Here is a 230,686-nt window from a genome sequence, read left to right on the forward strand (position 1 = left end):
TGTTTGGCGACCTTAATTAACGATTGAAATCGCTTTTTTTTGCTTTGTAATTAAACTAGGCGCTGCTTTGGTTTGTTGTTGTTTTAAAAACTCAGTAAATTCGTCTTTTGATAATGGTTTAGAGTAGTAATAACCTTGAACCGTTTCACAGTTTAGTTTTTTAAGTATTTCTATTTGATCTGCCTGCTCAACACCCTCGGCAACAACATGTAAGTCTAAGTTATGTGCAATGGTGACGATTGAGTCGACCATATTGCGGCCACGCTCAGTTTTCATGTCATCAATAAATGCTTTGTCTACTTTTAAAGTATTAAGCGGAAATTGCTTTAAATACGCTAAAGATGAATAACCCGTGCCAAAGTCATCCATTGCCAAATGAATGCCTCGCGCGCTTAAAGAGCGCATAATAGCTATAGCATCTTTAGGATCATCCATTACAGTGCCTTCGGTTATCTCTAGTTCTAAAAAATAAGAAGGCAGTTCATTTTTTTGTAAAATGACATCAATACGCGAGGTTAAATCAGGTAAGCTAAATTGCTTTGCTGATAAGTTAACAGCCACTCGGCCACTAAATAAGCCATCATCTAGCCACTTTTTTACATCTCGGCAGGCTTTATTTAAAACGACTTCACCAATTTCAATTATTTGCCCGGTTTCTTCGGCTATAGGTATAAATACACCTGGGCTAATAATACCTTTTTTAGGTGTGATAAAGCGCACCAATGCTTCCATACCGGTTAGTTTTCCGGTTCGAATATTCATTTTGGGTTGGTAATACACTTCAAAGTGATCTTCTTTTAAACCAAATCGCATTAAGTTTTCTATTTGTAGGCGCTTAACTGCTTGGCGGTTCATGGTGTCGTTAAAAAATAAGTAGCTATTACCTTTCTTTTTAGCGTGATACATCGCGGTATCGGCATTTTTTAATAAAAGCTCTGGCGTATTGCCATCTTCGGGGAATAACACAATGCCAACACTAGAGGTAATTGCCAGTTCGTGACCAGCCATTTTAAATGGGGTGGCAATAGCTGCTAAAAACTGTTTTGCCATACGGGTGATGACATGTATGTCGTTGGTGTCTGACATAACGAGTGCAAACTCATCCCCACCTAAACGATAAAACACATCGTTTTCGCGTGTTAATTTGTTTAAACGCATTGCTAATTTAGCTAATAAACTGTCACCAAGTTGGTGGCCTAACGAGTCGTTTATTTTTTTAAAGTTATCTAAATCAAACACTAAAAGGGCATGATGAGAATTAAGTTTTACAAGCTTTTGCAAGTCAGTAAAAAATAAGTTTCGGTTAGGGAGACTCGTTGTACGGTCTCGGTTTGATAAATTATGCAGTTGCGACTCAGCTTTTTTTCGCTCAGTTAGATCCGAGTAAACAATTACATAATTAGTTATTTGATTTTGATCGTTTTTAATTTCATCTATCGAAATTTCGATTGGCAATAAAACTCGCTCGCTATTACGTAGTTTTACTTCTTGTTGAATGTGTTCGTGCTCTTTAACAATGTCAATAATTTTATCTGTATAGCTTTGCTCATACCCAGATAGACTGAAATCTTTGCCTAAGTATTGCTCGCGCACGCCACCAAATAAAGTTAAAAAGCTGGGATTTATATCGACTAATTTAAAGTTTTTGTCGTAAATAGCGAGTGCATCAGTGAGCGACTCTACGCATTTAGCAAAAAGGTTTAAGCGCTCTTCAGTCGATTTTAGCTGTGAAATATCGCGTACAGTGCCGGTCATTCTTAGGGGAGATAAATTGGCATCTTTTTCAATTATTTTCCCGCGGTCAAGAACCCAATGCCAGCGACCAAATGTATCTTTAATTCGATAGGTTGCTTCAAAAAAAGCAGATTGCTCAGCAAAATGGACTTTTAATAAATGTTCAACGTTGTTTATGTCGTGAGGGTGTATAAGACCTTTATTTGGCGGAAAGCCCATCAAGGTTGTTGAGTCCATTGAGTATTTGTCGTTAATTCGAATAACTTCGCCTGTTTTAATATTCCAGTCCCAAAGTGTATCACCGCTGCCTTCAACGGTGCTTTTAAGGCGTTTTTCAGAGAGGCGAAGTTGGCGGCGTGAACGTCTAAGCTTATAAATAACAAATAACAGGTACGGCAAAGCAAGCGCTATAATAGCGCTTGCTAGTATGAGGATATTGTCTGAGTTGTAATTAAATGAAGACTCAAAAGCAAAAAGCTTAAATGAGTAAGCAAGTACTACAAGCATGCTTAATTTTATTATTGTTGTTTTTATCATTTATTTTATTACTTCTAATTTACAAATGATAATTTAAAACAAGCTCAACCTAGAGTCAAAGAGATTGCGAGCAAAGGGGCATATTTTGAGATTTATTCACTTTTGCCGAGCTTAATAGCTCATACCTTGGTCTATCTTCATTAAATAATCTAAGCGCATATGCTTTTAAATCTTTTAGAGTCAGTGCATTTAGTGCCTCTAAGAGTCGTTGCTGCATATGAAACTCATGATCTCTATTACCAATAGCTAACCATAAACGCTGTGAACGAAGACGTAGGTTTTTATCTTTTTCGGCAATATGCGTACTTAACCCGTGCTTTTGTTGTTGCCAATTTTTCTCGTCAAGCGCATCAATATTTTCAAGGTAATTGTTAATGAAACTATTATGTCGGCGCAATAATGTTTTAGCATCAAATTTAGGCGACTGAATGTAAAATGCCATACCAGCTCGAGTGTTAAAAGGGGCATAACCTGCACCTACTAAATAACCGAGCTGCTGTGTTGTTCGTAGTTCATTAAAGTAATCTTGATTAATTAAGTGATTAAGTGCCATCATCTTTACTTTTTCGGTCACGCTGTCTGTTTGCGCTTGGTAATAAATAACCATTGCGTGGTCGCTGCACGGGAGTTCTAGCTCGTAACGTGTCACTTTTTGAATTTCAAATAGTGGGCGGCGCAAATCTTCAATTATGGTGGCATGCCTTAAGTGATCAGCTACTTTCTTTTGAAATGCAATGGCGTCATTTTGCTGCCAGTTACCATGTAAGAATGACTCTACGTGCAGTGCTTTAAAAAAGTCTGTTCTAAATTCATTAAATTGCTGAAAACATGTGTTTTTTAAAGCCGATGCGAGTTCACTTGGTCTTGGGTTCCATGGTATTATTTTAGCGCCTAAAATACTGAATAGCTCACTCACCGGTTTATTTTGATTACTGTTACGCCAATGTCTTACTAACTGCTTTTTATATTCAGCAAAACGTTTTGCACAAATTTCTACATTAAATAAAGCATCGATTAATTGATCAACAAGCTCTAGTTGGCTAGATGAAAGCCCAGCTGTATGAAGCGTCAAACCGCCTTGATGCGATGTTAAATGGTAACTAAGGCCGGCTAATTCTGCCGGATAAAACTGCTCACCAACACTATCCATAAATAAATCGGTGAATAGCCGAGTAAGTGCCATGTGTTTTACGTCTTTAACGGCAAAGTCTGAGTCCATGGCTAAATAAAAATGGCCCTTAGCTACGCGAAAGGTGTTGTCTTGTTTAAACCAAAAATCAAAACCAGGTTCTTTAACAAGTAACTCAGGTTTTGTTTGAGGTTTTTTAACATCGTAAAGTATGACTTCTTTTGTTAAATAAGGGTTGGCAGTAGGCAATAGCATTTCGGCCAAAGGCTTATTAATATCGCTCAGCGCGTCAAGCCAGCTTTGCGATACTTGTTCAACTTTGTAAGGAGTATTATACCAAGCCGTTTTGTGCTCTGGCTCTACATCTGGATGTATTAGCACAATACGCATATTATGCGGCGTTAACCATTGCATAGCCATTTCGTGGGTGGCCTTTTTAAAGCCTTCCATTAGGTAGTCGCCTTGCACGTAATTGGCTTCGTCATAATGTTGCATGTTAATGCTTAAGTTACTTACCCAATCAATTAAGCGCGATTTTTCTTGGTTATCGAATGCAATTTGTAAAAGGTTTTTTTTGTCTTGGTATAAACGCGGCAGCTTTTCAGTGTTGTTATTAATTAGGCAAATGTATTCAAACACCATTTCAATAATGTCTTCAAAGTATTCAATTCCTTCATCAGTTAGGGCTAAACTAATATTAAAATCTTTAAAGTTGCTGCCATTAATACCACCACCAGCAGAAAGCGCATTGATCCAGCCTTGCTCTTTTAAAATTGAATAAAGCGAACCAGCGCCTTCATAACCCAATAAGTGGGCAATAAAGCTCACTGTTTTATGGCGATAAAAGTCATCAATATTTGGCATAGCAAAACTAACAATAAGCTTTTGCATATGTTTGTGAGGTTCAATGTGTAATACCTTACCTAAATCTTGTTTACGATAAAGTGGCTCGCTTATTTCGGGCTTTTTAAGCTTTTTATTACCATTGATCGCGGTAAAATAGGTCTGAGTCCAACTCTGTAGCGTGTCCAGTTCTTCATTTGCACATATGACCAATGTCATCCACTGTGCTTGATAATGATTATTAAAAAAGTCACGCAGCTCATCGCTAATACAGCGTTCTCGATCTGCTAAGGTTTGCAGGTTACCGACCGAAAATTTAGCAAATGGATGTGCAGGGTTGACTGTTTCTTTATGTGCTTGGTAAATGCGGCGACCATCATCTTTTATTTTTAGCTTAAACTCGGCCTCAATCGCGTTGCGTTCTTTTTCTGTTTCTGCGGGGTTTAATAAAGGCGCAATAAAAAAGCGGCTAAATTGTGCAAGAGCCTCTTCAAATTCTTGGTTGTTAATATCAAAAAAGTAACAGGTGTGCTCTGTGCCGGTCCATGCATTTGTGTTGCCGCCAGCTTGCGAGACAAAATTATTAAAACTGCCTGAATCAGGATATTGGTCTGTGCCTAAAAAAAGCATATGCTCTAAAAAGTGTGCTAAGCCTTGCCTATCAAGGGGATCGTCAAAGTGTCCGGCATTTACTGCCATAGATGCAGCCGCTTTTGTTGAATCTTTATCTTGCACTAATAGTACTTTTAGACCATTGTCCAGTGTAATGGCGCGGTATGCTCTGTTATCATTGCGACTGATATTCAAATGATGCTCCTGAAACTAAACGTTTACTTGTTAACAACAGATGATGGCTTCAGGAAAGCGAAATGCAGCTTAAAGAATTACCTGAATCTCATGAAAGAACTATTTAAGAAATAAATAGGTTTATGTTGTTAATATAGCGGACAAATGGGCAAACTGGCTACTGTTTTATATTCTTTAATCGGTTGATTTTTTATGAAAACAATCCTAATAATGCGCCACGGCGAAGCTGCTCCAATGCAGGCTGATGATGCGGCTAGAAATTTAACCCAAATAGGGCATGACGAAGCCGAAAAAATGGGTATTTGGCTCAATAAAAATTTTCACCCAGATGCGCTATTAGTTAGCCCTTACATTCGCGCACAACAAACGGCAAATGGCGTAGCTAAAAATAATGCTTTTACATTTAGCGAAACAACGCCTGATGTTATTCCAGAAGGGAAGCCGCAAGTTGCCGCAGATTATCTCGAAACCCTTATCGCTACACATCCTGAGTGTAATACGTGGCTTGTAGTTTCTCATATGCCAATTGTAAGCTATTTAGTTGACCAGTTGAGCCCAGGCAATATGCCAATTTTTAATACAGGTGCAGTTGCTGTAATTAACTACGATGAGCAAACTCAGCGCAGTAGTTATTTAAGTATTAATGCCCCTGCAAACGTCTAAATAACTGAGTGAAGTAAAAATGACTATTGAACGCCTTCAAACAGGTGCGCGTATGAGCCGCATTGTAAAACATAATGGAACTGTATATTTGTGCGGTCAAGTATGTGCAGATGCGCAAAAAGATATTAAAGAGCAAACACAAACTATGCTCGACAAAGTAGAGCTGTTATTAAATGAAGCAGGTAGCTCAAAAGAGCATATGTTAAGTGCGACTATTTACGTAAAAAGCATGGAATATTTTGCCGATATGAACGCTGTTTGGGATGCGTGGGTACCAGAGGGACATGCACCAGCAAGAGCATGTGTAGAGGCTAAAATGGCACGCGATGTCTTACTTGTTGAAATATCTGTTGTAGCGGCCTTAAAAGCTTAGCCTAAATGACTAAACCTCCTGTAGTACTTATAACTGGAGCAAGTCGTGGGATAGGTGCTGCCACAGCATTATATTTTGCAGAGCAAGGGTATAGTGTTTGTATAAACTATAAAGCTGACGAAGCAAGTGCACGATTAGTGGCAGAAAAAATAAGGATGTTTGGCGTAAAAGCTGAGATATTTAAAGCTGACGTATCGTATGAGCCTGATGTGTTGGCTTTATTCTTATTTATAGATGAAACCTTTGGCCGCCTCGATGTATTGGTAAACAATGCAGGTATATTAAAAGGTCAAATGACGTTACTAGAAATGGACGCAGAGCGTATAAACCATATTCTGAGTACAAACATAACAAGCGCATTTTTATGTAGTCGAGAAGCGCTAAAAAGAATGTTAAGTGGTGCTAGTATAGTAAATGTATCATCGGGAGCTGCTAAAACAGGTGCGCCTTACGAGTATATAGATTATGCCGCTTCAAAAGGGGCCATAGACACATTAACAATTGGTTTAGCAAAAGAAGTTGCTACGCGTAACATAAGAGTTAATTGCGTTCGCCCAGGGCTGATTTATACAGATATGCACGCAGATGGCGGTGAGCCCAACAGGGTTGATAATTTAAAGCATAAGCTACCGCTTGGTAGAGGTGGTAAGGCAGAGGAAGTTGCTAAAGCAATCTACTTTTTAGCCTCTAGTGATGCTTCATTTACTACGGGAAGTTTTATTGATGTTTCAGGCGGCTTGTAACGCTACAAGAGTATAGCTAGCCAAAAGCTGAAGCTTAGCATACATAATATAGTAGATAGCACTACGGTTCCTGCAAGTGTCGCTTGGTGCTGCTTTAATTGACTCGCAATAAGGTATGCGTTAACCCCAACGGGTGATGCGCTAAGTAGCACAAGTACATTTCTTATTTGTTCATCTAATTGAAAAATATATGTTGCGGCAAAAAATACACCGGCAGGCAAAATAAGTATTTTTAATATGGAAGATACAAGCGCAGGCAGCCAATTTGAGGCAATTTTATAAAATACTAAATTGGCACCTAATACAAATAAAGCACATGGAATAGCTGGTTTTGCCAATAAATCGATGCCCTTGGCTAGATCATCAAACAGCGTTACCCCCGATACATTAATAATTAAACCACAGCCAATACTCAGTACAATTGGGTTTAACACCATACTTTTTGCAAAGTTATACCACGAAAAGCCTTTAGCATTTCCCTTTGCGCCAATTAAAAAGGTGAGTGCAAATAATAATGTGCTGTGAAAAGTGATGATCATAAATGCAATCGCTATCATCTCTTTACCAAGCGATGCTATTACAATGGGAATGCCTACCAATACCATATTTGAATAACTACCCGCTAAACCAAATACGCTATGCTGTTGATAGTTTATGACCTTTTTATTAGGGTGTGGCTTATTTAAATAAAAACGATCAATTAAAATACCGAGCCCAAATACGCATAATACCGGGATATAAAAACTTAAAAATGCCCCAGAACTAATGCTTTGCTGCAGGTTTATTTGCGACATATTGAGTATTAAAAAAGCAGGTAAACTGACATAAAAAGTAAATTTACTTAGTCCTGCTATGTGTTGCTCGGTAAAAAACTTAGCTCGGCAACAGCCATAACCCAGTGCAACTATAAAAATTAGCGGGAATATAATTGAAAAAATATGCACTGGTTTATGTCCTTATTTAGCGTCTAAATTCATCGCTTTGCGGTAAATTAATTAAAATAAGCACCGCGCCTTTACCGCCATATTCTAATGGGGCTTGGTGCATTGCAATTACGTCTGGGTGCTGCACTAAATATTGAGGAATTTTATGCTTTAGTATACCGCCTCCAATACCGTGCACTACACAAGCGCAGTAATAATGTCGCTTTTTACATTCGTGTATTAACCCAGCCAGTTCATCTTTGGCTATTTCTTTATTTAATCCATGTAAATCAAGGGTTAAATCGGGTGCAAAATCACCACGGCGCAACTGTTTAGGTAAAAAGGTATCTTCACCTTCTTTTACGTAATTTACGGTGCCATGGGTATCAATATCGGGAATATACTCATCTGAGAAATAAAATTCAGATTGTGCCTGTTTTTTTTGCTGGGCAAATTGCTTTGCTTGTGACACCTTAGGCTTTGTATCAAAACGATGAGTATCTTGTTTAAATACCTTAGCGCCTGTGATTGTTTGACGAAATAAGTCTATGTCGTCGTTGCTTAGGGAAGATTGTGATGGTGTGTCTTTTTTCATAACTATTACCTAAACAAAAAAACGTAAAAACGCAGCGCAAAAGGCGGTACAATATCAAATGAAGTGCAATTGTAATTTGCCCAGCCAATATAGGCAATGCAATCGTCTTAAAGATTAAAACAGTCAGTAAGCTAATACAGGTAAAATATATGAGTGATTTACAAATAGAAGAAGCAACACTTGAAGAAGCTGTTGCAGAACTGTCAACTTTACATGACTGGTTACGTTGGACTACAAGCCAATTTGCAAGTAGTGGTATATTTTTTGGACATGGTACCGATAACGCATGGGATGAAGCCGTAAGCTTGTTACTTCCTGCGCTTAGTTTACCTGTGGATGCGCCAAAAGAATTAATGCACGCGCGCTTAACAAGTACAGAAAAAAACCAACTTGCAGGGCTAATAGCTGAGCGTATTAACGATTGTACCCCAGTACCTTATTTAACAAACATAGCATGGTTTGCTGGTATGCCGTTTTATGTTGATGAACGTGTATTGATCCCTCGCTCACCCTTTGCAGAATTAATTGCTAACAGATTTGCACCATGGCTTGAAGAGCCGCAATCGGTAAATAGAATTTTAGATTTATGTACGGGCTCTGCATGTATTGCTATTGCGCTTGCACAAGCATTTGAAGACGCGCAAGTAGATGCAGTAGATATTTCGTATGAAGCACTTGAGGTAGCTGATATAAATATTAGCGATTACATGTTAAGTGAACGCGTATTACCTATTCAATCCGATGTATTTAGCGGCGTACCAGGTCAAAAATATGACCTGATAGTGGCAAACCCACCGTATGTTGATGCCGAAGATATGGCTGATTTACCGCGTGAATTTCATCATGAGCCAGAGCTTGGTTTAGCATCGGGGCACGATGGCCTCGATGTTACTCGCACAATTTTAAGCGAAGCAAGCGAGCATCTAACTGATAACGGTTTGTTATTTGTAGAAGTTGGTAACTCTATGGTACATATGGATGCACTATATCCGGGCGCACCGTTTGAGTGGGTTGAGTTTGAACAAGGTGGGTTAGGTGTTTTTGTAATTAGTAAAGCACAGCTTGACGCGTATTTTGCAAAATAAACTTTAAGGCCGAGCCAAATGTGCTCGGCTACTTTGGTAGTCATTAGGAATGAGGAAAGTTAATGGCAGGTAATAGCATAGGGCAGTTATTTAAAGTGTCCACCTTTGGTGAGAGCCACGGCGTTGCATTAGGCGGCGTAGTTGATGGTACTCCCGCAGGCCTTGAGATCACAGAGGCTGATTTACAAATTGATTTAGATCGCAGAAAGCCAGGGCAAAGCCGTTATACAACGCAGCGCCGTGAGAGCGATCAAATAAAAATTTTAGCAGGCGTTTTTGAAGGTAAAACCACAGGCACTAGTATTGGTTTATTGATTGAAAATACCGATCAACGCTCGCAAGATTACGGCAAAATTAAAGACGTATTTCGCCCAGGACATGGCGATTACACCTATTGGCATAAATACGGCCTGCGCGATTATCGCGGTGGGGGTCGTTCTTCTGCTCGCGAAACGGCAATCCGTGTAGCTGCAGGCGCAATTGCTAAAAAATACTTAAAGCAGTTTCATGGTATTGAAGTAAAAGCATGCTTAAGCCAGCTTGGGCCAATAAAAGCCGAAAGTTACGATTGGGATGAAGTTGAAAACAACTTATTCTTTTTCCCTGACGCAAGTAAACTAGAAGCACTTGACGAGTACATGCGTGACCTAAAAAAACAAGGTGACTCTGTAGGCGCTAAAGTAAAAGTAGTGGCGAGCAATGTACCTGTAGGGTTAGGCGAACCTGTATTTGACCGATTAGATGCTGAAATTGCGCATTCACTAATGAGCATTAACGCCGTTAAAGGCGTTGAAATTGGTGATGGCTTTGATGTAGTAGAGCAAAAAGGCTCAGAGCATCGCGATGAGTTAACCCCAGAAGGTTTTACATCAAACCATGCGGGTGGTGTTTTAGCGGGTATATCTACAGGGCAAGATATTATTGCTTCTATTGCGCTTAAACCAACGTCAAGTATTACTATTCCAGGTAAGAGCATTAATACCAGCAACGAAGCGGTTGAGATGATCACCAAAGGTCGTCATGACCCGTGCGTTGGTATTCGTGCAATTCCTATTGCTGAGGCAATGATGGCTATTACATTAATGGATCATTTACTGCGTCAACGCGGGCAAAACCCGCATGTAAACCACGAACATGGGCCGATAAACGGCTCTGTTTAACCGTTTATAATTACAAAGAAGCGCGGACTACCGCGTTTTTTTGTGCCTGTAATTTGCTTAAAAGTCTTTCAGGAGTTGTTCAAGTAAGCCCTATATACTGTAAAAAAGGAGAGGAGTAATCATGAACGATAATATTAATGAACATTCACAGCTAAAAACTCAAGCAGCAATAGCCCGATTAGAGCGCTTTAGTAAATTAACCGATAGCAGCATTGGCATCCCTTTTACTAAATTTAACATAGGGCTAGAGGCGGTGATTGGCTTAATACCCGTAATAGGGGATGCTGCAGGACTTATTTTATCAAGCTATGTGCTAATAGAAGCGCAGCGCTTAGGCGTGAGTAAACGTATAAAGAGTAAAATGATTATTAATATGCTCATTGATTTTATAGGTGGCTTAGTGCCATTTTTTGGCGATATATTTGATGCATTTTTTAAAGCCAATACCCGTAACACGCGGCTTTTAAAAAAATACTTGAATAGCCAGTTAGCTAACTGATACTAAACATATTTTTTAGTAATTTAAGTTTTAGCATCAAAAATGAAAAACAAAGTGTTGTTGGTTGTTTAATCACCTAGTAAGGTAGGAGCGTCTATTCACTTTGGTATTTACAATATGCAATTATTTATCGGTAATAAAAACTACTCTAGCTGGTCATTACGCGCATGGTATTTAATGAGTAAATTTGATGTTGAATTTAGTGAAACCCAACTCGTACTCGACACGCCTGATTTTTACAATGAACTAAAAAATATATTTGCTGTACAAAAAGTGCCAGCGCTAATTGATGGTGATTTACAGGTATGGGATTCGCTAGCAATTTGTGAATATATTAATGATGCATACTTATCTGGTGCTGCCTGGCCAAAATACATTACCCAAAGAGCTAAAGCACGCGCGCTAAGTGCTGAAATGCATTCAGGCTTTATGGCGCTTCGTAATGAAATGCCAATGAACATACGCGCAACCCGTAAAGTAGAACCATCAAGCGAAGCACTAAAAGACATCGCTCGCATAGATGAGATATTTGCACAGCAACAAGATGTGTTTCCCAATGAATGGTTTTTTGGCGACTTTAGCATTGCAGATGCTATGTATGTGCCAATTGTATTGCGCTTAAAAACCTACCAAATTACGCTATCACCAGAGGCGCAGCAATACTGTGATTTTGTGATGCGCTGCCCCGTATTGCAAACATGGATTACTCAGGCGTTAACCGAGACCGATATAGTAGAGTGCGACGAAGCAGGAAAAGACGTTTAACACCCTCACCACTTTTACTTTAAAGGTAAAAGCCCGTACAATTCGTCTCGTTTTTAGTGCGCTAATGTGGCGCTGCAACCGAGACGAATTAATCAATTTTTATGCATCAAATAGCTGACCTCATTTCAATTTTTGATTCTGCTTTTTACCAAAGCCAAAACACGCGCTTAGTTAAAGGCGATGATGAGCCTATTTATTTACCTGCCAATAATACAATTACATTTAATCAGGTGGTGTTTGCCCATGGCTTTTACGCAAGTGCTTTACATGAAATAGCCCATTGGCTTATCGCCGGAGCCGAGCGAAGAAAGTGTGAAGATTATGGTTATTGGTACTGCCCAGATGGGCGAGATAAGCAAAAGCAGGCTGAGTTTGAAAATGTAGAAGTTAAACCACAAGCCATTGAATGGTTACTCAGTAAGGCCGCAGGGTTTGAATTTAATGTATCGGTAGATAATTTAAATGGTGAGCAAACTTGCCGATTTGATTTTCAGGCTAGGGTTCACCAGCACGTATTAATATTAATAGAGCAGGGTGTTAACGCACGTACACATAAACTATTAAAAGCGCTAAGTAATTTTTATAACACGCCGTGGCCATTAACTGCTCAGCAATTTAATTGGCATCACCCTCAGGAGTTACAAAATGCAGTTTAAGTTAGGCTTAATTATCAACCCTGTAGCAGGGCTTGGCGGCAGTGTTGCCTTAAAAGGCAGTGATGGTGAAAATACAGCTGCAAAGGCCATTGAGTTAGGCGCACAAGCTAAGGCCAACAGCCGTACTCAAGCTGCGCTTGAAGTGCTATTACCTTATAAAAGCCAACTAACCATTTACACCGTAAACGGCGATATGGGCGAACACGCAGCAAAAGCGCTGGGTTTTAATGTTGAAGTTGTTTATAGCGCAAATACACTAACAACATCTAACGACACTGAAGCCGCTGCCAAAGTACTTAAAAGCTTAGGCGTAGATTTAGTGCTTTTTGCTGGTGGAGATGGTACTGCACGCAATATTTGCCATGCCATAGAAGATACCATCCCAGTGCTTGGAATTCCCGCAGGCTGTAAAATTCACTCTGGGGTATATGCTATTACACCTAAAGCTGCTGGCCGCGTAGTAGAAATGCTAGTAAAAGGTGAGCTTGTTACTGTAGCTGATGCTGATGTAATGGATATAGACGAAGAAGCCTTTAGACAAGGTACGGTAAAAGCTAAGCGTTACGGCGAAATGCAAATACCAAGCGAAGTACGTTATGTACAAGCTGTTAAAAATGGCGGAAAAGAAACCGACGAATTAGTGCTTGCAGATATAGCCGCCCACGTAGTGAGCGAAATGGACGAAGACACTTTTTATATCATGGGGAGCGGCTCAACCGTTGAAGCCATAATGCAAGAAATGGGGCTTGAGAACACATTATTAGGTGTAGATTTAATTAAAGCTCAAACCCTTATAGCGCAAGACTTAACGGCCAATCAACTACTTGATTACACTCGCGGCCACGCAACTCAACTCGTTATTACGCTCATTGGCGGGCAAGGCCATATTTTTGGACGAGGTAATCAGCAATTAAGCCCTGAGCTTATCCGCGCTATTGGTAAAGACAATATTATCGTAGTGGCAACTAAAACCAAATTACAAGCGCTGGATGGCCGCCCACTTATTTGTGATACAGGCGACAGCACTTTAGACGACGAATTAACAGGTTACATTAAAGTAACCACCGGCTATAACGACCATATTATGTATGCTGTCGGTTATGATAACCAGGAGAAGTAACACAATGAGTTTAGTGAATTATATTGATGCAGCCCAGCAATACTTTGATGATTTAGTAGTAAAAGCAACCGATGACGAGTTGTTTGCTGGTGGTTATTTACGAGGTCATTTTGACCTTGCTGTAGGTTATGCAGAAGTAGAAGAGCTGACAATTTCTATTGATGAGCTAAACGAAACCGTAGAGCAAAGCTTAGTTAAAGCTTATCGCAATGGCGAACTAAACGAAGAAGATAAAACACTGGTTGTGCGCCTATGGGAAGAAGTTAAAGCACTTGCTTAACTAACCCACCAAATACATAAAAATGCGGCTTAATATATTAAGCCGTTTTTTTATGTCTATTTTGTGCCTAAAATAGATTTATTGGTTAATTTACTGTTGCATATTAATGGTATATTGTTACTGAAATCTATTTAGGGAGCTTTTAATGAATAACAATAATCAAGCTGGAGTACCTTCGGGGCCTATTGCTCGCTTTTTAAATTTTGTGGAGCGTATTGGTAATAAGCTCCCCGATCCTGCCATTATCTTTTTATTTGCGATGTTACTTATTTGGGTGTGTTCGTGGTGGTTATCGGGAGTTAGTTTTGAAGCCATTGATCCACGTACAGGCCAAGCCATTGTTGTAAATAACTTATTAGAGGGCGATTCACTCGCTTCGTTTTTATCCTCTATGGTAAAAACATTTACAGGCTTTGCCCCATTAGGCGTGGTACTGGTTGCTATGTTAGGTGTTGGTGTAGCTGAGCACTCGGGTTATATCAATACAGGCCTTAAGCTCATGCTAAAGGTAACGCCTAAACAGTTACTAACACCGTCAGTAATTTTAGTCGCTATTGTAAGCCATACAGCAACCGATGCAGGCTATGTTTTAGTGATCCCTTTAGCGGGAGTTATATTTTTTGCCGCCGGGCGGCACCCATTAGTGGGTATTGCTGCCGCATTTGCCGGCGTAAGCGGCGGGTTTGGTGCTAACTTTATTCCCTCAGGGATAGACCCATTACTGCAAAGCTTTACGCAAAGCGCGGCGCAAATTATTAACCCCGATATGTCGATTAACCCACTTAATAATTGGGCATTCACTTCGGCTTCGAGTTTATTTATTGTGTTATTAGGCTGGTATATCACTGACAAAATAATTGAGCCACGTTTAAAAAATACACCGCTTAATGAAGACACCCAAAACTTACCTGCGTTTGATGAAGCAAAAAGTGATGAAAGGCGCGCTTTTTTTATAGCCAGTAGCGTAATGATCGCAGGGCTTGTATTACTTGCATTTGTATCTGCCCCTGCCGATTCAGCAATGCGCAGTGCCGATGGCTCACTAACTAATTTTAGATCGCCCCTTATGCAATCTATTGTGCCGCTAATCTTTTTATTATTTTGGATACCTGGTGCCGTGTATGGTTTTACAGTCGGTACCTTTAAAACCTCAAAAGATATGATAGACGCCATGAGCACCGCGATGAGTGGTATGGCTTATTACATTGTTATGGCGTTCTTTTGTGCGCTGTTTATTGCTGCGTTTTCTAAGTCTAACTTAGGGGCATTAATGGCTATTGAAGGGGCGCAGCTTTTAAAAGCAATGGAGCTTCCAAGTGCCGTAACTGTTGTGGGTATTATATTTTTAACCGGCTTTGTAAATTTGTTTGTTGGCTCAAGTTCAGCTAAGTGGGCGTTACTCGGGCCTATTTTTGTGCCGATGCTTATGCAACTAGGTATATCACCCGATTTAACCCAAGCTGCTTACAGAATAGGGGATTCTAGCTCAAACATAATTACGCCACTCATGCCTTACTTCCCATTGGTTGTGGTGTACTGCCAAAAGTATGTAAAAGACACCGGTATAGGCACGCTTATCGCGCTTATGATCCCTTACTCAATCGCGTTTATGATTGGTTGGAGTATTTTCTTGCTAGGGTATTGGGCACTCGGTATTCCGTTAGGGTTAGATGCGAGTTACGTTTATCCGGCGTTACCTTAACTTAAACCTTAATTTATGAACCTCACTCACTTGAGTGAGGTTTTTATATAAAATTGCTGCAATGTAAAAAGAAGTTTTAATTACCTTTCTAAATTTCTCACTATATAGCCAAACAAACTGGCCTCACCAACAATATACACATAATCGTTTTTGTTATTCATTATTGTAGATTTATCGTCGTACCATCTAAAATCGTGAGTTTCATTCGTTTTAGGATCTTTAAAGTATAAACGAGTACAACTATCTTCATACTCAGTGCCACACTCTTGTACATCGGTCAGGATGTATTCTTTATACCAATAGTCGCCTTGCGTGTAGTAAGCCCATAATTTAATAGGATCAGAGATAAAAATATAGAATATTCCATAGATTAATAAAGGGGATAATGGGTACATGAAAATGGATGCTAATTTCATTTTAGTATCTGAGAAATTGTATTTGAGTGATTCTCTATATTTACTGCAGCGTCTATATTTATTGAATATAAGTATATTTAAATAGATAAATAGTGCACAACAGATAATAGGGAGGGTTATAAAGAAAACAACGTCGTATAGTTCATTTGAGATGAATGGTGGGTCTGTAAAGTCCATTAAAATAGGTATAGTGATGCATAATAAAATGGGGAGTACTATTGCTACAAAGAGCAAGTTGTCGTAAATCTTTTTCAATTTTAATTCGTCCGTGAATTATAGCATTTGCTTAGTTTACAGGATTTTTGTTATTACTGAAGCAGTGGCCTTAAAACAAAAAAACCTTGGCACTTTCGTGACAAGGTTTTTTATAACGTAAGCTAAAGCTTAGTTAGATGTGAAGCTTACTGGGCGACGTTCTTTACGAGGACCGCCACGCTTATCACCGCGTTGGTTGTCTTTGTTAAAGCTACGCTTTTTATCACCACTTGGGCGTTCAGAACGCTCGCCACGTGGCTCAGCAGGGCCTTGATCTTGTGTAATTGTCATACCCATTGGGCGTTTACAAATAAACACTTTTTGGAAGTGATCAAGTACATCTTTAGGCATGTTTTGCGGTAATTGTACCGTACTGTGACTGTCGTGAAGACGAATGTCACCAATAAACTTGCTTGAGATGTCAGCTTCGTTAGCAATAGCGCCAACAATGTTTTTAACCTGTACGCCATGCTCACGACCCACTTCGATACGGTAAGTATCCATTGGTCCAGCATCACGGCTGTTGCGTTCACGAGGTTTACGTTCTGCACGCTCACCGCCACGTTCGCCACCGCGCTCGTTACGACGTCCGCGATCACCACGGTCATTGCGTGAGTTGCGGTCATTACGTTCGTTACGTTCACGAGGTTGAATTTTAACTTCTTCAACTTTAATTGGTGATTGTTGCTGTGCTAAACACAATAACGCACCCGCTAAGTCTTCAGGAGCTAGTTCAAGCTTTTGCGCCATATTGGCAGCCACTTCATTGAAGAACGTAATATCTTTGTTTTCAAGTGCAAGCGTAAGCTTTTCTTGTAACGCATTGATACGTTTTTCTTCTACGATTTTAGCTGTAGGTAGTTCAACCTGTGCAATTTCAGACTTAGTATGACGAATGATATTTTTAAGTAAATAACGCTCGTTATGTTTTACGAATAAAATAGCTTTACCAGTACGACCAGCACGACCTGTACGGCCGATACGGTGAACGTAGGCTTCAGAATCTTGTGGAATATCGTAGTTGATAACTAGGCTCAAGCGGTCTACATCAAGACCACGTGCTGCTACGTCTGTTGCAATAACAACGTTTAGCATGCCATTTTTTAAGCGATCTACAGTGCGCTCACGCGCTTGCTGGTTCATGTCACCGTTAAGTGGAGCAGCAGAGAAACCTTCGCGCTCTAATAATTCAGCAAGTTGAACTGTGTCGTTACGAGTACGTACGAAAACAATAGCACCTTCATATTGCTCAGCTTCTAAGAAACGAACAATCGCTTTGTTTTTGTGTACGTGTGCGTTCCAAAACACTTGCTCAACAGATGATACTGTAGAGTTACGCGCAGAAATATGAACCTGTTCAGGGTTATTCATATATTTGCTGCTGATGTTTTGAATTTGCTTAGGCATAGTCGCAGAGAAAAGACATGTTTGCTTTTCACGCGGCGTTTTTTCCATGATGTTTTCAACATCATCGATAAAGCCCATACGTAACATTTCATCGGCTTCATCAAGTACAAGTGCTTGTAAAGCATCAAACTTGATAGTGCCACGGTTAATGTGATCAATTAAGCGACCAGGAGTCGCAACAATAATTTGTGCGCCACGACGAAGTGCGCTTAATTGAATGCTGTAGCTTTGGCCACCATAAAGTGCCAATACTTCTACACCACGAGTGTGTTTTGCATATTGTTCAAATGCCTCAGCAACTTGGATCGCAAGCTCACGTGTTGGTGTGAGTACAAGGATCTGTGGCTGTTTCACAGACGGGTCAATATTGTTTAGTAATGGCAGTGCAAATGCTGCTGTTTTACCTGTACCCGTTTGTGCTAGTCCCAGTACGTCCTTTCTTTCTAGCAATAACGGTATACATTGAGCTTGGATTTCAGATGGTGTCTTGTAACCCAACTCTTCAACTGCCTTCAAAATTGCAGGAGAAAGATTTAGAGATTCAAACGTGACTGGTTCTGACATTAATACGCCTCAACGAATTTAAAGAGGCGCGCATTATATAGGATTCACGAGGCAAATGCTTGTATAAATTACAACTAATTTGTATGTGATTGATGCTGGTCGAAATTTAACCAGTTTAATTTTTTGATTTATTAAACTGGTTAACAGATTGGCTACAAACCTTATTTATAAAGTCCTAGGTTTTCTTTAGCGTATGCTTCAAATTCTGTAAATCCACCGATGTGAGTTTGGTCTACAAAAATCTGTGGAACAGTTGGGCAAGGTTTGCCTGCTGATTTTTCAAGGTCAGCTTTGCTGATACCTTCTTTGATGATATCGATATAACGAAATTTAAAATCGTCACGTTCATTTGATAGTTGCTCGGCAACATCTTTAGCTCGTACACAAAATGGGCAGCCTTCACGGCCAAAAATTACTGTAAGCATAGTTATCTCCTCAATTTAATTAATATCATATTAAGCGATTAAAAAATTATTTAAAGATAAAAAAAGCGATTACACCATTCTAATAAATTTATAAATCAGAGAATGCTTCGCAATATGATTTGCAAAATGCAAATAGATGGATGTTGCTTAATATACTAATACTTAAGTCTATGAAAATTAGCATTTTTACAAAAGCATATTTATGGCACATAACTTGATGATTAATATTCATACACTGGGTTAATTAGAGCACTTTATGAATAATAACAGTCACGTTTTAGAGATTATCCAAGCGGTAATAGGTAAATACTGTGAAACCCGCAATCGCGATTTTTCGGTGACTCTAATCAATAAGTTACAATGCAATTATGTATGCTTGCAAGTTTCTCCTGAGCAAATAATAGCGCAATGTGAAGAGTTTTTAACACCAGGTTTAGCGTCGGTAAAAAATAGTTTTTTACTTACAGTAGAAGCTAATATCCAAGGTGTTAGTTTTCATTATTGGGTTGATGATTCTGAGCAGGTAAAGTCATTAGATGTAAATGGCCTTTTAGCGACTAAAGAGTCAGTAAATTTAGCACTTGATATTAACCAAAATGTAGATGTTTTAACTGATTGCGAATCGTTATTTAAAAGCTGTCTAAAGATGTCTGCACACACACATGATCGGTTCGGTTTAAATTTTAAATTATTTAACAGTACAATCAGAGAGTCGGTACAACTTGAAGATTTAAGGCATCTAAGCGCAGATACTTTAAAAAGCAAGTTAGATAATGACAGCCTAAACACCCACATAAAACTTTGCTCTATCAACGATATCAATCAATTAAGCCAAGCTCATAAATTTTCGAAAAGAGTTTTGGGCTGGCCTTTTTTTGATACTGATTTAATCGCTATTTTAGCAACATTACATACTCAAACTCGTTTATCAATTTTAGTTGCTGATGATAGCCTGCCAAGTCAGGTAGCAACTAAAGTAATGCTTGAAATGCTGGGTTGCGCAGTAACGTGTGCTGAAAATGGTGCGAGTGCTTTGTCGCTAGCTCAAAGCGAAACATTTGATTTGCTGCTTTTAGATGAACGTATGCCTGGTATGTTTGGCAGTGACGTAGCGCAGCAGTTAATTAGTCAAAATACACCTAATAATAATACACCTAAAGTTATTTTAACGGGGATCACTGGTGATGAACAAATAGCTGAGTTATTTAAAAAAGGAATAACCCACTACTTACAAAAACCAGTAACAAAAGCGGTACTTGAGAAGTTTATTAAACCTTGGCAGCTTGCGTCTTAAATAGCTCCATAAGGAGATGACTATGTGTGATTTATCTAAAACTGCGCTTATTTTAATTGGTTTTCAAAACGATTACTTTTCACCTCAAGGTGTTTTATATGATGTGGTTGAAGAGTCATCAAGAGTTACTGGCGTGGTAAAAAATACGCTCTCGTTACTTACTCATTGCGCAGAAAAGTTCGCGTTAGTAATTAATACCCCAATTCATTTCACGCAAAATTATAGCGAGCTTAAAAATCCTATTGGCATATTAAAATCAATTGCTGATGCTGGGGCGTTTAAATCAGGGTCGTATGGTGCTCAAACTATTGATCAGTTATATCAATTTAAGCATGTTATTGATGAGATCCCAGGGAAGCGTGGACTCAACGCTTTTACTCATACGCATTTAGCTCAAACACTTAAAAATAACAATGTGAGTGAGATTGTATTAGCAGGAACCGTTACCTCTATTTGTATAGACTCTACCGCACGTTCTGCAGTTGATTTAGGCTTTGACGTTACTATTTTGAGCGATTGTACATCGAGCAGAACTCCTTTTGAGCAAACATTTTACTGTGAGGAGGTATTTCCTCTGTATGCGCGTGTAATTAGCAGTAATATTTTTACAAAATAATGGAGGAAGTATGGATAATAACGACGAACTCCAGGTACAAATTCAGTACGCATTAGTAGAGAAGCTTTCTAATAGTAATCGCCGACAAGCAAAACTATTGGCAATACTAGATGAGTGCATATTTGAGTGTGATAAACATCTAAACCTTACTTATATAAACGAAGCATGGCAAAACAAACTTGGTTATTCGAGTAATGAATTAGTTGGCTCAAATATTACTAAGCTAATGAACTGCGATGATATTATGCATTTTGTTGCCTATAGTTGCAGCCTACTTGAAGGGAAGTTGCCACCAAGTACAGAAATACAGCTTAAAAATAAAGCCGGTTTAACAAACTGGTTCGAACTTAGATTAGTTTATGATGAAACAAGCGGATTTATTGGTTCGTTATATGATATTCAGCGCCACAAAGACTTTCAACTTTTACTTACCCAGCAACAAAAATACGTAAAGCGTTTATCCCTCGTAGCAAGCCATACTAATAATTTAGTTATAATTACTGACAAGTTCGGCCTAATAGAATGGGTTAATAACAGCTTTGAAACGCTTACGGGTTACACTTGCGATGAAGTTATCGGAACTTCTCCAGGTAAACTATTACAGGGCCCAAAAACCTGTAAGGAAACCTGTAAAGTAATGTCTAATGCGATAAAAAATGGATTACCGTTTCAGGTTGAAACAGTTAATTACGATAAAAACGGGAATCTATACTGGGTTGCTATTGATGCGAATCCCGTTCGGGATGATGTGGGCGAGGTGAAGCATTTTATTGCTATTGAAACCAATATCACGCAACGCGTAAAAGCTGAGCAAGCTATGGCAGAGACAGAATATAACTACCATTCTGTTGTTGATAATATACCTGATATTGTTTTGCGACTTGATACAAATGGGAAATTACTATTTATAAATCAAGCTTGGCAAAGAGTTTTAAACTCTCAAGTTGAACAGAGTATTGGCTTAGCGCTTATTAAGTTTATTGCTAAAGATGATGTTGAAAAAGTAACAAGCACTTTACTCAACTACAAAACGGGCAAGCGTGATATTAGTCGCTTTGATGTTCGGTTAATTAATGCCCAAGGCTTTGATAATTGGGTAGAGATAACACTTACACCTATATTCAATGATTATGATAATAGCTTGTCCTCTATAGCTGCAACCCTTGTTGATATTCAAGAGCGAATTGAAGGTGAGAAGATTCTGCTTGAGGCTAAGCATCAAGCTGAAATACTCGCGGAATCTAAGAGCCGCTTTATGGCTAATATTAGCCATGAAATACGTACACCATTGAATGCAGTTATTGGCTCAGCTGATATTTTGCATCATACAGGCCTAACAACTGAACAAATGCGTTACACGCAAATGATTAAGACAAGTTCTGACGCTCTACTGAGCGTGCTTGATGATGTATTGACTTATTCACGATTTGAAGCACAAGCAATTTCTTTAGATAACCGACCTTTTAGTGTTGATACATGTATAGAAGAAGCGATTGATATTGTTACCGAGAGTGCCTTACAAAAAGGGCTTGAAGTTATTTTTGATTTTTACCCTGATGTACCTACACAAGTCGTTGGTGACCATGCTCGTATAAGGCAAATAGCGATTAATTTATTAGCTAATGCGATTAAGTTTACAGAGCAGGGGGTAATTACGGTTACGGTTAAATGTATAAAAATAGCAGGCGAAGATCTAACTCTTCAGCTATCGGTTAAAGATACAGGGATAGGCATAGCTAAAAGTAAGATAGAAAGTATGTTTATGCCATTTATTCAATCCGATAACTCAATTACAAGGCAACATGGAGGGAGTGGTTTAGGGCTCGCTATTTGTAAACAAATTTGTGATGTGGTCAAAGGTGATATATCTGTTAGCTCTGAGCTGACAAAAGGTAGTGAGTTTGTGGTTAACTACCCATTAAAAATTGATACAACCGATTCTATTTTAAGGGAAGGGTTTGCAGCTAGAAGCAAAAAATCAAAAGTGTGGATTATTGGAAGTAATAAAATATTAAAAACAGCTCTTGAACATACACTTACTCGATACTCAATATCTTTTGATTGTTATGAGTTATGTCCTAGTACGCCTACATTTGACAACCCACCTGACGCAATAGTATTAACAGATCCACAACTTTTAGCTCAAACACGCCAATGCATAGATACTTACAAGTTTCTTAATACTCCATGCTTATTAAATATTGATTTGAAAGGTAAAAGCCTATTACCAAAAAACTCAAGTGAGAATGAGCTAACAATAAACGGGCCATTTAAAGTATCGCACTTGCCACGAGCTATGAGTTTACTCGAAGAGCAGCTATTTCACTTAGATATAATATATACAAATCGCGACGAGAAGGAAGTTGTCACTTTTAGTGATAAGCCGGCCCATCTCAACGGTCTCAATGTACTTGTAGCTGAGGATAATAAAAATAATCAGGTTGTAATTAGGCAGTTTTTAGAGCAAAAAGGTTGCCAAGTAGACATTGCAAATGATGGTCAAGAAGCAATTACGATGGCTAAGAGTAAAAAAATAGATCTTATTTTTATGGATATACAAATGCCTATTTTAGACGGTATTTCTGCCACGAAGGCCATTAGAGAACTCGGTATTTTAACACCCATCATAGCGCTTACTGCAAATGCGATTCACGGAGATAAGGAGCGCTTTATTGATGCGGGTATGAATGACTATTTGGCTAAGCCAATAGTAAGTAATACTCTTTATTCTTTACTCGAAAAATACACTCCTCACCAAGTAACTGAATCTAAACATTTAAAGCTTATTCGATTAGCTGAAGTATGGGAAAAGCTATCTTAAAATCAAAATTATAGTTAAAGAACCATGAGAGTATTTGATTAAATATCAAATTAATCTAATCTTTTAGAAGTAAGTTATATTTTATTTATAATGTTTAAAGGTTGTTTTTAGCGTGTTTTTTCATATTGAATCGCATATTGCAACTCAAGATGAAAATTTAATTCGGCAAGAATTGATAATACTACCTAACTAAATATCTCGTTCGTTTAATTGCTTGATCTTATTATGTATTTTATTTTTTGATCTAGACTTAGTTAGTTGGCACGGCTTTCGCAATATACCTATTAAATTAAACGAATATAGTTTAAATGTTTTACATTTTAAGAGGTGCACAATGCAAACAAATACAAAAGCTAAACCACAAACAAAGAGTATTAGCTGGGTTTTAACCCCGGAAATTATGGCTTTATCTATTTTGCTTGTAGCTGCCTTAGTTATTAGTATTACGGTATTAAGAGATACAAGCTCTCTTGAACCTTTAGCTGATATTAAGCCAATGTCATTCTCACAAACTGATTTAGAAGACGCCCAATTAATGAATGATACTTTTGACTCTAAAAATCCAAATTACGCACAGCATTTAGATACATCAAAAAGTGAAGAAATCACAACATTTTCAAACTAGAGACTTTTGCGCAGGTAACCATGTTGCCTGCGTTTTTTACGCCCATCAAACTTCCTTAATTTTCAATTAGAAATATTTAGCAATGCTTCTCCCTCTATTAATAATACTTAATGTTTATTCCTAAATCATTTTTGCGGCTACTTAGTAAGCCGTTGTATAAAGCACACACTTTTTAGATAGCTAAAAATTAAAGTAATACCAACCTGTATAAATATCGCTCAATTTAACGAATTAGATTGCACTATAAGATAGTTAAAAATTCTTTATTTAGAACATAGATACAAAAACTTTTGTCTAGTTTTAGCGTATTTTTCTTAACGTTATATAAACCGATATATAAGCAGGTTGTATAAAACTCATGAGTTAGTGCGTTGCAATCTGAATTGCAAAATGCAAATGCTTTAGGAGGTGAGCAAAGGTAAATTATATCGTTTTAACTTACTGAATTTATTATCTTATTGTTGCTCTTTTCGGTTTTAAAAATGGTCTGTAAATTGCTATATGTAAAGGAGACCATCTGATAAAGCCACGGAGCAAATAATGAATGCATTTAATACCTTAGAATCCTCAAACTCGGTAAACTTAGCCAGGTGGCATGAGCTTGAACAAATCATGACTGACGCAATGCAAAATAATTATTTCAAAATGGTGTATCAGCCTTTGGTTTCATTAGCATCAGGTAAGTTAGTGGGTTTTGAGTCACTAGTTAGATGTGATTCTCCTCGGTTTGGCATTGTGGGGCCCGATGAGTTTATTCCTCATGTAGAGCAGTCTGGCATGATATTAGATTTAGGTGATTGGATTTTTGAACAAAGCTTATCTGATTTAAAGCAGATGAGGCACTTAGGTATGACCGACTTAGCTATTTCTTTAAATATCTCACCCGTACAAATTTTAGATGGCGATGTATTTTCAAAAGTTATGGGGTTACTCGAAAAGCATGATATCCCGCCTCATGCAGTAAAAGTAGAATTAACAGAAACAGCGCTAATTCATAGCCCTGCAAAAATAGCAAAAGCGTTTGAGAACTTTCATAAAGAAGGTGTAAAAGTGTGGATAGATGACTTTGGTACTGGTTATGCCTCGCTTGGTTTGCTTCGTCAATTTGATATTGATGGTCTAAAAATAGATCGTAGTTTTGTAAGTGGTATTGCTAGTAATAATGAAGACTTTACCTTATGCAGTGCAATCATTGCGATGGCACAAAGACTCGGTTTAGAAACCGTTGCAGAGGGAATTGAGGAAAATGAACAACTTCAAATACTAGAGCAGTTAGGGTGTGATATTGCTCAAGGCTATCTGCTTGATAAGCCACAAACATTATCTAAAAGTATTGAAATTTGGGCGCCGTAGCACATAGCGTTTATTATGGTTTGCAAAATGCGAAAAACGAATTACTCTTATATTATAAATATCTCAATATATCAGCTAATAGTGGCGTATTAGTTAGGCTTATTACAATAAAAAATAAAGGACTTTTATGCCCATATCAGAGAAATTTGTTGATAAAAGTATAACAGAGCTCCATGTATTAGCTCAGCTTGAAAAAGATGTTGGGATTGAAGTATTAGCAAAGTTAATAAAACTATTTATTGACGAGCTAGTCACCATGAGAGACCAAATAAAAACAGCAATTGATAATGAAGACACGGTTAAGGTTAAAGAAATAACACATGTATTAAAAAATTCGGCTGCTTTGTATGGTGCAGCCCCTTTAGCTGCACTGGCAACACAGCTTCATGACTCTCCACCCGCAACAACGTCAGAAAATATTCACTTAGCACTTATCATTCAGCACAATTTGGATAAAACCCGCGATGCTTATCAAGTCATCATTAATAATATAGCAATTTAAGGTGCCACCATGAAAAATACACATGATAAAGGGCTTGTATATATTGTTGAAGATAGCATCGCCAGTGGAGCTCTATACGCCAGCCAGCTTGAACAAGCAGGGTACGAATGTAGACACTTCACTGATGGCTACTCAGCTTTAGTTGGTATAAAAGAAAAAATGCCTACGGTGATTGTACAAGACGTCTGCTTACCCGATATTAGTGGTTTAGAAGTACTTCAATTTGTAAATAAACAAAAAAATCCAGCTAATGTAGTAATGATCACTTCAAATAGCTCTATTGATGTGGCCGTAGAAGCTATGCGACTAGGTGGTTTTGATTTTTTAGAAAAACCTTTCACAAGCCAACGACTAATTAGCTCTGTAGAGAGTGCGCTTACACCAAAAGAGCAAGTAACAGCAAAACCATTAGTTGATAAAAACACTCAGAACCAAGATTTTGTTGGTGAGTCACTCGCAATGAAAACGGTGTTTAGGCTGCTTGACAGCGCAGCAAGAAGTAAAGCGTGTGTATTTATAACGGGTGAAAGTGGTACAGGTAAAGAAGTATGTGCGCAGACTCTTCATGACGCAAGCCCCCGGAGTAAGGGACCTTTTATTGCAATTAACTGTGCGGCAATTCCTGCTGAATTATTTGAATCTGAGTTTTTTGGTCATGTAAAAGGGGCCTTTAGTGGTGCTTTAAGTGATAGGAAAGGGGCTGTAGAAGTTGCTAATGGAGGGACTTTATTTTTAGATGAACTTTGTGAAATGGAGCTCAATTTACAAGCTAAATTATTACGTTTTTTACAGACAGGTATTTTTAGCCGTGTAGGTAGCAGCGAAATATTACACAGTGATGTGCGTTTAGTGTGTGCTACAAATAGAAACCCAATTATTGAAGTGGCTGAGGGGCGTTTTAGAGAGGATTTGTATTATCGTCTAAACGTTATACCTGTAAAACTGCCACCACTGCGAGAGCGTGGCAACGATATATTACTTTTAGCTGATTACATACTTAAACAAAAGAGCGACAGTAATGGTAAAAGCTTTACCGACTTTTCAGAGGACGTTAAATCTCTTTTTTGTAATTATGATTGGCCAGGGAATATCCGAGAGCTACAAAATGTAATAGAAAACACGGTTGTAATAAACGATGCGCAAGTAATTGAAAGAGAAATGCTACCAAGTTCCTTTGGTTTAACGGCGTCAGTTTCATCAAATAAATCAATATCATCAGTTAATATGAATGCTTCAAGCTCTATGCCCTCGCCAATGGCTGTGCATGATATAGAACCGTTGTGGCAGGTAGAAAAAAGGGCTATCGAGAATGCAATTCATGTATGCGATGATAATATTCCACTTGCAGCAGCTTATTTAGGAGTTAGTGCTTCTACCATTTATAGAAAAATAAAGGGCTGGTCTTAAATATTAATAGATTTCTAATTACATTTTCAGGTTGAATTAATAAAAGTTACCCTAAGCTCTGTAGGTGAGAGCAAAGTTAATTTTATCTGAAACAGTAAAAGGAGATCGCAATGAGTAACACTAGTTTAAAACCTGCGGATATTATGCCATCACTAATAGTGAGTGATGTGGACGAGAAAAAAATAGACTTAGTAGACAGAGTAAGTGACTCCCCATGGAAAATGATTGTTGTTTATAGAGGTCAACATTGCCCTAAATGTACTGCACAACTTAATGAGCTTGCTAAAATGCATAAAGACTTTAAAGAAGCTGGCGTTGAAGTTGTTGCTGTTAGCGGTGATAGCCATGAGCAGCTTACTAAGCATTTTGAAAAAATAGACATTAATTTCCCAATTTACTTCGGTTTAACCATCAAGCAAATGACCGACTTAGGGCTACATATCAGTGAGCCACGTAGCGATGCAGAAACAGACCATCCGTTTGCAGAACCTGGCATTTTTGTACTTAACGAAAAAAATCAGCTTCAGATGCTCGATATATCAAACAGCCCATTCGTTCGCCCCGATTTAGAACAGTTATTAGGTGGAATTAAGTTTTCAAGAGAAAACGACTATCCAATTCGTGGCACATTTATTAAATAATAGTATTTATAAATGATTTAAAAAGGCACAGTTTTGTGCCTTTTTTTATTTTTATTTTAAATTTTTTATTTAATTACTTGAAAACAAAATTACTGCCCATAAATAGTTATGTGAAGACGCCTGATGGGTCTTTGTTTAACAGAAGTAATTGAAATTTATATTATTAATTTAATTATGTTGTACTTGTTCAAAAGAAAAGTAGCAACATTATATCGCTTAAATATGAGGATATTATTATGCGTACAGTAGACTTATCACCATTATACCGTTCATTCATTGGCTTTGATCACTTAGCATCTCTAATGGACGCAGCAGCACGTACAGACAAGCAACCAAGCTTTCCTCCGTACAACATAGAAGCACTCGATAAAGATAAATATCGTATCACAATGGCCGTAGCAGGCTTTAGTGAAAGCGAGTTAACCATTGAGTCAGAAAATAACACGCTTAAAGTTGCAGGTACTAAAGCAAATAAAGATGAAAACGCAGAGCGTAAATTTATTCATCAAGGTATTGCTGAGCGTAACTTTGAACGTAAATTCCAGTTAGGAGATCATGTAAAAGTACTTGGCGCAGATTTAGCCAACGGCTTACTAAGTATTGACTTAGAACGTGAAATCCCTGAAGCGCTAAAACCACGTAAAATTGAAATTGGTAGCAGCAATTTAATAGAAGGTAAATAATCTTCTGAATTACATTTTTCCCTGATTATTTAGCCGCCTCGTTTGAGGCGGCTTTTTACATTATAAAGAATCTATATTTTTGATATGGTGCTTTGCTTGCTCAAGGGTTTGTGTTTGAAGATTGGATGACTGTTTATCCCAATTCTTATAAACCATGCCTATTCTGGGGTTAGACTGTAGTTTATCTCGATGTTTATCCATAAAATGCCAATATAAACTGTTGAGCGGACACGCATTATCACCTATTTTTTGCTTTACATCGTATCGACAGTTTTTGCAGTAATCACTCATCTTATTAATGTAATTGCCACTTGCTGAATAGGGCTTAGTTGCAATAATGCCGTCATCTGCAAACTGACTCATTCCCCGTGTGTTTGGCATTTCCACCCATTCTATGGCGTCTATATAAACGCCTAAATACCAATTATCTACTTCGTTCGGATTTATGCCTGTTAATAAGCAAAAGTTCCCTATGACCATTAGGCGTTGTATATGATGCGCATAAGCTGTTTCGAGGCTTTGGGTAAGGGCGTGGCTTAAACAGTTCATTTTTGTATCCCCATTCCAAAAATAATGAGGCATTTTTTGTTTTGCATCCAGCTGGTTTTTATTAGCGTAGTCGGGCATATTCACCCAATAAATAGCCCTTACATATTCTCTCCAGCCTAAAATTTGCCTGGTAAACCCCTCTACTTGTGAAATTGTTATTTGCTGAGGATTTTGTTCATATTCGTTTATCACACGTTTAATTACATAAAGTGGGTGAAGTAGTTTTGCATTTAATGCGAACGATAAACGGCTGTGATACAAGCTGGTATTATGATTACATTGATCTGTCATCGCATCTTGAAATTGCCCAAACCGGCTCAGTAAATTTTTACAAAAGTATTCTAAGCAATCAATAGCTTGCTTTCTGGTGGTTGGCCACTGAAGTAACTCATCTTTGATTTCTCCAAAATAGCTCACATTATGTTTGTTTAAACGGGAAATAATACTGCTTACATCATTATCGAACATTTTTGGAACAGGGATATCAGCTAAGTCACTTTTTGAAAATTTATTACGGTTATTACTGTCATAGTTCCACTTTCCACCTTGTGGCTTTGCACCATCCATCAATATATTGTATTGCTTTCTCATTGCACGGTAAAAGTGTTCCATCGTCGCATGTTTGTTTTTAGTGAACCGTTCATTTATTTGTTCAAACTGTAATAAAAAGTGTTCTGTATCAACTGCGTTTATATTAAATACACTCTTTTTTTTAAAATTATTAAGTTGTTGCTTTAAACGAAACTCATCAGGGTACTGATACTCTATTGCCGAGCAATTATATTGAGTTGCTATGCGGGTAAGTAAACCGGGGAGGTTTGCATCGCCGTGTGTTTCATCTAGTGTTAAATGAAGTACATTAAATCCGGCTTCTTTAAGCGCGCTTGCAAAATTAGCCATAGCACTAAAAAAAGCGCATAATTTTTGTATATGATGTTTTACGTAATTAGTTTCTTGTTTTAGTTCCGCAATTAGGTATAAAGTGTCATTATCTTTATGCTTAAACCATGAGTGAGATGGGTTGAGTTGGTCGCCCAATATAAGCCTTACTGTTTTATAGTTTGTCATAGCATACCCAAACAAATTTTATACGGCATAACATTAATTATCGATCGTGACGATTTAAAGTAGTTTAGAAGAGGACTAGCAATCTTGTATTATGGGGCCTAACAGGCATTATAACCGTTCATAAGTATGCCACACGTAAGTGCGAGTTTGACTGCTAAATAGGTACTTTATAAGTTTAGAGAAAAATAAGTTTGACGTGTATTTAAAAAGCTAAAGTATAAAAATCTAATAAATTTCCTTACCTTTTAAGTCTATCGAGGGTTAAATATTGTTGCTCTGTTTTTGCTGTATTTTTTGTTGTAACGAAATTACATTTGAAACATTAAACAGAGTGTTATTAGCAAATTTCTCAAAAAAATTGAGAGCATCTCTCCAAGCTAGTTGACTTTCATGAGTAAAATATGTGCCAAGGTGTTCTTTAAGAGTTTCGTAAAACGCATCTGATAAAATAGTTATATCATTTTGAGTTGCTCCAGAGTTTTTTAAATACGCTAGATGATGTACTAGAAAAGGCGCAACCGATGAAGGCTTGTTTAAATGTTTAATAATTCGCTCGAGCACACAAAACAAAGTAAAGCTTTTTTCGTTAAAATATGACGCTGCTGGGTAATCCATCTTGATATCAGACTCAGCTAATTTATTATGAAACCGAGCAGTAAATGCATGAAAGTTTGGTTTAATAATCTTTAAATTATTTAACAATGCTGTTTGTTGTGTATTCATTTTCATCTCTTCGCAGTAGATTATAATTATTATTCTCAATCTGGTTACGCTTTATTATAGCGGGGTGTGCAAATACTGCACGTTTTTTTAGTGTTAAAGTATGAGTTTTAGTTTTTGCTTTGGTTTTTCTAGTCATTGCGTATATACAAAAGCTCTTTTAAAGTCAGTTTGTATGCACACTTTAAATGTAGCTTAATTAAACAAGTATACAAAGTGGCTGTGTTTTGTGAAGCTTATGATCCTAATATCTACATAAAATTAGCATCTTGACGAATTGATATTTTTATAAACTAATTATTTATTATGGTTGCTAATTACCCCACACATCCTTATAATAGCGGCCATTGTTTAGCGTGTTGTAAAACAGCTAACAGCGATATTAAATTTAAGGTTTGATATCTATTGGCGCGGGATGGAGCAGCCTGGTAGCTCGTCGGGCTCATAACCCGAAGGTCGTCGGTTCAAATCCGGCTCCCGCAACCAATTCTACTAGTAGGTATTACCTTACTAATTTATATCGCGCATTCTAAGTAATGCGCGTTTTGCGTTTTAAGCTATGTAGTTTAAATTTGGTCAGTTACTGACTCGCAACCAAGCTTGGCCCTCGGCCACACAGTTTTATGCTTTATTGGTGTGACGCCCCGCTTGGTTCGGGGCGTTGTTGTATCTGCACCTTACGATTTATGGCAATTGTCATCAAATCAAAACTTAAACTCAGTATTTTAGGGCTATAAGCCCTTTTTTTGTTTGTATGGAGGATTTTCGTGACAAAACTTGAACAAGATTTAGTAACCATGTTAACGCCTGCGGTAGAAATGTTAGGCTTTGAATTACATGGTCTTGAGTTTGTGCAAGCGGGTCGCCATTCTACCTTAAGAGTATATATTGCTCATGAGGATGGGATCTCAGTTGATAACTGTGCGGACGCGAGTCGTCAAATTAGTGCGATTTTAGACGTCGAAGACCCAATTACAAACGAATATGATTTGGAAGTATCGTCTCCTGGTGTTGATCGTCCATTATTCAAACAAGATCACTACGAGCAGGCGCAAGGAGAGGAAGTACGCGTGCGTACTAAACTTCCACAAGACGGTCGTCGTAATTTTAAAGGCGACTTAGTAGCTGTTAGCAGCGATATGATCACACTATCTAGTGATGGTGCAGAGTATTTAATCATGCTTAGTAACATCGAACGTGCGAATTTAATCGCAAAGTTTTAATTCGAGTGCGAAGGAATAGGGCAAGCGAGGCATTACCCATGGCAAAAGAGATATTATTGGTTGCTGAAGCCGTTTCCAATGAGAAAGCGGTTCCAAAAGAAAAGATTTTTGAAGCTTTAGAGTTCGCTCTAGCAACAGCAACAAAGAAAAAACACGATGGCGAAATTGAAGTGCGTGTAGCAATTGACCGTAAAACGGGCGATTACGATACGTTCCGTCGTTGGCAAATTGCAGCAGTACAAGAAGATGGTTCATTAGAAAACCCTTACAGCGAAATCACACTAGAAGCAGCTCAAGTTGAAGAACCTGATTTGCAAATGGGCGATTACGTTGAAGAACAGATTGAATCTATCAAATTTGACCGCATAACTACACAGATGGCAAAACAAGTTATCGTACAAAAAGTACGAGAAGCTGAACGTGCTCTAGTTGTAGAAGCTTATAAAGATCAAGAAGGCGAGCTTGTTACAGGTGTAGTTAAAAAAGCGACCCGTGATGCAATTGTACTTGATTTAGGTAATAACGCAGAAGCTGTTATTTACCGTGACGATATGCTTCCACGTGAAAACTTCCGTCCAGGGGATCGTATTCGTGGTCTTCTTTACGAAGTTAAACCAGAAGCACGTGGCGCACAATTATTTGTTACGCGTTCAAAACCAGAAATGCTGATGGAATTATTCCGCATTGAGGTGCCAGAAATTGGCGAAGAAATGATTGAATTACGTGCCGCAGCACGTGATCCAGGTTCTCGTGCTAAAATCGCTGTTAAATCTAACGACAAACGTATTGACCCAGTGGGTGCGTGTGTTGGTATGCGTGGCGCACGTGTTCAAGCTGTATCGTCAGAACTTGGCGGTGAGCGTGTTGATATCGTTCTTTACGATGACAACCCGGCGCAGTTTGTTATTAACGCAATGGCACCTGCAGAAGTAGCTTCAATCGTAATGGATGAAGACACTCACTCAATGGATATCGCTGTTGAAGCAGATAACCTAGCACAAGCAATTGGTCGTAATGGTCAAAACGTTCGTTTAGCAAGCCAATTAACTGGCTGGGAACTAAACGTAATGACTGTTGAAGACATGCGTACTAAAAATGAAGCTGAGTCAGATAAGTTAATTAACTTATTTACTGAAAACTTAGATATCGATGATGAGTTTGCATCATTACTTATCAACGAAGGTTTCTCGACACTTGAAGAAGTGGCGTATGTACCTGCATCAGAGTTTTTAGAAATTGATGGCTTAGATGAAGAAACAGTAGACGTTTTACGTTCACGTGCAAAAGACGCGTTAACGACTAAAGCGCTTAAAACGGAAGAAAGCTTAGATGGTGTAGAGCCAGCTGAAGACTTACTTGCGCTTGAAGGCTTAGAACGTCATTTGGCATTTGTTATGGCAAGTAAAGGTGTAGTTACACTTGAAGACTTAGCTGAGCAAGGCATCGACGAACTAGTTGATATTACAGAGCTATCACCTGAAAAAGCAGGTGAATTAATTATGGCTGCACGTAATATTTGTTGGTTTGCAGACGAGTAATTTATTAACGGAGGTATTACACACTATGGCAGAAGTAAATGTTGAAAAACTAGCCGGCGATATAGGTACAACTGTTGATAAATTGCTGCAGCAGTTTTCACAAGCGGGTATCACTAAGCAGGCAACTGATAATGTAACTGAAGCTGAAAAAGCGACATTACTTGATCATTTAAGCAAGCAACATGGCGGTACTGGCTCAGATGGCCCAGCGCGTATGACTTTACAACGTAAGAGCAAAAGCACGTTAAGTGTTACTGGTTCTACGGGTAAAGCAAAAGATGTTCAAGTTGAAGTTCGCAAAACACGTACATACGTGAAAAAAAGCGCGATGGAACAAGAGCAAGAGCAACAACGCCTAGCCGCAGAAGAGAAAGCGCGTCTTGAAGAGCAGCAAAAAGCTGCACAAGAAGCCGCTGAATTAAAAGCGAAACAAGAGGCAGAACGTAAAGCGAAAGAAGACGCTGATCGTAAAGCCAAAGAAGAAGCTAAACGCAAAGCAGATGCAGAGCGTAAAGCTAAACAACAGCAGATGACCCCTGAGCAAAGTGCTAAGTCTGAGAAAGATCGCATCGAAGCTGAGCGTCTGCAAAAAGAAGCAGAAGAGGCCGCATTGAAGAAAGCTGAAGAAGAAGCGAAACGTCAAGCAGAAGAGGCAAGAAAGCTAGCTGAAGAGAATTCAGCACGCTGGAAGAAAGAAGAAGAAGAACGTAAGAAGCGCGAAGAAACCGCGGATCATCACCTTACGACTTCAACTTACGCACGTGAAGCAGAAGATGTTGCCGATGCTCGTGATGAGCAAGGTACACGCCGTGCGAAGAAAAAGAAAAAAGCGCCAGCAAAAGATAAGTTTGCTGCGTCTAGAGGCCGTAACAAGTCTAAGTTAAAAGCACCAGCATCGCTGCAGCATGGTTTCCAAAAACCAACAGCTGACGTTAAAAACGAAGTGCGTATTAGCGAAACAATTACAGTTGCCGAGCTTGCATCACGCATGGCTGTTAAAGGCGCTGAAGTTGTGAAAACAATGATGAAAATGGGTGACATGGTTACCATTAACCAAGTAATTGACCAAGAAGCAGCACAGCTTGTTGCTGAAGAAATGGGTCACAAGGTTATCATCGTTAAAGAAAACGAATTAGAGCAAACAGTACTAAATGACCGCCATGAAGATGGTAAGTCTGAGCCGCGCGCTCCAGTAGTAACTGTAATGGGTCACGTTGACCATGGTAAAACATCTACACTAGATTACATTCGTTCAGCGAAAGTTGCATCTGGCGAAGCAGGTGGTATTACACAGCACATTGGTGCATACCACGTTGAAACAAACGGCAGCATGATCACGTTCTTAGATACTCCTGGTCACGCCGCGTTTACATCAATGCGTGCTCGTGGTGCTAAAGCGACTGATATCGTAATCCTAGTAGTTGCAGCAGATGATGGCGTAATGCCACAAACTAAAGAAGCGGTTCAGCATGCTCGTGCAGCTGGCGTTCCTTTAATCATCGCAGTAAACAAAATGGATAAAGAAGGCGCAGATCCAGATCGCGTTAAAAACGAACTAGCTCAGTTAGATGTTATCCCTGAAGATTGGGGCGGCGATACGCAGTATGTTCATATCTCAGCTAAAACGGGTTTAGGTATTGATGACCTTCTAGAAGCTGTACTTATGCAATCTGAGCTTTTAGAGCTTACAGCTCCTTCTACAGGTATGGCTGCAGGTGTTGTAATTGAATCTCGTCTTGATAAAGGCCGTGGTCCAGTTGCATCTATCCTAGTTCAATCTGGTACGCTTAACCAAGGTGACATTGTATTATGTGGTCTTGAGTATGGCCGTGTTCGTGCAATGCGCGATGAAAACGGTAAAGATATCAAATCGGCTGGTCCTTCTATTCCAGTTGAGATTTTAGGTCTTTCTGGTATTCCAGCTGCGGGTGATGAAGCGACTGTAGTTAAAGATGAGCGTAAAGCGCGTGAAGTTGCTTTATACCGTCAAGGTAAATTCCGCGATGTTAAACTTGCTCGCCAACAAAAAGCGAAGCTTGAAAACATGTTCACTAACATGGCTGAAGGCGATGTTTCTGAAGTTAACGTGGTACTTAAAGCAGACGTTCAAGGTTCAATCGAAGCGATTTCTGACTCACTAACTAAACTTTCTACTGATGAAGTAAAAGTGAAGATTGTAGGTTCAGGTGTTGGTGGTATCACTGAAACTGATGCAACACTTGCTGCAGCGTCTAACGCAATCGTAGTTGGCTTTAACGTTCGTGCTGATGCATCAGCACGTAAAGTAATTGAGACTGAAAATTTAGACCTACGTTACTACAGCGTAATCTACAGCTTAATTGACGAAGTTAAACAAGCAATGTCAGGTATGTTAGCACCAGAATTTAAGCAAGAGATCATTGGTCTTGCTGAAGTGCGTGACGTATTTAAGTCTCCAAAAATTGGCGCTATCGCTGGTTGTATGGTTACTGAAGGTGTTGTTAAACGTAGTGCGCCAATTCGTGTACTTCGTGATAACGTTGTTATTTACGAAGGTGAGCTTGAGTCACTTCGTCGCTTTAAAGACGATGTTGCTGATGTTCGTAACGGCATGGAATGTGGTATCGGCGTTAAGAACTACAATGACGTTCGCGTTGGTGACCAAATCGAAGTATTCGAAACAGTTGAAGTACAACGTACACTTTAATTGCTCGTGAGCTAAGATTGTAAATGGGGGCTTAGCCCCCATTTGTGTATCCATTATTAAATTATCTTATTATTAAATTTCAATAAGTTATTATTTTAGGACAAATGCAATGAGAGAGTTTTCTCGCACTGATCGTGTTGCTCAGCAAATTCAAAAAGAAATTGCTGTAATTTTACAACGCGAAATTAAAGATCCACGCTTAGGTATGGTGACAGTGTCTGCGGTAGAAGTATCGCGCGACTTATCTTACGCTAAAGTATTTATCACAGTATTTAACACTGAAGATGAAAATGCAGCGAAGCAAAGCGCAAAAGTACTTAACGAAGCTACGGGTTATATCCGTTCGTTATTAGGTAAACGTATTCGTGCACGCATAATGCCAGAGCTTAAGTTTGTTGTAGACAACTCACTTATGGAAGGTATGCGTATTTCTAACTTAGTAGATTCGATTATTCGTGAAGATAATGCTAAGCATGTAGATGACGAGACAGATAGCGAAGAAGGCACTAAAGACTAATGGCAAGACGCAGTAAAGGCCGTCCGGTTGACGGTATTTTGTTGTTAAACAAACCAGAAGGTATTTCGTCTAACAAAGCGCTGCAACGAGCGAAAGGTATTTATTTTGCTCAAAAAGCAGGGCATACCGGTGCACTCGACCCACTAGCAACAGGTATGCTTCCCATTTGTTTTGGTGAAGCGACCAAGTTCACTCAGTTTTTACTCGATATAGACAAAACCTATGTAGTACGCGCTAAATTAGGTGAACGTACTACAACATCAGACTCTGATGGGGAAATTGTTAGTACTAAAGACGTAAACGTAACGTATGAACAGCTAGAGCGTGAAATTGCGGCCTTTTTAGGTGAATCAGATCAGTATCCATCAATGTATTCAGCGCTTAAGTATGAGGGTAAACCTTTATACAAGTACGCACGAGAAGGCATTGAAGTACCTCGTAAATGCAGAAAAATTAACGTATTTAGTTTAACGCTAGATGAGTTTGATGAGCAAACTAACGAAGTACAAATGACTGCGCATGTGTCAAAGGGTACGTATATTCGTACTATTGTTGATGATTTAGGCGAAAACCTAGGGTGTGGCGCACATGTTATTATGCTTCATCGCTCAGCTGTAGGGCACTACCCAACAGATAAAATGGTAACGCTTGATGAAGTGCAAGCCTTGTTAGATAAAGCGAAAGATGAAGAAATAGCACCATCTACTTATCTTGATGAGTTATTGCTACCTATGGACACTGCTTTAGTTGGTCTTCCTGTTGTAGAAATAACAAAAGAACAAGGGTCGGTGTTTAGTCATGGGCAAGCTGTAGATACAGCAACAGATTTACCTGATGGTCCAATAAAAGTACTTGCCGATGGTGTGTTTATCGGCACTGGCGAGCGTAATCCAAATGGGCAGTTAAAGTCTAAACGTGGACTTGCAAGCCAACAAGATGACTACAAAAAGCCTGAATAAGCACTGTGCTGAATGCCCTAAGGGTATCTTTAGTATAATTAGCTTGTAGTTATTCTCATAGTTGGTAGAATACGCCCGCTTAATCGTTTTGGCTGAATTAGTGATCGGCTAAGACACCTTTTAAATTTAATTTTTGGAGTTACTATGTCACTAAGCAATCAAGAAAAAATCGATATCATTGCTAAATTTGCACGTGCAGAAGGCGACACTGGTTCACCTGAAGTACAAGTAGCATTACTTACTTTTGATATCAACAAGCTTCAAGGTCACTTTGCTGACCACAAGCATGACTTCCACTCACGTCGTGGTCTGCTTCGTAAAGTAAGTACTCGCCGTAAATTGCTTGATTACCTTAAAGGTAAAGATATCTCGCGTTATACTGCGCTAATCCAAGAGCTTGGCCTACGTCGCTAAGAACTTGATTACGAGAAAAGGAGCTTTATAGCTCCTTTTTTTGTGCCTAAAATTTACGCTTTAAAAACACTTATCTAATCTCAGCCCTTGAAAATCAATAATACACATCTGCAATAAAACCTAATAATTTTAGAAACTAAATTTGGCGCTAGCTGCGTTAAAATGTCCATGATTAGAGCGATTAAATAACGAGATTTCTCCTCGGGCGTGTTGAACTTTGCGGATTGAAATTTGTTCAATCTAGGGGCGATTAAATCGCGGCGCGAGGTTTGTAACCTAGTGGGCTAAGTAAAAACCGAGTAAAGCTTCCGCGTCCTGCTCACGCCCCTTACCTACATCCATGTAGGCAACAAAGAGTTTATCGCCCCTAGGCAGAACCCGAAGGGCAGCGCATGTTTGGCATTTATGCTGCGTTATCGCCTATTTATGGGGAGTAACCACACTTCATAGGCTCTGCCTTGCCTAAACACCAAACATACTGCTGCAAATTCAACCACAAAAGATCAACACGCCCTAGTTATTCACACGATCCCATTACCTCAATATAGATCACTTAATTAAGCTCATTGGTATAAGCCGTGTGTCATGAAGCAATTGATAAATAATAAGATAAAAGCGATTACTTTTATCTCGGGGTAGACTCGCAATTTTACGTCGCTTTAGTATATACTGTGCGCGTAGATAAATAGGTTATCTGCAGTCATTAAAAATTTTGCCAATTGTAGTACTTAATTGATTTCCAACTGAATACAATTATGTACTGTAATTGGCCCTTTTAATGACACTTATTAATGACATATAAAAACATTTAAGGAATATTTTAAGTGCAAGCAATTATTAAAGAATTTCAACTAGGTCAACACACTGTAACCCTAGAAACTGGTGCAATCGCACGTCAAGCAGACGGCGCAGTACTAGCAAGCATTGGCGACACTTCAGTTTTAGTAACTGTTGTTGGTAAGCGTGAAGCTCAACCTGGCCAAGACTTTTTCCCACTTACTGTTAACTACCAAGAGCGTATGTACGCTGCTGGTCGTATCCCAGGTGGTTTCCTTAAGCGTGAAGGTCGTCCTAACGACGGTGAAACACTAATTGCACGTCTTATTGACCGTCCAATTCGTCCACTTTTCCCAAGCGGTTTTGTTAACGAAGTACAAGTTATTGCAACTGTTGTTTCTGTAAACCCTGAAATCCAACCAGATATGGTTGCGATGATTGGTACATCAGCTGCACTTGCTATCTCTGGCATCCCGTTCAGCGGTCCAATTGGCGCATCACGTGTTGGTTACATCAACGGTGAATACGTACTTAACCCTACACTAAAAGAGCTTGAAGAAAGCCAACTTGATTTAGTTGTAGCGGGTACTGATAACGCAGTACTAATGGTTGAATCAGAAGCTGACGTACTTGCAGAAGACGTTATGCTTGGTGCTGTTGTATATGGCCATGAGCAATCTCAAGCTATCATCACAGCTATCAACGAATTTAAAGCAGAAGCGGGCAAGCCTACATGGGATTGGTCAGCACCTGAGAAAAACGTAGCACTTGAAGAAAAAGTTGCTGCTATCGCTGCTGATAAAGTAGGTGAAGCTTACCGTATTACTGATAAAGTAGCGCGTAAAGAAGCACTTGGTGTAGCTAAAGACGAAGTTGTTACTGTACTTACAAGCGAACTTGCTGAAGGCGAAACGCTTGATAAGCAAGAAGTTGGTAAAGTATTCGGTTCTCTTGAGAAGAAGATCGTTCGTGGCCGTATCGCTGCCGGCGAAAAACGTATTGATGGTCGTGAACCAGATATGATTCGTGCGCTAGACGTAATGACTGGCGTATTACCGCGTACTCACGGTTCTGCTATCTTTACACGTGGTGAAACTCAAGCATTAGTTACAGCTACACTTGGTACAGAACGTGATTCACAGTTAATCGATGATTTAACTGGCACACACAAAAACCACTTTATGCTTAACTATAACTTCCCTCCATTCTGTGTTGGTGAAACTGGTTTTGTAGGTTCTCCTAAGCGTCGTGAAATCGGCCACGGTAACCTAGCTAAGCGTGGCATTTCAGCTGTAATGCCTACACTTACTGAGTTCCCTTACTCAATCCGTGTAGTATCTGAAATCACTGAATCAAACGGTTCATCTTCAATGGCGTCTGTATGTGGTACTTCACTAGCACTTATGAACGCGGGTGTACCAATTAAAGCATCTGTTGCGGGTATCGCAATGGGCTTAGTTAAAGAAGAAGAAAACTTTGTAGTACTTTCTGATATCTTAGGTGATGAAGATCACTTAGGCGACATGGACTTTAAAGTTGCAGGTACTTCAAACGGTATCACTGCACTTCAAATGGATATCAAGATTGAAGGTATCACTCAAGAAATCATGCAAATTGCGCTTAAACAAGCAAAAGCTGCACGTTTACACATTCTAAATGTGATGGACGAAGCGATTTCTGCTCCTTCTGAAGAACTATCTATGTTTGCACCACGTATTTACACAATGCAAATTCCACAGAAGAAAATCGCAGAAGTAATTGGTAAAGGTGGCGCTACTATTCGTCAACTTACTGAAGAAACTGGTACAACGATTGAAATCGGTGATGACGGTACAATTAAAATTGCCGCTACAGATGGTGAAAGTGCAGCTAATGCAATTAGTCGTATTGAGCAATTAACAGCTGAACTTGAAGTAGGTACTATCTACGAAGGTAAAGTTGTACGTATCGTAGACTTTGGTGCGTTTGTAAACATTCTTCCTGGTAAAGATGGCTTAGTGCACATCTCTCAAATCAGTACTGAGCGTGTTAACAATGTTTCTGACCACCTAAGTGAAGGTCAAGAAGTTAAAGTTAAAGTACTAGAAGTTGACCGTCAAGGTCGTGTACGTCTAAGTATTAAAGAAGCAATGGAATCAGCAGCACCAGCAGCTGATGAGTCAAAAGACGCATAATTGCTAACTTATTAATCTAGCTATATTAGCTAGATAGTAAAAAAGGGGCTGTTTAGCCCCTTTTTTTATGCTTTAATGAAACCTTACTAGACAAGGTCTGTCTTATATTTATCGCGATATATCTTGGTATTAAGGATTTTAATGATACTCAAACATTTAGCTTTGGCATCTTTTGCTATTTTGTCTTTAAGCGCTTGCCAAACTACAACTGAAACAGAGCCTACACCTATTGTTAATGTGCCTTTCACAGCACCTTTAGCCTCAGACTTTAGAAGCGAAATTGCCATAGCTCGTTACTCTGAGCTATTAAACAGAGCCGACTTAAGTGAAGAGCAGCAAGCTAAGCTTTACTACGACCGTGGTGTACTTTTTGATAGCCTAGGCATGACCACTCTTTCACGCATAGATTTTAACCGCGCAGTTAAACTTAAGCCCGATTTAGCTGAGGTGTATAACTTTTTAGGTATTCAACATACGCTTATGCAGCAATATGAGAAAGCCTATGAGTTTTTTGATTCAGCGCTTGAACTAGACGAAGAGCACGAATATGCCTATTTAAATAGAGGTATTGCCCTATATTACGGTGATAGAGCAGGCCTTGCTAAAAACGATTTTGATGAGTTTTTAGCGCGCTCTCCAAATGATCCATACCGTGTTTTATGGGTTTACTTAGCAAGCGCGCAAGAAGGTAAAGTTAAGGCAATGGAATCACTTAAAACCAATGCAACAGCACTTGATGAGTCACAATGGGCATATCAATTAATATCACTTTATAGCGGAGATATGAGCGAACATGCTTTTTTATCAGGTATTAGTGATGGCGTTAAAACTGAGCAGGAATATGCTCAACGTTTATGTGAAGCTTATTTTTACTTAGCTAAAATGCATCAGGCGGCGGGTGAAGAGTACTTAGCTGCAGATTATTTTAGGCTCGCACTTGCAACCAATGTACATGAGTTTATTGAGTATAAATACGCTCGTTTAGAACTTGAGTTGATGGCGGGTGTTGACGCAAGTTAAACGTATTAAACTAATAGGTGTATTACTGTGTTGCCTGATACTTTCAGGCTCAAGTAATCACCTTAATGCTATTGGCTATTGGCATGCTTTAAGCACCAAAGCTAATGTGCTGCAAAATTATTGGCGCTTTCCCACTTATTTTTCGCATCATTTAACAACCCTACCTAATACCCTCCTGGCAAAACTTGCACGTCATTCAATACCTAACGCTCAATACACCTATTCACTAAGGCTTTTAAATGATAACCAAGGGGATACCGCAAAAAAGTTTTGGTTTGCGAGCATAAATGAGTTAACTATTTCTCAGCGTAAAACATTAGCTACACACTTGCTAGAGCAAGCAAGGTGGAGCGATTTAAAATTACTTGCGAGCATAAATTCTTTACCGGCAGGGGAGGTACTAAATCATCTTAAAATTGAAATAAAAACGCCGCATTATAATATCTCTAGCGCATTTATAAGTAAGCTTGGTTTTGCATCGCTACAAGATCACCTTAAGCCTGATGCGCAATGTATGTTTAACGTATTAGCGATGAGCGATCATCGTAGTGGTTTATATAAGCTTTCTGAGCTTATTAATACTTATAATAAACAGCCAGAGCCAAAGCATAATATTTTTTGTTTTTCTAAACCTATTTATGTTGCGGGGACTATTGAATGCAGCAACAGTGTTAATCAAGCAGCAAAGTGTTATTGGGAAAGATCTGAACTTAAAAAACAACTTCCTAAAAACTTTGATTTTATTATTATGATGCCAGAGCAGGGTATGGCAAATGTAAGTAAAGGCACCATGCTCGTTAATTCAACGGCAAATTACAACGTGTTTTTACATGAATTAATGCATTTTAGCGGCTTTGAAGATGAATACGTTCTACCTAAATCTAAACAAGCGTGGCTATGTGCGCAAAGTGATTACGTTGCTCCTAATTTATATATTTCTCAAAATAACGATGCACCAATAGGCTGGCATAAAGCAAAAAGTTGTCAAAAAGGGGGAGTGGCTTATAAACCCAGCGAAAATTGGTCTATTATGCAGTATCAGCAATTAGGGCTGTCAGCGCAATATAGGGCGATTTGGTTAAAACATTTAGATATGACCAGTAACCAGATTAATAGTCGCTCCAGTGCTCTTACATTTGCAAATAAAGAAATACTGAATTAACTATCTCGGGTTATTAATTTAGTGTTTTAAATAGCTAAATAAATTGTTTTAACTTGTTTGAAAAATAGCCATGTAAAGTCGCTTTTCGTAGACAAAATCAGTGTTTTTCAGTATAACTATAGTTATTAATGTCGTTTAAAAACAGGCAGTAAAAGCATCTTTAAGTCACCAAAAAAGGGATGCCCTGATAAACTTATGATAATAAAAGGCCCTACACTATGACTTTGCTCTGGATACCCTTGCTATCCTTAATTGGCAGCGTTATTTCTGCATGCACAGGTAAATTATCTCGTAATCAAAGCGCTGGCTTAACGGTTTTGGCACCTTTGACTGCATTGGGAATTACTTTGTATCATGCACCAGCAGTTTTAGCGGGTGAAACTATCCGTTACTCATTGTCTTGGATCCCTACTATAGGGCTTGATCTATCCCTTCGATTAGACGGCCTTAGCTTATTGTTTATGTTTATGATTTTAGGCATTGGCTTGCTCGTTATTTTATATGCGCGTTACTACCTCAGCGCTAATGACTCAATGGCTAAACTATATAGCTATTTAATGTTGTTTATGACCGCTATGCTAGGCATTGTAATGTCTAACAATGTAATTCAGCTCTGGTTATTTTGGGAATTAACCAGCATAAGTTCATTTTTGTTGATCAGTTATTGGTGGCATAAGTCAGAGGCGCGAAAGGGCGCGCGCATGGCACTGGCTGTAACAGGAGCCGGCGGTTTAGCGTTACTAGCTGGTTTAATGCTAATAGCAGATATAGTTGGAAGTTACGACCTTGATGTTATTCTAGCAAGTAAGGCCATTATTCAATCGCACGACTTATACGAAGTTGCCTTAGTACTCGTATTACTTGGTGCGTTTACTAAATCTGCGCAATTTCCGTTTCATTTTTGGCTCCCTCATGCCATGGCTGCGCCGACGCCTGTTAGTGCTTATTTACACTCGGCAACAATGGTTAAAGCCGGTATATTTTTGTTAGCACGTTTTTACCCTGCGTTAGCTGGTACTGACACTTGGTTTATTTTGGTGGGCTTAACAGGGTTAACTACTTTATTATTTGGCGCTTACATAGCGCTATTCAAACACGATTTAAAAGGGCTGCTGGCCTATTCAACAATTAGCCACCTTGGTTTAATTACACTCTTACTAGGGCTTGATACTGAGCTTGCAACGGTTGCTGCAATTTTTCATATTATAAATCATGCGACCTTTAAAGCGTCGCTATTTATGGCAACCGGTATTATCGACCACGAAACCGGCACGCGCGATATGCGTAAGCTCAATGGTATGTGGCGATTTTTACCCTATACAGCCACACTCGCAATGGTCGCAGCTGCATCAATGGCTGGTGTGCCTTTACTTAACGGCTTTTTATCAAAAGAAATGTTTTTTGCCGAAACATTACATCAACAAGTATTAGGCTCAATGTCTTGGCTAATTCCTGTGCTTGCGACAATTGCTGGTGCGTTTTCGGTCGCGTATTCTGCGCGCTTTATTCATGATGTGTTTTTTAACGGCGACCCAATTGATTTACCTCGTATGCCACATGAGCCGCCACGTTATATGCGTGTACCTATAGAAATCCTTGTTGTAATTTGTTTACTTGTTGGTATGTTCCCGCACTTTATTGTTGGCGGTATTTTATCTGCGGCATCTTCAGCGGTATTAGGCAAAGCGATGCCAGATTACAAAGTTGCTTTATGGCATGGCTTTAATTTACCTCTACTGATGAGTGCAATGGCAGTGGCTGGCGGTTTATTTATTTATATCAATCGCAAATACTTGTTCCAGTTTCAGGCCTCATTACCTCCGCTTAATGCTAAAAAAACCTTTGAGCGCGCAGTGCTGTCGGTCATTGCTTGGAGCCAATCTAAAATTAATCACATAGAAAACGGCTCACTACAGCGTTATTTAGTTGTTATGTTGGGCGTAGTATTACTGTGCGCTGGCTGGCCACTATTTGAAATGCAAGAGTTAGCCGGAACAATGGCGCTAACCCCTGTTGATGTTCACAATGCGATAGGGGCTGCTTTACTAATTATTGGTGCATTGGCTACTGTTATTTGGCACCGCTCTCGAGTAGTTGCGTTATTAATGATTTCTATTGTGGGGTTAATGGTATCGGTTGCGTTTACGCGCTTTTCGGCGCCAGATTTAGCCCTAACCCAATTAACAGTGGAAGTAGCAACCGTTATTTTACTTATGCTGGCGCTATTCTTTTTACCGCAATATACGCCTAAAGAGTCAAGCTCACTGCGTGTTTTACGTGATTTAGGAATAGCCTCTACATTAGGTGTGGTGATTGCGAGTATTTGTTATGCGTTGCTTACGCGCCCATTAGAATCTATTTCAGACTTTTTTATCGCCAACGCTAAAACCGGCGGTGGTGGTACCAATGTAGTAAACGTTATTTTGGTGGATTTTAGGGGCTTTGATACGCTTGGTGAGATTACAGTGTTAGGTATTGCTGCACTCGGGATATTTAAAGTTCTGTCTAGAATTCCATTATTTATGCCAGCGAGTGACGGTGAAGGACGCCCTTGGGCACGAGAACGTCACCCTATATTGCTTGCCAGTATTTCACACAGTTTATTACCACTTGCATTACTGGTTTCAGCGTATATTTTCTTACGTGGTCATAACTTACCTGGTGGTGGTTTTATTGCAGGGTTAGTGACATCAATTGCCTTTATTTTACAGTACATGGCACATGGCTCTGCGTGGATCAGCGAGCGATTTGGGGTTAACTACCGTAAAATTATTGCTTCTGGTATTGGTATTGCTTTATTTACAGGCGTGGGCAGCTGGTTCTTCGACAAACCATTTTTAACTACTTGGTTTGACTACTTTGATATTCCATTTATTGGGAAAACAGAACTCGCAAGCGCGATTGTATTTGACCTAGGTGTTTATCTAACCGTTGTAGGCGCTACATTAATGATTTTGGCAAGCCTTGGGAACATGACAGCAGAGACCCAGAAGAAAGAGGTAAATATTTAATGGAATTATTGTACGCATCTTGCGTTGGAGTATTAGTTAGTTGCGGGATCTTTTTATTATTAAGAGCGCGCACATTCCCTGTAGTACTTGGGCTTACTATGATTTCATATGCCGTTAATTTATTTTTATTTTCTGCAGGTCGTTTAACGATTAATAAAGCAGTAGTACTGGGTACCGGTGCCGATTATGCTGATCCGCTGCCTCAAGCGTTAGTACTTACGGCCATAGTAATTGGCTTTGCAATGACTGCATTTGTGGTTATTTTAGCTATTCGTGGTCGTGCAGATTTAGGAAGTGATCACGTAGATGGTCACATAGTTAAAAGCCCGGCAGATACTAAGGAGCAAAAATGATTCAACATTTAGCTTCTTTACCTATTTTATTACCTATGCTGGCAGCGGTTATATTACTTTTGCCTCCATGTGGTAAAAGCTTACCAATTCGTCGCATAGCCTCGTCTATTATGGCTATTATTACATTTGCTGTTAGTGTACTGCTTTTACTGCATGTACATAATACAGGGATAAACGTATACGCTATCGGTAACTGGTCTGCACCATTTGGTATTGTACTTGTAGCCGACATGCTTTCTACATTGTTGGTAGCACTTACATCGCTACTAGGCTTAGGCGTTATTTTATATAGTTGTGCTGGCGATGATGCTAAAGGTAACTTTTTTCACCCATTGGTTCACTTTTTAGTATTAGGTGTTAATGGTGCATTTTTAACCGGTGATTTATTTAACGTATTTGTATTTTTTGAAGTACTACTTATTGCTTCGTACTCTTTGCTGATGCATGCCGGTGACAAACAAAATACCCGTGCGGCTTTGCAATATGTAATATTAAATTTAGTTGACTCAAGTGTATTTTTAATTGGCTTAGGTATTTTATACGGTGTACTTGGTACATTAAATATTGCTGATATGGCTTTAAAAGTATCGCAACTGTCGGGCGATGATGTTTATTTAGCTAAAGCAGGGGGATTATTACTACTTATTGTATTTGGTTTAAAAGGAGCGTTACTGCCACTACATTTATGGTTACCAAATACTTATGCTAGCGCAAAGCCTGTTGTAGCTGCATTATTTGCGATTATGACCAAGGTAGGTGTATATGCCATGTTGCGTGTTTACACCGTAATATTTGGCGAACAAGCTGGACAGCTCGAGCATATGGCACAACCGTGGCTGTGGGGCTTGGCCATTGCGACCATAATTGTTGGTGCAATTGGTGTAATGGCTGCTCAAGATTTACGAAAGTTAACTGCAAACTTAGTGGTTGTATCGGTTGGTACGTTAGTCGCTCTTATTGCGCTGCAAAACGTAACCGCAACAGCTGCATTACTGTATTACTTAGTACACTCAACACTTGTATGTGCCGCTTTATTTTTATTAGCCGATTTAATAGCTACACAACGCGGTAAAGTGGGCGACAGGCTCGTTGCTGGTCGAGCTGTAACACAGCCTTACTTATTAGGCGGCTGCTTTATAATTGCAGTACTCACGGTTGTTGGAATGCCACCTCTTTCGGGTTTTGTTGGAAAAGTGCGGATCCTTAAAACAACTTTAAATGCTCAACAAGCGTGGCTGTTTTGGCCTGTTTATTTATTTGCGAGTTTTGTATTATTAGTTGCACTTTCGCGTGCCGGAACCACCATGTTTTGGGAGCGTAAAGACAAAAAAAATGAAAATACAGATGGAGAAAATGCACATCCATTGCAAGTAATAATAATTGTAAGCCTATTAGCGTGTTCACCATTAATGGTTATATTTGGTGGCCCTATTACCGATTACATGCTTGGCGCGGCTGCGCAATTGCACGATATTAGCGGTGGTATTAACGCTGTAATTAGAGGAGGTGCGTAATGAGATTACAAGCCCGTTATCGTTGGCTACCAACGCCTTTTCGTAGTTTATTTTTATTTTTAATATGGTTGTTACTAAATAACAGTGTATCGGCAGGGCATTTGGTACTGGCAACTCTTTTTGCCATATTTATACCGCTGCTTAGCTTTTCTTTGCGTGACCCTCAGCCTCTTATTTTGAAGCCTGGTCTTGCGTTAAAACAATTGCTTATAGTTTTATACGATATTGTTGTGGCTAACTTACAAGTGGCATTATTAATAATGGGCCCAGCTAAAAAGTTACGCCCAGCTTTTGTGAAAGTGCCTATAGATTTAATGCACGATATGCCAATTACTATACTTGCTAGCTGTGTTTCATTAACGCCAGGTACGGTAAGCGCCGAAGTGTATCCTATACCTGAATCACTTGCAGAAGGTGAAGAGCCAACTCAGCGCTATTTACTGATACATGTGCTCGACTTAAAAGATGAAGAAGCACTTATCAAACAAATTAAACAACGCTATGAAGCTCCATTAAAGGAGATATTTAAATGTTAGACACCGTATTACTCATTGTTTTTTCAATGATTGGTTTATCGCTATTGCTTAACTTATGGCGCCTTATAATTGGCCCATCAGTGCCCGATCGTATTTTAGCGCTCGATACTATGTATATAAACGTAATAGCACTAATTATTTTGTATAGTATAAGCATGGGAACAGGACTTTACTTTGAGGCTGCATTACTGATAGCAATGCTAGGTTTTATAAGTACGGTTGCGGTGTGTAAGTATTTACTTCGTGGCGATATAATTGAATAGGGTAAAAACATGATCAGCGAATGGATTGTATCAATATTATTGTTATTTGGTGGTGTATTTATTTTAATTGGCTCAGTAGGCTTAGTTAAACTACCTGACTTTTTTATGCGCTTACATGGGCCAACTAAAGCTACAACGCTAGGTATGGCAAGCATTTTAATTGCCGCTATGGTTTATTTTGCAAGCTCAGCACATGGGCTAAGCGTTAAAGAAATACTTATTACCATATTTTTATTAATTACCGCACCAATCAGTGGCTATATGCTAATAAAATCGGCTATTCATCATAAACTTGAAGCTAAAGAAGGCACAAAAGGGCTTGATAACATAGAAGATAATTAGGGTAGTAATGTATTAAAAAGGCCGAATAAATTGTATTTATTCGGCCTTTTTTGTAATTGTTAGTATCATTTACAATGCTAAATAATCATGTGACTATAAACTCACTATTTAATTAAAGGATATTATTATGGGTAAAGCACTACTTTTGTCTTTGTTGATTTTCTCAAGCAGCTTATATGCAGAGCAAAACACTAAGCAGCAAAAAATAGATGAGCTAATTAACGTAATGAACATGGATGCGATGGTTGATTCTATGTATGGGCAAGTTGAGGGCATGATGAAAAATATGTCTGCTCAAATGGGCGTTAAACCTTCTGAGCAAGCTATTTTTGATAAATACTATGCAGATATGACTAATGTGCTTAAATCTGAAATGAGCTGGGAAAAAATGCAGCCTATGATGGTAAATGTTTACGACAAGCACTTCAAAGAGCAAGAAATTGCCGACATGCTCGCGTTTTATAAGACAGAAACAGGGCAAAAAATTCTTAAAAAAATGCCTGTAGTAATGCAAGAATCGATGCAAATGTCGCAAAGTCTAATACAAGATGCAATGCCAAAAATTCAAGATATAGCAGGCAAGCTAAGTGAAGAGCTAAAAGCCTCTCGCGAGCAAGCTAACTAGAGGCTGTTAATTTGAATTAAAGTATTAAAGAACAATAGCCCCTAATACTTTTATCCCTCTTATTTGAGCGCTCTAGTCAGAGCGCTTTTACTTTTGCGCTAAATCAGCTTCAGTAAATTTAAATTATGCTTTAATGCTCCCTCTATTGACCTATGTGTTGCACATAGGTTTATTATTGATCTATTGAAATTCCACGGAGCTAAATTATGTATGTAAAACAATTAGCCAAATTAATGGATGTGACGCCTGATACCGTTCGTCATTACACCCGTGTGGGTCTTTTAAACCCAATACGCAGTGAAAACAATGGATACCAGCAATATACCAAGGCAGACAAACAGCGGTTACAATTTATTATAAGCGCGCGCCAATTGGGGTTTTCTATAAAAGATGTGCAACATATTATTGGTGAGTCAGTGCAAGGCAATTGCCCATGCCCACTTACGCGTAAGATTATAGCCAAGCGTTTAGAAGAAACAGAAGTGCTGTTTCAAGAAACGCTTAAATTACGTACGCGTATGCAATCGGCACTAAAACAATGGGATGCATCTGCCGATGGTGCTGTTTCAAGTGATGTATGCAGTTTAATAGAAACATTTGTCGATCCTATTCCAAAGCCTGTAAAAATAGAGGTGCGTGATGAGTAGCAGCAAAAACACCGAACTTAACTTTATGATTGAAGGTGCTAATTGTGGCAGCTGTGTTGCTAAAATAGAAAAAGCCCTAAAAAGTGTGCAAGGCGCAAACAATGTAGAAATGAACTTTGCAGAGCGTACAGTAAGAGTAGAGGGAAGCGCGGAGCAAAACACACTAATAAAAGCGGTTGAAAACATAGGCTATGGCGCAAAACCTATGAGTAATAAATCTGATCAAGACGCTCTTGACGAAAAAGCTAAATCGGATGATGCGCATTACAAAAAACTCATGCGAAATATGATGCTTGCCTTAGGTTTAGGTGTACCTTTAATGGTTTACGGCCTTATTTTTGATATGAGTGTATCGACAACAACGCAGCGTATTGCATGGTTTGTTGTAGGCATTATTACCCTTGTGGTAATGGCGATATCGGGCAAGCAGTTTTATAGAGGTGCATGGCAGGCATTTAAAAACCATGCTGCAAATATGGATACGTTAATAGCACTTGGTACAGGTACTGCGTGGTTATATTCAATGTTTGTGGTAATTGCACCTAGTTTATTACCTGAAGTGGCAAGACACGTATATTTTGAAGCATCATCGATGATCATCGGTTTAATTAGTTTAGGCCTTGCCTTTGAAGTAAAAGCTCGCGGGCGCACTTCGCAGGCAATCAAGCGCTTAATTGGTCTGCAAGCTAAAACTGCGCGTGTTGTACGCCAGGGGCAAGAGCAAGATATTGATATAAATGATGTGCAAAAAAACGATCACGTGCGCGTACGCCCTGGCGAAAAAATACCGGTAGATGGCAATGTACTTGAAGGTAGTAGCCGTGTTGACGAGTCAATGCTTACAGGTGAACCTATGCCTGTAAGCAAACAAGCCGATGATAAAGTTGTTGCTGGTAGCATAAATAAAAGTGGCACTTTATTATTTGAAGCCACGCATGTTGGCCACGAAACCACCCTTGCTAATATTATTAATATGGTAAAACGGGCACAAAACTCAAAGCCTTCAATAGGGCGCTTAGCCGATGTTATTTCGGGTATATTTGTACCCACAGTGATGATTATTGCCATATTAGCTGCGCTCGCATGGCTAAACTTTGGCCCAGAGCCTTCGATTGCTTATGCAGTGGTCGCGCTTACCACTGTGCTTATAATTGCTTGCCCGTGTGCCCTTGGTTTAGCAACGCCTATGTCGGTAATGGTAGGCGTTGGTAAAGCGGCTGAGTCGGGTATTTTGATTCGTAATGGCGAGTCATTGCAAACCACCTCTAAAATAACCACCATGATTTTAGATAAAACCGGCACTATCACGCAAGGTGCACCACAAGTAACAGATGTTGTTACATTTAATAGCGCAGATGAAAACAACGTAATGCAGCTAGTTGCAAGCCTTGAGAGTAGCTCTGAGCACCCTCTTGCAGAGGCTATTATGCAGCACGCTAAAAAACAAAACGTAACGTTGAGTAAGGTTACTGACTTTGACGCCATTACCGGTAAAGGCGTAAGTGGTACGGCGAATGGGCAACCTTTGTTATTTGGTAATAAAGGACTTATGGATAAGTACGAGATTGCTGTTGATGAGGCTACTGAGCAAGCACACAGCTTTGCAAAAGAGGCTAAAACGCCCATGTATTTTGCTTGTGATAACCAGCTAATGGCGCTAATTGCGGTGGCCGATCCGATAAAAGAAGACTCTGCTGAGGCAATAAAACGTCTACAACATAAAGGTATTCATCTTGTTATGCTAACAGGTGATAACAAAGCGACAGCACAAGCGGTTGCCAAAAAAGTAGGAATAGATGATTTTATAGCTGAAGTTTTGCCACAGGACAAAGTAAACGAAGTGAGTAAACGTCAGCAGCAGGGCGAGATTGTTGGTATGACTGGCGATGGTATTAACGATGCTCCTGCGCTTGCTAAGGCGGATGTAGGCTTTGCAATTGGTACTGGCACAGACGTAGCTATAGAAAGTGCAGATATAACGTTAATGCGAGGCTCACTCCATGGCCTAGCTGATGCAATAGCGATAAGCAGTGCAACTATTGGTAACATTAAGCAAAACCTGTTTGGTGCTTTTATATATAACGTAGCGGGTATTCCTATTGCGGCAGGCGTGCTTTATCCATTTTTTGGCTTGTTATTAAACCCTGTGGTAGCGGGAGCCGCTATGGCGCTTTCATCGTTAACGGTGGTTACTAACGCTAACCGCTTACGCTTTTTTAAGCCTAATAAATTCTAGGGAGTAAATTATGTTGATGATTAATATACTCGGCGCCATTTTAATAGCTGCCATTATTTACTGGTTTTGGTTATATAAACCAAAGCAAATTCAAACTGATGACAATACAGTCACCATAGTGGTAGATAACGGCGTGTACCAGCCTGGTAATATAAAAGTTGCGGCCAATAAACAAGTCACGCTTACTTTTAATAGAAAAGACAGTGCGCCATGCGCCGAAACCGTTGTATTTCCAGCGCTTGATATAAGCAAAAGCTTGGCAATGGGAGATGATAATAAAATCACCTTGCCTGCACTAAAAGCTGGCGAATACGACTTTCATTGCCAAATGCAAATGTATAAAGGTAAGTTGATTGCTGAATAACTTAAGCTTAGCGAAGTAATATAAATACGGCCTAGCTGTGTGTTGAGCTAAACAATGGATTAGGCCGTATTACTAAAAAAACGATTATTTAAAATGATGAATAAATTAAACCCAAAAAAACTACTTAATAGTAAGTGGACCGCCACACTAGCAATTAATAAAGAAAAACACTTTATTATTGTCGAAGTTGAATACGACGAAGATGCTAATGTAATTGCGTGTGTTACTGAGTCGGTATTTTCTAAAAACCAATACCCAATTAGTTGGCGCGATTTAAAAGACCCTCAAAAGTGGTGCCAAGGCTGGAAATAGCTTCTATGCATTCAACCTTTACATTTATTGTACAAGCAAAGCCACTGAGTAAAGGCTTTTACCGGTGGTACTGCATTTTAAACTCCCTACAAAAAACATAATGTTAAAGAAGATTTAATAGGTCTTAGGCTTTGCAAATTTCTTTTTAAATACAGCGGCCCAAATAAAATTCGCCATTTGGCAACAAAACCATGTTTTTCTAAATATTCCTTAAAATCTCGATAAATTATTTTTAAATGATTTATAAAGCACTATATTTCAATAGCTTAAGTATATTAACTTTACGCTTTAAATTCCGTTTACTTTTCTGTTCATAGTAAGTTTATTCTCATAACCATTAAATTATCTATTCTAGTTAGTAATTAGCTTTATTGTGTCTTTTTTATTACTCATAACTTATTGATTAAATTGATGTATTTATAACCCTACTGAATGCTGTTGCTAGAAAGCAACAAAATTACTCCCGTCGTAATGCTTTGTCGATACGTTTTTAGCTTAACTGCATGTTTTTAAATAAAAAATAAAACATGGCATCGAAGTTGTAATATCTTAAATGTAATTAGCAAAACGTGATGAAAGCCTCTGGCCTTAATCGCAACAACCCAATGAAGGAATACGATTATGAAAACAATTCAGTCAACATTAGTACTAATGGCTCTAGCTTCTTCATCAGCGGCTTTTGCAGCAACAGATTTTGATACGTTAGACGTAGATGGTAATGGCGCAGTTAGCCTAGCCGAAGCATCAGTAGATGCAGAACTTTTAGGCCAATTTGAAGAACTTGATACAAACCAAGACGGTGAGTTATCACAAGATGAGTTTTCTAAGGCATAAGTTAAAACCAGCTAATGCTCTATGATGCGATCTAAATTCTGAGTTGCCAAAGACAACCTAAATAGGCAGGGAGCCTATTAAAAAGAATAACCAGGAAGTGAATAGTGACCAACATAGAGCAAATTTTTAGAGCTATTTAGATTTTGCATGTAATTGAAGGATTTAATTATGACAAAGCTGCAATCAGCCCTCGTTCTTTTAACACTAGTTTCATCATCAGTGGTATTTGCAAATACAGATTTTAAAACCCTTGATGCACACGAGCAGGCTTTACAATCTCAAAACGAAGTGCAAACAAAGCAATTGATGGAACAACTAAATATGCAAAGTCATGATGGCCTAACTGAAAACGATTTTTTTGAATATTAATTGATACAAAATCGACTCCTAAAGGATCTTCGAAAAGGACTTCTTACCCATTAATCAGGCTTAACGCCTAAGGAAATGATTATGAAAACACTACATAAAACGCTAGCTCTTGCGGCACTTGTTTCTTCTTCAGCGGCTTTTGCTGCGGTAGATTTTAGCTCTTTTGATGCTGATGGCGATGGTGTTATTAGCAAAAAAGAAGCAAAAGTTAACTCTCAACTAGTGCAGTTATTTGATCAATTAGATGCAGATGGAAATGGCGAGTTATCTAAAGAAGAGTTTTCAAAGGTTCAATAATTAGCTCTATATTAAGAGCATTAAAAACCTAACCGGTCATACTCACAAAGCAGCTAAGTAATTAATACTTAGCTGCTTTTTTTGTGCGTTAAAGAAGAATTTAATCTGATTTGTCACCAAAGGAGTGCAACCGTTAGCTTATTTAAAATATAAGTTATTGAATATACTTGCTTTTAATACTTGGTTTTAAACTTGCTTAGCTACTTACAGAGTTAATCTATGAGTGTAAAAATATGGCGCGAATGAGTTATATAAGTAGTGTAGAGCGTTACCACGAGTATGAGCATGTAATACATAGCTTGCTCGAATCAATTTTAATAAGTATTGAAGATGGCTTAACTAAAGAGCGAGATACTCGTTATCTTGTAAAGCAGTATCCATTTTTAGAATTACAATATTGCTTAAATGAACAAGGCTTGCAGCAAGGCAATAATGTATGTTTTAAACGCGCGTATGCAAAAAAATTAGGCGCAAGCGGGAACCAACAAGATTTAAGTGAGCGCCCTTACTTTTTACAATCAAAAGCGAATGATGCAGTGTGCTTTACCGATCCTTACATTTCGATTGCAACGCATCATTTATGTATATCGGCAATTAAAGAGCTTAAAAAACCTATTAATAATCATCACTATTTAGTGGTTGATGTAAGTTTAACGCAGCTTATAGAGTTTATTATGGGGGATACTGCACGCGCTAATATGTCACCTTACTTTAAAGCAGGGTACGGTGTTATTGTGGCATGCTTATTTGGCCTTGTGTTATTTTTGCTAAACATTGTTTTTAGCGATATATATGCATTACTAACTCATGTAGACACATCATCAGATCCCTTAGAGCCCTTTAGTATCATTATTTATATCACGCTTGCATTAGCAGTATTTGATTTAGGTAAAACGATACTTGAAGAAGAAATTTTAATGCACAAGGATATTTTTAGGCATTCATCAACACGGCGCACCATTACCCGGTTTATATCTACTGTGCTAATCGCTATATCTATTGAGGCGCTATTAACTATGTTTAAAGCGGCGCTGGGGCAGGCTGAATATCTAATGCCGGCTATTGCGATGATGTTAGCAGTGGTAGGGCTTTTAATTGCATTAGCTATTTATGTTTACTTAGGCGCTAAGGCTGAAACCCTATTAATGCGCGCGCGATTAAAGCAAAAATCCTCCAAATAGGAGGATTTTTATTATATAAAATTAAAACTGCTAAGCTTGTTTATTATGGCTTATCTTGTGCGCGTTTTGCTTTAAAGTCTGAGTCACTAGTCCATTTAGGCCAGTCACCGTTATTAGCAAGTTGCGAAGCTATATCAACAATAAGTTCTATATCTTGCTTTACGCCACCTAAAGACCACTTTGGCGAGTAATCATCGGCTTCTTTATGGTATTTATGCGCAATGTAATCAGGGTCGGTATCGCCAAGGCTCATAAACAATAAGCTAGGAACGCCTTGCTTAGAAAGAGAGAAATGATCAGATCTAAAAAACAAGCCATTTTGCGGGCGAGGATCCATTTTAACAACGCGGCCTTGCGCTTTAGCGGCTTTTGCTAAATAGCTTTCCATTGTTGATAAGTCTTTGCTGTACTGCAAAATATAATCAGTACCGTCAAGTACGTTCATACCATCAATATTTAATAGCCCTACCATTTGCTTGGTCGGTACAGCCGCACCCGAGGCAAATTCTTGCGAGCCAATTAACCCCGTTTCTTCTGCGGTAAAGTTGGCAAAAATAATTGAGCGTTTAAACGGTGTTTGCTGATGGATTTGATTCATAATGCGTGCAATTTCAAGTGTTGCAGCTGTGCCTGAAGCGTTATCTACCGCACCATTATAAATTTTAGGGCCACTATCGGTTTGTTTTGTACCAAAGTGATCCCAATGTGCGCTTATAACCACGTACTCGTCTGGTGATTCGCTACCAGTAATTTGCGCAACTACATTATGTGATTTGGCATGCGATACTTCGTTTTTAAACGAAAGATCCGCTTTTAAATTAAGTGATGTGGCTTTAAAGCCATCATTTAGAGCGCTTTGTTTCAAATCTTGATAGTTAAGCTTTGCAGCATTAAAAATTTGCTCAGTAGCATTAAGAGTTAGCCACCCCATAACAGGTAATTTTGAGGCGTTTAAATTGTTATCCATTAAGGTGTATTTAGTACCTGTATTTGAACTTTCAACTACGCCCCAAGGGTAGGCGGCAGGGGCTGTTTCGTGGACAATAAATACCGCTTTGGCACCTTGGCGGGCTGCTTCTTCATATTTGTAAGTCCAGCGACCGTAGTAGGTCATAGCGTTACCCGTAAATAGCGCATCATTTTGAGTTGCAAATCCAGGGTCGTTTACCAATACGATAACCGTTTTACCCTCAACATCAATGTTTTTATAATCGTTCCAACCGTATTCTGGTGCATTAATACCATAGCCCACAAATACAATATCAGAGCTTCGCACATCTACTACTGGCTGTAGTTGCTCGGTACGTGCGGTAAAGTCTTTACCCGCAACAAAGCTTAGATCAGCCACATTTAACTGCATATTTTGATTAGCCGTCACCATCGCCATTTTTACTGGCTGTAAGTATTTGCCTTTATAAGCACCTGTTAAACCAAGCGCTTTATATTGCTCGCTTAAGTAACCCACAGTTTTTACTTCACCATGAGTAAGTGGGCCGCGACCTTGAAAGTCGTCAGAGGCTAACGTTTTAATATGCTGTTTAACGTTATTTAGGCTTACGCCAGAGGGTGTTTCTAGAGGAGAGTATTCGTTAGCAGGCTCTGAGCAGCCAAAGAGTGCAACTAGCAAGGTTAGGCTAGCGCTTTTTAAAAGAGTAGAGGCCATAGTCTTCATTTTATTTTTTAAAATAGGCTTTTAATATAAATGAATAGCAGTTGTAATGTCGAACTTTTATGTGCTTACTTCAATAAGATAGGTGTGACAGGCCAGCGCAGGTTTAACTTTTTGGTTTCAAGCTCAAAACCTAAATGGAAAAAATAAAAAACCAGCAAATAGCTGGCTTTAATCACATATAGCAAGCAGCTAATTACTCATCTGCGTATTTTACACGGATTTTGCTTTTATCAACGCTTAATTGATTTAGTGCTTTAATAGCGCTTTTGCTTTCTATGTCATTTGGCATTTCAACAAAGGCAAAGCCTTTTGACTGGCCAGTCTCTTTATCAAGTACTAAGTTACAAGTAGTCACTTTACCGTGAGCTGCAAACAACGTACGAAGTTCTTGCTCGGTAGTAGCACGAGACAAGTTACGAACTAATAATTTCATATTTAACCTAAATAATGGGTTCAGTAATGATTATCTCAAGTAACTTAGCTTTAACCTAATTTTATTTTTATCCTCTCATTTAAAGCTGTTTTTATGAAGTAGTTAAGCCTAAAAGTATAAAGCCGAATTGGTAATAAATATCTAGTTATTAAAACAAATAATTGGTAAGTTATATTTTACTTTATTTACTTACCATTAACCTGGGCTGGTTGTTTATGTCAAAGTTTGGCTTGCGTGTTTTAACAATTTCTTCTGTTTGTTCTTTGGGTATTTTAGCTGTAGGGTGCGGCAGCTCAGGGTCTAAAAGTGAGCCTGTAAATGCATCGGTTGTAGCGCAAAGCGCCGCGGTAATTAGCGGTCAAACAGCTGTAAGTATTGAAAGCAGTCGAGAAATTGCAATAACAGGTGAACTATCTATAACAGATGCACAAACCAATGAAGCAGTATTTAAAGCGCAGAACAATAACGCCACAGCTTATGGTTCTTTTAGTTTAACAGAGGACGGAAATTGGTCATATACAGTCAATGTTGACTATGCCACTGTTAGTGCACTAAGCGAAGGCGAAACCTTACTTGATGAAGTGATTGTCACATCAGCTGATGGTACTACTGCCACAGTGTCTATAACAATTATAGGTACTGCAGGCCCTGACGATTTTATAGTAAGCGAAGAGACAGTGCTTAACGCTGATGGCGCTAATACAGGGCTAAGTGCTTATAAATTAATAGAAAATGCTTTTAGTGAAGGTTCAATTGAATCACCCGATATATATAGCGGCAATCATCAAGGTGTTGAACATATTATTGAAGATACCGACTCAATAATTGGTAATCACTTTGTGTTTTTAGCGCATCGCGATGATGACCAGGATAAAGACAAAGGCGCAACCGACCGCCAGCGCAACGAAATAAAAGCTTATGATAAATCACCCGCGGCAACACTTGCCTTTAAAGGCGAAACCGTACAATACACTTGGAAATTTAAAGTCTCTAGTGAGCTTGAGCTGAGCAGTAAGTTCAGTCATTTTTTTCAAATAAAAGCTCGTAACGATAGCAACGACAACACTAATGGCAACGACGACCAACCTATTATTACGCTCTCGGGTGCACAAAAAAACAGTACAGGTAATCAGCTGCAAGTGAGATATAGCGCAGGCTTTGACAAAAACGGTAACAGCACTGGGCTTGATAAAAACCTTATAGAAACCGACTGGTCACTCATTACTGATGAATGGGTAGCGGTATTTGTTCAAGCTACTTTTAGCGAAGAAGGTAAGTTTGATATGACCCTCACTCGCTTAAGTGATAACGAAGAGCTATTTAATATAAGCGAGCAAAACATAGATATGTGGCGTGGTTTTAGCAATGATGACTTTGCTCGCCCTAAATGGGGAGTTTATCGCTCAATAGCAGAAACCGATAGCCTTCGCGCCGAGGAAGAACAGGTACGATTTGCCGATTTTGTTATTAAAAAAGGCGTTTTAACAAAGTGACCGAGAGAATGGATGAAGAATACCCACAAAAAGCCCTTAAACATTTAATTGATAAGGGCTTTTTTAATACGTATTAAAAAGTAATTATTTTACTTCTTTACCAGCGGCTTGTTGGTCAGCATGGTAACTTGAACGAACAAACGGGCCAGAGGCTGCATGAGTAAAGCCAATTTCATCGGCATACTCTTTTAAGCCGTCAAACTCTGCTGGTGGCACGTAACGTTTAACTGGTAAGTGATGCTTAGAAGGCTGTAAGTATTGGCCAACAGTAAGCATATCTACGTTATGCGCACGTAAATCACGAAGTACTTCTTCTATTTCGCTAATTTCTTCACCTAGACCAACCATTAAGCCAGATTTAGTTTTTACTTCTGGGTGTGCTTCTTTAAAGCGACGAAGTAATTCTAATGACCATTTATAATCGGCGCCTGGGCGTGCAAGTTTGTATAAACGCGGCGCTGTTTCTAAGTTGTGGTTAAACACATCAGGTGGTGTCTCAATTAAAATTTCAAGAGCACGGTCCATGCGACCACGGAAATCTGGCACTAAAATTTCGATGGTAATGGTTGGGTTGTGCTTACGAATTTCGCGAATACAATCGGCAAAATGCTGTGCGCCGCCATCACGTAAATCATCACGGTCAACCGAGGTAATTACTACGTAGCTAAGCTTCATGTCTTTAATTGTTAGTGCAAGCTTTTCAGGCTCTGCTGCATCAGGTTTTAATGGACGACCATGGGCAACATCACAGAACGGGCAACGACGAGTACAAATAGCACCTAAAATCATAAAGGTTGCTGTACCGTGGTTAAAACACTCTGATAGGTTAGGGCACGAAGCCTCTTCACATACTGAGTGCAAGCCGTGCTTACGCATTGCTTGTTTAATACCGTCGATACGCTCTGTTGATTTTGGTAAGCGAATTTTAAGCCACTCTGGCTTGCGCAACATTTCAGTTTTTTCTGTTGGTAAAACTTTAACGGGGATCAACGCCATTTTTTCTGCGTCGCGTAGTTTTACACCTGGTTCCATTTTGACTGGTTTATTCATTCGTTTTCAAACCCTTCAGTATGCTTAACCTGTGTTGCATTAAGCTTCTTTATCATGTGTTTTACCAGTCCTTCACCTGCGCTTTGTAGGTTTTGAGGACCATTCAATTCTTTCGTTTGCACCATATTCATGCCGGCATAACCACATGGGTTAATGCGTAAAAACGGGCTCAGGTCCATGTTAACATTTAATGCTAAACCATGAAACGAGCAGCCACGGCGAACTCTTAAACCTAATGATGCAATTTTGCTGTCGTTAACGTAAACACCAGGCGCGTCGGCTTTTGCATATGCATCAATACCGTATTCAGCGAGAGATTCAATAATGCACTCTTCAAGCCAGGTAACAAGTTCACGTACACCAATTTTTAAACGACGTAGATTAAATAATACGTACATCATTTGTTGGCCTGGGCCGTGATAAGTTACTTGGCCGCCGCGATCAACTTTAATCACTTCAATATCGCCTGGGGCGAGTAAGTGCTCGTCTTTACCGGCTTGGCCTTGGGTAAAAACACTGTCGTGTTCAACAAGCCAAATTTCGTCTGGCGAATTGTCATCGCGGGTATCGGTATAAGCCTGCATTTTTTGCCAAATTGGCATATAACGCTGACGCCCAAGCTGGCGAACTATTAAGGTGTTTTCGTTCACAACAAATCTCAACTATGGCTTAAAGCATGTGACGTACGTCATCGATATTGCTGATCACGTTGTAAATTTCTTCAATGTGCTTACCGCTTGTAACTGTAGCCACTAGCGTAACAGACTCATAATTACCTTTGCTGCTAGGTTTTACTTTTGGTGCGTAATCACCCGGAGCAATAGGTTGTAATTTAGTTAGAATTTGATCTGTTAGATTAACGTTCGCTAAACCCATAATTTTAAATGTGAATGGGCAAGGGTACTCTAGGTACTCATCAAATTTAGTATCTTTAACAGGTTGAACCACGACGGTGACTCCTCATACAAAAGTGTGGACTCTATGCAAAGCTCGAAGCTTAATACAGATAGGCAATTAGCAGTGTTGCATATATGGGGCGCATTCTAGCATTTTTCAAGCAAAAAAAACGCCTCATAACAGAGGCGCTTTGTTTAACAACCCAACAACTGTGGGTTTATTTTTACGTTTACATAATTTGTAAGCGTAAGTAGTCGTAAATTTTGCTAAAGAAGCTGCCTTCTTCCACTTCTTCAAGTGTTACTAGTGGGTATTGTGCAATGTCTTCACCCTCTAGTTGTAAGAATAGAGTGCCTACTTTAGTGCCTTTAGCTAGTGGCGCTTCTAGTGTGTTGTCTAGCTCAAAGTTAGCTTTTAGGTTTTTATGCTGACCACGTGGAATAGTAATTGGGGTATCTTCTAAAATACCTAAAGATACGTTTTCTTTGTTACCCATCCAAATACGTTGCTCTGCAAAGCTATCGCCAGCTTTGTAAGGTGTAATTGTTTCAAAAAAGCGAAATCCATAGTTAAGTAGTTTTTTGCTTTCAACTTTACGAGCACGTTCGCTTGATGTGCCCATAACAACAGCGATTAAACGCATATCGTTTTTAGTTGCAGAAGTAACTAAACTATAGCCTGCCTCTGATGTGTGACCCGTTTTAATACCGTCTACATCTAGGCTTTCGTCCCATAATAATGAGTTACGGTTGTACTGTTTAATACCGTTGTAAGTGAAAGACTTTTGCTTATAAAGTGCGTACTCGTCTGGTACATCACGAATAAGTGCAGCGCCAAGCGTTGCCATATCGCGTGGTGTTGTGTAGTGCTCGTTAGTATCAAGGCCGTGGCTGTTGATAAAGTGGCTATTACTCATACCTAATTTAGCAGCGTGGGCATTCATTAAATCAGCAAAGGCGCTTTCGCTACCTGCAATGTGTTCAGCCATTGCTACACACGCATCGTTACCTGATTGAATAATAATACCGTGGTTAAGCTCATCAACACTAATTTGCTTACCTACTTCAATAAACATTTTAGATGATTCAGGGAAGTTTTTAGCCCATGCTTTTTCACTTACCGTTACCATATCGGTAGGGGCAATATTACCTGCGTTAATTTCGGTGCCAATTACATAACTGGTCATCATTTTAGTTAAGCTTGCAGGTGCGAGTTGTGTATCTGCTTCACCCTCAGCAATTACTTTACCAGTTGTAAAGTCTACTAAAAAATAACCTTTTGCATTAATTTGAGGTGGTGCCGGAATAATTTGGGCGCTGGCTGAAAATACGGCGGCTGTACAAACTAAGCCGCATACACCTTTGAGGATTTTATGTTTAATAGATTTCATCATACTCATTAATGGTTAAAGTTAAAAATTCGCGTTATGCCATTTTATACCCAAACTACCCCGAGATGCGAGCATCTTGGGCTGGTTTGGGTATTAGTCTTACTGAGTGTAAAGCAAGAACGCGTTTTGAAATTGATTTTGTTTTAATTTTTTTAATACCTGATCGGCATGTTGGGTGTCTTTTATTGGCCCTAAATGCAATCTAAAAATAGCATCTTTTTGCACGATATTTGTTGGTAATTTGTATTGAGCACGCAATGTGCTGGCAAGCGCTTCTACATTAGCAAGTGTACTTCCTGCTGCTACTTGAATATACGTTTGACGCGCGGCTGATTCTGCAAGCGTAACGGCCTCTAACTTAACCTTGGCTGTACCATGATTGTAGTAGCCGAGTTTGTAAGCGGCTGCGTAAGATAAGTCTATAATTCTATCATCATGAAATGGTCCACGGTCATTAACACGTACTATAACTGATTTACCATTAGCAGTGTTTGTTACACGTACAAAGCTCGGTAGTGGCAGTGTTTTATGAGCAGCAGTCATGGCAAACATGTCGTATGTTTCGCCGTTTGAAGTGTGATAGCCATGAAACTTTCGGCCATACCACGATGCAATCCCTTCTTCTTTATAGCCTGTTTCATCGAGCATTGGGCTGTATCGTTTACCTAGCACTTCGTATGAGCGACTCGCACTGGCACTTTTTTTAACATCAACCACAACCGCATCTTGCATTTCAAGAGTTGTAGGGGCTCTAAGCGGTGCTGCGTCATGGCGCATACTATAGCGGCTACTTGGGCCACTACTACATGCACTTAAAAGAAGTATTAATGATGTAATAAATAAAAGCTTAGTTGAGTGTCGCATTATTTTAAAAGCATCCTTTTATCTGTCGCAATCGACATAATAATGCCAAATCCGGCCATTAACGTCACCATTGATGTGCCGCCATAACTAATTAGTGGAAGCGGTACACCTACAACGGGCAGCAAGCCCGACACCATGCCTATATTTACAAAAATATAGACAAAAAATGTGAGCGTTAGGGCGCCTGCTAGTAACTTACCAAACGCATCTTGTGCGTTTACAGCAATGTATAAACCTCGGCCAATAATAAATAAGTACAGGCTGAGTAATACACATACACCAAATAACCCAAACTCTTCGCTTAAAACCGAAAATATAAAATCGGTATGGCGCTCTGGTAAAAACTCGAGCTGCGATTGCGTTCCTTGCAACCAGCCTTTGCCTTCTACACCACCAGAACCAATAGCTATTTTAGATTGAATGATATGATACCCCGAGCCAAGCGGGTCACTCTCAGGGTCTAAAAAGGTTAGTACGCGCTGTTTTTGATAATCGTGCATACCGTAGTGCCAAAATGGCCAGGCAGCGAGCCCAACTATAGAACTTAAAAAGCCAATTAAGCGCCAGCTCAAGCCCGATAAAAACAATACAAAAACCCCAGAACTTGCAATTAATATTGAGGTTCCTAAATCGGGTTGCTCTTTAATTAATAGTGTTGGCAACATAACAATTACAAAGCCAATAATTAAATGCAGTGGGCGAGGTGGTAAATGGTTTCGACCTATATACCAAGCAACCATCATAGGAACCGCGAGCTTCATTAATTCTGATGGCTGAAAACGGGTGATCCCTAAATTTAACCAGCGCTGTGCACCTTTGGAGCTTACGCCAAATAAAAGCACGCCAACCAGCATAAGTAAGCCTACGCAATAAAGCGGAATAACTAAACGCTTGAGCGTAGCAGGTGAAAACTGGGCAAGTATTACCATACCAATTATTGCGCCGCCCATACGAGTCATGTGGCGGAGCATCATTGCGGTGTCTTGGCCGCTGGCACTGTAAACAATAGTTATACTGCCTGCCATCATAACTAATAAAGCAATGAGTAATGGCAAGTCGAGGTGCATTCGCATCCAAATAGAGCGTTTATCGTGTAATGCAGTCATTATTGTTGTTTCCCTGCAGGCTCAATAGGGTTAGCTGCAAAATAATAGTCCATTAATTGGCGCGCAATAGGGGCGCCTACTGAACTACCACCACCAGTGTTTTCTACCACAATAGATACGACAATTTTAGGATCGTTATACGGTGCAAAACCAATGTATATAGCGTTATCTCGTTGACGCTCTTTTAGTGATTTTGCATCATAACGCTCACCTTGGGCAATACTGACCACTTGGGCCGTACCGGTTTTACCCGCAGGGTCGTAATTAGCGCCTTTAAATGCACGGTGCGCAGTACCTGTTACTTTTTTAACGGTATTGTGCATAGCATCAAGCGCTATACGCCAATGATCTGGATTATTTAATACAACAGGTGGTTTTTCTTCGCCATTAATTTGTGTAACTTGATCTTCTTTTTTAGCCACTTGGGCTAAATGTGGCGGATGGTTTATGCCTTTATTAACTAAAATATTGGTCGCGTTTGCTATTTGAATGGGTGTAGCTGTCCAGTAACCTTGTCCAATGCCTACAGAAATTGTATCCCCGCGCCACCACGATTCTTTAAAGCGGCCTTCTTTCCATTCTTTTGATGGCAGTATTGCAGTAGTTTCTTCGTGTATATCTATTCCCGATAGATCCCCAAACCCAAAACGCGCCATAAAGTTACTAATTTTTGTAATACCTAGGCGATAGGCCGCATCGTAAAAGTAAGTATCGCACGACTCTTCAATCGCTTTGTATACGTCAACATGTCCGTGTCCCCAGCGTTTCCAGTCACGCCATTTGTGATCAACATTAGGGATTTGAAAAAAGCCCGGATCCCACACCGACGTTGACTCTGTCACTATGTTTTCTTCAAGCGCGAGTATAGCCATATGAGGTTTTACAGTAGAGGCCGGTGCATATCGCCCCTGTGTAGTACGGTTGATTAAAGGGCGGTCTGGATTAAGCAATGCTTTGTAATCTTTGCTGCTAATACCGTGTACAAATAAATTAGGGTCGTAGCTTGGGTTTGAGTACAGCGCCAGTACACCGCCATCTTTTGCATCCATAACTACAATTGCACCACGCATATCTTTTAAAGAGTGCTGAGCAATTTGTTGTAAGCCAATATCAAGGGTAAGTACTATATCGCTACCCGGTTGTGGTGGGGTCATACTTAGGGTGCGAATTACACGGCCACGGTTATTTACCTCAACACGCTGTGAGCCAACTTGACCATGTAAAAGTTGTTCGTAATATTTTTCTATACCGAGTTTACCAATGTCGTGCGTAGCACGGTAATTGGTTGCTTGGTCTTCTTGCTCAAGCTTATTAAGCTCTTTACGGTTTAGTTTTGCTACATAACCTAGCGCATGGGTGAGTGTATCGCCGTAAGGGTAGTAACGGGCTAGGCGGGCTTCAATACTAAAGCCAGGAAATTTATGCTGATTAACCGAAAACTTAGCAACATCAGACTCGTTTAAACGGGTTTTAAGTACTTGTGATTTAAAACGGCGAGTGTGTTTTATGTCTTTTAAAAAGTCTTCTTTTTGTTGATCAGTAATAGTAATTATTTTGCTAACTTGCTCAAGTGACTTGGCTAAATCGTCCACCTCTTCAGGAATAACCTCAAGGTTATACACTGGTTTGTTTTCAGCCAGAAGTACACCGTTTCTATCGTAAATAAGGCCACGGTTGGGGGCAATAGGAATTACTTTAATGCGGTTGTCGTTAGAGCGGGTTTGGTAATCTTGGTGGTCTTCTACCTGAATGGTGTATAGGTTTGAAAGCAAAATAGCCACTAAACCTAATACAAATACAAAACCCACAAATGCACGCCGTGCAAATAAATTTGCCCCTGCTGAGTGGTCGCGAATAGTGGGTCTTTGTTTCAACATGGCAAGGTTTACTCGCGATGATAAGGATGGTTGTTATTTAAGCTCCAGCCACGATAGAGGCTTTCTGCAACAATAATGCGCACCAAAGGGTGCGGTAATGTTAAATTAGATAACGACCATTTTTGCTCCGAGGCAGCAATGCACTCTGGAGCAAGTCCTTCTGGTCCGCCAATAAGTAAACTTACATCGCGGCCATCGAGTTGCCATTTTTCCATACTTTTTGCAAGCTGGTGGGTATCAAGTGGTTTACCTGTCACTTCCAGTGTAACAATCCGATTGCCTTTAGGAATAGCGGCTAAGGTTTTTTCTCCCTCAATGTGTAAAATACGTTTTATATCCGCATTTTTACCGCGTTTGCCTGCCGGAATTTCTATCAGTTCTAGTGCCATATCTCTAGGAAAACGGCGCTGGTATTCTGTAAATCCGGTTTCTACCCATGCTGGCATTTTTGTACCAACAGCAATCATTTGTATTTTCACGTATTACTTCCAAGCTCAATTAAAAAATAGTGGAGTTTAGCCCCACAGTTTTTCTAGATCGTAATAGCTACGTGCTTGGTCTTGCATCACGTGTACAACCACATCACCTAAATCAACAAGCGCCCATTCACCATCGCTTTGGCCTTCATAACCTAGAGGCTCTGCATCTGCATGACGAGCTTCTTTTGCTAAATGATCAGCAATTGATAAAACGTGACGTTTAGAAGTACCAGAACACACAATCATAAAATCTGTGATGTCTGATGATTTGCTTACGTCAATATGAACTATGTCACGTGCTTTCATATCGTCAATTTTATCTAGTGCAAAGGCAAGAAGTTGTTTCGAATCCAAGGTTTTGTCTCAATATTAAATTTAATAGCGCGCATTTTAACACGCTAAGGGGTTTTAATCATCACTTTGATAGAGCTGGTGTTGCCCAATGTAATGACTGACGGAGTTAGGTAATAGTTCATTCTTTTTATTGGTTTTTTTAAGTTGCTCACGAATCACGCTTGAGGCAGCGTCAAACATATCCCCAGGTAAAAAATAAAGTTTACCTGCTGGGGCTTGCTCAAGTGCATGCGCCTTATTTACTTGCGCGTGTTGCATATAGTTTTTAAGATGCTCAGAAGGGTTAACCGTTTGCTCTGGGCGCTCGTAAACAACAATATGGCAAAGCTGTGTTATGGCTTGCCATTCGTACCATTTATCAAGGTTATTAAATGAGTCCATACCAATTAAAAATATGATTGGTGTAGTTGGGTGCTCAGCTCTTATTTCTTGCAAGCTTAATAACGAATACGATGGGCCGCTTCGATTTAGCTCTCTTAAATCAAGTTGAAAAAATGAATAAGGAGCAATTGCCACACTGAGCATATTTATACGGTGCTCGGTGCTAATACCCGGCGCGGTTTTATGCGCAGGCAAAGCACAAGGCATAAAGTACAAGGTATTTAAATTAAATGCTTTTACACATTGCTTGGCCATATTTATGTGGCCTAAATGCACGGGGTCGAAGGTGCCACCAAAAATTGCAATCATTTTAAGTTTCTTAATTTAATGCGTGACAAGGCATAGGAATATCAAGCGGCTGGCAAAATTTAATGCAAATATGAGCAAGCGCTTGGTATGGCGCAATTAAATTACCTTGCTTGTAGCTTGAATCAAACAACGCAAGCTCGCTACTGATATGTTCAAGGGTTTGGATGTTTAATCGGTTTATGGCGTTTTGTACTGGGCCTTGTTGGTTTTTCCAAATTGCTTTTTGCTTAAATAAGTTAGCAATAGGTTCGCCATTTAATAGCCCAAGCTGCACACTCATTAAAGTGTTAAGTTCTTTATTTATAGCCCATAAAATACTCACCACTTCGGTATTATCGCTGGCTAATTTATTAAGTACTTTAATCGCTTGTTTAGCGTGCCCATTTAAAAGAGCATCGCTTAAATCAAAAATATCAAACTTGGCTTGATTAAGCAGGCCTTGCATTACCAGCTGCTGGGTTATTAAAGCGTTACCGTGTAACAGCGAAAGCTTTTCTAGCTCCTGAAAACACGCTAATAAATTGCCCTCAGTAGCGTTAATTAAACTAATCTTTGCATCGTTTTGCATATTAAGAGACAGGCGATTAACTTGATCATCTAACCAGCGTTTTAAATGACTACCAGTAAGCGGATAACAAGGTACAAATACACCGTGTTTATCTAAGGCTTTAAACCATGCACCGCGTTGTACTTCTTGGCTGGCTTTAGCACCTTTGATAATTAATAGTGTGTCGGGATTTATTAGCTCAATAACTTTCTTGAAGGTGTTGCTGCCAACTACGCCAGGCTTTTGTTGGTTTAAATCAAGCTCAATAATAGTGCGTGCACTAAACAAAGACATGCTTTGATATTGAGCTATAATTTCTTGCCAATCAAATCCTTGCATTAAAGTAAACTTAATTACTTCATCAAAGCCTTGGGCTTTAGCAGCGTCTCGAATTTGTTGTACGCATTGCGCTTCTTGAAAGGGCTCTTCGCCAAACACTAAGTAAAAGGGTTTTAAGCCTTTTTTTAATTCACTGGTTAACTGATTAGCGTAACAGCGCATTATAGTTGTGACAGCTCTCTAACAATACGACGGCTTGCTTGGTCACGAATTTCGCTAATAAGAAGTTCAAGTTCTTTTGCTTTAGCTAGTGCGTGATCAGGGTCGTCTTGGTAATTACGATAAAGCTCAAAGCGTTTTTCAATGGCTTTTTCGCCCGGGCGTTTAACGATATAAGTTACGCCATAAGCAAGTTCGTATTCAGCAACCTGACCATTTTGAAACAACGACAGAGTTTGACGTTCAATGCTTTCTTTACGAAGGTAGAGCTGTGCAATATCTTTGGCTGACGGTTTTAGCTCAACATTACTCGCTTTTAACTCATTTTTAAGAGCTGCAAATAAAGTAGATTTTTCGTCATCCCCTTTGAGTGTGAGCGTTTTAAGGTTATCAGGAAGGCTAGAGGCTTTCTTTAAATGAAAGCCACAGCTAGATAACACAAAACACATTAGCACTAAGGCTAATGTGTTTTTAATGGCGTTAAAGCTAACCATTTAGTTAGCTACCACGTTAAGAAGTTTGCCTGGTACGTAAATAATTTTACGAATGGTTGCGCCATCAGTAAATTTAGTTACGTTAGCTTCTGCAAAAGCTAGTGCTTCTACTCGCTCTTGCGTTGCATCTGCTGGCACAGTTAGTTTAGCGCGAAGTTTACCGTTTACTTGTACGATGATGAGTTTTTCATCTTCAACAAGGGCAGACTCGTCAACTTTTGGCCATGCTGCATCTAAAATTTCACCTTCTTTACCAAGCTCTTTCCAAAGCTCATGCGATAAATGCGGCGTAATTGGTGCAAGCATAATAATTAATGCTTCAAGCGCTTCATTGGCAATCGCTACATCTTGGGTGTCGTTTAATGGTGCTTTTAATAACTTATTAGACAGTTCCATAATGGCAGCAATAGCGGTGTTAAACGTTTGACGACGCTCAACATCATCGCTCACTTTAGCAATGGCTTTATGTAGTTCACGACGAAGTACTTTTTGCGGGTTAGTAAGCGCCGATTTATCAAGTGCCTGGTAACCAACTGTTTTAACGTCTACAGCGTATTTCCATACACGTTTTAAGAAGCGGTGTGCGCCTTCTACGCCTGAGTCTGACCATTCAAGTGTTTGCTCTGGTGGTGCTGTAAACATCATGAATAAACGCACTGTATCTGCACCGTATTGGGCAATTACTTGTTGTGGATCTATACCGTTGTTTTTAGACTTAGACATTTTGCTCATGCCTGATGAGAATACCGGCTCACCGTCTTCTTTATGCCATGCTTTAGTTACGCGGCCTTTATCGTCGGTTTCGGTATTTACATCGCTTGGCGAAATCCATACATCGCCGCCTTTTTCATCTTTACGATAAAACGTTTCGGCAAGTACCATTCCTTGACAAAGTAGGCGATCAAACGGCTCGTCTGAATCTACTAAACCAAAGTCACGTAATAATTTATGGAAAAAGCGTGAGTATAATAAGTGTAAAATTGCGTGCTCAATACCACCAATGTATTGGTTTACAGGTAACCAGTAGTTTGCGGCAGCAGGGTCTAACATGCCTTCGTCGTAACGTGGGCTACAGTAACGCGCGTAATACCAAGACGATTCCATAAAGGTATCGAAGGTGTCCGTTTCATGAAATGCTGGTGCGCCATTTACCTTTGTTTTAGCCCATTCTGGGTCTGCTTTTATTGGCGATGTAACACCGTTCATTACCACGTCTTCTGGTAAGCGAACTGGTAGCATATCTTCAGTTGCAGCAAGTTCTTGGCCATCTTCATCGCTAAGCATTGGGATTGGTGACCCCCAGTAACGCTGGCGGCTAACGCCCCAATCTCGTAGACGGAAATTAACTTTACGCTCACCAACACCTAGCGCTTCTAGTTTGTCGGCAACAGCGTTAAACGCGCCTTCAAAATCAAGGCCGTCAAACTCTCCAGAATTAACTAATACACCTTTTTCGGTGAATGCTTCTTCTTTTAGGTTTACTTCAAGCTCAGAGCCTTCAACCGGTGCAATAACTTGTTTAATGTCTAGGCCGTAAGCGGTTGCAAACTCATAGTCACGCTGATCGTGTGCAGGTACTGCCATTACCGCGCCAGAGCCGTAATGCATTAATACAAAGTTAGCAACCCAAATAGGTACTTGCTCGCCCGTTAATGGGTGAGTTGCGTAAAAGCCAGTTGCAATGCCTTTTTTCTCCATTGTTGCCATGTCTGCTTCGGCTACTTTGGTGTTTTTGCATTCTTCAACAAACATTGCAATAGCATCGCTGTTTTTAGCGGCTTCTTGTGCAATAGGGTGGCCACCGGCAACAGCAAGGTAAGTTACACCCATAAATGTATCTGGGCGTGTAGTGTATACGCTAAACTTTTCGTTGTTATCGGTACGTGTAAACTCAATGTCTAACCCTTCAGAGCGACCAATCCAGTTGCGCTGCATGGTTTTAACTTGCTCAGGCCAGTCTTCTAATTTGTCTAAATCGTCTAAAAGCTCTTGAGCGTAGTCGGTAATTTTAATAAACCACTGTGGGATTTCTTTTTGCTCAACCACAGCGCCTGAGCGCCAACCACGGCCGTCAATTACTTGCTCGTTTGCTAGTACAGTTTGATCAACTGGGTCCCAATTAACCGTAGACATTTTTTTATACACTAGGCCTTTTTCGTAAAGCTTAGTGAAAAACCACTGCTCCCATTTGTAATACTCTGGGTGACAGGTTGCAATTTCGCGATCCCAGTCGTAACCAAAGCCTAATTGCTTAAGTTGGTTGCGCATGTAATCAATATTTTCGTAAGTCCACTTTGCAGGGGCTGTTTTGTTTTTAATAGCAGCGTTTTCTGCAGGTAAACCAAACGCATCCCAACCCATAGGTTGCATTACGTTTTTGCCTTGCAGGCGCTGGAAACGAGAAACAACATCACCAATGGTGTAGTTACGTACATGACCCATATGCAGTCGACCACTCGGGTATGGGAACATAGAAAGGCAGTAATACTTTTCTTTGCTCTCATCTTCGGTGACTTTAAATACCTGGTTTTCTTCCCAGTAACTTTGGACTTTTGACTCTATGTCTTGCGGGTTATATTGCTCTTGCATCTATGATTCCAGACTTCTTGCAAACTAATAAAAAATTGCCGATAGGATACCCCAAATAAACGCCTAATCACAGCGTATAAATACGGTTTTGTTAAAATCTAACTTTCAGTTCAGGTTAACCTATACTTATCTATGTTAATGGCTAACACGCCCTTGATTTTGATGGAGTATAAAATGGCAGATTATAAAACATGGCTTAGCGATTTAACTAATTGGTTAAAAGATGTAAAAGATCATGAAGTAAAAGACGCAGTCACTCGATTTGTTGAATCTGAGCAAGCACTTAAAGACTTAGGCCAAGAAAGATACGCTTTATACAAAAGCTATTTGCAGCGTGATATAGAACACGTTCAAGAAAACGAATCACACTATAATTCGCTTGCGTGGCAAGAACTTAAAGAGTCGTTGTGGTTTGAGCTCTCGCACATAGAAGACAAAACCCAACTTGAATGGCAATCCCTTAGTCAAGATTTAAAGCACAATGGTGTGTATCACGTGGGCGAATGGATAGCCATGGGCACATTAGTATGTAAGAATTGCACCCATAGTTTTGATATTTATCACGCTACACAAATTACTCCGTGTATTGAATGTGATGGGATCTATTTTAGCCGTAAGGCATTACAACCCTAAATATATGTATTAAGTGGCTTGTAGGCCACTTAATACGCCCAAAAGCCAGCGAATATGTTGGTAAAAAAAGAAGTTAGAATGACGAAAAAATTGCTGCCACTATCTGTTTCACAGCTCGCACCGAGTATTTCTACTAATCACGTAAACACGTGTATGAGCAATCCATACCCAGAGCAACTTACTTTTATAGGGCAGCAACGTGCCCAAAGTGCCCTAGACTTTTCATTAGGAATGGAATTGCCCGGTTACAATGTTTATGTAATGGGCGAAGCTGCACATGGTCGTTTTACGCTTGTAAAAGATAAACTTAAACAACACGCCAAAGACCGTCCAACGCCAAACGAATGGTTATACGTAAATAATTACGACGACCACCGCGAGCCTATTGCGCTATTTATGCAAGCAGGGCAAAGCAAACAGTTAAGCGACGACATAGACTCGTTTTTAGATGAAGTGCTTGACACTTTTCCGGCAGCGTTTGACAACCCTGCATACCAACGCAAAAAGAAATCTATCGACCGTGAATTTAACGATGCCTATGACAGCGCAATTACCGCTGTAGAAATTGCTGCATTTGAGCAAAGCGTAGCATTAGTTGAAGAAAAAAACTCGGTAGGTTTTGCACCACTTGTTGATGGCAAGCAATTAAGTGATAACGAATTTGCAGAGCTTGAAGAAAATTTACGCGAAGAGTTTTTTGAAAAAATAGAAAAGCTAGAAGATGCGTTAATAGAAGCGCTCATTGAATTACCTCGTTGGAAGCGCGAATCAAAAGAAAAACAACGTAACCTTAAAAAGTCGACCGCAGAGCAAGCTACAAAACCGCTGTTAAAAGATTTAGAACACAAATACGCTACCCACATTGGTGTACTGCGTTATTTAAAAGATATCCGTGTAGAAATTATTGATGCGGTACTTGAGTGGCTTGACGACGAAGACGAAAGCGAAGAAAGCAAAGAAGACTTTGACCGCAAAGGCATGCTAACGGACTTTTTTGCACCTAACATTTTAGTTGAGTTTAAAGAAGACGATGCAGCGCCTGTGGTATATGAGCCAAACCCAACCTTTGGCAATATATTTGGTAAAATTGAGTATTCAACTTCGCAAGGCTCACTTATAACAAGTTACCGCTCAATTCAGCCAGGTGCTTTGCATCGTGCTAATGGCGGTTACTTAATTATGGACGCCGAAAAAGTAATGGCTAACCCACAAGTGTGGGATGGTTTAAAGCTTTCACTTAAAACACACCAAATTAAAAACGATTTACCATACCAAGACAGCTCAGTTGGCAGTAGTTTTACACTTCGCCCGCAACTGATACCGCTTGATGTAAAAATTATTTTATTAGGCTCTCGTGAGCTTTACTACACCATAGGTGAGTACGACGAAGAATTTGCTGAACTATTTAGAGTGCTTGCCGACTTTGATTATTACTTGCCAAGTAGCGATAAACTACAGTACCAGTTTATTACTAAAGTAACGCAGTATTGCGAGCAAACTTTAAAGTGCACAACAACGCAAGCCGCTATGGTGCGTTTACTTAAATTTAGCTACCGCCAAGCAGAGCACCATAATAAATTATCAGCGCGTTTTGCTGATGTACTTGAACTTGTTGCTGAGGCAAGTTACTACGCCAAACAAGATAATCAAACGCTAGTTGATGCGCATCATATTGATGAAGCTATTGAAGGCAAACAGTATCGCACCGGCCAAATTAGCGAGAACATGCTAAGCGATATAAAAGAAGGCCACACGCTTATTGCCACACAAGGCCAAGCAATTGGTAAAGTAAACGGTTTAACAGTGCTGCACATTGGCGATACTTCGTTTGGTACACCAGCACGTATAACCGCTACCGTATATGCAGGCGCCGATGGCGTAATAGATGTAGAGCGAGAAGCCGAGCTTGGTAAAGCTATTCACTCAAAAGGGGTAATGCTACTTACCGGTTATTTAGGTAACAAATACGCGCAGCACTTTAGTTTAACGCTAAGCGCCAACATAGCCATTGAGCAAAGCTATGGTTACATAGATGGCGATAGCGCATCACTTGCTGAGTTATGTGCGCTTATTTCAGCCATTACTAGTTTACCAATTAGCCAATCCATCGCGCTTACGGGCTCTATTAACCAACATGGTGATGTGCAAGCCATTGGTGGTGTAAACGAAAAAATAGAAGGCTTTTTTAAGCTGTGTAAAATGCGCGGCTTAACAGGCCAGCAGGGCGTTATTATTCCAAAATCGAACCAAGTTAACTTAGTACTTGATGACGAAATACTTGATGCGGTAGAGCGCGGTAAATTTAATATTTACGCCGTAGAAACGGTAGACCAAGCACTTAACTTATTAATGGATATTGAAGCTGGGAATATTATTGATGGCGAATACCCAGAGGATTCTGTAAACGGCATTGCTTTAGCGCGTTTAAAAGATATTGCCGATATAGTTAATGGCGATAGCGAAGACGACAAAGAGGCAGAGCTTGATGAGGACAGCACTAAATGATCAATATAATTTTAGCGGTGATCATCGTTATATTTTGTTTTTTAATATTTCAAAATAGTAAAAAAGCAAAGCAACAAGCAGGTATAAATGCACAAATTGAAGCTGACTACCTAGTAGCTAATGCCCAAGTTCAGGGCGTAATAGAAACCAGCTCTGGTTTACAGTACAAAATACTACATAAAGGCGAAAGTGAAAATACACCTAGCCCAACCAGCATGGTTAACGTGCACTACCACGGTACATTAATTGACGGCACTGTATTTGACAGCTCAGTAGAGCGTAAAACGCCAATTAGCTTTGGTTTACACCAAGTAATTAAAGGTTGGACCGAAGGCTTACAACTTATGAGCCCAGGTGATAAATACATTTTTTATGTGCCGCACCAACTCGCCTACGGTGAAAAGCGAGTAGGGAGCATACCCCCTGCATCACTGCTTATTTTTGAAGTAGAACTATTGGCAATAGAATCGTAAGTTTTTAGTAATAAACTACTAAAGCCTCACTTTAATAAAGTGGGGCTTTTTGCTATTAGCTAACAATAAAATTTACTCAAGGATTTTATAATTAGGTCGATACCTATAATAGTGACAAACTATTTTAGGGATAAAGTAATGAATATTTCACCGTCTCCCATTTCCTATAAAGTACTTACTAATAACCCTCAGCCTCTAAAGCTGCCAGATAAACAACTTACCGAGCAAGAGAGTGAGGAAGAACCAAACTATGTGTTATCAAAGTTTTTAGATACTAAAGCACAAAAATACAGCGAAGATAACGCAACGTTTGGCAACCAGTATAAAAATTTAGAAAAAGTATATAAACATTTCACAGGTCAAATTGTTGCATTACAAGAGCAAATTATCAAACTTAAGCAAAGCCCAGTTCAACGTAGTATATCCATAGATAACAGCGCCAAGGAGCTAAATAAAAGTGATGCCAATTTAACTTTAGATGCAGAGCACCTAGGTGTAAAAAAATATAAAAACACACAACAGCAAGATCAAATAGATAGGCTTGAGCTACAACTCGGGGAATTAAAATCAGAACAAGCGGCAATAAAGCAGCAAATGATTGAGCTGGTTATTAGTGAAATGAAAAGGCGTGGCGATAGCTATACAATTTAACAACGCAGGGCTTATAGGTTAGCTTTTAAACTCGATTTTGCTCACTTCAAGTTTAAAATTACCCTCTTGTTTACCTGCAATTAAAAAGCCTAGTTGTTTAACATCACTAAAATTAAAAGCTGGTTGTTGCTCAAGTACTCGCCCACGAAAAGTTAACGTAAAATCATCAGGAGTAAAGTGAATATCCATCCATTCATTTTTTGTTGTGCTAAATGAATGTGTATAGGCTGGGCCATCAAGGTAGCCGGATGTTCTGAGTCTTAGTTGATAGGTTTTTCCATCACCTTTAATGCGCAGCACTATCGCTTTAGAGTTCTGACCTTGCGCGTTAAGTTCGGTACGTATTGATGCAAAACCGCCGTTGTTTTCAAGCGATACATTCCCTTCAAATATTAAACTTTCAGCAGTTTGGTTTACTTGGCTATTTGATACCCCACCCATTACTGAGTCGTTTACTACATACCAATGTTGATTGGCATTAGCGTGGGTGGTTAAAAATAACGCATTAAATACAAAAAGTGATGAGAGCTGTACAGTGGTCATGGCAATTCCTAATAGCTTTAGATTATTAATACGACTAAACATATTTTTTGTTCACTTATTTAAAGCTAATTATTTTTTTTGCTCCATTTTTTCATGATTTTTTCAAACATGATTTCTTTATCTGTTTTATCTTCAGGGCAAGGTTTACCGCTACCTTGAGGCAAACCATTACTGCCAAATACGGTAGCGGTATCTATTAAATAACACTTACCATTAAATTTTTCTAATCGCTTTGTCCCTGTTGTATTTTGACTAATTACTTCTGACTTATCAGACTTCACTGGCGTTTTAATAGTGGGCTCGTTGTTTATTTCTTGATTTGTAGAGCCTTTATCCTCACCAAAGGTGATCATTTTTTTATGAGTCATATTATTTACGGGTGAGCCAAACACCGGTGCATAGGGGTTTAGCTTTTTAAATGTTTGAGGCGATGTTGCTGAAGGCTCTGAAGGTGGTTCTGCAGGCGCGGCTGGCTTGGGTTCAACAGGTTCAGTAGAGATATTTTTAAGCTCTGTTTGTGCTTTAGGTAACGTTGTGATTTTAGCTTGATTGTTTTGAGTCACCTTTACTTTGGCTTTTGTAGAACTTGTTTTGATAGGTGTAGCGTTAGAGCTCACTACATTTGAGGTATCTGATTTAGTATCTACAGGTTTTATTTTAGGTGCATTGGTTGTTGTAGCAACTGAGCTTGACTTAGGGTGGCTTGCTAAATTAACGGTTACATAGGCTTGTACTATTGCGCTATTTTCCTTTTGTGGCTGCGTAACTTTAATCGATTGTGAAAGCAAAAAGTACAACACAATAGTGTGTATACAAAAAGATATAGCCCACGGCCACGCTTTCCCTATATTCACATTACATCCTCAACTAAATAGTGCTGTTATGAGTAAACAAATCTTAATTAGTTCACCTTAAATTAAGGTGTTTTGCTAAATTGCACTGTTGTGAATGAAACACAACTTTTTGAAGGACGTAGTTCAAGTGATTTTTTTATGCATGTAAATCAATACCTTTAACTTGAGCTAAAAATAAAAAGCGCGTAAGTTAAATGGGTTACCCATTTTAATAACAAGTATAAAAATGAAAGCCAAAGAAATAGAACAATTAGCATTATCGGACTCTGAAACCAAAGACGTGATCACCCCATACGCCTTTAAAATTGACCAAGCATTATTAGGCATACCTTTAGCGACCCCTATTAAACGTGCAATGGCGATGATTATAGATGTCACTTTGATATTTATGGCCGCTAAGCTAAGCGCGACTTTAATTGCATTTGTAGCTGCGATGGCTTTTTATAAAGGCACTGCGCAGCAATACCTGCCAAAAATGTCATCGTTTTGGCGCAGAGCTCTAAAACTTTTTGCAGCGAGCTTTTTGTTTGTAAGCGCACTCACCGTGCTCTCATTAGCAATAGATTTTTTTGAAGACGATAACGCTATTCAAGGTATACAAATAGAAAAAACGCAGAAAAACGATGAGTTAAGTGAGCATGACAAATCAATAATACGCACATATTTAGCGCAAACAGGCGACGGTAAAAACTGCGATGATGTTTGCCAAAGCGCTGCTCGTGCTAATTTAGTTGGCCAATTACCAACGCTTGCTGAAATTGAAGATGTTGGCGGGATTGAAGTTACGCGCACGTTATTGCAGTTAATGGCTATTGATGATGAGCCTATAGCGGCAGATGATTTTAAAAATAATGATACAGAGCTAAAGAGCATTTCGGGCGAAGCTTCAGATGAAAGCAATATAGTTGAAAAAGCAGTCACTAAAAGCGAGAAAAGCAAACCTGTCACCAGCATTTTGCAGTGGGGCAAAGGCATTATTCAAGACCTAGGCCTTGGCTTTGGTTGGGCGGCCGTATACTTTACGTTGTTCTCGTTATTATGGCGCGGACAAACCCCAGGTAAAAAAGTATGTAATATTCGCGTAGTAGCACTTAGCGGTGAGCCATTAGGTTTATTAGATTGCTTTGGGCGCTACGGCGGCTATGGGGCTGGTTTTGCCACAGGTTTATTAGGCTTTTTACAAGTGTATTGGGATCCAAACAGGCAAGCTATTCAAGATAAAATATCAGCAACTGTGGTTATTCAAGGCAGTGTGAATCAAGTTGTAAATATGCGAACGGTAGAAGAGACTGTAAAAAGTTAATTTTGCTCTTATTACAAGGATGGTTATGAAAGCTTTATTAATTGTATTTATTAATCTGTATTTTATTACGGTTTCGTATGCGTCAGAAAATATTGTGTTAGCAAAAGCGCATCAAATTGAGTCTGTTATTTTAGATGAGCAACGCAGCTTTAGTGTTTATTTACCGCCAAGCTATAACAAAAATTCTAATAAAGTATATCCAGTTATTTACTTGCTCGATGGTGACCAAACACATCTAAAGGCTGTCGCTGGGCTAGTAGAGGCACTTAGTACTCAGCGGCTAGAGCAGCAAATACAACAAGCAATTATAGTAGCTATTCCTAATAGTAAAAATGCGATAAGAGAACGTGACTTTACCCCAACCAATGTCAATTGGACATTCAACGGTAAACTTCTAGAAAAGTTTGAAAATATTGGCAACGCCGCAAACTACAGCGCCTTTTTTGAAAAAGAACTCGTTCCACTCATTAATAAAAACTACCGAGCATCAACTAAACGCGTATTAATTGGCGAGTCTTTTGGTGGCCTGTTTGCTAGCTATGTATTGCTTACCAACCATGCGCTGTTTACAGACTACTTAATTATTGATGCAACTTACCTGTGGGATAACAACTTCCTAAACCGTTATTTTCATGAGAAGCAACTTAAAAATAAACCGCTTAACGGCAATGTGTATTTTACTTTTGCAAATAATGCTAAAGCATTTGGCGAAATTGGTGAAACAAATTACCAATGGGGATTAGCATTCGCTGAAAAGTTAAAAGCTCATTCAAGCGATAATCTAGTTATAAATCAACGTTACTTTGAAGATGAAACCCATGGCACAGTCGCTGCACTTAGTTGGTATTATGGGTTAAAAAGCTTATTAAATAGATAAACTTAACCCGTAAACTTGGTAAGAAAAAGAGTTACTTTGGGTATATTATTTACTAAATTCAGTGGTAAAAAATTAATAGGGAATTAAATGAGTACTAATTTTAATGAGATCATAAAAGGCTTTTTTTGGGGAGTAGGGTTTGTAATAGCAACACTCGGTGGTATTAGTGTATACGCGCTCACAATAGCTGCTGAAGTGGATAGTGGATTTAAAGAGCTGGTTTCTAATAAAGTCTTAGATAGCACGTCTGATTTAAGTAATGATTACAAACTTACTCTCTCTGATATTTTTAAAGAAAATGGGCGCGTAAGAATAACTGCAGAGTTAAAAAACATCTCTAACGAAAGCATATATGCTGGTGGCGTAATTGCATCTACATTTGATGAAAACGGTAAATTTGTTGGTAATTGTTCAGGTAAAAGCGATGACATATTTATAGAACCAAATAAAAGTAGCTATATTGATATTCACTGCAATCTACTAAGACCACAGGCGAGCAGAGTACACTCTGTAGAATTAAAGTTTAGCTGGCTTTAATCTTCTTTCTTAAGATTCTTTAGTGAAAACTTAGCTTATGGCAAATAGATTATTTAGTTGGCAACGGGGTCGGCAAGAGTCGGGTTACGATAAAATGTTATTGTGCTACATGCTTTTCCCTTTTAAATTGGATGCATACTTAATTAAATTCCCGCAGGGCAGTGAAATAAAGCCGCATACCGATGAAGTTAAAACTGGCAGGCACTTTAGGCTTAATGTTGTATTGAAGCATGCCGCTAGGGGTGGTGAGTTTATGTGTGAAAACCCAATTATAAATTACAGTCGAATTAAACTTTTCAGACCCGATATTGAGCGGCATCAAGTATTAAAAATAGAGCAAGGTACTCGCTATATTTTAAGCATAGGTTGGATCAAAAGGTAATTATTGTAAGTTGGGTAGAGCGAAGCGAAACCCAACTATAAACTCCTTTCTTTTTAATAGCTGTTTTTTTACACAGCTACCAACCCTATTTCATTTCCTAAACCTAACCCCAAATCCACCCACTCCCAGCAACACCACAAATCCCCATACAAACACATTGCCGTATTGACTGTACACGCTGTCGCCTTGTATAAGCTTTATATCGGCCTTCATGGTCGCAGCTTTAAACTGTGGCATGGTTTGTTGTGTGTGGCTTATTGGGTCGTATACGGCGCTTACACCATTGTTGGTAACGCGTACCAGTGGGCGCTGTAACTCTAATGCGCGCATGCGGGCTATTTGCATGTGTTGCAAAGGCCCAATAGAGTCGCCAAACCACGCGTCGTTACTTACCGTAAATAGCAGGTCTGAGTCGCTTTTGTAGTTACCGCGTACTAAATCGGCAAATACTATTTCGTAGCAAATGGCGGGTAGCAGGTTAAAGCCATTGGCACGCAAGTTGTTTTGTACTTTATCACCACGGGTAAACGACGACATAGGTAAATCAAATAGTGGTGCTATTGGACGCAGAAAGTCTTGAAACGGTACAAATTCGCCAATAGGGAGTAGCTGATGTTTACGATAGCGGTTTTTGTCTAAGTAGCGATAGTGGCCCTGCTCGTCGTTGTGCTCTTTATTGCCTACCACAATAAGTGTGTTGTAAATGGTTTTAGTATCGAGTTGGTAGTCAACAATACCGGTTACTAACGCGGTTTTATTAAACGATGCGGCCCGGTCTAAATTGGCTAAGTAGGTGTCGGCCAGCATTTCTATTTCGGGCACTGCGGCTTCAGGCCATACAATTAAGTCGGCATCCCAATGTGGGCGGGTTAAGTCTTGATACTTGCTCATGGTGGTCCAAAACTCACTAGGCTCAAAGCGCAGGTGCTGTTTTATATTACCTTGCACAAGTAATGTTGACATGTGTTTACCTGAATACTGATCTGAGCCTGTATTTAATGCGCTAACAACAAGTATTACAAAAGCAGCGGCGGTTGCTAATGGCGTTTTAAAATCTTTTTGAGTAAGCCTATAAAGTGCAAAAGCAATGGCTACGCAGGCAAGGGTTAAGCCAAACTCGCCAATGTAGGGAGCAAGTAATCTTAGTGGGCCATCGGTTTGCGTATAACCAAAGCTTAACCAAGGAAAGCCTGTTAATACGGTACCGCGTAAATACTCACTCATTGCAACGCTTACTATTAGTAATGCACCAAAGCTTTTATGGCCGCTTGCAAAGCGAGTTGCAGCCCAAAACGCAAGCGCCGGGAATAATGCTAAGTACGCGCATAAAAATGCCATTAATGAAAGTGAGGCAATAAGTGGCATGCCACCAAAAGTGGCTATTGATACATGCACCCAACTTATACCAGCACCAAACCAGCCTAAACCAAATATAAAACCATATTTAGCGGCAGTTTTAGCGTGTGCTTTACCTGTGTTGTTTGGATTAATGCAAAAAATAATGGCGGCAAGGCTAAAAAATACGATGGGCCAAATTTGAAAAGGGGCGTAGCCAAAAGTTAAAACTAGGCCCGCAATAAGTGCGAGCCATGCTTTTTTATCTTTTGCTAACAGGGTGAGTTTAGTTAGCAGAGTCTTCACTGTCGTTTTCATCAACCTTAGGTACGGTGACTTGCAGTTGTAAGATACGACGATTGTCAGAGTTGGTTACTTTAAACTGGTAACCTTCTATGTCTATTGTTTCACCGCGACTTGGCATATGGCCAAATGCGTGTAATACAGTGCCGCCAATGGTGTCGGCTTCGTCGGTGCTGTAACCTGTTTTAAAGTACTCGTTAAAGTCATCTACAGGGGTAAGCGCTTGTACTACGTATACGTGCTTAGCAAGCTGTCGAATATCTTGTTGATCTTCTTCTTCGTCGTGCTCATCTTCGATTTCGCCAACGATTATTTCAAGAATGTCTTCGATTGTTACAAGGCCCGATACACCGCCGTATTCGTCAATAACAATAGCCATGTGGTAGCGTTGCTGACGAAATTCGTTTAGTAGGGTATCTACGCGTTTACTCTCTGGTACTACCATGGCTGGGCGTAAATAATCGCGCAGTGATGGTAGGTGCTCGTCTTTATTTAAGATAAGCGGTAGCAAATCTTTAGCGAGCAATATCCCCTCTACGTGGTCTTTATCTTCACACACTACCGGAAAGCGTGAGTGAGTTGAGTCGACCATCATTGGGATGAGTTCTTCTAGTGGGCTATCTACCTCAAGGGTGATCATTTGTGAGCGCGGGATCATTATGTCACGCACTTTAAGCTTAGACACGCCAAGCACACCTTCAATCATCTCTTTGGTTTCTGGATCTATTACGTCACGCTCTTGCGCATCGGCTATTACTTCAACCAGCTCTTCTCTATTCTGGGGTTCCCCTTGCAACATTTGGGCTATGCGGCCCATCCACGTTTTGCCAGAAGAACCCTGGCTAGATTGCGAGTTATCGTCGCTCATTGCGTCTAATTGCTCCGTTAATTTAAATATCGTCTCGGTATGGGTCGGCTATGTTGAGCTCGCCAAGTAATTGCTTTTCTATACTTTCCATCTCGAGTGCGTCCTCACTCTTTATATGGTCAAATCCAAGTAAATGCAAGCATCCATGAATAACCATATGAGCAAAGTGGTCATGAAATGACTTCTCTTGCTCAATTGCTTCAGCCAAAACAATGGCTGGGCAAATAATTAAATCGCCGACAAGAGGAATGTCTATTCCTGGTGGCGCTTCAAATTCAAATGAGAGTACGTTGGTTGGTTTATTTTTACCGCGGTAATCGTTATTTAGCTGCTGCGATTGTGCTTCGTCGCTTATTACAATGCTGAGTTCAGACTCATCACGGTATTGGCTTAGGGCTTTGTCGGCCCACAGTGCAAATTGCGCTTCGCTTGGGAGATTGTCAAACTCACACGCTATTTGTAAATCAAGTTCGGTGCTCACGGTATTACTCTTTAGTAGAAGGTGGCTGTTGAGCGGCCAATAAGTCTTTGGCTTTTTGCTTTTCTATACGTTTAAGTCGCTCGTTTTCGTCGTTACGCTCGTAGGCTTCTACAATGCGGCCAACCACAGGATGGCGTACTATGTCGTGCGATTTAAAGTAGTTAAAGCTAATTTCTTCAACGCCGTCGAGTACTTCTATTGCGTGGCGAAGGCCTGAACGTGCACCACGAGGTAAATCTACTTGTGTTATATCGCCCGTAATAACCGCTTTAGAGTTAAAGCCTATACGGGTTAAAAACATTTTCATTTGCTCGGCGGTGGTGTTTTGGCTTTCATCTAAAATAATAAACGCATCATTTAGTGTACGACCACGCATGTAAGCAAGTGGTGCAATTTCAATAATGTGTTTTTCGATTAGTTTTTCTACTTTTTCAAAACCCAGCATTTCAAATAACGCGTCGTAAAGAGGGCGCAGGTATGGGTCTACTTTTTGGCTTAAGTCACCAGGTAAAAAACCTAACTTTTCACCGGCTTCTACTGCTGGGCGAGTAAGTAATATTCGGCGAATTTCTTGACGCTCTAGTGCATCTACCGCAGCGGCAACTGCAAGGTACGTTTTACCTGTACCAGCGGGGCCAATACCAAAAGTAATATCGTGATGTAAAATGTTAGCTACATATAAACCTTGGTTGTCGTTGCGCGGTTTAATTACGCCACGGCGGGTTTTAATGTACATTTCTTTGCCGTAAGCACTTTGTGGTACATCTTGCTCTAGGGCTTTTGATTCGGTAATGGCTAAATGTACGTTGTCGGGCTCTATTTCACCAATTTCACCACGAACAGGTTGAGTACTCACGTATAAGTCTTTTAAGATTTCTACGGCTGCAGCGCTTGAATGCAGTTTACCTGTTACTTTAAAAAAGTTGTCGCGGTGGATAATTTCAACACCTAGGCGGCGTTCAATTCGTTTGATGTTTTCGTCAAACGGGCCACATAAAGAAGAAAGGCGTTTGTTGTCGGCAGGTTCTAAATAAATCTCTAACGTTTTTAACTGATTACTCAAAATTACTTCCTATTCGGGTGCGCCAGTGCGTACTGGCGCAATGAATTTATGCAACTAAGGTACGAAAGTAGCTACGCCAATTTCGTTTGTTGTTTCAATTTTTGGCTCAACGCTTGCAGCTTTAGTTAAAATAGCCGAAGGCGCAATTTCACGTCGTAAGTTCATTTCTGATTCTGTACGAATTAAATCACCACGTAAAGAGTTTGGTAGTGCTTCGGTAATACGTACATCAACAAACTGTCCGATCACTGTGTGTGGGCCAACAAAGTTAACTACACGGTTGTTTTCGGTACGGCCACGTAATTCCATTGGGTTCTTTTTAGAAGGACCTTCAACTAAAATACGTTGCTCTGTATCAAACATTTGGCGGCTAATTTGTTGCGCCATTTGTGTAATGCGGTTTTGTAGTAGGTATAAGCGCTCTTTTTTCTCTTGCTCTGTTACGTCATCTGGCAAGTCAGCCGCTGGTGTACCCGGGCGTGCACTGTAAATAAAGCTAAAGCTCATATCAAAACCAATATCGTTAATTAGGTTCATAGTGGCTTCAAAGTCTGTTTTGCTTTCACCTGGGAAACCAATAATGAAATCTGACGACATGCTTAAGTTAGGGCGAATTTTACGTAACTTACGAATAGTTGATTTGTATTCAATTGCTGTGTGGCCGCGCTTCATTAAATTAAGAATGCGATCTGAACCACTTTGCACTGGTAAGTGTAAGTGATCGACAAGCTCTGGCACATCAGCGTATACGTCGATGATGTCTGGCGTAAATTCTACTGGGTGCGATGTGGTATAACGAATACGGTCAATACCGTCAATTGCGGCGATTAAACGAATTAAATCTGAGAAATAGCAAATGTCGCCATCGTGAGTATCACCACGGTATGCATTTACGTTTTGACCTAGAAGGTTTACTTCACGTACGCCTTGCTCAGCAAGTTGTGCTACTTCTAGTAGTACGTCATCTACTGGGCGGCTAACTTCTTCACCACGGGTGTAAGGTACAACACAAAAAGTACAGTACTTAGAACACCCTTCCATAATTGATACAAATGCAGAAGGGCCTTCGGCTTTTGGCTCTGGTAAACGGTCAAACTTTTCAATCTCTGGGAACGAAATATCAACAACCGATGAGCCTTTATCGCCTTGCACTTGCTTAATCATTTCTGGTAAACGGTGCAGTGTTTGTGGGCCAAAAATAACATCGACAAATGGCGCACGCTGGCGAATAGAATCACCTTCTTGTGAGGCAACACAACCACCAACACCAATAATTAAATCTGGCTTGTCGTCTTTTAATAATTTCCAACGACCTAATTGGTGAAATACTTTTTCTTGCGCTTTTTCACGAATCGAACAGGTGTTAAGTAATATTACGTCGGCATCTGTTGCATCTTCAGTTAGCTGGTAGCCGTTGGTAGCATCTAGAAGTTCAGCCATTTTCTGAGAGTCATACTCGTTCATCTGACAACCCCAGGTTTTGATATGCAGCTTTTTGCTCATTGAAATATAGCCTCGTGTTCAATTCGGTAGTGGCACAAAAATGTGCTTAAATCAGGATTAAGGAGCAAGGTTGCTCACTTAAAGGACGCGTATTTTAGCTGGATACCCGCCCAGCCTCAAGTATAGTTTTTATGTTTGTGATCTTAAATCAATGCAGAGCCAGTTTAATAGCTTGATAGTTATATACTCTCGCACTAAAGCAGCGAGTTACGGTACAATAAAAATAGATTCACGTATTAACAAAATGATGAAAAACATGACTCAAAATAAAGCGATAGTTGTTGGTGGTGGCATGGTTGGAGCCGCTATGGCCATTAGGTTAGCACAGCAAGGAAAGTCGGTACGCATTATAGAAAAGCATATAATTGATGCCGATAATATTTTAGCAAGCGATACCGTAGACATACGCGTATCGGCTATTAATCGTTTTTCAGAAAATTTGCTTGATGAATTAGGTGCTATGCCTATTTTAAGGCAAACTCGCCTAGCACCTTATAAACAACTAGAAGCATTTGAGCGTGGTGGCGATAACCTTTTATTTGATTGCGCCGATATTAATACCTCACATTTAGGCCACCTAATCGAAAACAGCCTTATTCAAGCAAGCTTGTGGAAGCAGTTTACTCATTACAATATAGAAGTTATTGAGCAATCAGCTTCTGTGAGTGCTATTGAACAGAATATTGACTCTATAACACTTGCATACGGCGACACACGCTATAATGCTGATTTAGTGATTGCAGCTGACGGCGGGCAATCGCAACTACGTGCAAAAGCTAATATTGGTGTAACCGGCTGGCAGTATCAACAACATTGTATGGGTGTACTTATAAAACTTAATGCGCCACAGCAAGTAAAAACATGGCAACAGTTTACGCCCACCGGGCCTTTAGCGTTTTTACCTATGCAGGCCCCATACGCTAATTTAATTTGGTATGACGACGCTAATACATTACAACACTTTAAAGGGTTAGCACCTGAACAAATTAAAACGCATATTTTAAATAAGTTTCCCACACTTGCAGGCGACTTTGACGTGCAAAGCCATGCGATATTTCCGCTTACCCGACAACATGCTAATAACTACTCGCAAGGGCGGTTAGTGTTAGTTGGCGATGCTGCGCACACTATTAACCCGCTTGCAGGGCAGGGTGTTAATTTAGGCTTTCAGGACGTTGTAGCACTTGCACAGGCGCTTGATGGCGTTGATGATATTGGTTGCCCGTTAAAACTTAAAGAGTATGAGCGTAGCCGCCGTAAAGCTAATCTATTAATGATGAGTATGATGGATGCGTGTTACTTTGGTTTTTCTAATCAAATTACACCACTTAAATGGGCGCGAAGCCAGTTTTTGAAAATGGCTAATAACACCGGCCCTTTAAAAAACTGGGTTTTAAAATACGCAATTAGCGGCGAGCTTGGTTAAATCTCTATACGCACATTACACCTAATGTGCGTATTTCTGTCTTTATTTAACTTCTCAAAATAATTACAAATTACTGTTAATTTATTTCGTTATTACATTTATTTGCCATACTCAATTTATAATTAAATAAAAAAATGAGTTGTTGTGGGAAATCTTTTTGTTTACCTAATTACTATAGGGGTTGTACTACTTACTCTTAGTATTTTGCCTACCTTACAAATTTGTAAAAAAACAAAGAGAGTGTCGTGGGTTTTACTACTTTTTTTAATTGTTGGCTTTATTTTAGGTTACTGGTGGATTTTATATTACTTTGTTAATAACCCATCGAGCGATTTTGTTGCCAGTAGTATTGCACTAATTTTATGTGGTGGTGGGGCATTTGTATTTTTAGTTATTAAACTCAGCTTAAAAAGCATTATTAAAATAGATGAGTATGCAGAGCATCAACGCTTTTTAGCAGAGCATGACCATTTAACTACCCTTCCTAATCGTAAAAAATTCTTTCAAATATTAAATCGCCAAATTAAGTACAAAGACCCTTTTACGCTGCTGTTAATCGATCTAAATAACTTTAAAAAGATTAATGATTTATACGGTAATAAGTTTGGCGATATTTTACTTAGCGTGTTTGCTAAAACAATGAGCCAAAATTTAAGTGGTATTGCAAAACTCTACCGTATTGGGGGAGATGAGTTTGCACTAATAGTAGAGACTTCATCTTTTGATAATTTTGAAGCATGTATAAATGCTATTAATAAATCTATTAAATCACCCTTTGTTATTTATGAGCATAATTTAAGAATAAAACTAACAATAGGGGCAAGTCTTTATTTACAAGACTCTTTACATGCAAATGAGCTATTCACTCAAGCTAACCTAGCATTACATGAAGCTAAAAATACACAGCAGCCTTATGTCTCGTATCAAAAAGAGCTTGGTAAGCGAGCTAATGATTTACGGGACATGAGCTCTAAAATTAAACGCGCTATTAACGAGCAAGAGTTTGAGCTGTACTTACAACCTATATTTGAAGCTGACTCAGAGGATATGCATGGCGCTGAGGTACTTATTCGCTGGCCTCAAAGTGATGGCTCTTTTATTAGCCTTGAGCTATTTATTGGTATTGCAGAGCAAAGCGGGCTTATTTTGGGTATTTCTAAATGGGTTGTACTTGAAATAATTAATCATTTAAAAAAATTAAAGAGTGCCGGCTTTATTGGCGCATTGCACGTAAACCTATCAACTAAAGATTTAGAAAGCCCCGAGTTTTATGAGTTTATGGAAACCTTATTAGCGGATGATCCAAGTTTAAGTGATTTTATTATGTTTGAAATTACTGAGCGAGCCATGATGACCAACTTACCTGCAGCACAAACCATGATGCAAAAACTAAATAGCAGGGGCTTTGAATTTAGCGTTGATGATTTTGGAACTGGGTTTTCTTCATTGGTATTATTACGAGAGTTACCAATAAGCCAAATTAAAATAGATCAATCATTTATAAAAGATATGCTGACACAAATAGCCGATTACGCCATTGTGGAGTCTACTTTGTTTTTAGCAACGCGATTAAATTGTAAGGTGGTTGCCGAAGGCATAGAAAACGAAGACGTACAGCAGGCATTAACAGCAATGAGTTGTGACTATTTACAAGGATATTATTACAGTAAACCAGTAATAATTGATGATTTTATAAATAAGTATTTAAATGAAGATAAGTACAGAATAATTTAGGAGATTGGCTGGGATACCAGGATTTGAACCTGGGAATGCCAGGATCAAAACCTGGTGCCTTACCGCTTGGCGATATCCCAACTATAAATTTGGATGAGTTTTAGTTCTAGTTAAGAACATGGTGCGGAAGGAGAGACTTGAACTCTCACAACCTAAGTTACTGGAACCTAAATCCAGCGCGTCTACCAATTCCGCCACTCCCGCATAATGTCATTCTTTAAAACAATTTCCTTGGTAAAGAAATTGGCTGGGATACCAGGATTTGAACCTGGGAATGCCAGGATCAAAACCTGGTGCCTTACCGCTTGGCGATATCCCAACAAAGAATTATTTGATAGTTTGAGTTCTTATCAAGAACATGGTGCGGAAGGAGAGACTTGAACTCTCACAACCTAAGTTACTGGAACCTAAATCCAGCGCGTCTACCAATTCCGCCACTCCCGCATACTGTCATTCTTTAAAACAATTTCCTTGGTATAGAAATTGGCTGGGATACCAGGATTTGAACCTGGGAATGCCAGGATCAAAACCTGGTGCCTTACCGCTTGGCGATATCCCAACAAAGAATTAATTGATAGTTTTAGTTCTTATCAAGAACATGGTGCGGAAGGAGAGACTTGAACTCTCACAACCTAAGTTACTGGAACCTAAATCCAGCGCGTCTACCAATTCCGCCACTCCCGCATTATCACTTTGAATTAATCAAAGAAATGGTAGTTATTTTAAACTCTTCATTGAGCTGCAATTTAACTCTTGCAGAGCCACTTCTAAAAGAAGAGATGGTGGCTAAGACGGGATTTGAACCTGTGACCCCATCATTATGAGTGATGTGCTCTAACCAGCTGAGCTACTTAGCCATTGTTGGCTGGGATACCAGGATTTGAACCTGGGAATGCCAGGATCAAAACCTGGTGCCTTACCGCTTGGCGATATCCCAACAATAACAATTGATAGTTTTAGTTCTTATCAAGAACATGGTGCGGAAGGAGAGACTTGAACTCTCACAACCTAAGTTACTGGAACCTAAATCCAGCGCGTCTACCAATTCCGCCACTCCCGCATTTCAAATTTTGATAAATCAAAACTGAGGTAGTTATTTTAAACTCTTCATTGAGCAACAAAAAATAAATGGTGGCTAAGACGGGATTTGAACCTGTGACCCCATCATTATGAGTGATGTGCTCTAACCAGCTGAGCTACTTAGCCATCTTTTTTGTTAGCACTTCATCGCTGAGTGCGGGGCGTATTATGCTGATATGACCCAAATCCGTCAACACCTTTTTTGCAAAAAAACACTTATCAGTGTTTGTTTGCAGGAAAATTAAGCTAAGCGGCTAAATTTTAATAAAAATGATGATTTTTTGACTGTAATTCAAATGCAAAACATGGCGATAAATCAAAAGAATAAAAACACACTGTTTAAAGTTGTTTGATTATTCGACAAGTTATCACGTACAACCTAAATTTTAGCATTAATTTGATATCTCAATACGTAATTTAATAGCTAAAGCGCTATTTTATTTTAATAAAGTGGATATTAACTGGGTTTTTTAACTACACAAAGGCGTTTTAAATAATGTTTAGTTTGGTTATATGTGCCGCTTGAGTGCTTTTGCAAAGGGATTATATAAACGCAGGTGCGACGATTAAGTAGTTAAAGAGAAGTTTTGGTAGTGAGGATATAGTAAAGGATACAAAAAAGGCTCGTAAACACGAGCCTTTTTAGGTTTTCAATCGTTTAATTAAACGTTGAACAAGAAGTTCATCACATCGCCATCTTTAACAATGTATTCTTTACCTTCTTGGCGCATTTTGCCGGCTTCTTTTGCGCCGCTTTCACCTTTGAAGCCAATAAAGTCTTCATAAGCGATAGTTTGGGCACGGATAAAGCCACGCTCAAAGTCGGTATGGATTTTACCCGCTGCTTGTGGCGCTGTTGCACCAACAGGGATTGTCCATGCGCGTACTTCTTTTACGCCTGCTGTAAAGTAAGTTTGTAATTGTAGTAGTTCATAACCACCACGAATAACAAGGTTAAGGCCTGGCTCTTCTAAGCCAAGATCAGCCATAAACTCAAGTTTATCTTCGTCATCAAGCTCAGATAGCTCAGATTCGATTGCTGCACACACAGGAACAACAACAGCGCCTTCTGACTCAGCTATAGCGCGAACGCGATCAAGTAGTGGGTTATTCTCAAAACCATCTTCAGCAACGTTTGCAATGTACATTGTTGGCTTGATAGTTAAAAAGTTAATAGAGCTAATTGCTGCTTTTTCTTCTTTAGTTAATTCTAAAGAGCGAAGCGTTAAGCCTTCATCTAAGTGTACTTTTACTTTTTCAAGCGCAGCATTTTGCTCTTTTGCGTCTTTATCGCCGCCTTTTGCTTTTTTAGCATTACGGAAAATTGCTTTTTCAGCGCTATCCATATCAGCAAGTACAAGCTCAGTGTTAATTACGTCAATATCGTCAGCAGGGTCAATAGTACCTGCAACGTGTATTACGTTTTCATCTTCAAAACAGCGAACTACATGGCCAATTGCATCCGTTTCACGAATGTTTGCTAAAAATTGGTTACCTAAGCCTTCACCTTTAGATGCGCCTTTTACTAAGCCAGCAATATCCACAAATTCCATACTTGTAGTAAGAATGCGTTGCGGGTTTACTATTTTAGCAAGCTCGTCTAGACGAGGATCTGGCACAGGTACAACACCTGTATTAGGCTCAATGGTACAAAAAGGAAAGTTAGCGGCTTCAATACCCGCTTTAGTTAGTGCATTAAAAAGCGTTGATTTACCAACGTTAGGCAAGCCAACGATGCCACATTTAAAACCCATAGTAAGATACCTTGTTAAGATTCGTTTAAACGATTATGGTTTAAAAGAATGTAGTCTGTTTTGTGCTTTTAACACACCGTCTTTTGCAAGTATTTCCATACAGCGAACTGCTTCATCAACAGCGGCATCCATTTTTTCTTGGTCTTCTTTGGCTGCTTTTCCAAGCACCCAACCAGTAACCATTTCACGATGCCCCGGATGACCTACACCTATGCGTAAACGCATAAAGTCTTTTTGATTTGCCATTTTAGCAATAATGTCTTTTAAACCATTATGACCGCCGTGTCCGCCGCCTTTTTTTAATTTGGCAACGCCTGGGTCTAAATCCAATTCGTCGTGAGCTACTAAAATGTTTTCCACGGGGATTTTGAAAAAATTAGCTAAACTACCGACCGCTTTACCACTTAAATTCATGTAAGTAGTGGGGATCAATAATTTGAATTCTTGGCCTTGGATAATCACTTTGCCAGTAAGGCCGTGATATTTAGGATCGTGTTTTAGGGTGCAGTTATAGCGTGCAGCGAGTTGCTCGATGAACCAAGCACCTGCATTGTGGCGTGTGTTTGCGTATTCGGGGCCTGGATTAGCCAGGCCCACAAGCATTTGAATAGAATTCAAGGTGCGAACCTTAAATATTATTCAGCAGCGTCTGCAGCGTCGTCTTCAACTGGCGCAGACTTATTAGCTTTGATAGTCAAGATTGACTGATCGTGGCCTTCGCCTTTACCTAGTTCAACTGAGCTAACGCCTTTTGGAAAAGCAAGGTCAGAAATATGAACTGAATCACCAACAACTAGCTCAGAAACGTTTACTTCGATGAATTCTGGAAGTGCTTTCGGAAGACAAGAAACTTCAACTTCAGTTAACTGGTGAACTACAGTTGCGCCAGCTTTAGTTACGATTTCTTCACCGATGAAATGAAGAGGAACTTTAGTTGTAAGTTTATGAGTTGCGTCTACACGTTGAAAATCAAGGTGAGTAAGCTTAGGCTTGAATGGGTGACGTTGAATATCTTTTAAGATAGCTTCAACTTTCTCGCCGCCTACGTTAAGTGTAAGAATATGAGTGTAAAAACCTTCATCTTCTTGTGCTTTGATCATATCTTTATGAGCAAAAGTAAGAGATAAAGCTTCTTTGTCAGCTCCGTAAAGGATTGCAGGAACTTTGTCTTCGCGACGTAGGCGGCGGCTCGCACCAGTACCAGTTTCTACGCGAAGTTCAGCGTCATATGTATAAGTTGTGTTAGACATGATGTCTCCAATTATTTAAAAGTTTAGGGCCTTTGCGACCAAGGTCCCTAGCCAAAAGGCGCGCTATCATACCACCGCACCCAAACAAAATAAACATCGCTTACAAAAAAAGCGCCAAAAGGCGCTTTTATACTCAAAAATGTTTAATCTTAGTGTTCAAACATCGCTGAGATAGATTCTTCGTTGCTAATACGACGAATAGTCTCTGCTAACATGTCAGCAAGCGTAAGTACCTTAATTTTATCAAGGGCTTTAAGCTCGTCAGATAGCGGGATAGAGTCAGTTACAATAACTTCGTCAATCATTGAGTCACGTAAGTTCTCTGCTGCTTTACCTGAAAGAATAGGGTGCGTTGCATATGCGAATACACGTTTAGCGCCATGTTCTTTAAGTGCTTCAGCGGCTTTACATAACGTACCACCGGTATCAATCATATCATCTACGATAATACAATCACGACCTTCTACGTCACCAATAATATGCATTACTTGAGAAACGTTAGCTTGTGGGCGACGTTTATCGATAATAGCTAAATCAGTGTCGTGTAGTAGTTTTGCAATTGCACGCGCACGTACAACACCACCGATATCTGGAGATACTACAACAACGTCTTCAAAATCACGTTCTTCCATATCTTCAAGTAATACAGGGCTACCAAATACGTTATCTACTGGTACATCAAAGAAGCCTTGGATTTGTTCTGCGTGTAAATCAACCGTAAGAACACGGTCAACGCCTACGCTTGATAAGAAATCGGCAACAACTTTAGCGGTAATTGGAACACGAGCAGAGCGTACACGACGATCTTGACGTGCATAACCAAAATAAGGAATGACGGCAGTAATACGACCTGCAGATGCACGACGTAGAGCATCAACCATAACGATAAGTTCCATAAGGTTATCGTTTGTAGGGGCACAGGTTGATTGCAATATAAAAACATCCGAGCCACGAACATTTTCATTTATTTGAACACTGATCTCACCGTCGCTAAAACGGCCAACAACAGCATCGCCTAATTCAATATATAATCGTTTTGCAACTTTTTGAGCTAACTCAGGTGTTGCGTTACCAGCGAAGAGCTTCATGTCAGGCACGGTAGGGTTCCTCAGGCACTGAATTTTTGGACTAACCAATAATGATAAAAACCACTAGGGGTTAACTTATGATTACTTGTACGTTACTTCATTGATCGAATATGGCGGTAAGCTCCGTATGAGCAGGTGAGACATTTGCGCTAGAAGCAACAAAACCCTGCCAAGTATGGGGGAGATTATCAAGTACATCTTGTGCTTGAACTTGACTTGCAAATTCTACAAAACAACATGAACCTGTTCCGGTCATCTTCGACGGGGCGTATTTTAGCAACCACTGAAGGGTTTTTTCAACCTCGGGGCAGAGCTTTTTAACTAAAGGCTCACAATCATTAGTTAAACTGTGCTGTTCCCAGTTGCCAATTATTTTTGGTGTGTCGCGTTTTAAATCGGGATGAGTAAAAATTTTGGCTGTACTTACATGCTGATTTGGGTGAACTACACAGTACCATTTTTTCTCAAGGGTTACATGGTGCAATTGTTCACCAATACCGTGTGCTATGGCGCTTTGACCTTGAATGAATACAGGTACATCGGCTCCTAATTGTAAGCCTAATTTACCTAAAATTGTTAAATTTAAATCAAGCCCCCACATTTTATTTAATGCTAATAATGTTGTGGCAGCATCTGAAGAACCACCTCCAACACCGCCTCCCATTGGCAAACGTTTAGTTAAATTTATTTTTACGCCGTAGGGTGTTTTACTATAGGTTTGTAATAAAAGTGCCGCTTTATAGATGAGATTATCACTCAAGGGTATGTCTTTAGTATCACCTGTTATAGAAATACTTGCATCATTGGTTAATTCAAAATGCAGGGTGTCACCAAAATTTAAAAAGGTGAATAAGGTTTCTAGTTCGTGATAGCCATCATCACGGCGTGCATTTATATGTAAAAATAAGTTGAGCTTTGCAGGAGCAATAACAGAAAAAGAAGTTGTGCTATTCATGCTTAAAATAACCTGAAATTTAGATGATGAATCTATCTCGCGTCGCTACCCACAGTACTAACTGCGTTAAGGCCACCCTAAGTAGAGCAGCCTTCACGCGTAAAATTTTTATGCGTGCACTGAAAATATCTGACTAGAGAAAAATAAGTTTAAATGTTTTACGATTCAACTAAGTTAGTTAATATTTTAACCCAGTTTTGGTTTTACCAATCCGCAATAATACTTAATCATTTTCAGAGGCTAAACGTGTCGCTATCTGCGTTAAAAAATTCTCATTTAGAACAACTAAATAGCGAATTTTTTGCCTTGCTATCAACACGTTTATCCGCCCTCAAAATAGATCACTTAATTATGCGGATTGGTATTAATTAAATTGCCAATCGTAGAGTTGAATTTTAATTTTTATTTGTTGATGCTTCAAAGTAAGCTTTGTTGGTAACCAATAACCATTACTTTGTATATAAGTACCATAATCTATTTGCCACTTTTTACCTGTTTTATCAAACCACAACACTTGTTTAGCACGACCTAGCTCATCAACCACTAAACTTTGATCCTCTATGGTGCCTTTTAGCCAATTATTGGCGTTGTCTACTGGTAGGGTAAAGCCTGTTAGGCGTTTTAAAAGTGCTGAGGCATTAGTATCAAAATACTCATCGCCATCAAATTCAAGCTCAGCCCCATTTACTGTTTGCTTGAGTGATAAAATGCGAGTACCAATAAATGTAGTTAAAATTAAATTATTGGTTTTTGCTGTTTGCTGCCAATTTAAGTTTGCAGATTGGCGTTCTTCTGGACTTATAAAAGCAAGTTTCCCTTCCACCAGCCAAGTTTTTTGCGCACTAAGACGTGGTTTCCAATCATCATAAAGTGTTGTTTTTGTATCAATTTGATGAGCACAGCCCCCCAAAAACAAAAAAAACATGAATAAAATCAAATATTGTCGAATCAAATGTTGTTCCTTACTTTCCATATTCCGCTGATTTTTGGTAAAATTGCCGCCTTTAAAGTAGGGCTCAGCAATATTTGGCAAATATGACCATAATAGCACTAGGTATAAATCACAAAACCGCATCCGTAGAACTACGTGAAAAAGTGGCTTTTTCGCCTGAGCAAATTTCAGAGGCGTTGCAACAATTAAGTGGCCATGCCGACTTTAATGAAGCGGTTATTGTGTCTACCTGTAACCGAACCGAAATCTATTGTAGCCTTGCTCAGCAAAATTCCCAAACACTGTTATCGTGGCTTGCCAGTTTCCATGGTTTGGATGAACATGAACTGAGTAAAAATATTTACTGTCACGAAGATAGCGCAGCTATAAATCATTTAATGCGTGTTGCGTGTGGGCTTGACTCTTTAGTGTTGGGCGAGCCGCAAATTTTGGGGCAAATTAAGCAATCTTTTTTTAGTGCTAAAACGCATGATGCTATAGGCGTTACATTTGATAGGTTGTTCCAAAAAACGTTTTCGGTTGCTAAACAAGTTAGAACAGAAACCGATATAGGCGCAAGTGCGGTATCGGTGGCGTTTGCTGCGGTTAATTTAGCAAAGCACATTTACGGTAAGCTTGATAAAACCAATGTTTTATTAATTGGTGCTGGCGAAACAATAGAATTAGTTGCAAAGCATTTATACCAAAATGAGCCACAAAATATTACGGTGGCAAACAGAACCATTGAGCGTGCTCGTGGTTTAGCCGACGAAGTGTCGGCAGATGTAATTGCTTTAGCGCAATTACCAGAGCGTTTGCATAAGGCCGATATTGTAATCAGTTCGACAGCCAGTACTTTACCAATTATAGGTAAAGGTGTTGTTGAGCAGGCATTAAAGCAGCGCCGCCATAAACCTATGCTATTTATAGATATTGCAGTACCACGTGATATTGAAAGCCAAGTAGGGGAGCTTGATGCTGCCTATTTATATTCCGTTGATGACTTACAAGCCATTGTAAGCGAGAATATGGCCGCTCGGGAGCAAGCTGCACAGCAAGCACAAATAATTATTAGCGAACGCACCAAAGAGTTTGCAATGTGGATGCGCTCGCTCGATTCGGTCGATTTAATTCGCCATTATAGAAATGATGTACAAACAATTAAATCAGAACTTGTAGAACGTGCTGTTAGTCAGCTAAATACAGGTAAAGATGCAGAAAAAATTATATTAGAGCTCGCCAATAAATTAACCAATCGCTTAATGCACGCGCCTACCCGTGCTATTCAAGATGCAGCGAAAAAAGGTGAAGTGGCACAGCTAAACCAGTTGAAAAAAATGTTAGGTATTGATCAGGAATAACCGTTAAATGAAAGAGTCTGTTTATAATAAGTTAGAAACCTTAGTAGAGCGTTATGAAGAAGTACAAGCGCTGCTAAGCGACCCGTCGGTCATTAGTGATCAAAACCGTTTTCGTGCGCTTTCTAAAGAGTATTCGGAGCTTGAAGAAATCGTTAAGACGTTTTTATCGTTCAAGGGTACACAAGATGATTTAGCCAGTGCTGAAGAAATGCTTAAAGATTCAGACCCTGAAATGCGTGAAATGGCGCAAGAAGAATATAAAGAAGCTAAAGCGCAAATTTTAACACTAGAAGATGAACTTCAAGTATTAATGTTACCTAAAGATCCTAAAGATAATAACAATGTATTTTTAGAAGTGCGCGCAGGTACAGGTGGTGATGAAGCGGCTATATTTGCTGGTGATTTATTTAGAATGTACAGCCGTTTTGCTGAAACGCAAAAATGGAAACTTGAAGTGGTTACTACTAACGAAGGTGAACACGGCGGTTATAAAGAAGTCATCGCGAATATTAGTGGTGAAGGCGTTTACGGTAAGCTTAAGTTTGAATCAGGTGTACACCGTGTTCAACGTGTACCAGAAACTGAATCGCAAGGGCGCGTGCATACTTCTGCATGTACTGTAGCAGTAATGGCAGAAGTGCCAGAAGCAGAAGCGATTGAAATTAACACCGCCGATATAAAAGTAGATACTTTTAGGGCGTCGGGCGCTGGTGGTCAGCACGTAAATAAAACTGACTCAGCAATCCGTATTACGCATTTACCAACCGGTGTTGTGGTTGAGTGTCAGGATGAGCGTTCGCAACATAAAAACCGTGCTAAAGCGATGTCAGTACTTGCAGCGCGTTTACAACAAGCTGAAGATGAAAAGCGCCATGCTGCAGAGGCCTCTGAGCGTCGTAACTTAGTTGGTAGCGGTGATCGTTCTGAGCGTATCCGTACTTACAATTACCCACAAGGTCGTATTACCGATCACCGTATTAATTTAACGCTTTATCGTTTAAATGAAGTAGTAGCGGGTGATTTAGGTGCAATTGTAGACCCATTAATGCAAGAACATCAGGCAGATTTATTGGCTGCGATGGGCGACGATTAATAGTGAGCCTAACTCTTGAACAAGCAATTGCTGCAGGTGCTGATTTATTAGCATCTAGCAGCGAAAGCGCCAAATTAGACGCACAAGTTTTACTTCTTCATATACTTCAAAAACCTCGTAGCTACCTTTTTACTTGGCCAGAGCATGCGCTTAGTAATGAGCAGCAGTCGCAATTTAATGTATTTCTTCAAAGGCGTTTAAAAGGTGAGCCAGTGGCCCACATTACAGGGCTGCGTGAGTTTTGGAGCTTGTCGCTTGAAGTAAATGCAACAACGCTAATTCCTCGCCCTGATACTGAAACCTTGGTTGAATGCGCATTAAACTTGGTTATGCTCGATACTGCAAAAGTACTTGATTTAGGCACGGGAACAGGTGCAATAGCGCTTGCATTAGGCTGCGAGATGCCTAATTGGCAAATAATAGCGGTAGATAGAGTAACTGAAGCGGTAGCACTTGCTAATAAAAATCAGCAGCGTCTAGGTATTAATAATGTAGACGTTAAGCAAAGTAATTGGTTTAGTGCTTTGCAAGGCGAGAGATTTAATTTAATTGTCACTAACCCTCCTTATATTGAACAAGATGATATACACCTTAATCAAGGTGATGTTAGGTTTGAGCCTCTATCAGCATTAGTGGCCGATGACGCCGGAATGTCTGATATTAAACAAATAATTACACAATCACGTGACTATTTGCTATCTAGTGGCTATCTTTTAATAGAACACGGTTTTGAGCAAGCTGAAGCTGTTCGTCATTTGTTTAAAGAGATGGCGTTTATAAATATTAAAACAGTTAAAGACTTTGGTAACAATGACCGTGTAACGCTTGCACAGTGGCCCTAAAGAATAATAATTGCCTACTAGTGCGTTAAATAATGCCATGAAGGAATTCCTATTATGATGGGTGATTTTTTATTTTCAGATGAACCAGAAGAGTCGGTCAATGAGATTGAACACGGTACCTGGAAAGTATTAATCGTTGATGATGAGCCTGAAGTTCATGCTGTTATTAAACTTGCATTAAGTGACTTTGAGTTTCAAGACAAACGTTTAGAGTTTATTAGCGCTTATTCGGGTGCTGAAGCAAAAGAGCTTGTTAAAGAGCATCCAGATGCAGCTATTGTACTGCTTGATGTAGTAATGGAAACTGACGACGCTGGTTTACAAGTTGCTAAGTTTATTCGCGAAGAGGCTAAAAATAATCATATACGAATTATTTTAAGAACCGGCCAGCCAGGCCAAGCCCCTGAACGCCAAGTAATTATTAATTACGATATTAACGATTACAAATCAAAAACTGAGCTTACTGCTCAAAAGCTATTTACTGTAATCATGTCGAGCCTGCGTTCATACCGCGACATTATTTCGATTGAGCAATCTCGCGAAGGGCTGGAAAAGAATAATCACCGCTTCTCGCGATATATTCTCAGCTCATTCAATAGAAAACTTTATTGAAGGAGTCATGCAGCAATTAACGTCTTTATTAGGTATTGCCGATCAAGCTATGTATGCAACGACTTTAGTTGCCCAAAACCCTGAACAAGAAAATAATAAAAAGCTCATTGTATGCTCTGGTACTGGTGATTTTGAGCAAAGTGAAGGTAAAGAGCTTGAAGATGTTTTACAAACAGAACAATTAAGTGCCTGCCAACAAGCGCTTAATGAAAAGAGCATTATTTATAAAGACAATTACTTATTTGCGTATTGCAGCAGTGAGTACAATCACAACTCCATGTTGTTTATATCAGGTATTCCAAAAGATTTAACACCTACACAGCGACATTTAATTGAAATTTTTTCTCAAAACGTGCAACTTGCGTTTGAAAATGTTCAGCTGCAATCTGAAATAGAAGCAACCCAGCAAGAGCTTGTGTATAGGCTTAGTGAAGCTGTTGAACAGCGTTCAACAGAAACAGGTAATCATGTTAAACGAGTTGCACATATTTGCCATATATTAGCCCAGGGTTACGGGTTATCTAAACACGATGCCGATTTAGTTAGGCTCGCATCGCCGCTGCATGATGTAGGTAAGGTGGGCATTCCGGATGCGGTATTAAATAAGCCTGCAAAATTAGATGCTCAAGAATGGGAAATAATGAAAACCCATACTGATAAAGGGTATGTTATTTTAAAAGATTCTCCACATGAAATTGTTAGTGCCGGAGCCATTATAGCAAAAGAGCACCACGAAAAGTGGGATGGCTCTGGCTATCCGCAAGGGCTAAAAGGTGATGAAATAAATGTTTTTGGCCGAATTGTTGCGCTTGCCGATGTATACGATGCACTGCGCCATAAACGATGTTATAAAGAGTCTTGGACATTGCAAAATGTTGTTGATGAAATTAACGGCCAAAAAGGCACACACTTTGAGCCAAAATTGGTTGAAGTGTTTAATGAGAAGCTAAATGAGTTAGAGACGGTACTTAGCCGTTATCCTGACTAGTTTTATTAAAACAGAAGATTAGAGGCATATGGATTATATAGCAGTAAAACACTCGCACATGGCTATTGCGTTATTGAGTGTGATTTTATTTTATGTTCGCGCTTTTTCGCGAATGGGTAGCGGTAAATTAGCAAAAAATAAAGTGGTGATGATTGGCAGCCATAGTATAGATACGCTGTTACTAGTATCTGCTTTAACTCTTGTTTTTATGGCTAAAATTAATCCATTTGAACAGCTTTGGCTGTTAGAAAAAATAGTATTAGTTGTTATATACATTGCAATTGGGGTTAAAAGTGCAAGGCAAACTAATATGGTTGCTAAAATCATTTATGTTTTAGTAAACACTGCTGTTATTTTAGCGATTGGTTATTTGGCAACGTCTAAGTCGGCTTTATTGTTTTAAGTTATATTTAATTGCTTGGGCTTTACTGATTGGTGAAGCCCAATTTTTACTCCCTCCCTTATAAATTCAAGACATGACACTATTGGTATCTGACTTTAAAATTAGGTAAACTACGCCTTCGTTTTCTAAAATGTTGCAGTATGAATGACTACCCTCGGGTTTGATGAACACGATGAATCCTATCTTGATGATGCTTACGATGAGTTTACTCCTCCAGCGATTTACCGCTGTATTAAAGCTGAGTCAAAATGGGACCCTCAAATAGATTTAACACCATGTTATGAAACTCTCACTGACTTTGAGCAGCAAATTACAGCGCTGTGCTTAAAAGTAAGTGATGAGCACGATCGTCTCGAAAAATTATTAGATGTGTTTTACAGCGATTGGCTATTTAGCGCTTCAAGCTTAAAAGTACCAGAGTACAAACTAAATACTTTAAGTTACACGCTCTCAATGCGTAGTGGTACGCCAACCACATTAGCTATTCTACTTTGTCATTTTTTACAACAAGCAAATCTTGACGCAAATTTAAGCATTACCCAAGGTGATGTAGGCGTGCATGTTGCTATAAGTGATGAAGAAGGGTACATAATTGAGCCAAGCAGTGGACAGCAAAGCTGGTACATTATCCCTGAAAATGCTGATGAAGAAGAGGGTCAAGAACAAGAACCTTTAGAGCTAATTTTTGATGATGAATTGTACAAGCTGTTTTTAGCCCAGCAAAAGTGGTCTTTCATAAGTGAAAATAAATTTGGTCACGCTTTAACCTGTGTAGAAATGCTAATGGAGCTATTAGGCGATGACCCGTATGAGAGACGCGACAGAGGTTACTTACTCAATCAGCTTGATTGCCCTAAAATGGCACGTGACGATTTACAGTTTTTTGTTGATGAGTGCCCAGATGATCCTGCAATTGAGATTATTCAGCATCAAATAGAAGAACTAGAAGATAATAATAAAACACACCATTAAGAATAGGAATAACTATGGCTGACACCCACACTGCATTAATTACTAATGATGCTGTTGTACTTGGTTTACTTGCTATAATTTTGGGGTTTATATTTAAAACCTCAAGTAGTGAAAACCCAAAACTAAAAGCATTTTACAAATACGTACCGGCATTATTGCTGTGTTACTTTCTGCCTTCGTTATTAAATACCTTTGGTATTGTAGATGGCCATAGCTCAAACGTTTATTACGTTGCATCACGCTATTTATTACCAGCGTGTTTAATATTGCTCACTATTAGTATTGATTTAAAAGCAATTTTAAATCTAGGCCCTAAAGCACTTATTATGTTTTTAGTGGGCACACTGGGTATTGTAATTGGTGGGCCGCTATCTATTTTAGTAGTGAGTGTATTTAATCCTGATTTAGTGGGCGGTCACGGTCCTGAAGCCGTTTGGCGCGGTATGACAACTGTTGCTGGCAGCTGGATTGGCGGTGGCGCAAATCAAGCCTCAATGAAAGAGATGTTTGAAGTGGGCGGCGATATATTTTCAGTTATGGTAACTGTAGATGTAATTGTGGCAAATATTTGGATGGCTGTTTTATTATTAATGGCGGCTAATCATAAAAAAATTGATGCCGCTACAGGTGCAGATACCACGGCGATTGAAGATCTAAAAAACCGCGTTGAAAAGTACCATGCAGAGCATGCACGTATGCCAACTCTTAATGACTACATGACCATTATTGCAATTGCATTTGGTATTACTGGTTTGGCTCATTTTTGCGCCGACTTTTTAGGGCCGTTTTTTGCTAATAACTATGCCTGGGCTAAAGAGTACAGTTTAAACAGTAAGTTCTTTTGGTTAATTGTTATTTCAACCACGATTGGTATTAGTTTGTCATTTACTAAAGTAAGACAAATTGAAGCCTTTGGTGCATCAAAAGTGGCTTCAAGTTTTTTATATATTTTAGTTGCCTCAATTGGTTTACACATGAACGTAACCGCTATATTTAGTAACCCAGGGTTATTTTTAATTGGTGGTATATGGATGCTAACCCATGCAAGCTTAATGCTTATTGTGGCAAAGTTAATTAAAGCACCTTTATTTTATATGGCAGTGGGTTCACAAGCTAATGTGGGCGGTGCTGCATCTGCGCCTGTCGTTGCATCTGCGTTTCATCCGTCGCTTGCACCGGTTGGTGTATTGCTTGCGGTACTTGGCTATGGTGTGGGTACTTATATGGCTTATATTTGTGGATTAATGATGCAAGCAGTTGCACCTTAAGGAATTTAAATGAACAACCAAGTTATTAATATTAATGAAATTGAACTGGCAAATGACAAACCATTTGTACTGTTTGGTGGTATTAACGTTTTAGAGTCTCGTGATTTAGCAATGCGTGTTGCGGAGCACTATGTTGAAGTAACCACAAAGCTAAATATCCCTTATGTATTTAAAGCGTCGTTTGATAAAGCAAACCGCTCTTCAATTAATTCTTACCGTGGTCCAGGTATGGAAGAGGGCTTAAAAATATTTGAAGAGATTAAAAATACCTTTAATATCCCATTAATCACTGATGTACACGAGCCGCATCAAGCTGCGCCTGTTGCTGAAGTGGTTGATGTAATTCAATTACCTGCTTTTTTAGCACGTCAAACCGACTTAGTGGTAGCAATGGCTAAAACAGGTGCGATTATTAATGTGAAAAAACCACAGTTTTTAGCACCACACGAAATGCGTCATATCATTACTAAATTTAATGAAGCGGGTAACAACAATGTTGCTTTGTGTGAGCGTGGTTCAAGCTTTGGGTATAATAACTTAGTCGTTGATATGCTAGGCATGGATGACATGAAAGCAATGGCGCCTGTTATTTTTGATGCAACGCATGCATTACAACGCCCAGGTGGCCGTGCAGATTCGGCTGATGGTCGTCGTGCTCAAGCTGCTGAACTTGCTCGCAGCGGTATGGCGCTTGGAATTGCTGGCTTATTTATTGAGGCGCATCCAAACCCTAATGAAGCTAAGTGTGATGGCCCATGTGCGCTTGCACTTAGTAAATTAGAAGGTTACCTATCGCAAATGAAAGCGGTAGACGATTTAATTAAAAGCTTTGCACCGCTTGATACAAGTGCCAGTGATTTATAATTAATTACCTTTAAAGAGGTAGATTTAAAAGCGACTCAGGTCGCTTTTTTTATGCCATTAATATACACACACATAGATGGTGTATATAATCTCACGCATAAGAAAAACTAATTCTAAGCTTGGTTACTATGTCAAGACGGGTTCCTCCATTAAACGCATTAAAAGCCTTTGAAGCGGCTGCACGGCATTTGAGTTTTACTAAAGCCGCAGAAGAGCTCTACGTTACGCAGGCGGCAGTCAGTCATCAAATAAAAACACTAGAAGAGCATTTAGGCTTAAAGCTGTTTCTACGTAAAAACCGCTCTTTATTATTAACTGAAGAAGGCCAAGGCTATTTTTTAGATATTAAAGAAATTTTTACTCAGCTTATTGATGCCACCGAAAAACTCTTAGCACGTGGTGCAAAAGGTTCTTTAACGGTGAGCTTAACCCCTAGCTTTGCGATTCAGTGGCTTGTACCTCGTTTAAGCTTGTTTAATGAGCTACATCCTGAAATTGATGTGCGAATAAAAGCGCAAGATCAAGATGAAAACTCTTTAACAGATGACGTAGATATAGCTATTTACTATGGACGAGGTCACTGGAGTGGCGTACAGGCGTATAAGCTCCATACAGAGTATCTAGTGCCATTGTGTAGCCCAATGTTATTAAGTGGGCCTAAACCACTTGATCAACCCAGTGATTTAGCACATCACACCTTGTTGCATGACACCACGCGTAAAAATTGGAAAACATGGATGAAAACCGCCGGAGTGCGAAACGTACAAGTTAACCAAGGGCCTATATTTAGCCACTCATCTATGGTGTTACAAGCTGCGGTACATGGCCAAGGTGTTGCTATTGGTAACAGTGTGTTAGCTAAGCCCGATATAGACGCAGGGCGCTTAGTTATTCCGTTTAGTCACAGCCTTGAAAGTAAAAACGCTTATTATTTAGTGCTTAGAGAGTCGCAAACAGAGCTAGGTAAAATAGTGTCGTTTAAAGAGTGGATGTTAAGCTTAGTAGAGCAAGAACAAGAGTATTAATAATGATTGAGTGGTTTGAAGGTACAACACAGCCTGCTATTGCGCAGTTTATATTTGCACATGGTGCCGGCGCTGGTAGTGATTCTGATTTTATGCAATACATGGCAAAAACGATAAGCGAGCAAGGCGTAGATGTAGGCTTATTTGATTTTGAATATATGCAAATTGCAAAACAAACCAACAAACGTAGACCGCCTGAACGTGCCCCTAAGTTACTGACTTATTATGAGCAAACTTTAACGCAAACGCAGCCAAATTTACCCCTGTTTATAGGTGGTAAATCAATGGGAGGGCGGATGGCTTCAATGCTTGCATGTACGACTAAGCAGCCTGTTAAAGGCGTTATTGCGTTTGGTTACCCATTTCACCCGCCAGGCAAACCAGAGAAGCTTCGCACAGAACACTTTGGCGATATTCATTGCCCATTTTTAGTATTGCAAGGCGAGCGAGATACATTTGGTACGCGTGAAGAGCTTAAAACCCTCGCTATGCCCAAACAGCCGAGTTTTGTGTGGCTGACCGACGGGGATCATTCATTAAAACCACGTAAAAAAAGTGGAGTAACTGAACAAGAGAACCTCAAAGCAGCGGCATTTAGTGCTATTGAATTTATAAAACACATAGTGGAGCAGAAATGATCAAACTATTTTTAATGACCGGAAGTATCTTTTGTATGCTGTCGGTTATGTTAGGGGCGTTTGCCGCGCATGGTTTAAAAAGTCGTTTATCTGAATATTCTTTAGGTGTATTTAAAACGGCTGCTGAGTATCAAATGGTTCATGGCCTTGCGCTTATTGCGCTGGCCATTTTAATTAAATGGGGTATAAATTTAAGTTGGGCTGGTGGCTTTTTTATAGCTGGCACACTACTTTTTAGTGGCAGCTTATATTTACTTGCGCTTAGTGGAATGAAGTGGCTAGGGCCAATAACACCGCTTGGCGGATTATGTTTTATTATTGGTTGGATTGTTATTTTAGTGCAAGTTGCACGATTTAAGTTTTAAAGAGTTTAAGGGTTAATATGTCTTGTGTTGTGATTTACTGTCGTAGTGGTTTTGAAAGTGATGCTGCTGCTGAAATAACGTTTCATGCTGCCGAGCAAGGTTTTGCAGGTTATGTAAAAGCCAAACCAAATACCGGCTATGTTGTTTATGAGTGCTTTGAAGCACACCATAGCGACGAAATAATCAAAAAAGTCGATTTTAAAAATATGGTATTTGCCCGCCAGTGGTTTGCCGGTAAATTAGTTGAAAATATGCCTGTAGAAGATAGGGTAAGTGCAGTGGTTGAAGCTGCTAAAGATTTTACATTATGCTCAGAGCTACGCGTAGAAACCCCCGATACAAATGAAGGCAAAGAGCTTTTAACGTTTTGTAAAAAAATATCAACACCACTTAAAAAAGCCCTCGAAAAGAAAAATATTGTTTTACGTGAGCCAAAAGCTAACCGTCCTGTAATGCACGCACTATTTTTAACGAATAACACAGCTTACGTAGGCTATTCATATAGCTTCAATAACTCAGCCTATTTTATGGGCATATTACGCCTGCGTATGCCAAGTGATGGGCCAAGTCGCTCAACGCTTAAGCTTGATGAAGCCTTTAATGTATTTATCCCAGAGCAACAACGAGAAACACGTGTAGCAGCTGGAATGCGCGGGGTTGACTTAGGAGCGTGCCCTGGCGGGTGGACTTATCAGTTAGTTCGCCGAGGTATGTTTGTAAGCGCAATTGATAACGGCCCAATGAACGAAGATTTAATGGAAACCGGACAAGTGAAACATTTTAGAGCCGATGGCTTTAAATACCGCCCAGAAAAAAGAAATATTGACTGGTTAGTATGCGATATGGTGGAAAAACCGACCAAAGTGACTAACCTAATGATTGACTGGGCAGTAAATGCATACGCAAAAGAGCTGATATTTAACTTGAAGCTGCCTATGAAAAAACGCTTTGATAGTGTTTATGAATGCCTGACGATGATTAAAGAGCAGCTTGCTAAATATGGTATAAGCTATGAGTTACAAGCTAAGCACTTGTACCACGATCGTGAGGAAATAACCGTTCATTTAAACGTTACTAAGGTGCCACAAAATTTGTATAGTTAACAAGTAGAGGCTCACAAGTGGTAAAAAACAATCTAATAAAATATCTCGGTTTACTTTTTTTATCACTTTTAATAACAGGTTGTGGCGGAGGAGGGAGTAGCGACTCTAGTGATTCATCCGGCAATGCCGCTCCAGTTGTTACACTCAGTATTAGCAGCAATGTTATTGTTGCTAACCAATCATTTACTATTACAGCGCAAGCTAGTGATAGTGATGGTCAAATATCAAGTTACCAATGGCAACAGCTAAGCGGTCCTGAATTTACATTTACTGCTAATGGCAACACGCTAACGGCAACTGCTCCAAGTGTTTCACAAGATACTAGCTTTAGCTTTTCTGTAACCGTGACCGATAATGCTGGTGCCTCTACTGAGCAAGTATTTTCCGGAACCATTACCAATCAAAATAATCCACCAACAGTTAATATAACAGGGCCAAGTAGCGCACTTGCAAATACACAAGTTGATTTAGTTGCTAACGCCCAAGATACCGATGGCACAATTAGTTCTATTACGTGGGTTCAATCAGCAGGTGACAGTGTTGAATTTTCACAAACGGATGGAGTATTGAGTTTTACGGCTCCTAATGCAGCTGAAAATATAACACTTGGGTTTAGCGTTACCGTTACTGATAATTCTGCAAGTAGTGCTCAAGCAAGTACAACTGTTTTGATAACACAATTAAACACTGCACCCACAATAAGTATAACGGCTCCAGAGCAGGCGGAGCAAAATGAACTAGTAACACTTACCGCAGAGGCGCAAGATAGTGACGGCACAATAAATAGTATTACTTGGCAGCAAACTAATGGACCTGTTGTTGATATAACACAAACAAGTACAAGTATTAGTTTTAATGCCCCTACAGTCGCACAAGACACCAATATTACATTTGTAGCTATAGCGACAGATAACGACAGCGCCACAAATAGTACTCAAAAAACAGTTGTTATACTTGCACCCAATAATCCGCCCACAGCGCAAGATGCGAGTATTAATGTACAGTACAACCAAACTACACAGTTTGGTTTGGTTATAAACGATGCCGATAACGATACTGTACAAGTTACCTTTCCAGATGATTTAAATGGCGCACAAATTAGTGTTGTCGATTCACAATCGCTTATATTTAATTACACACCATCTAGTAATAGTATTTCTTCACAAAGCTACACTTTGAGTGCCTCTGATGGTGAAGATACAATAAATTTCCTCCTAAACATTACTATCGTTGACTCTACGCCTGCAACAATAAGTAGTGTTACGCCCCTAAATAGTAGTGAGCCGGTGTTAGTTGATTCCCCTGTTAGTATTTCGTTTTCAGACATTATGCTAACTAGTTCGTTAGAAACAAATACAAGCGAGGGGGCATGTGCTGGAAGTGTGCAAATATCGGCCGATAGCTTTTCAACATGTTTGGCACTTAATGTAGAGAGTTTATCGGGCACGACGAGCGATACTAGCATGTATTTTCATAGTGTAAATTTAACGGCCACGTTTAGCGAAAATACTCAATACAGTGTGCGTGTAACGTCTGATTTAGTTAATTTTGATGACACGGCCATTGAAACGCAAACAGTTACTTCTTTTACTACTTCAAGCCAAGATATAAAAATAACGGAAATCTCTTCTGTGCAATTTAGTAACGACCTGCCTTGGATTGAAATTTATAACGGCACGGGAGCTGCGGTAAACTTGCAGAGTTATGCGCTTAAAACTCGTAGTATTAATATGGTTGATAGCTCGACTAGCGCAGAGACGATATTTCCATTGCCTAACAAAGAGCTTGAAAATGGTGAATATCTTATTTTACAAAGTAAGTTTGGAGATGAATTTTTAGCAAATGCATCACTGAATAATCCTAAAATAGCGCTTATAGGTAATGCAAATGATGAAGTTAGACCTTATTGGTACATAAACGGCTTTGCAGAAATTTTAAATAGCACGGGTACGCAAACAATCGACTTTGTAAAATTTGGAAACTCATCACAAGAGCCTGTAACGTCATCGCAATGGCAAGGAGGCAATTCAGAGCAGATCCTTTCTGAACAAGGGGGCAGCTTAAGGCGCGAACTTAATGCTACAGACACTAATCAAAGTACTGATTGGAGTTATTCTGTGTTTAATACACCCGCTGGGCCAAACAATATCAGCTGTACCGTAGACGATGATGAGGATGGTATTCCTGATTGTGCTGAGCAGGAGGGTACAACATTTGCAGGCTTACCGCTTTATGAGTGGGGAGCGCGCACCTCACAAAAAGATATATTTATTGAAGTCGATTATATGGATAGCAGTGATGTAGGCATCACTCCGCATCGAACTGCACTTGAAAAAGTAGTCGCTGTATTTGCAGAAAAAGGCTATACAGTTCACTTTGACGTGGGCGATTTATTTGATCAAAACACAAACACGGCACCGCAAAACTTTGATTTAGGTGGCGGAAATACGGTGCCCTTTAATGATTACACGCCATTTGAATATGACTTAAGCAGCCCGAGTTTGTTTGTTTATAAAATGGAATACACCGATATAACCCGAAGACCTATTTTCCATTACTTATTAATGGCCAGTAGTGGGAATGAAGACGGCAGTATTAGTGGGTCGGGTATTGCTGAAATAAGCGGTAATGATTTAATGGTCACTATGGGTGGTTGGGGTTTAACGCTTGATACGCAAGTAGCAACCAATGTAACTCATAATTATCAGGCATCAACAATATTTCATGAGTTAGGGCATAACTTAGGCTTATATCATGGCGGTAATGAAGAAGTTAATTTTAAGCCTAATCACCTAAGCTCTATGAACTATTTATATCAATTAGCAGGCTTATCAACAATAGGTAATAACGAAGGCGATCGTTATTATGAGCGTTTTTATCCAGGTAATGCTAGTTGCGATATTACACCAAATACCAATAGTCATTTAGGCTCTACAGATGACTTTATTATTGATTACTCAAGTGGTAGCTCAGCAAATTTAGATGAGAGTACAATACTTGAAGTACAGGGTTTAAATCGAGACGGCTCACTCCCTGTTGATTTTAACTGTAACGCAATTAACACCGAAAGCTTAACAAGCTTTGATACTAACCAAGACAATACTATATCAATATTAAGTGATGTAGATGAGTGGAGCATGATCAATCTGCAGTTTTATATGCAAAGTGCAGGTAATCGGTTTGGCGTACCAAATACTAATAATAGTAAGGTGAATAATATACAAAGTTCACCTGCAAATATTGAAACCTTGCCCAAATATATAAAAGAAGCGCAACCAAGTAGTGCAATTATTGCTGAATTAAAAGCAATTAGAGAGCAATAGTATGAAGCAAGGTCTAGGCATTAGGCTTATTATTTGTAGTAGTTTTTTAAGCTTACTTATCGCGTGTAGCGATACTAATAATACACGTGAGTGGTTACTAAAAAATGATAATTTGTATTATAAAAATACAGCCGTGGACTGGCGTGTTGAATCAGTTGATGGCTGTAAAACATGTGTTATAACCCAAGATGTTGCTTATCAGCCTGAAGGCATGAGTAGTTATAATACGTTAATACAGAATCAAAATTGGGTGGCGGTACATGAGTTAAGTAAAACCAATGTTATTCGTTTAAAAATGCCATACCAAACACCTTATTTATATGTAGAGCGTGTAAAAGGCAAAACACTAACGCTGTTTGATCAGCAGCAAAATCACAGCATAAAAATTGGTGAAGTTACATCCGTAAATTTTAACAATCAGCACTTTAATATTTTGATTAAAAGCTTTGAAGAAGTAGATAAGCAAAGTGTTGCGTTGCCAAGGCGAGCAACGCTTGAGTTTATCGCTTTAAAAATAGATTAAAAAAAGCACCTTAGGTGCTTTTTTATTTTTGGCTGTTAAACCTTTTAAAGGCAATATGCCTTTAATTAGCGCGGTACTTTGGCCGATAATTATCAACCCATAAACGTGTTGCACCGCATACAGCCACAGGCATAACGATTAGGTTTATAAACGGGATCGCGGTTAGCAACATAACTGCAAAACCAAATCCGTAAGATAAACCTTGCTTCGATTTTAAATCGTCTTTCATTTGCTTAAAGCCGATTTTATGGTTATCAAAAGCAAAATCTTTATATTGCACGGCATACATCCAACAGGTAAAAAGCACCCATAATACTTGGCCAATTACAGGCAATATCCACAGTAAGATAAAAAAGCCAATTGCGCGTGGCAGGTAATAACAAAGTTTGGTCCATTCACGTCCCAGCATTCTAGGGACATCTTTTACTATTTCTTTAAAACCATCGTCATTAATTTTTTGACCGGTTAAATAGAGCTCTACTTTTTCACTGAGCAACCCATTAAAAGGCGCGGCAATAAAATTAGTAATTACTGTAAATATCATACTGTAGCTAAACAGCACCACCAGCACTGCAATAGGCCACATTAGCCACTCTAACCAACTTAACCACTCGGGAAGCATACTATTAATGTAACTAAAACCATCACTTAGCCAGCCAAATAAAAAGAATAAGGAGCTACCAAAAAGTAAAATATTAATTAAAAGCGGAATAAGCACAAATCGCTTAAGCCCTTTTTGGCTAATTAATTTAAACCCAGAAAAAAAATATTCCATACCTTGAGTGATTTGCACTATAACCTCATAAATTTTTTACCATTATCAGCAGTATAAATAGCTTAATAAATTTGAACAGCACTTTTAAGTAACAAAGTGTTAGGCTCTGTGATGTAACTTATGTTTACATAACGATGACAAGTGTTTAAAAATATGCAATGTTATTTAGCGGGTATAGATTTAGTAAGTTTTCTAAAATTAAATAATAAACTTAAATATCATAACTATACTGAACTATATTATTTAAGAGAAAGCGTCTTTTGGAGAGTTTTGTTGTTTCAATGTGTACAAAGAAAGGTCTGAAGGTTAAATATGAATGTAGCTCGGCTAAAAAAGCTTTTATCTCACCAACAAGTCATATTATCAAAAATTGCGCTAGGGGCACCTCTAAGTGAAGTACTGACCGAGATTTGTTTAGCGATTGAAGAAATAATCGATGATAAAACGGCTATGTGTTCCATTTTATCGCGACAAGGTAAGCAGCTATTTCATTTTGCAGCTCCTACGATACCCCAAGAATATTGTGATTTAATAAATGGAGTTTATATAGGAGATAAAGTTGGCTCTTGTGGAACTGCAGCATTTACAAAATTACGTACAATTGTGGAAGATATCGAAATTTCTCCACTTTGGGACAATTTTAAAGATCTTGCCTTACGTTTCGATTTACGATCATGTTGGTCAACGCCAGTATTCTCTACTCATGGGGAATTGCTTGGGACTTTCGCTATCTATCATGGAAGGCCTAAAGCTCCTACCAAGGTTGACTTAGAGCTAATTGACTTCTTTGTTCACTTTTCAAGTATTGCGCTTGAAAAAAATAACGAGCTAAAAAAAACTAAGCAACTCCTTGCTAGCTTGCAGCAAAGTAATGAAAAATTTAAAGCTTTTACTAAAGTGATGCCCGATCTTATTTTAATATTAAGTGAGGAAGGTGTTTATACTGATATATACGGTACATCTAATGAGTTATTACTAGAGTCTACAAGCGACCTTATTGGACAAAATGTTAATAATTTATTGCCTATAAAAGACGCTCAAATGATTATGGCAGTTATTAAAAAAACGCTCGCTACTAACGAAATGCAAATTTTTGAATACGAATTAGATGTTCCTAAGGGAAAGGTCGTATTTGAAGGCAGAGCTGCTGCTTTAGATGATTATCACACAGACAATCCATCACAGCGGCATGTAGTGTGGATGGCAAGAGATATATCAATCAGAAAAAAAGCAGAGCAAGAAGTGCATAAACTTGCTTTTTATGACCCACTAACAAATTTACCAAATAGGCGTTTGCTTGGTGATAAATTAAGCCTGTGTGTTGAGAGTATTAAGCAAAGTAATGACATTGGTGCTTTATTATTTTTAGATCTAGATAACTTTAAACGAATTAATGATTCACTTGGGCACAGCGCAGGCGATGAAGTACTTGTAGAGTTATCAAAAAGGTTAAATACAATAATTAAAAGCTCAGATACATTAGCCAGAGCGGGTGGCGATGAGTTTATAATTTTATTAGAGCACGTGGGCAAAAATACGCAGCAAGCGAGTCATGAATGCAAAGTGCTCGCTACAAAAATTCAAAGCGTATTTCATGAAAAATTTGAAATAGGCGAACTTGCTTTTCAAGTAAGTTGTAGCATTGGTATTTGCCTTATTGATAGCGTAAACGCACAAACGGATAATATTTTAAAATTTGCCGATACTGCTATGTATCGCTCTAAAAATAAAGGCGGCAATAGTAGCAGCTTTTACGACCCAGCCTTGCAAACACTGCTTGAAAAACAAACCGAGCTTGAAACCGATATAGTAAGGGCTATTGCGTCTAACGAGTTTTGTGCTTATTTTCAGCCGCAAGTTAATCAATTAGGTAAGGTTGTTGGTGCTGAGGCACTTATTAGGTGGAATCATCCTAAAAAAGGGTTAATAGCACCAAACGAATTTATCCCTATAGCAGAGCAATACGGCCTTATTCAAAGTCTACAAAATGTCGTTCTGCGCGATATTTGTAAGTTAATTAATGAGCTTAAAAGTACTAATACAATCGATAATTCGTTTAGTGTTTCAATAAATATTAGCCAAAGCCAATTTAACTCTTCTAACTTAAAAAAAGAGTTGTTTAGCACTATTAAAGAGTTTGGTGTTGAAGCATCTCAAATTAAATTAGAAATAACAGAATCTATGCTTTCAAGTGATATAGAACACACAATAGTGCAAATGAAAGAGCTAATTTCGGCAGGTTTTGTATTTTCTATTGATGATTTTGGTACTGGTTATTCGTGCTTAACGTACTTAAGCGCATTTCCGGTAAAAGAGTTAAAAATTGATAAAAGTTTCATCGATAAAATATTGGATCAGGCTAAAGGGTTTAGCATAGCGCAAACCATAATTAGTTTAGGTAAAAGCCTAAATTTAGTTGTCGTTGCCGAAGGCGTCGAAACAGCAGCGCAATACGAAGTACTTAGCAAAATGAATATTGATTCAATCCAAGGTTATTTAATTGCAAAACCGATGCCTAAAGCACACTATTTAAAATGGCATAATGATAAAAGTGATGTTCATAGTTTAATTTCGTAATAGGTATTGGCTATTTATTTTTAGTTTTATAGCTGAGATATGGAACATGATATGGGCGATAAGGAGTAAAGATTTTTCAGTTAAACAATGCTAAGCTACGTTCGCTTAAATATTTTATTTAAAGCTTAATAAACTTATAACAATGAATGGAAGCTTTATGCAGTTAGTCGATTTGAATCCAAGTGATCCCGATGTAGTTAACGTATTTGACGATATAGACCGACTTATAAATTCTTTATACCCTGTTGCAACAGCGCAGTCTCTTGAGTTAGAAGAGTTAACTTTACCCAATGTATATGCAATAGGCTTAAAAACCGATGAAGGTATTATTGCCTGCGGTGCTATTGTCGAAAAGTTTGATACCCAACCTTATGGTGAAATTAGGCGCTTATATGTAAAACCAAGCCACCGTGGTAAAGGGCTATCAAGACGTATTATGCAAATTTTATTGCATCAGGCGGGCGAGAAAAAAATACCACTAATTCGTTTAGAAACAGGCCCTAAACAAACTCAATCAATCAATTTATATGAAAATTTAGGCTTTAAACGTTGCGGTAGCTTTGGCTCATATGTCGATAACCCGCAAAGTGTATTTATGGAATTAGGGCTTAATCAATAAGAGCCTATAAACCCGCGGCATATACAAAATATGTCGTGCACTTTCATCTTTTATTGTTGCTTAGCAATAAACGTCCTACCCCTATATGAATAGCTTATATCTATTTGTAAAAATACTTCACTGTTTTTAACTCTTGTCTTCGTATAAAATCTGCCTTGTAAATTATTGGTAATACACAAAGCGAGAATTTTTATCTTTTTTAAAAGTAGCAATAAGCAAATGAGCGAAATAACAGTAGTAACCCACAGCGGCAATTTTCATGCAGACGATGTGTTTAGTATTGCAGTACTAAAACATGTTTTACCTTCTTTTAAACTGGTACGTACTCGCGATAAAGCATTGATAGAAAGTGCTGATATTGTTGTTGATGTAGGCGGTGAATATAACCCAGATACAGGCCGGTTTGATCATCACCAACGTGGTGGTGCGGGCGAGCGTGAAAACGGTACACCGTATTCGTCATTTGGCTTAATTTGGAAAAAATACGGTTTAGCACTGTGTGATAATAACCAAGCCGTGGCTGATAGAGTCGACTCTGGTTTAGTTTCTAACATTGATGCTATAGATTGTGGCTATGTTAAAGGTGTTGTTGAGGGGATAACCCTTAGCCAAACGCTTTCTATGTTTAACCCAACATGGGAAGAAGAAGGCAACTTTGATGAGTGCTTTAATGAAGCCGTCGATTTTGCAGCACGTTTACTAACACGTTTTATTGCCTCAGCCCATGGTAGTGTAAATGCAAAAGCAATTGTTGCCAAAGCAATTGAAAATGCCGAAGATGCTAGAGTCATCGTACTTGAAAAATATACTCCATGGAAAAAAACAGTCCATATTTTATCAAGTGACGCATTATTCATGGTTTATCCGTCTCATTCAGGGCAGTGGATATTACAAACTGTGCCGGTTGAGCCTGGCTCATTTGAAGATAGAAAGTCACTCCCTAAAGCGTGGGCTGGTTTATCTGATGAAGAGTTTCAAGTTGAAACAGGCTTAGATGACGCTGTATTTTGTCATAACGGTTTATTTATTGCTGGTACTAAGTCGTTCGAAAGTACAATGAAGTTGGCCGAAGTGGCCTTAGCTGAGTGATCTGTTTAATCTAAATAGTGGTTAAGAGATTTATTACGCCTATTTAGGGCTATATAGCTAAGTAACTTTTTTGGTTACTTAGTTTTGCTATGTTCTCTTATTTAAATTACGTGAGGTTTTATGTTTGAAGTAAAAACTATCGCGCTATTTATTATTACTGCTCTTGCTGAAATTATTGGCTGTTATTTACCCTACCTGTGGCTCAAAGAAGATAAATCCATATTACTTTTGATACCAGCTGCAATCAGTTTGGCATTATTTGCTTGGTTGTTAACTTTACACCCTGTGGCAGCGGGGCGTGTTTATGCCGCGTATGGCGGTGTTTATGTCTGCGTGGCATTGCTCTGGTTATGGGTAGTTGATGGCGTAAAGCTTACAGTATGGGATGTAGTGGGCGCAGCAGTTGCCTTACTGGGTATGGCTATTATTATTTTTGCTCCTAAGAGCGCATAAACAGATCAGATTAATTTTTTACTTATACCAATTTGCTTATATATGAGGTCTATTTAATGTTAAGAAAATTACGCTAGACCTAGGCAAAAATTTTTGTACCTAGTTGTTCTAAATAAAAAATTTTTAACGACGTTATAGTGCAATTTAATTCGTTAAATTGATCAAAGATTTATGCCGATTGGTATTACACATATATCGAGTAATTAAACCACTCACCACTTTTTCATAAGTATGCGCAAGCGTAGGGTTATTTATTAAGCTTGTTTGCACAACATGCCCTGTGTATAAACCGTAAAACTCATAAGCAAAAATACTTGGCTCTTTATCGTTACTAAAATAGCCTTGCTCTTGGCAGTTAACTGCAAGTTTAGTGAGGTAATTAATCATTCTGGCTTGCTGATCTTGCATAAATTGCCTTACTAAACAATTTGGGTCTGCTTTGAATTCAATAGAGGCCTTAATTAGTGGGCAACTTGTATGCTGATCAGGGCAGCAGTTTTCTAAAAAACTTAGCCATTGTAACCATTTTTGCTGAAAGTTATTCAAGTGCACTAATGCATCTTTATCAATAGATGGTTCAACAACTTGTTTTTTAAATTCTTCCTCTGTGAAGGCTAATATAGCAACTTGCATATCTTCTTTATTAGCAAAATGTGAGATCACTCCCGTACGGGACATATTTGCCGCGGCTGCTATTTTACCAATGGATATACTGTATAAGCCGTATTTAGCCGCAAAGGCCATTCCTTTTTGTAAAATATATAGCTTAGTGCTCTCACTTTTTTTCATTTTTAGCTCATGAACGTTGTTATTTGATCGTACACATATTGGCTTTTTAAAATTCTAACGTGGCCAAGTTTCTCAGTGGCAATAAGTGTAGCAGGCGTGTTATCTGTTAACTGTTTTATAGCTTCAAAGTTAGCAACAGAGTCATTTTTATCATGGATGAAAAGCATATGCTCATTAATTTTATGCTTAGAGTTATCTGGGTGAAGGTGTTGCCAATTAATACCGTATTGCTCAGATACCTTGTTAAGCATATTTTCTAACATAAGCTCAGAAATGCCTACTTGTTTTACTTTTTCAAACATAGCTTCAAAAATTTGCGCAGGGGCAGAAATCATCACTATTTTTTTGTTCATTTAAAAATGAGCTATCTAAATTTAATAAAGCAACGCCGCCCATAGAGTGAGTAACGACTCTGTCTATAAGTATATTTTGCTCATCAAAATAATTAAATGCAGCGGTTAAGCCCTGCATGTAACCGTATAAATGAGAAACTTTACCGTGTGAATAACCATGGCCAATGTGATCGATTGAATACACATTAAAGCCTTTTTCTATCAGTTCATTTATTAATGCAGTAAAGCGGTTTGTGCTATCTGCCCAGCCGTGTGAAAGAAACACCGTTTTACTGTTTCCCTCTTGGCTAAAGTAATACAAATTAATAGCACCTAATTGAGTATTAAGCTTAATATTTATTGGTTGAATATTGGTTCTAAAGTCGTATTGGCGCCTGCTATGCGGGTTACAAAACACCTTTATGGCAAGGCGAGCACTCAATTTTGGGAACGTTTTAGTTAAACCAAATGTTGCCGCTTTAGTGACTTTAGCAAACCTGGGTGGTTTACTCTGATTAAAATAAATTTGCTTCATAATTATGCCAAATAAGTACAGTTGTTCTATTTTATCTGAAAAAAGTACAGTTGTACTTTTTAATTAAATTACTGTGCTTAACTAGTTATAACCATAGTAAAACAGCTTGAAATGACTAAAGCTTTTATCAATGCTAAAAATCACTCGTTACGAGTAAAAATACTTGTTGGACTTAAAAGTCTATTTTTCTTTTAATGCGCGCACTTGGCCGAACCGGCATTCATTAAATAAAAGAGAAAGATAAATGAAAGAGACAACATCACTAGAACAAGCTCGCACGAGTTACAATGTTCGTCATTGGAGCCAAGGTTTTTTTGGTATTAATGATCAAGGTGATGTGTATGTTGCGCCAAAGGCTCACGCCCCAGAGCAAACTATTGCATTAACAGATATCGCAAAACAACTTCAAGAAAAAGGCTTAAGCTTACCGGCTTTAGTGCGCTTTCCACAAATTTTACATCATCGTGTGCACAGTTTATGTGGCGCGTTTAATACCGCGATTGAAAACTATGGTTACCCAAAAGATTACTTATTAGTTTACCCAATTAAAGTAAACCAACAACGCGAAGTAGTTGAAGAAATAGTAGCAAGCCAAGCTGAATTAGAAAAAAAACAATTAGGCCTAGAGGCAGGCAGCAAACCAGAGCTTTTAACTGTTTTGGCAATGGCAGAAAAAACCAGTGCAGTGATTGTATGTAATGGCTACAAAGACAAAGAATATGTGCGTTTAGCGCTTATTGGCGAAAAGCTAGGCCACAAAGTTTACATAGTGCTTGAAAAGCTTTCTGAGCTCGACATGGTGCTTAGCCAAGCAAAAGCGCTAAATGTTAAACCACGTATTGGCATTCGTGTACGTTTAGCATCGCAAGGCAAAGGAAAGTGGCAAGCAAGTGGCGGCGAAAAATCTAAATTTGGTTTATCAGCGTCGCAAGTACTGCATGTAGTGAATCGTTTAAAAGACGCAGGCCAGCTTGATTTAATGCAACTTGTGCATTTTCACTTAGGCTCGCAAATGGCAAACATACGCGATGTGCGTTTAGGTGTAAGCGAGGCCGCGCGCTTTTATTGTGAGCTACGCAAATTAGGTGCAAGCATTGAGTGCTTAGATGTTGGGGGCGGTTTAGCTATTGATTACGATGGTACGCGCAGTCAATCTCATAACTCAATGAACTACAGCTTAGCTGAGTATGCAAATAACATTGTGTACACCATAGGCGATACTTGTAAGCAGTATGAGCAACCAATGCCGACTATTATTTCTGAGTCGGGGCGTGCACTAACGGCGCACCATGCTGTACTTATCTCAAACGTGATAGGCACAGAAAGCTACATACCAGAACAGCTAAAAGCGCCTGCAACAGATGCACCGCTTTTATTAAATAATATGTGGGCCTCGTTTGTGCAGTTAACCGATTTAACGGATGACCGCGCACTGATTGAAATTTATCACGATAGCCAAGGCGACCTAGCAGAGGCGCATAACCAGTTTGCACTTGGGCTTTTAGATTTAACGCAGCGTGCGTGGGCAGAGCAAGTTAACTTACGTATTTGTTATGAGCTTAACAAACACATGGATAACAAAAATCGTTTTCATCGCCCAATTATTGACGAGTTGAACGCGCGTTTAGCTGATAAGTTTTTTGTAAACTTTTCGCTTTTTCAATCATTGCCTGATGCGTGGGGGATTGATCAAGTGTTTCCGGTATTGCCATTAAGTGGCTTAACCGAAGCACCAAAAAAACGCGCTGTATTACTTGATATAACCTGTGATTCAGACGGCGCACTCGAGCACTATGTTGATGGCCAAGGCATTGAAAGCACATTGCCCGTGCCTGAGTACAGTGCCGATAAACCCTACCTAATGGGCTTTTTCTTAGTGGGTGCGTACCAAGAAATTTTAGGTGATATGCACAATTTATTTGGCGATACACACAGCGCCATTATCAATATGGATGAGCAAGGCGTTGCCAGTATTAGCGAAATAAATCAAGGCGATACGGTGGCCGATATGATGCGCTATGTGCATTTAGATGTTGAGAGCTTTCAGCAGTCGTACGCGCAGTTAGTGTCTGCAAAAATAGATAAAAATGAACAGCAAAGCGTTTTAGACGAGTTGCAAAACGGCCTTAATGGCTACACTTATTTAGAAGAGTTATAAGCAATGTCTAGCTTGTTTGGTCATGTTGACCACTCATTGTATTCAAACGGGATGACGTTTTTACGTCGTCCTATGGTGCAAAATATTAATGCCATTGATGCAGATGTCGTTGTACTAGGCTTACCGTTTGACTTAGCAACATCGGGCCGTCCCGGTGCTCGCTTAGGGCCAGATGCCATTCGCAGAGCGTCGGTACATTTAGCCTGGGAAGGCACTAAATACCCGTGGACATTTCCTTTGTTTGAGCGTTTAACGGTTGCAGATGCAGGGGACTTTACTTACCCGGTAGGCGATCCTGAGTATTTTACTGCACAGCTAGAAATGGCCGCAGAGCAAATACTTCGCCAAGGTGCAACGCTGTTAGGCCTTGGTGGCGATCACTTTGTAACGCTTCCTCTACTGCGGGCACATGCAAAGATACATGGCAAAATGGCACTGGTTCATTTTGATGCGCACACCGATACATACAGCAATGGCTCTCGTTTTGATCACGGCACTATGTTTTATCATGCGCCTATGGAAGGGCTGATTGATGTAGAACACAGTATACAAATTGGTATTCGCACCGACTTTGACCAATCAAAGCATGAGTTTGCAGTGATTGATGCAATGCAAGCTAACGACTTGCATGCCAATGACATTGCAGGGCAAATACGTGAGCGAGTAGGCAACTTACCCGTTTACCTAACGTTTGATATAGATTGTTTAGACCCTGCATTTGCACCAGGTACAGGCACTCCCGTGTGCGGTGGTTTAACGTCAGATAAAGTGCTTAAAATACTGCGCGCGCTAAAAGGCATAAATATGGTGGGTATGGATGTGGTAGAGGTATCACCGTCGTACGACCAAAGCGAGCTTACCGCTATTGCCGCAGCAACCATTGCGAGCGAGTTATTGCATTTGTGGACACATAAAAATAAGTATTAACGTTATAAGTTAAGTCCTACTAAAAAGGTATGCACTGGCATACCTCTTTTATTTTAGAGATGTTGATTAATTTCTTTTAACCAAATAACGCTTAGCCCAATAAGCGGCAGGTTAGTAGTTACTGGGTTAAATGCTTCAATGAGTAATGGTGGCTGCATTACTACAACCGCTAACAAAAGCCCTACAAGCGCTAATATATTTAAGATCACGATGTGCTTATTTTTATAAAACACAAATAAACACACGCCAAATATAATTTCGCCAACACCCGCTGAACGTGTAATTAATTCAGACACTTCGGCTGAAAAACCAGCACTGCCTGTCATCAGCTTTTCAAGCGGTGCAATATGATAAAGCTTTGGAAAAAAGCCGTGAATGATACTAACCCAAATAACTATTTGAACAATTTAACTTACTAAATCAATTACTAACGTCGTTAAAAAATCTCTATTTAGAACCACTAAACACAAAGTTTTTGCCTAGTTACTAAATGATTTATTTATCGTTAAAATAGCTCCTATAGTTAATCGAATTAGTATACCCAACTTAAACTCACTATGTAGCGAGCAAGTTGAATATAAAACGTGTTACTTTCTGGCATTATCAATCCGCTCTTGTGCACTTGGGTGGCTTGATAAATATTCGAGTAAATTATTTACCTTTTCAATATGCTCGTTTTCGCTCGTATGCGCGCTTTGTAGGGCTTGTATGGCATCGGCAAAATCATTACTTGAATAACCTAAATGCTCAAGTTGAATGAGGGCATAGCTATCTGCCTCACGCTCCATATCACGCGAAAAACCCTGCTGCGCAAACGTAGCCCCAGTGCCAAGAGCCACTTCTGCTATACCTTCTAAATCGCCAAATATAACCGCAAGCACAATGGTACTGGCTGCCGATTGGGCAGTCATACGTACACTATGTTGGTGAACAACATGGCCAATTTCGTGCAGTAACACGGCTTTTAACGCGTCTGGTTTGTCTGCAAGTAAATTAGCTAATTCATCAGTGACTACAATACGCCCATGGGGCATTGCAAACGCATTAGCGCCAAAGCTCTCTGATTTATAAAACGATAATCTATAAACCGATGGCTCGAGCGAGAGTTCATTAAGCATGGTATTAAAGTGTTGCTGTACTTTAGCTTGCTGATCAATAGGCAGCTCACTTTCATCAAGCGCTAGCTTTTCAATTAAGGTAAAACTTTGCTCACCCATTTGCTCTACTACACTGCGCGGCAGGGTATCAACACTGTAAACAGCAATCGCTGGTACTACTTTATAAAGCATTAGCCACATAAACAGCGGTGTAAAAATAATGGCAGCTAAAATAGCCCATTTACTTTTTTCAAGGCGCTCTAGTAGGTCGTGCTTATCGGTTTTAAAAGGCCAGCGATAATTTACATCACTTGGAATGAAGCGGCTACCATCATCAAAACGCAGTTCATCAGCAAGCCCTGCAAGGCCAGAGGTGAGTGTTATATCGCTTATTGCATAGCTTGAAATAAGCTGGTCATCGTGGCTAATTTCAACCAAGGTGTCGCGAATATTAGCGACACCTTGTTGATAATTACTTGATGCTTTGGGGAAGTAATGTCCCTGTACGTGCATAGTAAGCTCTTAGGTTAGCGATAAATCGATATCAAATACATTGGCTGCTTCTTCAGCAAACGATGACTGCTCTTGCTGCGCAGTATCTACTAAATTTAGTGCATTTGGGTAAATATTAACGGTTGTAACCTCGGCAAGCATTCTAGATGTACGCACTTTGGTCCACGGGTATGCAAGTCCTAAGGAGAACACAATGGCCAGCATATTTGTTAATAGTAATATGGCAAAAGGAATAGGCTTAAGCTGTGATTTAAATGACGCTACGTCTTCAAATTGGCTGTTATCAAAAATATGATTACGAATAGCCGCAGCCCAAACAGCGGTTACTATCGCAATCATAAATACGTAAGCGACCATTAGTGCACCAAACATGAGTGTCATGGCAGCAGGGTCTTGCATGTTTTGTTGATTTTCTACATTGAGCAAATCAAGCCCAAACAAGCCTAAAATAGCCATAAAAATCACCATAGTGATAGAGCTCACCACAAAACAAATAAGCGCTGTTAAGTAGTATGTTTCACCTTTTAGGTTAACTGTTAATGGCGTATCGCCGTAACTAATATTGCTATGTATGTAACTGTCGATACGTTTTAAAACATAAGGCATCAATAAATAAAGCGTAAAAATACTGGCTACAGGTAACAGTATAAAGTTAACAAAGGCTTCGCCGTAATTGCCTTTAAACGAAAAACGCACATTACGATGACGGGTCATACGCATATTAAAGCGCAGGCCTTGGTTAATAACCCACGGCATTAAAAAGATAAAAGCAACCGCAAAGAGTAAGCCTATAATAGGGAAAAAGCTGCTCCCAAAGGTGTAAATTAAAAATACAATAACAGCTAAAATACGGCCTTTTAAAATTTGCATCGGGGTGGCTAAGTAGTCAAAGCTGTGTCCGTCTATGCGAGTGTGGCCATAAAAGTAACGCATTGTGCGCACCTTTGCCCATGCAGAGTAAATACCTAAAGTAAGTACACTGAGTAAAATATTGACTATCCAAATACCAAAAAACTCACCGCCTTTGCCGCTAAACTGAACTTTACCGCTAAAAATAAGGGGGGCTGGCTCGTTTGCTGATGGGTTTGCTTCTGGGGGAGTAGGGTGTATTGATTCCATTAAAATTATATCCATGTTGTTTTTTTGTTAACTTACCTAAATTTGGTGCAAAACTCAATATTTATAATAGCGCCAGCCTTTTGCAAGTAACTGATTAAAAGGCTATATGTAAAAGTATCAGGTTTAAAATTGTGTCGATATTAATTTTAGATTAAGAGCAAAGTATTATAATTAGGCAGTTATTTATATCACGCGCTATTTTTAACCATTTCAAAACACCTATGGATTTTTATTATGTTGCAAGCTGTTGTTTTAGGCGGGGTAGAGTTTAGTCCTTTGGTTGTTTATTTTCCTATAGCGTTTGTTTTAACGGCTATTACACGGTTTGTATTGCATCGCTTAGATTGGCACGACCGTATATGGAAGGTCGCTTGGTTTGAAGTGTCTTTATTTATTTGTTATTTGGCCCTAACCGTTTACTTACTCAGTGGAAGATAAATTAGATGACAAAATATCTACGTATACTTTTAACCGTTATAGTTGTTATAGCCGCTGTATTTGCTGGGCGCTGGGTATGGACTGATTATATGCATACACCATGGACGCGTGATGGCCGTATAAGGGCCGAAATAGTGATTGTTTCGCCCGATGTATCTGGGTGGGTGACTGAGTTAAATATTAAAGATGGGCAAACCATTAAAAAAGGTGACTTACTTTTTAGTGTTGATAATAAACGTTATCAAGCCGCGCTTGATAAAAGTAAAGCAAATACCGAAAATGCCCTATACACATGGGAATTGGCAAAGCATAAATTACAACGTAGAAAAGGCTTAAATACCCAACAAGCCATTAGCGAAGAAGGCCTTGAGTCTACACGCATTAATTCAAAAATAGCCAAAGCTAATTACGAGCTTGCAAAAACTGAGCAAGCAATAGCACAGTTAAATTTTGATAGAACAAAAGCGTATGCACCGGTGAGTGGGCAAATTATTAATTTAAACTTACGCCAAGGTAATTACGTAGCACAAGGCTCATCAGTCTTTGCAATTGTTAAGTCGGACTCGTTTTACGTTACAGGCTATTTTGAAGAAACTAAAATCCCTTTAATACACGATAATCAAAAAGCTAAAATATCACTGTTAAGTGGCGGTGATGCACTAACTGGTCACGTAATGAGTGTGGGTAAAGCTATCGCTAATACGAACACACAAAGTAATACGCAGTTATTACCTGTGGTGCAGCAAACATTTAATTGGGTGCGTTTATCGCAGCGTATTCCGGTTGATATTAAATTAGACTCGATACCTGAAAAGGTTCGTCTTAGCGCTGGAATGACTGCCACAATTCACCTCAATACGCATTAAGGAGAACACCTTGGGTGATGTATTGAGGAATTTGTTTTTTCCTAATAAGCAGGCCATTACTTTTGCAACAAAAGGCGTTATTGCTATGGCAATGTCGTTAAGTGTTGCTATGTACCTTAACCTCGATAGGCCTTATTGGGCGTTAGTTTCAGCCATATTTTTACAGCTACGCCCAGAAAGCGGTTTAGTCATAGAAAAAGCAATTTGCCAAATTATAGGCACTGTTGTAGGTGGTTTATTTGGCATTTTTTTACTTACTCAGCTTATGCCTTACCCTTATTTAGCGCTGGGAACTTTAGCGCTATGGCTTGGATTAAACTCAGCACTTTCGGCAATGGTTCGCCAAGCTAATTTTGTTTATGCTTTTGCTATGGCGGCGGTAACAGCTGAAATCATTGTCCTTTTGGTAATGGCAAATCCCACCACTGTAAGCAGCCACGCAGTATTTGATATCGCACAATCACGCATGAGCGAAATAGTTGTTGGCTCTATTTGTGCGGGGCTTGTGAGTCATTTGTTTTGGCCTGTAAAAGTTAAAGAAACATTACAAGTTCAAGCTCGCGCCGTTATTAATCAAACATTAAATTATTTAGTTACCGAAATAGATAAAAAGTGCACTCACGAAAAGCGCCATCAGCAAATAGATGCCATTATGGCCACCCTTGGTGTAATAAACGAAGATTCGAGTGCAGTAAGGTACGAAGGCCCTAAAGGTCCGGGGCGTTCTAGGGCTGCAAACCAAGTTTCACAAAAAGTGCTTTCTCTACTTGCTTTAATACAAATATTTGGACGCTTGCAGCGAAGTCACACAGAGCTAATAACACCAGATTTAACGAAGCTCATGCAAAATTTGAGTGATGTTTTATGCCGTATTGCGCAATCTGATAGCTTTGAATATTGTGCAGAAGAAATAAAAATTTACCGAAAAAACCTATCGGCTTTAAAAGCTAATAATCAAACCGACTCGCCATTTGAATCTCATATGCTGTCATTGGCATTAGAGATCGCCTCAGAATTAACCATTTTACTCAAAGCATACAAAGCCCTTGAAAAGCGAGATAGCAGCTTATTAAATGCCCCGAGCATGCTTAGTTATCGCGACCCGCTTGCCGGTATATTTGTAGGCTTTAGAACTAGCTTAGTATTTATTATTGGTGCATTTGTTTGGGTAAGTACGGGCTCATCGGCTGCATTAATGATTATGATTTTACCAGTCATTTTTTCAATCATGTTAGCGCGTATACCTCTTGCCATGTTAAAGGTAGTTTTAAAGCGCTTATTAATAGGTATTGCTGTTGCCTCGTTCGTCACTGTTTTTTATGCGCTTAATTTACTTTCACAAAGTGGCGGGCAGCTAGAGATTTTAATTTTGGTACTGGCGGGGCCTTACTTTTTAGGTTTATTGTTACTTGCTGATAGAGCAACACTGCCTTATGGATTAGGGTTTTGTATTCCGTTTTCTATTTTAGTACGCCCAAGTACCGACATGAGTTTAGCGTTTTCTATCGATTATACTTTAAGTGCAGCAATGGCAATTTTTGCCGGTGTGAGTATTTTATTTTGGGTGTTTCACTTAATTACTGGGCCAAGCGTGCGTTTACTTGTGCATAGAGTATTTAAAACAACGCATCACGACCTACTACAAATACACCAGCAGCGTACGGCTGCCATTTGGTATAACCGCAGAATGTCTGACCGCTTATTACGTTTAACCAACTATGATCAAGGCTCGCATACACGGGCGATCACCGATTTAGCATTAACCGCTTTAAATGTTGGGCATGCATCTATTCGCTTGCAGTCTATTTGTACAAATCTTGCGGGCAAAGATTTAAAGCAACTTATTAGCTGGCAACAAGCCCTTGCAGATGCTTTTTTACTCGCGACTAAGGGTAGGAGTAATAATGAATTTAAAAATATATCAGACGCTTTATACGCAGAACTAGTAGATGTCGCAGGCGAAACAAGCCAAGTAGAGGCAATAAAAGGCATGTTTATGCGTATTAACCTTACCTTTGAGCGAAGCGCAAAAAAAATAGCGGAGGCTTAATCAGCGTTTTCACGTTTTTGAAGTTCAGATGTGTTTGTTAAATCTGTTATACTTCGGGGATAAATTTATGGGGCTGTTATGATTTCAAAAAACCAACTCAAACTTATTCGCCAACTTGGCCAAAAAAAGTACCGAAAGCAATATAATCAATACCTTGTACAAGGTGAAAAAAACGTACTTGAGTTGTTAAACAGCCCATTAAAAGCGGTTGATATATTCGCTACGCAGGCGTTTATAAATGCTCATCAAAGCCAATATCCCCACACACAATTAATTGAAGCACAAGAAGAGCAACTCACCAAAGCAAGTACGCTGGTAAGTAACAATGCCGCAATTGCTATTGTTAATATGCCAAATGCAGCGCTTCCAAAAAATAATGGGTTAATTCTTGCTCTTGATGGCGTATCAGATCCGGGCAATTTAGGCACTATTATTAGAGTTGCTGATTGGTATGGGATTAAACATATTGTAACGAGTACCGACAGCGCCGATGCTTACAATCCTAAAACGATTAGTGCCACTATGGGCTCGTTTGTAAGAGTATCTGTAAGCCAAGTTGAATTACCTGAATATTTACAAACTTTAAACTTGCCAATATATGGCGCGTTTTTAGATGGGAAAAGTGTGCATAAGACACAATTCAGTGGTGAGGGTGTTTTGCTTATGGGCAGTGAATCGCATGGAATACGCGAGCAGTGTGCAAAATTAGTGAGCGACAAAATAACCATACCTGCTTTTGGCGGTGCAGAGTCACTTAATGTGGCAATGGCCACCGGTATTATTTTAGATAACTTTAAACGCCAAGCTTAACTTTTTAACTGTTTATGAGTTAAATTGTTTGTAATTAATAACAATAATAATCGGTAATAACAATAAGATGCGCTTAAGCACTATCAAATTAGCGGGCTTTAAATCGTTTGTAGAGCCCACTAAAATTCCATTTCCTGATCAAATGACGTGTGTTGTTGGCCCTAATGGCTGCGGCAAATCTAACGTTATTGATGCAGTGCGATGGGTGCTTGGTGAAAGCTCTGCTAAAAACTTACGTGGCGATGCCATGACCGATGTTATTTTTAATGGATCAACTAATCGTAAACCTATCTCGCAAGCCTCTGTAGAGCTGATTTTTGATAATACCCAAGGTGATACACCCAATACTTTTGCCGATCGTAATCAAATTGCAATTAAACGCTTAGTAACTCGTGACGGGCAATCGCTGTATTTTTTAAACGGTAGCAAATGTCGTAAGCGCGATATTACCGATATATTTTTAGGCACAGGGCTTGGGCCGCGTAGCTACGCGATTATTGAGCAAGGGATGATCTCGCGATTAATAGAAAGTAAACCGCAAGAGCTGCGGGTATTTTTAGAAGAAGCCGCCGGTGTGTCTAAATACAAAGAGCGCCGCCGCGAAACCCAAACACGTATTAAAAGTACCCGCGAAAACCTAGAGCGATTACTTGATGTGCGCAAAGAGCTGCAAACTCAACTTGATAAACTTGCTGTGCAATCGGTTGATGCTAAAAAATACCGAGAGCTCAAGGCGCAAGAGCGCACTTTAAAAGGTCAAATTGCTGTTTTAAAATGGCAAAAGCTGCATCAACAACAGCTCGAAAAAAGCATACAAATTAAAAAGCTGAATGAGCAAATAACGTTTTTTAAAACGGCGCACTCAGGGCACGATGACGTACTTGCAAGCCTAGAGGGGCAAGTTCAAGCACAACAAGATAAATTAAGCGACGCGCAGCATCAGCAACACGTTACTCACACAGAGTTGACCCGTGCTGAGCAGCAACAAATAAATATTAAACAACAAACACAAACGCTTAAACAAAATCGTGTAAAGCTAGAGCTACGTCAATCGCAAAGCTTAGAGCTCAAATTACAGCAGCAAAGTGTATGTGAACAACTCGAAATTACCTTGCAAGACGCCACAGAGCAAAGCTTAATGTGCACGGAAAAAGTTGATGAGTTGACTCAAACATTAGAGTTATTAGCTGATGAAAAGCTGCAAACTACGCGTGTGTGGCAAGCTTTAAATGAGCAGCAGCTTGAACATAATAGCAAAGCGCAATTGCAGCAAAGTACGATTAATCAAAGCGTTCAAGCACGTGAGCATGTAAGTAATCAGCTAAGCCAAGTGCAACAGCAAATTAATGAACTTAAAAGTAGCGATATAGAGCAGCAGCTAGTTGAGCAAACACAAAGGCGCCAAGCCCTCACTCAAGAACTTGCCAGTAAGCAAACTACGCAGTCGCATTGCAGTGCTGAACTTGCAGAGCAGAATAATTTAGTTGAGCAAGCACAAAAGCAGCTTGAAGATAACTTACAGCACCTTAACGAGCTAAAAGCCAGTATAGCTGGTTTGACGAGTAGCCTCGGACTTGAAGATAAAAATGCTCAGAGCCAAAATTTATTTAAACAATTAGTAGTTAAAGAAGGGTTTGAGCACGTAATTGAACAAGCCTTGCAATCACTTGAGCATTTACATGTAACTAAACAGCAAAGTAATAACAGTGTTTGGCAAAGTAAGAAAGCTGCGCCAAAAAACAGCTTAGCTGCATTTGTTAATAAGGGCGTTTACCCTGATTTACTCACACGCATTGCTTATAGCGAAGTCGCAGATTTAACATTGCTAAAAGATGATTTTTATATTGCGGTGATGGATAGAACAGGTGCGCTTCATGCTCGAAATTGGCATGTTAGTGCCGATAAAAACGCCGATAACTCTCAGCTTTTAAAGCATAAACAGCTAAAAGAAAAAACAATACAATTAAATGCTTCACAACAAGCGCTGCAAAACATACAACAGCAGTTTGACGATTGCAAAGCCCAGCAAACACAGCAAAGTAATGAATTAAACGAGCTTAAAGAGGCTATACATCAACTTGCACAAAATATTGCCATAGCCACAACGCGTAGCGACATGCTTAAAGAGCAGGTTGCTCAGCACTTACAACAATTAGAAAAACTTGAACAGCAAAAGCTGACATTAACAACTGAGCACACACAGTTATTAAAAACGTGCGATGAACAAGTGCAAGTGCTTGAAGTAATGAAACAGCAGCAGCTTAATTTAACTGATGATTTAGCAAATGCAAATAATGCTCGAATACAAAGTGAGTCGCAGTATAGCCAAGCTGTAACCACGCTTGAGCAATATAAAACGCAAGCGCATCAAAGTAGTTTATACGAACAAAAAATACAAAGTGAATGGCAACTAAGCCAAACTAAACTTAACCATGCAAAGCAAGAGCATAAAAGTGCAAGTGAAGGTGCTAAAGAGTTACTTGAGGAAATAGAAGAGCTCCTCATTCCAGAGCAAGAACTCACAGATAAAATTACAAGCTTGCTTGAGCAACACAAGCAAGGTGAGCAGGTGCTAATATCGCTTCAAAGTAAACTTGCTCAAGCTAAAGAAAGCTTAAATACAAAGCAAGCGAGCCTTAAGAGTTCACAAGGTGAGCTGGTGGGTTTACAAGAGCAGCATCAAAAACTCACCATTGAAGAACAAAGCTTACTTATCAAAGCACAAGCCGCGCTTGAGCCATTAGATGAGCTAAAACAAAACTTAAAGCACATACTCGAAGCATTACCTGACTCTTTAAGTTTAAGTGCCGCGCAAAACCAGTTAACGGGAATAACTAATCAGCTTGAAAAATTAGGCGCCGTAAATTTAGCTGCAATAGAAGAGTTTGACCTTGCAAAGCAGCGTAGTGAATACCTAGATAACCAATTAGATGATTTAACCAAAGCGCTAAATACTCTCGAAGGTGCCATTCGTAAAATAGATATTGAGACAAAAACACGCTTTAAAGCGACCTTTGATCAAGTTAACGAAGACTTTGCAGAGCTATTTCCAAAAGTATTTGGTGGTGGGAGTGCATATTTAGAGTTAACCAGTGACGATTTACTCGAAAGTGGTGTTAGTATAATGGCACGACCACCCGGCAAGAAAAATTCAACAATTCATTTGTTAAGTGGTGGAGAAAAAGCGCTGACCGCATTATCATTAGTGTTTTCTATATTCAGGCTCAATCCAGCTCCATTCTGTATGCTGGACGAGGTAGATGCACCGCTTGATGATGCCAATGTGGTTCGTTTTTGCCGTTTGGTTGAAGAAATGTCACAATCAGTGCAGTTTATTTATATTAGTCATAATAAAATTGCGATGGAAATGGCAGGGCGATTAACTGGCGTTACTATGGCAGAGCCAGGCGTTTCACGAATGGTAGCAGTTGATATAGAACAAGCAGTGCAACTTGCACACACATAATATTTTAATTTAAGCGTATTAGTATTTTACTAATGCACAGGTTTAGGCATATCAAATAATAAAAGGTGAGGGGATGGCCGAAGAACTAAGATGGGTTTTAATCGTGATCAGTGTATTTGTCATAGGTGGCTTATTAGTACATGGTTTATGGTCAGTTAGAAAAAAAGACAGCCCAGAAGTACCTGCTAGCGAGCGGGTAGAACCAATGCAAGAGACTCCATCTCATACACCGGCCGCACAGCCAAAAGAGCCAGAAGTTACCCAGCGCGATGAGCCGCAATTTGGTGAGCTTAACTTTGATGCTAACGAGCCACAAATGGATACAAGTGTTCCAGAAATTCCAATTGAAGATGATTTGGAAATTGTGCAAGAGCCAGAAGCCCAGCCACAAAGCGAAGAAACTGCGCCAGTTGAGATGTCTGACTTTGTAATTGTGCATATACAAATGCCAGAAGGGTTAACTATGCAGGGCAGTAAATTATTGCCAGCAGTGAACACTTTAGGCTTTAAGTATTCAGAAGAAGGTTTTTTTAATCGTCATATTGACCCAGCAGGCCAAGGACCAGTGTTATTCAGACTGGTAAATATGTACAACCCAGGCACGTTTGATATAGACAATATGGAACAATTTAGCACAGCGGGTGTGAGCTTATTTATGACTTTGCCTTGCGAAGGCGATGGGCTTGCAGCGTTTAATATGTTGCACAGCGCGGCTAAAAAAATTGCTGATGAGTTTGGCGCACAAATTTTAGATGCCGAGCGTGAAGAAATGAGTGTTGACCGAGTTCGTCAATATGTTGAGCAGGTTCGTGCATTTTCTGCGTAATTAATACGCATACATTATTTTTTATTAAGCCACTTAACTAAAAGTGGCTTTTTTTATGTTTTTTGAGGTTTAAATGTCTAGCAGCATTAGTGAGCAAGTTAATCATCTTCGTAGTACTTTAGAGCAGCACAACTACAATTATTATGTGCTTGATACCCCAAGCATCCCAGATGCTGAATACGATAGGCTATTACGCGAACTCAGTGCACTTGAAACCCAGCACCCAGAATTTTTAACACCCGATTCGCCAACTCAAAAAGTGGGCGGGGCAGCTTTGAGTAAATTTGAACAAGTTGCTCACCAAGTGCCTATGTTATCGCTCGATAATGCTTTTAGCGAAGAAGAGTTCAGTGCGTTTAATCGCCGTATAAAAGAGCGTTTAATGAGTACAGGCGAGCTTACTTTTTGCTGTGAACCAAAACTAGATGGCCTAGCAGTCTCTATTATTTACCGTGATGGTGTATTAGTGCAAGCAGCAACGCGAGGGGATGGATTTACAGGTGAAAACATTACCCAAAATGTAAAAACAATTCGTAATGTACCACTAAAGCTGCGTGGCGATTATCCTGCAGAGCTTGAAGTGCGCGGCGAAGTATTTATGGATAGTGCTGGCTTTGATAAATTAAATACTGAAGCGCAAAAACGCGGTGATAAAGTGTTTGTAAATCCACGTAATGCCGCAGCTGGAAGTTTGCGCCAGCTTGATTCAAAAATTACCGCTAAACGCCCGTTGATGTTTTATGCTTATAGTACAGGTTTGGTTGCCGATGGCAGCATCCCTGAGGATCATTACCAGCAATTGGCTAAATTAACCGATTGGGGATTACCACTTTGCCCAGAAACTAAATTGTTAGAAGGCACTCAAGCGGCACTTGAATATTATAGCGATATTTTAACGCGCCGTGGCGAGCTTAAATATGAAATTGATGGCGTAGTAATTAAAATAAACGAAAAAGCCTTACAAGAGCGTTTAGGGTTTGTAGCACGTGCTCCGCGCTGGGCTATTGCGTATAAATTTCCGGCGCAAGAAGAGGTTACTCAATTACTCGATGTAGAGTTTCAGGTTGGTCGTACCGGTGCAATAACACCGGTTGCCCGTTTAGAGCCCGTATTTGTTGGCGGTGTTACGGTCTCAAATGCCACGCTTCATAATGGTGATGAAATTGCCCGTTTGGGTGTAAAAGTTGGGGATACCGTTATTATTCGCCGTGCTGGCGATGTAATTCCACAAATTACACAAGTAGTGCTTGAGCGCCGCCCTGACGATGCTCGCGATATTGAGTTTCCTAAAACGTGCCCAATTTGTGACTCCCACGTAGAAAAAGTGGAAGGTGAAGCTGTAGCCCGTTGTACTGGGGGCCTTGTATGCCCGGCACAGCGCAAACAGGCTATTAAGCACTTTGCCTCACGCAAAGCGCTAGATGTTGACGGCTTAGGCGATAAAATAGTTGATCAATTGGTCGATAGAGAGCTGGTTAAAACGCCCGCAGATTTGTTTATTTTGAAACAAGGCCATTTTGAATCGCTTGAACGTATGGGTCCTAAATCGGCTAAAAATTTAGTCGGTGCGCTTGAGGATGCAAAAGCCACTACGCTTGCTAAATTTTTATACTCTTTAGGCATTAGAGAAGTAGGTGAAGCAACTGCACAAAACTTAGCTAATCACTTTTTAACCCTTGAAAATGTAACAAATGCCAGCATAGATAGTTTAACGCAAGTAAGTGATGTAGGCGCTATTGTAGCAACTCATGTTCGTGGCTTTTTTGATGAGCAACATAATGTTGATGTAGTTAATGCGTTGATAGAGCAAGGTATTAATTGGCCTGCGCTTAGTGCACCATCAAAAGGTGAGCAACCTTTGGCTGATTTAACGTATGTACTTACGGGGACATTAAATACATTAAATCGAAATGACGCAAAAGCCCGTTTACAGCAACTAGGTGCAAAAGTGGCCGGCAGTGTGTCGGCTAAAACAGATGCCTTAGTGGCAGGTGAAAAAGCAGGCTCAAAACTTACCAAAGCACAGGATTTAGGTATTGAAATACTTAGCGAAGAAGATTTAATTGCCTTGTTTGAAAAATATAACGGTTAGGATAAAAAATAATGAGCCGATATGGGCCAGAGTACTGGGACAAATACGGGAGTTACCGTACGCCCATTGCATTTCATTTAAGTGTGCTGGTATTACTGCGCTCATATTTTATTTGGGTGATAGCGGCCCTTAGCCGCAGACCAGAACTTGATTTAATGTCGTTATTCTTTAAAACCAAAAATGATTTTTTTATTGCTATTACTATTGGTGCCATTGCGATTGTACCTACGGTATTGTTTTGTTTGCGCCGGCCAAGAGATTCACACAGCGCGAGTGAAAAATTAGCAAAAGTATGGCGCCATATGCGCTGGCCACTTATTTTGTGCGCTGTGATTGATTTAGCGTGGCTCAGTATACAGGTGGCTCATAGCCATTATCGGTTTTCGCTATTTTTAGCGGTACAAATGGTTATTGTTTTGTGGGTACTGTGGTATTTGGCTAAGAGTCGTTATTTAACCGTGTTTTTTAACGATTGGCCTGAGCCCACAGAAAAAGCAGCTGAAGAAAAAAATTAATTACAAAGGATTGAAATGGACGCTGTAAATAAAAAAATAGCGATGGTGGTGTCGGTTATCGCTTTGGTGCTTTTAGTGCTTGCGTTAAGCACTAATCTTAGTGAGTACATGTGGTTTAAGTTTTTATTTGGTGTGTGGCTTTTTGTACTTTGTTCTAGTTTTTATAGGTTAACGGCGTTATTTAAAGCGAGAAATCGATTAGATAATTTTATTCAACGCGACGCACAGCATCTTATGTTGTTTAGCCTAACAGGCTTTTTTGATAAAAAGCACGGCCCGCATTGGTTGGTTATTAGTAATATTGAACGTGTTGAAAGTAAAAGTGATGAGCTAATAATACACAGCAGTAATGATCGTCAGTTAAGTGTGAGCCTACCGGCGAAAAGTACTGAGCTAGATGCATTTGTTAAACGTATACTCACTGAATCTGAGAAGCAAACAATACATTTTGGATAAATCAAAGCGGGTGATAGTGTATTTAAAACGCTTTAATTTACTTTAGTTTACCTCTACCTTAATTAGGCTAACACCCTAATGCTATTTAATTATTTATGAGGCTGTTATGTTGAAATGGAACGATGTTATTAATTTTGCTAACAATGGCAATCCAACTCCCGCTAAAAAGGTTGTGAAAAGCGACGAGCAATGGCGAGAGCTCCTTAGTGAAGACCAATACTATGTTACTCGTAAAAAAGGCACTGAACGTCCACATAGCTCTCAAAGTTGCACATTATTAGAGCCAGGCAAATATGCATGCGTATGTTGTGAGAACTTATTATTTGACGCGGATGAAAAGTTTGATAGCGGTACAGGTTGGCCTTCGTTTACCCAACCAGCCGCTATTGAGGCAATAGGGTACGTGAGTGATTCAAGCCACGGTATGCAGCGCGTAGAAGTGGTTTGTAATGTGTGTGATGCGCACTTAGGGCACATATTTCCTGATGGGCCTCAGCCTACTGGTTTACGTTATTGCGTAAACGCTGCAGCAATGAAAAAGCTATAAAATCCTATTTGTCTGGATTTTGAATATCGAGCTTCATTTCTTTGGCCATAAGTAAGATTTTGTCTAATCTTTGCGCCTGATCTGTAGGTAGTGATGATTTACTCAAAAGGGCGTAGCATTTTTTGGCGATAGCCAGGTTAAAAGTGCCGCCTTTTTGTTTGGTTGAATCAAACAAGCACTGTAATAAATTAAGCGCAATGCTAGGATTACGTGGCATAACTCTAAATGCTTGTGTAAACGCTTCTAACGCCATATTTAACTGACCTTTGTTGAACTGACTAACCGCATGGTTGTTAAGTTCTTTAGGGCCCATTTTAATATCTCTACGTTCACTTTGCTGTTGTTGAATATAACGCAGATAAGTAGTGTCGCTTACTGTTGGGTGGCGCTCGCAATGGCTAATAATTTGAGTAAACAAAGTTTGTGCTTTTTGGTGAAAACCAAGCTCATGAAATGCTTTTGCTTTATCAAGTGCTCCATCTACAGAGCGAATATGTGAGTCGTCTTCATCAAGTTGCTCTATTAGTTTTTTAGCTTTTTGATGTTCATCTTTTAAATAATGTAGTCGAGCATTTAATACATCAATTTGTGCTTGATTAGTGTTATTAGGAAATTGTTGTTTTAAGTCGTTAATATATTTATTAGTTTGACGAGAAATACGCTGAATTTGATCTGTTTGATCAGTCGTTAACGCAAAGTCGATACCTGCACGAGCCGCATTTAGGTAAATGTCGGGGTTGTCGTGTATTGAATGTTTTGCATAACTGGCGATTTCTTTTTGCGTTAAATAGCTCTTTTCGTAGTCGTGATTAATCAACGATACATTACTTAACGACTTCTGACGGGAAATATTTCGAGGGGCGATATCAACCGCTTGACTTAAAAATTCCTGTGCTAATTCAAATTTACTAAGTTTTATTTCTAAACGCCCCAGTAAGTCGAGCGCAACTAAGCGTGTTTCATGGCGTTCCAGCATAGTTTTTAACATACGCTGCGCTAGTATATGCTCATTATTGGCAATTAATGCTTCTACTAAACCGACTTTAGCCCAAGCAAACTTTTGTATATCAAGCACTGATTTAAAAAAGTCTTTTGCTTCTTCGTTTCTTTTTAAGCGAAGTAGGACGTCCCCTTTTAAGCGAAGCAATATAGGGCTGTAGCTATTATTTTTATCAAGCGCAGAATCTATATACTTTACTGCTTTAGAATCGTTACCATCGTCAATAAACGTATAGACGGTTTGTAAGTCATGTTTACGTTTAAGAATTCGTTCTATACGAGTTTTAAGTTCTTGTACGGTGAAGGGTTTTACTAAAAAGTCGTCGGGCTGAAGCTCTAAAACACTATGGACAAGTGACCCGCTGGTTTCTGCAGATATAAAAATAAAACCCGTTGAGTTTTTAATTAGTTGTTTAACACGTAGCTCTTCGTAAAGCTGATAACCATCTTGTTGTTTGCTTAAATTAAACGAACACACTATTAAATCAAATTGTTCACTCAAACACTGTTCTTTTGCCGAAGTTGCATGATCAGCAAAACGCAGCTGCCGAAAGCCAAGCCTTTCTAACGACTGTTTCATATAGCTTTGAGCTAATGGTTGCTCTTCAACTATCAGTATTTTGGCTTTTGCATAGATCTTAGTGGGCATTGGCTTAAACGTTATTAGATTTAACACAGACTATAATCAACAGTTTAGCTGCTTACAAGGGAATTTAACTATTAGCCGAGGTTATTAGAAGATTAATTTATATTCATACATTTAGCTGGCTATAAATCAGCATTTTAAATTGAGTAAGCATGGTAAATATCAAGATGGATTTTAAACAGTAAAGTTTAAGAGATATTAAACAAGAGTACTTAATAAAGGATATTTATTTGTAAAGGGCGGCGATGCTTTCTTTTTCTTACAATTGGGTTAATTACCCGAGTGGATTTTTATAATGAATAGTAGGAATTATTTAGATGTTCTGAAGTGTTTATATGTGGTGGGTGATACCGGACTTGAACCAGTGACCCTCGCCATTATTTGTAAAGGGCGGCGATGCTTTCTTTTTCTTACAATTGGGTTAATTATCCGAGTGGATTTTTATAATGAATAGTAGGAATTATTTAGATGTTCTGTAGTGTTTATATGTGGTGGGTGATACTGGACTTGAACCAGTGACCCTCGCCTTGTAAGGGCGATGCTCTCCCAACTGAGCTAATCACCCACATATAATTAGGTATGACTTTTATCTAAAACTTATATACTAAATGCTTAATATAATTTGGTGGGTGATACTGGACTTGAACCAGTGACCCTCGCCTTGTAAGGGCGATGCTCTCCCAACTGAGCTAATCACCCAAATTATATATTCAATATGCACCACTCTAAGAATGGTGGGTCGTACTGGACTTGAACCAGTGACCCTCGCCTTGTAAGGGCGATGCTCTCCCAACTGAGCTAACGACCCATATTAAATTTTAAAAACGACTATTAACATAATAATAGGTTTATATGTGGTGGGTGATACTGGACTTGAACCAGTGACCCTCGCCTTGTAAGGGCGATGCTCTCCCAACTGAGCTAATCACCCACATATAAAATTAAACGCTACTATTAAAATAAATAGTACTGGACTTTAACCAGTGAACTTCGCCGTTATTTGTAAATAGCGGTGATGCTCTCTTTTTCTAACTAAGCTAACCGCTCATTTAGATTTTTGTAATATGCACCACTCTAAGAATGGTGGGTCGTACTGGACTTGAACCAGTGACCCTCGCCTTGTAAGGGCGATGCTCTCCCAACTGAGCTAACGACCCATATTACAATTTAAAACGTGACTATTAATATAATGATAGGTTTTATATGTGGTGGGTGATACTGGACTTGAACCAGTGACCCTCGCCTTGTAAGGGCGATGCTCTCCCAACTGAGCTAATCACCCACATATAAATTAAACGCTACTATTAAAAATAGTACTGGACTTTAACCAGTGAACCTCGCCGTTACTTGTAGATAGCGGTGATGCTCTCTTTTTCTAAACTGAGCTAACAACTCATATAGAAATTAGATGTGAACACTTATAAAAAGTGGTGGGTGATACTGGACTTGAACCAGTGACCCTCGCCTTGTAAGGGCGATGCTCTCCCAACTGAGCTAATCACCCACATCTAAACAACTTCACATTGCTGCGTTGTTGTGGGGCGCTATTATAGATAGAGTTGGAAATGTGTCAACACTTGAATGATAAAAATGTACTGAATGAAGGTTTTATAAACAACGAGATATGAGTTGCGTCTATTTTACCAGCAATTTCACAGTGTCCGTTCAAATAAACAGCAATAGGCACTGGTGAAATGGGGTATTACTTTACAAGCGACAATTATTTTTTAAATGCATTAGGCGTGTTTTGTTAAAAACTCTATAGTTTATACAAGTTATAGTTTTGAGCATAAGTCGAGAACAAATGGTTCTGGTAGGTTTAATAAGTACACGCCTCTTATATAAAATGGTTAAACACGTTTCAATTTAACTCTTTAAATAAACACGCCCTAAAGTTTTCTAATATTTTTATGTGTAGCTTGCGAGTATTTATCTTTAAAAGTTAAATTTGTAGTTGTGCTTGCTGTTTAGGCAATACAGAAATTGTAAATTGTGTTTATTGTTAAAAAGCGGCATCACTTAATGAATGCCAGGTATGTGCCGCTCACATAAAATGTAATTAAGGGATTAAAGTAGGGCGCAGAAGTTTTACTAAATTTATTTGTTCTTACTTATATATGAAGCCCCAAATACTTAAGCCTCGCCCAGCCAATAAATTGCCCTCTAGATAAAACAGATCTTAATTTTGGCTGCAAGTTTAAAAAAAATTAGCTTAAACTTAATTTGCATATAAATGTATACCTTTTATTTATAATACAACTTAAGAAGTTAATAGGGGTAGGGAGGTTTTAATAAAAGGCTTTAGGATTATGGTGTTATTATAAGCTCCCTATGAGAGATTTTGTCTAAATTGTGATTTTTAGCACGCTTGATAGCCAGTTTGTTGAAAATTAAACCATTTAAATAAAGCTAGGTAAAAAACTGTTGACTTTATTTTGGGTGGTGCATAGAATGCGCCCCGCACTAAGCGATACACGACGTGTTTATCACAGCGAGTATTGATTATGTTGGGGCCATAGCTCAGCTGGGAGAGCGCTTCGCTGGCAGTGAAGAGGTCTGCGGTTCGATCCCGCATGGCTCCACCAAAAATTAGTGTAATGTCCTAGGGTAGCAGTTTTCTGCGTCCCCATCGTCTAGAGGCCTAGGACACCGCCCTTTCACGGCGGTAACAGGGGTTCGAATCCCCTTGGGGACGCCATCTAGCTTTAGCTAGAGGTGGTTTTACCAAGAGAATAGCGTAACAATTAAAGCTCGAGTCTTTACTTGTGGATTACGCATTACCTTAGCAACTCATGATATGAGTTTAACTTATCAATTGTCCTAGTGACACATTTATGTGTCCCCATCGTCTAGAGGCCTAGGACACCGCCCTTTCACGGCGGTAACAGGGGTTCGAATCCCCTTGGGGACGCCACTTACTATTTTAATAGTTAGTGTAGTGTTATTAAGAAAGCTCGCCTGAAACGAGTTAAACCATTCAGTTGTCCTAGTGACACATTTATGTGTCCCCATCGTCTAGAGGCCTAGGACACCGCCCTTTCACGGCGGTAACAGGGGTTCGAATCCCCTTGGGGACGCCACTTACTTTTTTAATAGTTAGTGTAGTGTTATTAAGAAAGCTCGCCTGAAACGAGTTAAACCATTCAGTTGTCCTAGTGACACANTTATGTGTCCNCATCGTCTAGAGGCCTAGGACACCGCCCTTTCACGGCGGTAACAGGGGTTCGAATCCCCTTGGGGACGCCACTTACTTTTTTAATAGTTAGTGTAGTGTTATTAAGAAAGCTCGCCTGAAACGAGTTAAACCATTCAGTTGTCCTAGTGACACATTTATGTGTCCCCATCGTCTAGAGGCCTAGGACACCGCCCTTTCACGGCGGTAACAGGGGTTCGAATCCCCTTGGGGACGCCACTTACTTATTTTAAGTAATGTATTAGCAGTGTGACACCACACTCTACTATGCACGACGTTATTAGAGTACTAATCTCTTTGAGGCGCCATTTACTTATTCAATACGCAAGTGAAGTGTTATTAGGATATCCATAAATTTCCTCCTAAATTTTATCTTCTCGTAAAGATTAAGTGTTTACACTTAGTTACAAAACCATAGCAATCTCATTCCGATACGACTTGTTGTAAGTCTACTTAGTCCTTAAACTCATTGAGTTAATTAAAAATGGACTAAAAAATGAAACTCTCAAAAATAGCACTTGCAGTATTATTAGCATCAGGGTTAGCTGCTTGTAATAGCTCAACCCAAGCAATTGATAAAAATACAGTAGCAGAGGTATCAATTCCAGGCGTTACACTCATAGAATCTGTTCAAGCTAATCCTAACGATATCAACATACCTTATAAAAAATATAAACTTGATAATGGTCTAACAGTTATAGTGCATGAAGATCATTCAGATCCACTTGTGCACGTTGATGTTACTTATCATGTTGGATCTGCTCGTGAAGAACTTGGTAAGTCAGGTTTTGCTCATTTTTTTGAGCATATGATGTTTCAAGGATCTGAAAATGTTGCAGACGAAGAGCACTTTAAAATAATCTCAGAAGCAGGTGGTACTTTAAATGGTACGACTAATTCAGACCGTACTAATTACTTTGAAACAGTGCCTGTAAATCAGTTAGAAAAGATGTTGTGGTTAGAGTCTGACAGAATGGGCTTTTTATTAGATGCTGTGACTCAAGAAAAATTTGAAGTACAACGAGAAACTGTAAAAAATGAACGAGGTCAACGTATCGATAATCGTCCTTATGGTCGTTTAGGTGAGCGTATGGCACAAGCAATGTACCCAGATGGACATCCGTATTCGTGGCCTGTTATTGGATTTATGGACGATCTAAATCGTGTGAATGTTAATGATTTAAAAGCATTCTTTTTAAAATGGTATGGTCCTAATAATGCAACTCTTACCATTGGTGGTGACATTAGTGCCAATGAAATATTGCCACTAGTAACTAAATATTTTGGACCAATCCCTAAAGGACCTGAAATACCTAAAGTTGAAAAAACAGCAGTAACACTTGATGCAGATAGATATATATCGATGGAAGATAAAGTTCATTTACCTTTACTGGCAATGAGTTTTCCAACGACTTATGCTCGCTCTGAGGATGAAGCACCACTAGATATACTTGCCGAAATTTTAGGTGGTGGCAATAACTCATTACTTTATAAAAACTTAGTAAAGACTCAACTTGCAGTTCAAGCCAGTGCCAATCACCCATGCCAAGAGTTATCATGCTCAATTAGTATTTATGCTTTACCAAACCCCACATCAGGTAAAACGTTAGCTGATATGGAAAAAATTATACGTGATTCATTTACTGAATTTGAAAAGCGCGGTGTTAAACAAGATGATTTAGACAAAGTAAAAGCAAAAATAGAATCAGGTGCAATATTTGGCTTACAAAGCGTATCTGGGAAGGTATCTCAACTTGCCGCATCAGAAACATTTACGGGCAATCCAAACTCAACTAAGGCTGAAATTTCACGCTATAACAGTGTGACAAAAGCAGATGTTATGCGTGTATTTAATCAATACATTAAAGGTAAGTCAGCAGTTATTATGAGTGTAGTACCAGAAGGGCAAACTCAGCTTATAGCCGCTCCAGATAATTTCACTCCTAAAAAGCATGACTTTGGCGGCCCATCTACAACCTCTGCTGATGATCTAGTCGCCCGAAGAGCTGTTGATACGTTTGATAGAAGTGTTCAGCCTGTAGCGGGTGTAAACCCTGCTGTAGACGTACCTGCGCTTTGGCAAACTAAGACCGACAACGGTATTAAAATATTAGGCACTCAAAGCACCGAAACACCCACTACGGCTGTATTTATTAAAGTACCGGGTGGCTTTTATAACGAGCAGAGCAGTAAAGTGGGTTTATCGTCAATGACGGCATCACTTATGAGTGAGTCCACACAAAACTATACAACGGAGCAAATGAGTAATGCACTAGAAAAGCTAGGAAGCCAAATTAGTATTTACTCAGACAAGACTCATACCAATATATATGTATCTAGTTTAACAAAGAATCTAGATGCAACTTTAAAATTAGTTGAAGAAAAGCTATTTAAACCAGCATTTAACAGTGAAGATTTTGAACGCAACAAACAACAAAGCATTCAAAATATTCAACATTCAATGAAAGATGCTGGCTATTTAGCCTCAAATACATATAGCAAGTTGCTATATGGTACCAGTATAGCTTCTTTGCCTAGCAGTGGCACTGTGCAAAGTATAGAAGCAATTACACTTGCTGATGTTAAAAGCTTTTATAAAGCCAACTTTAAACCACAAGGCGCTCAAGTCATTATAGTGTCAGATTTAAGTGAAGCTGCTGTCGAACCAAAAGTTAAATCAGCACTTGCTAACTGGCAAGGTAAAGGCCAAAGTTTTGATGTAGACTTTACCGAGCCTAACGTTCAAACAAACGTAATTTATCTTGTAGATAAACCCGGTGCGCCGCAATCAGAAATTCGTATCGGTAAACGCGATATGGTTGAAGATATTACAGGTGAGTTTTTTAAAGCAAATTTAATGAACTTCGCTTTGGGTGGAACGTTTAATAGCCGTATTAACTTAAACCTTCGAGAGGATAAAGGCTATACATATGGTGCTCGTTCACGTTTTTGGGGTGATAAAACATCAGGTGGTTTTACAGCCTCTGCAGCAGTAAGAGCTGATTCGACTGCTGCGTCTATTACCGAGTTTACTAATGAGCTTAATAATTACGCTAAAAATGGCGTAACAGACGAAGAGCTTATGTTTATGCGTAAAGCTATTAACCAAAAAGATGCCCTTAAATACGAAACGCCTAACGCAAAACTTGGCTTTTTGGCACAAATATTAGAGTTCGATTTAAAACCTAGCTTTGTAAAAGAAAGAAATAAGATTGTTAGTACTATTAGTAAAGAAGAAGTTAACGCCTTGGCTAAAAAACATTTAAATACTAAAGACATGATTTATTTAGTAGTGGGTGATGCTAAAAAACTTCGTCCAGAGCTTGAAAAATTAGGTATGAAGGTTGTTGACTACAGCCTTTAAAATTGAATCATCGGTATGATAAAGCAGCTTTTTAGCTGCTTTTTTTATTCAGCACTAATAAAGCATTCCATTGCTAGCATAAAACTAACCTATTACTATTTTAGGAGATAATTATGGCCAGTGGTTGGGCGCGTGATGGCGCAATTCAAGATCAAATTGATGCGAGTGTCAATGATGCAGTGCAATATGCAAGGCAAAACTTAATATCTGGAGCCAGTGCTGAGTATTGTGATGAATGTGATTGTAAAATCCCTCAAGCGAGAAGATTAGCTTTGCCCGGGGTGAGGTATTGTGTTTCGTGCCAAAGCGAACTCGAAGCTCAGGGTAAAAAATTGAATGGCGTCAATCGTCGTGCCAGTAAAGATAGTCAATTACGGTAAAAGGTGCCAAGGGCACCTTTACTTTTAAACAAATTATTAAAACTCACTCATATTTTCTTTTTTCTGAATAAGCTCAATTGAATAGCCATCAGGGTCTTTAACAAAGGCAATTTCTGTTGTGCCGCCTTTTACAGGGCCTGGTTCGCGACTCACATTACCGCCAGCAGCTTTTATCGCATCACATGCTTTGTAAATATCATCAAATTCAATAGCTATATGTCCGTAAGCATTGCCTAGGTCGTAGCTATCCTTATCCCAATTATATGTAAGCTCTAAAACGGTATTACTTTCTTCTTTTCCATAACCAATAAAAGCGAGAGTGTAACGATACTCCTCGTTTTGAGAGCGGCGTAGCTCCTGCATACCTAATACTTGTGTATAAAAAGCAATCGACTTATCTAGGTCGGCTACACGTAACATGGTGTGTAATAAGCGCATTTTAATTCCCTCGTTATTTTTAGTTTAAAGCCCTTCACTAAACAGTAGCTACTAAATAAAAGTGCTTCAGAAATTGCTGTAGAGGTATTTAAACCATTCTCATCAAACAGTGACGGCTGTTATATCGCACCTACTGGCACGTTATTTAATATAATAAGCGTACATTTTATTCTTTTTAAAGGCTTTTGTAATCTAAGTCGTGTGCTTAAATTAAATATAAATCGAAGTTTTAAAAGAGCCATAAATACAATCTTTAAAATAAAAATTGACCAAGAATAGCAACCTTAAATGACCAAACTTAAAGTCAGTTAACTAGGTTTTATATGTTTTGGTAATGAAAGGGTAAGTATTGGTCAACCCATTGGTATAAAAAAAGTAACAATATTGCTAACAAAAAATGACCAGTAAAATAAGCTCCGTATTAAGTGTAAGTAATTGTATTTTAATTAAAATTACTTTTCATGTTAAAGCGGTTGCAAAATATACATATTTACGTGGTTAACTTATTGGTTGACAAAAAACATGTATGGTAATACAGTTTTTGCATACCAATTGGTAAGTTGCTTGGTTTGAGTGAATACAATGTATTGGTAATTAATCAGAGTTACATTTTTGCACAGGTTAATTAATAAAATAACTCAAGCTAAAATCTACTCTACAAATTGAAACAAAAGACACAGCGTATTTATTTATAGAGTAACTTTTACTCGTACTCATAAAAGTATGCGCCAACATATTTAGGAGTTATTCATGTCAAAACCTGTCATCGGTTTCATCGGCTTAGGCTTAATGGGCGGCAATATGGCCGAAAATTTACAAAACAAAGGCTATGAGCTAATTGTTATGGACCTTAGCAAAGATGCGGTTGCAGCATGTGTTGCTAGAGGCGCAAAAACAGCAAGCACTGCAAAAGAGCTAGCTGAAGGTTCAGATATTGTTATGTTTTGTCTTACAACGTCAGCTGTTGTAGAAAAAATTGTTTACGCAGAAGACGGTATCTTAGCAGGTATTAAAGAAGGCGCCGTATTAGTTGATTTTGGTACTTCTATTCCATCATCTACTAAAAAAATTGGTGCTGATTTAGCAGCTAAAGGCGCAGGCATGATTGATGCTCCGCTTGGTCGTACACCTGCACACGCTAAAGATGGTCTATTAAACATCATGGCAGCTGGCGATATTGATACATTTAATAAAGTTAAACCAGTACTTGAAGATCAAGGCGAAAATGTATTCCACCTTGGTGAACTAGGTGCAGGCCATACTACTAAGTTAATTAATAACTTTATGGGTATGACGACGGTATGTGCAATGTCACAAGCTTTTGCAGTAGCCGATCGTGCAGGCGTTGATCGTCAGCAACTTTTCGACATTATGTCTACTGGTCCTTCAAACTCACCATTTATGCAATTTTGTAAAAACTACGCGGTTGACGACGTAAGTGACCTTGGTTTTTCTATTGCTAATGCAAACAAAGATTTAGGTTACTTCCTTCAAATGGTTGAAGACCTAGGCACTGAATCAAAAATTGCTGAAGGTTCATCAGCTAACCTACAAGCTGCATTTGATGCGGGCATGGGTCAAGGCAACGTACCTGAAATCTTTGATTACTTTAAGCAATTAAATAAGTAATAAAGACTCAACATATGGCGCTTAACTATATAGTTTAAGCGCCCACACACACACTATCGATTGACGAGATTTAGCCTGCTTTGTAAAAACATATTTAAATATTCATAGAGCCTAATTCGAGTCACAATATAAAGAGTTAACTATGCGTTTGATTAACACAATAAAGCTAAGCTTAGTTCTCATTGGTTGTATATCTACACAATTAGCAGCCAAAGATTATTTTGTAGATGATAAGCAAGCTTTCAGTGATATTTCTTCTAACTTAGTCGCAGGCGACAAAGTAATCCTTAAAAATGGTACATGGTCTGACTTCGAAATCCTACTTGAAGGCCAAGGTACACAAAACTCTCCTATTTTATTAACCGCAGAAACAAACGGCAAAGTAATTTTATCTGGACAATCAAACCTAAGACTTGCAGGTAAATACTTAGAGGTTTCGGGTTTAGTATTCAAAAATGGCTATACACCAAGTTCTGCGGTTATTGAATTTCGTAAAAATAAAAGTAAATTAGCTTATAACTCACGCGTAACTCAAGTCGTAATCGATAATTACAATAACCCAGACAAACGCGAGTCAGATTACTGGGTTGCGTTATATGGCCAGCACAACCAGTTTGACCACAGTCATTTAGTCGGTAAGCGTAATAAAGGAGTTACTGTTGCAGTTCGTTTAAATACAGAACAAAGCCAGCAAAATTACCACAAAATTGATAATAACTTTTTTGGTTACCGCCCTACATTTGGTTCAAACGGTGGCGAAACTCTTCGCATTGGTACCAGCCATTACTCATTAACTGATTCACACACATTAGTAGAGAACAATTATTTTGAGCGTACTAACGGTGAAGTAGAAATTATTTCGGTTAAGTCAGGCAAAAATATTATTCGTAATAACGTATTTTTTGAAGCGCGCGGTACGTTAACGCTTCGACATGGTAACGGTAACCTTATTGAAGAAAACATTTTCTTGGGTAATGGGGTAGATCACACCGGTGGTATTCGCGTTATTAATAAAGACCAAATTGTTAAAAATAACTACTTAGAAGGTTTAACGGGTTACCGTTTTGGTAGTGGTTTTACAGTAATGAACGGTGTACCAAATTCATCGATAAATCGTTATCACCAAGTAGAAAACGCAACCATTGAAAACAATACATTTGTAAACGTTCAGCACATACAACTTGCTGCCGGCAGTGATGCTGAGCGAAGTGCTGCACCTAAAAATAGCGTTATGAAAAATAACCTTATTATTAACCAAAATAAGCAGCAGCCATTTACTACATTTGATGATGTAAGCGGTATTGCTTTTAGTAATAACGTTGCAAACACTAAAGTACTCGATGAGTTAGCTTATGGTGTAAAAACACACACTATCGCTTTAAGTAAAGCGGATAATGGTTTGCTTTATCCAGAATCTACTAACATTAAAGCGGGTGCAAAACGAGGTCTAAAAGTACTTAAAAAAGAAGATACAGGTGTTAGCTGGTATCCAAAAGTACCTGCTTTAGTAAAGTTTGACTCAGGCAAAACTCATACGGTAACTGCCAGCGCAAGTGCTTTATTAACGGCTATCGAAAACGCCCAATCAGGTGATGTTTTAGAGCTTGATAATGGGCAATATGATGTGTCTAAGCTTGTTAAGATTGATAAAGCGCTCACCATTAAAGCTAAAAATTTAGGCCAAGCTAAGCTTACTTTTCAACGTTCTACATTATTTGAAATTCACGATGGCGGTAGCTTAAAGCTCGATGGGCTTAGTATTTCCGGTGAAAATGCACCAGATGCGATAAATAATAGTGTTGTGCGTACTAAAAAGTGGGGCATGATTGAAAACTACCGCTTTGAAATGCATAACTCTAAAATCACACATTTAGATATTAATCATTCATTTCACTTTTTTGTTACTGGCAAAGGCGCGATGGCTGATGAAGTTGTGCTAACAAGTAATACATTCGATAACGTAACGGGTAATGTAATTAGCCTAAATACCGAAATTGAAGACTTAGGCATTTATAATGCTGAGTACGTTATTGTAAAAAATAACACATTCGACAATGTGGATGGCGCTTTGCTTAAGCTTTATCGTGGCGGCAGTGATGAAAGTACTTTTGGTCCTCACCTTCAAATGAGCAACAACACATTAAACAATGTAGGCTTAGGTAAGCGAAATAAAGAGCAAGCGAGTGTTTATGTACATGGTGTTCAGGTTACGAATATCAAAAGCAATAAGTTTATTAAATCGGCTCCATTAGTAGTAGAGCACACCGTAGGTGAGCCTAAAACAGAAATTTCAAATAATACATTTAATGCAACTCAATCTCCAAGTGTGAAAGAGTTAAGAGTGGCGGGTCCGCATACTGCTGTAATTAAAAATAATAACGTTTTAAATAAGGCGGGGTAATAATGATGAATTTATCTCGAAGCAAAACATATTTTAAAACAGCCGGCGTAACTGCAGCCTTGTTATTATCTTTAAATGCACATGCTGTGCATCCTAATTTGGTAATCACTAACGACGATGTACAACACATGCGTCAAGCTATTAGCACTAACAGCGAGAGCCAATTTGCTACAGCGTTTGAGTCATTAAAAGCGCAGGTAGATGAGCAAATAGCACAACCTATCACTGTACCAGTTCCAAAAGATGGTGGTGGTGGTTATACCCATGAACGCCATAAAAAAAATTACCAACTGATGTACAACGCGGGCGTTATTTATCAGCTAAGTAAAGATGAAAAATACGCAAATTATGTTCGCGATATGCTACTTGCATACGCACAGTTATACCCAACGCTTGATGTACATCCAAAGCGTAAAGTGAAATCGCAAAACCCAGGTAAACTTTTTTGGCAAAGCCTGAATGAAGCTATGTGGCTTGTATACACTATTCAAGCATATGACCTAGTACATGACACGCTAAGCGCTGCGAATATAAAAACTATCGAAGATGATTTATTGCGCCCGGTTTCATTATTTATGTCTGAAGGGCAACCTTCTACGTTTAATAAAGTACACAACCATGGGACATGGGCTACAGCTGGTGTTGGTATGGCTGGTTATGTATTAGACGAGCCAGAGTGGGTAGAGAAATCATTATTTGATTTAAAAAAGTCGGGTAAGGGTGGTTTTGTTAAGCAGCTCGAAATGCTGTTTTCTCCCCAAGGCTATTACAATGAAGGGCCTTACTATCAACGTTTTGCATTATTACCATTTGTAACGTTTGCTAAAGCGATTGAAAACAACGAACCTCAAAGAAAGATATTTGAATACCGCGATGGCATATTATTAAAAGCAATCGATACGACTATTCAGCTTAGTTATAACGGTTTGTTTTTTCCTATAAACGATGCCATAAAAAGTAAAGGTATTGACACTATAGAGCTTGTGCAAGGGGTTACTGCGGCTTACGGTTTAACAAATGATGCGGGCTATTTAGATGTAGCTAAAAAGCAAAATCAAATTGTTTTAACGGGTGATGGCTTAAAAGTTGCTCAAGCTTTGGATAAAAGCCAAGAAAAGCCATACGTATTTAAATCCGTTGCTTTTGGTGATGGTAACGATGGTAAGCAAGGCGCTTTGGTTGTTATGCGCAGTGACGTAGGTGGCGATCAAGCATTGCTATTTAAACCTGCCGCACAAGGTTTAGGCCATGGTCATTTTGATAAGCTTACATGGCAGTTTTACGATCATGGTAATGAAATCGTATCTGATTACGGCGCTGCACGCTTTTTAAATGTAGAAGCTAAATATGGTGGTCGTTACTTACCTGAAAACGAGACTTATGCAAAGCATACAGTTGCACACAACACCGTTGTTGTTGATGAAACCACGCACTTTAATGCAAATGTTGAAGTGGGTAATAATAACCACCCAACGCTTAATTTTTTCGAAACCAATCAATACGGTACAGTATCAAGTGGGCAAATAAAAACAGCTTATAAAGGTGTTGAGTTAGAGCGTACTTTAGCGCTTGTTAACCTGCCAGAGCTTGACAGTACCATTGCTGTAGATATGTTTAATGTAACTGCAAATAAGGCACATCAGCTTGATTTACCGCTACATTATAAAGGTCAGTTAATTGATACAAGTTTTGAATTAACAGGTAACGCTAAGCAGTTATCAGCATTGGGTGATAAAAACGGATACCAGCATTTATGGCTTAAGGCACAGGCAAAACCTGAGCAAGGGCTAGCTAAGGTAACGTGGTTAAATGATAACGGACGTTTTTATACACAAACTAGTTTAGTTAAAGGAGATGAGTCGTTCCTATTTACTCAAATAGGCGCAAACGACCCGCACTTTAATTTACGTAACGAAAACGGTTTTATTCGCCGAGTAGATAGCGCTAAACAGCATAAGTTTATATCTATTTTAGAGCCGCATGGCGAGTACAACCCAAGTAAAGAATATACGCTAGAAGCAAATAGCAGAGTAACGGCACTTAACTACAGCGAACAAGATACGCTTACACTTGTTAATGTTGATATTAAGGGCAAATCTTATTTAGTTGCGATCAATAAAGCTGCACAAGCAAACCCTAGCAAGCACACTTTCACATATCAAAATAAAGCATTCACCTTAAATGGCCGTCTTGGCGTTTATGCGTTGAAGAATACTCAGGAGTAAACAGGATGCAAAAGCAAAGCGCACATTTTTCATTTGGTAACGAAACCGAAATTGAAGACTTAGGAAACGGTTTAAAACGCCAAATGCTTGGATATAACGAAGAGCTGATGGCCGTTAAAATCTGGTTTGAAAAAGGAGCTATTGGTTATAACCATGCTCACAGACACTCTCAAGTAACTTATGTAGTTGAAGGTGAGTTTCACTTTAACATTGATGGCGTAACCAAAATTTTAAAACCAGGTGATAGCTGCCTAATTCCACCATTTGCAGATCATGGTGCTACTTGCCCAACTGGCGGTATTTTAATTGATACCTTTAGCCCGGCGCGTGAAGACTTTCTTGAGGATTAACCTATGAAAATTCAAGGCTTACGCTGGTGGGTTATAGTGCTAATTGCACTTGCTACCATTATTAACTACATAGACCGCCAAGCACTTAGTGTTTTATGGCCTGATATTGTGGAAGAAATGTTTCCAGATGAATCGGCATTAGAACGTAAACAAATCTATGCGAACATTTCTATTGTATTTGTATTTGCTTACGCATTTGGTCAAGCCATTTTCGGTAAAATATTCGACTGGGTGGGTACGCGCTTAGGTTTTGTATTGTCAATTGGTGTGTGGTCGCTAGCAACTGTGGCTCATGCTTTTGCACAAGGTGTTTTAAGCTTAAGTATATTCCGCGCTATTTTAGGCGTAGCAGAGGCGGGTAACTGGCCCGGTGCTGCTAAAGGAAATGCAGAGTGGTTTCCTACTAAAGAACGTGCGCTTGCACAGGGGATTTTTAACTCTGGTGCAGCCATAGGTGGCATTATTGCTATTCCTTTAATTGCCTATTTAACCGTGTATTTTAGCTGGCAGATGGTGTTTGTATTTGTGGGTGCTTTGGGCTTTTTATGGCTAGTACCGTGGATCATCCTAGTTAAAGCGCCACCAGGTGCTCACCCGTGGATCACCGAACAAGAGCGTGAATATATTTTAACAGGTCAAAGACGTGTTGATGATAATGGCGATGTCACTGGCGAAGATGAAGAAGAATACAATCCTTCGACTAAAGAGCTACTATCGCGTAAACAAAGCTGGGGTGTAATTATTGCCTCTGCAGCGATTGATCCTATTTGGTGGCTATTTGTATTTTGGATACCAATTTACTTAAACGAAGTATATGCAATGGATGTTAAATCTATTGGTATATACGGTTGGGTACCTTATGTTGGCGCAATGTTTGGCGCGTGGTTTGGTGGTTTATTAGCGCAAAACCGCTTAAAAGCCGGTTGGAATACAGATAAAACACGTAAGCTTACGATTACCCTAGGTTGTTTAATTATGTTGCCATCGTTATTAGCAATGGCAAACCCAGGCGGTCCAACAACGGCTGTTCTTATTATGGCTTTTATCTTATTTGGCTTTCAAACAGCTATTGGTAACGTACAAACTCTTCCAAGCGATTTACTTGGCAAAAAAGCAGTGGGTACATTGTCTGGTTTCTCTGGCATGGCAGCTAAATTGGGTGCGGTAGGCCTTACTTCACTGGTACCAATTTTAACAGCTGACGGCAATTACGCTCCTGCGTTTATTATTGGTGCTTCTCTTGCCATTATAGCTATGGCAGCAGTATGGTTACTGATCCCAAAAATAGAACCTCTTAAAAAGCCTGAATAATCTGAAAGTAACTGCTATGCCAACACGACTGTGTCTGCGCATAGCAGTTTATTACAAAGGATAATTTCCCAAATGAAAAATATTTACTTTATGGGTGAGTGTATGGTTGAGCTCAGAGCAATGAGCGCAGCAACGTTACACCAATCATTTGCAGGCGATGTTTATAATTCTGCCGTGTATTTAAAGCGTAGTTTTCCTCAAGTAGCGACCTCAGTAGTTACTGCTTTAGGGCAAGATAACTTAAGTAAAAAAATGTTAGAGCGCTTTGAAAGTGAACAGCTAGATACTCAGTTTGTATTTGCTCACGATAGCAAAGTACCTGGTATGTACTACATAGAAACAGATGCTTTTGGAGAGCGTAGCTTTACTTATTGGCGCAGCGACTCAGCAGCTAAAAAAGTAGTTAGTTTTTTAAATACAGACGTTGTGAAACAGCTTTCACAAGGTGATATGTTTTTCTTTTCAGGCATTTCACTTGCTGTAATTGACGAAAACGCACGTGAAGATTTTTGGCGTGTAGTAAAACAACTTAAAAGTGCTGGCGTAAAAATAGTATTCGATCCTAATTACCGTGCTCGTTTGTGGAATAGTGTTGATGAGACTAAAACGCAGTACGACCTTGCATTTGGTCTTGCTGATGTAACACTGCCTGGCGTTGAAGATTTAACAACCCTTTACGATGTTCATAGTGTTGAAGACGTAATTGAATATTTAAAAATATATAACATAGACGAAATTATCGTTAAAAATGGCCCAGAGTCGGTTATTACTCAATTAGACAACACACTTCAAAGTCACACAATAATACCAGTTACTAATGTTGTTGATACAACATCAGCAGGGGATGCATTTAACGGCGTTTACTTAGGCGCACGTTTATCTGGCAAATCTATCGCTGATGCAGTTCAACTTGGTGCTAAAGCAGCCGGTGCTGTTATTCAACAACCTGGCGCAATTGCACCAAAAGATGTTTTTCAGCTTGCTATGGCTAAAGCTGGCATTTAATAAATTTATAGGCCGCCATACCTCGGCCGCACTACTTAAAATAAAGGAACAACGTTATGACTCGCTTTTCTGAACTTATGTCAGGGCAAACACTGCTACCTATAATTCAAGCTGATACCCCAGAGCAAGGTGTACAAATTGCTAAAGCTATGGCTAATGCAGGTCTTACCCTGGTTGAGGTTGTGCTAAGAACAGAAGCATCTTTAGATGCGTTAAAAGCTATAAAAGAGCAAGTACCTGAGCTTAAAGTTGGTGCAGGAACAGTTATAAACGAAACTATTTTACAGCAAGCAATAGATGCAGGTTCTGATTTTATTGTAACTCCAGCTGTATCTCCTAAACTATTAAGTGCACTTACAAAGTGTAACGTGCCTGTTTTACCAGGTGTATCAAACACAGGTGATATTTTAATGGCTCTTGAATATGGGTTTAAAGAGCAAAAGTTATTCCCGGCATCGCTAGCTGGTGGTGCGTCGTTTGTTTCTGCTGTATCAAGTGTTTTTAGAGAAGTTAGTTTTTGCCCAACTGGTGGCGTAAGCGAGCAAAACAAAATGGACTACCTATCTTTAAACAACGTGTTTGCAGTAGGTGGGACATGGGTCGCTAAAAAAGAATGGGTTAAAGAGCAAAACTGGCAAGCAATTACTGACTCGTGTATAGAAGCTATAAAGTAAGAAGGAACCTACAATGGAACATTTAGCCCCGGCAATACTGCCAGGCGTAATAGTTGGTGACGAAGTAAGTGCGGTATACGAACATGCTCGTGCTAACCAATATGCTTTACCTGCAGTTAATGTTGTAAGTACAACCTCAATTAACGCAACCTTAGAAGCAGCCAAAAAAATGAGTTCGCCAGTCATCATTCAGTTATCTAATGGTGGCGCACAATTTTTTTGTGGTAAAGGCTTAGTGTTGCCAGATCAGCAAGGCGCTGTACTTGGCGCAGTTAGCGCAGCAAGGTATGTGCACGCAGTTGCTGCACATTACGAAGTACCCGTTATGCTGCATACCGATCATGCTGCTAAAAAGCTATTACCTTGGATAGATGGTTTACTCGATGAGGGCGAAAGGCATTTTGCTTTAACCGGTAAGCCGCTATTTAGTTCGCATATGATTGACCTTTCAGAAGAGCCTCTTGAGGAAAATATAGAAATATGTGAGCGCTACCTTACACGTATGGCTAAAATTGGAATGACGCTTGAGATAGAGTTAGGGTGTACTGGCGGTGAAGAAGATGGTGTTGATAACTCCCACCTAGATAGCTCGGCCTTATATACGCAACCCGAAGATATTGCTTTCGCTTATGAGCGATTAAGTAAAATTAGCCCTAACTTTATTATTGCCGCATCGTTTGGCAATGTTCATGGTGTGTATAAGCCTGGCAATGTTGTACTAACGCCAAGTATTTTAAAAGATTCTCAAGCTTACGTATCAGATAAGTTCAACTTGCCTAATAATTCAATTAACTTTGTGTTTCATGGTGGTAGTGGCTCTGAATACAGTAAAATTGCAGAATCATTAACTTATGGCGTAGTAAAAATGAATATCGACACTGATACACAGTGGGCGTGTTGGAATGGTATTTTAGATTACTACAAAAATAAGCAAGCTTATCTACATGGACAGATTGGTAATCCTGATGGCGATGATAAGCCAAACAAAAAATACTATGATCCACGTGTATGGCTTCGTCATTCTGAGCAAAGTATGGTCACAAGACTCGAACAATGCTTTACCGATCTTAATTGTGTAAATAGGTACAATTAATGAAAAGATTAAATACAGTTCTTAAAGAAGACGGTGTAGAAACCGACCTTATTTTACTTATACGTACTATTTTAGCGACATCAAAAGAAATTGCTTTCAGAGTAAGCCAAGGCGAACTTGCTGGCGTTTTAGGTTCAACGTTAAACGAAAATGTTCAGGGTGAAGTACAAAAAAAATTAGATGTGATTGCTAATCAACTTCTAAAAGATATATTAATAGACGATACGTTAGTAAAGTCAGTAGCGTCGGAAGAAGAAGATCACGCAGTAGGTGCTCACCCAGATGGAAAATTTATAGTTGCTTTTGATCCGCTCGATGGTTCATCAAATATTGATGTGAATGGTCAAATTGGCACCATATTTACAATTTATCCAGCGCGAGATGATGTTGCTTATGACAGTGACGAGCAATTTAAGCAACCAGGTACTAATCAGGTTTGCGCAGGTTATGTTTTATATGGCCCGTCTTCATTACTTGTAATGAGTACTGGCGGCCCAACACGATGCTATACGTTAGATTGTACTCATGGCGGATATCTACTAACTAATAAACAGCTAAATGTACCAAAACAAAGCCGAGAATTTGCGGTTAACATGGCAAATTACCGCTACTGGGATGAGCCAACACAAGTATATTTTGATAAATTGCTTTATACCTGCGAGAGCTTTGAAAAAAGCTCAATGCGCTGGAATGCAGCAATGGTTGGTGATGTTCATCGAATATTATGTCGCGGAGGTTTATTTTTATATCCTCAAGATAAGCGCACCGGCAATGAAAACGGCAAAATTAGATTACTCTACGAGGCCAATCCACTTGCATTATTAATGGAAAATGCCGGCGGCAGTGCCACCTCAAGAGGCAAGCGAATTTTAGATATTGCACCAAGCAGCTTACATCAACGAGTTCCAGTTGCTATGGGCTCTGATGAGCCCGTTGAGTTTTATAACAGTACACTAGCTTAAAGCGACACTTTCTTCCGTTAAAGTAGGACAGTTATTTTCTTCCTACTTTAACTTTTTACAAACCCCAGTAAGCTCAGTAATTTTTAAACACCTTCCTCAAATACAGTCAGTAAACACCACCACAACTATAAATTCTCTTTATGCAATTCAGCGCTTATTTTTACGTTAAATACGTAAGTGAGCACATTGAATTATAAATATTTAAAAAGATGGAAATTTGACCACTAAATAAAAATTACACTGGTTAATTAAATGTCCTCTTGTTGTAAATTAATTGGTCAACTTGCTGGTAAAAATTATTTTGTTATGGTTATATTACCAAGTTGGTTAACAATTTGTTTTAAAGTAGAAACTAGTTGGTAACAACTTTCGGGTTATTTGGTAACACACACAATAATTAGCCAAATATTTGAACCATAAATTTGCTTAAAGAGAACCACCATGAAATTAAAACACTTCGCACTTTGCGCTATTGCAGCAGCAATTGTTGGTTGTGATACAGATTCAAACAACAATGACAACAACTTGGGCTCTATAGCTCTAACAGGAACCCCCACAAGTGGGCAAACATTAACCGTAGCAGTGAGCGATCCTGATGGTATATCAGGCGAAGTTACTTATTATTGGTATGCAGATGGAGAAGCCATTGTTGGTGCTAATAGCGCATCATTCATGTTAACCGACGAGCAAATAGGTTTACCTATTACAGCGCAGGGTCTATATACAGATGATGGTGGAGTGAACGAATCTCATATTACCGACCCAACAGCTGATGTGGCAGCCATGCTGTTTCCTGCAAGTGTGACTATTTCTGGTGATGCGTTAGTTGGTTCGCAATTGACCGCAAGTGTTGTAGATGACAATGGTTTTGATAGCGACACGGTTGTTTATCAATGGTTTGCTGATGATATTGCAATTGCAGATGAAGTACTATCGACGCTTTTGCTAACTGAGGCGCAATTTGCAAGTGTGATCACTGTTTCCGCTACATTTGAAGATGACCGCGGATTTTCAGAATCTCCAACATCATTGCCCACTCAAGCGGTTGATAGAACAAATACACAAGGTGAAGTAACAATTAGTGGTACACCTACAATTGGCAATACACTAACAGCTCAAATTAATGATGCTGATGGGGCTTCAGGCACTATCGCCTATCAGTGGTTTGCAGATGGTGAAACTATTAATAATGCAACGCAAATTACCTACGTAGTTGAAGAAGCATTACTAGGTAAAAAACTCACCGTTCAAGTTACTTACACCGACGATAATGGTTTCTCTGAAGATAATATGTCTGAAGAAACGATTGCTGTTTCAGCCGTTGCTGTTGATGAGGCGGGAAGTATTGCGATTATGGGCGTTGCTCCTTACTTAGCGGGTAATGAACTAAGCGCACAAATCACAGATAACAATGGTATTGAAGAGTCTAACGTAACATACACATGGTCCGCCGACGGTGTTGAAATTACAGATACTAATAGCAAAACATTTACACCAACTAATTATGCAGGCGCTATTATTTCGGTGTCAGCTACTTATACCGATAATGATGGCTTTACAAGTACAGTAACCCAATCACTTGATAGTGTGATTTACAGTCAAACTGTGAGCAACCCTGAAGCATTATTAGGAGCTATTAGTTCTGGATTAGCCGATGGTTCTGTTATCGGTTTAAATACCGGTGTATACGCAGATATGGATGCAATTTTACTCACTAGTGCAGTGACATTGCGAGCAGTAGAAGGGCAAGTGCCGGTAATTAGCGGAGAATTATGTGTACACGTGGCTGATGGGGTCGATGGCGCTGGTTTAGAAGGTCTTACATTTAAAAACATTGATACAAAAGCAGGCGAGTTTTGTGAATCTGAGGAATCTGCCGTTATTTATTCAGAAGGCGATAATTTTACCTTTTCGCACAACACAATGGATGGAGAAGAAGATACACTTAATAACTCTGAATACCATTGGCTGATGATAAAAGGTCAAAGTGCATTAGTAGAGAGAAATACCTTCTCTAATCGAATTGTAGCCGAAAAAGGCTCTGTGATTAAAATGTCATCTTCAAGTTCAGATCACGTAATTCAATATAATTTATTTAGTGATAGTAACAATCCAAACTTTGGGCAATCAAGTTTATATTTAATTAATGCAGGTAGTACAACAGGCTCAGGCGCCGCTGACGACGCAAATTTTACTATTCAATACAACCGGATAGAAAATTTTGTAACGGGTCGTCGTTTAATGCGTGTGCAAACGTCTGGTGCAACTATAAAAGGCAATACAATTGTAAATGCTAATGGCGGTATATCACTTGAAGATGGTGGCTTTAATGCAGTTACAGACAACATAGTTATTCGTACCACTGATATAGAAAGCTCAAGTGATAGGCCCGCTGGCGTGATGATGACACCGCTTGGTCATACTGTCAGTAATAACTATATTGCGGGAATTCGCTCTGGCAACAAAGAAGCGGGTGGCATTGTATTTACAGCTAACCCATTCTCTCAAGCCGATGGCGGTGTGCCAAACTCTGGTAACCAATCTGTATTAGACGCTGCGGGTGATTTCACATTAACGGTAACAAACAACACCGTATTAAACTCACAGCAACCCATCGTATTTAGTACTGAGATTGGCTCTAAAGCACCGACAGGGGATTGTGATGAATTAACCGCAGAAAATGCCCCTGTTTTATATGGCTTAACTAAAAATGCCTTTGTTATTAACTTTAACGGGAACCTAATTGCTAATGGCCTAGGTGAAGAAGCTGTAGAAGACGCCCCGACTCCTGAAAGTGCGTTTTCTTTAGGGCTATTCTATCCAAATAGGCTAGATAGCGACCATGCATTTGAATACGACTGTGATTTAATTAACCACGACAGCTCTGTATTTAGCAATAACTTTGGCTATATGGATAGTCGAGTTTCAGGTGATGACAGCGATGATTGGGTAGCCATTAGAAACCTTAACGGTAATGGGTCATTCGATACCGACGGGGCAATTGATCAAGACCCTGTAGCGAATGATAAAGAGGTACTTGAGTACGTAACCGTAGCAAGTACGTTGATTGAAACTGATCCAGCAGGTGCGCAAGCTGTTGCTGGCGCTAAAGGGCTTCATTACATACAAACCAGCCAAGTGGGCGCAGGCTCAACATGGGTAATTCAAAACGATTAATAGCTTTCTAGTAAAGTAAAAAGCCCCATATGGGGCTTTTTTGCTTTTAGTGCTTTACTAACACACCTATGAATAACAGTTTAAACCTATCTGACATGTCGGTAATGCAGGTTATCTTTAATTGGTATACCTTATGGTAATATTTAAAGCTTAAATTGGTTGATCATGTATAAGTGTTTGAGTATATTAAGGCCAGTAGACACATTATATATACAAAAGCATAACAAGCTAACACACTTAAATCACACAACAACAACCAGCGGAGAATTCAAATGTCGTTGAAGTCAATAAAGAATAATAATTCTATAACAGGGCAGTTTGCATTAAGACCTGTTGCCAAATGGGTAAGAACAGCGGTCATAGCAGGTATGGCAACTTCTTGTGCATTTTCGGCAAGCGCACAACAAGAGCAGGGAAAAACGACAGAAGTTGAAGAAGACGTAGAAATTATAAGTGTTACAGGTACCCGTAGAACAATACAGGATCAAATTGCTATAAAGCGAGAAGCAACTACGGTTGTTGATGGTTTATCATCAGAAGATATTGGTGACTTACCTGCACTCTCTATTGGTGAAGCACTAGAATCAATCACTGGTGCTGCATCGCACCGTGAAAACGGTGGAGCAACAGAGATCACTATCCGTGGTCTTGGTCCGTTTTTAAGTGCAACGCACATTAACGGTCGTGAAGCTACAAATGGTAGTGGTGACCGTTCAGTTAATTTTTCACAATTCCCATCAGAGCTTGTTAAAAAAGTAGCAATTTATAAAACGCAAGATGCATCAATGATTGAAGGTGGTGTTGCAGGTGTTATTGCGCTTGAAACTGTAACGCCATTGGATTACGGCAAACAACGTGTATCGGGTGAAGTTAAGTTAAACTATAACCCTGATGAAGGTAATGTTGATAATTCACTACAAAGTGATATGGGTTACCGTGGTACATTTAGTTATGTTGATCAATATGAGTTTGATAATGGCCAAGCAGTTGGTGTGTCTTTTGGTGTACAGCGCCAAGAGGTTAGCTCGCCTGAAGCAGAATACAGAAGTTCAAGCCCATCAGGTTCTTCGCTTTGGGCATGTTTAAATGACCCAACTAATACCAATGAAGGTTTTTACCGCAGTAGTGCAGGTGACTGTGAAGACCAAGTTAATGGCAGTAGCAACCAAGGTTATAACACTGATATAGATCCTGAAACAGGCAAAGCAGTGAGCGATGGTAGCCCATACGCATGGACAGGCAGTAGCCGTAGTTACCGTCAAAACGAAACATCTGACGAACGTGACGCTGTATTTTTTGCACTGCAATACCAACCTTCAGCTGATTGGGATATCAACTTTGATACGCAAATATCTGACCGTACTCAACAAGAAGCACGTCATGACCTAATCTTTTTACAAAAACGTGCAACGCCAGGTGTAACGGGCCCGACTCTTGTTACAAATGATGTAGGCGGTATTTTACATTGGGAAGGTGAAGAACGTATTGAATCAGCCGGTGAGCAATTTTCACGTGAAGAGAATTATCAAGGGTATGGTTTAAATATTGAGCACAATGTAACAGACCGACTAACAGTGAGCCTTGATTTAGCATACTCAAAAACTGATCGTGAAGAGCTGCAAATATCTAACCGTGGTAGAACCTCTGATCGTAACTATTTTACATGGGATATGGGCGATGAAATTCCTCATTTCACATTAACTGATTTTGATGTAACAGATATTTCTAACTTTACTGATAGTTTAAGAACACGCTTAGATCGTGAAAACGTTCGCGAAAATGTTATTAAATCAGCGCGCTTAGATTTTGATTATGAATTAGATAGTGGCATGTTCACTAAAATTGAAGGTGGTATCAGAACATCTGAGCTTTCTTTCATACAATTTGGTGGTACTGGAAACGGTGGTAATGGCTCAAGAGTTGAGTACACAATAGGCGATGATACGGCACTTGAAATTCTTCAAGGTTGTCAAAGTGACTTCCCTGAATCAGGCTTTTTATCAAGCGTGTCTGATGGTGATATCGTAACTAATGTTGATAGTGACGGTAACGTAATTGCTAGCGGTACAGGTTCATCATGGGCGACGTACGATAATGTGTGTTTTTCTCAAGCAGTTGCTGCAACAGATTCTGATTACAACGGTGAGTTTGGCTACCCAGACGTAGAATACCAAAATACGGGTACTGTTGATGTAACTGAAAAGACAACTTCTGCTTATTTAATGGCTAGTTACGATACAGAAATGTTTGGTAAGTTTATTCGTGGTAACTTTGGTCTTCGTATAGTTGATACTGAAGTAACCTCAGTTGGCTTCAGAACAGATTACTCTATCGGTACTGATGCAGACACAGGATTTCTTAAACTAGTATCAGATCCAACAACACTTGATAAAATAGAAAGCGGATCAAGCTATACAAAATACCTACCAAGCTTTAACCTAGTTGTGGATTACAGCGAAGATATACTAATGCGTGCAGGTATCTACCGTGGTATGTCTCGTGCAGACCCTTCAGATTTGAGCTATAACCGTCAATTTTCAACAAATAGTAATGATGATGGTGCAGCTACGTCACTTTCTGATTTATTAGTTGGTGTTAATGGTTCGGGCAACCCATCAACGCAACCTTTAATGTCATGGAACTACGATGCGGCAGTTGAATGGTATCCTAACGAAGACTCTATTGTAGCGTTAAGCCTTTACTATAAGCAGTTCCAAGGTGGTTTTGAGCAACAGACTGTTCTAGAAGAATTTACTATAGACGGGGAAACGGTATCTCTGCCTATTACTAACTCTGTTACATCAGACGATGAAAGCGAAATAGTAGGCCTTGAAGCATCGTTTTCATACCGTTGGGACAATGGACTTGGTATGAAGTTTGGTTATAACTTCGCAGATACTGACTTTGAATTTGAAGACAGTCTTTATGGTGACACGTTCACGACTGACTTAGACGGTAATACAACGCAATTAACGCAAGGTATTGTTGAGTCTGGTTCAGTTCCTGGTTTCTCTAAGCATGTATTTAGTAGCCAACTTTACTACCAAATTGGCGACTTCGATACTGCAGTTATTTACAAATACCGTAGTGAGTATTTCCAACCTTATACAAGCAATGGCACACGCTTACGTTATGTTGATGCTGTAGGTGTATGGGAAATGCGCGCATCGTATAAAATTAATAAACACTTTAGAATCAAAGCTGAAGCAATTAACTTGTTCAGTGCACCTAAATCACAAGATTTCTTTGTGGAAGATAACTTAGGTGAAGTAAATGATTACGGCCCACGCCTATTCTTAGGTATGAGTTTTAAGCTTTAGTAAATGGCTAAATTGCAGGCATTAAAAAAGGCGGTTTACCGCCTTTTTTAATGCCTGCAATTTAAACTAGTTTTAACTACCGCGCGCTTATAAGTAAATCGCAATACCAAGTCACTTTTATCCTCCATTACTTAAGCTTGAGCATCCCCCCGTGTAAAACACGCCCTAAATACTCTCGATTTAAACCAGTGAAGTTTTACAGTCTTTTATTTTCAACACCCTAAACTTTGGTAATAAACCTATCTCAAGCGGATTCTAGACGGTCATTGTGCTTATTTGAATGAGCGCTGCTTTTAACGTTTAAATTTTTAATGATGGCTTTATGCTAAGAAGAATTTATATAAATTTCATCGGGCAGAAAGGGTACATTTTTAAGCTGCACAGAGGTTATATAAAAAGATTTGTATGATAATGCACAAGCTTGGTTAACCAATTTTATGCGTTTATTTAATGAGCAGAAAGATTTTTATAGTTATTTTATATTTTATTTAAGGCTACTAATAATAAGAGTTTAAGCCTTCCCGAGTGGCTATTAAATATTTTTAGCTTTCTAATTTTTATTTAAAAACATGTGTTTAGATTGTTTTTTGACCTGCCTTTTCTTTTATTAAAAACGACTGTATTTTATTTGGTAAGTTAGGTTTGGCGTAATATGAAAAAATCTAACTTACCAGTGGGTTGACCTTTTTGTGATTTGGTGTAAATATTGAGTTAATGATTTGTAATATATAAAGGCTTTACCAAAGATAAGCGTAGCGAGTTAAACATAGCATTTCACACACACAGGAAAAAAACTATGAGTCACAAGTTATCTAAAATTACTCTGGCGGTTATATCTGCCACTGCACTGAATTTTTCTTTGTCAACACAGGCACAAGAAGCTCAACCACAAGCAAAAGATGATCTTGAAGTCATTGAAGTTTCGGGGATCCGCCAATCATTAACTAATGCCCTTGCTGAAAAGCGTTCGGCAGACAGCCTAGTAGAAATTATCCAATCAGAAGATATTGGTAAACTACCTGATCAAAACTTAGCAGAAGTACTAGAAAACGTAACTGGTATACAAATTACACGCCAAGCAGGTGTGGGTACCGGTGTACAAATTCGTGGTACAGATGCAAACCGTACTGAAATAAACAGGGTATCTACAGTGGGCTCTGGCTCAGGTCGTAGTGGTATTAGCTTTGAAGATGTTTCTGCATCAATTATATCAAGTTTGGAAGTTATCAAGTCTCCAGAGGCTAAAACCATTGAAGGTTCTGTGGGTGGCACAATCAACCTTAAAACAATTCGTCCACTTCATTTAGGTGAGCAATTAGCCACTATTAGAGTACAAGGCGAAAATAGCAGCCTAAGTACAGACAGTGGTTTACAGCCTCGTTTTTCCGGTACGTTTGCTGATAACTGGGAAACTGATGATTACGGTAAATTTGGTGTACTGATAAGTGGCAGCTACGCAGAGCAAGACGTAACGGCATTTCGCCCACGTGCAGATAGAGATAACGTTATTACTTCTGATAGTGGTGTAGCCAGTGCACAGTCGTTTGACTATTTACCAATTCAATTTTTTGTTCAAGATTATGATAACTACGAATACGAAACTAAAAACTTTGTAGGTACTATTGAATGGGCACCAAACGATAACACTAAATTTTATTTTGACGCGGTGGTAAACGATCAAGAGCGTCGTCAAGAAAGCTCACGTGTTCAAGCTTCTGGTGTAAGTGCACTTAATGATATTTCTGTTCCAGACGCTTTTGAAACTGTTAACTTAGGCTCACTTGGCGGAACTAACTTGGGTTCGATTCAAGCAGCACTTCGTGGTGTTATTCCTGTAAATTTAGATAACGATGATGACGATCCAAATCTTCGTTTTTCAAGCGATACAAACTCGCGTGTTACCGACAGCGATATATTTAGATTAGGTGGTGAATGGCAAGGTGATAAATGGTTTGTAAGTGCTGAAATTGCATCATCATCTTCAGACACAACAACACCTAGCTTTAATACAACACTTAACTTTATTAATCCTAATGCGCCACTAGACGCTGGTGGCGGCAATGATAATAGTGTGCCATTTGAGTACGATTTATCAGGCGGTGCACTCGCTTTTGGTATTGCACAAGGGGCAGAATACGCACCTACGGTTGAGCAATTACTAGACCCTGCAAACGTAGTACTGCGTGATGTAAATATTGGCCAAGATACGGTTGAAAACTCAGAAGATGCGTTTCGTATCGACTCAACTTATTACACAGATTCAATTATAACCTCTGTTGATTTTGGTTACCGTTACAGTAAATCACAAAGTAAGCAAAACGAAATTACATCAAGCGTTGGCCTAAGAACAATGGCAGATAGCCCAACAGGTGATTTATTTGCAGATTTATTAGTAGCTGGCCCAGATAACTTTAATGAAGCTGATGGGCGTTCTTTATACATTGCTGACTTTTTATTAATTGACCCAGAGCTTGTTGCATCAGACCCTGATGCTGTACTTGAAACATTACAAAACGCCATGACTGCTCATGGTTCAAGCAAAACATTAAATGCGCCAACATCAAGCTCTGCAGGCTTTTTTGATATAGAAGAAGTTACGCATGCATTTTACGCGCAAGCTAACTTTGAATACGAAATGATTCGCGGTAACTTTGGTGTGCGTTACATCCAAACAGACGTTGAGTCTACTGGTAACTCGATAACACAAGATGGCAGTGGTAATGAGCTTGTAACTCGTATTACTAATGAATCAGACTATGACTTTATTTTACCACGATTAAACCTAGTAGCTGATGTATCAGAAGATGTGCTTGTACGCTTTGGTGTAGGTAAAGATATCCGTCGTCCAGATTACAATGACTTATCTACTTCTGTTACTTATAGTACCAGCCCTAATGACGAAGTTGAGTTTGGTAACCCTGCATTAAAACCTGAAGAAGTGTTGTCATATGACCTATCGGCAGAATGGTACTTTGCAGAAGCAAGTGTATTTAGTGTTGGTATATTCCATAAAACACGTAAAGAATTGCATGTTAATCAGTTAACGTCGCCAGTAGAGGACCCAGTTACAGGTTACCGCGATTTAACAGACCCATGTGAAGGCGGCGGCATATTTAATCCAATTGCAGACATTAACGTATTTGGCCCTGAAAACGGCCGTGGTGTGTGTGTTGGTACAGAAACAAAAGTTAACGACAGCGGCGAAACAACTCAAAAAGGTATTGAGTTTGCGTTCCAGTATGACCTTGCAGGCTTTGAGAAAGACTTAGGTTGGGCCTCTGGTTTTGGTGTGTTAGCTAACTACATTATTCAAGAGTTCTCGGGTGGTGAAACAGTAAACACAGCAACTTCAAGAGCAGGTAATGTATTTGCAGCAAGCACAGGTACACCTGGTATTGAAGTAAGCGAAATTCAAGGGTTATTAAATCTATCTGAAAACGCATATAACTTTACCCTATACTACGAAAAGTATGGTTTATCAGCGCGTATGCGTTACACATGGCGCGAAGGTTACCGCTCAAACGACTTTGGTAGTACGTCTAGCTTCCCTTGGGGTTTCCCTGTGGTTCAAGAAGACCGTGGACAGCTTAATGCAAGTATTAGCTACGATGTGAACGAGCAGCTAAATATTGGCTTAGAAGCTGTAAACATTACTGAGTCTGAAATTAGCCAGTCTTGTGTAAACGAAAGTGCATTATTGTGTTTCCAAGGTCTAACAGACCGTCGTATAACACTAGGTGCTAGCTACCGTTTTTAAAAAGTAAAAATTGAGAGTGTGTTGCCTGTACGGGCAGTAAAAGCAAGCCGCATGGCTTGCTTTTTTTTGTGTTAAAGCTAAGCAGCGATAATACAATGCGGCTATTCTTTATAAATAACGCTGATGTAGCATAAACGCTAAACCTAGTCGACGTTAGGCGAAGGGCAAGAGCTGGAGACTTAGCTCTTTATTTTACCAATACCTAGTAAGCAAATTTTACGTTACGAAGAATAACCCCTATATAAAACGAATTTAACTCTCAAAGACCAACAGCCTCTAATCACATTTTAAGCGATAGAGCGTAGATTTGGTGATACTTAAAAATACGCAATCAGTCTTAAGCTAAAATCTATTAATGTTGGTACTTTACATAGTGTGGGATTCAAAATATCTAAAGTGTATTAAGTTAATACTAAAAATGGGGGTTATCTTCTTTATTCATGTATTTTATTAATTGCTACGACTGTTTTCGTGGCTGGTTATTCGTAATACTCGGTCAACTCAGCCAACTAAATCTCTTTTCTACTTAGTTTACTTTCTTAAGCCATTATTTTTTGAATAGTTGTGATTATTGCAGCGATACTGCGAATAACTAGATAAGACGATTATGTGAGTTTTATCGTGCAGCTAAAATGTTTATATTTAAATGTGTACAGGCTGTGTTGCATTAGCCATAACGCTGCACCTTGTTGCTTTTAAAAACAGAAGCATTAGAAATTAAACACAATGAAACTGCGATGAGCCAACTACATGATGAGATTAATTTAGATGATGGATTTATGCGTAAATGAACACCAATAAAAAAGCACTGTTTGCTCAAACAATGGAGCAGCATAAAGGCATTATTTATAAAATTGTTAACTCGTACTGTCAAAACCAACACGACAGGCAAGACCTAGCGCAAGAAATACTCACCACCATGTGGCTTGCTTATGATAATTACGACAAAGACTATAAGTTTTCTACGTGGATGTACCGAATAGCACTGAATGTGGCGATTTCATATTACCGCAAAGACAGTAAACGAGAAGATAAAGCCAATGAAAGTGAGCAGTGCATTGTGCACATAGCCGACCTATCAGCGCACAATGATAAAAGCGAAGAGGTTAAGCAGCTTTATGAATTTATAGCAAAGCTCGATAAGTTAAATAAAGCCATAGTATTGCTGTATTTAGAAGGCGAAACCCATCAAAGCATAGCGACGAGTTTAGGCATAAGTAAAACCAACGTCGCTACGCGAATTGGCCGCATTAAAGAAACACTAAAAAATCAATTTGAAAAACAGGGGGCTTAAAATGAATTTAGATAACATTAAAAACACATGGCAGCAGCAAAATAGTGTTAACGAATCGGCCATTACAATAAACCAATCACTGCTGAGCGAAACAAAAGTGAATAAACAAATGAAAGAGCTTAATACTATGAAGTGGGCACGTATTATTGAAAGCGCAGCCTTCTTTTTTATTATTGTTTTATTGGGGCAGTATATTGCAAATAACTTTAGTGTTTCAGCGCCTTCAATATCTGCGTTGATACTGAGTGTATTTTCCATTGTTGGCCTTGCGGGTAATATTGGCCAAATAGTGCATATTTCTAACATTGATTATGCAAAACCAATTAGCCAGCTACAAAAAGACATTTACCGTCTTTGCTCACATAAATTACAACTAACTAAGTTGTTATTAATGTCTGCCCCTTTTTATATGGCTTATGTGTTTATTGGGTTTGATGTGTTATTTGAAATTGACCTATTTGCACACCTAGAGCAACACATGATCTGGTTTTACAGCGTATCATCACTACTACTTTTAATAGTCACAAGCTGTGTATTAGCTAAACTAAACTACACAAATATTAAAGCGCCTTGGGTTAAACGCACCATTGCATTTATTGTCGGTGAGCGTTTAGTAAATATGGCTCAATTTATAAATAATGTAGAATCGACAGACAGCTAATTAATTAGCTGTCTAACTTTCAAAATACCCAAAATAGAGTTATTCGAGGTTAGTCCGTTTTTTCTTTAAACTCACACAAGTCTTCAATAATACAACTACCGCACTTAGGTTTACGCGCTACGCAGGTGTAACGCCCGTGTAGTATTAACCAGTGGTGTACATCTACTTTAAATTCTTTTGGCACAACTTTTTCAAGCTTTTGTTCTACAGCTACAACATCTTTACCCATGGCGAGTTTAGTACGATTTGAAACACGGAATATGTGTGTATCCACTGCAATTACCGGCCAACCAAAGGCTGTGTTGAGTACAACATTTGCGGTTTTTCGGCCAACACCGGGAAGGGCTTCGAGGGCTTCGCGGTTTTCGGGAACGATACCGTTGTGTTGATCCACCAGTATTTGGCACATTTTATACACGTTTGCGGCTTTTGAATTAAATAACCCAATGGTTTTAATATAATCGCGCAGTGTATCGTGGCCAATATCTAAAATGGCTTGTGGCGTGTTAGCAACCGGAAATAATTTACGCGTGGCTTTATTAACACCTACATCGGTGGCTTGTGCAGAGAGTGTGACTGCTACAAGTAACTCAAACGGGCTTGAGTATTCAAGCTCGGTTTCTGGGTGTGGATTATCATCGCGTAGGCGAGAAAGTATTTGATGACGTTTTTCTTTATTCATGTAACTTAAAACGCATTAGCTTTTAAATAAGTTAATGCGTTTTCCCCTTAAGTTAAGCTAGTAACACGTGCGCGTGGACCTTTTTCGGCCTCAGGCGGCGTTACTTGTTTTGATTTTATTTGTGCGTCAATTACATTTTTTGCCGCAATAAGTAGGCCAAGCCCTAAAAAGGCGCCAGGCGGTAAAATGGCGAGTAAAAACTGGTTATCAAAACTAAACACTTCTATGCGCAGGCTTTGTGCCCATGGACCTAATAGTAAATCGGCGCCGTCGAATAATGTGCCTTGGCCTATTAGTTCGCGCATTGTACCTAACACTACAAGTACAGCCATAAAACCTAAGCCCATCATTAGGCCGTCGAATGCTGATAAATGCACAGGGTTTTTAGATGCGTATGCTTCGGCGCGGCCAATAATGGCGCAGTTTGTTACTATAAGCGGAATAAATATGCCAAGCGATTGATACAAACCAAAGGTGTAAGCGTTCATAAGTAACTGAACTATAGTTACAAAGCCTGCAATAATCATTACAAATACAGGGATACGAATATCTTTAGGTACCCAGTTACGTACAACCGATACAGTAATATTTGAGCCTACAAGCACTAATAAAGTAGCCAGTCCTAAGCCAAGTGCATTGGTTACTGTTGAGGTAACGGCAAGTAACGGGCATAACCCTAAAAGCTGAACAAGGGCTGGGTTATTTACCCAGACCCCTTCTTTGTATAGTGTTTTTAATTCGCTCATTTTTTTACCTCTACACATTCGGCATTTGGCGCTGCAAAAATATCGTCAAAATTGCGTTGTGCGAACAGAACTGCGTTTTTAACAGAGCCTACAACTGCACGCGGTGTGATTGTAGCGCCTGTGAATTGATCAAACTGGCCGCCATCTTTTTTAACTGCCCAGCGTGCATCATCTTCGCCATCAACGGTTAAATCATTAAAGGTTGTGATCCACAGTGATTTTTTTACTTCTACTTTATCACCAAGGCCGGGTGTCTCTTCGTGTTTAGTTGTACGTACACCAGCTATAGAGCCATCACTTAAAACGGCTGTAAGTAAGTTAATATCCCCACTGTAACCATTTGGCGTAACGTGGCGAATAACGACGGCAACGGGTTTATTATTTTTACGAGCACGGTAAATAACTTGATTAGCGTATGGACCAAGCGTTTCATCAGTAAATATAACGCAATCTGTAGATAGTTCGTTGTCGTACGATTTTGGGTCGAGTACTTCTTGTAGTTGCGCTGTAAGTTGTAGCTGCTCTTGCTCTGCAATTTTATCTGCGGTGAGTGCATTTATCGAGGCAACCAAACCCGTTGTTACCAGTGCAAAAGCCGTTAAAATAGCGCCATTTTTAGCCATTGATGAAATAATCATTTTACTGCTCCGTGGCCATAGGTACGTGGTTGCGTGTAGTAATCAATAAGCGGCACAGCAATATTAATTAATAATACGCTAAATGCGATTGCATCAGGAAAACCACCAAAAGTACGAATTAAATACACTAATAAGCCAATGAGAGCGCCATAAATTAAGCGACCTTTATTTGTGGTTGCAGCAGATACAGGGTCAGTGGCAATAAAAAATGCCCCCATCATGGTTGCGCCACTTAATAAGTGGAATACAGTACCAGGCTCGGTACCAGGCGCTGCAATGTAACCTATTGCACTACATATCGCTAAACTTACAATAAAACTAACAGGAATATGCCAGTTAATTATTTTGGTTTTTAAAAGGTATAAACCACCCGCTAAAAATCCTAAATTAACCCATATCCAACCAAGGCCTGCCCATTCATTAAATAGTGGCTTTTGCATACTCTCTGTAACGGTTAAACCGTGTGCTATATCTGTTTTAACAGTATCAAGAGGTGTGGCCATTGTTAGGCCATCAATCCCAGCACGCATTTGATCTAGGCTAAAACCTGAGGCCGTAAAATCGGTAAATATGAGCCTTAATTGATCAACAAATCCAATCGGCGTATTTATTAAATCACTGACAGGTAGCCAAGCTGTCATTTGCACTGGAAACGATACTAAAAGCAGAACATATGCGGCCATTGCAGGGTTAAATAAATTAAAACCAAGCCCGCCATAAAGCTGTTTAACAATTATAATGGCAAATAAACAACCAATAATAATTACCCACCAAGGCGCTAGCGGCGGGATACTCAGTGCTATTAGCACACCAGTAAGCCAAGCACTACCATCACTCAATGCAGGCCAAACAGGGCGTTTACGCATTAACATTATGGCAGCTTCAAATGCGCTTACAGCAACAAGTGCAAGCACTAACTGAATAAGTACACCAGTACCAAAAAAGAAAACTTGAGCAATGAGCCCAGGAATACACGCAGCAATAACGGTTAGCATTAATCGTGTTAGCGATTTATGGCTATGATTATGCGGCGAACTGGCCATGGTTAATTTCATGACTGATCATTTCCTTCTTTTTGTAACTTTTTGGCTTTGGCGCGAGCAATAGCTACGGCCACAGCGGCTTTTTTCTTTTGGGCGGCGGTTTGTTCTGGGCTAATTTCACTTGGCGTTTCAGGCTCTGCTGTCGTCACTTGCTCAGTATTTTCATCGCTTTGTGTTTGCTGTGCCTCTTTTGCCGCTTTTTTAGCTTTTGCACGGGCAATCGCAGCAGCTACAGCCGCTTTTTTGTTATCTGATGGAGAGTCTGTTTGTGGCTCTTCAGATTTAACGTTATCGGCTGGTTTTTCGTTGATACTTGGCACATTCGGTTGATCAGTCTGCTCAGCAGCTTTAGCTGCTTTTTTAGCTTTTGCGCGGGCAATTGCGGCGGCTACAGCCGCTTTTTTATCATCAACAGGCGCTGCGGTATTGGCATCATCTGTGTTAGTTTGCTCATCTTGTGCTTTGGCTGCTTTTTTAGCTTTAGCACGAGCAATTGCGGCGGCTACGGCCGCTTTTTTATCATCAACAGGCGCTGCTGTATCGGCATCATCAGTATTAACTTGCTCATCTTGTGCTTGCGCTGCTTTTTTAGCTTTGGCACGAGCAATTGCGGCGGCCACGGCTGATTTTTTATCATCAGCTGGTGCAGTATTGGCATCATCTGTCTTAACTTGCTCATCTTGTGCTTGCGCTGCTTTTTTAGCTTTAGCACGAGCAATTGCAGCAGCTACAGCTGATTTTTTATCATCAACTGGTGCAGTATCACCTGAGTCATCTGTTTGTGACTTTTGCTCTTTATATTTGCGAGCTTGCTCTTTTCGAAGTGCGCGCTCTTTTGCTACTTCAGTATTATCCGGCTCTAACTCCTCGCCTTGTTGTTTTTTAGCTTTAGCGCGTGCAATAGCGGCAGCAACCGCTGATTTTTCGCCGCCGTTATCTGATTTGTTTTTAACACGAGCTAGTGCATCTGCTACTTTTTGTTTTTCATCGTCAGATTTAGCGGCCGGTTTACGTTTATGGCGGTTTTGACGCTCTTCTTGCTCTCGCTCTAAGCGCTCTTTACGGGCATCAAAACGCTCTTTTGCTCTATCTGCTTTAATTTTTTCGGCTTGTTGTTCTTTAATTTCAACCTTGGTCACGCGATAGTATTGTACAAGAGGGATTTCACTTGGGCACACGTAGGCACACGCACCACATTCTATACAATCAAATAAGTTATGTTCTTGTAGTTTGTCGTACTCTTTTGACTTGGCAAACCATTGCAATTGCTGCGGTAATAGCGAAGCAGGGCAGGCATCTGCACAGGCACTACAACGTATACAGGCTTTTTCGGGGCCAGGTTCTGCCAGCTCTTTATGATCAGGGGCTAAAATACAGTTAGTCGTTTTAACTACACCAATACGTACAGTGGGCAAGGTAAAGCCCATCATAGGGCCGCCCATTACAACGCGTTGTTGTGGCACTGGGGAAAACCCCTGGCAATCAAGTAAATGCTTTATTTCAGTGCCTAGTAATGCCCACACATTGCCGGGCTTATGAATAGTATTGCCCGTTACGGTAATTACTCGTTCAATAAGTGGTTTACCTTCGTATACAGCTTGCTGCACCGCAAATAAAGTACCCGTGTTATGCACTAAAATACCAATGTCGGCCGGAATACCACTGCTTGGCACTTCTCGATTGGTGAGTAGTTTTATTAATTGTTTTTCACCACCTGAAGGGTAAACCGTTGGCACTGTTTGAATAACAATATTAGCATTATGCTCTGCTGCTTGTGTCATAGCGGCAATGGCTTCGGGTTTGTTGTCTTCAATACCGACAATACAAAGCGTTGGGTTTAATATTTGCTGCATTAGCTCTATGCCTTGCACAACTTGCTTGGCATGCTCACGCATTAATACGTCATCGGCGGTTATATACGGCTCGCACTCAACAGCATTTACTATTAAAAACTCGATAGGTTGCTTAATATCGGCTTTTACATAAGTAGGAAAGCCCGCACCGCCCATACCGCTAATACCCGCTTGGTGAATTATATCTACTAATTCATCGTGGCTAAGCTTAGCAGGGTTAATTGCTGGATTAAGACTACACCACTCATCGTTGCCATCAGGTTCAATAATAATGCTCAGCTCAGGGAGCGCTGAAGGGTGTGCAGATGGCATAGGTGCAATGTCGGTAATGGTTCCAGACGTTGGAGCATGAACGGGCACCGACCAATTAGCCGCAGGTGTTGTAAGCGGTTGACCTTTTAATACGTGTTGGCCTTTCTCAACGATTAATTTACCGTTAGCGCCAATATGTTGCTTAAGCGGGACTACCAGTTTGTCTGGAAGGGGCAAGCGAGCAATTTGGGCACTATTTGAAAGTGTTTTTTGCTGTGGTGGATGCACGCCGCCAGGAAATGCCCAAACGGTGCCTTTTTTAATTTGTTCAAGTAACTTTTCCACTCAAACCTCTAATCTATTTGCGTAACAGGAATAGCATCTAACTGCCATTTCCAGTTTTGTTTTGTTTCGGCAACCGGCAGCATATCAATACAATCTACAGGGCAGGGCTCTACACATAAATCACAACCAGTACATTCATCAATAAGTACGGTGTGCATTTGGCGAGTAGCACCTACAATGGCATCTACAGGGCATGCTTGAATACATTTAGTACAGCCAATACATTCGTCTTCTCGAATGTAGGCTACTGTTTTAATTGGGTCGGCTTGTTCTCCGCCAGCAAGCGGTTTAGCTTCCACGCCCATTAAATCAGCCAATTTTTTTACCGTCGCTTCGCCACCAGGAGGGCATTTATTTATTTCATCACCATTAGCAATGGCTTCTGCGTAAGGCTTACAGCCTGGGTAGCCACATTGACCACATTGAGTTTGCGGCAAAATAGTATCTATTTGCTCAACAATAGGGTTGCCTTCGACACGAAAACGAATGGCAGCAAAACCTAAAATGAGTCCAAAAATCAGCGCTAGCGAGCCAAGCGCTATCAAGGCATAAAACAAGGTCATATTAAAACTTCACTAATCCAGTAAAACCCATAAACGCCATCGACATTAAGCCTGCGGTTATCATAGCAATAGAGGCACCTTTAAAAGGTGTAGGAACATCAGCAGCAGCAAGGCGTTCGCGCAGCGCTGCAAATAATACAAGTACTAATGAAAAGCCAACCGCAGCACCAAAACCATACACTGCTGATTGTAAAAATGAGTGATCTTCTTTGATATTTAACAAAGCAACGCCTAGCACTGCACAGTTTGTAGTGATAAGCGGTAAAAATATACCCAATAAACGATATAGTGTAGGGCTGGTTTTGCGCACCACCATTTCAGTAAATTGCACAACTACCGCAATTACCAAAATAAAGCTCATGGTACGTAAAAATTCGATATCTAGCGGGATTAAAATATATTGATTAACCAAATAGCTCGTCACTGAGGCAAGTGTAAGCACAAACGTAGTTGCCAAAGACATACCTATCGCTGTATCAAGCTTACCTGATACGCCCATAAACGGACATAAGCCTAAAAATTGTACTAATACAAAGTTATTAACTAGAACGGTTCCAATCAATAACAAGACATATTCTGTCATGTGTGCCTCGCGCTATTAAAGTCCCGCGTATTATCCTTTTTTCTGCCCCGATAAACAACATATGCGAGTCGTTATCAGTTAAATAAACAGCGGAAAATAACGCTTCGATCACAAAGCTGTAAAATTTATGTGATTTTAAGGTTAGGATAAAATATTAAAAACAAAAAAAGAGCAACATGTGCTCTTTTTTTGTTTTAGAAGGGGAGGTTAGATATCTTTAGGTTTTTCTATGTAATAACCTTGAACGCCGTCTAAGCATAAGGTTTCAATGATGTGTTTTTCTTCTTGGCTCTCAACACCTTCAGCAAAAACACTCACTCCAATACGGTGCGCTAAATCGACCATTAAGCGCATAAAGTACTGATTGTTTTTGTCATCTTCTAGGCCGCGGGTATAACTGGCGTCCATTTTAATAAAGTCAGGTTTTAAATCGCGGAAAAATTTAAACGATGTTAAACCAACACCAAAGCGCTCAACCGTTACACGAGCACCCACACGATGCACCATATCAATAAAACGCTTACTGGCTTTAATATTTTGCTGAAGACCAAACTCGCTCACTTCAAATACTAATTTAGAGGCTATATGTGTATCTTTTAATAAGCGGCGCTCTAGCCAAATAACAAATTGGTCGTTATGTGCACTTGAGGCCGTAACGTTTAAGCCAAAAAACTTTTCAGATAGGTTTCGGCTTTTTACTTTCTCAAGTGATGAGTCAATAATAAGGCGGTCAATCTCAATGGCCATATCAAGTTTTTCAGCCATAGCTAAAAAAGAGGCCGTTGGTAGCACTTGGTTATCTTCGGTTTTAAAACGTACTTGCACTTCGGCATACGCTTTAATACTTTTACCTAGTGGCATAATGTTTTGCATTACTAAATGTACGCGCTTAGATTCAATAACTTCGTTAATAACCTTACGCCAGTTTTGATTACCAAATCCTGCGCTTATATTATTTACTAAATCGGTTTCTCGTTGTACATGCCATGCGTTAACTTGTTTTGATTGCGCCATACTCATCGCGTTATCAACAACAGACAGCAATTCACCTAATGGTTTACCTTTTTCGTAACCCACAATACCGGTATTAGCAACTGAGCTTAGCTCTTGATTTTGTTGGTACTGTGTAAAGCGCGATTGTAGGTTTTCACCAAAACGCTCGGCTTCTTTTAAAGGAGTGTGCGGCAATACAACAGCAAAGTCAGAGCTGTTTAATCTAAATACTTGGCTGCCAGTGTAGGTGCCACTTATGTGTTTAATTATATCAGCAACACCTTTTACGTATTCATCACCTTTTTGGTAGCCACGGCTTTGGTTAATTGCTTGTAATTCGCTACAGCGGATCATGGCTAAAGAGCCAAAGGTACTTTGCTCGGTGTTTTCAATGTTTTTTTCGTAGTACTCAACAAACATATTTCTGTTACCAAGGGCGGTAATTACATCTTTATATGCTTCATGTTTAATAGTCATTGCAGCGCTTTGTATATCTTCACCCTTGGTTTTTAGAAAGTGCGATAAGCGATTAAAGCTAGGTACTAAATCTTTCCCTAAAGTTTTAAGCCTTGAACTATCAAGTGCAGTGTCTAGGTTTTCGTCTACCTGATTTTGGTTGATGTATATATCGATAATATCCGAAACAGTAGTGCTGATATTTTTATTTAACTGATAAAAAATCGACTGCATCAAAATAATTGGAATAATTACCAAAATTGCTGAAATTGCAATCACGATAAATAAAGAAATTTGTAGCTGCTCAGCTAAGTGTTGAATATTTAGCGTAAACTCAACTTTTATATCTGCAGCGTCGTTTACCGCAAACTGAGGGCGAACAGAATTAAAACTAGATTGTACAAACTCAGCAAACATAGGTAAGCGAGTAGGGGAGTTTATGCTGAAAATTTCAGCACCTTGGTAGTCTCTTAAAGTAAAGCTTGAAAAGGTTTTACCATCTGCGATTGATTGTTTTACATTTTGAGCAGAGATTTCGTCTAAAGTGAGGCCATTAATATACTTAGTTACAGTAGTTTGTGCGTTTTTTTGGGCGTCACTTACTGCACTGTCAAAGCTTATAGATATGAAGTAGCTTCCTGCTGCAACACACAATAGCCATGAGATTATTTGTATAAAAATAAGTTTTTTAAATCCAGCCATGTTTTCAGTCTTTTAATAATTCAAAAGGGAAGGAATCAAGTCCTTGATTAATAAACTAAGTTACAGCGCATCAAAAACTTAATTAATGCTTTAGTTATAAAAGGAAGAGTAGTGGAATTAAGCTTAGATGTCTATGAAATTCTTAGAATTGGCTCCCCCTCCCCGACTCGAACGGGGGACCTGCGGATTAACAGTCCGTCGCTCTAACCAACTGAGCTAAGGGGGAACTACATCATATACATAAACTTGGCTCCCCCTCCCCGACTCGAACGGGGGACCTGCGGATTAACAGTCCGTCGCTCTAACCAACTGAGCTAAGGGGGAACTAAAATAGTGATATTATGATGATTTGGCTCCCCCTCCCCGACTCGAACGGGGGACCTGCGGATTAACAGTCCGTCGCTCTAACCAACTGAGCTAAGGGGGAATCGTTTATGGTTGAAAAACTTGGCTCCCCCTCCCCGACTCGAACGGGGGACCTGCGGATTAACAGTCCGTCGCTCTAACCAACTGAGCTAAGGGGGAAGCGTCTTGCCTTTCAACGGGGCGAAATATTAATGATGGAGGTGCAAAGTGTCAACATATAAAAGTCATAATTTTAAAAAAGAGGTTTATTCGTTGTTTTTATGTTCGATCTGCGTGTTTTATAGCTCCATTAAAGTAATTTTTTAAAGATTTTAATAATATCATTGCGCATTTTATCGAAGCTTTAGGTTTTTAATTTATTAAATTGGTTAAATTAAACACGCCATAAAAGTACCTTGTTATTAAAAAGATGCCCAAAAACATAAAAAAGCCATTTTTATAGCAGGATATTTTTTGCAGTTATTTGCATGGCTAGTTTTATTTTTTATAAATATGCCTGTAACTAAATTTTTTTAAATATTTTCATTGGTAAATAACAAAGTAGTTAAATTGTATAAATAGGGCGTTTAATACGCTCGCTCAAAAATAGTGCAATCAATAACTTGGCTTAATATTGAACGTTTATAGTTGTACATGAGTATAACTTTGTTAAGAGTAAAAATTAGCGGAAGATTGTTTTTAAGCCGAGTCTATAAAAATGTCACATATAAGATATACACAAATGGTAAGACCTGATTAAAAACTGTGGCTCTCTCAAAGCCTTTATAAATGCGGGTTTGAATGAGTTATCCACGGTTTCTGTGGATAACTCTGTTTATGAAACTTTAAGAACATCAGCGGCACCAATGTTTTAGGGCGCTACAACGATTTCAAGCTTTTAAATCATTATTTTTAATTCATTATAAAACAATTGGTTATGATTTGGAGCGGAATGGATGCAACTCGATGAGGGTTTTTTTTCGTAACGATAAATCAACCCTAGGCTTTGTGTAAAAAATCACCAGATACTGCGCGGTGTTTGTAATAAAAGTTACAAAAATGTGTTTTAATTGTTTTTTAGTGGCTTTAGGCTCTATTTTAACAAAAAGATGTAAAAACTCACCTTTACTATTTTTTAGAATGTTTAGTTCTTTCATTAAGGCAATTGTATTGATAAATCCGTGGCTTGAAGTGCCTTGATGCTTTAAAATGTTCAGCTCAGTAAAAAGAGGCTTATTTATTTCATGCGTGCAATTTCAAAAACTCCGACTCGCCCAGATTTACTAAACGATCCTATATTACCTACATTAAAAACGATGACCATCCCGATGATATTCGGCATGATCACGTTAATGATGTTTAATATTGTAGATACTTTTTTCATTAGCTTATTAGGCACCGAGCCACTTGCGGCAGTAAGTTTTACCTTTCCTGTTACTTTTACCGTAATAAGTTTAGCGATAGGCTTAGGTATTGGTACGTCGGCTGTAATAGCAAAAGCACTGGGTAGTAACAAAATTGACGAAGCGCGTTTTGATGCCAGTGTGTCTTTAATGGTAGGCGTTGTACTGGTTATTGTGCTCTCGTTTATTGGTTATACATTAATTGACCCTATATTTACTTTGCTAGGCGCAGGCTCGCAGGTACTTCCGCTTATTCACGAATACATGAACATATGGTTTATAGGCAGTGTGTTTTTAATAACCCCAATGATTGGCAACTCAGTGTTACGTGCCAGTGGAGATACAAAAACACCGAGTATTGTAATGGGTGGAGCAGGGCTTATAAATGCGGTACTTGACCCCATACTTATATTTGGTTTTGGGCCTATTCCGGCCATGGGTATTGAAGGCGCGGCCATTGCAAGTGTCATTGCATGGGCCGTTGCAGTGGTTATTATCTTGTATATATTAATGTTTAAAAAGCGTTTGTTGAGCCTCAAAGCGGGCAAGCAAACGGTTATAGGCGCAATTCGTAAAATATTAAAAATTGGCTTACCTGCTGCAGGTGCAAACATGCTAACACCCGTTGCAATGGCCGTAATGACCGCTATGGTTGCGCACCACGGACCAGAAGCTGTTGCAGCATTTGGAGTAGGGAGCAGAATAGAATCTATCGCGAGTATATTGGTGCTTGCGCTATCTATGACATTACCGCCTTTTGTAAGTCAAAACTTTGGAGCGGGCAAATTGTGCCGCGTTAAAGAAGCCTACACAGGCACATTAAAATTTGTGATGCTATGGCAGTTTGCAATTTACGTACTATTAATTGTATTTTCAGGCGTTATAAGTCAGTTATTTGGTAAAGAACAAGCCGTTATAGATGTAATTAAACTATTTATTTATACAATCCCGCTAAGTTATGGCTTACAAGGGGTGATCATATTATCTAATTCATCGTTTAATGCATTACACAAGCCAATGAATGCGTTGGTACTAAGTGTCATTCGTTTATTTATATTTTATGTACCATTTGCTTATGTAGGCAACGAAATAGCCGGTTTATTTGGGTTATTTATTGGCGCTGCATTAGGTAATTTATTTACCGCAATGGTCGCGTATAAATGGTTTAAGAAAGAGCTAGAAACGCTGAGCGGCAAATCGTTACAGGAGTGCAACAATTGAGCGATCATTTTCAACTAGTATCACAGTTTAAGCCTGCAGGTGATCAACCTACGGCTATTAAACAACTTGAAGAAGGTTTAGAAGCAGGGCTTGCGCATCAAACACTTCTAGGCGCAACAGGTACTGGTAAAACGTTTACTATGGCCAATATTATTAGCGATTTAAATCGCCCAACAATAATAATGGCACATAACAAAACACTGGCTGCGCAGCTGTACGGAGAAATGAAAGAGTTTTTTCCTAATAACGCGGTTGAGTACTTTGTATCGTATTACGATTATTATCAGCCAGAGGCGTATGTTGTTTCTAGTGATACGTTTATAGAAAAAGATGCATCAATCAATGAGCACATAGAGCAAATGCGTTTAAGTGCTACTAAAGCACTGCTTGAACGACGCGATACTATTATTGTTGCATCAGTTTCGGCTATTTATGGCTTGGGCGATCCGCAGTCGTACATGAAAATGATGCTGCTTTTAAAAGTGGGCGAAAAAGTAGACCAACGCGACATGCTCCGCCGCCTTGCTGAAATTCAGTATACCCGTAACGATATAGACTTTGGCCGTGGTACGTATCGCGTGCGCGGTGAAGTGGTTGATATATTTCCCGCTGAATCAGACACATTTGCTGTACGCGTAGAAATGTTTGATGACGAAATAGAACGTCTAAGTATTTTTGATCCCCTCACTGGTGCAATTGAAAAACACATAGTACGCGCCACTATTTACCCTAAAACACACTACGTCACCCCGCGTGACAAAATTCTTGGCGCCATAGAAAAAATAAAAGAAGAGCTAAAAGAGCGTCGAGCGCAGTTACTTAGTGTAAATAAATTAGTGGAAGAGCAGCGCGTAGCGCAGCGCACCCAATACGATATAGAAATGATGACCGAACTTGGTTATTGCTCAGGCATAGAAAACTACAGCCGCTACTTGTCAGGGCGCACACCGGGCGATCCGCCGCCAACACTACTTGATTACCTGCCTGATGATGCATTAATGATTATTGATGAATCACACGTTACCGTATCGCAAATTGGAGCTATGTATAAAGGCGATAGAAGCCGTAAAGAAAACCTCGTTGAATATGGCTTTAGAATGCCATCGGCTATGGATAACCGCCCACTTCGGTTTGAAGAATTTGAAGCCATAGCGCCGCAAACTATTTATGTATCGGCAACGCCTGGCGATTTTGAACTTGAGCGCAGCGCAGGCGAAGTGGCAGAGCAAGTTATTCGTCCAACTGGATTACTAGACCCCTTAATAGAAGTACGCCCTGTAGGCGATCAGGTTGATGATTTACTCTCAGAAATATACAAAAGTGTAGAAAAAGGCGAGCGCGTACTGGTAACAACACTTACTAAACGTATGTCTGAGGATTTAACCGACTATTTAAGCGAGCATAACGTAAAAGTACGTTACCTTCACTCAGACATAGACACCGTTGAGCGCGTAGAAATAATACGCGACTTACGAGCGGGTGTGTTTGATGTGTTAGTAGGCATTAACTTATTACGAGAAGGCCTAGATATGCCAGAAGTGGCCTTAGTTGCCATACTTGATGCAGATAAAGAAGGCTTTTTACGTTCAGCACGCTCACTTATACAAACTATTGGCCGTGCTGCACGTCACCTAGATGGACGTGCTATTTTATATGGCGATAAAGTGACTAAATCAATGGCCAAAGCGATTGAAGAAACGCAGCGTAGACGCGAAATACAACACGCTTACAATATTGAGCACGGAATTGAGCCACAAGCACTTATTAAAAAAATCACCGATATTATGGATGTTGGCGAAGAAGCCGCGCCTAAAGATAACCTTAAACTTATTCGTAAAGAGTCTAAAAAGGTACTTAGCGCGAAAGAAATTGCCGTGCAAATTAAGCAGCTTGAAACCAAAATGCATGCCTACGCAAGCGATTTAGAATTTGAAAAAGCGGGCTCTGTTCGCGATGAAATACACGAACTACAACAACAGTTGATTAATTAAAAATGACAGCAAACTTTACTCCCCTTATCACGGCGCTTGAAGATGCGCCTATTGTAAATAATGAACTGTGTCGTGTTTTTCACGGGCGAGGTCACAGCGTAGAAGCGTTGAGCCATATTAATTTAGACTTTTACCCGCCTAGTTTATTTTTAGTATCGTACGACGAAATAGACGAAGCCACATTAAACCAGCTCACCAATACACTTTGGCAGTGGGCACAGCAGCATCAACCTGAACTTATTACATCGCTTGTATATCAACAGCGTGCTGGCGTGCAAAGCCAAAATACGGTGGTTTATGGGCAATTGCCTAATCAGCATGTTGTAAGTGAAAACGGCATTAAGTTTTTAGTTGATTTGCAAAGCCGTCAAAATACCGGGATATTTCCTGATATGCGAAGCGGCCGTGAGTTCGTTGCTGCTAATAGCAAGCATGCAAAAGTACTTAATTTGTTTTCGTATACCTGCGGGTTTTCGCTTGCAGCTATGCAAGGCGGGGCAGACCATGTGATGAACATGGATATGAGCAAAGGAGTACTTAAAGTCGGTAAGCAAAACCATCAGTTAAATGGTTTTGAGCGCGGCGTTAGTTTTTTACCTCATGATATTTTAAAATCTTTTGGTAAATTAAAAAAAGCAGCCCCGTTTGATTTAATTATTGTTGATCCGCCAAGCTTTCAAAAAGGCAGCTTTATTCTTACCAAAGATTATCAAAAAGTATTGCGCAGATTACCTGAGCTACTTTGCGATACAACTCAACTTTTATTGTGCGCTAATAGCCCAGAGCTTAGCGAAGAAGACTTTAAAGCATTAATAAACGAGCACACTCAAGGCGCAATAGAATTTGTAGAGCGCCTTGCTCCAACGGCGCGTTTTATTGAAGTTGATAGCAATAAAAGCTTAAAAGCACTGATATACAAAACGTCACAATTAAACGATTAAATGAAGCTCAGTAAACGCCTAACCGCCATTGATACACTAATTTCGCAGCATCACGATATTATTTGGGATTGCTGCTGCGATCATGGTTATTTAGGCATGGCATTATTAAAACGTGCAGCTGCAAATCAAGTCATATTTGTTGATATAGTCGCCACTTTAATGGACGTCTTAAGTGCGCAATTATCATCTATTAATAAATTACAAAAAACCTGTGATAAAAAACCGCAGTGGCAGGTCTTATGTCAGGATGTAGGCAAAATTGAAATTGCCAAAAATAAAAGCCAAGTAGTTGTAATAGCAGGTATTGGCGGTGAGTTGTTGTTAAGTTTAATGCAGCAAATTATTGCTAATAATGCGTTAGATAACCTTGAGCATGTGCGCTTTATTTTATGCCCTGTACATCATACTTATAAATTGCGAATAGGTTTAAAAACACTCGGCTTAGGCCTTATAAGTGAGCAAATAGTTTACGATAATAAGCGCTTTTATGAGGTCATTGAGGTTAGCTTTAACAGCCAAAATGAAATTAGCAATACAGGGCAAAGTATGTGGAATCTTAATCATGCACAGCACAAAGCGTATAAGCAGCAGCTAATAAATCATTATAATAAAATGCTCAATAAAGATGCGGTTTATTATCAAAAAGTTATAACGGACTATCAAGGACTCGGTGATAGTTAAAAAAGCCTTAAAGTGAGGCGTACATGTGATCTAATTACGACATTGACGACGTAATATGTTCATAGTTTATATCGCAATGCGCGAGTTTATTTGGTTTATTTATGTCAGATAAAAAGAGTCACATTAATCACTTACTCAGTGATGAGCAAAAATGGCAACACAGTTACGAGCAACCTATTTCATATGCTCCATTAGTGCAATTAGCTAATAGTAACTGGGTAGTACCCCAGCATTTTTTACGCTACAAGCATACGCTTAAAAGCGTTAATGAAGTACTGGAAAGCATTGATTTTTCGGCTCACTTTAGAGTGCTTGCTGCACAAAAAGATGAACAAATTTATCTACAAGTGGCAGTACTCAGCCCCGACAACTACAAAACAAGTAGCTACCCAGGTGATAGTAAATCTAAAAAACTATTATTTGGTAGGCGATGGCTTGTTGAAGAAAACTTACCTACTTCTGAGCTAATACAAACTGCTTTTCTAGCGCTAAAAATAGCCCGTGAGCACGAAGTAAGAGAGCTTTTTCAGTTAACGCAACACGATGCAACGAGTACACCTTTTAATAATCATCACGACTTACCTGTTATGGCGCAAAATCCAGAGCTTGTAAAAGGTAGCTGTGTACAAACATCAGTTAATGAGTTACTAAAACGTATTGTGTTCGCAGGTGCAAACGTTACATTACAAAGCCATCAGCAAATAGCTGAGCAACACTTATACACCGTTGAACTGTTATGTAACGACTGCCAATTAAGCGAATTTAATAATAAAACGATTTCGTTTTTAACGCCTAACTCATCAAGTAATAGCTTTTTACATGGGTTTATTGCAGCCCTTGTTGCGACAAGCAATGAATACGTAAACGAGCAATTTAAGTACAAAGGATTCGCACGATTTAGCAAACATGTAAATGTTGAGCAAATAGGGGAGCTTAGTATTGCTATGCGCTCGCCAAAGACCGTTGCACTGTGTTCGATGGGTAAGCAACATGCTAATCAATTAAACTTTGAAATAGACAGCTCTCGTGCGCCACAAGGCTGCGGGCAAGCTATAGATGGGTTTTTAGCTGCTCACGGAATAAAGCAGCCAGAAAACGCACATTTGTATCCAAATTACTTATAACAACTAAAGTTTATTAATTTCATCTTTAACATTAAAGCTTGAATCAGTAACAATAGCCTCAAGTGTTTGTACACGCTCTTTTAATGCAAGCACTTGTGCGTTTGTTTCAGCTAATTGTTTATGGGCATCACTATTGTTGTTTTGCATTTTATGCTTAAACTCAAGGTGCTTTTTATACATATCATAAAGTACTCCTGAGCCAACTGAAATTAGCACAATAAGTACAATCATCGTAGTTCCAGACATAACCTCATTCCTTATTATTTATCATTTTATTATTTGTTTATGGTTAAAGTATAACCTTTAAGTGCTCTTGATAAAGCTGACAATTGTAACTTAATTTGTATACTTTACTTAAGATAAGGTTTGAACATGTTCATCATTTATACACTTAGGATATTGTTTAATAGCTAGGGCGTGTTAATCTTTGTGGATTGAAATTTGTTCAATCTAGGGGCGATTAAATCGCGGCGCGAGGTTTGTAACCTAGTGGGCTCGGTAACTGCTCCTGCGTTACCCTACTGGCTTACATCCATGTAAGAATAAGTAAAAACCGAGAAACAAAGAGTTAATCGTCCCTAGAAAGAACCCAAAGTGCAGCGCATGTTTGGTCTTTATGCTGCGTTATCGCCTATTTATGGGGGATAACCACACTACACAGGCTCTGCCTAGCCTAAAAACCAAACATACGGCTGCAAATTCAATCACCAAAGAACAACACGCCCTTGTCACCATATAATAAACATATTTTAAATAATACAGTGAGTTGCTATGTTAAATAATAAAATCCCTCCGGTTATTGTTGTGCTATTTTTTGCAGGCATTATGGCTTTAATCGCGCATTACAGTGTTATTGATTTTACAGCGTTTATTACCTATTTAGCGGCAAGCTTGGTAATCATTGGCTGTGTTTTTTGTATTGCAGGGGTGGTGAGTTTTAAACTTGCGCGCACTACGGTAAACCCCAATAAGCCTGAGCAGGCATCAAAACTCGTAACCAGTGGTATTTATAAAATTTCACGCAACCCTATGTATGTTGGCTTTGCGTTTATTTTAGCAGGGTGGGGTATATGGCTGAGTTCGCTGTGGGCGCTTTTATGTATTATTGGCTTTATTGTGTATTTAACGCTTTTTCAGATAATTCCAGAGGAGCGAGCGCTTACTAAATTATTTGGTGAAGAATTTACAGAGTATAAAAATAAAGTAAAACGCTGGCTTTAACTTTTAGCAATTACAAAAAAGGCTATCGTGGTGATAGCCTTTTTGCGTTTAGCGCTAAAGTGTTAATAAATTAGCGTTATTCGTATTCTAACGGGTCAGTAACGTTATTAAGCTTAAATGCTTCTAAACGTTCTTGGCAAGCGCCACATTTACCACAGGCTTTTTCACGGCCGTTATAACAGGTCCATGTTTGGCTGTAGTCTAAGCCCATTTTTATACCATCGGTTAAAATATCAATTTTGGTATTATTTAAATACGGGCTAAAAATTTCTACTGCATCGTAGTTTGCAATACGACATACATCATCCATTTTTTGCACAAATTCAGGACGGCAATCGGGGTAAATAGCATGATCCCCAGAATGAGCACCGTAATAAACTTGGCTTGCTTTAAGTGATACTGCGTAACCAACTGCAAGCGAGAGCAAAATCATATTACGATTTGGCACAATCGTGCTCTTCATGCTCTCTTCTTCGTAATGGCCTTCAGGTACTTCAATATCATCAGTTAATGATGAGCCACCAATAAGTTGGTTAATTGCCGAAATATCCACAATTTTATGCGGAACATTAAGCTTTTCACATACTTGCGCAGCCACTTTAAGCTCTTTTACATGACGCTGACCATAGTCAAATGAGAGGGCATATACATCATGGCCTTGTTGCAGGGCTTTATTTAATACGGTAAATGAGTCCATACCGCCGGAATAAATAACAACTACTTTTTGCGTCATATCTGTTTTGCTCTTAGTTTTAATAGAGGTTTATATCAGGGCGCGATATACTACACGGCCGCAGCTTAAATAACAATTTTTGCACAGCGCTTTTTCGTCTTTAATAGTAGCAATTTGGCTACTAGGTAGTAAGTGAGATCTCTTTTGTACAAAATTAATGAAGTGTTTGAAACCATCCAAGGTGAAGCAAGTTTTACTGGCACACCCTCAATATTTTTGCGCCTGCAAGGCTGCCCTGTAGGTTGCTCGTGGTGTGATACCAAACAAACCTGGGATGTAGACAACGTATATAAAGTATCACTTGATGAAACCGTAGAAAAAAAAGCCGACTCAGATCACTGGGCCGATGCCAGCGCAGAGCAAGTACTTGAGCTATTTAAATCACGTGGTTATACCGCAAAGCATGTTGTAATTACTGGCGGCGAGCCATGCATGTTCGATTTAAACCCAGTATGTAACCTATTACATGAACAAGGCTTTACTACGCAAATAGAAACCAGCGGCACGTTTGAAATACTCGCCCCTGAGCAAACATGGGTTACTGTATCGCCTAAAATAAACATGCGCGGTGGTTACGAAGTACTTACCAGCGCCATGAAGCGCGCAAACGAAATTAAACACCCAGTAGCAATGCAAAAGCACGTAGAAGAGTTAGAAGCGTTATTTGCTAAAACAGGTGTTAATCCTAAGCTTGTTTATTTACAGCCAATAAGCCAAAAAGTATCAGCAACTAAACTCGCAATCGACACCTGTATTGCCAAAAACTGGCGCCTATCAATACAAGTACATAAGTATTTAGGGATTAGCTAAAGCGCAAGAGCAGCTGTAAGTGGTTAGCTGTAAGCGATAAGCTGCTCGGCGTTAAGTTATATTACGTAGATATAAGATTGGGTTGAGTGTTACGAGAAACCCAAAGGGGTCAAATCTTGACTTCATACATCAAAACTATTGACTGCCTATTCATACCTTGAGCATACTTTACTTAAACAAAGTATATAGCAGTTAACACAAAAAAACGTTGCCCTAGAGCAACGCTTTTTGTATATTTTTACAGCTTACAGCTTACAGCTTACAGCTTACAGCTTACAGCTTACAGCTTACAGCTTACAGCTTACAGCTTACTCATTCTGCCGCTAAGTAATCTAACACTACTTGATGGTGATCTTTGGTTTTAAACTTATCAAATAAGTGTTTAATTTTACCGTCTTGGCCTACTAAAAATGTAAGGCGGTGAATACCATCGTATTCTTTACCCATAAATTTTTTGTAGCCCCATACGCCAAATGCTTCTGCAATGGCGTGGTCTTCATCGGCTAATAAATCAAAGTTAAGCTCTTTTTTAGTTTCAAAGTTTTTAAGGCGCTTAATTGGATCTGGGCTAATACCTACAACGCGGGTGTTAAATTTAGCAAGCTCTGCTTGTTGGTCACGTAAGTTTTCGGCTTGAACCGTACAACCCGGTGTTGATGCTTTAGGGTAAAAGTACACAAGTACCTGTTGCTCTTTTAACAGCTCGCTTAATGTGACTGTTTCGTCGTTTTGGTTTTGTAGGCTAAAAGCGGGCGCGGTATCACCGGCTTGTAGTGGGCTAATTTTGTTCATGCTTTGCTCCTTAGCGAATACGTTTAAAAATATAATCTACGTTAAGTGTGTGAGAAAGGTTTTCAAAACTAATTTTAAATTGGTCAATATCTACATCAACCGGAATATTAAATTCAATTTCACAGCGCATTTTAGTATCGACTTCTTCATCATATGTATCTGACTTTAAAGAGCAAATGCTAATGTTATTGTCGGCAAAGTAGCGCGTTACTTTACTCAATGTGCCAGGGGTGTCTATCCCTGTGTATTCGAGCGTGTAACCGGCGCAAAATTCACTTTCGGTGTGGCGAGTTGTACTGCGCTTCATCATGGTCAGTAGGCCCAGCACCATGCCTTTAGTTGGCAAGGTGTGCTCTATGCGGCTAATGGCCGACATGTCGCCACTTAGCAGCATGGTAAAGGTAAACTCGCTGCCTAAAATGGCTATTCGGCTATCTACTATGTTGCAATGACAATCACTTACAAGTTGCGTAAGTTCACTTACAATTCCCGGCCTATCTTCGCCAATAGCAGTTAAAACAATTTGATGATTTGAAAATGCAGTCATGAAGTTTAATACCTACGTTTTTTGAAATATAACAACCGAGTTGATATAGCCCGATGCACATACAATACGTTGCACGGCGGCGAAGTTTAACACAAAAAGTGCTCTAAACTACAATGCGGGCTAATTAAGCGCTTTTAAAGTGCGGTGTTTCTTGTTTTTACTGGCATGGGAAAGTACCATAGCTAAAATTTGCTTAATTGCGCTTAGATTTTTTCTAATTCAAAGTGCTGAACTTTATTGCAATTAGGCAGCCAAATAATAAATGTAAAGTTAATATTGATTTTACACTGAACCAAATCAGCATCACCCACTCATATACTTGTTAAAACAATTAAAGGGTATGCTAAGGAGAAATATCTGTGCAGTATTGGATCCCAAAAGCACTTGCAGTAAGTGTATTGGTAAGTTTATCAGGGTGTAGTGTATTTATTAATGAAGCACATAATGAGCGTAATTACCGTACTCATGAGCCAGTAAAAGCACCTGAGTCGTTATCTCAACCAGCTCAAGACCCTGTTTATAAAATGGATGTAGGTCAATACGACAACAATCCAGAAGCAACAAATTATCGTCCACCAGCACAAGTGCTTACTATCGCTAAAGGTAGCTGGGTTGAAGAAGGTGATAAAAAAGCACGTATTTACTTTGATAAAAACGACGGCATTGTTGATTTAGACGAATTTCTTTGGGATACAATTAAATCAGTACTTGCTGAGAACAACGCAGCAGCTACTAAAGAAGACAAACTACTAGGTACAATTGAAACCGATTGGTACTCAATTATAAAAACCGAAGAGAGCTTTTGGTGGTGGGGCGATGAAGTAAATGATGATTTAGAAAAATTCAGATTTACTATTGAAGAAAAATCGCACCAACGTACTGCCTCTTTGCGTGTAGAGCTTATAGATTTTAAAGGCGATCACACTTTAACTGATTTATTAAAACAGCAGTTAGAAGTGCGTGCACTTAACCAAGTAGTGAGCGAGTTTGACTACCGTTATCGCCAACTTGAAGTTGATATGCGTAAACGCCAAGGTATTATTTCACTAGAAATGGGCTTTGATAATAAAGGCAATGCAGCACTTGTTACTGAGCAATCGTACGACGCTGTATTTGACAGATTCTCAGGGTTTTTAGAGCGCCTATCGTTCACAATTGTTGAAATTAACCAAGATACAGGTTTAATTACAGCCGATTATAAAGCGCCAGAAAGCAGTGTATGGGATTCTATTTGGGGCGACGAAGTTGCTCAGTTACCTATAGATGAAGGTCAGTACCAAATTTTAGTTAGCAAAACTAAAGAAGGCGGTACTAGCTTAACGTGGATGGATGACAAAGGTGAAACGCTTGAGCCAGGTACTATGAATGGTTTACAACAAGCATTAGAAGCAGCACTCATTCAGCGCGGCATTAAAATTTAAATAATAATAAATTTTTACTACAAAAAGAGCGCTAAGCTCTTTTTGTAGTTTTTATAGGTTAAAAAATATGTCTCAGTTACCTCATCGTTCACATTACACGTGGCGCACTTGGTTTACTTTTTTAGTACCGTCGTTAATTGGTGTGTTTTTATTTATGACACCGATTTCTACCTCTCAGGGAATGACCATTCCTATTGCCGTTATGGCTAAAGCTTTACAAACCATGATGTTTGGTTCTGCTCAAGCTATTATTGCCTTAATTATTTGTATTACAGGGGTTATTTCTGTAATTACCAAAGCGTTTAAACCCGCAGCTATTTGTAACTCGCCTTTGTTAAAACATTTGTTTGATGTGAGCTGGACCTGGCTAGTTGTGCGCTTATTTGGTATGGCATTTGTTTTAATGACTCACTTAAGTGTGGGTAGCGAAATGATTACTTCTGCTAATACTGGTGCGCTGGTATTAAATGATTTACTCCCTGTGTTGTTTTCGGTGTTTATCTTAGCGGGTTTATTATTACCGCTATTAATTAATTTTGGCTTGTTAGAGCTTGCCGGCACCTTGATGACTAAAGTGATGCGCCCTGTATTTGGTGTGCCAGGTAGAAGTGCTGTTGACTGTACCGCTTCGTGGTTAGGTGATGGCAGTGTGGGTATTTTGATGACGGCTAGGCAGTACGATCAAAAACACTACACACAACGTGAAGCTGCAATTATTGGTACTACGTTTTCAGCGGTATCAATTACGTTTAGTTTAGTGGTGCTTGGGCAAGTAAAGCTTGAGTACTTATTTGCGCCGTTTTACGCCACTGTGTGTTTAGCGGGTATAGTTGCCGCTATTATTGTGCCTCGTTTACCGCCACTGCGCTTTAAAAAAGATGTACTTATTGATGGCAGTGAGCCCGACCGAGATGCAGAAACAATTCCTGGTAATAAAACCTTATTTGGCCATTCACTTGATGTAGCACTTGCTAAAGCAGATAACTCAACAGGCGTTAAAGGCACAATTAAAGAGGGCGTACATAACGCACTTGATATGGTGTTTGGTGTGTTACCTGTGGTTATGGCTGTAGGTACATTTGCGTTAATTATTGCTGAGCATACGCCAATATTTCAGTACCTTGGTATGCCGTTTGTGCCATTTTTAGAGCTACTACAAGTACCCGAAGCCGCTGCTGCCTCGCAAACTATTATGGTTGGCTTTGCTGATATGTTTATTCCGTCAATATTGGCGGCTGGTACAATTGAAAGCGACGTAACGCGCTTTATTATTGCTGCTATGAGTGTCACTCAGCTTATTTATATGTCTGAGGTAGGTGCGCTTATTTTAGGTAGTAAAATACCGGTAAATATTTTTGAGCTGTTCGTTATATTTATTTTACGAACGCTTATTACGCTGCCTGTTATTGCCCTTATGGCGCACTGGTTAGTAGGTTAATACCGCAATATAAATTTTAATATTGAAAAGCCCTGATTATTCAGGGCTTTTTTTGTATTTATTACTTATTGATATTAATTTTAGATGTAGCACTATCTAAATACTCATATCAATTTGAGCCTTAAAAGCGCTTAGCTACCGAAAACGTTAAAAAGTTAAGGCCTGGATTTGGCTCTTTAAAACCGGCATTTGAATAGTGAATAACTCTCAGTGCTACATTGGTTTCACCAAAGTCGGCGCCAAGCCCTATACGGTCTTCAAACTGGTAATGGGTGCTAATGTTTTTACCCGCAAATTTAGTTTCATCAATAAGTGATACACCAATACCTGCCTCCACATAAAACGGGGTGTTGTTAAAGCTAAACGCCGGAAACTGGAGCACTGGCGACATAGCCAACACAACATTAGATTGTGTTTTATCGCCGTGACGGTATTCCCATATGTTTACACTGGTTTCAAAATAAAAGCGTGCGTCACCAATTAGGTTTTGCATACCAGGGGCATGATACTGATAAGCCAGCTTAACGCCGTTAACGTTCCCTTCGCCTTTAAGAAAATCAACAGCATAACCATGATCTGATTGTGCAAAAGCAGACTTCCCAAAGAGTGATATTACTAATACAAAAGAGATAAAAAATGTTTTAAGTGACGTTTTCATAGGTGCCAAATGTTTGTCTGTTTGAAAATATTAAATAAATGATAAGGGCGACCTGTTAACAATTACAATGAGGACAAAATGCCGGTTGTTTATGGGCTGTTAACCAGTATGAGTTAACATACTGAATTTAAATGCTTTACTCTATTGGTGCTGATTAGGCATTAATAAGTTGCCTATTTAATGCTTTTTATACTGGGGTAGATCACGTAAATTACAGTCATCTTAATCACACAGACATAACACTCATGAAACTAATTAAACTTTTACTTATTGCTACTGCATTTATAAGCAGTTCGGTTTTTGCACAGCAACAAGAAGCACCTGATCGACTCCTTGAATCTGTTGCTAATTCATTATTTGCAGATATTGGTAAAGTAAACTCGCAAGGTAATGCAAGCAAGGCAGCAATGTCGAAAATTGTTGAAACGCGTTTAATGCCGCATATTGATGTTAAATTTGTGTCGTTTAAATTACTTGGAAAGCACATTAAAGGTATAGAGCGCGAACAAGCAGTGCGCTTTATTGATGCAGTGGAGCATTATTTAACAGGCACTTACGCTGGTGCATTAATGAAATACACAGGCCAACAGGTTGTATTTGAGCATAACAATGCTAAAAGCGATTCTGAATATGCTACGGTAAATACACAAATTATTGAACCAAATGCGCCAACTATCGATTTAAGTTTTAAGCTTCGTTTAGGTAAAAATAACGAGTGGAAAGTTTACGATATTGTAGCCGAAGGTATCTCGTTATTAAGTGCTAAACAAAAAGAGATTATCCAACGTATTTCTGAAGTAGGTTTGGAGCAAGTTATTAGCGAATTAAAAAGCAAATAAAATGTGTGTCTGGCTCTGATTAAGCCCAACTCCAACCTCAAAAACGGCCAATTACTTATGTAGTTGGCCGTTTTTATATATGCAAGTAAAGGATTGATGTTATTGAGCAACTTTAGGCTCGCAGCTAAATAAAGGTGTGCTAGAATATCGACACTTTGATTAAGCGTGGTGTCAGCTAAAAACTGATATAACTTACCACCCCCAAGCCACACTGGAGTTGTGTTGTTTTAATGGAAAATGTACTGATTTGGCCAAAGGAATGCCCATTACTTATTAAAGGACTTGTAGAACAAAACGGTGCCTTTATTTTAGATGCTTTGGAAGCTTGGCCTGCTTGTCGTTCTACAAATGAAGATGATGGTGTATGCACCACCGTGTTGCCGCCTATTTATTATTTAGCATGGTTAACTCCGCTAGAACCATTTGAAGAATGTTATTTTCAACATATTTGCGAATATGATGAAGACGCTCAAGCTTATATTGGTGCGGTTAAAAGCCATTATTACGATAATGAATACACCCCAGAAAGCTTAGTGCTTATGCTATGTCAGCGCCTCGAAAAATATGCAAGTGTTGCCGCGCAAAGCACCATCAAAACACCGTTATCCTTAGTTGATTTATTATTTAGCAAACGCTACTTTACGCTCATTGAGCATGCGTTAAATAATAAAAGTAAACTCTCTGCAGAGGATGCTTTAGCACTTTGGAAGGAAGTTGATTTTAGAGAGCGCTTAAGTGCTTTTATTCCAGAATCAATTGCTGATTTAGATAAGCTTTCTGAGCTTGCCAGCGAGAAGGTAGCATCTGGGAAAGACTACTTTACCTTACTAACTCAAGTATCGCCGGATGTTGACTCGGTTGTGCTGCTTGAAAAAGCCTTACTTACTCATTTACGTAAAAAAACAGCTAAACAAACTATGGCTATGCGCTTTATTGAGCAAGGCGCAACTGGTGTGCTGGCTGATGAAAACAATAAAACGGCTTTTATGTGGGCAGCTGAAAAAGGTTTTGTAAACGTAGTAGAAACCTTACTCGCAAAGCAAGATAAAAAAGCAGTCGATAACTTAGGAAACACAGCATTACATTACGCTGTACTCGCTAAAAATGAGTCGTTGATGGTGCTATTAATTAAAGCCGGATACGATTTTAGAGCTCGTAATAAAGAAGGCTTAAGCTGCTACAGGCTCGCGGTAAGTATTAAAGCTAATAACTTAGTTAAATGCTTAGAGCGCGATTTTGGTATTAAAGAGCTTTCCCCAGAAGGGCAGTTTGACCGAATTAAAAAAGTTCACGTGTTGCACGCTGTGGTTACGTTGTTATTTCCATTACAGTTGTTCTTCTTTTTTGATGAAACAATTACAATTAAAAGTGAATTAACGCTTGGTTTAACCATGATAGCCGTGATTTGTTTTTTCTTTGCGGCCAGTTTAAAACGCTGCGCGTTATACCCGCATATTAAGCACCCGTGGGGTTTGTTTGTACTCAGGGGGTTTTCGTTATTAAGCTTAGTGGCTCAAATTGGGCTTGCGAGTATAGTGGCACTAGCGGCCTTGAGTGATTTGGTTTAGTCACTTTTAAAAAGTTAATAAAAAACGCGCTTAAAGTAATTTAAGCGCGTTTTTTAATTTATGGTGCTTGATTGATATTTGTGCGTTATTTACCGTGCTCGTTTGCGGCTTTTTCTTCAGCAAGCTCTTCTTTAAGCTTGCGAATTTTTAACCCCTGTTCTTGTCCGCGATGCCTTGCATAATACGTACAACCAATAAACATAGAAGATGCAAATATCAGTTCTAACAATACCCATATAAGCTCATTAGGCGCAGCCCAAAGCATGGTTAACCCGTGAATAAAGTAAAGCATTACAATAAAGTTAGCCCACGCATAGGTGTAGGTGTTGTCTTGAATTATGCCTCTTAACGGCAGTAATAAAGGAATAATGGGCACAAAGATTGACACTAAGCTCGCATTACCATTTAAAGGTGGTACAAAATACATCCACAATGGAATTAAAATTAGCAAACCTACATAACCAAAGAGTGCGGCGCGCTGAAATTTTATAGTAATAGGCTTTTTAGCTGGGTTGTCAGCGGTATTCATTTAAGTTTTCTCGCAATGTGAGTAAGGCGTTTACCAACGCTTTGGCATATTTTAATTTCGTCTTTACTTAGCGTATTTGAATTACTACTACCTGCAACATGGCTTGCGCCATAAGGTGTGCCACCCGTTTGCGTGGCAAGTAACTCAGGTACATCGTATGGTACGCCAAGTAGCATCATACCGTGGTGTAAAAGTGGTAAAGATAAATTAAGTAATGTGGCTTCATTGCCGCCATGCATACTGCTTGATGACGAAAACACACAAGCTGGCTTATCTATTAATTGCCCTTTTAGCCACAAGTCGCTGGTGGTTTCCCAAAAGCTTTTAGCCTGAGAGGCCATCATGCCAAATCGTGTGGGCGTGCCAAAGGCAAGGCCATCACAATTTATCAGCTCATCTTTTGAAATAACAATGTCGTGCGGATTTTTAGCTACAAATGTACGCAGTAAGGCCGTTGCGCCTTGTTGCTCAATGGACTCAGCTATTTCGTGAGCCATAGCCTCTACAGAGCCATGGCTTGAGTGGTAAAGCACCACAATGGTTTCGCTCATTATAAAACGCTTAGTACGTTTTCTGGTGGGCGACCAATAGCTGCTTTATTGTTATTAACCACAATAGGGCGTTCAATTAGCTTTGGATTTTGTACCATGGCGTCGGTTAAAGCTTGCTCGCTGTTTTCATCTTTTAAGTTAAGCGCTTTGTAAGCGTCTTCTTTAGTGCGCATAAGCTGGCGAACTGAATCAAAACCAAGCTGGCTTACAAGCGTTGTAATTTGCTCATGCGAAAGAGGTGTTTTTAAATACTCGACAATACTTGGCTCTACATTGTTATTTTGTAATAGGGCTAGCGTTTCGCGTGATTTAGAACAACGCGGGTTATGATAAATAGTAACAGACATAAAATGTATCCAAAGTGTGAATTGCCTCTATTTTAGGGCAAGCGCTTGCAGACTTAAAGTCTTGCAAGCTCTTTTTGTAAACGTCGGTATTGGGTAAGTAGTGCTTTTAAGCGTTGTTGCTTAACAAGTTCTGTAGGCTCCACAAAGTTAAGTGTTTTTTGTACTTCGTCTGCGGCTTTAATATATGCGCCATATTGCGATAGTACATCGGCGTTTGCTTCGTGGTAGGCAGCAAGTTTGTCTTGCTTTTTATACGCATCAGCAAGTAATTGTTTACCTAAGTTATGGTTTGGCTTTTCTAGTAAAAAGCTTTTAAGTGTGTTTTCGGCAAGCTCATATTGCTCAGCTTCAAGTGCTGCATTTGCATAGTTAAGCGTAATAACTTGGTTATTAGGGCGGTATTGATTTAAATCGGCTAAAAACTTAACGGCTTCATCGGCCTTTTTTTGCGCTATTAATAAATCTGTATGGGTGTCGATATAAAATAAATTTTTAGGATCGTTTTTTAATAACTCATCAAGGATTGGCGCCGCTTCGTCTAACTTATCTTGATCGAGTAAACTTATGGCTAAACCGTACTTCAGGGCTGTATTGCTGTAGTTATTTTCGCGTAGTAGTTTTCTAAATAAGTCTTCAGCTTTTTCTGGTTTGTTATCGTAGCGTGCAAGCACGCGGCTTTTGGCTAAATTAAACTCAAGGCTTGGGTTTATATGGCGCTTAGGGTATTGCTCGGCGCGTAAACGCACATCTGATACACGGCTTTCAGGTAACGGGTGAGTCAGCAAAAATGCAGGTGGCTTATATTTGTAACGAATTTGTGCGGCGAGCTTTGTTAAAAATTCACTTGATGCGCGTGCATCAAAGCCTGCGTTGTTAAGTGTTTGCATGCCAATACGGTCGGCTTCTTGCTCTGCCGAGCGGCTATGCGTTAGTTGGCTAAACGCAGATTGCGTTTGGCTTGCTGAAATAATAGCAATACCTGCATCCGGAGCTACAACGGTTGCTAATATACCGGCGATCATTCCGGCAATTGTCATTGCGCTATTATCTTGTTGTTGTTGAATTCTGCGTGCTAAATGGCGCTGCGTTACGTGGGCAATTTCGTGCCCAAGTACAGATGCAAATTGGCTTTCGTTATCGGCTTGCGCTATTAACCCTGTGTGCACACCTACATGCCCACCATAAAACGCAAAGGCGTTTATTTCTGAGTTATTAATCCAAAAAAACGAAAACGGAAAACGTACATCGTTAGCATTAGCGACTAGCTTTCGGCCAATAGTTGTTAGGTATTCGTCAAGCACGGGGTCGTTTATAACCGGCGACGAGCCGCGTATCTGCATCATCATGACTTCGCCAATGGCTTGCTCTTTTTCAAGTGGCAGTGCTTGTAATGCGGATGTTCCTAAATCAGGAAGCGTAAAGTTAGTTTGTGCCTTTAAAGGCTCGCTCACTAATAAGCTAAATGTGAGTGCGGCGCTACATAAAGTGATAAATGCTGATTTTAGCTGCATTTTATTCCTTGTTTATTGGTTCGCCAATGGCAATTTTGGCAATATCTATTTCGTCACTGCTTGCGCGGCTGTCTTTTTCGCACAATTGGTAGAGTTCTTTTATTGTGACTCCATCAAGCTTTACAACGTTCAATTCGCGCTGTAAAAAAGTAATAATTTTATGTACCACTTTATGTGCATGTAAAATAAGTGCTTTATCGGCTTTGTCACCGCGTTCAAAATAAAAACCTATAAATTTATGGAGTTGGTTTATTCTTATTAGGTTTTTCATTGAATGTGGGTCCCACACTCTAAATTCCATAAAACGGTTATCTTTAATGTATTGATCAACAATAACATCTTTTGCATAAGGCTGAGCCCACAGCTCAAAACCTCTATCGGTAAATACTTGGTGCAGTGCTATGCGTGGTTTGTGTTTTGTGTGTATTTCACCAAAGTTATCTTCGTAACCATCAAGTAAGTCTAAGTTCCAATTACGTTTATCGAGTAAGTTTTTTACTGCGTTATCAAATCCGTGTTCTAACACTCCCTCTGATTCACTAACAGAAGACGCAACTAAATGATAAAAAGGCGGTAGCTCCCCCCAATTAATCTGTTTTTTAAACCAATTAATCTCTTTGAGTGTTGGATTACTTGGTAGATGCGCTTTATTATGCGTTCCAGACATTAACTTATCCTTACTGCTAACTATTTCATAAGGATAAACTATTGCATGAATTGTTTTAAGAAAAAGTTACTGCTGTTCATGCTTTATAAGTATATTGACCAACAATATGCGACTTATTATTCATTTACTACGCGAGTAGAGGCGTTATGTTAGAGCGCGATTTAAAAAAGTTTAAATGTCCGCAGCAATTTGTGCAGTTTAAACTTGCCCTAAAAAGTGCGCAGTCATCAAAACAGTGCATTATTTTTAGTATAAATAAAGGCGAAAGTGCGAACGACATAGAACGTTTTTTGCAAAAAAATGCTTACCGTTACAATTTTGATAAACAACGTGGGTTGTTATTAGTGGAGCCATTACATGTTTGAATACGTAAAAGCATGGTACGAAAGGAAGTTCTCGGATCCTCATTCGGTTACCTTATTATTTTTATTATTAGCCTCAGTTGCTTTACTTTACTTTTTTGGTTCGTTAATTGTGCCGGTACTAGTGGCATTGGTAATTGCTTATTTACTTGATTGGCCTGTAGTGCATTTAGAGCGCTTTGGTGTAAAGCGCTTTGGCGCTACAGTTATAGTAATGCTAATTTTTATAAGCATTATGCTGACTCTTATTTTAGTTATTGGGCCAGTGCTTTGGAAACAAACCAGTAACTTAGTGCAAGAAACCCCGCATATGCTAGAGCAAGGTAAGTCGTACTTAATTGCATTACCTGAGCGATACCCAAGTTTAATTAATATTGAACAAGTACAGGCTATTGTGGCAACCGTTGAAGACAAAATAATTGAGTTTGGCCAAGTGGTTTTATCGTTTTCGCTTACGTCGTTAAAAGATGTTGTGGCTTGGCTTATCTATTTGGTACTTGTGCCGTTACTGGTGTTTTTTATGCTTAAAGATAAGTTAGAGCTAACAGGTAGCGCCGCTAAACTTATACCACAGCAACGGCGTTTAATTTTGCAGGTTTGGAATGAAATGAATCAGCAAATAATGAACTACATTCGCGGTAAAGTGTTTGAAATTTTAATTGTTGGTGGTGTGTCGTTTATAGCGTTTACTGTTTTAGATTTACGTTATGCGGCACTTTTAGGTGTGCTAGTTGGCTTTTCGGTATTAATTCCATTTATTGGTGCCGCGCTTGTAACGATCCCGGTTGCCGCTGTGGCATTGTTTCAATTTGGCCTTGAAACGCAGTTTTGGACCATTTTAATAATTTACGGGATCATCCAAGCACTCGATGGCAATGTATTAGTGCCGCTGTTGTTTTCGGAAGCGGTTGACTTAAACCCGGTATTTATAATTGTTGCAGTGTTATTTTTTGGTGGCTTGTGGGGTTTTTGGGGCGTATTTTTTGCCATTCCATTAGCATCGCTTGTAAAAGCGTTAATAAATGCGTGGTCATCAACACATGAAGAAATAACCAAAGAGCTGGCGGAGTAACGCTACAAACAAATTTTTAGTATAAAAAAGAATAGTAAACGCACCTAAGTTGCTAAAGAGTTATTACTCATTACCCATAAATTTATGTACTATTGGTAATAAGATATATTTTTTAGTAATAAAGGTGCGTTTTTTAATGTCTGAGTTTTTATTGCCCGATGAACCACTAAAACAAGTTTACCTTGATGCAAATGCAACGACCCCAGTGTTGCCATGCATTGCTGATGTGGTGTCCCATACTATGCAAATATGTTTTGGTAATCCTTCTAGCCCGCATATTAGTGGTATTCAAGCTAAACACTTATTAGAGCAAACACGCGATAAAGCTCGCGCCGTCATTGGTGCTAAAAATGGCGATATTTTGTTTACCTCAGGTGCTACAGAAGGTATTCAAACAGCGGTGGTATCTACGCTTATCAATGCTAAAAAACACACTATTAAAAACCCAGTATTGCTATATGGTGCTACAGAGCACAAAGCCGTACCAAATACATTAAAACACTGGAATAACGTACTTGAAATAAACGCCCAAGTGCTTGCTATTCCGGTAGATAGTAACGGTATTTTAGATTTAGATTTTATTGCAAAGCATATCAATAACGCATTGATGATCTGCACAATGGCGGTTAATAACGAAACTGGCGTGTATCAAAATTTAGCAGCAATTGAGCAAACAATTCGCAGCCGTAACAACAATGTATCGTGGATGGTTGATTGCGTTCAAGCTCTTGGTAAGCAAGCGCTTGTGCTTAGCGATACAACGATAGATTACGCGCCGTTTTCTGGGCATAAACTTTATGCACCTAAAGGAATTGGCCTACTTTACATTAAAAGTGGCAGTGCTTACACGCCATTTATAGCCGGTGGCGGGCAAGAAAGCGGTATGCGATCAGGCACCGAAAACCTGCCAGGTATTGCTGGGTTAAATAAGCTTTTTAGCTTATTACTCGATAAAACCGACGATACTTTTAAATCATTAGATACATTAAATAGCTATCGCAGTGAGTTACACGAAGCATTAAAAAATACATTTGGCGATATAACGTTTAATCATAGTTTTGAGCATTCAGTGCCAACAACATTAAACTTTGCTGTAAACGATTTAACGTCAAAAGAAGTGATTGATTTGTTTGACGCGGCAGGTATTCGTGTAAGTGGGGGATCTGCGTGTAGTACAGGTGCTGCGCAAAGCTTTGTACTTGATGCAATGGGCGCAAGTAAATGGCAAAGCGAAAATGCAATTAGGCTCTCGTTTGGCCCAGCAGCCACGCAGCAAGATATAACTTATGCTTGTGAGCGTATTCGTGCTTTAAAACAAATACTGCAAGCAAACTGTTTAATCGTGTCTGACAGTACTACACCACAACAAGAAGTGTGCGCACTGGGATTAACTCAATTTAGGCATCAGGGCGCGTGTAGTTGGTTGTATGTGAGCGACGATAAGCACGCAGTTATTATCGACCCAATTATTGAGCTAATTCCTCGATTTGAAAAAATAGCGAATACTCAAAACTTAAAGGTGGCTGCGGTACTTAATACTCATAAGCATCAAGAGCGAGAGTCTGCAACACAGCTACTAACGAGTGTATTAGCTCATAGAGTTGTAAAGGGTGAAGTTGATGCGCTTGGTTGGCCTATAAACCTAGCAACAATAACACTAACAAATGACGTGCTTGAAAAAGTAGCAACACCAGGGCACAGCAAAGACAGCGTCAGTTATTTACTAAAAAATAGCGCGGGTGAAACGCGGTACTGTTTTTGTGGCGATTTAATTTTACCTGCGGGGCTTGGCAACACATCGCTTAAAGGGGGCGATGCTAAAGCTATGGCGCAGTCTATTTTAACATTAAGCAAGCAGCTAACTAATAAGAGTATTATTTGTTCAGGGCACGACTACCAACAGTGTTTTGCTATGAACTGGGCTGTACAGCAAAAGCAAACACCTTTATTAAGTGCTTTAAAAAATAACGATATTTCAATTGATGAGTTTGCATTGCAAAAGCAGCAATATGATGCACTAAAACAAGTTAATAACACCCAGTTATGTGGTTATGTAAACGCGCTGCCAGAAATTGATACGCAACAACTGAGTTTTAAAGATGCAAAAGCAATGCTTAGCACGGATAGCACCTATTTAATTGATACACGAGAACCATACGAACACGGTGCTACCAACGTAGCTCACTTGTTTAACACTCCCAATGCAAACACGTTAAATATACCTCTTAGCAGAATGGCCAATGCGGTATTTGAAGGCCAGCTCAATAAAAACAATACATACATTTTATTGTGCCGAAGCGGAAACCGCTCAAAAATAGCGGCTAACAACTTAATGCAACTAGGGTATAAAACCGTTTATAACTTAAATGGTGGCTTGGCACTGAGCAATTAACAGCAGCGGTTAATAATAAGTCGGCTTTAGGGCCGACTTTTTTATTTATGCATACTTATTAGATAATTATACAAACACCCGTTAAAAGTCATTAATATTTCATTTTTTGGGTTTAAGCTATATCAGTGCCTTTAAAATTAAGGGATAATTAATTTATAAAATTTTTATGATACCGGTGTCAAAAGCTAAAAATTGCGTTATCATCTGCACCTTAAATTATAAAAACAGCACTTTTTTTGCATTTTTAGTTATACTATTGACGTTTAATTTTAGTATGAAAAAGCAGTAATAAGAGTTTTGCTTTTATAAAAAGCATTTTAAAATCAATTGATTGAAAGAATTAGAGGGTACTTACATGTCTAACCGAACGCAATTAGCAAGTTGGCAAGCATTATCGCTAAATGCTGCAAAGATGAAACAAACACATCTTAAAACGTTATTTGCACAAGATGACACACGCTTTTCTCAATTTTCGACTCAAATACCAGGCGTATTATTCGATTACTCTAAACAACTTATTGATAACGACGTTTTTGCCAACTTAATGTCACTTGCTAAAGAGTGTGATATTGCTTCATGGCGCGATAAAATGTTCAGCGGCGAAAAAATAAATATTACTGAAGATCGCTCAGTGCTTCACACTGCATTACGTAATCGTGCGCATACACCGTTAGTGGTTGATGGCGAAAACGTAACACAAGCAGTAGATGACGAATTAGCAAAAATTAAAGTATTTGTTGAAAAAGTTCGTAGTGGCCAGTGGTTAGGTTACACAGGTAAAGCAGTAAAAGACGTGGTAAGTATTGGTGTTGGCGGCTCAAACTTGGGTCCGCAAATGGCAACAGAGGCGCTAAAAGCGCTTGCTGACGATACTCTAAACGTACATTACGTATCAAATGCAGATGGCGTACAAATTTCATCGGTATTAAAGGCAATTGACCCTGAAACAACATTATTTGTTATTTCGTCAAAAACATTTACTACCTCAGAAACCATGACAAACGCTAAAACAGCCGTTGATTGGTTTTTACAAACAGCAAAAGATGACAGCACTATTGCTAAGCATTTTGTTGCGGTAAGTACAAATTTAGAAAAAACAGCCGCTTTTGGTATCGCGGATGAAAACGTATTCACTATGTGGGATTGGGTCGGTGGTCGCTTTTCACTTTGGAGTGCGATAGGCTTACCCATTGCTTTATATTTAGGTTATGACGCTTTTGAAGCCATTTTAGAAGGTGCTTTTGAAGTAGACGAGCACTTTAAATCGGCTCCTTTTGAACAAAATATACCACTTATAATGGCGTTGCTTAGTGTTTGGAATACCAGCTTTTTAGGGTATACAGCACAAGCTATTTTACCTTACGACCAAGCGCTTCATATGTTGCCTGCGTATTTGCAACAAGGTGAAATGGAAAGTAATGGTAAGCATGTTAATTTTGCAGGTGAAACCGTACCATATACAACAGTGCCAATTATTTGGGGCATGACAGGGATTAACGGACAGCACGCATTTTATCAATGTTTGCACCAAGGTAATGTAATTGTACCTGCTGATTTTATTGCATCTGTTAAGCCACAAGTAAATGTTGATAAACACCATGATATTTTACTATCTAACTTTTTAGCGCAAACAGAAGCGATGATGAGTGGTGTAGATGCAAAACAAGTGACAGCAGATTTAACCGCTAAGGGTAAATCGCAGGCGCAAATTGATGAATTATTAAATCATAAAATTCATAAGGGTAATCGCCCAACTACGTCTATGCTGTTAGACACTGTAGATGCAAAAACAGTGGGTAGATTAATAGCCCTGTATGAGCACAAGATATTTTGCCAAGGCATAATTTTAGAAATTTGTTCGTTTGATCAATGGGGTGTTGAACTAGGTAAAGGTTTAGCATCTAAAATTGAAAGCGAGCTTACCGATGATAGCGTTAAGCACGCACACGATAGCTCAACAAACGGATTAATGGCGTACTACAAGCAGCATCGTACGCAGTAACAATTTAGCTTATCTCAAGATAAGCAAACCGAGTACCTTTGAACGGGTAGCGCTGGAGTTCTTAGGGTCTGTATTTTTGTGAGAGGAAATACAGGACCCCTAAGGCTCATTTAACAAGCGAAAATTAAAATAATAAAAAGTCCGTACAACACAACAATTCAGCAGGCTGTTATACAATCACGCTATAAGAGCCACCTAATCTAGCAATAAATAGGCATACCCGCGCAGACAAATGCATTGGGTATCACAACGTAGAGAGTAACTATGCTTAATCCTTTTGATATTATAATTTTTGGGGGCGGTGGTGACCTTGCGTTACGCAAATTGCTACCTGCAATGTACAGAGCATATCAAGAAGGTAACTTACCTGAAGGCTCACGTATCCTACCAACAGTACGTGAAGAAGCTAAACGTGCCGAATACGTAGAAACAGCGCACAAAGCACTACAAGAATTTTTAAGCAAAGGCGAATTTAACGCTAAAGACTGGAAAGCATTTTCTACATTTTTAGTGCCAGTAGTCAGTAACGTAACTGAAGCAGACGATAACTGGGACGTGCTAAAAGGTATTTTAGATGAGCACGATAGCACTAAATCTCGCGTATTTTACTTATCACTTCCACCGGCTGTGTACGGCACATGTTGTGAAATCTTATCAACTAAAGGCTTAATTACCCCAACGTCTCGTGTCGTTGTTGAAAAGCCAATTGGTTACTGCGGCGATTCAGCTGAAGCTATTAATGGTAAAATTGCAGAGTTTTTTGATGAAGAGCAAATCTTCCGTATTGACCATTACTTAGGTAAAGAAACGGTTCAAAATTTAATGGCACTACGCTTTTCAAACTCATTATTTGAAAATATGTGGGATGCTAAATCTATTGATAATATTCAAATTAGTTTATCTGAAACTGTAGGCCTTGAAAGCCGTGCTGGTTTTTACGATAAAGCCGGTGCACTGCGTGACATGGTACAAAACCACTTGTTACAGCTACTTTGTTTAGTGGCAATGGAATCGCCTAATAAGCTTAACGCTAACAGTATTCGTAACGAAAAACTAAAAGTGTTAGAAGCACTTCGTCCGCTATTAGATGGCGATGTTGATAGCAATATTGTACGCGGTCAATACGTACCAGGCGACCTAAACGGTAAAATTGTACCGGGTTACTTAGAAGAGCTAAATGAAGGTTCAAGTAAAACAGAAACCTTTGTTGCTATTCGTGCTCACATTGATAACTGGCGTTGGGCTGGTGTTCCTTTTTACCTTCGTACAGGTAAACGTATGGCTAAGCGCTGTGCTGAGATTGTGGTTGAATACAAAAAAGTATCTCACAATATTTACGAAGATAACGTAGGTAATATTGAGCCAAACCGCCTTGTTATTCGCTTGCAACCTGAAGAGACGATTCAATTAACGCTTATGTCTAAGCGTCTTGATAATCTTGAAATGCAACTAGAGCCGGTAACAATGAACATTGAGCTTTCTCAAGCTTACAGCAATGGTTTCCACTCAGATGCATACAAGCGTTTAATGCTAGATGCGGCTGCAAATAACCCGTCGTTATTTATTCACCGAGATGAAGTTCGTCAAGCCTGGAAGTGGATTGATCCAATTATTGACCGCTGGCAAGACAAAGGCAAACCTGCGCTTTACCGTGCTGGTAGCTGGGGTCCTGATGATGCTGATGAATTATTGGCTGAAAACAACCATGTATGGTTTAACACCGGCGATAAGGTATAAGTTATGGCAACTATTGTTGAAAAGTTTTTTGATAATAAAGACGCGTTAACTGCTGAGTTATCAGCAACACTTGAGCAATCATTACGTGATGGTATTAAAAATGATGGCCGTGCAGTGCTCATGGTTTCTGGCGGCTCGTCACCGGCACCTGCGTATAAGCATTTATCAACTCTTGATTTAGATTGGCAAAACGTTGATGTTGCCATGGTTGATGAGCGCTGGGTTGAGCCAAACCATGAAAAAAGTAACGAAGCATTTATAAATAGCACGTTACTTCAAAACTATGGCAGTGCAGCAAACTTCATTACAATGAAAAACTCTGCCGCTACTGCAAAAGAGGGCACACAAGTATGTGAAGCCGCTTATAGTGCTTTAAAGGCGCCATATGATGTAACTATATTAGGTATGGGCCCTGATGGTCACACTGCGTCTTTATTTCCACACGCAGAAGGTTTAGAGCACGGTTTAACAACTGAGCAAACAGTATGTGCAATTAACGCAATACAAAGTGACGTAACCGGTAGTATTACCGAGCGTATGACTCTTACGTTAAATGCAATAGCAAATTCTAAAGTGGTTAAGCTACTGATAAGCGGTGAAGAAAAACTCGCTGTTTATAAGCAAGCAAAAGCAGGGGGGGAGGTAAATGATATGCCTCTTCGCGCTGTACTTAACCACCCAAGCATTAATATTGAGGTATATTGGGCACCTTAATTTAAGTGCTTTAAACTACCCAGAAAAGGCAGCTTATTTAAGCTGCCTTTTTATTTGCCTAAATTTAATACAGTGCAAAGCATAAAGCTGCCATATTACTGTTAACCAATGTTAATGGTTTTACTTTTACTGTATGAAAAGCGCTCGCTCAGTGTATTGTTTTTAATCGTATTTTATAAGTTTTAGCTGTACGTTTTTTAGCAACGCACAGATTTAGTTATATTTTATTTTTTCATGACGGTTGTAATAAAAGTTTCCCTTCCTTTTTTACTTCAAAAGCATTAGCCTAAAGGCATTAACAATGAAATATATAAATTAAAAATAACGGAGCAGTAACATGGCGGAGCAACAAGTACAGCCTTTACACAACGAAAAACATGCCAACACTAAAATTCAAAACGGCATCAACGTAGAATTTATGAAAACTCAACATTTAGTGCCTGTAGTTGCACATGAGTTTGCACGCGTAGCAAATGAGTTCCCTATGTCATTCGTTAAAAATAACGAAGCTGGCACTTTTCAAGCAGTAGCTATGTTTGGCCTAGAGCCAGGCGAAAACCTTTTTGTAGAAGACGGTAAATGGACTGCTGCATTTGCACCTATGGCGTCTACTCGTTACCCACTTGGCTTAGTTAAACACCCAGATCAAGATCAATACGGTATCGTAATTGACGAAGCAAGCTCACTGGTTGGTGAAGAAGAGGGTAATGCTTTATTTGAAAATGGTGAGGAAACTGATTACCTAAAACGTCGTAAAGAAGCGCTAGTATCGTTTATTGAATTTTCTCAAGTAACTGAAGCGTTCACTAAATTCCTCGCTGACAAAGAACTACTAATAGCGCAAACGCTAACAGTAGATATTAAAGGCGAGAAAAAAGACATCAACGGTATTTACCTTATCGATGAGAAAAAGCTAAACGAGTTAAGCGATGCTGACTTCTTAGAGCTTCGTAAGCGTGGTTACCTAGCACCTATCTACTCTTTCTTAACGTCTACTCACCAAGTAGCACGTTTAGCGCGTTTAAAAGCTAAACAAGCTTAATTACAAACACGTTAAATTTTAAAAAGCGCCTTAAGGCGCTTTTTTTATGCCATTAAACGTACATTAGTTGAAATCTCCGTTGTAACCATTCACATTGTTTTTAACACTTAATACAAAAAGAGATCACCATGAAAAAAATATTAGTATTATCAATTATTGCCAGTGCGTGTTTAACGCTAAGTAATCGTGCTTTGAGCGAGCAAGCGCCGTTTGCTATTGCGATTCATGGTGGTGCGGGCACAATTGAAAAAGCAAAATTTACGCCCGCGCAAGAAAAAGCGTACAGAGCTAAATTAAGTGAAGCTGTAGAAGCCGGTTATGCGGTACTTGAAAAGGGCGGTGAGAGCTTAGATGCAATAACTACTGCGATACAAGTACTGGAGCAATCACCTTATTTTAATGCAGGGCGAGGTGCTGTTTATACTTACGATGGTAACCACGAACTAGATGCGTCAATAATGGATGGACGAAATCGTGAAGCGGGCGCTGTTGCGGGTATTAAGCACATAGAAAGTCCAATTCAGTTAGCGCGTTTAGTAATGGATAACTCAGTACATGTAATGCTTAGCGGTCAAGGCGCTGAAGAGTTTGCCAAAGAGCAGGGTATTGAGCTTATCGAAAATAATATATTTGATACTGAGCATCGCTATGAGGCACTTTTAAAAGCCAAACAAAAACTAGATAAAGCCAAGGCAACTAGCAAAAATTACCAAGCAGCACATAAAGCACTTCCTACAGAATATAAAATGGGCACTGTTGGCGCTGTTGCACTTGATAAAAACGGCAATTTAGCCGCGGGTACATCTACGGGCGGCATGACAGCTAAACGGTTTGGCCGTATAGGCGATGCCCCCGTAATTGGTGCAGGTACATTTGCTGAAAACGAATCGTGTGCAGTATCGGCAACGGGGCATGGGGAATACTTTATTCGATACAACGTAGCGAGTGATATATGTGCGCGTGTTAAATACCAAAATAAAACCATTGCACAAGCGGGTGATGAAGTTATTAATCAAGTGCTTGCACCCATAGGTGGTACGGGTGGGGTGATTATTGTAGATGCCAAAGGCAATATTAGTTTGCCATTTAATACCTCAGGTATGTATCGCGCCAGTAAATCGAACACCCAAGCAACTTACGTGGGTATTTTTAACGACGAATAACTTATTAAGTCTATAGTTATGCACTTTGTAGCATTAACCCAGCGCGTTTAGTTTGATACAATTAACGCTCTTTTATTAATTTTATAAGGTGTGCGGGTGGTAAACCTAGGTCAGTTGTTTGGCGAGCTAAAAACGTGCTTAAAAAAAGATCAATTTATTTTTAAAAAGCGCCTACACGGCGTAAAAAAAATAAGTGATGAAAACAAACAAGCCAATGCCATTGAAAAAATAGCGGCCGATATTACCCGTAGCCAAGAAAACCGCGAAAAACGTCTTGCTGGTTTGCCTAAAGTGACTTACCCAGAGCAATTACCGGTAAGTCAAAAAAAGGATGTAATTAAAGACGCCATAGCAAACAACCAAGTTGTTATTATTGCTGGCGAAACCGGTTCAGGTAAAACAACACAAATACCTAAAATGTGTTTAGAGCTTGGCCGTGGGGTTGATGGCTTTATTGGCCATACTCAACCTAGGCGTTTAGCTGCGCGAAGTGTTGCTAATCGAATTGCTGAGGAAATGAAATGCGAACTTGGCCAACAAGTTGGTTTTAAAATTCGTTTTAGCGATCAGGTTTCTAATAACACTTACATAAAACTGATGACAGACGGTATTTTGCTTGCTGAAATACAACAAGACCGTTTTTTAAATCAATATGACACCATTATTATTGATGAAGCGCATGAGCGCAGTTTAAACATTGACTTTATTTTAGGGTATTTAAAAAACTTACTGCCAAAACGCCCTGATTTAAAAGTTATTATTACTTCTGCAACCATCGACCCTGAGCGCTTTTCAAAGCATTTTAATGATGCACCTATTATTGAAGTATCTGGTCGTACTTTCCCTGTTGATGTGCGTTACAACCCAATCTCTGATATTAAAAAAGATGACATGGAAGCCGAGGGCGATCAGCTACAAGGTATTTTTGATGCGGTTGATGAACTTTGCGCAGAAGGCCCCGGCGATATACTCATATTTTTAAACGGTGAGCGTGAAATACGTGATACTGCCGATGCACTTAGCAAGCGTAATTTAAAACACACCGATGTTTTACCGCTTTATTCACGTTTGTCTAACGCTGAACAAAACCGTATTTTTGCACCGCATTCACGTCGTCATATTATTTTAGCCACCAACGTTGCCGAAACCTCGTTAACCGTGCCGGGTATTCGTTATGTAATAGACCCAGGTACTGCGCGAATTAGCCGTTATAGCTACCGTACTAAAGTACAGCGCTTACCTATTGAACCAGTTTCACAAGCCAGTGCAAATCAGCGTATGGGGCGTTGTGGACGTGTTGAGGCAGGTATTTGTATTCGTTTGTACTCTGAGGATGATTTTTTATCGCGCCCAGAGTTTACCGACCCAGAAATACTACGTACTAATCTAGCGTCTGTTATTTTGCAAATGTTAGCACTTGGTCTGGGTGATATGAGCGAGTTTCCGTTTGTTCAAGCACCTGATAGCCGTAATATCAACGATGGTTTAACGCTACTTGAAGAGTTACAAGCGATAAAGCCTGCAAAAAGTCGTGATAAAACGAGTCTTACACAATCTGGTCGAGAGCTTAGCCGCTTACCCGTTGACCCTCGTTTAGCAAAAATGGTACTGACCGCGCATAAACTCGGTGCACTTCGCGAAGTGATAATTATTGTTGCGGCGTTATCTATTCAAGATCCTCGAGAGCGCCCGCAGGAAAAACGCGCTGCAGCAAATGAAAAACATGGCCGTTTTGACGATCCAGATTCTGACTTTATTGCATTTTTAAACCTGTGGAATTACTTAGAAGAACAGCAAAGCGAGCTGACCAATAGTCAATTTAGAAAGTTATGCCAAAAAGACTTTTTAGCCTATATGCGTCTTCGTGAGTGGCAGGACATTGTTTATCAAATTAGCACTGTATGTAATGAAATGGGCATGAAAGCCACCAGCCAGGCGGCTGATGGCGAGTTAGTGCATAAAGCGTTATTGAGCGGCATGCTAAGTCATATTGGTTTTAAAGACGAAAAACAAATTTACAAAGGCGCGCGTAATAGCCAGTTTCATATTTTTCCGGGCTCAGGTTTATTTAAAAAGAGTCCTAAATGGATGATGTCTGCGGAGCTTGTAGAAACCAGTAAATTATACGCGCGTATTAATGCAAAAATAGACATTACTTGGGTAGAGCCACTTGCTCAGCACTTAGTTAAACGTAGCTATTCAGAGCCTCATTGGGAGAAAAAGCCAGGTGCGGTTATCGCGTTTGAGCAGCAAACTCTTTATGGTTTATTAGTTGTTAATAAACGCCGCTGTGTTTATAGCAATATTGATCCAAAAGTGAGCCGAGAGCTATTTATACGTACTGCACTTGTCGAGCAAGAGCTGGGTTTAAATGAGCAGTTTTTAGCATTTAACCGTGAGCTGATAGAAGACATACAGGTACTTGAGCATAAATCTCGACGCCGTGACATTTTAGTTGATGAGCAAACTCTGTATGAGTTTTACGATAAAAAAATACCGAAAGAAATTAATAACCGTGCGGCGTTTTTAAAGTGGTATAAAACTCAAAAACAGCAGAATAAACACTACTTACATATGAGCCGTGAAGAGCTTATGCAGCACGGTGCAAGTAATATTACTGAGTTTGATTACCCAGATACGTGGCAACAAGACAACATTATTTTACCGCTTACTTATCATTTTGACCCGGGCCAAGCCGTTGATGGTGTTGCAGTGCAAATACCTGTTGCGCTATTAAACCAAGTACAAGAGAGTGGCTTTGATTGGCATATACCCGCTTTTAGACACGAATTAATTAGCGGTTTAATTAAATCGCTTCCTAAATCGCTACGCCGTAATTTTGTACCTGCACCTAATTATGCTGATGCAGTGCTTGCGGCAATTGAGCCACTACAAGGCAGCCTAATAGAGGCGCTTACTACCCGATTACTCAGAATGACGGGCGTAAGAGTAGATGCACAAGCGTGGGACTTAAGCGCACTTGCTCCGCACTTACGACTACAATTTGAGGTGCGCGATGAGCACGACAAGCTACTTGCGCGTGGTCTTGATTTAGCCAAACTAAAAGCGCAGCTGCAAGGTAAAGTAACCGATACACTATCAAAAGTAGCTGACAAAGGTATTGAAAAAACAGACTTAACGCAATGGGATTTTGGCAAGTTACCAGCCTCGTACGTTAAAAAGCAAGGCCAATACGAGATAAAAGCATACCCTGCGCTGGTGGATAAAAAATCAGCTGCTGCAGTTGAGTTATTTGATAGTGAAGTAAAAGCGCAGCAGGCTCATCAAAAAGGCCTGCGCAGGTTAGTTTTATTAAACGTGCCTTCGCCAATTAAGTATTTACAACAAAACTTACCTAATAAAGCCAAACTTGGTTTGTACTTTAATCCATTTGGTAAAATTGCAGATTTAATTGATGACTGTATTGCCGCAGGGGTTGATAGCTTGCTTGTTAAGCATGGCGATATACGTGACGAACAGGCGTTTGAAGCGGTAAAAGAACAAATACGCGGTGAGCTCGGTGATGCAGTGGTATTAATTGCCACACAAGTAGAGCAAGTATTGAGTATTGCACATAGCCTTCATAAAAAAATGAAAGGCCGCGTAGATTTAACGATGATCACAGCGCATGGTGATATTAAATCTCAGCTTGAGTCGCTTATTTTTAAAGGATTTGTAAGTGCTCATGGCGCAGACAAAATAACAGACTTAATACGGTATTTAAAAGCGATTCAAAAGCGTTTAGAAAAACTTCCGGTAGATCCTAACAGAGATCGCTTATGTGTTTTAGAACTAGAAAAAGTAGCGCAAGAATACAAAAAGTTAGTAAATAAGACACCTAAAGGACTGCCAATACCTGATGAGGTAACGACTATCTTTTGGATGCAACAAGAGTTGCGGGTCTCGTTGTTTGCACAAACGCTAGGCACGCCTTACCCAATATCTGCGAAGCGGGTTATAAATGCGATAAAAGAGATAGAATAAAACTTGCATTTTCTATTAAGCTTAGTACCTTAATAGAGGGATTTATTTTTGTTTTGAGAAGGAAGCGACATAGTTATGTCCTCATCGGTTGAACATAAAACAAAGCGATTATTAGTGGTAGATGACGAGTATTTCAATTATGAAATGCTTAAAACAGCACTGACTTCGAAATTTGACGTAAGCTACGCAGATTCAGGGCAAAGCTGTCTTGCATCAGCGATTGCTAATCCGCCTGATATAATTTTGCTAGATGTATGTATGCCTGGCCTTGATGGCTATGATACGTGTCGAATGCTTAAGCACACACCTGAGACAAAAAATATTCCTGTTGTTATGGTATCGGGCCTTGAGTCCCCATCTGAAAAACAAGCTGGCTTTGATGCTGGTTGCGACGCGTATGTTGTAAAGCCGTTTTCTATGGGTGCTTTGTTGGAAGAAATTAACACGGTTGTTTAGAGGTAACCTATGTTTACTGACGATAAGCGAGATTTTAGACGTATGCAGGTGAACACGCCTGCAAATTTAACTACTATAGAGCCTATAGCAGGGTTAAATTATACCGCAGAGTGTGTAGATTTGAGTGCAACGGGGTTATCGCTACATTTAGATGACTTGCTTGAGTTAGACACTTTACTACAAGTAAATATTGAATCTACCCATCCTAGTATTGCTTCGCTTAATGCCACTGCAAAGGTTATTCGCGCTAGTAAGGAAGATGATGGCACTATTACTGCCGGTTTGAAGATTGTTCAGTTTAATTAACTAAACTGGGCGCCTAAACAAAAAACGTTAGTGGATTTAAGTAATCCACTAACGCCGTTTTAAAGCGCTATTTAATACACCTTACAAATTAAGCCTTTTAAGTAAAAGCCTTCAGGGTAGCTACCAGCGATAGGGTGGTCGGCTGCTTGATTTAATCGCTCCATAATTAACAACTCCTTTCCTGCGTCAAGTGCTGCATCAGCCACAACTTTTTGAAACAAGTTTTGCTCCATTAAACCCGAGCACGAGAACGTTAATAACGTGCCGCCCGGTTTTAATATTTGCATAGCAATCATGTTTATATCTTTATAACCACGGCACGCACCGGTTAGCTGCGCTTTGTTGTCTGCAAATTTTGGCGGATCCATCACAATAGTATCAAACTGCTTGCCTTCATCGCGGTATTGGCGCAATAGCTTAAATACATCTTGTTTCACAAAATCGACTTTATTTAAGTCTAAATTGTTATGTTCTACATTACGCTTTGCAGTATCAAGCGCTGGCTGAGATACATCAACATTTGTAACGTGAGTACAGCCACCACGTAGCGCGTATAACGAAAATGTACCTGTGTAGCTAAAACAGTTAAGCACGGTTTTATCTTTTGAAAAACGCTCAAGGGCGGCACGGCTATCGCGTTGATCTAAATAAAAACCGGTTTTATGACCTTCGATAATATCAACTTCAAGTTTTAAACCGTTTTCTTCAATAAGTACGGGCTCTTTAGGCTCGCTGCCCCAAAGTACGCCTTTGATTGGCTCAAGGCCTTCTTTGGTACGTACATCTACATCTGAGCGCTCATAAATACTAGCGCCTGGGAAAATAGCCATAAGTGCGCCGACTATTTCACCTTTATGGCGCTCAGCACCCGCGCTTAGTAATTGGCATACTAATACGTTATCAAACTTATCTATGGTTACACCTGGTAAATAGTCAGACTCTGCGGCACACAACCTAAAGCCTGTTAAGCCGCCTTCAGAAATAACGTGTTCGCGTGCATCAAGTGCTCTGCGTAAGCGGCGTTCAAAAAAGTGTTGGTCGATTACTTCTTTTTCGTCAAAGCTCCATACACGCGCTCTTATTTGAGAGTGAGGGCTATAAGCTGCGGTTGCTAAAAACTTACCTTCATTATCGTGAATAGTAACTGTGTCGCCCAGACCCGGTTTACCTTTAATTTTTTTGATGGCTTTTGAAAATAACCAAGGGTGCTTTCTTTTTAATGATTTTTCGCGACCAGCTTGTAGGTAAACGGCAGATGACATAAGGCTTCTCAGTAGTAATAAATAAGCGCTGTATTTTAGTCAAGCAGGGCTCAACATACAATGAATGTTTTGCAAGGGGGGCATAAAGCACGGTAAAGTACGGATAAATCAGATATTAATTAGTTTTTGGAATGTTAACGTGCCCGATGTAGCTTTAAACCCCGATTTAGAAATACTTAATTCAAAATGTAGGACGTTTATAACATCATTAATTCATGCTGATGTTGCCCACGATATTACACATATTGAACGGGTTGTACGTGTTGCTGTGCAGCTATGTAATGCCGAACAGGCAAATATGCATGTTGTGTTACCTGCAGCTTGGATGCACGATTGCGTGGCAGTTGCTAAAAATCATCCGGATCGCGCAAGAGCCTCTACGATGGCTGCCGATAAGGCGATTGAGTTTTTAAAATCAATTAATTACGACGAGTCGCTGTTTGATGATATTCACCATGCGATTGCAGCGCATAGTTTTAGTGCCAACATTGCAATTAAAACCGTAGAAGCGCAAATAGTGCAAGATGCAGACAGAATGGATGCATTAGGTGCAATTGGTGTCAGTCGATGTATGAAAGTGGGTGGTTCGATTAACCGATTACTGTATAACCCAAATGACCCTTTTTGTATTGAACGTGAAGCCGATGATAAAAAATATACGCTTGATCACTTTTTTATAAAACTACTGCATATTGCAAAAAGTATGAACACACCTTCTGCAAAAGCCGAGGCACAAAGGCGTACACAATACATGCATGCTTTTTTAGAGCAGCTCAAGTCTGAGATAGGCCAATAACATGGCTACACCTCTACTTGAAGGGATCGATCATTGCCATTTAAATGTAAATAACTTACAAGCGGCAATAAAATGGTACGAACATGTATTAGGCTTTTATGTTGTACCTGAACTGGCATTTTGGAATGAAGATGGCAAAGGGCCTTTAACACTCGAAGATGAAAACAAAACCGCGCGTTTAGCATTGTTTGAACGAGAGGGGTACAGCAAAGGAATTGCTTTTGCTGTAAACGCAGAGCAATTTATAGCGTGGTTAAAGCACTTTGAGCAGTTACAAATAAAAACGGTACTAGCTGATCACGGTGTTACTTTCTCTATGTATTTTAAAGACGACAGTAATAATAGCCATGAAATTACTTCTCATGATTATAGCTGTATTAAGCGTATTTATAATAATGTTGAGTTAGGCTCTCATAGTGCCAAGGGTAATTAGCTTAATTCTGGCTTGCCTCTTTAATCGCAATAATATCATCAAGCTTTTCAATAAATAAATTGATCAAATTAGGATCGAAGTGACTACCTGCTTGAGATTTTAAATGCTCGATGGTTTTTTCTACGCTCCATGCTTCTTTATAAGGGCGCTTTGATGTGAGGGCATCAAATACATCAGCAATAGCTATAATACGTCCTTCAACTGATATATCTTCACCTTTGATGCCATGAGGGTAACCTGTACCGTCCCATTTTTCGTGATGCTCTATAGCAAGGGTGTGCGCGAGTTGTAAAAGTGGAGATGACGAATTGGCTAAAATTTGCGCGCCTATTACAGTATGCTGTTTCATGTGCTCAAACTCATCACTGGTTAAGCGCCCAGGCTTTAATAAAATGGCGTCGGGTATGCCGATCTTACCTACATCGTGCATAGGGGCTGCTTGGCGTAACAGCTCGGCCTCAGACTCGTCCATACCTAATGCTAAAGCGAGTACTTTACTGTACTGGCTCATGCGCACGATATGCTCGCCAGTATCTGTATCTTTGTACTCTGCAGCACGGCCTAAACGATGTACTAAATCAACATGTGCTTGTTTAAGCTGCTCAGCTTGAACGAGTGATAAATGTGTTTTAACGCGGGCTCTTACTATTGCGGGGCTTATAGGTTTTGTTATGTAATCTACAGCGCCTAATTCAAAACCTTTAAACTCATCGCTTTCATCACCAAGAGCGGTTACAAAAATAATAGGGATGTGTGATGTTTTTGGGTTTGCTTTAACTTTTTGACATACTTCAAAGCCATTCATATCTGGCATCATAATATCGAGCAATATAAGTTTAGGGAGTTCTTTTTCAAGTAAAGCGAGCGCAGCATCGCCAGATTTAGCAAACGACATTCTGTACTTATTACCTAACACTTCACGCATCACTTTTAGATTTGCAGGCTCATCGTCAACAATTAATATACGAGGCCTATCTGTAGAAAAATCCATTAATTAAATACTCATTTTTATGTTAGGTTTTTAAGTAAGCTTTCAAGCTTTGTTTGCGCACTATCAAAATCAAAATCGTCAAATGCATCAACGATTTCATTAACTTCATCTTGCAAGTTTGCCGGTACGTTACATTGTAATTTGGCCAGCAGATCATCATTTAGTTCAGCATTTTGTGCATCTTGACTCAATGTTTTACACAAAGTTTCTATTTCAGTGGTGCTGAGTGTATTTTCATCTGTGTTGCTTTGAGGTTTTTCAGGCTCTGAGCAATCGTTATTATCAAGCAGCTTAGAAATAACAGCGAGCTCATTTTTAATATCTTCAAGGGTACTAATTAATAGCTCATCAGTTTGTTGTTGCTCTAGGGATGCTAATAACTTCATTAAAGTTGTTAAACCTAAATTACCTGCAACCCCTTTAAGTGTGTGTATTAGGCTGTGTACATCTTTTATATCTGATAGCTTCTCGGTGAACAGCACTTCAAAACGTTCATTGTTATTGTTAATGAACTTTTTAATCTCAGTAAGTTGTTTACACTTTGACCCCCAAAGCGTTAAACCTTTGTCAAAATCAATGTGTTGAGATTCAGGGTCATTTTGTGAAATTACTATTTCTTTTGCTATACCCAAGCCAAGTACTTGGGCTATTTCTTGATTTAGCTGATTTATGTCAACTGGCTTATTGGCAAAGCCATTCATACCTGCTTTTTTAGCCGTTAATTTATCTTGGTGTAACACACTGGCTGTAAGCGCAATGATAGGGGTATATTTGAGCTGTCTTTGCTTTTCAATTATTCTAATTTTTTGTGCTGCTTGAATGCCATCACACTCAGGCATGTGGATGTCCATTAATATTACATCAAAATCTTGCTGCTCGAATACTTCAACCGCTTGAAGGCCATTAGATGCTTTGGTAACGAGGTGTTGATCGCGTGACAGTAATATTGAAAGTAGCTCTGTATTTTGCTCTATATCATCTACAACAAGCACTCTTAGTGCAGGTAGTTGAGTATGCAGGCCATCAAAAAAGTCTATTTTATTTTCATCACCTATGCTCAATGGTAGCGAAAAGTAAAAACATGTTCCTCTACCTAACTCACTTACTAGATTAATACTTCCGCCCATAAGCTCAACTAATTGTTTACTTATTGTTGTTCCAAGACCAGTGCCACCAAATCGGCGTGTTGTGGTTCCATCGGCTTGCTCAAAAGGCTGAAATACGGCTTGAACACGATCTTTTGCTATACCAATACCCGAGTCTTGTACCTCAAAAAATAAATGCTGATTTTGTGTTGTTCCAACAGTAACGGTTACAGAGCCTTTTTCTGTAAATTTAATAGCGTTGCCAATTAAATTAGTGAGTACCTGCCTTAGCCGATCGGGGTCGCCGTAATAGGTGCTACTTACAGAGTCTTTTATCTTAAGTGTTAAGTTTAAATCTTTCTTTTTAGCCTCAAGCCAAAAGGTAGAAATAATACTGTCTATGACAGGTTTTAAACTAAAATGCACAGGTTCTATGGTCAGCTTTCCGCGTTCTAATTTAGCAGAATCTAAAATTTCGTTTAGCAATCTGAGTAATGAGCGGGCTGCATTATTTACTGTTACTAAATGCTTTTGTTGTTCTTGGTCTAGCGGCGTATCCATTAACAAATCACTAAAGCCTATAATTGAATTCATGGGCGTCCTAATTTCATGACTCATATTAGCCATAAAAGACTGTTTAGCGTGGGCGGCTTCTTCTGCTTTAAATTTAGCTTGCTCTAAGTTTTCTTCATACTCTTTTCGTTCAGTGATATCGACCAATACGCCATCAATCCATTGTGGCTTATTATTTTTATCAAACGTAAAGCTACCTTTATCCAGTAACCATAAAATCTTACCATTTCTGTGTCTAATTCGATATTCAATAGAATACTGAGACTTTTTTTCAACAGCTTGAGTGACTTCATCAATAATATGCTTTTGATCTGCTTTTAAGACCAAATCATTAAATTCGATACAATGTTCTGTAAACTCATTAGGGTTATAACCTGTAAGCTCACTTATATTTGGACTAATAAATAACATAGTCCAGTTGTCATCAAACCTGCACCTAAACGCAACTCCCGGCATGTTATCCATTAATGAGCGGTATTTTTGCTCTTTCTCTTCTAAGCTCTTTTGTAAGGCGCGCTGCTCAGTTAAATCGGTAATAAAGCCAACGTAAAGCGGGTTATGCCCGGGCTGATTTACCTCGCCAATACCTAAGCGAATAGGGAATACTTGGCCGTTCATATGCTTTGCATATACATCTCTGTTAACACCAATCACTTTCCCCAAATCAACATTATGGGCGTTTGAGAGGTATTCGTCGTGGTGCTTAGCGATGTTGTCGTCCATGAGCATTTTCACATTTTTGCCTTGAACTTGGTTTTCTTGCCAGCCAAAAATTTTACTGGCTGACTCATTAAAACTTAAAATAATACCAGCATGGTCAATAGTAACAATACCATCAATAGCGGTACCTAAAATTGCATTTAATCGCGACTCATCTGCTGATTTTTCTTCAAGTAACATGCGAAAGCGAACCATACCATTGATCACACCAACCACGCTTGTAATGGCTATAGTTGCAGTAGCGACTGCGATGGCGATAAAGGTTAATCCCGCGTTTGCGTTAGCATCGTCGTATACGAGAGGGGATGTTGCTACAAATCGGGTGGCTGCCATTCCCATATAATGCATCCCCGCTACTGCAAAGCCTAAAATAATAGCGCTAACTAAATTATTTTGAAGAGATGATAACGAAGGGAATACGCGTTCAAGGTTAAAGCGGCTGTACAAAGCGATAAAAGAAAGGCCTACAGCAACAATAATCGATAACCCAAAAGTGAGTGGGTCATACCTAAGTAAAGGCGCTAGTTCCATTGCAGCCATCCCGCTATAATGCATTGTGCCAATACCAGCCCCGAGTAAAACAGAACAAATTGATAATACTTTCAAGTTACCCTTACTATTAACAAGCATTGATACTGCGTACTGACATGCTACAAACGCAGGGATAAAAGAGAGCAGTGTAATTGTTGGATCATAATCTATATTTGTACACAGCGAAAATGCCAACATACCAATAAAGTGCATGCTCCAAATACCAGCTGAAAAAACAGCAGCAGCGGTTATATTTGCCAAGCGTTGGTAGCTAGGAAAATGAGTTTCTTTTGCTAGGTCTATAAGCCGAATGGTGAAAAAGGCTGCAAAAATAGCAATTAGTAACGACATAGTTACTAAAAGAGGATCGTAAACGCCATTAATGATTAAGCTAGGGTCTTGGTCTGTGATAAAAAAAGCTGATAACATAATGGCTCAAAATATAATCTTTATTTTTTTATTTTAATCTAATTAATTAATAAATAAACTCTTAATTCAACGAACTGATTAAAACAACGAATTTATTACTTTCTGTTTTCTTTTATTTATCAGAAGATAGTTTTTTAGTCTGTGATAACTATTTAAATGTCGCTCTTCTATTGCACCAAATTGGTTAAATTTGGGTTTATTTAAATTTTTTATCGGGTAATTCTTAGTAAAGTAATGGGTTAGTGTATTTAATTAAGATAATCGCGCATTTTACGATGTTTTATTAATTGCGTACGGATTTGTCCATCGCAAATAGTGTATGAGAATAACAGTGTTTGAGTATCAGTTAAAAAAAAGCACCAGACGAAAAACGGTTGCAATTAAAGTACATAATAAAAAGGTGACTGTGTATGCCCCTCAGTTTGTTAGTAATAAACAAATAGAAAAATGGCTTTTTAATAAGCAGGCGTGGGTAAGAGCCCAATTAACTAAACAGCTTTATATTACTGATACCAGACAGTACCCGCTAAGAGATAAGCAAGTTTTAATTTTTGATAGAGCTGTAAATATTGAATTTAAGCAGGATGTTAAGTCAGAGGTCATAAAGTGTGATAACAATTTGCTTATTACTCATTCTTCACGCGTTAAAAATCTTGGACAAAAATATCAGCAACTTCTTGAAGAATACCTAAAAGAGCAGTTAACGGCATATATAGAAATGCGTTTAGCGTACTTTTGCGAAAAAATGGGCGAAGAGTTACCAATGCGTTTAAAAATCGCTATTTATAAGCGAAAGTGGGGAAGTTGTAATAGCAAACGTGAGTTAACCTTTAATTTGCATTTAATCGGAGCGCCTTACCATGCTATTGATTATGTGATTGTTCACGAGTTAGCGCACTTACGACACCTAAACCACAGCAAAGCATTTTGGCAGCATGTTGAGCGTTTTTTTCCTGATTATAAAGCACCATCAAAATGGCTAAAGCAAAATAGTATGGGTTTACAATGGGTTTTTTAAATTAATTTGAATATAGGAATATATGAATATAGGAATATATGAATATAGGAATATAGGAATATAGGAATATATGAATATAGGAATATAGGAATATAGGAATATAGGAATATAGGAATATAGGAATATAGGAATATAGGAATATAGGAATATAGGAATATAGGAATATAGGAATATAGGAATATAGGAATATAGGAATATAGGAATAAAAAAAGAAGTGGTGGAGGGAGCTGGATTCGAACCAGCGAAGGCTGAGCCGTCAGATTTACAGTCTGATCCCTTTGGCCGCTCGGGAACCCCTCCACACTATTTTTGTTACATTTGGCCCCACTTAACTTAGCGGTAAGAAAAGTGGTGGAGGGAGCTGGATTCGAACCAGCGAAGGCTGAGCCGTCAGATTTACAGTCTGATCCCTTTGGCCGCTCGGGAACCCCTCCAATGCAACGGCGCTGATAATAGCAAAATGCGTATTTAAGTAAAGAAAAAAGCTAAAGAAAATTGAAATAAAGCCGATAAATATCTATCAGTTACCATAATCGGCTAAAGACTATGCAAATCGATGATTTGTTAATCACAGAGAGTCAGCTAAATAGCAAACTTAATAATAGTGTGCATGAAAATCGCCGAGGCGAGTTTGCACTTTTATTAGCGATGCTTTCGCATGATGCATTAGACTTCAGTCAATTTCATCTGCCAAAAACAGAAATTGACAGTACAGCCACATCTGAAGATTCCTTGAGAAAGAAATTTGGTGCTGGGCCTAAACAATCGCTAGCCCCCGGTGAGTTTGATATGCTTATAGGGCAGTTTAATGCAGCTTTAATCTCAGAGCATGGTGCGCAGGCGGGTATGAAAAGCATTAAACTTAATCAATACCTAAAGCCCGAGCCACTCACAATTAGAGATGATGACAAGCATATTCCACTTAATGTATTAGATAATTGCGAGATAGCGGTTAGGCGACGGATTAAAAGTGAATATACTCAGTTAGCAAACCCACCTATTGACGCAAGTGCTTTTTACGATAGTTTAAACGACGATTCAATTCATCAACCCCTTCATTTGATAGCGGTTTAGTCTCTAACCACCTTGCATGAAAACATGCACCCTCTATATAATTTTCTTGTAATAAAAAGTCTGTAAAATACATTTTATTCAAGCTTTGCTTTATATAATGTCTAATAATTGATTTAATGTAAAAAAAGCATCCAAAAATTAAATGCAATTGCTATAATGGCGACAAATGGTATGACATTAAATGCCGTTATCATTAAACAAAGGTAATTAGGAACGTAATGAAGAAAACATTCACGCTAAATCACGAGAAAATCAAATACCCTCGTATGGTTGATGCTGCAAAGCACGAAGTGAAAAAATATTTGAAAAGAGAGCGTAACAAGACGCTTCCTGAAGATGCTGATTATTGGGCATTTGACTGTAAGTTTGGTAATACAGCAGAAGAAGCACAGGTTGTGCATGTTGCTGAATTAAACAACCAAATTGGCGAAATTGAAAAGCAAGGTTTAACTTCTTTCTATGTAGAGATTTTAGCTCGACCTGCACAGCGTCAACAGTTAGACCTTGATGATGACGAGTAAAAAGTTAGTTTAAAACTAATATGTAAATTATGAAATGGGCCTAAGTGGCCCATTTTTTGTTTTTATGATCCGTTCTTTGTTTATGCCAATCTAAATAACCCTCAATCATTTTGAAGTGCCATACCTAGCGTTTGCTATGTGATTGCCTAGAAGGTTAGGTAACTACATATGTGCTTAGTATAGCTTTCATTTTTAAATGATTAGCAAAGCGAGTCGAATTTTTCTGCACACATTTTAACTGTCACTTCATTCAACTCGCCAATAAAGTAATAATGCATTTCTTGATATTTTATCGCCACCTCAGCTTCACTACATAAGCTTAGCCTTTTATATAGCTGTTAACATTTGCATAACATAAAATAGTATTATAGTGTGTGTAAAATAATAAAAATAAGTATCGCAAGTTATGCCAATAAATTACTCAGATCATGCATTACAACTAAGTTTAAAAAGTTCTAAGGTACTTATTGTGGAAGACCAACTACTAACATTAATTGTACTTAGAAAGGCATTGTCGGATCGTTTTAATGTAATGACTTCTAGAAGTGGTGAAGAGGCTATAGATTTATGTAAGTTAGATCCGCCCGACCTAATACTTCTAGATATCAATTTAGAAGGTATTAATGGAATAGAAACCTGTTTAAAACTAAAAAATACTTACGAAACTCAAGATATCCCAGTTATATTTATTACGTCACTCGAAAGCGAAGAGGGGGCATGTTGGGAAGCTGGTGCCGTAGATTTTATAAAGAAACCGACAAATCCAGAAACACTATTTAGAAGGGTCAGAGCCCACTTAATGATTAAGGCTCAACATGATTTACTTAATCAAAAAGTGTTTATTGACGACTTAACTCAAATTTATAACCGACGCTACTTTGATACCCACTTTATAAAAATAGAACAAAGTGCATTACGTGAAAATGCAGACTGTGCACTGTTACTAATAGATATAGATTACTTTAAGCAATACAATGACACTTATGGCCACGTACAGGGGGATGCGGTATTAAACTTAGTTGCCCAAACAATTACTAAAAGCTTACAACGTCCTGCAGATTTTGTATCAAGATTTGGAGGGGAAGAATTTGTTGTTGTACTTCCCCATACAGGTAATAAAGGCGCTAATTGTGTAGCAGACAAAATAAAAAATAATGTAATGCAACTAGGTATATTGCATAAACACTCAGAGCATGAATTTGTAACAATTAGTATTGGTGGCGCAACATTGCAAACGCGCGACAATAGTAAAAATACATTACAGTTAGCAGATGAAAGAATGTATCAATCTAAGTTTCAAGGGCGTAACCAAGTCAGTTTTTAGCCCCTTTTTAAGTTATAGTTTTGGTTATGGGAGAGTCATACGCTGTGGCATTTTTTGTATTTTTTACCACTGCCACAAGGGCAGTTATCATTTCTACTCACCTTAATATCAGCTACAGGAAGTATAGTCCCATCGATATAACGCCATTTATCGTCCTCTTTTATAAATCGTGAGTGTTCGTGAAGCTCACAGTATAAATTTTGATAAAAATAATGCGCTTTAAATTCAACACTTCCTTGAGAGTCATCGTAGTTTGTACTTACTACGTCTAAACCTACAAACCGGCAACTATTTGCAAAATCTTTAATCTCTTTTATAGGGTTTTCCGCTTTTTTTTCAGAGGCATAAGTATGATAAACATACTTTGCATTTTTTGTAACATAAGCACTATAGCGAGAACGCATTAATTGCTCAGGATTAGCGGCTTGTTGTGACCCTATATGAAGGGGCTCGCAGCAGTGGGCATAATTCAGCCCGCTACTGCAAAAACATTGAGTGGTATTTGGTAAAATCATAATAACAGTACAGAGTTTAAAACATTAGTTTATCAATCTTATTGTGCTAGTGGTATCTCTGTAATTGTCGAGTCTTTTGTAAAGCAATAAAGCTTCGTTGCAGTTTTACTTAAATCTAAAGAAAGGCTATTAAGCAATTGATTATTTACTATATCGGTCCACGTTATTACAGCCGCAAAATTACCGTTATTCAACGCAGAATTCAAAACATACTCTAAATTTACTAAGTGTTTTTGTCTGATAACTAGCAACTTACTTGTATCAATAGAGCACGAGTCGAGTAATGCTCTACTAGGAACATGATCAGGAGCAATCAATAATGTCCATGCGTTAGAGCTATTATAATGGTGCAGCACTTTTAAAAGCTCAAACGTTGCTGATATCTCATCTTCAATTTGAATTAAGTTTACACAATCACGTTTATCATCTTGCTTATAACTTTTAACTGTTATTACGGTAATAGGCTGTAACATAAATATCTCACTCACTGGGTTTTTATACAGTACACGTATACAGTAGTTTATACAGTGCTTCTGTGCAAGCGATATTTGCTATTTATTTGTACAGTTATTCAGTTTTGTTCTTTCTCATTCGGTTTTGGAATGGTTTGTCACACGTCTGGAATAAAGAGCCCTATGTGGCAAAGCTTGTAGTAATGGTATTGCTGTTCCTTATTTGGGTTTTTCTCATAAGGTTTGGAATTTAGTTTTAGGCTTAAACTGATTAAAACACCAAATAAAGATCCTAAATTAATATTCCATACTGTATTTTTCTTGATTTAATACGGTATGGATAGCGTTTATTGTTTAAACTCGTATTAAAAGAATGTTCTGAAAGCTAAGCTATCTGATGTTAAAAATGTAGTAAGGCGTTTATCAGTGATAACCGCTCATTGAGATTGGCTAAATATCGTCGTTAATTGATTGGTTAAATGCGCTTTGTGCATATATTCATGAAAATGAGCGCTGCGCGCAAATTGGATTATTTAACTTTACCTAAAAACTTTAGAAAACTTAGTGATAGTAATACCTTAGGTAATTTGTTAAAACTATATAAAGTAGATAAGTGAGCGTTAAGTCGGCAGAAATATGCGCGATGAGCGCACTATTAAATTGTTAGGTTTCCAAGGAAAGTTCGCGATTTTATGAAAAACAGCTGTTTTCTTCTCTTTTTTCTAAGCCTAATATTTAGTAATAGTGCTTTAGCAAGTAATCAAAAACTTTGCGATGCACTTTATGAATACCTGAGGGCTACTACGTCAAATAACTCACTTCGAGTTAAGCTGATTAATGATTGGTCTAGCTTTTCAAAACAATGCAAGTCTTATGAGTCCAGTGTAGCCGGGGTATTTTGCAAATCATTAATGTCACACACCTCTACCGAATTTATGAAGTTAAATTTAATAAGTGTATTGGAATGTGCGAATGCTGACATTGCTTTCAAAAACCTAACAATCGAAGAAATGTCGGGTAGCCTCACAATTTATAAAATCCCCAAAATAAATGAAAATATTGAGATGACAATCACTTTTTCTTTTGGGTATGTGGATGTAAATGACTTTGTTGAAATCTCGACTCGATATGAGGAGTTTGACTAGAAACCTAACAAGTCAATAAATCAGGACTAAAATCAATTGGCTTTATGCTCCTACGTCGCTAAAGTATAACCAATTAATTTATAGCCTATTATTGAGGCGTTGGTATGACTCCCACTGTCAAGTTAAACGCACTGATCCCTGCCTAACTTTTTTAAGCCATAATTACTTTAGCTCGAATTAGAGCGAGTTAATACATAAGATGAAGCAAGTAATTTCGTCGGTTATCTTGCTGATATTCGTTGGTTATTACTATTTCTAGCAACAGAGCAGACCTTACTTATTCCGTCGTGGCACCTGTCTTCAGTCTATGTTCGTGGTTCAATGCAGCGTTAGCTGCATTGTCATCCTAACGCCGTCGGTGGTTGTGCCACACCCGATGCTTGATCCCATGCATTAACTCTAATTCGTTTATCATGCGGGTACTCTTGCCAATCTAAGTTTTGCGTTCACTGGCGTAAGTACCACTTCTTTTGCAATGGCCCATATGTACGCAATCATTTCTCGGGCAATTGCGGTGACAACAAGGTTGTAGTGTTTCCCTTTGGCTATCATTTTTTTATAGCGCTTGCAGAGCCTAAGTTGTGCTTTCCACGCAATATCAATAATGTCCTTTGGTAAACCTTCTTGTCGTTTTTGCATATCTGTCGATATATTTGCCGCATACCGATAAGTGTGTGCACCTTCAACGAGAAGGCGTCTTGCTCGGCCGTTTCCGCATTTTGTGATAGCGCCAATATGGCGTTTGCCACCACTCGAGTGTTCACTGGGTACAAGACCGAGATAACTCATTAATTTACGGGGATGGTCGAAGCGCGATAAATCACCAAGCTCAGCCACAACGCCGGTGGCGACCAACAAGCGAACACCTCGCATTGCTTGTATTGCTTTAACAACGGGATAATAACGCCATTGATGGACGTGATGTGTTAGTTCATTGTCTAGTCTTTCAAGTCGGCTTATTCGCTCGGTAATTGTTTGTAAAAACTCTTGTAAGACAATGTGCTGCGCGGGATGTGGCAGCACAAGCTCAGTGAGCCAACGTAAATGTTTTTGTGACCAATTTGCGGTGCCTTTGTAATTAATATTATTGCGAAGCATCAACGCTTTTAATTGATATTTAGCATCTTTTAAATCTTCCATGGCTATTTCGCGTGCGCGAGATAAATCGCGTACGGCTTCATCTTCAGGCTCGGGAACATAGATAGGTGTTAAATCTTCAGATTTAAGTAATTTAGCGAGCTTAAGGGCATCACGTTTATCGGTTTTAATCTTCTCGCCTGGTTTTTTAGGAATAAGAGATGGGGCAACCACATAACAGCAATGGCCAAGGCTTGTGATTAATCTGTAAATCCAATAACCACAAGGGCCTGCTTCATAAACAAAGTGTAGCGTTGCGCCAGGGTATTTAGATTCAAACTGACGAACAAGCTTTTGAACGGCCACTTTGGAAGAAGAAAATCGACCAAGGTGAACAGGTTGAGAGCCTCTATGTTCTTCAATATAGGCGACTTCATTGAATTCTTTATGTGTATCAAGTCCGATAAAAAGTATGCTATGTTTGTTCATGTTAGCCTCTGCTGTTTAGTTAATTGACAAACTAATTATGGCTCTGGCTTTGAATTAAGCTAACCCACGAAAAGCGGAGGCTAACACCGTGTGGGAGTCATTATGTCTATGTACCTAAATATGAATCTGAGATCGTTTAATCAATTAATAATAAGTTTGTCTGCTGGAATTACAGCGTTAGACTTTGCTTTTTTACCTTCAAAAGATGGCATATTTTCATCATTATATATTGTTCCTATTGCT

General features: G+C 39.3%; 199 protein-coding genes, 30 tRNA genes and 1 pseudogene (1 of these 230 cut by a window edge). 137 read left to right on the plus strand and 93 right to left on the minus strand.

Translation table 11 applies throughout. The features are described 5' to 3' along the window. Positions 1–12: 12 nt before the first annotated feature. Both ALFOR1_RS04995 and ALFOR1_RS05000 read right to left on the minus strand, forming a co-directional pair. Complete coding sequence (locus tag ALFOR1_RS04995; RefSeq protein WP_104642259.1) at positions 13–2,271, minus strand: sensor domain-containing protein; 2,259 nt, start codon at positions 2,269–2,271, stop codon at positions 13–15. Between the two features lie 55 nt (positions 2,272–2,326). Then, positions 2,327–5,050: an insulinase family protein gene (locus ALFOR1_RS05000; RefSeq protein ID WP_104642260.1), complete on the minus strand. Its 2,724-nt coding sequence runs from the start codon at positions 5,048–5,050 to the stop codon at positions 2,327–2,329. A gap of 192 nt (positions 5,051–5,242) precedes the next feature. Here ALFOR1_RS05000 and sixA point away from each other — a divergent pair, with 192 nt between their 5' ends. From sixA to ALFOR1_RS05015, 3 genes are read left to right on the plus strand one after another with little or no spacing between them, the layout of a single operon-like run. Beyond that, positions 5,243–5,713 carry a phosphohistidine phosphatase SixA gene (gene sixA / locus ALFOR1_RS05005; RefSeq protein ID WP_104642261.1) on the plus strand — a complete coding sequence of 157 codons (471 nt, stop codon included), beginning with the start codon at positions 5,243–5,245 and terminating at the stop codon, positions 5,711–5,713. A gap of 19 nt (positions 5,714–5,732) precedes the next feature. Further along, positions 5,733–6,086, plus strand: a complete 354-nt coding sequence (locus ALFOR1_RS05010) for a RidA family protein (RefSeq protein ID WP_104642262.1) — start codon at positions 5,733–5,735, stop codon at positions 6,084–6,086. A 5-nt stretch (positions 6,087–6,091) separates the two neighbouring features. Then, entirely contained in the window at positions 6,092–6,829 is a 738-nt protein-coding gene (locus ALFOR1_RS05015) for an SDR family oxidoreductase (RefSeq protein WP_104642263.1), read from the plus strand. A gap of 2 nt (positions 6,830–6,831) precedes the next feature. Here the strand turns inward: ALFOR1_RS05015 and ALFOR1_RS05020 are convergent, their stop codons facing one another. After that, positions 6,832–7,773, minus strand: a complete 942-nt coding sequence (locus ALFOR1_RS05020) for an AEC family transporter (RefSeq protein WP_104642264.1) — start codon at positions 7,771–7,773, stop codon at positions 6,832–6,834. A gap of 16 nt (positions 7,774–7,789) precedes the next feature. Next, positions 7,790–8,347: an endonuclease SmrB gene (smrB, locus tag ALFOR1_RS05025; RefSeq protein WP_058547383.1), complete on the minus strand. Its 558-nt coding sequence runs from the start codon at positions 8,345–8,347 to the stop codon at positions 7,790–7,792. A 149-nt stretch (positions 8,348–8,496) separates the two neighbouring features. Here smrB and prmB point away from each other — a divergent pair, with 149 nt between their 5' ends. The 8 genes from prmB (at position 8,497) to ALFOR1_RS05065 (ending at position 15,614) form a co-directional block, all read left to right on the plus strand. Then, a complete protein-coding gene (gene prmB / locus ALFOR1_RS05030; protein WP_058547384.1) occupies positions 8,497–9,432 on the plus strand; it encodes a 50S ribosomal protein L3 N(5)-glutamine methyltransferase in 936 nt (311 codons plus the stop codon). Between the two features lie 62 nt (positions 9,433–9,494). After that, on the plus strand, positions 9,495–10,592 hold the full coding sequence (gene aroC, locus ALFOR1_RS05035; protein ID WP_058547385.1) for a chorismate synthase: 1,098 nt from the start codon (positions 9,495–9,497) through the stop codon (positions 10,590–10,592). Positions 10,593–10,713: 121 nt separating this feature from the next. Beyond that, complete coding sequence (locus ALFOR1_RS05040; RefSeq protein WP_058547386.1) at positions 10,714–11,091, plus strand: DUF4112 domain-containing protein; 378 nt, start codon at positions 10,714–10,716, stop codon at positions 11,089–11,091. 117 nt (positions 11,092–11,208) lie between these two features. Then, complete coding sequence (locus ALFOR1_RS05045; RefSeq protein ID WP_058547387.1) at positions 11,209–11,856, plus strand: glutathione S-transferase family protein; 648 nt, start codon at positions 11,209–11,211, stop codon at positions 11,854–11,856. A 101-nt stretch (positions 11,857–11,957) separates the two neighbouring features. Next, positions 11,958–12,512: an elongation factor P hydroxylase gene (locus tag ALFOR1_RS05050; protein ID WP_104642265.1), complete on the plus strand. Its 555-nt coding sequence runs from the start codon at positions 11,958–11,960 to the stop codon at positions 12,510–12,512. Next, positions 12,502–13,632, plus strand: coding sequence for an ATP-NAD kinase family protein (locus ALFOR1_RS05055; RefSeq protein ID WP_104642266.1), 1,131 nt, complete (start codon positions 12,502–12,504; stop codon positions 13,630–13,632). The genes ALFOR1_RS05050 and ALFOR1_RS05055 overlap by 11 nt, the downstream gene beginning before the upstream one ends. 4 nt (positions 13,633–13,636) lie before the next feature. Then, entirely contained in the window at positions 13,637–13,912 is a 276-nt protein-coding gene (locus tag ALFOR1_RS05060) for a YfcL family protein (protein ID WP_058547390.1), read from the plus strand. A 145-nt stretch (positions 13,913–14,057) separates the two neighbouring features. Beyond that, entirely contained in the window at positions 14,058–15,614 is a 1,557-nt protein-coding gene (locus tag ALFOR1_RS05065; RefSeq protein WP_104642267.1) for an AbgT family transporter, read from the plus strand. Positions 15,615–15,694: 80 nt separating this feature from the next. On the opposite strand, the gene ALFOR1_RS20460 is transcribed toward ALFOR1_RS05065, so the two are convergent. The 3 genes from ALFOR1_RS20460 to ALFOR1_RS05080 form a co-directional block, all read right to left on the minus strand. Then, positions 15,695–16,009 (minus strand): hypothetical protein, encoded by a 315-nt coding sequence (locus ALFOR1_RS20460; protein WP_227006917.1) that lies wholly within the window; start codon positions 16,007–16,009, stop codon positions 15,695–15,697. Between the two features lie 405 nt (positions 16,010–16,414). Continuing rightward, entirely contained in the window at positions 16,415–18,256 is a 1,842-nt protein-coding gene (locus ALFOR1_RS05075; RefSeq protein ID WP_058547393.1) for a DEAD/DEAH box helicase, read from the minus strand. Positions 18,257–18,417: 161 nt separating this feature from the next. Next, positions 18,418–18,681: a GrxA family glutaredoxin gene (locus ALFOR1_RS05080; RefSeq protein ID WP_004587283.1), complete on the minus strand. Its 264-nt coding sequence runs from the start codon at positions 18,679–18,681 to the stop codon at positions 18,418–18,420. Between the two features lie 256 nt (positions 18,682–18,937). On the opposite strand from ALFOR1_RS05080, the gene ALFOR1_RS05085 reads away from it, so the two are divergent. The 9 genes from ALFOR1_RS05085 to ALFOR1_RS05125 all read left to right on the plus strand — a co-directional run bounded on the left by ALFOR1_RS05085 (position 18,938) and on the right by ALFOR1_RS05125 (position 28,623). Further along, positions 18,938–19,975, plus strand: coding sequence for a response regulator (locus ALFOR1_RS05085; protein WP_058547394.1), 1,038 nt, complete (start codon positions 18,938–18,940; stop codon positions 19,973–19,975). 22 nt (positions 19,976–19,997) lie between these two features. Beyond that, entirely contained in the window at positions 19,998–20,591 is a 594-nt protein-coding gene (locus ALFOR1_RS05090) for a cysteine hydrolase family protein (protein WP_058547395.1), read from the plus strand. Positions 20,592–20,601: 10 nt separating this feature from the next. Then, positions 20,602–23,412, plus strand: coding sequence for a PAS domain S-box protein (locus tag ALFOR1_RS05095; RefSeq protein ID WP_104642269.1), 2,811 nt, complete (start codon positions 20,602–20,604; stop codon positions 23,410–23,412). A 334-nt stretch (positions 23,413–23,746) separates the two neighbouring features. Beyond that, on the plus strand, positions 23,747–24,037 hold the full coding sequence (locus ALFOR1_RS05100) for a hypothetical protein (protein WP_058547397.1): 291 nt from the start codon (positions 23,747–23,749) through the stop codon (positions 24,035–24,037). Between the two features lie 540 nt (positions 24,038–24,577). Further along, positions 24,578–25,390, plus strand: coding sequence for a putative bifunctional diguanylate cyclase/phosphodiesterase (locus tag ALFOR1_RS05105; protein WP_227006918.1), 813 nt, complete (start codon positions 24,578–24,580; stop codon positions 25,388–25,390). Positions 25,391–25,517: 127 nt separating this feature from the next. After that, on the plus strand, positions 25,518–25,892 hold the full coding sequence (locus ALFOR1_RS05110; protein WP_058547398.1) for an Hpt domain-containing protein: 375 nt from the start codon (positions 25,518–25,520) through the stop codon (positions 25,890–25,892). 9 nt (positions 25,893–25,901) lie between these two features. Then, on the plus strand, positions 25,902–27,299 hold the full coding sequence (locus ALFOR1_RS05115; protein ID WP_104642270.1) for a sigma-54-dependent transcriptional regulator: 1,398 nt from the start codon (positions 25,902–25,904) through the stop codon (positions 27,297–27,299). 110 nt (positions 27,300–27,409) lie between these two features. After that, complete coding sequence (locus ALFOR1_RS05120) at positions 27,410–27,940, plus strand: redoxin domain-containing protein (RefSeq protein ID WP_104642271.1); 531 nt, start codon at positions 27,410–27,412, stop codon at positions 27,938–27,940. A 236-nt stretch (positions 27,941–28,176) separates the two neighbouring features. Beyond that, positions 28,177–28,623 (plus strand): Hsp20 family protein, encoded by a 447-nt coding sequence (locus tag ALFOR1_RS05125; RefSeq protein ID WP_058547401.1) that lies wholly within the window; start codon positions 28,177–28,179, stop codon positions 28,621–28,623. A 60-nt stretch (positions 28,624–28,683) separates the two neighbouring features. Here ALFOR1_RS05125 and ALFOR1_RS05130 read toward each other — a convergent pair whose 3' ends face one another. Next, on the minus strand, positions 28,684–30,240 hold the full coding sequence (locus ALFOR1_RS05130; protein ID WP_104642272.1) for a cryptochrome/photolyase family protein: 1,557 nt from the start codon (positions 30,238–30,240) through the stop codon (positions 28,684–28,686). 261 nt (positions 30,241–30,501) lie between these two features. Next, complete coding sequence (locus ALFOR1_RS05135; RefSeq protein ID WP_058547403.1) at positions 30,502–30,963, minus strand: globin domain-containing protein; 462 nt, start codon at positions 30,961–30,963, stop codon at positions 30,502–30,504. 406 nt (positions 30,964–31,369) lie between these two features. On the opposite strand from ALFOR1_RS05135, the gene ALFOR1_RS05140 reads away from it, so the two are divergent. The 25 genes from ALFOR1_RS05140 to ALFOR1_RS05260 all read left to right on the plus strand — a co-directional run bounded on the left by ALFOR1_RS05140 (position 31,370) and on the right by ALFOR1_RS05260 (position 56,314). Then, positions 31,370–31,446: transfer RNA gene (locus ALFOR1_RS05140), tRNA-Met, on the plus strand. Positions 31,447–31,727: 281 nt separating this feature from the next. Continuing rightward, the gene (gene rimP / locus ALFOR1_RS05145; RefSeq protein WP_058547404.1) at positions 31,728–32,183 is read left to right on the plus strand and encodes a ribosome maturation factor RimP; all 456 of its coding nucleotides are present in this window, start codon (positions 31,728–31,730) and stop codon (positions 32,181–32,183) included. A 38-nt stretch (positions 32,184–32,221) separates the two neighbouring features. Further along, complete coding sequence (gene nusA, locus ALFOR1_RS05150; RefSeq protein ID WP_058547405.1) at positions 32,222–33,721, plus strand: transcription termination factor NusA; 1,500 nt, start codon at positions 32,222–32,224, stop codon at positions 33,719–33,721. Positions 33,722–33,746: 25 nt separating this feature from the next. After that, positions 33,747–36,407, plus strand: a complete 2,661-nt coding sequence (infB, locus tag ALFOR1_RS05155; RefSeq protein ID WP_058547406.1) for a translation initiation factor IF-2 — start codon at positions 33,747–33,749, stop codon at positions 36,405–36,407. Between the two features lie 109 nt (positions 36,408–36,516). Continuing rightward, positions 36,517–36,924 carry a 30S ribosome-binding factor RbfA gene (rbfA, locus tag ALFOR1_RS05160; protein WP_008467148.1) on the plus strand — a complete coding sequence of 136 codons (408 nt, stop codon included), beginning with the start codon at positions 36,517–36,519 and terminating at the stop codon, positions 36,922–36,924. Continuing rightward, entirely contained in the window at positions 36,924–37,883 is a 960-nt protein-coding gene (gene truB / locus ALFOR1_RS05165; protein WP_104642273.1) for a tRNA pseudouridine(55) synthase TruB, read from the plus strand. Before rbfA ends, truB begins: the two co-directional genes overlap by 1 nt. Before the next feature lie 144 nt (positions 37,884–38,027). Then, entirely contained in the window at positions 38,028–38,297 is a 270-nt protein-coding gene (gene rpsO, locus ALFOR1_RS05170) for a 30S ribosomal protein S15 (protein ID WP_004585888.1), read from the plus strand. An 824-nt stretch (positions 38,298–39,121) separates the two neighbouring features. Continuing rightward, positions 39,122–41,248 carry a polyribonucleotide nucleotidyltransferase gene (gene pnp / locus ALFOR1_RS05175; RefSeq protein WP_058547408.1) on the plus strand — a complete coding sequence of 709 codons (2,127 nt, stop codon included), beginning with the start codon at positions 39,122–39,124 and terminating at the stop codon, positions 41,246–41,248. A 141-nt stretch (positions 41,249–41,389) separates the two neighbouring features. Next, positions 41,390–42,268, plus strand: a complete 879-nt coding sequence (gene nlpI / locus ALFOR1_RS05180) for a lipoprotein NlpI (protein WP_104642274.1) — start codon at positions 41,390–41,392, stop codon at positions 42,266–42,268. Continuing rightward, positions 42,255–43,430 carry a hypothetical protein gene (locus ALFOR1_RS05185; RefSeq protein ID WP_104642275.1) on the plus strand — a complete coding sequence of 392 codons (1,176 nt, stop codon included), beginning with the start codon at positions 42,255–42,257 and terminating at the stop codon, positions 43,428–43,430. Before nlpI ends, ALFOR1_RS05185 begins: the two co-directional genes overlap by 14 nt. A 218-nt stretch (positions 43,431–43,648) precedes the next feature. Continuing rightward, positions 43,649–46,441, plus strand: coding sequence for a monovalent cation/H+ antiporter subunit A (locus ALFOR1_RS05190; RefSeq protein WP_104642276.1), 2,793 nt, complete (start codon positions 43,649–43,651; stop codon positions 46,439–46,441). Next, positions 46,441–46,794 carry a Na+/H+ antiporter subunit C gene (locus ALFOR1_RS05195; RefSeq protein ID WP_058547412.1) on the plus strand — a complete coding sequence of 118 codons (354 nt, stop codon included), beginning with the start codon at positions 46,441–46,443 and terminating at the stop codon, positions 46,792–46,794. Before ALFOR1_RS05190 ends, ALFOR1_RS05195 begins: the two co-directional genes overlap by 1 nt. Continuing rightward, the gene (locus ALFOR1_RS05200) at positions 46,791–48,308 is read left to right on the plus strand and encodes a monovalent cation/H+ antiporter subunit D (RefSeq protein WP_104642277.1); all 1,518 of its coding nucleotides are present in this window, start codon (positions 46,791–46,793) and stop codon (positions 48,306–48,308) included. The genes ALFOR1_RS05195 and ALFOR1_RS05200 overlap by 4 nt, the downstream gene beginning before the upstream one ends. Beyond that, positions 48,308–48,844 carry a Na+/H+ antiporter subunit E gene (locus ALFOR1_RS05205; RefSeq protein WP_058547414.1) on the plus strand — a complete coding sequence of 179 codons (537 nt, stop codon included), beginning with the start codon at positions 48,308–48,310 and terminating at the stop codon, positions 48,842–48,844. The genes ALFOR1_RS05200 and ALFOR1_RS05205 overlap by 1 nt, the downstream gene beginning before the upstream one ends. Continuing rightward, positions 48,838–49,107 (plus strand): K+/H+ antiporter subunit F, encoded by a 270-nt coding sequence (locus ALFOR1_RS05210; protein WP_013464545.1) that lies wholly within the window; start codon positions 48,838–48,840, stop codon positions 49,105–49,107. The genes ALFOR1_RS05205 and ALFOR1_RS05210 overlap by 7 nt, the downstream gene beginning before the upstream one ends. 9 nt (positions 49,108–49,116) lie before the next feature. Beyond that, positions 49,117–49,449, plus strand: a complete 333-nt coding sequence (locus ALFOR1_RS05215; RefSeq protein ID WP_058547415.1) for a Na+/H+ antiporter subunit G — start codon at positions 49,117–49,119, stop codon at positions 49,447–49,449. A gap of 127 nt (positions 49,450–49,576) precedes the next feature. Next, positions 49,577–50,074: a DUF2059 domain-containing protein gene (locus ALFOR1_RS05220; protein ID WP_104642278.1), complete on the plus strand. Its 498-nt coding sequence runs from the start codon at positions 49,577–49,579 to the stop codon at positions 50,072–50,074. A 206-nt stretch (positions 50,075–50,280) separates the two neighbouring features. Then, positions 50,281–50,721, plus strand: coding sequence for a MerR family transcriptional regulator (locus tag ALFOR1_RS05225; protein ID WP_058547417.1), 441 nt, complete (start codon positions 50,281–50,283; stop codon positions 50,719–50,721). After that, positions 50,714–52,957 carry a heavy metal translocating P-type ATPase gene (locus tag ALFOR1_RS05230; protein WP_104642279.1) on the plus strand — a complete coding sequence of 748 codons (2,244 nt, stop codon included), beginning with the start codon at positions 50,714–50,716 and terminating at the stop codon, positions 52,955–52,957. Before ALFOR1_RS05225 ends, ALFOR1_RS05230 begins: the two co-directional genes overlap by 8 nt. A 10-nt stretch (positions 52,958–52,967) precedes the next feature. Then, positions 52,968–53,321 carry a cupredoxin domain-containing protein gene (locus ALFOR1_RS05235; RefSeq protein WP_104642280.1) on the plus strand — a complete coding sequence of 118 codons (354 nt, stop codon included), beginning with the start codon at positions 52,968–52,970 and terminating at the stop codon, positions 53,319–53,321. Positions 53,322–53,417: 96 nt separating this feature from the next. Then, a complete protein-coding gene (locus ALFOR1_RS05240) occupies positions 53,418–53,633 on the plus strand; it encodes a TIGR02450 family Trp-rich protein (protein WP_104642281.1) in 216 nt (71 codons plus the stop codon). A gap of 621 nt (positions 53,634–54,254) precedes the next feature. Then, a complete protein-coding gene (locus tag ALFOR1_RS05245) occupies positions 54,255–54,467 on the plus strand; it encodes an EF-hand domain-containing protein (protein ID WP_104642282.1) in 213 nt (70 codons plus the stop codon). A 168-nt stretch (positions 54,468–54,635) separates the two neighbouring features. Continuing rightward, positions 54,636–54,836: a hypothetical protein gene (locus ALFOR1_RS05250; RefSeq protein WP_058547422.1), complete on the plus strand. Its 201-nt coding sequence runs from the start codon at positions 54,636–54,638 to the stop codon at positions 54,834–54,836. A gap of 81 nt (positions 54,837–54,917) precedes the next feature. Further along, positions 54,918–55,133: an EF-hand domain-containing protein gene (locus tag ALFOR1_RS05255; protein WP_104642283.1), complete on the plus strand. Its 216-nt coding sequence runs from the start codon at positions 54,918–54,920 to the stop codon at positions 55,131–55,133. A 233-nt stretch (positions 55,134–55,366) separates the two neighbouring features. Further along, on the plus strand, positions 55,367–56,314 hold the full coding sequence (locus ALFOR1_RS05260; RefSeq protein ID WP_104642284.1) for an EAL-associated domain-containing protein: 948 nt from the start codon (positions 55,367–55,369) through the stop codon (positions 56,312–56,314). A 43-nt stretch (positions 56,315–56,357) separates the two neighbouring features. Here the strand turns inward: ALFOR1_RS05260 and ALFOR1_RS05265 are convergent, their stop codons facing one another. Then, a complete protein-coding gene (locus ALFOR1_RS05265) occupies positions 56,358–57,977 on the minus strand; it encodes a M28 family metallopeptidase (protein ID WP_104642285.1) in 1,620 nt (539 codons plus the stop codon). A 202-nt stretch (positions 57,978–58,179) separates the two neighbouring features. Further along, entirely contained in the window at positions 58,180–58,419 is a 240-nt protein-coding gene (locus tag ALFOR1_RS05270) for an RNA recognition motif domain-containing protein (protein WP_058547426.1), read from the minus strand. Positions 58,420–58,634: 215 nt separating this feature from the next. On the opposite strand from ALFOR1_RS05270, the gene ALFOR1_RS05275 reads away from it, so the two are divergent. Continuing rightward, complete coding sequence (locus tag ALFOR1_RS05275; RefSeq protein ID WP_104643622.1) at positions 58,635–59,912, plus strand: VCBS domain-containing protein; 1,278 nt, start codon at positions 58,635–58,637, stop codon at positions 59,910–59,912. An 84-nt stretch (positions 59,913–59,996) separates the two neighbouring features. Here the strand turns inward: ALFOR1_RS05275 and lipA are convergent, their stop codons facing one another. From lipA to leuS, 13 genes are all read right to left on the minus strand, one after another. Then, positions 59,997–60,962 carry a lipoyl synthase gene (gene lipA, locus ALFOR1_RS05280; protein WP_058547427.1) on the minus strand — a complete coding sequence of 322 codons (966 nt, stop codon included), beginning with the start codon at positions 60,960–60,962 and terminating at the stop codon, positions 59,997–59,999. Next, positions 60,959–61,612: a lipoyl(octanoyl) transferase LipB gene (gene lipB, locus ALFOR1_RS05285; RefSeq protein ID WP_104642286.1), complete on the minus strand. Its 654-nt coding sequence runs from the start codon at positions 61,610–61,612 to the stop codon at positions 60,959–60,961. Before lipB ends, lipA begins: the two co-directional genes overlap by 4 nt. Positions 61,613–61,631: 19 nt before the next feature. Beyond that, a complete protein-coding gene (gene ybeD / locus ALFOR1_RS05290; RefSeq protein ID WP_058547429.1) occupies positions 61,632–61,910 on the minus strand; it encodes a DUF493 family protein YbeD in 279 nt (92 codons plus the stop codon). A gap of 178 nt (positions 61,911–62,088) precedes the next feature. Beyond that, on the minus strand, positions 62,089–63,249 hold the full coding sequence (locus tag ALFOR1_RS05295) for a serine hydrolase (protein WP_058547529.1): 1,161 nt from the start codon (positions 63,247–63,249) through the stop codon (positions 62,089–62,091). A gap of 99 nt (positions 63,250–63,348) precedes the next feature. Continuing rightward, the gene (locus tag ALFOR1_RS05300; protein ID WP_104642287.1) at positions 63,349–64,113 is read right to left on the minus strand and encodes a septal ring lytic transglycosylase RlpA family protein; all 765 of its coding nucleotides are present in this window, start codon (positions 64,111–64,113) and stop codon (positions 63,349–63,351) included. Next, on the minus strand, positions 64,113–65,219 hold the full coding sequence (rodA, locus tag ALFOR1_RS05305; RefSeq protein ID WP_058547431.1) for a rod shape-determining protein RodA: 1,107 nt from the start codon (positions 65,217–65,219) through the stop codon (positions 64,113–64,115). The genes ALFOR1_RS05300 and rodA overlap by 1 nt, the downstream gene beginning before the upstream one ends. Beyond that, the gene (gene mrdA / locus ALFOR1_RS05310) at positions 65,219–67,096 is read right to left on the minus strand and encodes a penicillin-binding protein 2 (RefSeq protein ID WP_104642288.1); all 1,878 of its coding nucleotides are present in this window, start codon (positions 67,094–67,096) and stop codon (positions 65,219–65,221) included. The genes rodA and mrdA overlap by 1 nt, the downstream gene beginning before the upstream one ends. An 8-nt stretch (positions 67,097–67,104) precedes the next feature. Continuing rightward, positions 67,105–67,575 (minus strand): 23S rRNA (pseudouridine(1915)-N(3))-methyltransferase RlmH, encoded by a 471-nt coding sequence (rlmH, locus tag ALFOR1_RS05315; RefSeq protein WP_058547433.1) that lies wholly within the window; start codon positions 67,573–67,575, stop codon positions 67,105–67,107. 36 nt (positions 67,576–67,611) lie between these two features. Further along, on the minus strand, positions 67,612–67,929 hold the full coding sequence (gene rsfS, locus ALFOR1_RS05320) for a ribosome silencing factor (RefSeq protein WP_058547434.1): 318 nt from the start codon (positions 67,927–67,929) through the stop codon (positions 67,612–67,614). 54 nt (positions 67,930–67,983) lie between these two features. Beyond that, positions 67,984–68,619, minus strand: coding sequence for a nicotinate-nucleotide adenylyltransferase (nadD, locus tag ALFOR1_RS05325; protein WP_104642289.1), 636 nt, complete (start codon positions 68,617–68,619; stop codon positions 67,984–67,986). 10 nt (positions 68,620–68,629) lie between these two features. After that, on the minus strand, positions 68,630–69,667 hold the full coding sequence (holA, locus tag ALFOR1_RS05330) for a DNA polymerase III subunit delta (RefSeq protein WP_104642290.1): 1,038 nt from the start codon (positions 69,665–69,667) through the stop codon (positions 68,630–68,632). Next, the gene (locus ALFOR1_RS05335; protein ID WP_104642291.1) at positions 69,667–70,158 is read right to left on the minus strand and encodes an LPS-assembly lipoprotein LptE; all 492 of its coding nucleotides are present in this window, start codon (positions 70,156–70,158) and stop codon (positions 69,667–69,669) included. Before ALFOR1_RS05335 ends, holA begins: the two co-directional genes overlap by 1 nt. Beyond that, positions 70,159–72,747 carry a leucine--tRNA ligase gene (gene leuS / locus ALFOR1_RS05340; RefSeq protein ID WP_104642292.1) on the minus strand — a complete coding sequence of 863 codons (2,589 nt, stop codon included), beginning with the start codon at positions 72,745–72,747 and terminating at the stop codon, positions 70,159–70,161. It abuts the gene before it with no gap. 174 nt (positions 72,748–72,921) lie between these two features. Here leuS and ALFOR1_RS05345 point away from each other — a divergent pair, with 174 nt between their 5' ends. From ALFOR1_RS05345 to ALFOR1_RS05360, 4 genes are all read left to right on the plus strand, one after another. Then, positions 72,922–73,380: a zinc ribbon-containing protein gene (locus ALFOR1_RS05345; RefSeq protein ID WP_058547530.1), complete on the plus strand. Its 459-nt coding sequence runs from the start codon at positions 72,922–72,924 to the stop codon at positions 73,378–73,380. 78 nt (positions 73,381–73,458) lie between these two features. After that, a complete protein-coding gene (locus tag ALFOR1_RS05350) occupies positions 73,459–75,885 on the plus strand; it encodes a Lon protease family protein (protein ID WP_227006919.1) in 2,427 nt (808 codons plus the stop codon). Next, positions 75,882–76,358, plus strand: a complete 477-nt coding sequence (locus ALFOR1_RS05355; protein WP_104642294.1) for an FKBP-type peptidyl-prolyl cis-trans isomerase — start codon at positions 75,882–75,884, stop codon at positions 76,356–76,358. The genes ALFOR1_RS05350 and ALFOR1_RS05355 overlap by 4 nt, the downstream gene beginning before the upstream one ends. Before the next feature lie 138 nt (positions 76,359–76,496). Then, positions 76,497–77,009: a hypothetical protein gene (locus ALFOR1_RS05360; protein WP_104642295.1), complete on the plus strand. Its 513-nt coding sequence runs from the start codon at positions 76,497–76,499 to the stop codon at positions 77,007–77,009. 18 nt (positions 77,010–77,027) lie between these two features. On the opposite strand, the gene ALFOR1_RS05365 is transcribed toward ALFOR1_RS05360, so the two are convergent. Then, positions 77,028–77,552, minus strand: a complete 525-nt coding sequence (locus ALFOR1_RS05365) for a CIA30 family protein (RefSeq protein WP_104642296.1) — start codon at positions 77,550–77,552, stop codon at positions 77,028–77,030. Between the two features lie 65 nt (positions 77,553–77,617). Next, complete coding sequence (locus ALFOR1_RS05370; RefSeq protein ID WP_104642297.1) at positions 77,618–78,406, minus strand: hypothetical protein; 789 nt, start codon at positions 78,404–78,406, stop codon at positions 77,618–77,620. Between the two features lie 226 nt (positions 78,407–78,632). Between ALFOR1_RS05370 and ALFOR1_RS05375 the strand changes: the two genes are divergently transcribed. The 4 genes from ALFOR1_RS05375 to ALFOR1_RS05390 all read left to right on the plus strand — a co-directional run bounded on the left by ALFOR1_RS05375 (position 78,633) and on the right by ALFOR1_RS05390 (position 81,505). Then, positions 78,633–79,709: an RDD family protein gene (locus ALFOR1_RS05375; protein ID WP_104642298.1), complete on the plus strand. Its 1,077-nt coding sequence runs from the start codon at positions 78,633–78,635 to the stop codon at positions 79,707–79,709. A gap of 25 nt (positions 79,710–79,734) precedes the next feature. Continuing rightward, positions 79,735–80,586 (plus strand): alpha/beta hydrolase, encoded by an 852-nt coding sequence (locus tag ALFOR1_RS05380; protein WP_104642299.1) that lies wholly within the window; start codon positions 79,735–79,737, stop codon positions 80,584–80,586. Between the two features lie 87 nt (positions 80,587–80,673). Next, positions 80,674–81,123, plus strand: a complete 450-nt coding sequence (locus ALFOR1_RS05385; RefSeq protein ID WP_104642300.1) for an ATPase — start codon at positions 80,674–80,676, stop codon at positions 81,121–81,123. 37 nt (positions 81,124–81,160) lie between these two features. After that, entirely contained in the window at positions 81,161–81,505 is a 345-nt protein-coding gene (locus ALFOR1_RS05390; RefSeq protein WP_104642301.1) for a 2OG-Fe(II) oxygenase, read from the plus strand. A 90-nt stretch (positions 81,506–81,595) separates the two neighbouring features. Here the strand turns inward: ALFOR1_RS05390 and lnt are convergent, their stop codons facing one another. The 5 genes from lnt to miaB are packed head-to-tail and all read right to left on the minus strand — an operon-like array spanning position 81,596 to position 87,058. Next, positions 81,596–83,146, minus strand: a complete 1,551-nt coding sequence (gene lnt / locus ALFOR1_RS05395; RefSeq protein WP_173827043.1) for an apolipoprotein N-acyltransferase — start codon at positions 83,144–83,146, stop codon at positions 81,596–81,598. Further along, positions 83,127–84,011, minus strand: a complete 885-nt coding sequence (corC, locus tag ALFOR1_RS05400) for a CNNM family magnesium/cobalt transport protein CorC (RefSeq protein WP_058547447.1) — start codon at positions 84,009–84,011, stop codon at positions 83,127–83,129. The genes lnt and corC overlap by 20 nt, the downstream gene beginning before the upstream one ends. 22 nt (positions 84,012–84,033) lie before the next feature. Continuing rightward, positions 84,034–84,492: an rRNA maturation RNase YbeY gene (gene ybeY / locus ALFOR1_RS05405; protein WP_104642303.1), complete on the minus strand. Its 459-nt coding sequence runs from the start codon at positions 84,490–84,492 to the stop codon at positions 84,034–84,036. Positions 84,493–84,496: 4 nt separating this feature from the next. After that, positions 84,497–85,555, minus strand: a complete 1,059-nt coding sequence (locus ALFOR1_RS05410) for a PhoH family protein (protein WP_104642304.1) — start codon at positions 85,553–85,555, stop codon at positions 84,497–84,499. 54 nt (positions 85,556–85,609) lie between these two features. Continuing rightward, complete coding sequence (gene miaB / locus ALFOR1_RS05415; protein WP_058547450.1) at positions 85,610–87,058, minus strand: tRNA (N6-isopentenyl adenosine(37)-C2)-methylthiotransferase MiaB; 1,449 nt, start codon at positions 87,056–87,058, stop codon at positions 85,610–85,612. Between the two features lie 256 nt (positions 87,059–87,314). Between miaB and ALFOR1_RS05420 the strand changes: the two genes are divergently transcribed. Together ALFOR1_RS05420 and ALFOR1_RS05425 are read left to right on the plus strand one after the other, a co-directional pair. Further along, the gene (locus ALFOR1_RS05420; protein ID WP_227006920.1) at positions 87,315–88,484 is read left to right on the plus strand and encodes an FAD-dependent monooxygenase; all 1,170 of its coding nucleotides are present in this window, start codon (positions 87,315–87,317) and stop codon (positions 88,482–88,484) included. A 144-nt stretch (positions 88,485–88,628) separates the two neighbouring features. Further along, the gene (locus ALFOR1_RS05425; RefSeq protein WP_104642306.1) at positions 88,629–90,218 is read left to right on the plus strand and encodes a putative bifunctional diguanylate cyclase/phosphodiesterase; all 1,590 of its coding nucleotides are present in this window, start codon (positions 88,629–88,631) and stop codon (positions 90,216–90,218) included. 5 nt (positions 90,219–90,223) lie between these two features. Here ALFOR1_RS05425 and ALFOR1_RS05430 read toward each other — a convergent pair. The 16 genes from ALFOR1_RS05430 to lolB all read right to left on the minus strand — a co-directional run bounded on the left by ALFOR1_RS05430 (position 90,224) and on the right by lolB (position 97,297). Then, positions 90,224–90,298: transfer RNA gene (locus ALFOR1_RS05430), tRNA-Gln, on the minus strand. A 39-nt stretch (positions 90,299–90,337) separates the two neighbouring features. Beyond that, a tRNA-Leu gene (locus ALFOR1_RS05435) sits at positions 90,338–90,422 on the minus strand. 40 nt (positions 90,423–90,462) lie between these two features. Then, positions 90,463–90,537: transfer RNA gene (locus ALFOR1_RS05440), tRNA-Gln, on the minus strand. Positions 90,538–90,577: 40 nt separating this feature from the next. Next, a tRNA-Leu gene (locus ALFOR1_RS05445) sits at positions 90,578–90,662 on the minus strand. 40 nt (positions 90,663–90,702) lie between these two features. Then, positions 90,703–90,777: transfer RNA gene (locus ALFOR1_RS05450), tRNA-Gln, on the minus strand. Between the two features lie 40 nt (positions 90,778–90,817). Further along, positions 90,818–90,902: transfer RNA gene (locus ALFOR1_RS05455), tRNA-Leu, on the minus strand. Positions 90,903–90,998: 96 nt separating this feature from the next. Beyond that, positions 90,999–91,075 (minus strand) — tRNA-Met (locus ALFOR1_RS05460). Positions 91,076–91,080: 5 nt separating this feature from the next. Continuing rightward, positions 91,081–91,155 (minus strand) — tRNA-Gln (locus tag ALFOR1_RS05465). Positions 91,156–91,193: 38 nt separating this feature from the next. After that, positions 91,194–91,278: transfer RNA gene (locus tag ALFOR1_RS05470), tRNA-Leu, on the minus strand. Between the two features lie 69 nt (positions 91,279–91,347). Further along, positions 91,348–91,424, minus strand: a tRNA-Met gene (locus ALFOR1_RS05475). A gap of 536 nt (positions 91,425–91,960) precedes the next feature. Then, positions 91,961–93,052, minus strand: coding sequence for a redox-regulated ATPase YchF (gene ychF / locus ALFOR1_RS05480; RefSeq protein WP_058547452.1), 1,092 nt, complete (start codon positions 93,050–93,052; stop codon positions 91,961–91,963). Positions 93,053–93,085: 33 nt separating this feature from the next. After that, a complete protein-coding gene (gene pth, locus ALFOR1_RS05485) occupies positions 93,086–93,670 on the minus strand; it encodes an aminoacyl-tRNA hydrolase (RefSeq protein WP_058547453.1) in 585 nt (194 codons plus the stop codon). A 17-nt stretch (positions 93,671–93,687) separates the two neighbouring features. Then, on the minus strand, positions 93,688–94,302 hold the full coding sequence (locus ALFOR1_RS05490) for a 50S ribosomal protein L25/general stress protein Ctc (RefSeq protein WP_104642307.1): 615 nt from the start codon (positions 94,300–94,302) through the stop codon (positions 93,688–93,690). Positions 94,303–94,451: 149 nt separating this feature from the next. Beyond that, positions 94,452–95,399, minus strand: a complete 948-nt coding sequence (locus ALFOR1_RS05495; protein WP_058547455.1) for a ribose-phosphate pyrophosphokinase — start codon at positions 95,397–95,399, stop codon at positions 94,452–94,454. Between the two features lie 88 nt (positions 95,400–95,487). Next, positions 95,488–96,345, minus strand: coding sequence for a 4-(cytidine 5'-diphospho)-2-C-methyl-D-erythritol kinase (ispE, locus tag ALFOR1_RS05500; protein WP_058547456.1), 858 nt, complete (start codon positions 96,343–96,345; stop codon positions 95,488–95,490). Between the two features lie 364 nt (positions 96,346–96,709). Further along, the gene (lolB, locus tag ALFOR1_RS05505) at positions 96,710–97,297 is read right to left on the minus strand and encodes a lipoprotein insertase outer membrane protein LolB (RefSeq protein ID WP_104642309.1); all 588 of its coding nucleotides are present in this window, start codon (positions 97,295–97,297) and stop codon (positions 96,710–96,712) included. A gap of 83 nt (positions 97,298–97,380) precedes the next feature. Between lolB and hemA the strand changes: the two genes are divergently transcribed. From hemA to ALFOR1_RS05575, 14 genes and pseudogenes are all read left to right on the plus strand, one after another. Next, on the plus strand, positions 97,381–98,637 hold the full coding sequence (gene hemA / locus ALFOR1_RS05510) for a glutamyl-tRNA reductase (protein ID WP_171038440.1): 1,257 nt from the start codon (positions 97,381–97,383) through the stop codon (positions 98,635–98,637). Positions 98,638–98,644: 7 nt separating this feature from the next. Continuing rightward, complete coding sequence (prfA, locus tag ALFOR1_RS05515; protein WP_104642311.1) at positions 98,645–99,730, plus strand: peptide chain release factor 1; 1,086 nt, start codon at positions 98,645–98,647, stop codon at positions 99,728–99,730. 2 nt (positions 99,731–99,732) lie between these two features. Beyond that, positions 99,733–100,572: a peptide chain release factor N(5)-glutamine methyltransferase gene (gene prmC, locus ALFOR1_RS05520; protein ID WP_104642312.1), complete on the plus strand. Its 840-nt coding sequence runs from the start codon at positions 99,733–99,735 to the stop codon at positions 100,570–100,572. Between the two features lie 54 nt (positions 100,573–100,626). Then, a pseudogene (locus tag ALFOR1_RS05525) lies at positions 100,627–102,172 on the plus strand (DUF3369 domain-containing protein). 28 nt (positions 102,173–102,200) lie between these two features. Next, positions 102,201–102,575: a SirB2 family protein gene (locus ALFOR1_RS05530; RefSeq protein ID WP_058547462.1), complete on the plus strand. Its 375-nt coding sequence runs from the start codon at positions 102,201–102,203 to the stop codon at positions 102,573–102,575. A gap of 144 nt (positions 102,576–102,719) precedes the next feature. Continuing rightward, positions 102,720–103,547, plus strand: coding sequence for a tetratricopeptide repeat protein (locus ALFOR1_RS05535; protein ID WP_058547463.1), 828 nt, complete (start codon positions 102,720–102,722; stop codon positions 103,545–103,547). A gap of 14 nt (positions 103,548–103,561) precedes the next feature. Continuing rightward, positions 103,562–104,815, plus strand: coding sequence for a DUF819 family protein (locus ALFOR1_RS05540; protein ID WP_104642313.1), 1,254 nt, complete (start codon positions 103,562–103,564; stop codon positions 104,813–104,815). 9 nt (positions 104,816–104,824) lie between these two features. Next, positions 104,825–105,679: a 3-deoxy-8-phosphooctulonate synthase gene (gene kdsA / locus ALFOR1_RS05545; protein ID WP_058547465.1), complete on the plus strand. Its 855-nt coding sequence runs from the start codon at positions 104,825–104,827 to the stop codon at positions 105,677–105,679. A 128-nt stretch (positions 105,680–105,807) separates the two neighbouring features. After that, positions 105,808–106,704 carry a transcriptional regulator GcvA gene (locus tag ALFOR1_RS05550; RefSeq protein ID WP_104642314.1) on the plus strand — a complete coding sequence of 299 codons (897 nt, stop codon included), beginning with the start codon at positions 105,808–105,810 and terminating at the stop codon, positions 106,702–106,704. Positions 106,705–106,706: 2 nt separating this feature from the next. Then, the gene (locus ALFOR1_RS05555) at positions 106,707–107,342 is read left to right on the plus strand and encodes an alpha/beta family hydrolase (RefSeq protein ID WP_104642315.1); all 636 of its coding nucleotides are present in this window, start codon (positions 106,707–106,709) and stop codon (positions 107,340–107,342) included. Then, positions 107,339–107,707, plus strand: a complete 369-nt coding sequence (locus ALFOR1_RS05560; protein WP_165491311.1) for a DUF423 domain-containing protein — start codon at positions 107,339–107,341, stop codon at positions 107,705–107,707. The genes ALFOR1_RS05555 and ALFOR1_RS05560 overlap by 4 nt, the downstream gene beginning before the upstream one ends. 17 nt (positions 107,708–107,724) lie before the next feature. Continuing rightward, on the plus strand, positions 107,725–108,810 hold the full coding sequence (gene rlmM / locus ALFOR1_RS05565) for a 23S rRNA (cytidine(2498)-2'-O)-methyltransferase RlmM (protein ID WP_104642316.1): 1,086 nt from the start codon (positions 107,725–107,727) through the stop codon (positions 108,808–108,810). A gap of 17 nt (positions 108,811–108,827) precedes the next feature. Then, positions 108,828–112,133: a PKD domain-containing protein gene (locus tag ALFOR1_RS05570; protein ID WP_104642317.1), complete on the plus strand. Its 3,306-nt coding sequence runs from the start codon at positions 108,828–108,830 to the stop codon at positions 112,131–112,133. 1 nt (position 112,134) lies between these two features. Beyond that, entirely contained in the window at positions 112,135–112,656 is a 522-nt protein-coding gene (locus tag ALFOR1_RS05575; RefSeq protein ID WP_058547471.1) for a hypothetical protein, read from the plus strand. Between the two features lie 61 nt (positions 112,657–112,717). On the opposite strand, the gene cysZ is transcribed toward ALFOR1_RS05575, so the two are convergent. Next, the gene (cysZ, locus tag ALFOR1_RS05580; protein ID WP_173827070.1) at positions 112,718–113,431 is read right to left on the minus strand and encodes a sulfate transporter CysZ; all 714 of its coding nucleotides are present in this window, start codon (positions 113,429–113,431) and stop codon (positions 112,718–112,720) included. A 312-nt stretch (positions 113,432–113,743) separates the two neighbouring features. Between cysZ and ALFOR1_RS05585 the strand changes: the two genes are divergently transcribed. The 4 genes from ALFOR1_RS05585 to ALFOR1_RS05600 all read left to right on the plus strand — a co-directional run bounded on the left by ALFOR1_RS05585 (position 113,744) and on the right by ALFOR1_RS05600 (position 118,169). Further along, positions 113,744–116,008: a sensor domain-containing phosphodiesterase gene (locus ALFOR1_RS05585; RefSeq protein WP_104642318.1), complete on the plus strand. Its 2,265-nt coding sequence runs from the start codon at positions 113,744–113,746 to the stop codon at positions 116,006–116,008. A gap of 157 nt (positions 116,009–116,165) precedes the next feature. Further along, positions 116,166–116,627 carry a GNAT family N-acetyltransferase gene (locus ALFOR1_RS05590; protein WP_104642319.1) on the plus strand — a complete coding sequence of 154 codons (462 nt, stop codon included), beginning with the start codon at positions 116,166–116,168 and terminating at the stop codon, positions 116,625–116,627. A 219-nt stretch (positions 116,628–116,846) separates the two neighbouring features. Beyond that, positions 116,847–117,716, plus strand: a complete 870-nt coding sequence (locus ALFOR1_RS05595) for an MYG1 family protein (RefSeq protein WP_104642320.1) — start codon at positions 116,847–116,849, stop codon at positions 117,714–117,716. Between the two features lie 120 nt (positions 117,717–117,836). Beyond that, complete coding sequence (locus ALFOR1_RS05600) at positions 117,837–118,169, plus strand: YnfA family protein (protein ID WP_058547476.1); 333 nt, start codon at positions 117,837–117,839, stop codon at positions 118,167–118,169. 144 nt (positions 118,170–118,313) lie between these two features. On the opposite strand, the gene ALFOR1_RS05605 is transcribed toward ALFOR1_RS05600, so the two are convergent. The 3 genes from ALFOR1_RS05605 to ALFOR1_RS05615 are packed head-to-tail and all read right to left on the minus strand — an operon-like array spanning position 118,314 to position 119,825. Then, positions 118,314–118,958, minus strand: a complete 645-nt coding sequence (locus ALFOR1_RS05605; protein WP_104642321.1) for a TetR/AcrR family transcriptional regulator — start codon at positions 118,956–118,958, stop codon at positions 118,314–118,316. 2 nt (positions 118,959–118,960) lie between these two features. Continuing rightward, positions 118,961–119,311, minus strand: a complete 351-nt coding sequence (locus ALFOR1_RS05610; protein ID WP_131692389.1) for a hypothetical protein — start codon at positions 119,309–119,311, stop codon at positions 118,961–118,963. Beyond that, entirely contained in the window at positions 119,265–119,825 is a 561-nt protein-coding gene (locus ALFOR1_RS05615) for an alpha/beta hydrolase (RefSeq protein ID WP_104642323.1), read from the minus strand. The genes ALFOR1_RS05610 and ALFOR1_RS05615 overlap by 47 nt, the downstream gene beginning before the upstream one ends. A 244-nt stretch (positions 119,826–120,069) precedes the next feature. Here ALFOR1_RS05615 and speA point away from each other — a divergent pair, with 244 nt between their 5' ends. Continuing rightward, the gene (gene speA / locus ALFOR1_RS05620; protein WP_058547479.1) at positions 120,070–121,983 is read left to right on the plus strand and encodes a biosynthetic arginine decarboxylase; all 1,914 of its coding nucleotides are present in this window, start codon (positions 120,070–120,072) and stop codon (positions 121,981–121,983) included. A 3-nt stretch (positions 121,984–121,986) separates the two neighbouring features. After that, positions 121,987–122,910 (plus strand): agmatinase, encoded by a 924-nt coding sequence (gene speB / locus ALFOR1_RS05625; protein WP_058547480.1) that lies wholly within the window; start codon positions 121,987–121,989, stop codon positions 122,908–122,910. Between the two features lie 53 nt (positions 122,911–122,963). On the opposite strand, the gene ALFOR1_RS05630 is transcribed toward speB, so the two are convergent. The 3 genes from ALFOR1_RS05630 to ALFOR1_RS05640 all read right to left on the minus strand — a co-directional run bounded on the left by ALFOR1_RS05630 (position 122,964) and on the right by ALFOR1_RS05640 (position 125,639). Beyond that, positions 122,964–123,317 (minus strand): DoxX-like family protein, encoded by a 354-nt coding sequence (locus tag ALFOR1_RS05630; RefSeq protein ID WP_104642324.1) that lies wholly within the window; start codon positions 123,315–123,317, stop codon positions 122,964–122,966. 180 nt (positions 123,318–123,497) lie between these two features. Further along, on the minus strand, positions 123,498–124,520 hold the full coding sequence (locus ALFOR1_RS05635) for a M48 family metallopeptidase (protein WP_104642325.1): 1,023 nt from the start codon (positions 124,518–124,520) through the stop codon (positions 123,498–123,500). Between the two features lie 9 nt (positions 124,521–124,529). Next, on the minus strand, positions 124,530–125,639 hold the full coding sequence (locus tag ALFOR1_RS05640) for a YjgN family protein (RefSeq protein WP_104643623.1): 1,110 nt from the start codon (positions 125,637–125,639) through the stop codon (positions 124,530–124,532). 234 nt (positions 125,640–125,873) lie between these two features. Between ALFOR1_RS05640 and ALFOR1_RS05645 the strand changes: the two genes are divergently transcribed. The 10 genes from ALFOR1_RS05645 to msrB all read left to right on the plus strand — a co-directional run bounded on the left by ALFOR1_RS05645 (position 125,874) and on the right by msrB (position 137,705). Then, a complete protein-coding gene (locus ALFOR1_RS05645) occupies positions 125,874–126,077 on the plus strand; it encodes a DUF1656 domain-containing protein (RefSeq protein ID WP_058547483.1) in 204 nt (67 codons plus the stop codon). A 5-nt stretch (positions 126,078–126,082) separates the two neighbouring features. Further along, positions 126,083–126,943 (plus strand): efflux RND transporter periplasmic adaptor subunit, encoded by an 861-nt coding sequence (locus ALFOR1_RS05650; RefSeq protein ID WP_104642326.1) that lies wholly within the window; start codon positions 126,083–126,085, stop codon positions 126,941–126,943. A gap of 10 nt (positions 126,944–126,953) precedes the next feature. Then, positions 126,954–128,993, plus strand: a complete 2,040-nt coding sequence (locus ALFOR1_RS05655; RefSeq protein WP_104642327.1) for an FUSC family protein — start codon at positions 126,954–126,956, stop codon at positions 128,991–128,993. A 78-nt stretch (positions 128,994–129,071) separates the two neighbouring features. After that, on the plus strand, positions 129,072–129,803 hold the full coding sequence (locus ALFOR1_RS05660; RefSeq protein WP_104642328.1) for an RNA methyltransferase: 732 nt from the start codon (positions 129,072–129,074) through the stop codon (positions 129,801–129,803). Between the two features lie 67 nt (positions 129,804–129,870). Continuing rightward, positions 129,871–133,269, plus strand: coding sequence for a chromosome segregation SMC family protein (locus ALFOR1_RS05665; RefSeq protein WP_104642329.1), 3,399 nt, complete (start codon positions 129,871–129,873; stop codon positions 133,267–133,269). A 73-nt stretch (positions 133,270–133,342) separates the two neighbouring features. After that, on the plus strand, positions 133,343–134,095 hold the full coding sequence (zipA, locus tag ALFOR1_RS05670) for a cell division protein ZipA (RefSeq protein WP_104642330.1): 753 nt from the start codon (positions 133,343–133,345) through the stop codon (positions 134,093–134,095). A gap of 73 nt (positions 134,096–134,168) precedes the next feature. Next, positions 134,169–136,187, plus strand: a complete 2,019-nt coding sequence (gene ligA, locus ALFOR1_RS05675) for an NAD-dependent DNA ligase LigA (protein WP_104642331.1) — start codon at positions 134,169–134,171, stop codon at positions 136,185–136,187. Between the two features lie 11 nt (positions 136,188–136,198). After that, positions 136,199–136,702, plus strand: coding sequence for a DUF2919 domain-containing protein (locus ALFOR1_RS05680; protein ID WP_104642332.1), 504 nt, complete (start codon positions 136,199–136,201; stop codon positions 136,700–136,702). A 15-nt stretch (positions 136,703–136,717) separates the two neighbouring features. Continuing rightward, positions 136,718–137,158, plus strand: coding sequence for a hypothetical protein (locus ALFOR1_RS05685; protein WP_104642333.1), 441 nt, complete (start codon positions 136,718–136,720; stop codon positions 137,156–137,158). 106 nt (positions 137,159–137,264) lie between these two features. Next, positions 137,265–137,705, plus strand: coding sequence for a peptide-methionine (R)-S-oxide reductase MsrB (gene msrB, locus ALFOR1_RS05690; protein WP_058547492.1), 441 nt, complete (start codon positions 137,265–137,267; stop codon positions 137,703–137,705). 4 nt (positions 137,706–137,709) lie between these two features. On the opposite strand, the gene ALFOR1_RS05695 is transcribed toward msrB, so the two are convergent. The 8 genes from ALFOR1_RS05695 to ALFOR1_RS05730 form a co-directional block, all read right to left on the minus strand. Then, the gene (locus ALFOR1_RS05695) at positions 137,710–139,353 is read right to left on the minus strand and encodes a tetratricopeptide repeat-containing response regulator (protein WP_104642334.1); all 1,644 of its coding nucleotides are present in this window, start codon (positions 139,351–139,353) and stop codon (positions 137,710–137,712) included. Between the two features lie 486 nt (positions 139,354–139,839). Continuing rightward, positions 139,840–139,915, minus strand: a tRNA-Val gene (locus tag ALFOR1_RS05700). Positions 139,916–139,973: 58 nt separating this feature from the next. Continuing rightward, a tRNA-Val gene (locus tag ALFOR1_RS05705) sits at positions 139,974–140,049 on the minus strand. Between the two features lie 33 nt (positions 140,050–140,082). Then, positions 140,083–140,158 (minus strand) — tRNA-Val (locus ALFOR1_RS05710). A 47-nt stretch (positions 140,159–140,205) separates the two neighbouring features. Beyond that, positions 140,206–140,281 (minus strand) — tRNA-Val (locus ALFOR1_RS05715). 150 nt (positions 140,282–140,431) lie between these two features. Next, a tRNA-Val gene (locus ALFOR1_RS05720) sits at positions 140,432–140,507 on the minus strand. A gap of 49 nt (positions 140,508–140,556) precedes the next feature. Then, positions 140,557–140,632, minus strand: a tRNA-Val gene (locus ALFOR1_RS05725). A gap of 146 nt (positions 140,633–140,778) precedes the next feature. After that, positions 140,779–140,854 (minus strand) — tRNA-Val (locus ALFOR1_RS05730). A gap of 1,005 nt (positions 140,855–141,859) precedes the next feature. On the opposite strand from ALFOR1_RS05730, the gene ALFOR1_RS05735 reads away from it, so the two are divergent. From ALFOR1_RS05735 to ALFOR1_RS05770, 8 genes are all read left to right on the plus strand, one after another. After that, positions 141,860–141,935: transfer RNA gene (locus ALFOR1_RS05735), tRNA-Ala, on the plus strand. Between the two features lie 37 nt (positions 141,936–141,972). Continuing rightward, positions 141,973–142,048: transfer RNA gene (locus tag ALFOR1_RS05740), tRNA-Glu, on the plus strand. 140 nt (positions 142,049–142,188) lie between these two features. Further along, positions 142,189–142,264: transfer RNA gene (locus ALFOR1_RS05745), tRNA-Glu, on the plus strand. Positions 142,265–142,354: 90 nt separating this feature from the next. Next, positions 142,355–142,430, plus strand: a tRNA-Glu gene (locus ALFOR1_RS05750). A 90-nt stretch (positions 142,431–142,520) separates the two neighbouring features. Further along, positions 142,521–142,596: transfer RNA gene (locus ALFOR1_RS05755), tRNA-Glu, on the plus strand. 90 nt (positions 142,597–142,686) lie between these two features. Next, positions 142,687–142,762, plus strand: a tRNA-Glu gene (locus tag ALFOR1_RS05760). A gap of 277 nt (positions 142,763–143,039) precedes the next feature. Continuing rightward, on the plus strand, positions 143,040–145,907 hold the full coding sequence (locus tag ALFOR1_RS05765; RefSeq protein ID WP_104642335.1) for a M16 family metallopeptidase: 2,868 nt from the start codon (positions 143,040–143,042) through the stop codon (positions 145,905–145,907). Positions 145,908–146,020: 113 nt separating this feature from the next. Next, positions 146,021–146,287 (plus strand): DksA/TraR family C4-type zinc finger protein, encoded by a 267-nt coding sequence (locus ALFOR1_RS05770; protein ID WP_058548088.1) that lies wholly within the window; start codon positions 146,021–146,023, stop codon positions 146,285–146,287. A 36-nt stretch (positions 146,288–146,323) separates the two neighbouring features. On the opposite strand, the gene gloA is transcribed toward ALFOR1_RS05770, so the two are convergent. After that, positions 146,324–146,725, minus strand: coding sequence for a lactoylglutathione lyase (gene gloA, locus ALFOR1_RS05775; protein WP_058548089.1), 402 nt, complete (start codon positions 146,723–146,725; stop codon positions 146,324–146,326). 750 nt (positions 146,726–147,475) lie between these two features. On the opposite strand from gloA, the gene ALFOR1_RS05780 reads away from it, so the two are divergent. The 14 genes from ALFOR1_RS05780 (at position 147,476) to ALFOR1_RS05845 (ending at position 170,584) form a co-directional block, all read left to right on the plus strand. Continuing rightward, positions 147,476–148,354: an NAD(P)-dependent oxidoreductase gene (locus tag ALFOR1_RS05780; RefSeq protein WP_058548090.1), complete on the plus strand. Its 879-nt coding sequence runs from the start codon at positions 147,476–147,478 to the stop codon at positions 148,352–148,354. A 142-nt stretch (positions 148,355–148,496) separates the two neighbouring features. Then, positions 148,497–150,755 (plus strand): polysaccharide lyase 6 family protein, encoded by a 2,259-nt coding sequence (locus ALFOR1_RS05785; protein ID WP_104642336.1) that lies wholly within the window; start codon positions 148,497–148,499, stop codon positions 150,753–150,755. A 5-nt stretch (positions 150,756–150,760) separates the two neighbouring features. Further along, the gene (locus ALFOR1_RS05790; protein ID WP_104643624.1) at positions 150,761–152,980 is read left to right on the plus strand and encodes a heparinase II/III domain-containing protein; all 2,220 of its coding nucleotides are present in this window, start codon (positions 150,761–150,763) and stop codon (positions 152,978–152,980) included. A gap of 5 nt (positions 152,981–152,985) precedes the next feature. After that, the gene (locus tag ALFOR1_RS05795; RefSeq protein ID WP_024609426.1) at positions 152,986–153,330 is read left to right on the plus strand and encodes a cupin domain-containing protein; all 345 of its coding nucleotides are present in this window, start codon (positions 152,986–152,988) and stop codon (positions 153,328–153,330) included. A gap of 3 nt (positions 153,331–153,333) precedes the next feature. Continuing rightward, entirely contained in the window at positions 153,334–154,641 is a 1,308-nt protein-coding gene (locus tag ALFOR1_RS05800; protein ID WP_104642337.1) for an MFS transporter, read from the plus strand. A gap of 72 nt (positions 154,642–154,713) precedes the next feature. Next, entirely contained in the window at positions 154,714–155,646 is a 933-nt protein-coding gene (locus ALFOR1_RS05805; protein WP_058548093.1) for a sugar kinase, read from the plus strand. A 56-nt stretch (positions 155,647–155,702) separates the two neighbouring features. Then, complete coding sequence (eda, locus tag ALFOR1_RS05810) at positions 155,703–156,320, plus strand: bifunctional 4-hydroxy-2-oxoglutarate aldolase/2-dehydro-3-deoxy-phosphogluconate aldolase (RefSeq protein WP_058548094.1); 618 nt, start codon at positions 155,703–155,705, stop codon at positions 156,318–156,320. Positions 156,321–156,333: 13 nt separating this feature from the next. Continuing rightward, on the plus strand, positions 156,334–157,413 hold the full coding sequence (gene fbaA / locus ALFOR1_RS05815; protein ID WP_104642338.1) for a class II fructose-bisphosphate aldolase: 1,080 nt from the start codon (positions 156,334–156,336) through the stop codon (positions 157,411–157,413). Next, positions 157,413–158,375 carry a class 1 fructose-bisphosphatase gene (locus ALFOR1_RS05820; RefSeq protein WP_104642339.1) on the plus strand — a complete coding sequence of 321 codons (963 nt, stop codon included), beginning with the start codon at positions 157,413–157,415 and terminating at the stop codon, positions 158,373–158,375. Before fbaA ends, ALFOR1_RS05820 begins: the two co-directional genes overlap by 1 nt. A gap of 441 nt (positions 158,376–158,816) precedes the next feature. Beyond that, positions 158,817–161,552 (plus strand): poly(beta-D-mannuronate) lyase, encoded by a 2,736-nt coding sequence (locus ALFOR1_RS05825; protein WP_104642340.1) that lies wholly within the window; start codon positions 158,817–158,819, stop codon positions 161,550–161,552. Positions 161,553–161,824: 272 nt separating this feature from the next. After that, on the plus strand, positions 161,825–164,872 hold the full coding sequence (locus ALFOR1_RS05830) for a TonB-dependent receptor (protein ID WP_104642341.1): 3,048 nt from the start codon (positions 161,825–161,827) through the stop codon (positions 164,870–164,872). A gap of 796 nt (positions 164,873–165,668) precedes the next feature. Further along, complete coding sequence (locus ALFOR1_RS05835; protein ID WP_104642342.1) at positions 165,669–168,629, plus strand: TonB-dependent receptor; 2,961 nt, start codon at positions 165,669–165,671, stop codon at positions 168,627–168,629. 787 nt (positions 168,630–169,416) lie between these two features. After that, the gene (locus ALFOR1_RS05840) at positions 169,417–169,923 is read left to right on the plus strand and encodes an RNA polymerase sigma factor (RefSeq protein ID WP_104642343.1); all 507 of its coding nucleotides are present in this window, start codon (positions 169,417–169,419) and stop codon (positions 169,921–169,923) included. 1 nt (position 169,924) lies between these two features. After that, positions 169,925–170,584: a hypothetical protein gene (locus ALFOR1_RS05845; protein WP_104642344.1), complete on the plus strand. Its 660-nt coding sequence runs from the start codon at positions 169,925–169,927 to the stop codon at positions 170,582–170,584. A 49-nt stretch (positions 170,585–170,633) separates the two neighbouring features. On the opposite strand, the gene nth is transcribed toward ALFOR1_RS05845, so the two are convergent. The 12 genes from nth to ALFOR1_RS05905 all read right to left on the minus strand — a co-directional run bounded on the left by nth (position 170,634) and on the right by ALFOR1_RS05905 (position 179,965). Beyond that, entirely contained in the window at positions 170,634–171,266 is a 633-nt protein-coding gene (nth, locus tag ALFOR1_RS05850) for an endonuclease III (RefSeq protein ID WP_104642345.1), read from the minus strand. A 47-nt stretch (positions 171,267–171,313) separates the two neighbouring features. Next, positions 171,314–172,012, minus strand: a complete 699-nt coding sequence (locus ALFOR1_RS05855) for an electron transport complex subunit E (protein ID WP_058548109.1) — start codon at positions 172,010–172,012, stop codon at positions 171,314–171,316. Beyond that, on the minus strand, positions 172,009–172,650 hold the full coding sequence (gene rsxG / locus ALFOR1_RS05860; RefSeq protein WP_104642346.1) for an electron transport complex subunit RsxG: 642 nt from the start codon (positions 172,648–172,650) through the stop codon (positions 172,009–172,011). The genes ALFOR1_RS05855 and rsxG overlap by 4 nt, the downstream gene beginning before the upstream one ends. Further along, positions 172,647–173,705 carry an electron transport complex subunit RsxD gene (rsxD, locus tag ALFOR1_RS05865; RefSeq protein ID WP_104642347.1) on the minus strand — a complete coding sequence of 353 codons (1,059 nt, stop codon included), beginning with the start codon at positions 173,703–173,705 and terminating at the stop codon, positions 172,647–172,649. Before rsxD ends, rsxG begins: the two co-directional genes overlap by 4 nt. Further along, on the minus strand, positions 173,702–176,143 hold the full coding sequence (gene rsxC / locus ALFOR1_RS05870) for an electron transport complex subunit RsxC (protein WP_104642348.1): 2,442 nt from the start codon (positions 176,141–176,143) through the stop codon (positions 173,702–173,704). Before rsxC ends, rsxD begins: the two co-directional genes overlap by 4 nt. 8 nt (positions 176,144–176,151) lie before the next feature. Then, complete coding sequence (gene rsxB / locus ALFOR1_RS05875; RefSeq protein ID WP_058548113.1) at positions 176,152–176,706, minus strand: electron transport complex subunit RsxB; 555 nt, start codon at positions 176,704–176,706, stop codon at positions 176,152–176,154. Between the two features lies 1 nt (position 176,707). After that, positions 176,708–177,289 carry an electron transport complex subunit RsxA gene (gene rsxA, locus ALFOR1_RS05880; protein WP_008134172.1) on the minus strand — a complete coding sequence of 194 codons (582 nt, stop codon included), beginning with the start codon at positions 177,287–177,289 and terminating at the stop codon, positions 176,708–176,710. 207 nt (positions 177,290–177,496) lie between these two features. Continuing rightward, entirely contained in the window at positions 177,497–179,440 is a 1,944-nt protein-coding gene (locus ALFOR1_RS05885) for an EAL domain-containing protein (protein WP_104642349.1), read from the minus strand. Between the two features lie 149 nt (positions 179,441–179,589). Then, positions 179,590–179,666 (minus strand) — tRNA-Asn (locus ALFOR1_RS05890). 21 nt (positions 179,667–179,687) lie between these two features. Next, positions 179,688–179,764 (minus strand) — tRNA-Asn (locus ALFOR1_RS05895). 26 nt (positions 179,765–179,790) lie between these two features. Further along, a tRNA-Asn gene (locus ALFOR1_RS05900) sits at positions 179,791–179,867 on the minus strand. Positions 179,868–179,888: 21 nt separating this feature from the next. After that, positions 179,889–179,965, minus strand: a tRNA-Asn gene (locus ALFOR1_RS05905). A 1,064-nt stretch (positions 179,966–181,029) separates the two neighbouring features. Between ALFOR1_RS05905 and ALFOR1_RS05910 the strand changes: the two genes are divergently transcribed. The 5 genes from ALFOR1_RS05910 (at position 181,030) to ALFOR1_RS05930 (ending at position 187,146) form a co-directional block, all read left to right on the plus strand. Continuing rightward, positions 181,030–182,409 (plus strand): MATE family efflux transporter, encoded by a 1,380-nt coding sequence (locus ALFOR1_RS05910; protein ID WP_104642350.1) that lies wholly within the window; start codon positions 181,030–181,032, stop codon positions 182,407–182,409. Next, positions 182,406–184,400 carry an excinuclease ABC subunit UvrB gene (uvrB, locus tag ALFOR1_RS05915; RefSeq protein WP_104642351.1) on the plus strand — a complete coding sequence of 665 codons (1,995 nt, stop codon included), beginning with the start codon at positions 182,406–182,408 and terminating at the stop codon, positions 184,398–184,400. Before ALFOR1_RS05910 ends, uvrB begins: the two co-directional genes overlap by 4 nt. Positions 184,401–184,402: 2 nt before the next feature. Then, a complete protein-coding gene (locus tag ALFOR1_RS05920) occupies positions 184,403–185,341 on the plus strand; it encodes a class I SAM-dependent methyltransferase (protein ID WP_104642352.1) in 939 nt (312 codons plus the stop codon). Then, entirely contained in the window at positions 185,342–186,022 is a 681-nt protein-coding gene (locus ALFOR1_RS05925; RefSeq protein ID WP_104642353.1) for a tRNA (adenine(22)-N(1))-methyltransferase, read from the plus strand. A gap of 101 nt (positions 186,023–186,123) precedes the next feature. Next, on the plus strand, positions 186,124–187,146 hold the full coding sequence (locus ALFOR1_RS05930) for a hypothetical protein (protein WP_104642354.1): 1,023 nt from the start codon (positions 186,124–186,126) through the stop codon (positions 187,144–187,146). 3 nt (positions 187,147–187,149) lie between these two features. On the opposite strand, the gene ALFOR1_RS05935 is transcribed toward ALFOR1_RS05930, so the two are convergent. After that, positions 187,150–187,392 (minus strand): hypothetical protein, encoded by a 243-nt coding sequence (locus ALFOR1_RS05935; RefSeq protein ID WP_024598359.1) that lies wholly within the window; start codon positions 187,390–187,392, stop codon positions 187,150–187,152. Between the two features lie 525 nt (positions 187,393–187,917). Here ALFOR1_RS05935 and ALFOR1_RS05940 point away from each other — a divergent pair. Continuing rightward, a complete protein-coding gene (locus ALFOR1_RS05940; RefSeq protein WP_104642355.1) occupies positions 187,918–188,367 on the plus strand; it encodes a methyltransferase family protein in 450 nt (149 codons plus the stop codon). A 76-nt stretch (positions 188,368–188,443) separates the two neighbouring features. On the opposite strand, the gene queC is transcribed toward ALFOR1_RS05940, so the two are convergent. Next, on the minus strand, positions 188,444–189,100 hold the full coding sequence (gene queC, locus ALFOR1_RS05945; protein ID WP_058548123.1) for a 7-cyano-7-deazaguanine synthase QueC: 657 nt from the start codon (positions 189,098–189,100) through the stop codon (positions 188,444–188,446). 144 nt (positions 189,101–189,244) lie between these two features. Between queC and queE the strand changes: the two genes are divergently transcribed. Continuing rightward, positions 189,245–189,910, plus strand: a complete 666-nt coding sequence (gene queE, locus ALFOR1_RS05950; protein WP_104642356.1) for a 7-carboxy-7-deazaguanine synthase QueE — start codon at positions 189,245–189,247, stop codon at positions 189,908–189,910. 312 nt (positions 189,911–190,222) lie between these two features. Here the strand turns inward: queE and bcp are convergent, their stop codons facing one another. Together bcp and ALFOR1_RS05960 are read right to left on the minus strand one after the other, a co-directional pair. Continuing rightward, positions 190,223–190,702: a thioredoxin-dependent thiol peroxidase gene (gene bcp, locus ALFOR1_RS05955; protein ID WP_058548127.1), complete on the minus strand. Its 480-nt coding sequence runs from the start codon at positions 190,700–190,702 to the stop codon at positions 190,223–190,225. A gap of 10 nt (positions 190,703–190,712) precedes the next feature. Then, positions 190,713–191,249 (minus strand): glycine cleavage system protein R, encoded by a 537-nt coding sequence (locus ALFOR1_RS05960; protein ID WP_104642357.1) that lies wholly within the window; start codon positions 191,247–191,249, stop codon positions 190,713–190,715. Positions 191,250–191,608: 359 nt separating this feature from the next. On the opposite strand from ALFOR1_RS05960, the gene bamC reads away from it, so the two are divergent. Both bamC and ALFOR1_RS05970 read left to right on the plus strand, forming a co-directional pair. After that, on the plus strand, positions 191,609–192,670 hold the full coding sequence (gene bamC / locus ALFOR1_RS05965; RefSeq protein ID WP_104642358.1) for an outer membrane protein assembly factor BamC: 1,062 nt from the start codon (positions 191,609–191,611) through the stop codon (positions 192,668–192,670). A 67-nt stretch (positions 192,671–192,737) separates the two neighbouring features. After that, entirely contained in the window at positions 192,738–194,108 is a 1,371-nt protein-coding gene (locus tag ALFOR1_RS05970; RefSeq protein WP_104642359.1) for a YjiH family protein, read from the plus strand. A 121-nt stretch (positions 194,109–194,229) separates the two neighbouring features. Here ALFOR1_RS05970 and ALFOR1_RS05975 read toward each other — a convergent pair whose 3' ends face one another. Next, a complete protein-coding gene (locus ALFOR1_RS05975; protein ID WP_104642360.1) occupies positions 194,230–194,766 on the minus strand; it encodes an acyloxyacyl hydrolase in 537 nt (178 codons plus the stop codon). A gap of 245 nt (positions 194,767–195,011) precedes the next feature. Here ALFOR1_RS05975 and ALFOR1_RS05980 point away from each other — a divergent pair, with 245 nt between their 5' ends. Continuing rightward, on the plus strand, positions 195,012–195,605 hold the full coding sequence (locus ALFOR1_RS05980; protein WP_058548132.1) for an MlaC/ttg2D family ABC transporter substrate-binding protein: 594 nt from the start codon (positions 195,012–195,014) through the stop codon (positions 195,603–195,605). A 230-nt stretch (positions 195,606–195,835) separates the two neighbouring features. Next, the gene (locus ALFOR1_RS05985) at positions 195,836–197,173 is read left to right on the plus strand and encodes an ankyrin repeat domain-containing protein (protein WP_104642361.1); all 1,338 of its coding nucleotides are present in this window, start codon (positions 195,836–195,838) and stop codon (positions 197,171–197,173) included. An 85-nt stretch (positions 197,174–197,258) separates the two neighbouring features. Here ALFOR1_RS05985 and ALFOR1_RS05990 read toward each other — a convergent pair whose 3' ends face one another. The 5 genes from ALFOR1_RS05990 to ALFOR1_RS06010 are packed head-to-tail and all read right to left on the minus strand — an operon-like array spanning position 197,259 to position 200,778. After that, positions 197,259–197,702 (minus strand): DUF2069 domain-containing protein, encoded by a 444-nt coding sequence (locus ALFOR1_RS05990; RefSeq protein ID WP_104642362.1) that lies wholly within the window; start codon positions 197,700–197,702, stop codon positions 197,259–197,261. Beyond that, positions 197,699–198,253, minus strand: coding sequence for an NAD(P)H:quinone oxidoreductase (gene wrbA, locus ALFOR1_RS05995; RefSeq protein WP_104642363.1), 555 nt, complete (start codon positions 198,251–198,253; stop codon positions 197,699–197,701). The genes ALFOR1_RS05990 and wrbA overlap by 4 nt, the downstream gene beginning before the upstream one ends. Continuing rightward, positions 198,253–198,600: an arsenate reductase (glutaredoxin) gene (gene arsC / locus ALFOR1_RS06000; RefSeq protein ID WP_058548136.1), complete on the minus strand. Its 348-nt coding sequence runs from the start codon at positions 198,598–198,600 to the stop codon at positions 198,253–198,255. The genes wrbA and arsC overlap by 1 nt, the downstream gene beginning before the upstream one ends. Positions 198,601–198,653: 53 nt before the next feature. Beyond that, positions 198,654–200,111 carry a beta-barrel assembly-enhancing protease gene (bepA, locus tag ALFOR1_RS06005; protein ID WP_104642364.1) on the minus strand — a complete coding sequence of 486 codons (1,458 nt, stop codon included), beginning with the start codon at positions 200,109–200,111 and terminating at the stop codon, positions 198,654–198,656. Position 200,112: 1 nt separating this feature from the next. After that, positions 200,113–200,778: a hypothetical protein gene (locus ALFOR1_RS06010; RefSeq protein WP_058548138.1), complete on the minus strand. Its 666-nt coding sequence runs from the start codon at positions 200,776–200,778 to the stop codon at positions 200,113–200,115. Positions 200,779–200,924: 146 nt separating this feature from the next. On the opposite strand from ALFOR1_RS06010, the gene ALFOR1_RS06015 reads away from it, so the two are divergent. The 11 genes from ALFOR1_RS06015 (at position 200,925) to ALFOR1_RS06065 (ending at position 216,008) form a co-directional block, all read left to right on the plus strand. Further along, a complete protein-coding gene (locus ALFOR1_RS06015) occupies positions 200,925–201,143 on the plus strand; it encodes a hypothetical protein (RefSeq protein WP_104642365.1) in 219 nt (72 codons plus the stop codon). Continuing rightward, on the plus strand, positions 201,136–202,212 hold the full coding sequence (locus ALFOR1_RS06020; protein WP_058548140.1) for an AI-2E family transporter: 1,077 nt from the start codon (positions 201,136–201,138) through the stop codon (positions 202,210–202,212). The genes ALFOR1_RS06015 and ALFOR1_RS06020 overlap by 8 nt, the downstream gene beginning before the upstream one ends. Before the next feature lie 136 nt (positions 202,213–202,348). After that, on the plus strand, positions 202,349–204,604 hold the full coding sequence (locus ALFOR1_RS06025; RefSeq protein WP_104642366.1) for an aminotransferase class V-fold PLP-dependent enzyme: 2,256 nt from the start codon (positions 202,349–202,351) through the stop codon (positions 204,602–204,604). A gap of 355 nt (positions 204,605–204,959) precedes the next feature. Next, positions 204,960–206,606, plus strand: a complete 1,647-nt coding sequence (gene pgi / locus ALFOR1_RS06030; protein ID WP_058548142.1) for a glucose-6-phosphate isomerase — start codon at positions 204,960–204,962, stop codon at positions 206,604–206,606. Between the two features lie 264 nt (positions 206,607–206,870). Continuing rightward, complete coding sequence (gene zwf / locus ALFOR1_RS06035; RefSeq protein ID WP_058548143.1) at positions 206,871–208,343, plus strand: glucose-6-phosphate dehydrogenase; 1,473 nt, start codon at positions 206,871–206,873, stop codon at positions 208,341–208,343. Positions 208,344–208,346: 3 nt separating this feature from the next. After that, entirely contained in the window at positions 208,347–209,057 is a 711-nt protein-coding gene (pgl, locus tag ALFOR1_RS06040) for a 6-phosphogluconolactonase (protein ID WP_058548144.1), read from the plus strand. 337 nt (positions 209,058–209,394) lie between these two features. After that, entirely contained in the window at positions 209,395–210,099 is a 705-nt protein-coding gene (locus ALFOR1_RS06045; RefSeq protein ID WP_058548145.1) for a SapC family protein, read from the plus strand. A gap of 128 nt (positions 210,100–210,227) precedes the next feature. Beyond that, positions 210,228–211,262 carry an isoaspartyl peptidase/L-asparaginase family protein gene (locus ALFOR1_RS06050; protein ID WP_104642367.1) on the plus strand — a complete coding sequence of 345 codons (1,035 nt, stop codon included), beginning with the start codon at positions 210,228–210,230 and terminating at the stop codon, positions 211,260–211,262. Between the two features lie 96 nt (positions 211,263–211,358). Beyond that, the gene (gene hrpA, locus ALFOR1_RS06055) at positions 211,359–215,246 is read left to right on the plus strand and encodes an ATP-dependent RNA helicase HrpA (protein WP_104642368.1); all 3,888 of its coding nucleotides are present in this window, start codon (positions 211,359–211,361) and stop codon (positions 215,244–215,246) included. 75 nt (positions 215,247–215,321) lie between these two features. After that, the gene (locus tag ALFOR1_RS06060; protein WP_058548148.1) at positions 215,322–215,702 is read left to right on the plus strand and encodes a response regulator; all 381 of its coding nucleotides are present in this window, start codon (positions 215,322–215,324) and stop codon (positions 215,700–215,702) included. Positions 215,703–215,711: 9 nt separating this feature from the next. Then, complete coding sequence (locus ALFOR1_RS06065) at positions 215,712–216,008, plus strand: PilZ domain-containing protein (RefSeq protein WP_058548149.1); 297 nt, start codon at positions 215,712–215,714, stop codon at positions 216,006–216,008. Positions 216,009–216,079: 71 nt separating this feature from the next. Here the strand turns inward: ALFOR1_RS06065 and ALFOR1_RS06070 are convergent, their stop codons facing one another. Next, positions 216,080–217,270 carry a class I SAM-dependent methyltransferase gene (locus tag ALFOR1_RS06070; protein ID WP_104642369.1) on the minus strand — a complete coding sequence of 397 codons (1,191 nt, stop codon included), beginning with the start codon at positions 217,268–217,270 and terminating at the stop codon, positions 216,080–216,082. Positions 217,271–217,334: 64 nt separating this feature from the next. Between ALFOR1_RS06070 and ALFOR1_RS06075 the strand changes: the two genes are divergently transcribed. Continuing rightward, the gene (locus ALFOR1_RS06075) at positions 217,335–218,066 is read left to right on the plus strand and encodes an HD domain-containing protein (RefSeq protein WP_373864954.1); all 732 of its coding nucleotides are present in this window, start codon (positions 217,335–217,337) and stop codon (positions 218,064–218,066) included. A gap of 1 nt (position 218,067) precedes the next feature. Beyond that, positions 218,068–218,499 (plus strand): VOC family protein, encoded by a 432-nt coding sequence (locus ALFOR1_RS06080; protein WP_058548152.1) that lies wholly within the window; start codon positions 218,068–218,070, stop codon positions 218,497–218,499. 1 nt (position 218,500) lies between these two features. On the opposite strand, the gene ALFOR1_RS06085 is transcribed toward ALFOR1_RS06080, so the two are convergent. Continuing rightward, positions 218,501–219,490, minus strand: a complete 990-nt coding sequence (locus tag ALFOR1_RS06085) for a response regulator (RefSeq protein ID WP_104642371.1) — start codon at positions 219,488–219,490, stop codon at positions 218,501–218,503. A 17-nt stretch (positions 219,491–219,507) separates the two neighbouring features. Further along, positions 219,508–222,828: an MHYT domain-containing protein gene (locus tag ALFOR1_RS06090; RefSeq protein WP_104642372.1), complete on the minus strand. Its 3,321-nt coding sequence runs from the start codon at positions 222,826–222,828 to the stop codon at positions 219,508–219,510. A 319-nt stretch (positions 222,829–223,147) separates the two neighbouring features. On the opposite strand from ALFOR1_RS06090, the gene ALFOR1_RS06095 reads away from it, so the two are divergent. Beyond that, on the plus strand, positions 223,148–223,846 hold the full coding sequence (locus ALFOR1_RS06095) for a M48 family metallopeptidase (protein ID WP_104642373.1): 699 nt from the start codon (positions 223,148–223,150) through the stop codon (positions 223,844–223,846). A gap of 215 nt (positions 223,847–224,061) precedes the next feature. On the opposite strand, the gene ALFOR1_RS06100 is transcribed toward ALFOR1_RS06095, so the two are convergent. Continuing rightward, positions 224,062–224,146: transfer RNA gene (locus ALFOR1_RS06100), tRNA-Tyr, on the minus strand. A gap of 49 nt (positions 224,147–224,195) precedes the next feature. Then, positions 224,196–224,280, minus strand: a tRNA-Tyr gene (locus tag ALFOR1_RS06105). Between the two features lie 112 nt (positions 224,281–224,392). Here ALFOR1_RS06105 and ALFOR1_RS06110 point away from each other — a divergent pair. The 3 genes from ALFOR1_RS06110 (at position 224,393) to ALFOR1_RS06120 (ending at position 226,765) form a co-directional block, all read left to right on the plus strand. Next, the gene (locus ALFOR1_RS06110; protein WP_104642374.1) at positions 224,393–224,920 is read left to right on the plus strand and encodes a VC2046/SO_2500 family protein; all 528 of its coding nucleotides are present in this window, start codon (positions 224,393–224,395) and stop codon (positions 224,918–224,920) included. Positions 224,921–225,138: 218 nt separating this feature from the next. Next, a complete protein-coding gene (locus ALFOR1_RS06115; RefSeq protein ID WP_058548828.1) occupies positions 225,139–225,441 on the plus strand; it encodes a DUF6172 family protein in 303 nt (100 codons plus the stop codon). Between the two features lie 469 nt (positions 225,442–225,910). Beyond that, positions 225,911–226,765 (plus strand): GGDEF domain-containing response regulator, encoded by an 855-nt coding sequence (locus ALFOR1_RS06120; RefSeq protein ID WP_232007046.1) that lies wholly within the window; start codon positions 225,911–225,913, stop codon positions 226,763–226,765. Positions 226,766–226,800: 35 nt separating this feature from the next. Here ALFOR1_RS06120 and ALFOR1_RS06125 read toward each other — a convergent pair whose 3' ends face one another. From ALFOR1_RS06125 to ALFOR1_RS06135, 3 genes are all read right to left on the minus strand, one after another. Beyond that, positions 226,801–227,280: a YchJ family protein gene (locus tag ALFOR1_RS06125; protein ID WP_104642375.1), complete on the minus strand. Its 480-nt coding sequence runs from the start codon at positions 227,278–227,280 to the stop codon at positions 226,801–226,803. A gap of 38 nt (positions 227,281–227,318) precedes the next feature. Further along, positions 227,319–227,753 (minus strand): SulA-like leucine-rich domain-containing protein, encoded by a 435-nt coding sequence (locus ALFOR1_RS06130; RefSeq protein ID WP_104642376.1) that lies wholly within the window; start codon positions 227,751–227,753, stop codon positions 227,319–227,321. Positions 227,754–229,288: 1,535 nt separating this feature from the next. Beyond that, on the minus strand, positions 229,289–230,443 hold the full coding sequence (locus tag ALFOR1_RS06135) for an IS110 family RNA-guided transposase (protein ID WP_104642378.1): 1,155 nt from the start codon (positions 230,441–230,443) through the stop codon (positions 229,289–229,291). A 102-nt stretch (positions 230,444–230,545) separates the two neighbouring features. Between ALFOR1_RS06135 and ALFOR1_RS06140 the strand changes: the two genes are divergently transcribed. Further along, positions 230,546–230,686, plus strand: the 5' portion of a protein-coding gene (locus tag ALFOR1_RS06140; RefSeq protein ID WP_104642379.1) for a hypothetical protein. The gene runs 282 nt beyond the window's last position; the window shows 141 of its 423 coding nt (coding positions 1–141); it begins with the start codon at positions 230,546–230,548; the stop codon falls past the right edge of the window.

The organism is Pseudoalteromonas carrageenovora IAM 12662 (genome assembly GCF_900239935.1).
GTDB classification, from domain to species: domain Bacteria; phylum Pseudomonadota; class Gammaproteobacteria; order Enterobacterales; family Alteromonadaceae; genus Pseudoalteromonas; species Pseudoalteromonas carrageenovora.

What these genes read in the sequence shown, in the direction of transcription:
- ALFOR1_RS06050 (WP_104642367.1), top strand. Translation starts at nt 210,228, where the DNA reads ATGAAAAAAATATTAGTATTATCAATTATTGCCAGTGCGTGTTTAACG.
- ALFOR1_RS05925 (WP_104642353.1), top strand. Translation starts at nt 185,342, where the DNA reads ATGAAGCTCAGTAAACGCCTAACCGCCATTGATACACTAATTTCGCAG.
- ALFOR1_RS05650 (WP_104642326.1), top strand. Translation starts at nt 126,083, where the DNA reads ATGACAAAATATCTACGTATACTTTTAACCGTTATAGTTGTTATAGCC.
- ALFOR1_RS05215 (WP_058547415.1), top strand. Translation starts at nt 49,117, where the DNA reads ATGATCAGCGAATGGATTGTATCAATATTATTGTTATTTGGTGGTGTA.
- ligA (WP_104642331.1), top strand. Translation starts at nt 134,169, where the DNA reads ATGTCTAGCAGCATTAGTGAGCAAGTTAATCATCTTCGTAGTACTTTA.
- ALFOR1_RS05200 (WP_104642277.1), top strand. Translation starts at nt 46,791, where the DNA reads ATGATTCAACATTTAGCTTCTTTACCTATTTTATTACCTATGCTGGCA.
- nadD (WP_104642289.1), bottom strand. Translation starts at nt 68,619, where the DNA reads ATGATTGCAATTTTTGGTGGCACCTTCGACCCCGTGCATTTAGGCCAC.
- ALFOR1_RS05910 (WP_104642350.1), top strand. Translation starts at nt 181,030, where the DNA reads ATGCGTGCAATTTCAAAAACTCCGACTCGCCCAGATTTACTAAACGAT.
- truB (WP_104642273.1), top strand. Translation starts at nt 36,924, where the DNA reads ATGGCAAGACGCAGTAAAGGCCGTCCGGTTGACGGTATTTTGTTGTTA.
- miaB (WP_058547450.1), bottom strand. Translation starts at nt 87,058, where the DNA reads ATGAGCAAAAAGCTGCATATCAAAACCTGGGGTTGTCAGATGAACGAG.
- ALFOR1_RS06075 (WP_373864954.1), top strand. Translation starts at nt 217,335, where the DNA reads ATGTTTTGCAAGGGGGGCATAAAGCACGGTAAAGTACGGATAAATCAG.
- ALFOR1_RS05930 (WP_104642354.1), top strand. Translation starts at nt 186,124, where the DNA reads ATGTCAGATAAAAAGAGTCACATTAATCACTTACTCAGTGATGAGCAA.
- eda (WP_058548094.1), top strand. Translation starts at nt 155,703, where the DNA reads ATGACTCGCTTTTCTGAACTTATGTCAGGGCAAACACTGCTACCTATA.
- ALFOR1_RS05640 (WP_104643623.1), bottom strand. Translation starts at nt 125,639, where the DNA reads ATGGAATCAATACACCCTACTCCCCCAGAAGCAAACCCATCAGCAAAC.
- rodA (WP_058547431.1), bottom strand. Translation starts at nt 65,219, where the DNA reads ATGACTGCATTACACGATAAACGCTCTATTTGGATGCGAATGCACCTC.
- rsxB (WP_058548113.1), bottom strand. Translation starts at nt 176,706, where the DNA reads ATGACCTTGTTTTATGCCTTGATAGCGCTTGGCTCGCTAGCGCTGATT.
- ALFOR1_RS05230 (WP_104642279.1), top strand. Translation starts at nt 50,714, where the DNA reads ATGAGTAGCAGCAAAAACACCGAACTTAACTTTATGATTGAAGGTGCT.
- ALFOR1_RS05935 (WP_024598359.1), bottom strand. Translation starts at nt 187,392, where the DNA reads ATGTCTGGAACTACGATGATTGTACTTATTGTGCTAATTTCAGTTGGC.
- ALFOR1_RS05685 (WP_104642333.1), top strand. Translation starts at nt 136,718, where the DNA reads ATGGACGCTGTAAATAAAAAAATAGCGATGGTGGTGTCGGTTATCGCT.
- ALFOR1_RS05385 (WP_104642300.1), top strand. Translation starts at nt 80,674, where the DNA reads ATGAGTACTAATTTTAATGAGATCATAAAAGGCTTTTTTTGGGGAGTA.
- nth (WP_104642345.1), bottom strand. Translation starts at nt 171,266, where the DNA reads ATGAATAAAGAAAAACGTCATCAAATACTTTCTCGCCTACGCGATGAT.
- ALFOR1_RS05365 (WP_104642296.1), bottom strand. Translation starts at nt 77,552, where the DNA reads ATGACCACTGTACAGCTCTCATCACTTTTTGTATTTAATGCGTTATTT.
- queC (WP_058548123.1), bottom strand. Translation starts at nt 189,100, where the DNA reads ATGACGCAAAAAGTAGTTGTTATTTATTCCGGCGGTATGGACTCATTT.
- sixA (WP_104642261.1), top strand. Translation starts at nt 5,243, where the DNA reads ATGAAAACAATCCTAATAATGCGCCACGGCGAAGCTGCTCCAATGCAG.
- ALFOR1_RS05255 (WP_104642283.1), top strand. Translation starts at nt 54,918, where the DNA reads ATGAAAACACTACATAAAACGCTAGCTCTTGCGGCACTTGTTTCTTCT.
- ALFOR1_RS06135 (WP_104642378.1), bottom strand. Translation starts at nt 230,443, where the DNA reads ATGAACAAACATAGCATACTTTTTATCGGACTTGATACACATAAAGAA.
- ALFOR1_RS05615 (WP_104642323.1), bottom strand. Translation starts at nt 119,825, where the DNA reads ATGAAGCAAATTTATTTTAATCAGAGTAAACCACCCAGGTTTGCTAAA.
- ALFOR1_RS05050 (WP_104642265.1), top strand. Translation starts at nt 11,958, where the DNA reads ATGCATCAAATAGCTGACCTCATTTCAATTTTTGATTCTGCTTTTTAC.
- ALFOR1_RS05590 (WP_104642319.1), top strand. Translation starts at nt 116,166, where the DNA reads ATGCAGTTAGTCGATTTGAATCCAAGTGATCCCGATGTAGTTAACGTA.
- msrB (WP_058547492.1), top strand. Translation starts at nt 137,265, where the DNA reads ATGTTGAAATGGAACGATGTTATTAATTTTGCTAACAATGGCAATCCA.
- ALFOR1_RS05660 (WP_104642328.1), top strand. Translation starts at nt 129,072, where the DNA reads ATGATTTCAAAAAACCAACTCAAACTTATTCGCCAACTTGGCCAAAAA.
- ALFOR1_RS05560 (WP_165491311.1), top strand. Translation starts at nt 107,339, where the DNA reads ATGATCAAACTATTTTTAATGACCGGAAGTATCTTTTGTATGCTGTCG.
- ALFOR1_RS05225 (WP_058547417.1), top strand. Translation starts at nt 50,281, where the DNA reads ATGTATGTAAAACAATTAGCCAAATTAATGGATGTGACGCCTGATACC.
- bepA (WP_104642364.1), bottom strand. Translation starts at nt 200,111, where the DNA reads ATGCAGCTAAAATCAGCATTTATCACTTTATGTAGCGCCGCACTCACA.
- prmB (WP_058547384.1), top strand. Translation starts at nt 8,497, where the DNA reads ATGAGTGATTTACAAATAGAAGAAGCAACACTTGAAGAAGCTGTTGCA.
- rbfA (WP_008467148.1), top strand. Translation starts at nt 36,517, where the DNA reads ATGAGAGAGTTTTCTCGCACTGATCGTGTTGCTCAGCAAATTCAAAAA.
- lipA (WP_058547427.1), bottom strand. Translation starts at nt 60,962, where the DNA reads ATGAATAAACCAGTCAAAATGGAACCAGGTGTAAAACTACGCGACGCA.
- ALFOR1_RS05220 (WP_104642278.1), top strand. Translation starts at nt 49,577, where the DNA reads ATGGGTAAAGCACTACTTTTGTCTTTGTTGATTTTCTCAAGCAGCTTA.
- fbaA (WP_104642338.1), top strand. Translation starts at nt 156,334, where the DNA reads ATGGAACATTTAGCCCCGGCAATACTGCCAGGCGTAATAGTTGGTGAC.
- ALFOR1_RS05355 (WP_104642294.1), top strand. Translation starts at nt 75,882, where the DNA reads ATGATCAATATAATTTTAGCGGTGATCATCGTTATATTTTGTTTTTTA.
- ALFOR1_RS05600 (WP_058547476.1), top strand. Translation starts at nt 117,837, where the DNA reads ATGTTTGAAGTAAAAACTATCGCGCTATTTATTATTACTGCTCTTGCT.
- ispE (WP_058547456.1), bottom strand. Translation starts at nt 96,345, where the DNA reads ATGAATAGCACAACTTCTTTTTCTGTTATTGCTCCTGCAAAGCTCAAC.
- rsxA (WP_008134172.1), bottom strand. Translation starts at nt 177,289, where the DNA reads ATGACAGAATATGTCTTGTTATTGATTGGAACCGTTCTAGTTAATAAC.
- ALFOR1_RS05100 (WP_058547397.1), top strand. Translation starts at nt 23,747, where the DNA reads ATGCAAACAAATACAAAAGCTAAACCACAAACAAAGAGTATTAGCTGG.
- ALFOR1_RS05335 (WP_104642291.1), bottom strand. Translation starts at nt 70,158, where the DNA reads ATGGTTAGCTTTAACGCCATTAAAAACACATTAGCCTTAGTGCTAATG.
- rsxD (WP_104642347.1), bottom strand. Translation starts at nt 173,705, where the DNA reads ATGAAATTAACCATGGCCAGTTCGCCGCATAATCATAGCCATAAATCG.
- kdsA (WP_058547465.1), top strand. Translation starts at nt 104,825, where the DNA reads ATGAACAACCAAGTTATTAATATTAATGAAATTGAACTGGCAAATGAC.
- ALFOR1_RS05800 (WP_104642337.1), top strand. Translation starts at nt 153,334, where the DNA reads ATGAAAATTCAAGGCTTACGCTGGTGGGTTATAGTGCTAATTGCACTT.
- arsC (WP_058548136.1), bottom strand. Translation starts at nt 198,600, where the DNA reads ATGTCTGTTACTATTTATCATAACCCGCGTTGTTCTAAATCACGCGAA.
- ALFOR1_RS05110 (WP_058547398.1), top strand. Translation starts at nt 25,518, where the DNA reads ATGCCCATATCAGAGAAATTTGTTGATAAAAGTATAACAGAGCTCCAT.
- ALFOR1_RS05045 (WP_058547387.1), top strand. Translation starts at nt 11,209, where the DNA reads ATGCAATTATTTATCGGTAATAAAAACTACTCTAGCTGGTCATTACGC.
- ALFOR1_RS05970 (WP_104642359.1), top strand. Translation starts at nt 192,738, where the DNA reads ATGTCTCAGTTACCTCATCGTTCACATTACACGTGGCGCACTTGGTTT.
- ALFOR1_RS05205 (WP_058547414.1), top strand. Translation starts at nt 48,308, where the DNA reads ATGAGATTACAAGCCCGTTATCGTTGGCTACCAACGCCTTTTCGTAGT.
- ALFOR1_RS05380 (WP_104642299.1), top strand. Translation starts at nt 79,735, where the DNA reads ATGAAAGCTTTATTAATTGTATTTATTAATCTGTATTTTATTACGGTT.
- ALFOR1_RS05420 (WP_227006920.1), top strand. Translation starts at nt 87,315, where the DNA reads ATGACTCAAAATAAAGCGATAGTTGTTGGTGGTGGCATGGTTGGAGCC.
- ALFOR1_RS05085 (WP_058547394.1), top strand. Translation starts at nt 18,938, where the DNA reads ATGAATAATAACAGTCACGTTTTAGAGATTATCCAAGCGGTAATAGGT.
- ALFOR1_RS05135 (WP_058547403.1), bottom strand. Translation starts at nt 30,963, where the DNA reads ATGAATACACAACAAACAGCATTGTTAAATAATTTAAAGATTATTAAA.
- ALFOR1_RS05780 (WP_058548090.1), top strand. Translation starts at nt 147,476, where the DNA reads ATGTCAAAACCTGTCATCGGTTTCATCGGCTTAGGCTTAATGGGCGGC.
- ALFOR1_RS05695 (WP_104642334.1), bottom strand. Translation starts at nt 139,353, where the DNA reads ATGCCCACTAAGATCTATGCAAAAGCCAAAATACTGATAGTTGAAGAG.
- ALFOR1_RS05210 (WP_013464545.1), top strand. Translation starts at nt 48,838, where the DNA reads ATGTTAGACACCGTATTACTCATTGTTTTTTCAATGATTGGTTTATCG.
- ALFOR1_RS05805 (WP_058548093.1), top strand. Translation starts at nt 154,714, where the DNA reads ATGAAAAATATTTACTTTATGGGTGAGTGTATGGTTGAGCTCAGAGCA.
- ALFOR1_RS05885 (WP_104642349.1), bottom strand. Translation starts at nt 179,440, where the DNA reads ATGGCTGGATTTAAAAAACTTATTTTTATACAAATAATCTCATGGCTA.
- ALFOR1_RS05080 (WP_004587283.1), bottom strand. Translation starts at nt 18,681, where the DNA reads ATGCTTACAGTAATTTTTGGCCGTGAAGGCTGCCCATTTTGTGTACGA.
- ALFOR1_RS05250 (WP_058547422.1), top strand. Translation starts at nt 54,636, where the DNA reads ATGACAAAGCTGCAATCAGCCCTCGTTCTTTTAACACTAGTTTCATCA.
- ALFOR1_RS05985 (WP_104642361.1), top strand. Translation starts at nt 195,836, where the DNA reads ATGGAAAATGTACTGATTTGGCCAAAGGAATGCCCATTACTTATTAAA.
- ALFOR1_RS05790 (WP_104643624.1), top strand. Translation starts at nt 150,761, where the DNA reads ATGAATTTATCTCGAAGCAAAACATATTTTAAAACAGCCGGCGTAACT.
- nusA (WP_058547405.1), top strand. Translation starts at nt 32,222, where the DNA reads ATGGCAAAAGAGATATTATTGGTTGCTGAAGCCGTTTCCAATGAGAAA.
- bcp (WP_058548127.1), bottom strand. Translation starts at nt 190,702, where the DNA reads ATGAACAAAATTAGCCCACTACAAGCCGGTGATACCGCGCCCGCTTTT.
- ALFOR1_RS05240 (WP_104642281.1), top strand. Translation starts at nt 53,418, where the DNA reads ATGAATAAATTAAACCCAAAAAAACTACTTAATAGTAAGTGGACCGCC.
- ALFOR1_RS05820 (WP_104642339.1), top strand. Translation starts at nt 157,413, where the DNA reads ATGAAAAGATTAAATACAGTTCTTAAAGAAGACGGTGTAGAAACCGAC.
- ALFOR1_RS05635 (WP_104642325.1), bottom strand. Translation starts at nt 124,520, where the DNA reads ATGCACGTACAGGGACATTACTTCCCCAAAGCATCAAGTAATTATCAA.
- ALFOR1_RS06110 (WP_104642374.1), top strand. Translation starts at nt 224,393, where the DNA reads ATGCAAATCGATGATTTGTTAATCACAGAGAGTCAGCTAAATAGCAAA.
- ALFOR1_RS05835 (WP_104642342.1), top strand. Translation starts at nt 165,669, where the DNA reads ATGAGTCACAAGTTATCTAAAATTACTCTGGCGGTTATATCTGCCACT.
- ALFOR1_RS06060 (WP_058548148.1), top strand. Translation starts at nt 215,322, where the DNA reads ATGTCCTCATCGGTTGAACATAAAACAAAGCGATTATTAGTGGTAGAT.
- smrB (WP_058547383.1), bottom strand. Translation starts at nt 8,347, where the DNA reads ATGAAAAAAGACACACCATCACAATCTTCCCTAAGCAACGACGACATA.
- leuS (WP_104642292.1), bottom strand. Translation starts at nt 72,747, where the DNA reads ATGCAAGAGCAATATAACCCGCAAGACATAGAGTCAAAAGTCCAAAGT.
- ALFOR1_RS05540 (WP_104642313.1), top strand. Translation starts at nt 103,562, where the DNA reads ATGGCTGACACCCACACTGCATTAATTACTAATGATGCTGTTGTACTT.
- ALFOR1_RS05645 (WP_058547483.1), top strand. Translation starts at nt 125,874, where the DNA reads ATGTTGCAAGCTGTTGTTTTAGGCGGGGTAGAGTTTAGTCCTTTGGTT.
- ALFOR1_RS05390 (WP_104642301.1), top strand. Translation starts at nt 81,161, where the DNA reads ATGGCAAATAGATTATTTAGTTGGCAACGGGGTCGGCAAGAGTCGGGT.
- pgl (WP_058548144.1), top strand. Translation starts at nt 208,347, where the DNA reads ATGGCAACTATTGTTGAAAAGTTTTTTGATAATAAAGACGCGTTAACT.
- ALFOR1_RS05075 (WP_058547393.1), bottom strand. Translation starts at nt 18,256, where the DNA reads ATGTCAGAACCAGTCACGTTTGAATCTCTAAATCTTTCTCCTGCAATT.
- ALFOR1_RS05275 (WP_104643622.1), top strand. Translation starts at nt 58,635, where the DNA reads ATGTCAAAGTTTGGCTTGCGTGTTTTAACAATTTCTTCTGTTTGTTCT.
- corC (WP_058547447.1), bottom strand. Translation starts at nt 84,011, where the DNA reads ATGAGCGACGATAACTCGCAATCTAGCCAGGGTTCTTCTGGCAAAACG.
- ALFOR1_RS05300 (WP_104642287.1), bottom strand. Translation starts at nt 64,113, where the DNA reads ATGCGACACTCAACTAAGCTTTTATTTATTACATCATTAATACTTCTT.
- infB (WP_058547406.1), top strand. Translation starts at nt 33,747, where the DNA reads ATGGCAGAAGTAAATGTTGAAAAACTAGCCGGCGATATAGGTACAACT.
- zwf (WP_058548143.1), top strand. Translation starts at nt 206,871, where the DNA reads ATGCTTAATCCTTTTGATATTATAATTTTTGGGGGCGGTGGTGACCTT.
- speB (WP_058547480.1), top strand. Translation starts at nt 121,987, where the DNA reads ATGTCTAGCTTGTTTGGTCATGTTGACCACTCATTGTATTCAAACGGG.
- ALFOR1_RS05195 (WP_058547412.1), top strand. Translation starts at nt 46,441, where the DNA reads ATGGAATTATTGTACGCATCTTGCGTTGGAGTATTAGTTAGTTGCGGG.
- ALFOR1_RS05785 (WP_104642336.1), top strand. Translation starts at nt 148,497, where the DNA reads ATGCGTTTGATTAACACAATAAAGCTAAGCTTAGTTCTCATTGGTTGT.
- holA (WP_104642290.1), bottom strand. Translation starts at nt 69,667, where the DNA reads ATGCGCTGTTACGCTAATCAGTTAACCAGTGAATTAAAAAAAGGCTTA.
- ALFOR1_RS05550 (WP_104642314.1), top strand. Translation starts at nt 105,808, where the DNA reads ATGTCAAGACGGGTTCCTCCATTAAACGCATTAAAAGCCTTTGAAGCG.
- ALFOR1_RS06130 (WP_104642376.1), bottom strand. Translation starts at nt 227,753, where the DNA reads ATGTTACAGCCTATTACCGTAATAACAGTTAAAAGTTATAAGCAAGAT.
- ALFOR1_RS06070 (WP_104642369.1), bottom strand. Translation starts at nt 217,270, where the DNA reads ATGTCATCTGCCGTTTACCTACAAGCTGGTCGCGAAAAATCATTAAAA.
- ALFOR1_RS06025 (WP_104642366.1), top strand. Translation starts at nt 202,349, where the DNA reads ATGTCTGAGTTTTTATTGCCCGATGAACCACTAAAACAAGTTTACCTT.
- ALFOR1_RS06115 (WP_058548828.1), top strand. Translation starts at nt 225,139, where the DNA reads ATGAAGAAAACATTCACGCTAAATCACGAGAAAATCAAATACCCTCGT.
- pgi (WP_058548142.1), top strand. Translation starts at nt 204,960, where the DNA reads ATGTCTAACCGAACGCAATTAGCAAGTTGGCAAGCATTATCGCTAAAT.
- ALFOR1_RS05265 (WP_104642285.1), bottom strand. Translation starts at nt 57,977, where the DNA reads ATGGCCTCTACTCTTTTAAAAAGCGCTAGCCTAACCTTGCTAGTTGCA.
- ALFOR1_RS06015 (WP_104642365.1), top strand. Translation starts at nt 200,925, where the DNA reads ATGTTAGAGCGCGATTTAAAAAAGTTTAAATGTCCGCAGCAATTTGTG.
- ALFOR1_RS05245 (WP_104642282.1), top strand. Translation starts at nt 54,255, where the DNA reads ATGAAAACAATTCAGTCAACATTAGTACTAATGGCTCTAGCTTCTTCA.
- ALFOR1_RS05235 (WP_104642280.1), top strand. Translation starts at nt 52,968, where the DNA reads ATGTTGATGATTAATATACTCGGCGCCATTTTAATAGCTGCCATTATT.
- ALFOR1_RS05765 (WP_104642335.1), top strand. Translation starts at nt 143,040, where the DNA reads ATGAAACTCTCAAAAATAGCACTTGCAGTATTATTAGCATCAGGGTTA.
- gloA (WP_058548089.1), bottom strand. Translation starts at nt 146,725, where the DNA reads ATGCGCTTATTACACACCATGTTACGTGTAGCCGACCTAGATAAGTCG.
- speA (WP_058547479.1), top strand. Translation starts at nt 120,070, where the DNA reads ATGAAAGAGACAACATCACTAGAACAAGCTCGCACGAGTTACAATGTT.
- ALFOR1_RS05975 (WP_104642360.1), bottom strand. Translation starts at nt 194,766, where the DNA reads ATGAAAACGTCACTTAAAACATTTTTTATCTCTTTTGTATTAGTAATA.
- ALFOR1_RS05060 (WP_058547390.1), top strand. Translation starts at nt 13,637, where the DNA reads ATGAGTTTAGTGAATTATATTGATGCAGCCCAGCAATACTTTGATGAT.
- ALFOR1_RS05190 (WP_104642276.1), top strand. Translation starts at nt 43,649, where the DNA reads ATGACTTTGCTCTGGATACCCTTGCTATCCTTAATTGGCAGCGTTATT.
- ALFOR1_RS05610 (WP_131692389.1), bottom strand. Translation starts at nt 119,311, where the DNA reads ATGAACAAAAAAATAGTGATGATTTCTGCCCCTGCGCAAATTTTTGAA.
- ALFOR1_RS05770 (WP_058548088.1), top strand. Translation starts at nt 146,021, where the DNA reads ATGGCCAGTGGTTGGGCGCGTGATGGCGCAATTCAAGATCAAATTGAT.
- ALFOR1_RS05845 (WP_104642344.1), top strand. Translation starts at nt 169,925, where the DNA reads ATGAATTTAGATAACATTAAAAACACATGGCAGCAGCAAAATAGTGTT.
- ALFOR1_RS05680 (WP_104642332.1), top strand. Translation starts at nt 136,199, where the DNA reads ATGAGCCGATATGGGCCAGAGTACTGGGACAAATACGGGAGTTACCGT.
- mrdA (WP_104642288.1), bottom strand. Translation starts at nt 67,096, where the DNA reads ATGTTGAAACAAAGACCCACTATTCGCGACCACTCAGCAGGGGCAAAT.
- ALFOR1_RS05130 (WP_104642272.1), bottom strand. Translation starts at nt 30,240, where the DNA reads ATGACAAACTATAAAACAGTAAGGCTTATATTGGGCGACCAACTCAAC.
- ALFOR1_RS06125 (WP_104642375.1), bottom strand. Translation starts at nt 227,280, where the DNA reads ATGATTTTACCAAATACCACTCAATGTTTTTGCAGTAGCGGGCTGAAT.
- hemA (WP_171038440.1), top strand. Translation starts at nt 97,381, where the DNA reads ATGACCATAATAGCACTAGGTATAAATCACAAAACCGCATCCGTAGAA.
- ALFOR1_RS05350 (WP_227006919.1), top strand. Translation starts at nt 73,459, where the DNA reads ATGACGAAAAAATTGCTGCCACTATCTGTTTCACAGCTCGCACCGAGT.
- ALFOR1_RS05115 (WP_104642270.1), top strand. Translation starts at nt 25,902, where the DNA reads ATGAAAAATACACATGATAAAGGGCTTGTATATATTGTTGAAGATAGC.
- ALFOR1_RS06090 (WP_104642372.1), bottom strand. Translation starts at nt 222,828, where the DNA reads ATGTTATCAGCTTTTTTTATCACAGACCAAGACCCTAGCTTAATCATT.
- ALFOR1_RS06020 (WP_058548140.1), top strand. Translation starts at nt 201,136, where the DNA reads ATGTTTGAATACGTAAAAGCATGGTACGAAAGGAAGTTCTCGGATCCT.
- ALFOR1_RS05940 (WP_104642355.1), top strand. Translation starts at nt 187,918, where the DNA reads ATGTTAAATAATAAAATCCCTCCGGTTATTGTTGTGCTATTTTTTGCA.
- ALFOR1_RS05125 (WP_058547401.1), top strand. Translation starts at nt 28,177, where the DNA reads ATGCGTACAGTAGACTTATCACCATTATACCGTTCATTCATTGGCTTT.
- ALFOR1_RS05270 (WP_058547426.1), bottom strand. Translation starts at nt 58,419, where the DNA reads ATGAAATTATTAGTTCGTAACTTGTCTCGTGCTACTACCGAGCAAGAA.
- ALFOR1_RS05990 (WP_104642362.1), bottom strand. Translation starts at nt 197,702, where the DNA reads ATGAATACCGCTGACAACCCAGCTAAAAAGCCTATTACTATAAAATTT.
- wrbA (WP_104642363.1), bottom strand. Translation starts at nt 198,253, where the DNA reads ATGAGCGAAACCATTGTGGTGCTTTACCACTCAAGCCATGGCTCTGTA.
- ALFOR1_RS05375 (WP_104642298.1), top strand. Translation starts at nt 78,633, where the DNA reads ATGAAAGCCAAAGAAATAGAACAATTAGCATTATCGGACTCTGAAACC.
- ALFOR1_RS05345 (WP_058547530.1), top strand. Translation starts at nt 72,922, where the DNA reads ATGGCAGATTATAAAACATGGCTTAGCGATTTAACTAATTGGTTAAAA.
- ALFOR1_RS05920 (WP_104642352.1), top strand. Translation starts at nt 184,403, where the DNA reads ATGACAGCAAACTTTACTCCCCTTATCACGGCGCTTGAAGATGCGCCT.
- ALFOR1_RS05055 (WP_104642266.1), top strand. Translation starts at nt 12,502, where the DNA reads ATGCAGTTTAAGTTAGGCTTAATTATCAACCCTGTAGCAGGGCTTGGC.
- rlmM (WP_104642316.1), top strand. Translation starts at nt 107,725, where the DNA reads ATGTCTTGTGTTGTGATTTACTGTCGTAGTGGTTTTGAAAGTGATGCT.
- ALFOR1_RS05530 (WP_058547462.1), top strand. Translation starts at nt 102,201, where the DNA reads ATGGATTATATAGCAGTAAAACACTCGCACATGGCTATTGCGTTATTG.
- ALFOR1_RS06095 (WP_104642373.1), top strand. Translation starts at nt 223,148, where the DNA reads ATGAGAATAACAGTGTTTGAGTATCAGTTAAAAAAAAGCACCAGACGA.
- rsxG (WP_104642346.1), bottom strand. Translation starts at nt 172,650, where the DNA reads ATGATTATTTCATCAATGGCTAAAAATGGCGCTATTTTAACGGCTTTT.
- ALFOR1_RS05605 (WP_104642321.1), bottom strand. Translation starts at nt 118,958, where the DNA reads ATGAAAAAAAGTGAGAGCACTAAGCTATATATTTTACAAAAAGGAATG.
- ALFOR1_RS05040 (WP_058547386.1), top strand. Translation starts at nt 10,714, where the DNA reads ATGAACGATAATATTAATGAACATTCACAGCTAAAAACTCAAGCAGCA.
- ALFOR1_RS05535 (WP_058547463.1), top strand. Translation starts at nt 102,720, where the DNA reads ATGACTACCCTCGGGTTTGATGAACACGATGAATCCTATCTTGATGAT.
- ALFOR1_RS04995 (WP_104642259.1), bottom strand. Translation starts at nt 2,271, where the DNA reads ATGATAAAAACAACAATAATAAAATTAAGCATGCTTGTAGTACTTGCT.
- ALFOR1_RS05360 (WP_104642295.1), top strand. Translation starts at nt 76,497, where the DNA reads ATGAATATTTCACCGTCTCCCATTTCCTATAAAGTACTTACTAATAAC.
- ychF (WP_058547452.1), bottom strand. Translation starts at nt 93,052, where the DNA reads ATGGGTTTTAAATGTGGCATCGTTGGCTTGCCTAACGTTGGTAAATCA.
- ALFOR1_RS06045 (WP_058548145.1), top strand. Translation starts at nt 209,395, where the DNA reads ATGGCGGAGCAACAAGTACAGCCTTTACACAACGAAAAACATGCCAAC.
- ALFOR1_RS05795 (WP_024609426.1), top strand. Translation starts at nt 152,986, where the DNA reads ATGCAAAAGCAAAGCGCACATTTTTCATTTGGTAACGAAACCGAAATT.
- ALFOR1_RS05120 (WP_104642271.1), top strand. Translation starts at nt 27,410, where the DNA reads ATGAGTAACACTAGTTTAAAACCTGCGGATATTATGCCATCACTAATA.
- ALFOR1_RS05665 (WP_104642329.1), top strand. Translation starts at nt 129,871, where the DNA reads ATGCGCTTAAGCACTATCAAATTAGCGGGCTTTAAATCGTTTGTAGAG.
- ALFOR1_RS05980 (WP_058548132.1), top strand. Translation starts at nt 195,012, where the DNA reads ATGAAACTAATTAAACTTTTACTTATTGCTACTGCATTTATAAGCAGT.
- ALFOR1_RS05960 (WP_104642357.1), bottom strand. Translation starts at nt 191,249, where the DNA reads ATGACTGCATTTTCAAATCATCAAATTGTTTTAACTGCTATTGGCGAA.
- ALFOR1_RS20460 (WP_227006917.1), bottom strand. Translation starts at nt 16,009, where the DNA reads ATGTACCCATTATCCCCTTTATTAATCTATGGAATATTCTATATTTTT.
- ALFOR1_RS05105 (WP_227006918.1), top strand. Translation starts at nt 24,578, where the DNA reads ATGAATGCATTTAATACCTTAGAATCCTCAAACTCGGTAAACTTAGCC.
- ALFOR1_RS05260 (WP_104642284.1), top strand. Translation starts at nt 55,367, where the DNA reads ATGGCGCGAATGAGTTATATAAGTAGTGTAGAGCGTTACCACGAGTAT.
- ALFOR1_RS06080 (WP_058548152.1), top strand. Translation starts at nt 218,068, where the DNA reads ATGGCTACACCTCTACTTGAAGGGATCGATCATTGCCATTTAAATGTA.
- ALFOR1_RS05825 (WP_104642340.1), top strand. Translation starts at nt 158,817, where the DNA reads ATGAAATTAAAACACTTCGCACTTTGCGCTATTGCAGCAGCAATTGTT.
- prfA (WP_104642311.1), top strand. Translation starts at nt 98,645, where the DNA reads ATGAAAGAGTCTGTTTATAATAAGTTAGAAACCTTAGTAGAGCGTTAT.
- ALFOR1_RS05295 (WP_058547529.1), bottom strand. Translation starts at nt 63,249, where the DNA reads ATGAAATCTATTAAACATAAAATCCTCAAAGGTGTATGCGGCTTAGTT.
- aroC (WP_058547385.1), top strand. Translation starts at nt 9,495, where the DNA reads ATGGCAGGTAATAGCATAGGGCAGTTATTTAAAGTGTCCACCTTTGGT.
- ALFOR1_RS06085 (WP_104642371.1), bottom strand. Translation starts at nt 219,490, where the DNA reads ATGGATTTTTCTACAGATAGGCCTCGTATATTAATTGTTGACGATGAG.
- ALFOR1_RS05595 (WP_104642320.1), top strand. Translation starts at nt 116,847, where the DNA reads ATGAGCGAAATAACAGTAGTAACCCACAGCGGCAATTTTCATGCAGAC.
- ALFOR1_RS05555 (WP_104642315.1), top strand. Translation starts at nt 106,707, where the DNA reads ATGATTGAGTGGTTTGAAGGTACAACACAGCCTGCTATTGCGCAGTTT.
- nlpI (WP_104642274.1), top strand. Translation starts at nt 41,390, where the DNA reads ATGATACTCAAACATTTAGCTTTGGCATCTTTTGCTATTTTGTCTTTA.
- ALFOR1_RS05855 (WP_058548109.1), bottom strand. Translation starts at nt 172,012, where the DNA reads ATGAGCGAATTAAAAACACTATACAAAGAAGGGGTCTGGGTAAATAAC.
- ALFOR1_RS05095 (WP_104642269.1), top strand. Translation starts at nt 20,602, where the DNA reads ATGGATAATAACGACGAACTCCAGGTACAAATTCAGTACGCATTAGTA.
- ALFOR1_RS05065 (WP_104642267.1), top strand. Translation starts at nt 14,058, where the DNA reads ATGAATAACAATAATCAAGCTGGAGTACCTTCGGGGCCTATTGCTCGC.
- rpsO (WP_004585888.1), top strand. Translation starts at nt 38,028, where the DNA reads ATGTCACTAAGCAATCAAGAAAAAATCGATATCATTGCTAAATTTGCA.
- ALFOR1_RS05015 (WP_104642263.1), top strand. Translation starts at nt 6,092, where the DNA reads ATGACTAAACCTCCTGTAGTACTTATAACTGGAGCAAGTCGTGGGATA.
- ALFOR1_RS05090 (WP_058547395.1), top strand. Translation starts at nt 19,998, where the DNA reads ATGTGTGATTTATCTAAAACTGCGCTTATTTTAATTGGTTTTCAAAAC.
- ALFOR1_RS06065 (WP_058548149.1), top strand. Translation starts at nt 215,712, where the DNA reads ATGTTTACTGACGATAAGCGAGATTTTAGACGTATGCAGGTGAACACG.
- ALFOR1_RS05010 (WP_104642262.1), top strand. Translation starts at nt 5,733, where the DNA reads ATGACTATTGAACGCCTTCAAACAGGTGCGCGTATGAGCCGCATTGTA.
- ALFOR1_RS05490 (WP_104642307.1), bottom strand. Translation starts at nt 94,302, where the DNA reads ATGTCTAACACAACTTATACATATGACGCTGAACTTCGCGTAGAAACT.
- ALFOR1_RS05585 (WP_104642318.1), top strand. Translation starts at nt 113,744, where the DNA reads ATGAATGTAGCTCGGCTAAAAAAGCTTTTATCTCACCAACAAGTCATA.
- ALFOR1_RS05840 (WP_104642343.1), top strand. Translation starts at nt 169,417, where the DNA reads ATGAACACCAATAAAAAAGCACTGTTTGCTCAAACAATGGAGCAGCAT.
- zipA (WP_104642330.1), top strand. Translation starts at nt 133,343, where the DNA reads ATGGCCGAAGAACTAAGATGGGTTTTAATCGTGATCAGTGTATTTGTC.
- cysZ (WP_173827070.1), bottom strand. Translation starts at nt 113,431, where the DNA reads ATGGAATATTTTTTTTCTGGGTTTAAATTAATTAGCCAAAAAGGGCTT.
- ALFOR1_RS06010 (WP_058548138.1), bottom strand. Translation starts at nt 200,778, where the DNA reads ATGTCTGGAACGCATAATAAAGCGCATCTACCAAGTAATCCAACACTC.
- ALFOR1_RS05575 (WP_058547471.1), top strand. Translation starts at nt 112,135, where the DNA reads ATGAAGCAAGGTCTAGGCATTAGGCTTATTATTTGTAGTAGTTTTTTA.
- ALFOR1_RS05830 (WP_104642341.1), top strand. Translation starts at nt 161,825, where the DNA reads ATGTCGTTGAAGTCAATAAAGAATAATAATTCTATAACAGGGCAGTTT.